Here is a 218863-nt window from a genome sequence, read left to right on the forward strand (position 1 = left end):
TCTGAATGCGCTGGCCGATGCGGCGGCGGATCTGGGGCTGTGGCTGCATGTGGACGGGGCTTTCGGCGCCTGGACGCGGATTGCGCACGCGCCTTGGCGGTCGTTGTCCGACGGGATCGGACGGGCCGACAGCATTGCGCTGGATTTCCATAAGTGGATGTATGTGGGTTATGATTGCGGCATGGCGCTGCTGCGCAACGAAGATGAGCACCGGGCGGCGTTTTCGGCGCGGCCATCCTATCTGGAGGGGGCCGAGCGCGGGCTGGCGGGCGGTGAGCCGTGGTTCTGCGACTACGGCATTGATCTGAGCCGCGGCAATAGGGCGTTAAAGGTCTGGACCGCGTTGGAGACCTATGGCGAGGCGGCGTTTTCGGAAGCCATTACAGGGAACTGCGAGCTGGCGGCACATATGGCGGCGCAAATTGAGGCGCAACCCGATATGGCACTGGGGGCGCCGGTGGTGTCGAATGTCTGCGTGTTCACCGCGCGCAGCGATCTGGAACCTGAGGCGCAATCCGAGGTCAACGCGCGGGTTGCCCAGACCCTGCAGGAAAGCGGCGAGGCGGTGTTTTCCACCACCCGTTCGCAAGGCCGGGTGATGCTGCGCGCGGCAATCACCAACCACCGCAGCCGCGAGGCGGATGTGCGGGCGGCAATCGCGGCAGTGGCGCGGGAGGCTGCCGGTTAACTCGGCGGATCGGGGGGGGCTATCGGCGGGCTCTTGCGGTTTTGGGTTGCAAGAAGGGGCGCTGCCCTCTTGGCCTTCCGGCCTCACCCCAGGGTTATGCGTAAGACATTGCCTCTATTTTCTCTTCTGAAAAGATGAAGCCGGTCGGTTTCCCGGATGGCAATTCGGGAAGCTGGTGGCGGGCAGGCCAACCCGAGGAAGACCTGCTCAACGGTCGCAAAGAACCTTGCCGCCCGTCACATCTGTCCGGCCATCCGAACGGCAGAAGGGCCTTCGCGGCCGAGCCTAATCAAGGATAACGACATCAGCAGTAACTTCAGCAAGGCAGACCGCACCAACATCATTGCATTCGAAGTCTCGAAGGCCAGTCTGACGGTGCATAGGTTGCCCGATGATCGGCAGGTGACAAGTCCCAACAGCGTCACGGCCATCAAACGGTTTCTCAAGACAAAGAGGAAAGGCGGCATCCCATTTGTCGTTTGCGAGGCATCTGGAGGCTATGAACGGCACGTTCTTCAGTCCTGTGTCGATCTGGAGCTGCCTGTCCATCGCGCACATGGCACACGGACACGGAACTTTGCGAAGTATCCCGGATTGTCAGCCAAGACAGACCAGGTGGACGCAAGAATGCTCGCACTCTTTGCCGCAAAATCAGAGGATCTGCGCCTTTGGCAGCCGCCTGGCACGGAAACAGCCGAGCTACGTGGGCTACGGCGGCGTCGCGATGGCCTTGCCCAGATGATCCGCAAGGAACAGAACCGGCTAATCAGGGCCGTTGAGCGCTCCTTGAAACGCCATATCCGCGCCCTGACCAAAGATATGAACGAGCTGGATGAACAAACCGGCAAGCTGATATCATCGACACCCGGGTTTCGGAGCAAGTCGGACTTGCTGAAATCCGTGGTCGGTGTTGGCCCCAAAACGGCTGCGGCGTGCTTAGCATATGTGCCTGAGCTTGGCTCACTGACCAAGGGTAAAGCAGCCGCCATCGTTGGACTTGCGCCGCACGCCCAAGATTCAGGGACGTTGAAAGGCCACCGCCGCATTTCCGGGGGCAGGCACGAAGTCAGATCCACGCGGCATTGTTGCAGAACTCGCTCTTGAGGCCTGGCTCCCCCTTTCCCCTCCGAACTTAGGCGACGCGGATAATCTCAGCGGTGCCGAGTGCGTTGAAGCGGTTGATGAGTGCGATGCGGATATGGATCTCGGCGGTTTGGCGGTCGGGGTCTCTTGCGGCAATGCGCTCGCCGAATGCCTTTAAGCAGCGCATCTTTGCCTCGATCCGGCTTCGGACGTGGTATCCTGTCCAGCGCTTCCAGAAGGCTCGACCGTAGTGTCGGGTGGCTCGCAGAGTTTCGTCTCTGACCTGCGCAGCCGGACAATCTTCTTTCCACAACCGGCCATTCTTGCGGATCGGGATGATCGGGGCCGCGTCGCGTTCGAGGATCGCGGCATGGCAGCGTCGCGTGTCATAGGCACCATCGGCGATCACGGTGCCGATGTCTTCGTCCTCGGGGAACTGACCCAACAAGTCCGGTAAGACCGGGCTGTCCACTGCCCGGCAGTGGTTTGCGCAGCATAACCACGAGAGGGGCCGTCGCGGCTGGGGGTGAATTCGACGGCACGGATGTCAGACGTGGCAGCGTCCATCGCAAGAGGAACCTTGCGCCCCTCTCATTGATTGCTCTGCAATCAACTGCCGGGCAGCCATTGGCGCCGCCCCTGAACGCCGTGCTTGCGGGCCTGCCACTCACCATCGCCAAGGAACTTGATCCCGGTGCTGTCCACAAGCAGGTTCAGCGGCCCATCGGCGCGGCGATATGGGATCTGGACGGCCAGCGTTCTATGGGCTTACGCGGCCCCACTGGGGCCACGGTCCCATCTCACTCTGTCGGCGGCACAGCGTAGAGAAATCCGGAACGGGCCAGTCCAGACCCGCCAGGTGCAAAAGGCTGGTGACCATCCCGACGGTCTGCCGGAGAGGCAGCTTGAACAGAACCTTGATCGACAGGCAGAACTGGATTGCCGCATCCGAGAAAACCGCAGGGCGACCGGGGCTGCCATCATGCGGCGCGAGCCAGGTCATCTCTTCGTCCAACCAGATCAGAAGCGACCCGTGCTTTCTGAGCGCATCGTTGTAGCTGGACCAATTCGTCGTACGGTAGCGGGCAGGTGCGGGCTTGCTCATCTGCCCCGTCTAACCGCATGGATTCGTGATGTGAATCCTTAGAACTCAGAGCTCTGCAACAACGCCCTCAGGATGTGCCAGCGCTATCGGCATCTGATTGCGGCCGGAAAAGCCAAAGTGGTGGTCATCACGGCGATCGCGCGCGAGATGGTCGGCTTCATCTGGGCGATCGCCCGCACCGTCTCACCCGCCAAAGCCTGAGGAGACCACGAGCAACAACGCCTCGACCCTTTCCGGTGCGCAGGGTTGGGGACGGAACGCGGTGGGGAACCCTTGTGCCCTGTTATGGGCCGACACTGTAGATGCCCGATCCTTAGAGCAAGGCAGCCCCAGGACGAAACCACGGTCATGCGGTAACCAACCCGCGCATGAGAGCTTACTCAACCGTCGTCTCAGTTCCGTCTCCTACCCTGCGCATCCACATCACGCTCTGACCGGCCCCGCCGGAAGAAGCTGCTATGAAACAAGGGGTTGACAACGATCATGAGAACAGGCTGCTGAAGAAGTCGGGGCTCGACGCGGCCTGAGGAACATGTTTCACCCTCAGCACAACTTGGCGGGGGTGATGATGCGCGGGACGGATGAAGCGAGCGGATCGCTTTTCAGTCATGTCGATCTGGAAGAGCACATCCCCGCGCGGCACCCGCTCCGCAAGATCAGGCAGGTCGTGAGTGACGCGCTGGCCAGCCTGGATGCCGAATTCGAGGCGCTTTACACTGGTTTCGGCCGCCCCTCGATCCCACCGGAACGGCTGATCTGTCACCGTCAGGGCATTGCGTAGCAATGTCCCGAGAGGCGGGCCAGCCTGCTGCAAATCCTGTTTTCGGTCCGCTCCGAGCGGCAACTGATGGAACAGATACAGTATAATCTGCTGTTCCGCTGGTTTGGCGGCCTCGGGATCGATGACCCTGTTTGGGTTCCCACGGTGTTTACCAAAAACCGTGACCGGCTGCTGACAGCCGATATGTCGCGCAAGGTGATGGCGGCGATCCTGGCTCATCACGAGGTCGCGCCACTCCTGTCGGGCGACCACTTCTCGGTCGATGGCACGCTCATAAAGGCCTAGGCGTCGATGAAGAGTTTCCAGCCGAAGGCGGCGGGCGCGCCGCCCGGTAATGATGGCCCGGATGACCCGCCTTCGACATGCATTACCCCCACCGAAGGGCGGTTTGCCATAAACAACCCAGTCGATCTTGCGCAGCGGGGCCGACCATTCAGCGAAGGCGGGTGCGTCTGCCAATCCCACAAGATCTCCGAAGAGTCTCAAGTGCCCGGCACCGTGCAGCGCCATCAGCCCGTCCAGAAACATGGACAGGGGCAACGGCGGTAGAGCCCGGCAACCTGTGAATTCGTGTGACAGATATTGCTGCAGCATGCCTGAACGGCTGGTTTTCACGGCGCGCAGCGGAGCCGAAAATGATGCAGCCGCAGCGATTTTGCTGCTGCGAGCGCGCGCAGCGAAAAAATCTAATGTACAGTTGGGGCTCTCAGCCAGCTTTCACCGTGTTTTACTCAACAGCTGCTTTGCTGAATCCGCAAGGGCATTGAGCGTTCCGATATTTGGTGTCTCCACGCTCAATGCCCTTGCCATCGTTGCGCCAGGATGTTGACCAAAGGTCCACGGTAGACATTTCCGGCCAGAAAGAAGCGGGCGGGCAGAAGCCTGCTGGTGAGGTGCGCGGCTGTTGCGGGGGGGCGGATTGGGGCGTAAAGCTGTGGCCATGAAACGTTTTGTTCCTTTGCTTTCGTTTGCGCTGCTGGTGCCGCAGGGCGCCGGATCGCATCCGCATATTTTTGTCGATACCGCGCTGAAGGTGATTGTTTCGGATACCGGGCAGTTGCAGGCAGTGGAGATCACCTGGGCCTATGACGAGTTCTATTCACTGCTTATTTTTGAGGACCGGGGGCTGGACGGCGATTATGACGGTGCGCTGACAGCCGCGGAACTGGCCGGGCTGCAGGGGTTCGACTTGGCGTGGACCGAGGGGTTTCAGGGCGACACCTATTTGACCCGGGATGGGGCTGCGCTGGCGCTCGGAGCGCCGGAGCATCTGTCCACCGAGGTCGCCGGGGGGCGCATCAGCACCCGCCACCGGCGCGTTCTGGCGCAGCCGCAGGCCGCGGACGGGGTGATGATCAAGGCCTATGATCCAACTTATTACACGGCCTATACCCTGACCGGCGGGCTGGAGGTTTCGGGGGGCTGCCAAGGTCATGTCACCCCGCCGGATCTGGACGCGGCCTATACCAAAGTTGAAGAGCTGCTCTATGCGATGCCCGCGGATCAGGCAGAGGCGGCGTATCCTAAGGTAGGGGCAGCTTTTGCCGATACCGTGCAGTTGAGCTGCGGGGCGTAAGGTGCGGGCTTTTCTGGCAGTTTCAGTGCTGGCTGTTGCGGTTTCCGCCGCCTGGCTGTGGGGCTTCGGCGGTGCAGGCGTTGTTGCCGCCTGGGCGGGCGAAGGCCAGCGCGAGGCGCAGAATGCGATGGCGCGGGGGCTGCGGGCCTTGCGGGCCGGTGAACCCGGAGCGCTGACGGCGTTGCTTGGTTTGTGTTTTGCCTACGGGTTCTTTCATGCCGCCGGGCCGGGGCATGGCAAGTTGGTGATCGGCGGCTATGGCATGGGCAAGCCGGTGCCGCTGGCGCGGCTGGCCGGGCTGGCGGTGGCGTCTTCGCTGGCGCAGGCGGCCACTGCGGTGCTGCTGGTGGCGGGCGGGCTGCTGCTGCTGGACTGGGGGCGGGAGCAGCTGACCCTTGCGGCCGAGGATGTGCTGGCGCCGCTGTCTTACGGGCTGATTGCGCTGGTGGGGCTGTGGCTGCTGCTGCGCGGGGCGCGGCGGCTGTTGGCCAGCCGGGGTGGCGGGCCGGAAGGGCATCACCCGCATCACCACCATCATGAACAGGGAGACGCTTGTGCCGCCTGCGGGCACCGGCACGGGCCCACGGCGGAGGAGGCGGCCGGTGTCGCCTCGCTGCGCGACGCGTTGGCAATCATCGGCGCGGTGGCGCTGCGGCCCTGCACGGGGGCAGTGTTCTTGCTGCTTCTGACCTGGCGCATGGGGGTGCTGTGGGCCGGGATTGCCGGGGCCTTTGCCTTGGGGCTTGGCACTGCAACAGTGACTGTGGCGGTGGCGGCGGCGGCGGTCACCCTGCGCAAGGGCGCGCTGGCGCAGCTGCAAGGGACGGGCGCGCTGCGGGCAGCGGCAGTGCTGGAAATCGCCGCAGGCGCAGTGGTGGCGGTGCTGGCGGTCCAGATCATGCTGCGTGCATTGTAAAGGATCACGCGGTCAGGGCGCTGTCTAGCAGGGCAAACATCGGCTCCTGGGTGAGATAAGCTGACATCAGCGCCTGCATCGGGGCGGCTTGTTCCTGCGCAGTCATCCCGTGCCAGAAGGTCAGGGATTTGCGCTGCAGCAGGTGCCCGTGCGGGTGGGCTTTGCCATAGGGCGCGGGCACGCGTTTCAGTTCCGGGTCTTTGACGGCGAAGCCCTTGAGCGCCAGGATGTCCGTCAGCGCTGCGATCTCGTCGCCATAGGCGCCGTCGATGGCCGCCCGCCAGCGCGGCAGCTGCGGCTTGCCGAAACCCATGATGCCGCCGCCTGCGGTGCAATAATCCGGGGCCAGCCCGAAAAACAGCGCACAGCCGCTGCTGTTCAGCGTCCACATCAGGTGCAGATGGGTGCTATAGGGCGTCTTGTCCTTGGAAAACCGCGCGTCGCGCTGCGGGCGGAATAACTTGCCCGTGACTTCGTCGCCGCTGCGCCGGGTGATGGCTTGGGAAACTTCGTCCAGCAGCCGCAGCGCAGGGGACTTCAGTTGGGCTTCATACCTATCCTTATGCGCGGTGAACCAGTCCCGGCTGTTGTTCTGCGCAAGCGCTGCCAGAAAGGCGCGGGCATCGGGGATCAGCTGGGTAAAGGCGTTGGTCATCGGGAATGGCTCCTGAGCGGCAGGCGGGAAATCCTTCTGTGCAGGATATCACCATAGGCCTGTGCAGGGGCAAGGAAACTCCGCTCTTGCCGGGAATGACCGTCCCGCCTAAGGCTGGCTGTATGAGCACATTCGCACCCAAACACACCGAGATGTCCCTGCGCGGCCATACCAGGGCGATAGCCATCCTGGGGTTGCCGCTGATCGGCGGCCATGTGGCGCAGTTTGCAATCGGCCTGACCGATACCGTGATGCTGGGCTGGTACGGGGTAGAGGCGCTGGCGGCGGTGACGCTTGGGGCGACCTATTTCTTCTCCATCTTCCTTTTGGGGTCCGGTTTTGCCTTTGCGGTGATGCCGATGGTGGCCGCCGCGGCCGGTGCCGGGGAAGAGCGGCAGATCCGGCGCAGCACCCGGATGGGGCTGTGGCTGTCGCTGCTCTATGGTGCGCTGGCGATGCCCTTGCTGTGGTGGTCGGAGCCTATACTGCTGATGCTGGGGCAGAAGGCGGATATTGCCCATGCGGCGGCTGAATACCTGCGGATTGCAGGCTGGGCGATCTTTCCGGCGCTTTTGTACATGGTGGCCAAGTCGTATCTGGCGGCGCTGGAGCGGACCCAGATCGTGCTGTGGCTGTCGGTGTTCGGGGCGGTGCTGAACGCGCTGGTGAACTATGCGCTGATCTTTGGCAACTGGGGCGCGCCGGAGCTGGGCATCACCGGGGCGGCGATTGCGTCGCTGGTGACCAACGGGGTGTCTTTTGTGCTGGTGCTGGCCTATGCGCTGAAGGTGCTGCCGGAGCATGAGCTGCTGAAGAATTTCCAGCGCCCCGACTGGGAGATGCTGGGGCAGGTGTTGCGGATGGGAACGCCGATCGGGCTGACCACCCTGGCCGAAACCAGCCTGTTTGCGGCCTCAGCCATGATGATGGGGTGGCTGGGCACGGTGCCGCTGGCTGCGCACGGGATTGCGATCTCGCTGGCGGGGCTGACGTTCATGGTGCATCTGGGATTGTCCAATGCGGCCACGATCCGCGCTGGCAATGCCTTTGGCCGGGGTGACCGGGACCACATGGCGCGCGGCGGCAAGGTTGTGACAGTGATGTCGCTGGTGGTGTCCGTGATTGGGATCACTCTGTTTCTGACCCTTCCGGATCCGCTGATGTCGCTGTTTCTTGATCCGGCGGATCCGCAGAAGACGGAGATCCTGCTGATCGGTGCCGGGCTTTTGGCGGCGGCGGCACTGTTTCAGCTTATGGATGGGATGCAGGCCATTGCGCTGGGGCTGCTGCGCGGAGTGCAGGACACCGGTGTGCCGATGGTGATTGCGGTGCTCAGCTATTGGGCCGTCGGGATTCCTGCGTCTTATGTCTTTGGTTTTATGCTGGAATGGGGCGGCGTTGGTGTCTGGGTGGGGCTGATTGCAGGGCTTACAGCCGCCGGCGTCTTCCTGATGGCCCGGTTCTGGCGGCAGTCGATCAAGCTGGTGGGCGCTGCGGCCGTCTGAGCGGCGCGGGGTTGACCCTTTGCGGGCATCTGGGCAGGCTTCGGGAACAGCTTTGGATCCATTCAGAAAGAGGCCGTTCCTGATGATGACCGACGACGACACACGCCTGCTGCGCATTGCCTTTGAGGAAGCCAAGGCGGGATTTGACGAGGGCGGCTGCCCGATTGGTTCGGTACTGGCGCGTGGCGGTCAGGTGGTGGCGCAGGGGCGCAATCAGCGGGTGCAGAAGGGCGATCCGATTGCCCACGGCGAGATGGACGCGCTGCGCAAGGCGGGGCGGCAAAGATCCTATCGCGATACGGTGCTTTATACCTCTTTGTCGCCCTGCATGATGTGCAGCGGTACCATTGTCCAGTTCGGCGTCCCGCGGGTGGTGATCGGTGATGCGCAGAATTTTGGCGGCAACGAGGAGTTCTTGCGCTCGCGCGGTGTGGAGGTGGTGATTGCCGAGGACCCGGACTGCATCGCGCTGATGGAGCGGTTCATCCGGGAAAGGCCGGAGCTGTGGGCGGAAGACATCGCCGAGTGACAGCGGCCTGAGGTCTGGCGAAACCATGGCATTTTGCGTCGGGTTTCGGAGGCTTGGCGCCAGGCTGTTGCGGTAGGGTCTGCGCAGATTTGCAATATTTGCGCGCGCCGTTTGGACGGTGCGCGGCACCAGGAGGATCCCCCATGTCCAAACCCGTTGTTCTGATCACCTCGGCCACCGGCCGCATTGGCCGCGAGCTGGTGGCGCGTCTTGCCTCCGCAGGCGGTTTCACCGTGCGTGCCTGCTATTTCAGCGAGGCCAAGGCCGAGCAGTTGACCGCGCTGGGCGCTGATGAGGTTGTGAAGTTCGACCTGTCGGAACCGGCCACCTGGGACGCCGCGCTGGATGGTGTTTCGGCGGTCTATTCCGCCTCGCTGGACCCGATGCTGGAGGGGCATCTGAACTTTGCTAAGGCGCTGGGCGGCCGCAAGGATCAGATCAAACACGTGGTGCGGGTCAGCTGCATGGGCGCCGATACCAACACCGCCGATTATGACGCGGATACCCATGCCTCGCGCGCAGGGGCCGGTATTCCGCTGATGCTGCAGCATTACTGGTGGGGCGAAAAAGCGCTGATTGATGCCGGTCTGAACGTGACCGCGCTGCGCAACAACTTTTTCATGAACCACCTGCTGAAGACCGATTGCGACACCATCGGCGCCGAGGGCTGGTTCTCCAACCCGCTGGGGGATATGCGCAATTCCTTTGTCGCCACCCGCGACATCGCCGAGGTAGCGGCGGTGGTGCTGGCGGAAGGCCCAGCGCGGCATGGCAACAAATTCTATGACATCACCGGCCCGGCGCCGCAGTCGATGGCGGAAATCGCCGCTGATCTGGGCCGCGCGATGGGCAAGGAAATCGCGTACCGCGCCCAGTCGATGGAGCAGTTCGAGGCCGATTTCGGCAGCACCCGCGCCGAGTTCTTTGAGTATCTGACCAACGGTTTCTACACCCGCTGCAGCCCGGATTTCTATAACATCACCGGGCACAAGCCGACCTCTTATTATGACTATCTGACCACCAAGGGCGCCTGCGGTGAAACGGGTCTTGAAGAGCTATGGCAGGGCAACTTGTGGAAGAAAGGCGTCGATGCAATGAAAGACGCCGCCGCCGCCACGGCGTCCTGAGCTGCAGAGGGCAGTTTGCCGGTCTGAAAGAAAAAAAGGGCTTCGCACGGGCAGCGCGAAGCCCTTGGCTTGTCCTGCGTGGGGGGATTCGGCGGACAAGCAATCAGCGCCTTAGCGCGACCGTTTCTAGTGGCTGATGTCCGACAGCAAATCCGGGTTCATCACCAGATTGCGAACACCGTGGGCGTGATCCTCCATAAAGACATTGTCTTCGAGCCATTTGCCGACGGAATGAATGTTCACCTTGGCGACCTTGGGGCGCACGCTCCAGGAGACCTGGAAGGGGGAGCCGTCCTCGTTATAGCCGGGGCCGGTGGTGGAGCCGGCATATTGCACCGGGGTGCCGGTATCGCTGGGAATATTGCTGGCCTGATGCAGCCCGTTTGCCTTGCCAACCCAGGCCAGCGCGTTGAAGTCGAGCGCATTTTCGTCGTTCACCAGCACAAAAACCTGTGCTTCGACCCGCAGCTGCGGGTTCTTGATCGCGTCGCTGAGACAGGACCCAAGGGTCGGGCCGGGCTGCACCTGGGCGGTGGAGTGGACGTAATGCACCTCGATGGTGTCGCCGGGCTGCAGATCGCCGTGTTCGGTTGCGCCGATGGGATGGTCGAGCGGTGCCAGTTCTGCGGCGGTCAGCGTGCCGTCGTATTTGTAGCCGGTGCCATAGCCGTGGCCGTCGCCATTGCCGGCGAAAGTCGTGAAGTCACCGCCGCGGTGTTCGGCGTTCTCGTGAAAGTGGATGTTGCACAGGTTCATCTCCGCATAGTCCGGCGCCGCCTGGAAACTGCGCGTGTTGCTGCCGGCAGCGGCGTCTATGTCGCGCGGCGCCTGGGGGCCGAAACCGGCGCCCTTGGTCTTGGCCGCAAGAGCTGCGCGCTGTTCGGCAATCACACTGTCCGCAACAGCGCCTGCGCCGACAGCATAAGCTGCGGTCCCGGCAAGCAGGGTGGAAACAGTGGCAGCGGCCAGAGACAGAATGGGTTTTTGCATAGGGATTCCTGTTGTAGCTGAGAACAAAAGCGGGACGTACCGGTGCACCGCGGGTTCTGCGGGTGCGGGGCTGCTCAGGCGGCAGCAGTCCAGACGTGATATCTGGATTGTGTTAATGGAAAATTAATCAGCCGATAGTTGCGCTACCCGCCCCTGTATCCGCTTGGGCAGTGTGGTATGCTGGGCGGGAACACTGCCACCGACGGCAAGGAGGCCCCTGTTATGGCAAGCTCCGTTACCTGTCCTGTTTCTCCGACGTCTTTTGGGGGCGCTTTGTTGGCCTGCCTGGTATTGATCGCCCTGGCTGCGGGCGGCGCGGCAGAGACTGAGCGGCCCCGGAGCGGGCTGATGTGGAACAAAACCGGACTGCCGGCTGTGTTTCCGCTGCAGGTAAAAAGCCCGCCGGGGGCGGATTATTATCTGGTGCTAAGCAGCGAAGACAGCGGCGAGGAAGCGCTGGCGGCCTATTTCAAAGGCGGTGCGTTCTTCAAGGTGCTGGTGCCGCCGGGCCGCTATGCACTGCATTTTGCCAGCGGATCAGGCTGGCAGGGCGAGGGGCGGCTTTTCGGCCCCGAAACGCGGGTCTTCAAGCTGCCGGAGGTGCTGGAATTTGCCATCCGCGGCGCAGGGATCAAGGGCGGGCACAAGATAACCCTGACGCGGAGCGGCGCCTATTTGGAGGCCGCGGTCAAGGAGCAGTATATCTGCCAGGTTGCCAGTCTGGACGGGCCGACGCCGGTGCCCCGCCCGCTGCAGGACAGCCGGCACCTGTTCCGCCTGGGTGGTGACCGCCATGAAAGATGGAGTCTGCATCTGCAGTGGCGGCTGGGGTTGCGCGCGCCTGAGGCCGGAACGGCAGAACAGTTGTGGCAGCGCAGAAGGTTTGTGCTGGGCAGCCCTCTGTTGCCCAGGCGCCAGGCAGGCCTGCAAGACCCGGCCCCCGGGCGGGCGGAGACCCGGTTCCGGTCTTTTTCGGTGCGGTCGCTGTTCTGCGGCTGAAGCATCCGGCGGGAGGGAGGTCAGTCCCCGCTTCGGTCCTTCATCAGCCGGTCGGCCTTTTTGCGCACCAGCACGCCGCGCAGGTCGTGCATGGCCAGCAGCAAAGCGTCGGTGACGTCCTCCAGCTGCGCATCCGTGGCCCGGCTGTTGGCCCAATGGGCGGTAAGGTTCAGGTGATCGATGGCGCGGTGGATATCGTCGGTGTCGCGGGCGGCGATGGTGGCGGCGCGGCTTTCCATCCAGGATTTGATCTCGGCGATGTCCTGTTCGGACAATGCGCGCTGGCCGTGCGGTTTGATCTCGCCGTTGCGGATATTCACAACGGCGATCTGATCCATTTCGATCCGCCGCTGGCGGTTCTCGGTATCCACGCGAAAGACAAAAGCGCCGTTTTCGCGGACGCGGAAGTAATAGTCCGGCAGATCGGCGCTCATGTCTTGTTCTCCCGTTACGTCAGCGCGGCGCAGAACGCCTGGATGCGGCTGCAGGCCGTCTCCAGCGCTGCGTCGGATGTAGCGTAGCTGACGCGGAAATTCGGCGACAGCCCGAAGGCGGCACCGAACACCACGGCAACATCGGCCTCCTCCAGCAGCGCGATGGCGAAATCCTCGTCTGTTTCGATCACCTTGCCTGCGGGCGTGGTCTTGCCCATCAGCCCGGCGATGGAGGGATAGACGTAAAAGGCGCCTTCGGGCACCGGGCAGGAGATGCCGTCGATTTCGTTCAGCATGCGGACCACCAGGTTGCGGCGCCGGATGAAAGTCGCGTTGTTGGGCGCGAGGAAGTCCTGTGTGCCATTGAGTGCCTCCACCGCGGCCCATTGGCTGACCGAGCAGGGGTTGGAGGTGGATTGCGATTGCACCTTGCGCATGGCGGCGATCAGTTGCTCTGGACCGGCCGCATAGCCGATGCGCCAGCCGGTCATCGCATAGGCCTTGGAGACGCCGTTGCAGGTGAGGGTGCGGCCGTACAGCGCGGGTTCGACCTGTGCGGGCGTGCAGAATTCGAACCCGTCATAGGCCAGGTGCTCATACATGTCGTCGGTCATTACCCAGACATGCGGGTGGCGCAGCAGCACATCTGTCAGCGCCTTCAACTCGTCCCGGCTGTAGCCCGCACCGGTGGGGTTCGACGGCGAATTGAAGATGAACCACTTGGTTTTCGGGGTGATCGCAACCTCCAGCTGATCGGCGGTCAGCTTGAAATTGGTCTGGATCGAAGTTTCGGCAATCACCGGCGTGCCGCCGGCCAGCAGCACCATGTCCGGGTAGCTGACCCAATAGGGGGCAGGGATCACCACCTCGTCGCCCGCATTCAGGGTCGCCATCAGCGCATTGTACAGCGTCTGTTTGCCCCCCGTTCCGACCGACACTTGCGCGGGCGTGTAGTCCAGCCCGTGGTCGCGCTTCATCTTGGCGCAGACCGCCTGCTTCAGCTCGGGGATACCGTCGGGGGCGGTGTACTTGGTCTTGCCCGCGGCAATGGCGGCGACCGCTGCGTCCTTGATATTCTGCGGCGTGTCAAAGTCCGGCTCGCCGGCGCTGAGGCCGATGACGTCGCGTCCCGCGGTCCGCAGCTCGGCGGCTTTTGCGGTCATCGCGATGGTCGGTGACGGTTTGACGCGGGATAAGGTCTCGGACAGGAAAGACATGGGCTATGGCCTTGGTTTGTATGTTTCGCATAACTGTCATAGGGTGCGGCTAGATGGCGATCAAGCCGCGTCGAAACTGGATTTAGGAGAACTGGCAATGACGGAGCAGAACACAGACTGGTACGGTCCGGATGCAGCAACTTTCGGCGACCGCGTGGCGGCCGCACGGGAAGCTGCCGGGATGACCCAGGGCCAGCTGGCGCGCCGGCTTGGCATCAAGAAATCCACTCTCAGCGCTTGGGAGCGGGATCTGGCAGAACCGCGTGCCAACAAGCTGACCATGCTGGCGGGTGTGTTGAACGTCTCCATGTCGTGGCTGCTGACCGGCGAAGGCGAAGGCATGTCGGAACCGGCGCCGCTGGAGCTGGACGCTGGTGACTTCGCAAGTGTTCTGAGCGAATTGCGCGATCTGCGCAGCGAGATGCGCCAGAATGCAGATCGTGCGGCGCGTTTGGAGAAAAAACTGCGGACCCTGCTGCAAGTCAATGACAGCCAGGCAACTGAAGCTGCCTGAGATCGGGATGCAGGAAGACCGTGCCACCCGTCTGAAGCGGCTGCAGATGCGTTCGATGCGCCGGGGTATCAAGGAAATGGATATCCTGCTGTCGGCCTTTGCAGCCGCGAATCTTGAGCAGATGGACGAGGCGCAGCTGGATCTTTATGATCAGCTGCTGCTTGAGAATGATCAGGATCTGTATCAATGGGTCACCGGTCAGGCGGCACCGCAAGAGCGGTTCCGCGCCCTGGTTGCCGATATATCGCAAACGTACCAAAAATAATAAAATACCGGCTTAACTGATTTTTGGGGAATTGTTGGCATCTTGTCTCAAGAGCAAATTCGAGTCGGAGATGCGAATGAGTATGGAAATGCCAATCGGCCAGACGGACCGCAAAGGGTTCATGACTGGCTACCTGGAGGCGCTGGGTCTGCTTGAGCGCCTTCATCGTCTGCTGCTGGACGTCATCAAAGATGAGTTCGAACGCGTCGGCGTGCTGGAGATCAACGCGGTGCAGGCGCTGCTGCTGTTCAACATCGGCGACAATGAAGTGACCGCCGGGGAATTGAAGACCCGCGGCTACTATCAGGGCAGCAATGTCAGCTATAATCTGAAGAAGCTGGTCGAGATGGGCTATATGCACCATCAGCGCTGCGAGATCGACCGCCGGTCGGTGCGCGTCCGCCTGACCCAGCGGGGCCGGGAAATCCGCGATATCGTCTCAGCGCTGTTCTCGCGCCATGCGGAAGGCCTGGAGAACAAGGATGTGATCTCCTCCCAAGGGATCGACGATATCTCCACCGCGCTGAAGCGGATGGAGCGGTATTGGTCTGACCAGATCCGTTATATTTACTAAGCCGCCGGTTGGGGTGTGAAATCCCAGCGGGCAACGGGCCGCAAAAGCCGGGATAACACCGGCGGGCCGCAGACAGGGCATGAGGGGAAACCGTGCTCTGGACGTATAGAGGGGCAAAGCGCCAGGATCCGCATGAAGGTCCATGGCAGATGGCTGCAGAAGCGGCCGCCCTTGTTACCGGGTTTGAGGGTTGCAGGAAATCAATAAGCGGCTGCAGAGGCCGCATGGAACGGGCAGCACCAAACCGGTGCTGCGCCGGGTTTTCTGCGTTGCGGAACGGGGTGTTACCCTACCACTTGCCGGTGTTTTCCATGTCGGCCCAGGGTTCTGCTGGTGCCAGCGGCTCACCGTTTTGCAGAAGTTCGATTGACACATTGTCGGGGGAGCGGACAAAGGCCATATGCCCGTCGCGGGGCGGGCGGTTGATGGTGACGCCATTGTCCATCAGATGCTGGCAGGCCGCATAGATATCATCGACACCATAGGCGAGATGGCCGAAATGGCGGCTGTCATCAGGCAGCGCATCATCGCCGTCCCAGTTCCAGGTCAGTTCCAGCGGTGTCTCTTCCTGGCCCGGCGGGGCCATGAAGACCAGGGTGAACCTGCCCTGCTCATTCTCCCAGCGGCGCGTTTCGCGCAGACCCAGAAGCGTGTAAAAGGCCATCGATTTTTCCAGATCCTTCACCCGGACCATGGTGTGCAGATATGTAAGGGGCATGGCGGATTTTCCTGTCTATGTTTGAAGGGATTTTACCGGGGCGGTGCACAAAGGCCAGCGAAAGCGCCAAGGCGCTCTCAGAATTTTGTTTCAATGCCCAGGGAGACAGAGAATTCCGAGCTTTCAAAGCGGCTATGGTTTGAGAATTTCTTTCCGGCACGCAATCGCAGCATCGGCGCAAAACCGGCATAGTCATAGTCTTCAAAGAATAGGTTCAAATCGGCGTAAGCGGAATGGTCCTGCCGTCCGCCAGGAATAGGAACCCAGTCTGTTCCATTGTTGAAGATGTAGATGGGGTAGTCGGCGGCCCCTAGGATCAGCCCGGTGCTGACCTTGACCGGTCCTACTTTTTGACCAAAGGTATAGCCGACCCTGAGTGTTGCGGATTTCGTGGTGGAGCTGTCGCTTTCCGCTTGGGTGTCGCGCAGGCCAAGTGTGACGTTCAGGTTATCACCATTGGCCAGTTTCCGGGAGAGCGAGGCGCCTAAGCCAAACACATCGGCGTCCAAAGAAGCATACCGAGGATTCAGGCGGTGTTCGGCGCTTCCATCAAGAGTGAAACGCATCTGAGGTGATAGCGCCCAACTGCGTGCAGCGGTCACCTTTGCCAGATCATAGTTCCGTTCCCCGCCATACCAGGAAGTTGCACTGGTCACGGAAATCCGGGCGCTGCCTCCCTTATTCTTGGGGCCAGCGGCAAAAGCATGGCTTAAGGTGATTTCGCCATAAGTGGAGCCGAATTCGGAGTTTCGCGGCACCGTTGTACCAGTTTGCCCGGCCAATTCAGCGGCCTTTGCCTTGGCATTGGACGACAGAGCCACACGCTGAATATAAAGACGGCCGCTTAAGGACGTCAGGCTTGTTTCGTTTTGCCTCAAGCGGCGGCTGATGCCTGCGTCCAGCGTGCCGGTAACACCTGATAACGCAACGGCTCTTGGCCCAAGCCTGTTGAGATGGGAGGAGAGCCCGTCAATCTCCTGCGTGGCTGCATCCGAACCGCCGTTGACATTATTTGATGGCTTTACCCCGCCGCTTAGCCGGAAGGACCACGGATTTATGCGCCGGAGGGTCTTGTAATCCGTGGCGATCAGGGTCTCGGCCTTGTCATCGGGGGCGTACACGGCAGTGCGGCGCAGCCAGTATTGCGACAGAGTCGGGCTGCCGCTCTGAAAAGCCAGGCGGGAAGCAAGCTGCGCCATCTGGTACTTTGCAGCGCCGTCCGGTGCAAAGCGGAAGGCGCGTGCGGCGGACTTCCGGCCTTCGCCGGGTTGGCCGTTTTTGGCATGGGCTGCTGCCTGCAGGTGCCAGGCGGCATGGTTTTTGCGGTCGGCCTGCAGCAGGGCGCTGGCGATCCGCAAGGCCAGCCGGGGGTTGCCGGAGTTCAGCGCATGCGCACCTAACGCGTGCCCTTGCTGGACCGACAGATGCATCTGCGGCGCTGGTGCTTCTTGCGCATGGGGCTGGGCCGTTGCCAGGGCCAGCCCAAAGAGAGCCGCGGTGGCCTTGCGCATGGTTTAAGGGTCAGGCTGGTTGCAGACCGGGTCGGGACTGGCACCATCGCAAGAGCCGAGTACAAAGACCCCGTACTCCTCGATTGGGGGAGTATTCCCCGAAAAGGCTTCAATATGGCTTGTCGCGTGGACCGAGCCTGCCACCGCTGCGGCATCCGCACCCGAAAAGACGCCGCCGTATTCGCCCACACTTGTGCCTCCAGCATTGACAGCGCCTGTAAACGAGCCGTCTGACGTTATCGCCGTGTTCATGAGGGTCAGATCCTCGACGGCTGTTGCAGGCAGGTCAGTGATCCGACGGTTGTAGATCCGGCCTTTGACTTCACTGTCTTGTGTGAAGTCGGCATTGATGAAGACATCACCGGTAACTTCTGCGGATTGGCCGGGGAGAATTGAAGGGTCGGTGCCGGGAGCCGGGGTGAGCAAGTCGCCGCCGTCGCCGTCGATGTTCAACAGGCCCACGTAGGTGCCGGCATAGCTGACGATACCGCCGGCCCCCGTGTCCGTGTCTGGAGCGGTAAAGCTGCCGGTGCGCCCGTAGGTCGTGCCGCCCTGGTAAGTGCCGAACTGCCCGCCTGTCACAACGACAGCAGCGTAACCGCCTTCGGTTTGACGCACATAGGCAGTCGAGTGCTCAGTCAGTGCGTTGTCCTGAACGGCATAGGCCTCGTAGCCATTGCGGTCCAAAGCAGGCTTACGGACATAAGTCGCGGTAAAGGGCGTTTCATCCAGGCCGACACCAGTAACAGTCAATGTTTGGTTGCCTGGATCATAATCGACGCTCTCGAGGTCATTTGCCAGAGCTTCGGGGATGGTGGTGGCCGGATCATCTGTGGGGTCACCCGTCGTCGTGATGAACGGATTGCCCCCGCCGCATGCGGACAGCACGGACGCTGCCGCGAGCCCTAGCCAATAGCGCCTCATCTGTCTCTACCTCAATTTGTTTTATCGTTTTGCGCCACCTTCGGTCCAGGCTGGCCTGTTGTCAATTGAGCCGTTGGCATTTGGACGCAACCGTGGCGGATACGCTACCTGCATGTAGCTCCAATTCAAGCCAGGCTGCGCATATGTTGTATGAAAGGAACGGCGCGGAGGTGTTTTTGATCTTGGCGCTTGATGGCGCAGCCGATATGCCGGGGTGTGAATTCCGGGTGCAACTCGAGGAAAGCAGCCATGCATCTGTATCTGGGCCGGCGCCGCGGCTTTCTGTTTCACAAAGCGTTGTGGAACGTTCTTGGGACAGAAGAATGAGCTATCGCCTGGCACGTGTTATTCATTATGATTGAAAAGGGCTGCCACGCAGGTTTCTGTTGATGGCAAAAAATGTGGAGACAGAGGCATGCGGCACCCGGAATACCAGTACCTGGACCTGATCGAACGAGTCCTTGAATACGGGGACGAGCGGGTTGACAGAACAGGGGTCGGCACCCGCTCGCTGTTCGGCGCCATGGTCCGCTTTGATCTGTCGGATGGCACTGCGCCTATTCTGACGACCAAGCGTGTCTATTGGAAAACCGCAATCAAGGAAATGCTTTGGTTTCTGACCGGGGGCACCAATATTCAGCCGCTGCTGCGAGAAAATGTCCGGATCTGGACAGACTGGCCGCTGGCGGCCTATCGGCGCGAAACAGGCGAAGACATCACGCAACAGGACTTTGAGCGCAGGATTACCGAGGACGACGGCTTTGCCGCCCGATGGGGTGAGCTTGGTCCTGTATACGGGAAACAGTGGCGGCGCTGGATGGGATCTGATGGCCGTGAACATGACCAGATCGGGACGCTGATCCGCTCGCTGCGCGAAACCCCTGCGAGCCGGCGTCTGCTGTTCCACGGCTGGAACGTTGCAGAACTGGGAGAGATGGCGCTGCCGCCCTGCCATATGGTCTATCAGTATCACGTGACCTCTGACGGGCGCCTGAATTGCCTTCTGTTCCAGAGATCGGTCGATTTGCTGCTGGGGGCGGCCTTCAACTATGTGGGGGCTTCCGCGCTGCAGCTGATGCTGGCGCAGCAAGCGGGGCTTCGCCCCGGTGAATTGGTTTGGGTCGGCGGGGATGTGCACCTTTATCGCAATCATTTCGATCAAGCGCGCGAGCAGCTGGCACGTGAGCCCCGTCCTTTGCCGAAAATTTCGCTGACGAAACGTGCTGAGAGTATCGACGACTACCGGATTGAGGACTTTGAAGTCGAAGGTTACGACCCTCATCCTCACATCAAGGCCGACGTCGCGGTGTAAGGTTGAACCTGCTGAAGGGGCTGGTTCCCCGTGGGGCAGCCACGGGCTGCCGCAGCCGGATCCAAGCCTGCCAGGAAGGGCAGGGGGATACGTCCCGGCTTTCCCGGTGGCTTTGTGTCTGCCGGCGGCCGGTCAAATCCTGACGGGCCACTGCGCCTTGGATGGTTGGCATCACATCCACCGGGACAACCGGCCAAACGCTTGTGCCATGTTGCTGGTTTCAGCACGCGCGGATTGCGGGCCTTTCGCAACCGCCCGGCCAGCCGCAGGCCGCGGGTTGAAATGGTGACGCCGGCGCCCATCCGCTGCCTGGCAGTACATTGAAAATGCACGTGAGGGGAAGAACAGCCGCGTCTCGGCCTGGGCAGCTATGGCAGGCCAAGAATGGTTGAAGAGCTGAAGGAGACCGGTTTGGATGCCGGCCACCGCCGTGTGGGTAGCCGCCTCTCGGCAGATTGGGCTTTGTCAGATCACCTGCCGGGCAATGGATGCGCCACAACGGCATATCCGTGGTGCAAAGGCGGCAAGCACAAGGTCACGACGGTCAGCGACTACAAGTTTAACATCGCGCCCAACCTGCCGGACCGGAACTTCATGGCAGACGCGCCGAACTATCAATGATGGAGTGGATGCCCCACCCGGCGGCATCGCGATGTGCCAGAATGACTGAGGTTTGAACTGTCAAACAAGGGGAGAGCACCCGTGGAGAATGTTAGCATAATCGGAATTGATTTGGGGAAACGAAGCTACCAGCTTCACGGAGCTGCACATGACGGCACTGTGATTCTCCGCACGAAGCTTTCACGTCCATAGCGCCTAGCATTTCTGGCTGGACAGTCTGGGTGTATCGTTGCGATGGAAGCCTGCGCAACTCCGCATCATTGGGGCCGCGGGATTGGCCGGCTGGGCCATGAGGTGCGGCTCATTCCTCCGATCTGCGTCAAACCGTTTGTGACGCGGTAAAAGAACGACGCAAATGATGCGGAAGCAATTGCTGAAGCAGCTTCATGTCCAAAGATGCCCCATGTGTGCGCCAACCATTCAGGCCTTTGCGCCTGCGATGGAAGAGTTTGCAAACGGCGGGGAATTTGCTGCTTGGTGCGGGCTGGTGTCACGACAAAAACCGGCCGGCGGCCGGTAAATCCTTGGGCGAAGCTCGAAAACAGGTCAGCGGGCCATCCGGAAAGGCCTGCCCGTTGGATCGTGGCTGGCCAGAATGCTCGCCCGAAAACTACGCATGCTGGCGGCTACAGCTCTGGCCAATTTATTGGCCCGGATCGTTTGGGCCCTAACAACCAAAAACGAAACCTATAGAATTCCGGCACTGGCAGCATAGTCATCAAGCCGAGTGCCGGAAGGGCCGGGGATGTGAGAAAGTCGAAGGAGAGTAAGGAACAACGGTCATATGACGGGGTCGGGAAAACCAGGTGGAAGCCAGGAGCCTGGTGCCTGCATCAACGATTTGGACCCAATCCACGGTCACCATACAGGCCAGCGGCGTGTCAAAAGCTGCAATCAAAGGCCGGACACACGACTGCATCTGATCATAGGTTCCATACCCCTCTGAAAAACTTCTTGCATCAAACCGGGCATCCACACACGGCTTCTATAATCCGCGACGCTGCCACTCAGCATTGAGCTGGAAAAGCCCAGTCGCTCTTGAACGGAAGGTGGCTAAAACGAGCACTTGGGGAGCACAAAACCGCGACAGGTCCAGTCCAGCGCGTCTATGGCGCACTGCCATTTCTCTCGCTTGGACCAAGGCTCGCGGTACAGAAGATCGATCATCTGCTGGCCGATGGTCAGCCCCGGTGCCAGCGATGTCATCGGATCCTGCGAGATATAGGAAATCCGGGTGCCGCGCAGCGCCCGCATCCGGTCCGGCGGCTGGCGCAGCAGATCCATACCATCGAACCAGACTTCGCCCGAATTCAGCGTGGCGGCATCCGGCAGCAGCCGGGTCAGCGCCCACAGCAGGGTGGATTTGCCGGAACCGCTTTCACCGACGATGCCCAGGGTGCGGCCCTTCTGCAGCGTGAAAGACACCCATTTCACCGCCTGAATGGGACCAAAGCGCACGGCGAGGCCGTCAACTTTCAGAAGCATATCCGCCATGGTTCAGCCCTTTCCGCCAAGTTTCGGGTCAAAGGCATCGCGCAGCGCTTCGCCCAGGAAGGTGAAACCGAGCGTCGCCAGCACCAAGGGGATGCCGCCCGCCACCACCAGCCAGGGCGTGTGGCCGACAAAATCAAACCCGTCCTGCAGCATCAGACCCCAGCTTGAGGCGGGCGGCTTAACACCCACGCCAAGGAAGCTGAGGCCCGCCTCGGCGGCGATGAAGGTGGGAATATCCATTGAGGCGACGATCAGAACCGGGCCAATCACATTGGGCAGGATGTGGCGAACCACGATACGGACGCGTCCGGCGCCCATAGCGCGCAGCGCTTCAACATATTCGGCATTGGCCTGCGCCATGACCGAAGCCCGCATGATCCGCCCGTAATAGGGCACCGAAGTTGCGACCAGCAGTCCGACCAGCACCACCATACCGCCGCCAAAGATCGGCCCGATGGCCAGCGCCAGGATGATCACCGGATAGGCGCGCACAGTGTCGAACCCCAGCGTCAGCACATAGTCCAGCCAGCGCGGCCCCATCGCCGCCATCATGCCCAGAATGCCACCCAGGATGACCGACAGCGCGGTGGAAATCAGCGCCACGCTCAGCGCGATCCGCCCGCCATAGATCGCCCGGGACAGCACATCGCGGCCCAGCTGATCCGTGCCCAGCCAATGCGCCGCACTTGGCCCCTGCAGCTTGGAGGGGATGTCCATGGCATTGGGGCCGTAAGGCGCGATCCAGGGGGCCAGCAGCGCCGACAGGATCAGCAGCAGCGCCAGCAGCAACCCCAGCATGCCCATCGGATCGCGGGCCAGATTGGTGAACCCGCCGGAGCGTGCCGGTTTGATGACGGGTTGAATATCAGCCGCAGTCATTGCTCTTGGCCCTCCTTGAAACGGGGATCGATGATGGCGTTGAGGATGTCCGCCGCGGTGGTGGCGGCGATCAGCAGCGCGCTGGAGGCCAGTACCGCACCAAGTGTCACCGGGTAGTTGCGCAGGATCACCGCGTCATACATCAGCTTGCCGATGCCGGGCCGGGCAAAGACAATCTCGGCAAAGACCGCGCTGCCCAGCATGTAGCCGACCCCGACCCCCAGCACGGTAATGGTCGGTGCCACCGCCACCCGCAGCGCATAGCGCGAGATAATGCGCGGTTCGGTCAGGCCAAAAGAGCGGGCGTTGCGGATGTAATTTGCCGACAGCACCTCGATCATCGAGGCGCGCACCAGCCGCGCCAGATAGCCGACCCAGCCGATGCCAACTGCGACGGCTGGCATGATCAGGTGGTGCAGCGTAGAACCAAAGCCGCCTTCGCCCGCGCCGATGGCAGGCAGCCAGCCCAGCCGGGCGGAAAACAACAGCATGCCGTAGATTGCGATGATCACCGATGGCACCGCGATGACGCTGACCGACAGCAATCCGATCAGCCGGTCAAACAGCCCGTTGCGGCGCACCGCCGCCAAGCAGCCCAGCGGGATGCCCAGGCCTGCCGCCAGCAGCATGGCTGCCGTGATCAGCTGCACAGTATGCGGAAGATGCGCCATCAGCACTTCGCTGACAGGGTGGCGGCTGCGCAGATCGGTGCCCAGATCGCCCTGGGCCACCGCCCCCAGATACTTCACGATCTGCACTGGCATTGGCTGATCCAGCCCCAGCCGCTCGGCAAACTCGGCCTTGATGGCTGGCGTTGCCCGTGGGCCCAGCATCGCGCTGGCAGGATCGCCCCATGACAGGTGCGGCGGAGAAAATAACCAAGCACGCCGGCGGCTCCTTGGAAGAAAAATCCGGGCGGGCAGGTCCGGGACAAATTACTGCATCGTGCAGATCCCGTTGGGATTGCCGGTTCAGAATTTCTGATGCAATTGCAGGTCGGCAGTGTGGATTTCATCGCTGTTCCGGAAGGTCCCCTTGTCCTGGCCGATCAGTTCGGCAATCAAGCTGGTTTCTCAAAGCACTGCGTGAATGTCCTGCGCGGTGATACCCGGTTGGCGGTGTTGGCAAAATCCAGCCGGACGACCGTGCCACCTCAAAATATCTGTCCGAAGCTTCCGCCGCGGCCTTGGGAATGATGGTGCTGGAGGTGCCGGCTAAAATTACAGACTAATACGACGGAGACGGTGCGCTCAGCTGGAGGGTCCTGGTGTTGGGCCCGGTAACCTTGGCATCTTCGAGCCGCGCAAATTCGGTGGCAATGCCCGGATCCAACTCCGGATTCAGGTGATGGTTTTTATGCGGGATGCAGGCTGCTTGCAAAAATGAGCGCGAAACTGTGTCAGCATCCGGCCTCCCCGCCAAATTGCATCTGTTGTGCAGCTGCGGCCGCCCGGCCCCGGATGTATGCTGCAGAACCGGCATCAACCGGCAGCAATCCCGCACAGGACGCACCAGCCAATCCGCCCTCTCTCTCCAGCCGCGCTTGCTCATGCACAAACCTGCGGCTATGAAACGCAAACACGCAAAAGTCCGGTTTGATCAGATCCAGGCGGCCGGGGCGCTGGAAGGGCTGACAGACAGGGTGCGGGCTGTGGCAGGCATTCTTCAGAGGAAGAGCGGACCAGCGCAGACGCGGGATGGGGCCATGGCGGCAATCGCCAATTCGAAGGAGACCGGAAAACCGTTCAGAATATCCGTCATTTGCCAATCAAGCGGCAGGCCGGCGCATTTTTCGGTTTTACCGCCGGTGATTTCTGGATTCTGAATTATGATCCCGGTCCGGACGTCAAGGCACCGGTTGCACTCTGAACAGCAAGGAAGACACTTATGATTACTCTGATCGCTGCGCGGGCGCGCAACGGGGCCATTGGCAAGGACAATGATATCCCGTGGTTTGCGCCTGAGGATTTGAAAGCGTTTCAGCGCGAGACCCTGGGCGGCGCCATCATTATGGGCCGCAATACCTGGGACAGCCTACCGGTGAAACCGCTGAAGAACCGGCTCAATCTGGTGGTGTCGTCCAACCCGCAGGCGGCAGAGATTGTGCTGCCGTCGATCGGGGCGGCGGTGCAGGAGGCCTATGCGCAGGGCTACCGCCGGGTCTATGGCATTGGCGGCGAAGGTATTTACCGCGGCATGCTGGAGATTGCCGACCGGCTGCTTGTCACCGAAGTGGATCTGACCATCGAGGATGCCGATGCCTTTTTTCCGGAGTTTCAGGCAGACGAGTGGGCCAAGGCCGGGGAAACGGTTTTGCGCGGCAGCGATCCGGCCTGTGTGATGGCTGAGTATCTGCGGCGGGCCTGACGGGCGGTCTTTGCCTGCGCCCAGTCTGATCCCGGGCGCAGTGCAGATTAATCGGTCAAAGCTCTTTCAGCTCTGCGGCCATTTGGCGGCCATCGCGGCCTTCGGACAGCTCGTAGCCGACCTTCATATTGTCCGCGAGGCCGGCCATGCCCGACCGTTCCACCGCGGAAATGTGCACAAACACATCCTTGCCGCCTTGATCAGGTTCAATAAACCCATACCCTTTGGTGGTGTTGAACCACTTCACGGTGCCACTTGGCATTTCCCGCGTCTCCTTCTACTTTGCACGTCGCCTTGAGGCTTCCCAAGACATCCGGCCCGTCCCGTTGTCTGAGGCGAGTGAGGCAAGGCCGGACAACTTTAAGTTTTACACGGGCTGCTCGAAAATCAAGAGAAACCGGCGCATTCTACCATAAATTGTGTGAGGTTCCCGGAGAGGATGGAGGATTTATGAAAATCTACGGGCTGAAAAACTGCGATACCTGCCGTAAGGCTTTGAAGAGTATTGAAAACTCAAATCTGATCGATATCCGCACAAGCGGCATGCCAGAAGGGCTGCAGGAGGCGGCTTATGCACAATTTGGTGCGAAACTGGTCAATACGCGGTCTGCCACGTGGCGTGGTTTGAGCGAGCAGGACCGGGCAAGCGAACCGCTGGCCCTGTTGCGGGAACATCCTGCATTGATGAAGCGGCCGCTGATCGACCGGGACGGGGAATTATTCCTGGGCTGGGATCAGAACGTGCAGGCGGCACTTGGCGGATCTTAAACCGCTGCCTATGTCGTTACCGTCAATTTAGGGAGAGGCATTATGCGCAACGCAGCCCTGGTATTGGGGATCATCGCCGGTGTTTTCGGCATGATCGTGGGCTTTTTCGGCTATGGCTACACTGCGGCGGTGGAGCATTTCGGCGAGATCGAAGGGCTGGCTGAACAAGTCGTTAACGTGGAGCAGCTGCGGCTGCTGGCGGTGCTGTCGCCGCTTCTGGCGATTGCCGGCGGTGCGATGGCGCGGGCGCGGGCGTTGTGGGGCGGGGTCCTGCTGCTGGGATCAGCTGCGGGGATGTATGCAGGGTTCGGCCTTAACGTCTTTACCATCTTCCCGCTTAGCTTTGCCGCGGCGGCCGGGCTGATGGCGCTGGCAGCCGGGAAGCCGGATGAACCCAAGGCGCATTTCTAACCAACCCTGGGGCCATTGAAAAAGGCGCCGCTGCGGAAGTAGGGCGCCTTTATTGCCGAAGTGATTAAGGTGTCAGGCGGTCACAGGTCCTGCGCGACGGCGAAGGATCGCATCAGCCGAAAGGGCGCCGCCGCCCTTGATGACCAGGATCGCCAGAACAAAGACCCAGAACACGCGTATATCTGCCAGGCCGACACTTTTGATGGCTGGATCGAATTCAGCGATGTTGTCAAACCAGTTGCCCCACTGGGAATGCTGCGCGACGTAGACATCGGTAAAGCTTTGTACCGCGACAAAGCCGATCATGCCAAGCGATGCCAAACGGGTGAACAGGCCGATCACGATCAGCAGTGGCAGAATAAGCTCGGCCCACATGCCGGCAAAGGCGAAGGCCCAGTGAAAAATGGTCAGCTGGTCAAAATCATAGCCAACGGATTCAATGAATTTGGGGAAGATCTGGATATAGGCGCCGTCCGAGGGAAACAGGAAGCCAAAGAAGCCGTCGCCGAATTTGGTCAGGGCGGATTTCCAGAAATACACCAGCAGGACAGCGGCAAAGACAAAGCGCGCGGCCAGTGGAAGCAGCCAGTCTCCGACCCTTTCGATCTGGCTGAAGATGGCGTTGTGAATGGAGACTAGTGCGTGCATGGTCTTACCCTTTGCTGTCCAGACCGGTTATCGCGCCGCCCTGCAACAGCAGGGCCAGCGTGGCACCCAGGTCGAATGTTTCGTCTTCGGCGGCGGCCTGTTCCAAGGCTTCGCCGATGCTGGCGCCCTTCGTCAGGGCGCGGATCCAGTGTGCGCCCGCGGGCGGCAGGAGCTGGGGAATGGGATCGAATTCAGGGCGGGTGATCAGCACATCCTGCGCCTGGGCTTGCGGCTTGGGCGCGTTGTCTTCGGTATTGTAAAGCCAGAGGCCATGAATGGGCCAGGGCGAGCGCAGGAGCTGCACAGCGGGGGCCAGGGCCACGCGCGTGTTCATCAGGTCCCCGGGCGTCAAGGCGCCAAGGTCCTCGGGGCGGACGGGCGCGGCATCTGCGGCGTGGTAGGCGCGGCGCAGGGCCAGTTCCAGCCGGGCCACATCACCCAGATAGCCAAGATGCTTGAGTTGCTCCATACCCTCCAGGAAGGCGGGGAAGTGGTCGCCATAGAACATCATCAGCGGCGACGACGGCGGATGCTGGCGCAAGTAGATACCGGCCAGCCCGTCCATGTTCTGTTTGCCCAAAAGCTTGGCAATCACCGGGAAGGCGCTGTGCATGGCTTCGGTCAGGGACACGGCCACATTGTTGCGGTAGACGCTGAAGCGGCGCCCGGCGGGCTGGTCCTGATGATCCACCAGCCCATCCGGCACCGGCTGGCCCGCATCCATCATGGCGCGGGTGAAATCTGCTTGGGATACACTCATGCCGGGATGCGCTCCAGCGCGGTTGCGGCGCGGGCGGCCTCGGCTGCCAGCACCGGCCAGTCCGGCACGTCGTTGTCCCATTCGATCAGCACTGGCTTGGGGCCGGATTTGGCGAGGGTGTAATCCAGCAGCGCCCAGACCGGATCCACCACCGCGGCGCCATGGCTGTCGATCAGCAGCGGATGGCCGTGCTCATCCTGATCCTCGTCATGGCCGCCGAGGTGGATTTCCCCCACCTGGCCCAGCGGAAAGGCGTCGATATAGCCCTGCGGAGAGAAGTCGAGGTTGGTGGCCGAGACAAAGACGTTGTTCACGTCCAGCAGCAGCCCGCAGCCGGTGCGGCGGGAGATTTCGGCCAGGAACTCAGGCTCGGACCAGGTGCTTTCAGTAAAAGCGAGATAGCTGGAGGGGTTTTCCAGCAGCATCCGCCGCCCGATGGTGTCCTGCACTTGGCCGATGTGATCGCAGATCCGCTGCAGGCTGGCGTCCGTATAGGGCAGCGGTAGCAGGTCGTTGTAGAAATGGCTGTCGTGTGTGGACCAGGCCAGATGCTCGGAGAAGCTGGCGGGGTTCAGCCAGGACACCAGATGCTTGAGCCGGGCCAGATGGTCTGCGTCCAGCGGTCCTTCGCCGCCGATGGAAAGGCCCACGCCATGTACCGACATGGCAAAATCTTCGGCAAGGTGGCGCAGCTGCGCAATCGGGCGGCCGCCGTCCCCCATGTAGTTTTCCGCGTGGATTTCCAGCCATTTGACAGCGCCCGGATCCGTTGTGATCTGGGCGAAATGCTGCGGCTTGTAGCCAACGCCGGGGGCGGCGGGCAGCCTGTTTTGTGCAGCGGCGTCAAGCATGGGAAGTCCTGTTTCCGGGTGCAAAAAGGGCGGGAATTCACACTCCCGCCCCCGAATTCAAGCGGCGCTTATGCCGGCAGGTCGCGTTCCAGCGGCTCCAGCGAGCCGCTGCGTGCGGTGCCGTCGGCCATGGCCGGCAGCTCAAGACCGGCGCAGGTGCCGGCGTCAACCAGCGTCCAGGCGTTGCCCTGATAGTCGGTGGTCGAGGTGCCGGCGCAGGTGGTGCCGGGACCGGCGGCGCAGTCATTCTGGCCGGCCAGCGAAACGCCGTAGCACTTTTCCTTGGTGGCGGCGGCAGCGGGCATGGTCGAAGCGGCGGTCAGAGCGGCAGCAACGGCGCCTGCAACGGCCAGGGATTTTGCGGTGTTCGACATCTCGTGAATTCCTTTCGGTTTAACATGCGGTGTCGTGATGACAGGCAAACACTAACCTGAGGTTTTCAGGATTTTAAGTCACGAGGCCGTGTCTCACGCCTGCGTCAGCGTATGTGAGAGCGGAACGCCGGGTAAAGAGCTGATTTCAAGCCTTTTTGCCTGCGTTTGAAACAAAACGGCCCCCGATTGGGGGCCGCTGATGCTGTTCTGCAAGGGAAATGTTACAAAAGGTCCGGCGGGGTGGCTTCCGCCGCCAGCGCGTTTGTAACATTTTCCAGGGAGTCGACCCTGGTCTGCTTTTCGCCAAGACGGCGGACGGAGACGGTGCGCTCCTCCACTTCGCGGTGGCCGATGGCGAGAATGACCGGCACCTTGCCCACCGAATGTTCGCGGACCTTGTAGTTGATCTTCTCGTTGCGGATGTCGGCCTCGGCGCGCACGCCGGCCTTTTGCAGGTTGGCAACAACCTCCTGCACATAGTCATCCGCGTCCGAAGTGATCGAGGCAACCACGACCTGGCGCGGGGCCAGCCAGAACGGCAGTTTGCCCGCGTGCTCTTCGATCAGGATGCCGATGAAGCGTTCGAACGAGCCCAGCGTGGCACGGTGCAGCATAACCGGGCGGTGCTTGGCGCCGTCGGCGCCGATATAGGTGGCATCCAGACGCTCGGGCAGAACAAAGTCCACCTGATGGGTGCCGCACTGCCAGTCACGGCCGATGGCGTCAGTCAGCACAAACTCCAGCTTGGGGCCATAAAAGGCGCCTTCGCCCGGGTTCAGTTCCGGTTCGATCCCGGCGGCGCGGGTGGCGGACAGAAGCGCGGCCTCGGCCTTGTCCCAGACCTCATCCGAGCCGGAGCGCTTTTCCGGGCGGTCGGAGAATTTGACCGAGAACTTCTCGAAGCCAAGATCGGTGTAGACTTTCGAAAGGAAGGTGATGAATTCGGCGGTCTCGGATTCGATCTGGTCTTCGGCGCAGAAGATATGGCCGTCATCCTGGGTAAAGCCGCGCACCCGCATGATGCCGTGCAGCGCGCCCGAGGGCTCATAGCGGTTGCAGGAGCCGAATTCAGCCATCCGCAGCGGCAGGTCGCGGTAGGATTTGAGGCCTTGGTTGAAGATCTGCACGTGGCAGGGGCAGTTCATCGGCTTCAGCGCATTCACCGCTTTTTCGCGGGCGTGCTCCTCGTCGACTTCGACGATGAACATGTTTTCCTGGTATTTTTCCCAGTGGCCCGAGGCCTCCCACAGCTTGCGGTCGACGACCTGCGGGGTGTTCACCTCGACATAGCCGCCCTTTTCCTGCTGGCGGCGCATGTAATCCTGCAACTGGGTGTAGATCTTCCAGCCGTTGGGGTGCCAGAAGATCTGGCCGGGGGCCTCTTCCTGCATGTGGAACAGGTCCATCTCGCGGCCCAGCTTGCGGTGGTCGCGCTTGGCGGCCTCTTCCAGCATGTGCAGGTGGGCCTTCAGCTTCTCCTTGCCGGTGAAGGCAACGCCGTAGATCCGCTGCAGCATCTGGCGCGACGAGTCACCGCGCCAGTAGGCGCCTGCAATCGACATCAGCTTGAAAGCATCGCCCGGCAGCTGGCCGGTGTGCTGCAGGTGCGGGCCGCGGCACAGATCCTGCCAGCCGCCGTGCCAGTACATCCGCAGCGGCTCGTCGCCGGGGATGCTCTCGATCAGCTCGACCTTATAGGGCTCACCCAAGTCGGTGTAATGCTGGATCGCGCGGGGGCGGTCCCAGACTTCGGTGCGGACCTCATCACGCTTGTTGATGATGTCCTTCATCTTCTTCTCGATGGTGCCGAGGTCTTCGGGGGTGAAGGGCTCGGCGCGGTCAAAGTCGTAATACCAGCCGTTTTCAATAACCGGGCCGATGGTGACCTTGGTGTCGGGCCAGATTTCCTGCACCGCGCGCGCCATGACATGCGCCAGATCGTGGCGGATCAGCTCGTTCGCCTGGACCTCGTCCTTCATGGTGTGGATGGCGATGGCCGCATCTGCATCAATGGGCCACTGCAGGTCCCAGTGCTGACCGTCGACGGTGGCGGAGATGGCCTTTTTGGCCAGTGAGGTGGAAATGCTGGAAGCCACCTGCGCAGGGGTTACGCCTGCGTCATAGGATCGTGCATTGCCATCGGGGAATGTGAGAGAGATTTGGGCCATTGTCTGGCTGCTCCTCGTCGGTTTGGCGCCCACTGAACGCCCGGTTGCGGGTATGTGTTGGTCTGTGCGTATTGCTGTCAATGCGGGCTCAAGTCAAGACGGGTTTGCATGTGTCTGTTTTTGCCCTGAAAAATTCCTTTGTGTGCCAATGCATGCGATTGCACATATATGTATACCGGTAAGCATTTGAAAAACAACAAGAAAAATGTTGTCACGGAACCGGATCCGGGGCAGTGTGGCTGAAATCTTAGGCCCAATGGACATACCAGGAGTGTTCCGATGACCCGCCCGAACCCGAACTTTGACCTTACAGTTGAAGATGTGGACCTGATTGAAACCGCGCTGTGCCAGTCACGGGAGATCCTGTCGCAGCGCCGTCTATCCTATGAGCATTGCGCGCATGTCGAAGGCGGGCCGAGCCGGGAAAAGGCACGGCTGACAGGAGAGGCATTGACCCGGATACAGGATTTGCTGGGGCGCTTGAGCATGCAGAAAACCGTTTCCAGCCCGGCTGCTGCTGTTTTGTGACTATGCCAATTGGCGCTTGCTGATTCACCTGCCGCAGAAAAGATGCGAGGGGCCGGCCCCTCGCGCTCCCCGGGGTATTTTTGACCAGAAAGAAGCTGGATCAGTTCGATGAAAAAGCAGGGATGCCTTCGCGGATCACCGCGGAAAAGTCCGGGGTCACGCCGTGGGCCTGGGCGATCGGGGTAATGCTGCCCAAGGCACGCAGTTCATTGACTGTGCGGGTCTGGTCCAGCACGCCCTGTTCCCACGCATAGTCCGGCAGGTAGCCATTGGCCAGCACCCGCCAGTCCAGCGGTACCTCATCTGCAAAGGCGCGGATCATTGTCATCACCACAGTGGTGCAATTGGTGGTGAGCGAGTTGTACCACTCTGGTCGGGCGGCAAGGCTGTTGGCGGCGCCGACATATTGCATCAGCAAGGCGCGGGCGGTCTCGGGGCTGACGTCAATGCGGAACAGCTGCACGTTTTCGCCGCGGGCGTTGGTGCGGGTGCCGACCACGTCGCGTTCATCAGCGGCAAGGATCACCAGGGTATTGGATTTGAACAGGTCGGCGATGGGCGAGAAGCCGCCGCCGAGCTGGCGCCGCACCTCGACCGACCAGGCGATATGATCGCCGTTTTCAAAGCCGAAGCTGACGATCATATGCGCCATTTGCGGACCGGCCCAATAGGACATGAACAGATCCACGGTGTTGAGCGTGGTCAGGTCATAGCTGCGGGTCTCCCAGCTTTCGTTGAATTCTTCAGGGGTTTGCCAGGCGAAATTGCGCACATCGGTGAGCGTGAGAGTATCGCCCGCAACCTGGCCGGTGACCTGGCGGGCCACGTCGGGGGACCAGTTGCGCGCGTCTGGCGGTGTGAGGGTGGACCACCACAAGATCACCGCGGCCAGCGCCAGAGTGAAGGTGGTCAGCGCGCGCAAGGCACGCCTGCGGAACAGACCGGCAATAACAGTGAGGCCCAGGATGGCAAACCCGCCTGCCAGCAGGCCGCGCGGCAGTGTGCCAAAAGGCAGCCGGTACCACAGCGCCAGGGCGGCCCAGGCGGTGGCCAGTGCCACGGCCAGAATGGCGATGGCGATCGCAATGCCCTTAATGAGTCTGAACATGCCCAAGGTCCCTTGAAAATTTTCGCGGACCATAAGGAGGCAGGCGGGGGGCTTGCAAGCAGGGAGTGCCGGCGCTTGCGGGGCAGGCGCTGCCATGCCACATCTTAGGGAAAAGGACAGGAGACCAAAGACATGCCCGCCACATCTTTCCTCGAGACCGCCCAGGGCCGCCGGATTGCCTATCACAAGAGCGAAGGGCAGGGGCCGTGCGTGGTGTTTCTTGGCGGGCTGAAATCCGACATGGAAGGCACCAAGGCGGTGCATCTGGAAGCCTGGGCCAAGGCGCGCGGGCTGGCGTTTCTGCGGTTCGACTATTCCGGCCACGGCGAAAGCTCGGGCAAGTTTGAGGAAGGCTGTATTGGCGACTGGCACGAGGACACGCTGGAGGCGGTGGCGCAGCTGACCGAAGGGGACATCGTGCCGGTGGGCTCGTCGATGGGCGGCTGGCAGGCACTGCTGCTGGCGCGCGAAATGCCGGAGCGGATCAAGGGTTTGGTGACCATCGCTGCGGCGCCGGATTTCACCGAGGACGGGTATTGGGCCAATTTCTCGGATGCGCAGAAGGCTGAGCTGGAGGCCCAAGGCTATGTGGAGCTGCCCAGTGATTACATGGAGCCCTATCACATCTCCAAGCGGATGATCGAAGATGGCCGCAAACGGCTGGTTCTGCGCACGCCGCTGTTCCTGCCCTTCAAAGTCCGCTGCCTGCAGGGGACCGCGGATACGGCTGTTTCGACGGAAACCGCGCTGCGGCTGATGGATCACGCGACCTGCCCGGATATGCGGCTCAGCCTGGTGAAAGATGCCGACCACCGGTTTTCGGACGAGGTTTGCCTGAAGATGATGGAAGACGCGGTGCTGGATGTTCTGGGCGTCACCTGATGCGGCGGTTTGGGCGCGCGCTGGAGCGGCCTGACGGCTGATGCAGCGGGCATAGCGGAGTGGTTGAAAGTGCAAAGGATTGGTTCATGGAACAGAGAGTAAGCCTGATTACGCTGGGTGTGCCGGACATGGAAAGGGCTGCTGCCTTTTACGAATCTTTGGGGTGGCAGCGTGCTGAAAGCCCGGACGGGGTGATTGCCTTTGATTTGATCTCGCAGACCTTGGGGCTGTATCCGCTGGCAGCGCTGGCAGCCGAAATAGGCCTGCCGGAAGCGGAGCTGGGCACCGGTGCGGTGACGCTGAGCCATAATACCCGCAGCAAGGAGGACGTGGCTGTGCTGCTGACGGCAGCGGAAGCGGCTGGCGCAGAGGTTCTGAAACCTGCGCAGGATGTTTTCTGGGGCGGGCATCACGGCTATTTCCGCAGCCCGGACGGGCATATTTGGGAAATCGCGTTCAACCCGTTTTCAGAACTGGCCGGGAATGGCGCTTTTTGCTGGAATGGCTACTAGACGTGGCACCGCGGCGGCAGCAGCTTTCTAAATCCCTGCCGCCGGGAGGTTTTTATTGATCCCGGGGGCGGTTCTCCGCAGAGTTGAAACATCGGGTGGAAGGCAAACCGCGAGGGCAGGATATGCCTTATGACCAGCAACCGTGCCGCGAACCATTGGTTCTGCTGCCGGGGATGATGTGCGACGGCCGGATTTTTGACGCTCAGGTCCGGAGTTTTTCCGGCAGCATGCCTGTTATGGTGCTGCCGCTGGCGGGCGGCGACACGGTGGAAAAGATCGCCGTCCGGATGCTGGCACACCTGCCGCCGCGGTTTTCCCTGGCGGGGGTGTCGATGGGCGGAATCCTGGCGATGGAGCTGCTGCGCCGCGCACCGGAACGGATCAGCCGGTTGTGCATCATGGGGGCCAGCCCGCTGGCGGAGACGCCGGAGCAGGCTGCCGACCGGGAGCCGCATATCATAGCAGCCCGGACCGGACGGCTGGAGGATGTGCTGCGCGAGACCCTGCCGATGGAGGCGCTGGCGCCGGGGCCGGGACGGCTGGAGGTCCACAATCTGTTCTGCCGCATGGGGATGGAGCTGGGGCCGGAAATGTATGTGGCGCAGGCCCGCGCGCTGCAGCGGCGGCCGGATCAGCAGGCAACGCTGCGGCGGGCGCATGTTCCCACTCTGGTTTTGGGGGGAGAGCATGACACGATCACCCCGGTTGCCAAGCACCAGTTGCTGGCGCAGCTGATCCCGGATGCGCAGCTGCAGGTGATCCCCGAAGCCGGGCACATGCCGGTGCTGGAACAGCCGGATGCTGTGAACCGGGCGCTACTGCACTGGCTGGCGGTGCCTGTTTCTTAAGGGGAGAGTTTTGCGCGCTGGTCTTTGCTGAGCAATTCGGGTTCAGCCACCGGTTTGCCTGTTTGTGCATTAAAGAACGGCGTTTCCCGCCACTTGCCGGACAGCCGAGAGGTGATCATCCGGCTAAGGATGCCCCAGGCCATAACTCCGCCGCCCTTGGTCCGGGACTGTTTGCCCGTGACTGGGAGGAAAGCCTTGGCGCGGATTTTGCCAAGTGCGGATTTATCTTCGAACAAGTCCGAGCGCATCCCGGCGAAGGGCAGCGTGGGTTTGGCCAGCGTGTTGGCAAAAGGGGTGCCGCAGCAGGCGGCGTACCAGCGCAGCGGGCCGCGGGGGCCAAGGCGCAGCGCTTTCAGATGCGTCGCGCCTTGGGTGATGGAAATGCTGTCCGGTGCCAGCTGAAACAGGTCCACCGGATCCGGTGCCGGATCCGGCTGGCCGTGGTACAGCTCATTGGCGCGGCAATCGGGGCAGTAGCAGACCACGCGGGTGCCGCTTTTTACACCCTGTGCGGAAACTTCGCCGCACAGGGCCCCGCACTTACAGGAAAACGCCAGCCCGCCGCCCATGCCGTCAGGCAGCCGTGTTCTTGTTGGCTGGTTTGCGGCCAGGTTTCTTGCGGCTGTTTGCGTTCATGAAATCAATCACCAGCGGACGGATGTTGTCGCGCCAGCTGCGGCCGGCAAAGATGCCATAGTGGCCGGCACCCGGCTCCAGGTGGCTGGCCTTCATGCTTTCAGGCAGGCCGGTGCAAAGATCCAGCGCCGCGACGCATTGGCCGGGGGCAGAGATATCGTCCTTGGCGCCTTCGACAGTTTTCACCGCAACATTGGTGATCTTGCCGATATCGACCTTGTGGCCGTTGACCACAAATTCGTTGCGGGCGATCTCGCGTCTTTTGAAGACACGCTCGACGGTGGACAGGTAGAACTCGGCTGTCATGTCCATGACGGCAAGATATTCGTCGTAGAAACGGTTGTGGGCGTCGTGATCCGAAGCCTCGCCGCGGGAAACGCGATGAATCTGGTCCATGAAGGCCTTGGAGTGGCGCTCACCGTTCATCGACATGAAGGAGGACAGCTGCAGCAGGCCCGGATAGACCTTGCGCCCGACACCTTTGTTTTTGTAGCCGACACGCTGGATCATGGTTTCCTCCAGCTGGCCCATAGTGACGCGCCGGCCAAAGTCTGTGACCTCGGTCGGGGTGGCGTCCGGGTCCACCGGGCCGCCGATCAGGGTCAGCGACGACGGCTGCGCCTTGGGGTCCTGTTCGGCCAGATAAGCGGTCGCGGCCAGGGTCAGCGGCACTGGCTGGCAAACCGCGACAACATGGGTGTCGGGGCCCATTTCGCGCATGAAGTCGACGAGGTAGAGCGTGTAATCCTCGACGTCGAATTTTCCTGCGGAAACAGGTATATCACGGGCATTGTGCCAGTCCGTCACATAGACTTCACAATTGACGATCAAGCTTTGGACGGTGGACCGCAGGAGAGTGGCGTAATGACCGGACATCGGCGCAACCAGCAGCACCTTGCGCGGCTGTTCCTCGCGTCCGTTGACCTTGAAATGGATCAGATCGCCGAACGGGCGTTCGACAACAGTGGTGATGTCCACCAGATGGTCCTTGCCGTCTTCGCAGGTGAAAGTGCGGATGCCCCAGTCCGGTTTCACCACCATCCGCTGGTAAGTACGTTCCGTCACTTCACCCCAGGCGGCCATCCAGCTGAGCGCAGGGTTTGGCAAGGCGGAAAAGACCGGGTAAGATGCCATGGAAAGGGCGGTTGCGCCCAACCATTGGTTGGTGTTCCGGACGGTCTCCATCAGATCGTAGGTCATCATGTATCGCATGCGTGTCTCCTTCGGGTTCTGCCCCTGCGTCATCGGATCGTCAAATCCGGAACATTGGACCAATCGCCGCTTTGCCCTGAAAAATGCAGAAGAGTATTCTGCATAGCAGAAAGCCTATGAGGGATTCTTTTATATGACAACTAGTGACGAATTATCCGCAGCGCCCAATTCTGAGAGCATTGAAAAGCTTAAGGAAAACATGAGCCGTGTTGAGGAGCTGACTAAGCGTCTGGCCGATGTCATGTCCCGGAAGACCCCGCATAACGCCGCTTTGGACGGTCCGAATCAAGAACTTTATGCGCGTGCAGCAACTGCGTATTGGACCGAAGCGATGCAGAACCCTGCCAAGATCCTGGAACAGCAGGTGGCATACTGGAGCAAATCGGTGCTGAATTTCGCCGAAGCGCAGAAGGCCCTGGCCGGACAGATGGACAGTCCGGACGATGGCAGCCCCAAGGACCGCCGGTTTTCGAATCCGCTGTGGGAAAGCAGCCCGTATTTCCACTTTGTGAAACAGCAATACATGACCAACGCCGATGCGATCCGCAATGCGGTGCAGGATGCGGACGAATTGGACAGCAAGGACAAGCAGCGGCTGACGTATTTTGCCGACCAGATCATCGAGATGATGTCGCCGACCAATTTTCTGCCCACCAACCCGGATGCGCTGGAGCGGGCCGTTGCGACCGAAGGCCAGTCGCTGATCGACGGGCTGGAAAACCTGGTCACCGATCTGGAAGCCAACAATGGCGAGTTGGTGGTGCGGCTGGCGGATGAGAGCGCCTTTGAGCTGGGCGGCAATATCGCCACCACGCCCGGCGATGTGGTCTATCGCAACCGGATGATGGAGCTGATCCAATACAAGCCCGCGACGGAAACCGTGCATGAGACCCCGATTGTCCTGTTCCCGCCCTGGATCAACAAGTTCTACATCCTGGATTTGAAGGCACAGAACAGCATGATCAAATGGGTGACCGAGCAGGGCTATACCCTGTTTGTCGTCTCCTGGGTCAATGCGGATGCCAGCCATGCCGAGGTGGGGATGGAGGATTACATCCAAGAAGGCATCCTGACCGCGATTGAGACCGCCAAGGAGATCTGCAAGGTCAAGCAGGTGAACGCTGTGGGTTACTGCATCGCCGGCAGCACGCTGAGCCTGACCTTGTCGCTGTTGAAGCAGCGCGGCGACACTTCGGTGAAATCGGCGACTTTCTTTACCACGCTGACCGACTTTGGCGAACAGGGCGAATTCACCCCGTTCCTGCAGAATGACTTTGTTGACGGGATCGAGGCGCAAGTGGAAGAGGAAGGGCTGCTGCGCTCCTGGGTGATTGCACGCACCATGTCATTCCTGCGGTCCAAGGATCTGATCTATGGTCCCGCCGTCAAAAGCTACATGATGGGCGAGACGCCGCCGGCCTTTGATCTGCTGTATTGGAACGGTGACGGCGCCAATCTGCCGGGCCGTATGGCGGTGCAGTATCTGCGGGGCCTGTGCCAGAACAATGAATTTGTTCGCGACGGGTTTGAGCTGATGGGCCACAAGCTGCACATCAAGGACGTGGATGTGCCGCTGATGTCGATCACCTGCGAGACCGACCATATCGCCCGCTGGAAAGACTGTTACCGCGGCGTGCAGCAGATGGGATCGCGCAGCAAAAGCTTCATCGTGTCGGAGTCCGGCCATATCGCGGGTATCGTCAACCCGCCCAGCAAAAAGAAGTACGGCCATTACACCAACGCTGATCTGAAAGGCGATAGCGAGGCCTGGATGGCAGGGGCGGAATACCACGAAGGCTCCTGGTGGCCGCGCTGGAATGAGTGGCTGAAAAAGCGGTCCGGCAAGCAGGTTCCTGCCCGCGAAGCAGGGGATTCGGGTTATCCTTCTTTGATGCCTGCTCCTGGATCCTATGTAAGGGTCAAGGCAAACCGTTGATTTGACGGGATTTGCGATTTTTTTCTGCACTGCAGCATTAAAAACCTTGAAATGCTGCAGTGCGGCACGCATATTCCTCTCATGCTAAGAGCGCAGGATGGTCCTGCTGCAGCTTTCTGAGGAATTAGAACTATGGCAAAGACCCAAGACTTCACCGCGATGATGAAAGACTTCATGGGCGCATTCCCGGTCGACACCAAAGCGATGGAAGACGTTTTCAAAAACACCGCAGCCCTGAACGAGAAGCTGTCCGCCGTTGCGCTGGACGCTGCCGGCAAATCCGCTGAGCTGTCGAACAAGTGGACCAAAGAAACCATCTCCAAGCTGGGCGATGTGTCCAAAGTCAAAGCCGACCCGGCCGACTATGCCAAAGCCGCAACCGATTTCGCCTCTGCTTCCGCTGAAGTGGCTGCTGAAAACATGGCTGCCTTTGCTGAGATCGCCAAGAAGGTCCAGATGGAAACCGTTGAACTGGTGATGGCTGCTGGCAAAGACATGGGCGAAGAAGCCACCGCAGCTGTGAAAAAGGCCACCGACGAAGTGACCTCCGCTGCGAAAAAAGCTTCGGCTACTGCAAAGTAAGATCGACCACAGACCGGCCCTGGCTCTCCTCCCTGACGGAGCCGGACTGTGAGAAAGGGCGGGCCGCATGGCCTGCCCTTTTGCCGTTCAGGGGTCAGTCCGGCAACCCGGCCCGCCGCAGACCGTCGCAGTAATGCTCCAGATCTGCTGCTCTGACAAAGGGCAGGGTCTTGCTGATACGGGCGAGCGAAAACTCTGGCTCCAGGCCAAGGATACGCCCGCATTCCCGTGCTGCCGCAGCCCTGTCTCCCAGTTGTGCGTAGCAGGCTGCCAGATGGCGGTGCGGGGCCGGAAAGCCGGGAAACAGCCCGACAGCCTTGTTTACTTCAGATATGCCAGGGCGGTACTCCCGGCACATATACAGCGCCAGCCCCCTGAACCAGTGGAAGTAGGTTGGATGGAACGGGTTGCGGCCAGAGGCTTGATCCAATTCGGCAAGGGCCTTTTCGGGCTGGCCCCGGTACACATAAGACAGGCCGCGGAAAGCCATTGCGTCAGTGTCGTTCGGGTTCAGGGCAAGGGCGCGCTGGAAATGGTCTTCTGCCAGAGAAAATTCTCCCTTGAACAGATGCATGACGGCCAGACGGCGCTGCACGACGCTGTCCAGCGGGTCGATACGGGCGGCGCGGCGCAGATACGGGAAGGCCTGATCCAGGGTGTCTTCAGGGGACAGGCCCCAGCCGCTCATCCATTCGACCAGAAATGTGAGCGCCAATCCGGAATAGGCCGACGGATTCCCAGGATCGCTGTCACAGGCATTCTGGTACAATTCCCGGCACTGATACAAAGTGTCCCGGGTGTCTAGGATCAGAGCTTTGGCTTGCAGGACCAGTTCCTTGGATGTCCAAGGGCCGCCGCTGGCCAGAACGTCGGCTGATATGCGTTTTGCGGTGGCCTGCAACTGTCCGGCCAGGGTTTGGGTGATTTGCCGTGCCAAAGCATCCTGAAGGCTGAACCCGGCCTGATTTTCCAGATCGTATTGTTCACTAAGCAGCGTTGTACCGCTGTAGCCATCAGCCAGCGAAACAGCGACACGCAATTGTCCGGACCGTTGCCTTACCGTGCCCTCAACCAGGTAACGGACGCCCAATTCCACTGCAGCCAGGGATGTTTCAGATGCGCTGCCGGCAAAGCGGAGTGCAGTGGTGCGGGAAATGACACGCAGCTCACGGAACCGGGAAAGACCGATGGTTATGTCTTCGGTCAGGGTTTCAGAGAGACTGTCTGCGCCGGGTGCACCAGGAGATTTGTTCAGGAAAGGCAGAACGGCTACGGATACTTCGTAGGCGGGGCCTTCGGCCTCAAAGCGCGGCATCGGGTTTTCGGCTATGCGGAAGATCCGCACCGGGTCTGAGATGTTGCGGATCACCTGCAGGCCGAGGTCGTCAAAGGCTGCATTGATCCTGCCGCGGACCTGTTCTTGAACCGTGCCGGAAACACAGATTTCACCGGGTCCTGCAAGGCTTTCGAGGCGGGCGGCGATATTGACGCAATTGCCGAACAGATCGTCCCCGGCAGCAATGACGGTTCCTGTGTGAATTCCCATTCTCAGGTGCAGATGCGGCGGAGGATGGCTGGCAGCCGCGGCAGCGGTCTGCTTGGCAATCAGCAAGGCGGCTTTCACCGCTTGCACAGAGGTTTGGAACTCCAGCAGAAAGCCGTCGCCCTGTGATTTGACAAGCCGGCCTGAATACTGCTGTGCGGCTGGCACGACGATATCGTCCGCAAGAGTGCGAACGGCAGCGACCGCTTCCGCCTCCCCGGTCTCAACCAGTGCGGAGAACCCAGCCACATCAGCGATTAAAACAGCAGCTTGTCTTTGTCTGTCCCCTTGGTCAGCCATCATTCCCGCTACCACAGACTCGAAAAGACTCTGTCTGAATTGTATCACATCAAGCCCTGTTTGCTGCACCTCAATTGCAAAATGTTCGATTTTTGTTCATGCAAAGCTGTCTTGAGGTCAAAACTGCGCATTGCGGAAACTGGTGTATTGCGGTTCCCAGCCGGTCATTTGGCGCAGTTTTGCAGACCCCATCTGCTGGTCCAATGCCGGCCCCTCGGCCCAATCGCCGTATTTGATCAACACGTGCTTGAGACTGCGCACAACATAGCTGGCGTCATGGCCATGGCGCCGGGCAATCTCGCGGGTGATCTCTGCCACTGGCACGCCGGTTTCCGCACTGGCATTGAAGTGGCCTGTTAGCTTGGGGCGCTCCATCAGCAGACGGTAGGCGCGGGCAAGATCCGCACGTTCGACCAAGGGCCAGCGGGTTGCGATACTGCCCCAGATCTCAAACGGTAACCTATGACGGGCAGCCTCCAAGTAGCGGGAAAACACGCCGCCATCCGGGTGATAGACCATCGCCGGGTGGATCACCGCGGTTGAAACCGCAGGGGCTGCAAGGGCGGCGCAGGCATTCTTTTGCATCCAGGCGAAGGCTTTGATCGGCCTTAAGGGGCTGGCCTCATCGGCGATCCGGTTGCCGGTCGCGCCGTACAGCCAGCAGCCGCCAGTATAGATCAGCCGCAGAGGTTCAGGGCGCAGGGCCGCTTGGCGCAGGATGGCGGCCATGGCGGCGGTGTCCGTCTCTGCCATGTCCGGGCCAAAGGTGGCCGCCAGCTGGATCAGCCCGTCCACGCGGGACACTTCGCGGACCCAGCTGCCGGGGTGGCGCAGATCGCCGCGCAAGGGGCGTGCACCCAGTGCGGTCAGTTTGCGGTCCGAGGCGTCCGAGCGGCTGAGGCCGGTAACGTCATGGCCGTGCCGGACCAGGTCTTGGGTGACAGCGGTGCCGATGGATCCGGTGCCGCCGAGGATCAGGATTTTCATGTCCCGCGCTTTCCTGCTGCAGATTCTATTGCGGGATCCTCTGTAAAATCTCAAGCCGGGTTGAGGTCAAGCGTCTTGAAGACCGCCGCAGCAGGGCTGTCCGGAACAAATGTTGCGGAAAACATGCGAAGGCTTCCCTTTTGTTCTGCGCTGGCATAGGCTTTGCTGCGATGCGTCATGACCGGGGAGGGAATACATGGCAGAGCAGGACAAACCCTTGCTGATCAAGCGGTACGCGAGCCGCAGGCTTTATAACACCGAGACCAGCGATTACGTCACGCTGGAGGATATCGCGGGGTTCATCCGGGAAGGGCGCGAAGTGCAGATCGTCGATCTGAAAACGGGCGATGACCTGACACGGCAGTACCTGTTGCAGATCATTGCAGAGCATGAAAGCCGCGGCGAGAATGTGCTGCCGGTGAATGTTCTGAATGATCTGGTGCGCAGCTACATGGTGCCCGGCGGCGGGGTAATGCCGCAGTTTCTGCAGTCTTCCTTTGATATGCTGCGCGAAAGCCAGTCCAAGATGATGGAAAACATGAGCGCGATGAATCCGATGGCCAAGATGCCGGGATTTGAGGCGATGAAGGCGCAGCAGGAAGCGTTTCTGAAGGCGATGACCGGCGGCCTTGGCGGGGCCGGCTGGACCGGCGGCGCACCCGGGGAAGAGAAATCCGAAGGCGGCGAGGACCTGGACGACATCAAGAAGCAGCTGGCTGAGCTGCAGGAAAAACTGTCCAGGATGAAGTGAGGCGATTGGCGGCAGCGGGGGCCTGATCAACAGGGGCTCCCGCCTGTTCGCAAACAGTCTGCGACTGTTCCTTACAGTTGGGCGTGGCACCGCGGTGCGGTGCCATTCTTTTTTCTGAGGTTTCTGCGTAAGAATAGCCGTGTCCGCGCGCTGCGCCGGGGAGCGGCCGCCGGGTCCGGTTGTCAGGCGCCCGGTTTGATTTTCAGGATATTGTGCAGCCGGTGGTACGGCGCGTTCCTGACGATTTTGTCCAGGTCACCGGTTTCCGGTTGCGGTTTGGAGCGATAGAACAAATAGACGCTTGCAGCAAAAGACAGGGTGCAGGCCCCGGCAATTGCGCTGACGATGACAGTTTCCATTCCCATAGCTTCAAACATGCTGTTCTCCGGTTTCAGGACCAATATAGGCATGGAGAGTTGAAATTTCCATATCACTTTGTACTGCCCGTGTTCTTTGCTGCTTCCAGAACATGGCGGGCCAGCGATTCCGCGGCTTCGCGTTCTTGCGTTTTGATCCGCCGCCGCGCGCGTCCGCCAAGGCGGGACGCGGTGGCGAAGATGAATCCTGAAAAAGACAAAAGGGTCAGGCCAAAGGCCAGCCCGCCCGTCACTGTGCCTGCAATGGCAGCGCCGAAGCTGGCCAGAAGCGCGCCGGCTGCCAGGCGTTGCGACCATTGTCCGATGACCTGATCGGCATCCTGCGCCTGGGCTTCCGCATCTCCGGCCCGGGTGGCGAAGGCAGTCAGCAGATCCGCCACGGTGAGGCCGGTTTCCGGGTCGTTCGCGGCCCCGATGGCGGCCAAAAGCGCAGCCCGTTCACTGCTGCTGGTGGAAACCGCGCGGATGATTTGCGTCAGCGCGTCTTCGCTGACCGGATCGCCCATGCTGAGCGCATTGGCCATCGCAACCAGAGCCGTGGCCGGGCGCCGTTCGAATTCGGGAAGCGGAGTCATGGCGGCAAACTGTACGGCGCAAGCCAGGATTGCAATCAGGAAAACCCCGGCATAATGCCGGGGCAGTACCTTCTTTAAATCACCTGTGGCGTTCAGGCGGCAGCCTTGGCCATGGTCTCCTCAACCGCGGACAGCAGAATGTCTGCAATCACATCCAGCTCGGCATGGGTCAGGCGCACCGGCAGGCGCACGTCGCAGGCCTTCATCAGCATGGCGCGGGTTTGCGGCAGATCGGGCTGATCGCGCAGGAACTGCCAGTTCCAGAAGGCGCGGGCGTTGTCGGTAGAGAGGCCGAAGACCTGCACCTTGACGCCCTTGGCTTCTGCCGCGCTGGCAAAGGCGCGGGTCTGCGCCTCGTTGAGGCCTGCCAGATTGAACTGGATCGAATCCGGTGCGCGGCGTTCAGGGGCTAGCGGTGCGGGCACGTCAAAGAAAGGGGAGGCATTCAGCCGTTCGGCCACATAGTCATGGTTGGCCAGCCCGTCGCGCACCCGGCGCGCCAGTTCCGGCAGCTGCGGGCGGATCACCGCGGCGGACAGGTTGCTCATCCGCAGGTTATAAAGCGGCAGCTGGTTCTGCCACTTGGCAAAGGCCTGCTCCAGATCGGGGGTGTTTTCCCCATGCGGACCCTTATGCTTTTTCCAATTGTGCTCATAGGCGCCGGACATGATCACGGCGCGGGCAATCAGGTCAGCGTCGTCGGTGATCAGGATACCGCCTTCGCCGGCGTTGACCATCTTGTAGGACTGGAACGAGAAGCAGCCGGCCTTGCCGATGGTGCCGATATTCCGGCCGTTCCAGGTGGTGCCCAGCGAATGGGCCGCGTCTTCAACCACCGGGATGCCGCGGGCATCACACAGCGCCATGATCGCATCCATATCAGAGGTATGGCCGCGCATGTGGCTGATGATGACCGCCTGCACGCTGTCCAGCCTGGCCTCAAAGTCACCCATGTCGATACGGTAGTTGTCGCCGACTTCACACAGTACTGGCACGCAGTCGGCATGAACCACCGATGACGGCACGGCGGCAAAGGTGAAAGCGGGGATCAGCACGCGCGCGTCGCGCGGCAGGCCAAGCGCTTTCAATGACAGGAACAAGGCGGCGGAGCAGGAGGAGACAGCCAGCGCATATTTGCTGCCCAAAAGGTCCGCATATTCCTGTTCCAGCAGCGTGACCGGAGCGTTTTCCGGCGCGGTGTAGCGGAACAGGTCGCCCGACTGCATCAGGGCCTCGATTGCCTCAAGGGCGGCTGCGGGAATGGGTTCAGCGTCATGAACGTTGGGCGGCAGAGCCATATTTCAAAATCCTGAATTGTTGCTTCAGGAAATGTAAATCTAGATGCCGGAAATGCCAAGAGGCGACGCGGCGGAAAATGCCGGCGCAGGCGGGATTTCACAGAAATGTTGCGGAGTTGCGCGGAAACCGGCCTGGGGTCAGACCCCCAGCCGGTCGCGCAAGGCAAACCAAGTCATTGCCAGCACCAAGAGCGGCGAGCGCATCCGCGGCCCGCCCGGGAAACGCGGGGCGGGGACGCGGGCCAGGGTGTCGAACCCTTCTGCCTGACCCTGTATCGCCTGCGCCATTAGCTGGCCTGCATGGGTGGCGGTGCCGACACCATGGCCGGAATAGCCGGAGGCCGTCAGCACATTGGGCGCCAGCCGGGCCAGATAGGGCATCCGCTTCATGGTGATGCCCAATGTGCCGCCCCAGGCATAGTCGACCCGGACGTCCTTGGTGTGCGGGAAAATCTGCTGCATCGGTTTGCGCACTGTGGCCTCGATATCGGCGGGAAAGCGGTAGCCATAGCTTTCGCCGCCGCCGAACAGCAGCCGCTTGTCATGGCTGAGGCGGAAGTAGTTGACCACAAACTTGCTGTCTGCCACGGCGACGTCACGGGCAAGTACCCGGGCGGCGTCTTCGCCCAGCGGTTCAGTTGCCACGATGAAGTTGTTGATCGGCATCACCCGCGACGCGACCTGATGGTTCAGCCCGCCCAGATAGCCGTTGCAGGCCAGGATCAAATGACTGGCTGACACGGTTCCGCCTGCAGTCTGCACACGGACTTGCGCGCCTTCCTGGATGTCCAGCACCTCGCTTCGCTCAAATATCTGCGCCCCGGCGTTCGCAGCTGCCCGAGCCAGGCCCAGGGCATAGTTCAGCGGGTGCAGATGGGCGGCACCCATGTCCAAAGATCCGCCCTGATAGGCGGGCGAGGGGCAAATGGCGTGCAGTCCGGCGTCATCCAACGGCTGGATCTGATCGTAGCCGTAACGGCTTTGCAGATGTTCGGCATAGGCGTGTTCATGGGCTGCTTCGCCTTTGGAAAAACAGGCATGGGCAATGCCGGGGGTCAGATGGCAGTCGATGCTGTGACGGGCAATCAGAGATTTCACCAGATCCTTGGCGTCTTCGCCCAGCTGCCAGAGCTTCTGTGCGTCTGCTTTGCCCATCAGCGCTTCCAGCCCGTCCTGTTCCATCCGCTGGCCGCTGCCAAGCTGGCCGCCATTACGGCCCGAGGCGCCAAAGCCTGCGCGGTGCGCTTCCAGAAGGACAACACGCTGTCCGGCTTCGGCCAGATGCAGCGCGGCGGACAGGCCGGTATAGCCGCCGCCGACGATGCAAACATCGGCCGTCACGTCGCCATCAAGAGCCGCGAAGCGATCCATCTGCGTGGCGGTCGCCGCGTACCAGCTGTTTGGATATTCGCCCTTCCGGTCATTGGAATAGAGCAGGTTCATGCCCATAGCACACCTCTTTCCGGCGCAGTCGTCCGCCGGGACAGCCTGCACTTCATCTTTCTGTAAATACTCAACTGCATTGGCGCTGCACCGGGGCGCAGCGCCGGAGGTTTACACGTTCATCAGCAGATGTTCGCGCTCCCAGGGGGAGATCACCTGAAGGAACTCGTCATATTCCGCGCGTTTCACGATAGAATAGACGCGGGCGAATTCCGGGCCAAGAACCTCATGCAGTTCGGTGGCCTCGTCAAAAAGATCCAGCGCCTGACCCATCACTTGCGGGATATCGCCTTCGCCTTCATAGGCGTCGCCCTTGAACTGCTTGCGCGGGCGCTCCTCGTTGATCAGGCCAAGATAGCCGCAGGCCAGCGACAGCGCGATGCCCAGGTACGGGTTGCAGTCCATGCCGGCGATGCGGTTTTCCACCCGCCGTGCCGCGGGACCCGACAGCGGGATCCGGATGCCCGTGGTACGGTTGTCGCGTGCCCATTCCAGATTGATCGGGGCTGCGTGGTCCTTCACATACCGGCGGTAGGAGTTCACATATGGCGCCATCACTGCCAGCCCCGCCGGCAGATGGTTCTGGAACCCTGCAATGTAGTTGTAAAACGCGTCCGTCTCGCCGCCCTGCGGGCCGGAGAAGATGTTCTCGCCGGTTTCCATATCCAGAACCGAATGGTGGATGTGCATGGCTGAACCCGGCTCATCCTCGATCGGCTTGGCCATGAAGGTGGCAAAACAGTCGTGACGCAGCGCCGCCTCGCGGATCAGCCGTTTGAAGTAGAAAACTTCATCCGCCAGCTTGACCGGGTCGCCGTGCAGCAGGTTGATTTCCAGCTGGCCGGCGCCGCCTTCCTGGGTAATGCCGTCGATTTCAAAACCCTGGGCCTCGGCGAAATCATAGATATCGTCGATCACCGGGCCGAATTCATCCACGGCAGTCATCGAATAGGCCTGGCGCGCTGCCGCCGGACGGCCGGAGCGGCCCATCATCGGTTTGATCTCATGCGCGGGATCAATGTTGCGGGCAACCAGGAAGAACTCCATCTCCGGTGCCACAACCGGCTTCCAGCCCCTGTCATGATAAAGCTGCACCACCCGCTTCAGCACGTTGCGCGGGCTGTAGGGGATCGGTTTGTCGTGCCTGTCATAGGCGTCGTGGATCACCTGCAGCGTCCAGTCGCCGGTCCAGGGCGCTGCTGTGGCCGTGGACATGTCCGGCTTCAGCGTCATGTCCTTTTCGATCCAGCCGTCCTCGTCCGCGGCATCGGCCCAGTCGCCGGTGATGGTCTGGTAGAAGATGCTGTCGGGCAGGTGGAAATAGTCGGTTTTTGCGAATTTGGATGCCGGTACCGCCTTGCCACGGGCGATACCGGGAAGGTCCGAGATAACGCATTCAACTTCGTCGAGACGACGGCCCTCCAGATAGGTTTTTGCTGCTTCGGGAAGGGCGTCGAGCCAGGCTGACATTACGTCCTCTCTTTCCTGTAAAATTCTGCGAGGAGGGTTGCGATTTCTTGGTTGTCCACGGGGGCGTCCAGCTCAGCGGCTGCACGGTCCAGCAGGTCGTCCGGCACCACGCCGCGGCCGCGTTTTTCAATCAGGCCGCCGACAAAGGCGCTGGGGAATTCGGGGTGGGGCTGCCAGGAGATGATGTGATCGCCATAGGCCAGAATGCCGTTTTCGCAGAAATCGTTGCCGCCCAGCACGCGGGCACCTTGGGGCCGTTCCACCACCTGATCCTGATGCCAGGCATTAAGGGTCAAGTCCTGGCCGTCCACCTGATAGGTGACACGGCCCACGGCCCAGCCGCCCTCAAACTTCCTGACCTTGCCGCCAAGCGCCTGGGCGATGATTTGATGGCCGAAACAGATGCCGGCCAGCGGCTGTTTCCTGGCGTTGATCTCGCGGATCAGATCCTCCAGCGGCGGGATCCAGGCGTGATCTTCATAGGCGCCATGCTTGGAGCCGGTGATCAGCCAGGCGTCTGCCGCATCGGCGCTGTCCGGCAGCACCCCGTCCACCACGGCCCAGGTTTGAAATTCAAAGCCGTTACCGTCCAGCATGTCGCGGAACATGCCGTCGTAATCTCCGAAAGGGCCGAACAGATCTTCGGGGGAGTGGCCGGTTTGCAGGATGCCGATTTTCATAAGTCACCAGATTTGATCAAATTGAGCCTAGCTGAGGGGGCTGGAGCAGGCAAGCGCCTTGCCAATCCCCTTAAGGCAAGGCGGCTCTATACCGCTTCCAGCCAGGACAGCCAATGGCTCTCCCGGGGGCGTTCGGCAAAGCCTATCAGCTCTTGCCGTTTGGTCATCACCAGGTTCCGGATGGCAAGGTCCGGCAGCACACGGGCGATCAGCGGGTCGGTCTCAAACCAGTTGATCGCGGTCTCCCAGTCGGCGGCCAGCTGCGGCAGGCCCTGGATCTCGTAGATGTTGCCCTCGGACGGAGCGGGCGGCTGCATCTGATCTTCGATCCCGGCCAGGGCAGAGCCAAGCACGGTTGCGAGCATCAGGTAGGGGTTGATGTCGCCGCCGGCGACGCGGTGTTCAATGCGGCGCGCTTTGTGGCTGCCGCCGGGGATACGGATGGCGGCGGTGCGGTTCTCGTAGGCCCAGGCGGCGCTGACGGGCGCATGGGCGCCAGGCACCAGCCGGTCATATGAATTACCGTGCGGGGCAAAAATCAGCGAGCTGGCGGGCATCGCCGCCAGACAGCCCGCCACCGCGTGCATCAGCAGGTCCGACCCCTTTTCGCCGCCGTCGTCAAAGACGTTGCTGCCGCCCTGATCCTCGACCGAGAAATGCACATGCATACCGTTGCCGGCTTCTTCAGCATAAGGCTTCGCCATGAAGGTCGCGGCAAAGCCGTGTTTGCGTGCAAGCCCTTTTACCAAGGCCTTGAACAGCCAGGCATCATCTGCTGCGCGCATCGCCTCCTGATGGTTCAGGTTGATCTCAAACTGACCCAGGCCCGCCTCGGAAATTGCCGATTGGGCAGGAATGCCCATCATCTCGGCACCGTCGTAAAGATCCGTGAAGAAGTCATCGAATGCGTCCAGCTCTGCCACCGACAGCACCGACTGCTGATCCAGCTCACGGCCGGTCTGCGGGTCGATCGGCGGGGCAGGGCGGGGACCGCTGTCATCCAGCAGGCTGAACTCCATCTCAGTGGCGGCCACAACGCTCCAGCCGCGTGCCGCATACCGCGACAGTACATCGGCCAGCACATGCCGGGGGTCGCCAAGGAAGGCAGAGCCATCTTCCCAGTACATCGCCATCGGCACCAGGGCCGAGGCGCTTTTGAGCCAGGGCATCGGAACCGCACCGCGTTCGGTCGGCAGCATCACCCCGTCGGCGTCGCCGGTTTCAAACACCAGCGGATTGTCTTCAACGTCGCGGCCCCAGAGATCGACATTAAGGGTGGAGATCGGCATCCGCGCCGCGCCGCTGTCCAGCTTGGCTGCCATGCCCGCAGGCAGGCGCTTGCCGCGCATCTGGCCGTTCATGTCACAGGCGGCAATGCGGATGGTCTTCAGTCCGGACAGGTCCATAGGGGGCTCCATGAATGCGTTGCGCCAACCCTAGCGCAGAGAATTGCATTCGCCAAGATAATTTGATCAAAAGTTTGAGCCGACGCCCCGGCGGCCCCGTCTTGCGGGAGAATCCCCTGCGGTGTGAGGCACCGAGTGCGTCCGGTATGATCCAGCGATCGCCAAAAAAATGGCTCCCGAAGGAGCCATTCTGCATTCAGCGGATCAGGTTGATCTTCAGCCTGGTGCGGCTGCGCCGCTCTTGCGGCAGGTGCCGGTTCAGCTGCTTGTTCACAAAACCGAACACCGAGATAACAACCAGTGTCAGCAGAATGAAGTAGAAGGCCAGGATCGGGTAGGGGACAAAGGGGTTAAAGGTCTTGTCCGCGAAATAGCTGGCATAGTACAACGCATCGCCCTTTTGCTGCCAGGCCGGAAAGCCCGAAAAGAACACCAGCGTGGTGGCGTGGAACAGGAAGATCGCCTCGTTGGTGTAGGCAGGCCAGGCCAGCCGCATCATGGTCGGGAAGGTGATGCGGCGGAACCGGGTCCAGCCGGTCATGCCATAGGCGTCCGCAGCCTCGATATCGCCCTTGGGAATCGACAAAAGTGCGCCATAGAAGATCTCGCCTGAATAAGCCGCGGTGTTGAAGAACAGCACAACCAGCGCGCCCAGCCAGGCCGAGGTGAACGGATCAAAGAAGCTGGAGACGCCTTTGAGGCTGAGGAAGCAGGCGTAGGCAAAGAAAAACTGGATGAACAGCGGGCTACCGCGGAACACAAAGATGAACCACTCCGCCGGCTTGCGCCACGCCGGGTTGGGGCTGGATTTGCCAACCGCCAGGGCGACGGCCAGGAAAAAGCCGGTCGTCAGGGCGATGATACCAAAGTAGATATTCCAGATCAGACCGGATCCGATCAGGGTGAAGTGCTCGCACAGGGTGTATTCGCCCTTGGGCAGAAGCCGTTCGCCAAAGCCCAAAGAACGGAAGGCATAGGCCTGGATGGTTTCAACGCAACTCATGCCGCGGCCTTTCTTTGTGCTTCGCCTGCTGCGGTGGCCTGGCCTCGGGTCAGACGCTTCATGATCCGGTCCAGGGCGACTTCGGACAGTTTGGTAAAGCACAGGTAGAACACCAGCAGCGCGGCGAAATACCAGACATGCCAATTCGGATGCGGGTAGTCGGTGAATCTGGCGGTCTTGGTGCCGCCCAGCTCCCGCGCCCAATAAACGATGTCCTCGACCCCCAGCAGGAACAAAAGCGGCGTGGCCTTGATCAGCACCATCCACAGGTTCGACAGGCCCGGCAGCGCATAGACCCACATCTGCGGCACCAGAATGCGCCAGAAGGCCTGGCGGCTGGTCATGCCATAGGCCTCGGCGGTTTCGATCTGGGCGCGCGGCACGGCGCGCATGGCGCCAAACAGGACGTTGGCGGCAAAGGCGCCGAAAACGATCGAGAAGGTCAGAACCGCCAGGAAGAAGCCGTAGGTTTCATGCACCCATTGCGGTGCGGTGGACAGCGGCAGTTTCGCCGCATCGCAGACCACAAAATCAATGCCGCGGCGGACCGGTTCGTCCCAGTCCGGGCATTTCACCTTGTGGCGCATCCACTCGAACGCCTGGTCAAGCGCGATGACGAAAAACAGGAAGAAGGCAATATCGGGCACGCCGCGTACAATGCTGGTATAGCCCATGCCGAACCAGCGCAGCGGCAGGAATTTGGAGCGGGCGGCACTGGCAGCGCCAAATCCGAACATCAGCGCAACCGGAGCGGTGATGGCCAGCAGGGTCAGGACCACAAAGACCGAGATATAAAGGTTCAAATGCTTGCCGGTGGTCAGGTAGCAGCTGAGCCAGCTCAGCCCCTCAAGCGTCGATGGGTCCGTGCAATAGGAAAACATAAGTGAGCCTGTCTTTCTCTGTTCACGCCCGGCGCGCGGCACCGGATGAGAATGAATGAGGCCCGCGCACCGCAGCGGCGGGCCTGCAGATCCTGTAACAGGATCAGATTACCACTGGGAGGAAACTTCCCATTTGGCGATCAGTTCGTTCAGCGTGCCATCGTCTTTCATGGTCTGGATCGCCGCGTCGAACGTGCCGCGCAGGTCTCCGTCAGATTCCCGGAAGCCCATGCCAACGCCGCCGCCAAGTGCTTCGGATTTCTCCAGCATCACCAGGCCGTCGCCCACAACCGTGTCGAGGAAGCTTTTGTCGGCCAGAACCGCGTCAGCTTCGCCGTTGCGTACTGCTGCGACAGTTTCTTCGGGGGTGGCGAATTCGACCAGGGTCCAGCCCTGTTCGGCCACAAAGGCGGCCTGAATGGTGGTCGCCTGGGCCGCAATCACGCCGCTTGCCAGGTCAACGTCTGCCGACTGCGCAACATAGGCGGACGGATCCGGCGGGGTGTAGGGCTGGGTGAAATCAATGACTTCGTCGCGCTCGTCGGTGATCGACATACCGGCGATGATGGTGTCGTAGTTGCCGGAAACCAGGTTCGGAATGATCGAATCCCAGTCGTTTTTGACCCACTCGCAGGTCAGTTCGGCACGCTTGCACAGCTCATCGCCCAATTCGCGCTCAAAGCCGTCGATCTCGCCTGCGTCATTGACGAAGTTCCACGGCGCATAGGCGCCTTCGGTGCCCAGGCGCACGGTGTCCGCCAGGCCCATGCCTGCGGTCAGCGCCAGGGCGGCGGTGCCAAGGATCAGTGATTTCATGTATTTACTCCCGTTCTGTTTGGTTTTTGGGTCTATTTGTTATTGCTTATTGGCCGTGCCGGGTCGAGGACAGGAATGCCCTCAGCCGCGGTGAGCGGGTGTTGCCGAACAATTCGTCCGGCGAACCTTCTTCTTCGATCAGCCCCTGGTGCAGGAACACGATGTGGCTGGAAACATCCGCCGCCATGTTCATGTCATGGGTCACGATCAGCATGGTGCGGCCCTCGGCGGCGAGGTCCTTGATCACCTTGACAACTTCCTGTTCCAGCTCGGGATCAAGCGCAGACGTGGGCTCGTCGAACAGCAGTGCTTCGGGTTCCATGCACAGCCCGCGGGCAATTGCGGCGCGCTGCTGCTGGCCGCCCGAAAGCTGCGCCGGGTAGACATCGCATTTGTCGCCGATGCCGACCTTTGCCAGATAGTGGCGGGCTTTTTCTTCGACCTCTGCCCTGTCGCGGCCCAGCACGGTGACCGGCGCCTCCATCACATTCTGCAGGATGGTCATATGGGCCCACAGGTTGAACTGCTGGAACACCATCGACAGATTGGTGCGGATGCGCAGGACCTGTTTGGCGTCAGCCGGGCGGCGGTTCAATCCCTGGCCGGACCAGGTGATCGGCTCATCCTTGAACCGGATTTCGCCTTGCTGGCTGTCTTCCAGCAGGTTGCAGCAGCGCAGCAGGGTAGACTTGCCTGATCCCGAAGACCCGATTAGCGAGACCACGTCGCCCTTGTGGGCGGTGATATCAACGCCTTTGATCACTTCCAGCTCGCCATAGGATTTATGCAGGCCGCGGATTTGCAGAACGGGCGAAGTATCGGTCAAGGTGTCTTTGTCCCTGTAAGTGGAAATTCGTTCTTATTGGACCGAAAAAAATACCGAATGCAACGTTCAAACCGCACAAGCCGGCACTGCAGGCGCCGAAATGACTGGATGAGCCGCCATTTCGGAAGGGGGCGCTGCGTCAGTTACGCAGCACGGATGCGCTGTTCGGTCAGCACTGGGCCGGGCGGTGTCGGCACCGCCAGGTAGTCGCTGGGGGCAAACTGCACCAGCCCTTTCAGATGCAAAAGGGTTTTGCTGTCTTCGTCCAGCGCGCGGATTGCAGCTTCGATGGCAGCAAACAGCGCCTGCGGGTCCTGGTCCAGGGCGGTGATGTAGGGCAGGGTCGGGGTTGGCTCAGTGCGTTCAATTTCGGTCAGCCCTTCGGCGAACCCGTCGTGCGTCTTGACCAATTCCCAGGTCAGCGCATCCAGGGCCGCAAAATCGGCCCGGCCCTCGGCAACGGCTTGCGCCGACAGGCTGTGGCCGCCGGTTTCCAGCAGCGCACCTGGCAGGATGCTGCGGTCGTGCAGATGCACCATCGGTGCGGCCCAGCCGGATTGCGACAACCCTTCATTATAAGCAAAGCGGCGCCCGGCAAAGGCAGACAGCGGCCGGCCAGCGTCAGCGCTGCGGGCAATAAAGACGCTGTTGTAATAACCCGCCGGGCAGCCCGGCAGGCCGTAGTCCGGGGTGCCCACCAGCTCCACCTCGCCGTACAACCGGGTGCGGTACGGGCAGCCGCAGGTCTGTGACAGCAGCAGCTCCGGCGATTTCCAGACCTCCCAGAAATCGGCGCCACGGGTCAGCTGTTCGGGCCCGCGGCCCAGTTGTGCGCGGATCAATGCCCAGAACCGGTCGTTGGCCGCTGCCGTTTCCGGACGGTCGTACATTCCAAGATGAGCAATCATAAAGCAGCCTCTGCCCGTTTGCGCGCCATTGCGCTGTCCACATCCGAAACTCCCAGCAGACTGGCGGACAGCCGCAGCAGAGCATCTTCATTTGCATCGCGGTGGCCATCGGCCAGGGCCACCTGCCACAGCGCCTCAATCACACCCGTGCGGTCCTCATAAGCCACGGCGTCCTTGATCGCGCGGGTGAAGCGCACGGTGTCAGGCGCCTCGGCCTCCATCGCTTCAGCCTGTTCGCGCAGGATCAGCGCCCCGCCGGTGTCCAGCCGGTAGCGGGTGGACAGAATCCGGTCGATCCGGTCTTTCTCGACTTCAGAGTAATTGTGGTCCGAGCGGGCAATCCGCACCAGCAGCGCGGTCAGGGCAAGCCGCGCGCCCTCATCATCCAGCGGCGCAGGCGCAGGTTCCAGCAATCGCTGCAGAAGCTCCTTGAACATCAGGTTTCCTCCGCTGTGCCGCTGAATTTCCCGACCGCGCGGGCGCGGGCTTTCTGGCTGTCGGCATAAGACAGGCCCATCGCTTTGCGGGCCTCTTCGACGATGGTGACTTCGCCCGCGTGCTCGTTGCCGTCGGCCAGCACCACCTCCCACAGCGCGTCCATCGCGGCCAGCCGTTCCTCCAGCCCGGTGGTCTCGCGGATCAGCCGCCCGAAGGTGTCGGTTTCCGGCGCCGCAGCATGCAGCTTTTCGCAGGTGGCGCGCACCTTGGCGGCCTCGATCGCGTTGTGCTGGTAGAGCCGGGCCAGGATCCGGTCGATCAGGCTGATTTCCTCCAGCTGGTAATCGCGGTCGGACTGCGCCACCCGCACCAGCAGGGCACCCAGTGCCAATTCGGCATCCGGGTCCGGTAATCCGGGGCGCTCAGTCGGGCGGAACGCTTGGAAGAATTTCTTAAGCAGCGGCATCAGCAGACCTCGGTCAAAGCGGCTGGGCGGGCGGGTTAATCGCCGTACCCTTCGATGATTTGCATATCACCCGACGAGACCAGATCGCGAAAGGCCTTGGCGTCCTGATAAGCCATGGAATCATAGCAGGCTTTTGCAGTTTCGAAATCCTTGAATTCAAGGACAACAGTGCGCGATCGGAACGCGCCTTCGCGCACCTCGCGCTCACCGCCGCGTATCAGGAACTTTGCACCGAACTCGGCCAAAACCGGCCTGGCTGCATTCTTGTAGTCCTCATAGCGCTCCATGTCCTGCACATCCACATGGGCCACCCAGTATCCTTTGGGCATGGGCTGCAGCCTCCCTTCTTTTTATGGTTGAGTGCAGGCTGATACAAAAGCGCAGCAAAGACAATGGGGCGGTTGTTAAGAATTTCCCCGTTCCGCGGGAATTTGCGCCCGGTTCAATGGTTTGCCGCGAAATGTAAAACGCCCGCCCGAGAGGGCGGGCGTTTGAAAACATGCTTAACAGACGGCTCAGCCGATCTCGGCCAGGCGCGCCAGGGCTTCCTTGACCTTGGCTTCCTCTTCCTCGCGCAGGCGGAGGTTCTCGCGGGCTTCGGCAACCACATCTTCCGGGGCCGAGGCCGCGAATTTCGGGTTGTTCAGCCGCCCGCGCAGCCCCCCCAGCTCTTTGGCGAGCTTCCCCAGCGTTTTCTCCAGCCGCGCCTTTTCAGCATCGACGTCGATCACATCCGCCAGCGGCAGGCCAAAGGCGGCACCGGGTGCAGCAACAGACGCGCAGCCCTTGGGGAAACTCTCGACCTGCTCCAGCGAAGTGATGCGGGCCAGTTTCTGGATCATCGCCTCGTTCTTCTGCCAGGCATTGCGCGCCTGATCAGAGAATTCGGTCACCACCATCGGGATCTTGGCGCCCGCCGGCACATGCATCTGCGCGCGGGTGGAGCGGATGTTCTCAATCGCGGTGATCACCCAGTTCATCTCGGCGTCGGCATCCGCATTGACCAGCTCGGTGCCGTAGGCCGGCCAGTCTTCATGCACCAGCATGTTGCCGCGTTTGGCGGTGTTGCCCCATAGCTCCTCGGTGATGAAGGGCATGATCGGGTGCAGCAGGATCATGCATTGATCCAGCACCCAGCCGAGCGTCTGGCGGGTCTCGGCGATCACCGCCTCATCTTCCGAGCCGAACAGCGGTTTCGACAGCTCGATATACCAGTCGCAGACCTTGCCCCAGGTAAAGGCATAAAGCGCATTGGCCGCGTCGTTAAAGCGGTAGGCCTCCAGTGCTGCGTCGACTTCGACACGCACCTTGGCGGTCTCACCAATGATCCACTGGTTTACGGCTGCCGATGCATCCGGGCAGTCAAAGGCCGGGGTGTTCTCGTCATAGACGTTGTTGAAATGGGCAAAGTTCACCGCATTCCACAGTTTGGTGCCAAAGTTCCGGTAGCCCTTGAGGCGCTCCATATCCAGTTTCAGCACGCCGCCAAGCGCCGCCATTGCAGCGGAGGAGAAACGCAGCGCGTCGGCGCCGAATTCGTCGATGATCTCCAGCGGGTCCACCACGTTGCCGGTGGATTTTGACATCTTCTTGCCCTTGGCGTCGCGCACCAGCCCGTGCAGGTAGACGGTGTCGAACGGGATCTGATCGACCACGGCCAGCTGCATCATCATCATCCGGGCAACCCAGAAGAACAGAATGTCCTGGCCGGTGACAAGGGTCGAGGTCGGGAAGTACTTCTGCATCTCCGCCGTGTCTTCCGGCCAGCCCAGCGTGCCAATCGGCCAGAGACCGGAGGAGAACCAGGTGTCGAGGACGTCGGGGTCGCGTCGAAGAATGATGTGTGGAGCAGAGGAAAGGTCAGCCTGCGCGGAAAGGCCTCCACCAATTGCGCCTAAATCAACAGGCTTACCCGAGTCCTTCATTGCTTCTGTGACGATGAGTTTCTTGAAACCCAGCTTCTGATAAGCAGCTTGTAGGGCTTCTTCTTCTGTCGCCGCACAAAACATCTCTTCGAGGTCTTCCTCGGCGCCGTCGTCAACGGCGACCGCGAACCAAACCGGGATCTGATGGCCCCACCACAGCTGGCGCGAGATGCACCAGGGTTCGATGTTTTCCAGCCAGTGGTAATAGGTCTTCTCGCCCGATTCCGGCAGGATCTTCACATCGCCATTGCGCACGGCGTCCAGCGCCGGGCCGACAACCTTTTCCGCGTCCACAAACCACTGGTCGGTCAGCATCGGCTCGATCACAACCTTGGAGCGGTCGCCGAAGGGCTGCATGATCGGCTTGTTCTCGACGTAGGGCTCTAGCACCTGAAGCTCTTCGCCGGTTTCAGGATCGGTCTTGATGACGGTGTGCATCACCGCCAGACCTTCGCTGGTGATCTGCTCTACCACCAGTTTGCGCGCCTCGAACCGGTCCAGCCCGCGCAGGTCGTCAGGAACGAGGTTGACGGCGTCGGCTTCCGCTTCGGTCAGTGTTTTTTCGCCCTTGGCGACTGCCATGGCGAGGGTGGCGGCAGCGTCATAGCTTTCGCCGTCAGCCCGCATCTGGCCGCGCATGTCCATCAGGCGGTACATCGGAATCCGTGCGCGCTTGGCAACCTGATAGTCGTTAAAGTCATGCGCGCCGGTGATCTTCACCGCACCCGAGCCAAAGTCCTTTTCCGGGTATTCGTCCGTAATGATCGGGATCAGGCGGCGCTGTCCCTTGGGGCCCACCGGGATTTCACACAGCATGCCAACGATGGGCGCATAACGCTCGTCTGAGGGATGCACGGCGACCGCGCCGTCGCCCAGCATGGTCTCGGGCCGGGTGGTGGCGATGGAGATATAATTGCGTTCCTCGCGGAAGGTTACATTGCCGTCTTCATCTTTCTCCAAGTACTCATATGTCGCACCATTTGCGAGCAGGTACTTGAAGTGCCACATATGGCCCGCGACTTCCAGGTTCTCGACTTCCAAGTCAGAGATCGCAGTCTCGAAATGCGGGTCCCAGTTGACCAGCCGCTTGCCGCGGTAGATCAGCCCCTTGTTGTACATCTCCACAAAGACCTTGATCACGGCGTCGTGGAAGTTGGGGGAGTTTTCGTGCCCCGTCCGCGTGTCGCCATGGGCGCCCGCCATGGTGAAGGCTGTGCGGGAGAAATCGCAGGACGCGCCGAGGCGTTTCAGCTGCTCAACAATGGTGCCGCCGGATTTCTCTTTCCATTCCCAGACCTTCTCCAGGAATTTCTCGCGACCCAGTTCGCGGCGCGAGGGCTGCTGGGTCTTGGCCAGTTCCCGCTCAACAACCATTTGGGTGGCGATCCCCGCATGGTCGGTACCCGGCTGCCAAAGGGTGTCGAACCCCTGCATACGCTTCCAGCGGATCAGGATATCCTGCAGGGTGTTGTTGAAGGCATGGCCCATGTGCAGAACACCGGTCACATTCGGCGGCGGGATCATGATGCAATAGGCGGAGGCCTCCGGCTTGGCATTGGCGCCGGCCTTGAAACAGCCCGCTTCTTCCCAGGCCTTGTAAAGGCGGCTTTCGGCTTCCGCCGCGTTGAACGTCTTTTCCATCGCCATCGCTTTGATCCCTCATGCAAGTGGCCGATCAATTACCCAATGGCGGCAGGAAGGGGAAGGCGGATTTTGCCGCAAGTGTCCCGTCTGCGGCTGCCAGAGCGCCATTGGGTATTTAAGACCAGAAAGAAGCGGTAAGATTCCGTTAACTGGAATCACGGCACTCTCCTTATGCGGTACAGGCTGGGGAGCCGATGACCGCACCAGGAAGAAGCTGCCCTCGCTCCTGGCAGGATTATCCCTTGGCGGACGGACGGCCAGCGGGCTAGGGCGCTTCGCTTGCTGCTTCTTTCTGGTCCCAAATACCCAAATTCCGCGCCGGAGGCGCTAAAGCCAGCGCGCGCCCATTGGGCGCGCTCCGCTTTGCTCCGGTTACAGCTTGTCCAGTGCTTCGTGCAGTTTCTCCAGTTCGCCTTCGTGCATGAAGATCGCCTGCGCCTTAAAAGGGAACTTTCTGGCGCGGACTTCCGACTGGAATTCCTGCTGCGCTTCCACCCTCTCCCGGTACATCTGGTTATGCGGCCGGCCCAGGCCGCTGCACCATTGGCTGAGCGACGGCATCAGACCCATATGCACCTGCACCGGGATGCTTCCCTTGGCGGGCATTTCGGCTACGCCTTGGGAGCAGTTGGTGAAATACATGCTGGCGCCGTTTTCCATAGAGGTGATGGCGTGGCGCATAATCTCGTTCTTGGTGGTGAATTGCCTCCAATTCATCGGGGTGCCGGCAAAGCGGCCCGGTGCGGTTTCGCGCGCCATGTCCAGATGCACGTCCCACAGAGGCTGAAGATTGATGCCCGCATTAACGCAGGCCTGGATTCCGGTCTCGTTGGCCGGGTTGCGCATGGTCGAAGGTTCACCGGTTTTCTTCAGGCCGATCAGATCCTTGACGATGCAATTGCGCTGTGCCGGGCGGTGGCTGAAGATGTAGATGTCCTTTATCGTTTTTCCCTGTCTTCAAATAGGGAAGCCGGGCCGCCCGTTTTGAATTCTGGATGCCCGGCGGTGTTTGCCGTGGTGCGCAGTTACTCTGACGCCCAGATCTTGCGCCGGCGTTCCTTGACCATTTCGTTGCCTTCATCGGTGCCGTCGTGGAAAGTGTTGAACCACTCGTCCCATGGTGTCTCCCAGGTGCCGTAGTTGCAGTCGAAGAACCGGTGGTGCAGCTGGTGGAAGAAATCGCCAACCAGGAACTTGGCCTTGTTGCCGAATTTCACATGCTCAAACCCGGCGTGTGAGGTCGGGGCGCCGATGCCGTGGTGGAACAGCAGGAAGATCGCCAGAACCGGGTGCGAGGGCAGCAGGAAGAAAATCATCGTGTCGAACATCAGAAAGAAGCTTTCGACCGGGTGCATCGCCAGGCCGGACCACGGTCCGGTGTTGATGTTGCGGTGATGCCAGGCGTGCACCTTGGTATAAAGCATGCCCACGTGCAGCAGCCGGTGCAGCCAGTAAAAATGAAAGCCTGCCCAGACCGGGATGAAGATGGTCATTAGGATCATTGTGACGGGGTTGCTCTCCAGTGTGATCATCGTGATCCAGCCGCTTGCATAGGCATAAAGGATGAAGCTCTCCCAGAAGGTCCAGAAGGCAAGCGCCGGGCCAAGGGTCCAAAACATATTGTCCCAGACCTGGTTCTTGAAGGTGAACACCTTGGCGCCTTTCATCATCGGGCGCATGTCATAGCGGTAATCGTCGTTTTGCGTGCGGAACCTCCACAGCGCCAAGTGCAGCCCGCCGGCCACCACCATGAGGATGCAGAAATTGCGCAGCCAGATCTCAAACACCCAATCCCAGCTGAGCGCGGCAATCCGGTCCAGTGACGGGGTGAAGAAATTCCAGGTGACAATGGCAAAGACAAGAAGAAATGCCCGCAGTGCCAGCGGGTTCCAGCTTTGCAGCAGGTATTTGACCGAGGCCAGCGGCCTCAATGGCCAGTCCCAATAGGGGGAGGTCTGGATCGGCAGCTGGGGGGTGAAGTTCCAAATCTTGCGTTTGGGGCGCGGTGTGCTGGCGGGACGTGTCATGTCTCGTCTCTCATGTGGCTTGTGGAGGAGCGGCCGGAGCCGCGGCTGTTCGCTGCTAAAACCCTAGTCCGGGCCAAGGCAATTCCAGCACGGTATGTCTTGCCGGTCAGGCTAAGTTCTGCTTAGCCTGTGCGCATGGCGGCCCGGATACCCTCTCTCAACTGGCTGCGCGTGTTTGAAGCGGCGGCGCGCACCGAAAGCTTTGCCCGTGCGGCAGCGCAGCTGAACATGTCGGCGGCTGCAGTCAGCCAGCAGGTGAAATCGCTGGAGGCGCAGCTGGGCACGCCGCTGTTTCACCGCCATGCCCATGCGGTGACATTGACCGAGGCCGGGCGGGCCTATCTGCCGTCGGTGCAGCAGTCGCTGCTGATGCTGGAAACAGCCACGACCGGTCTGTTTGGCGAAAGCCGCGAGCAGCGGCTGTTTGTGCAGTCGGTGCTGCTGTTTGCTCATGGGGTTCTGGCGCGGGGGCTGCCGCAGTTCCAGGCGGTGCACAGCCAAATCAACCTGGCGCTCAGCACCGGCAATATGGCGGCGGATTTTGCCAACCGGTTCACCGATTTGCAGATCGTATTCGGCAACCCGTCACTGTTCGGCACCGAAGGGGACGAGCTATTGCGCGAGGTGCTGTATCCGGTGGCTCCGCCAGAGATTGCGGCCCAGGTCCGGACACCGCAGGATCTGTTCCGCTTTCCGCTGATTGAAGTCTCGACCCATCGGGCCAGCTGGGTGCAGCTGTTCGGGGCCTTGCGGCTCTCGCACGGGCAAGCGCGCTATTTCTTTGCCGACAACTCCCTGATGGCGGCAGAGCTGTCAGCGCAGGGTATGGGGATTGCGCTGGCGCGCGCACCTGCGTCGGACACGGCGGTCAGCGCAGGCGGACTGGTGCGCTGCCTGCCGGACGTCGCGGTGCCGGGGCAGGAGGCCTACCACCTGATCTATCCCGACCGCGGCGCCCTGCGCCCGGCAGCACGGCTGTTCCGGGACTGGCTGCTGGAGTATGTGAGGACCGTCTGACCCTTACTGCCCGGTCCGGTCCAGTTTTGTCGCCAGATGGATCAGGCTCTCAGAGGAACGCACGCCACGGGCCTCGGCGATGTGGTCGATGGTGTTGTCCAACTCGGCTGTGCTTTGCGCCACCACCTGAGCCAGAAGATCAAACCGTCCTGAGGTTGTATGCACGACCTCAACTCCAGGCAGGCTGCGCAGGCGGGCGAGCACCTCAGGCCCCGAGCGCGGCTCAATCGACATCAGCACCGTGGCTTGCAGCGGCGGGCGGGAGGCGGCGGAGGATTTAAGCGTATAGCCTGTAATCACCCCGGTTGTTTCCAGCCGTTCGATCCGCGCCTGTACCGTGGTGCGGGCCAGCCCCAGATGCCGGGCAAGCTCCGCCACCGGACGGCGGGCGTTTTCCCGCAACAGGGTGACAAGACGCTGATCAGTATCGTCGGTTTGCATGTTGTTCCTGCGATTTGACGCCAATTCTCGTCACTATAGGAAAAGTGACGAGCGGAATCGACGGAAATTTGTCGGAAAATATGCAAAACAAACGAGGCTTTTCCTGATGCAGCAAATTCCACCGCTTTGGCTTTCCCCTGAATCCCACCTGGCCCGCAGCGCGCCGGATCACCCGATCCTGTATTTCTCGCCGCGGGTATTGCACGAGGTTGCGGGGCGTTTTCAGCGGGGGTTTCCAGGGCTGGTGACCTATGCGGTGAAGGCCAACCCGCACCCTGCCGTGCTGTCCAATCTGGTGGCGGCGGGGATCACTGCATTTGATGTCGCTTCGCCTGCGGAAATGGCAGCTGTGCGTGCCGCCAGCCCTGATGCGGTGATGCATTACAACAACCCGATGCGCTCCACTGCCGAAGTCGCGGCGGGGATCGAACATGGTGTCGCCAGCTGGTCGGTGGATGAGCTGAGCGAGTTGGAAAAACTGGCCGCAGTGCCGCGCTCTTGCGAGATTGCTGTGCGCTTTGCCTTGCCGGTGGCCGGTGCGGCCTATGATTTTGGCAGCAAATTCGGCGCTGCTCCGGAAGAAGCGATAGAGCTGTTGAAACAGGTGGCGGCGGATGGCTGGACGCCGGCGCTGTGTTTTCATCCGGGCACCCAGTGCGAGGATGAAAGCGCATGGGTGGAATATGTTCACGCTGCCAAGCGGATTGTGGACGCGGCAGGTGTGAAGATCGCTCGTCTCAATGCGGGCGGCGGCTTTGCGGCCAACCGGGATGGTGTGGCGCCGGATCTGGAGAAGGTCTTTGCCGCTATCAGTCAGGCCGCGGACACGGCATTTGGCACAAACAAGCCCACGCTGATCTGCGAGCCGGGCCGGGCGATGGTCTCCGAAAGCTTCACCTTGGCGGCCCGTATCAAGGGGATGCGCAAAGGCGGTGAGGTGGTGTTCCTGAATGACGGCATCTATGGCGGGTTGGTGGATATCCGCGACATGGGGCTGCCGGGCCGGGTGGAAGTTGTCGGGGAGGATGGCGCCCATCGCACAGGCGCGCGTAAGCCGCGTGTGGTGTTCGGGCCCACTTGTGACAGCCTGGACCGTTTGCCGGACGGGCTGCCGCTGCCCGGTGATGCCGCAACCGGCGACTATGTGCTGTTCCCGGGGCTGGGCGCCTATTCTTCCGCCATGAGCACGCAATTCAACGGCTATGGCCTGTCTGACGTGGCGACGGTGATCGAGCTGTCTGGACAAGCCGCCCGCTGAGGTTAGTCTCGCCCCCGGAACGCCAGCCAGCGCGAACAAGGGGGCAAGCATGGACAAATTCGGTAAAAGCCAGCCGGTGAAACGGGTTGAAGACCTGCGGTTTCTGACCGGTCAGGGGCAGTACATCGAGGATGCGGCCCCGGCGGATGCCCTGCGCGCCTGGGTATTGCGCAGCCCGGTGGCGCATGGCGTCATCACCGCGCTGAACGTTGAGGATGCGCGCGCAGCTGAGGGCGTCCATGCGGTGATCACCCTGGCAGATCTTGAGGCGGCCGGCCTTGATGTGTCGATGGATGGCACCACAGTGAAGAACCGGGATGGCTCCAGCGGCGCCGCGCCCGAACGGCCGATGCTGGCGCGGGACCGCGTGCGCTATGTAGGGGAACCGGTGGCGGTGGTCATTGCCGAAACGCTGGACCAGGCCCGCGATGCCGGTGAGCTGATCGAGCTGGATATCGACGATCTGCCTGCGAAGATGGACGTCTTGCCGGGCGGCGAGGCGCTGCATTCGGAGGCACCGGACAATCGCGCCTTTGACTGGGGTCTGGGGGATGAGGCGGCAACGGCTGAGGCTTTCCGCACTGCGGCGCATACCGTTGCACTGCAGGTCGATGACAACCGGATCATCGTCAACTCGATGGAGCCGCGCGGCTGCTTTGCCGAATGGCGCGGCGGGCGGCTGCATTTCACCTTTGGCGGGCAGGGGGTCTGGGCGATCAAATCCCAACTGGCGGCCAAGATGCGGCTGGACGAGGCCGACGTCAAAGTCACGATCCCGGATGTGGGCGGCGGCTTTGGCATGAAGGCCTTTCCCTACCCGGAATACTTTGTTGTCGCCCAGGCCGCCCGCGCGCTGGGCCGCCCGGTGTTCTGGATCGCCGACCGGACCGAGTCGATGCTGAGCGACAACGGCGGGCGCGATCTGACCTCTCTGGCGGAACTGGCCTTTGATGCGGATTTGAAAATCACCGCCTACAGGGTCAGCACCCGTTGCAACCTCGGCGCCTATAACTCCCACTTCGGTCAGCCAATCCAGACCCAGCTGTTCAGCCGGGTGCTGGCGGGCGTCTATGACATCCAGACTGCTTGGCTGCAGGTAGAGGGGATATACACCAACACCACCCAGGTGGATGCATATCGCGGCGCCGGGCGGCCCGAGGCGATCTATGTGCTGGAACGGGCGATGGACCGCGCCGCGCGGGAACTGGGTGTGGACCCGCTGGAGCTGCGGCGGCGCAATTTCATCAAACCGGCGGCCTTCCCCTATGGCACCGTGACTGGAGAGACCTATGACGTCGGCGACTTCGATAAAGTTCTGAGCCGGGCTGCGGATGAGGCGGATCTGAAGGGATTCGCCGCCCGCCGCGCCGCAGATGGTAAACGCGGCAAGTACCGGGGCGTTGGGGTCTGTTACTATATCGAAAGCATTTTGGGCGATCCTTCAGAAGGCGCGGAAGTGGAGTTTCTGGAGGGTGGCCGGGTGAATATCTATGTCGGCACGCAAAGCAACGGGCAGGGGCATGAAACCGTCTATGCCCGGTTTCTGGCCGACCAGAGCGGTATCCCGGCGGAAAACATCCATGTCATTCAAGGCGACAGCGACCGCATCGCCCAGGGCGGCGGCACCGGCGGGTCGCGGTCTGTGACGACACAGGCAAACGCCACGCTGGCCGCAGTGGATACGATGATTGCCGCCTTCATCCCCTTCCTAGCGGAGGAAATGGGGGTGAAGGAAGACAAAGTGGAGTTTGACGGCGAAACCTTCCGGGCTCCGGGATCGAACCTGACCCCGACGATGCTGGAAGCGGCAGAGATGGCCCGCGCGCAAGGCCGGCTTGATCTGCAGCGTCACGCCGCGCGGGCCCGGCTGCCGGGGCGCTCGTTTCCGAACGGCGCACATATTGCCGAAATTGTTATTGATCCGGAGACTGGGCAATCCGACGTCGTGCGCTACACTGTAGTTGACGATTTTGGTAATTTGATCAACCCGATGCTGGCCGAAGGGCAGGTGCATGGCGGGGTGGCGCAGGGGCTGGGACAGGCCATGCTGGAACGTGTTGTCTATGATTCTGACGGACAACTGCTCACAGCTTCGTTCATGGACTATGCCTTGCCGCGGGCCAACGGCGTCCCCATGATTGGTTTTACCTCCGAGCCTGTGCCGTCGACACAGAACCCGATGGGGATGAAGGGCTGCGGCGAGGCAGGCACCGTTGGCGCGCTGGCCGCTGTTGCAAATGCGGTGCAGGACGCGGTCTGGGACTGTGGCGTGCGGCAAGTGGACATGCCGTTCACCCCGCTGAGAGTTTGGGAAGTGCTTAGGGATGTTTCTGAGGCAGCTGAGTAAGAAGGTTCTAGGGTGGCTTGGACGGCCGCTGCGCTCGGAACACTCCGGCGAAACCAAGCTGCGCGGGCCGCATGCCCATGTCATCATCCTGGACGGCACCATGTCGACGCTGGAAGAAGGGCATGAAACCCATGCCGGCCAGCTGTTCCGTCTGTGCCGTGAAATGGGCGGACAGGTCTCGGTTTTTTATGAATCCGGTGTTCAGTGGAAAGGCTGGGGCAGCGCCCCCGATGTGATGATGGGGCGCGGCATCAATCGCCAGATCCGCCGGGCCTATGGCTATCTTGCCTCGCGTTACCGGCCCGGCGACCGGATTTATCTGTTCGGCTATTCCCGCGGCGCCTATGCGGTGCGCTCGCTTGCCGGGGTGATTGACCGGATCGGCCTGCTGAAGGCGGAACATGCGACCGTGCGCAATATCCGCACCGCTTACCGGCATTACCGGCTGAACGGGCGGTCGAAGACGTCGAGTGCATTTACGGCAGCGCATTGCCACGAAGACATCGAGATTGAAATGGTCGGCGCCTGGGATACGGTCAAGGCTTTGGGGCTGCGCCTGCCGCTGCTGTGGCGCTGGGCGGAGAACCGGCACAACTTCCACAACCACCACCTGGGCCACCATGTCAAAAGCGGTTACCACGCGCTGGCGCTGGACGAGACACGCGATGTTTTCAAACCAGTGTTGTGGGATTGCCCCAAGGACTGGGGCGGGCATGTGGAGCAGGTCTGGTTCCGCGGCGCCCATGGTGACGTCGGCGGCCAGCTTGGCGGCTATGAGGAAGCCCGGCCCAAGGCCAACGTCTCTTTGGTGTGGATGCTGGAAAAGGCCGAAGACCGCGGTTTGCCGCTGCCGCTGGATTGGCGGATGCGGTTTCCGGTCGATCCCAAGGCGCCGTCTGTCGGCACCTGGCGCGGCTGGGGCAAGATTTTCCTGCTGCGCAGCCGCCGCCGGGTTGGATTGGACGGCAGCGAGCGTTTGCACAGCAGTGTCGATGGCGGCAAACAGGAAGCTGCCGCAGCTGGCGGCTGGCTGGCTATGTTTTCGAAGACCTGACACCTCGGCGCAGCGGGGGAACACCTGAGCCAGTCATCCATGCCCCTGTGCAAAGCCGGTCCGGGATGAATACCGGGCACGGCAGCAATAATTGTCAGCCGGCAGCTGCCCGCCGGTCAAACCCCCGGCGCAGCCGTTTCAGTGACAGCCACACAATCAGTTTGTGGGCCGGCCGGACCGGGATCATGTAAACCCGGCCAAACAGATTATGTGTTTTGACGGAGGACGTCACTGACAGAACTCCGCTGCTGGAGGAAACACAGGTCATGACATCCAAATGCCGGTCCCGGACCGTGAGGGTCATCACTTCATCCGACAGGGCCTCTACCAGAAAGAAATCCAGCTTGTCGCCCGTTTGCACTGCCGCTTTTGGCACCCGGGAAATGCCGCCGATGCGTTTAACCCCAAAGCATGCGGAAATGGCGTCGCGCAGCCGGAAGGCCAGCTTGATGCCCGGCAAGGGCTTTGCGTGCATGATGTTCCAGGCCTCCAGCGGCGTGACAGGCGCCGGCAGAACAACGGATTGGGTATCCAGAAAATCCAGCTCCTTGGCGGGGGCAAGGATTTGAATGCGGGCTGTGGCGGCCCGGCCGAGACTGTTTGGCGGCATGATCAGCCCTCTATTGGGTTTTCCGGGTGGCCTGCTGGAGCATAGACGGATGAAGGTGGCGGGCAAGCCCGGAAGGCGTTTGCGCCAAAAGGTCAGCCCGCGGCGATCTTCATCACAATGCAGGTGGTGGAGCCGGTGGCATAGAGGCGCCCGTCTTCAATTCCTCGGATTTCGCCATGCGCCACTCCGGTGGACCGTCCCACGTGGTCGATGCTGCCGCTGCAGTCGATGGCGGTGCCCAGCGGGATCGCCCGCAGGATGTTGATCTTGTATTCCAGCGTTGTGTAGACTGACCCGGCAGGCACCTTGGTCATCACCGCACAGGCCATGGCGCTGTCCAGAAGCGTGCCGTACCAGCCGCCGTGCACAGTGCCCATCGGGTTGCAGACGGGGAATTCCGGCGTGCCGCGGAACACAATCCGGCCGTCTTCGACGCTGTGCAGATGATATCCCAGCGTTTCGGCAATCGGGGGGCCGGGCAGGCGGCCGTCCAGGATACCCTGCATGAAGTCCAGACCGGAAATCCGGGTGATCTGCTCCACTGTAAGCAGGTCGGCGGGTTTTTCAGCATAATACATAGCGCGCGGGTCCTTGGCGGGGGATATACCCTCCATTTGAAACCGCGCGCCGGAGCCCGCAAGGCTTACGCCACGTTCTGAAGCGAGACCTTGGGGGTGACGCCCAGGGCAAAGCAGACATCCCGGGTCAGTTCAGGGCGGTTCAGCGTGTAGAAATGCAGCTTGTCGACGCCGCCCTCCAGCAGGTCCGAACACAGTTCGGTGCAAATCGCCGTGGCCAGCAATTCCTCGCGGTCATCGCGCAGCGCCTTTTCAAAAGCGTTCTCAACCCAATCGGGGATGATGGTGCCGCAGCGCTTGGCAAAGTTGCGCGCCCCTTTCCAGTTCTCGATCGGCAGGATGCCGGGGGTCAGCTTGCTGCCATCGATCCCGGCCTTTTCGCAGGCATCGCGGAAGCGGAAAAAGGTCTCGGCCTCGAAGAAAAACTGGGTCAGCGCCTCATTCGCGCCGGCGTCCAGCTTGCGCTTCAGCCACTCCACGTCCGCAGCCTGATCCGCAGCTTCCGGGTGGCGGTCCGGGTAGGCGCCGACCTTGATGTTGAAATTGCCGCGCAACGCCAGCCCTTTGATCAGCTCCACCGAATTGGCAAAACCGTCGGGATGCGGGATGAACTTGCCTTCGCCCTTGGGCGCATCGCCGCGCAGGGCGACGATCTCGGTCACGCCGGCTTCGGCAAACTGGTCGGCGATCTCCAGCGTTTCGGCCTTGGAAGCATTCACGCAGGTCAGATGCGCCGCCACGTTCAGGCCGGAGGATTTGTGCAAAGTCGCAACTGCGTCGCGGGTCAGGGTGCGGGTGGTGCCGCCTGCGCCATAGGTCACGGACACAAACCGCGGGTCCATCGGGGCGAGGACTTGCACGGTGTCCCAAAGCCGGAAGGAGGCTTCGAGATTTTGCGGCGGAAAGAATTCAAAGGAAATCTTGGGCGTCGTCATCTCAGGTCTCTCGCTAGGTTGATTTCAGCTCTTGTTGCATGTGCAGCATTGTGAGACAATTTCATAATCCTCAAGAACAACATGAGCACAATTGAAGAATGCATATTGAGTTCCGTCACCTCCGCACCATCAAGGCCATTCACGAGGCTGGCGGGCTGGCCCGCGCCGCGGATCAGCTGAACATCACCCAAAGCGCGCTGAGCCATCAGGTGAAGGGTCTGGAGGAACAGGCGGGGGTCGAGCTGTTTATCCGCCGGTCCAAGCCGATGAAACTGTCACCGGCGGGTCTGCGTCTGTTGCGGCTGGCCGAGCAGGTTTTGCCGCAACTTGCGGCAGCACAAGCGGAATTTTCCTCTTTGCGGGATGGCAATACCGGACGGATGCACATCGCCATCGAATGCCACGCTTGTTTTGAATGGCTGTTTCCGGTGCTGGAGGGGTTCCGCAAGAACTGGGGCGATGTGGATGTGGATATCCGCCCCGGCCTGGCCTTTGATGCCTTGCCCGCGCTGCAAAAGGAGGAGGTGGATCTGGTGGTCTCCTCCGATCCCGAGGACATCGCCGGCGTCGAATTTATTGAGTTGTTTGATTACAATGCTGTGTTTGTTGCCTCGGCCCAGCACCCTCTCGCGGAGAAACCGTTTGTCGAGGCTGCGGATTTCATCGGTCAGAACCTGATCACCTACCCGGTGGAGAAGACCCGGCTGGATGTGTTCAGCCAGCTGCTGATCCCGGCGGGAGTGGAACCTGCGTCGATCCGCCAGGTTGAGCTGACAGCGGTGATCCTGCTGCTGGTGGCGTCAAACCGCGGTGTGTCGGTGCTGCCGGACTGGGTGGTGCGGGAGGTGAAGTACTCGTCGGATTATGTGACCCGGCCGCTGACCAAATCGGGGATCACCCGTAGGCTGTATGCGGCGATCCGGGCGGAGGACCGCGGGAAACCTTACATGCAGGAGCTGATCCGCCTGGCCAAGGTCGAGGCGCGTAAGCTGCAGCATGTTTGACAAGGCGCGGAGCGGCCGGGCGCCGTTCCGGCTTCCGTGCCCGCTCCGCGCGGTTGCGTGATACTGTCAGCGCTGCGCCTGGCCTTAGACCAGTTTAACGATCTGCTTGCCGGTATTGCCGCCCTGCATCATCGACAGGAAGGTTTTGGGCGCGTTCTCCAACCCCTCGGCGATGTCTTCCAGATACTTGATCCCGCCGCTGGCGATCTTGGGCGCGACCTCTTGCAGGAATTCCGGATAGCGGTCGTAGTGGTTGAAGATGATGAAACCATTCACCGACAGGAACCTGGTCAGCACCGAGCGCCAGATAGCGGGGGCGGTCAGATCGGTTTCGGCGCTGTTGTACCAGGCGATCATGCCGCAGACCGGGATCCGGCCATGGGGGTTCATCAAGGGCAGCACGGCCTCCAGCACCTTGCCGCCAACGTTCTCATAGTAGATGTCGATGCCGTCCGGGCATTCAGCGGCCAGTGCCGCGTTCAGCGCTCCGGCATCCGCATAGGCACGGTGGTCCAGGCAGGCATCAAAGCCGAAGGTTTCAACCGCCAGCTTGCACTTGTCTGCACCACCCGCAACGCCAACCACGCGCAGGCCTACCTGTTTCGCCAGCTGACCAACCATTGACCCCACCGGGCCGGTGGCAGCCGCGACCACCAAGGTTTCACCCGCCTGCGGGCGGCCATAGGCGTCCAAGCCATGCCAAGCGGTAAACCCCGGCATGCCGAGAGCGCCGAGCGCGGTGGTGAGCGGCGCCATCTGCGGGTCCAGCTTGCGGAGCTCTGAGGCGCGGGCGCAGGCATGGCTGGCCCAGCCGAACATGCCCAGGGCAAAGTCGCCGGGAGCAAACTCCGGACTGTTTGAGGTAATCACTTCGCCAACACCGCCCGCGGTCATGGTTTCCCCGATTTCGACCGGCGGGGCATAGGATTTGCCCGCGTTCATGCGGCCGCGCATATAGGGGTCCAGCGACATATAATGAACTTTTACAACCACTTCACCTTCGCCGGGTTGGGGCATGTCTGCAGCCTCAAGGCGGAAATTGTCTTCACCGGCCTGGCCTTCGGGGCGGCTGGCCAGCACGATACGCTGCATCTGGTCGGGCATGGGATTGTTCCTTGATCTGATTGCGTTGGAGTTTGGGCGCCGCAACACAGGAATTCAACCGCTCAGGCAGCTGTAACCGGGCGTCAGGCCCGTAACCCTCAATGCGGCAAAGCCCCTTGGCAACTGCGGGCAGGGGGCGTATAGGCACGGTTTGACCGGCATCTCCCCGACGTGACAGGATACTGCAGACATGATTGGCAGCGCAAACCTCAATGTGATGATCAAGGCCGCCCGCAAGGCTGGCCGTTCCCTGGTGAAAGACTTCCGCGAGGTGGAGAACCTGCAGGTGTCGATGAAAGGTGCCGGCGATTTTGTCTCCAAGGCCGACATCGCCGCTGAAAAGATCATCAAGGACGATCTGCGCAATGCGCGCCCGACCTATGGCTGGCTGGCCGAAGAGGGTGGCGAGGAAGACGGCGAGGATCCGACCCGCCGCTGGATCGTCGACCCGCTGGACGGCACCACCAACTTCCTGCACGGGCTGCCGCATTGGGCGATCTCGATCGCGCTGGAGCATAAGGGCAAGATCGTTGCGGGCGTTGTCTATGACGCTGCCAAGGACGAGATGTTCTTTGCTGAAAAGGGTGCTGGCGCCTGGATGAATGACACCCGTATCCGCGTGTCGGGCCGTCACCGGATGATTGAGTCCATTTTCGCAACCGGTGTGCCGTTCGGCGGCCGTGCCGACCTGCCGCTGACTCTGCAGGACCTGGCCCGCCTGATGCCTGCCTGCGCTGGTGTGCGCCGCTGGGGTTCTGCCGCGCTGGACATGGCATATGTGGCTGCAGGCCGTTACGAGGGATTCTGGGAACGCCGCCTGAACGCCTGGGATCTGGCCGCAGGCATCATCATCGTGAAAGAAGCCGGCGGCTTTGCCGAGGCAATCGACCCCGAGGCAGGTATTATCGACAGCGGTTCTGTGGTGTGCTCGAACGAGCCGATCTTTGATAGCTTCGCCAAGGTGATCCGCGGCTGAACCACCACCGCGGAGCTTTGAGTATCGGAAACGCGGCCTTTGGGTCGCGTTTTCTGTCTCGCCTGGCCGATCGGGCGCTGCCCGGCCCGAGGATCGGGCGCTGCCCTCAGCGTGTTAAACTACTGATCCGACGGATGGTTCACCCCGTCGTTCCAGGGAATCTCTCCATAGGTTTCCGGGTGGGTCCGTGGGTTTGCTCCCTCGATACAGCCCAGATTGACGCCGCATTCCTTTGGATCTGAACGGCGCTGGTGATGGGTGTAGATGCCGCAGGTCTTGCAGAAATAGTGTTTCGCCGTATGGCTGCCCCAGGTGTAAAGGCTGAGGTTCCCGGCCCCTTTCAGCACCTTCAGGCTGGCGGCAATGGCGGTCACGGCAGCCGCCCCGCGGCGGCGGCAAAATGAACAGTCGCAGCGCGCAGCCGAGGCGAGGCCTTCAGGAAACTCTGCCTCGATCTCAACAGCGCCGCAGTGGCAGGTGGCTTTCAGGTGTTCCATATCACTTCCTGTACTGGACACAGCTTTTCGCGGCCCTACATCCCTGACATCCCGGTCTTCTTCAGGGGGGAGGAGAATCGGGTTAGAGCGGCCTGTATTACTTTTAGATTATTATCACAGCAGGCCGCTCGACGACCAAATGCCCTGCTTTTTTTACTGGATACAGCAAGCCAGCCATTTTCGCAGGTCTGCGATGCGGTTCAATTTCGGGCTGGTCAAGCCGGTCACTGAAAGTGCCAGCGATTCATTGCAGATCGCTGGCGGCTTATCTGGCCGCGCCGATGCAGCAGGTCAGCTGTTGCTTCATAAGGACTGGCTAAACTGCCGCCCTCCTTCTATTTCCCCCAAGGCCCCGGATTGCGCTTCTTGCGCGGCAGCTTGGGGATGCGGCTGGCGGCATATTCGTACTCGTTCTCCGGATGCGGCGGCTGGCCATGGGTCTTGTTCCAGAACACCGGGCCACCGCGCCGCAGCCACAGGGGCAGGCACAGGACCAGACCCACCGCAAAACCGCCGGCATGGGCCCAATAAGCCACGCCGCCCTGGTTGGGATCAGCGCCGAGGCCGCCGAAGAACTGCATCGCCAGCCAGACGCCCAGCATCACAAAAGCGGGGATCGTGAAGATGCGGAAATAGATGATCAGCACCAGCAGGATATCGACGCGCGCCTTGGGGAACATCAACAGGTAGCCGCCCATGACGCCCGCAATGGCGCCGGAAGCCCCCACCGTGGGCACCATGGACCCGGGCGCCGAATAGACGTGTATCAGCCCGGCGCCGATACCGCTGGCAAGGTAGAAGACAAGGAAGGGCAGGTGGCCCATCTCATCCTCCAGATTATCACCGAAGATCCACAGGAACAGCATGTTGCCGCCCAGATGCATCAGCCCTGCGTGGATGAACATTGAGGTGAACAGGGTCTCGAACCCGTAGCCGTGGCTGATCTCGGCCGGCACCACCGCGTAGGAGTCATAGAAAAAGGCCAGCGCGCGGGGGCTGGCATAGCTCGCCGTGTAGTAGACATAGGCCAGGATATTCGCCGCCATCAGCGCATAGACGACATAGGGCCTGCGCCCGGACGGGTTGTGGTCGCGGATCGGAAACATGGGGGAACGCTGGGCCGGAAACGGCCCAGCGTCAAGCACTTATCGGGCGCAGCTCAGGCGTTGCCGCCGAGCAGATCCGCGTTGCCGCCGGAGGCGGTGGTATCGACGCAGACGTGGCGTTCAGCCAGGACGCGGGCGCGGTCGGGCTTGCCGGGGATCAGCGGGATGATCGGACCGTCGCGCTTGGCCAGCCACTGTTCGATCTCGCGGCCGGTTGCCTCGTCGCCCCACCACAGCACGCCCGCAATGCCCTGGATCGCCTCCAGCCGGTGCAGGTCGAACATGCCATGCGCCTCAATTGCGGTGCCGCCGAGGCTGATCACTTCCTTGGCCTGTTCCGCCGCAGCCTCGGGGCCCGGTCCCATGCACAACAGCGGCGGGCGGGCCGAGACGGTCAGGCGGTTCGATTCCCCGGTCGGGCCGGGCAGGGAGGTGGTCACGGCGCGCGCAGGCACGCCGCTTTCCCCGGGCAGTTCGGCAAAGGTGGTCTCCCACACTGCGTTGCTTTGCTGACGGTCCGGCGCGCAGAAACGGCTGAGGTAATAGGGGCCGCCGGCCTTGGGGCCGGTGCCCGACAGACCCTCGCCACCGAATGGCTGGCTGCCGACAATGGCGCCGATCTGGTTGCGGTTCACATAGATGTTGCCCGCATGGACCCGGTCGCAGACATGCTGCACCCTGTCGTCGATCCGGGTGTGCAGCCCGAAGGTCAGCCCGTAACCGGTTGCATTGATGTCGGAAATCACCTGATCCAACTGCTGGGATTTAAACCGCACAACATGCAGAACCGGGCCAAAGATTTCTTCTTCCAGCGCGCTGATGCCGGGGATTTCGATCATTGTGGGGGCCACAAAGGTGCCGCCTTGCGGCGCGCGCATTTCCTTCAGGACGCGGCCCTCAGCGCGGGCCTTGGCGACATGGGCCAGGATGCCTGCGCGGGCGCCTTCGTCAATCACCGGTCCGCTGTCAGTCGACAGATGCCAGGGATCATCCAGATGCAGGCAATCCATCGCGCCCTTCAGCATTTTCAGCACGGTGTCGGCGATGTCCTCCTGCAAGTATAGGCAGCGCAGGGCGGAACAGCGCTGGCCGGCCGACTGGAAGGCGCTTTCGATCACAGCCTGCACGGTCTGTTCCGGCAGCGCGGTGGAGTCGACGATCATCGCGTTCAGACCGCCGGTTTCCGCAATCAGCGGCGCGCCGGGCTGCAGGTTGTCGGCCATCGCCTTGCGGATGCGCATCGCTGTTGCGGTGGAGCCGGTGAAGGCGACGCCATTGACCCGCGGGTCCGATGTGATGGCGGCACCAACCACGCTGCCGCGGCCCGGCACCAGCTGCATGGCTGCGCGCGGCACGCCTGCCTCATGCATCAGCTGCACGGCGCGGTGGGCGATCAGCGGGGTCTGGTCGGCGGGTTTGGCCAATACGGCGTTGCCTGCGGCAAGTGCTGCCGCAACCTGTCCGGTGAAGATCGCCAGCGGGAAGTTCCAGGGCGAGATGCAGGTGAAAATGCCCGCAGGCGGCGCATCAGAAATGCGGGACGCATAATAGCGCAGAAAATCCACGGCCTCGCGCAGTTCGGCCACCGCATCGGGGATGGTCTTGCCGGCTTCACGGGCGAGGATGGCAAACAGCTCGCCGAAGTTTTCCTCATAGAGGTCGGCAGCCTTGTTCAGGATCGCGGTGCGTTCCGCAGCCGGAGCATCCCAAGGGTCAGCCAACGCCAGCGCCAGCTCGACATCCTCGGGGCTGCACTGGCTGACGGTGCCGGTCACACTCAGGTCGGCGGGGTTGGTCACATCCTTGGCGGTCTCGGGGCGGGCATCGCCTGCCAGCAGCGGCCCGGCCTGCCACTGGTGCGTGCGCCAGGGCGCGCGGGCTTCTTCAATAGCGGCCAGCGTCGGCGCGTGGCCCAGGTCGAAGCCTTTGGAATTCGGGCGCTCGGGCGCGTACAGCTCAGGCCCGGTCGGGATCTTGCGGCTGATATCGGCAACTGCCGCGAAGGGGTCGGCAGCGACGATATCCGGCGAGACATTCTCGTCCACGATCTGGTTCACAAATGAGCTGTTGGCGCCGTTTTCCAGCAGGCGGCGCACCAGATAGGCCAGCAAATCGCGGTGGGCGCCAACCGGCGCATAAATCCGGCAGTTGGTCTTGTTCTGCTCCAGCACCATCTGGTGCAGGGTTTCACCCATGCCGTGCAGGCGCTGGAATTCGTATGTTGCGTTGTCCTTGTCCGCAGCCATATGCAGGATCGCCGAGACAGTATGCGCATTATGGGTGGCGAACTGCGGGTAAATCCGGTCCGTCATCCCCAGCAGTTTGCGCGCGTTGGAGATATAAGAGACATCGGTCAGCGCCTTGTTGGTGAACACCGGGAACCCATCGACGCCTTCGACTTGCGCCAGTTTGATCTCGGTATCCCAATAAGCGCCTTTGACCAGCCGCACCATAAAGCGGCGATCGTAAGTCTCAGCCATTTCATGCAGCGCGTCGATGGCCAGCCCGGTGCGCGGGCCATAGGCCTGCACCACCACGCCAAAGCCGTCCCAGCCCGCCAGAGAGGGGTCCGAGACCACGGCGCCGATCACCTCCAGCGACAGCGACAGGCGGTCAGCCTCTTCGGCGTCGATGTTGAGGCCCATTTTCGCGGCTTTGGCCAGCAGTGCCAGTGCCTTGAGACGCGGCACCAGATGCTCCATCACGCTGTCTTCCTGCGCCAGCTCGTAACGCGGATGCAGGGCGGAGAGTTTTACCGAAATGCCGGGATTCTTGCGGATGTCATCGCTGTTGCAGGCGGCTGCAATGGCCGAGATCGCCTTGGAATAAGACAGGTGATAGCGGGCCGCGTCGGCCTCGGTCCGGGCGGCTTCCCCCAGCATGTCGTAGGAGTAAGTGTAGCCTTTGGCCTCCATCCCGGCGGCGCGGTCCATGGCGCTTTCGATGGTTTCACCCAGCACGAACTGGCGGCCCATCTCCTTCATCGCGCGGCTGACGGCGGTGCGGATCACCGGCTCGCCCAGACGCTTGATGGCGCCGCGCAGGGCACCGATGGGGCTGCGTTCCTCGTCCAGCACCTTGCCGGTCAGCATCAAGGCCCAGGTCGAGGCATTGACCAGCGAAGAGGTGGACTTGCCCAGATGCTTGCCCCAGTCGGAGGGCGCAATCTTGTCCTCGATCAGCGCATCAATGGTGTCGGCATCCGGCACCCGCAGCAGCGCCTCAGCGAGGCACATCAGCGCGACCCCTTCATCGGTCGACAGCCCGTATTCGGCAAGGAACACCTCCATAAGGCCCGGCGCCGAATGGCCGCGGATATCGCGCACGAGGGCAGCAGCACTGGAACAGATCCGGGCGCGGTCGGTGTCAGACAGGGCGGCCTGGACAATCAGCTGGTCACGCACCGCGGTTTGGTCGGCATAGGTGCCGGCATCGATCCGGTGGCGCAGTTTTGGTTGGGTGGTCATGCGGGGAACTCCACAAAAGGGTGTGCAGGGCTTTTGCTTAGGATACACCCTTTCCTGCGGGACAATCGCCTGAAATTGGGGGATACTTAGTCGAAAGTGGAGGAAATACGAAAGGTAGAAGTGCAAATGAACTTTCCTGACCTGGATCGGTTCGACCGGGCGATTCTGAATGTGCTGAGTGAGGACGGCCGGATCTCCATTGCCGACCTGGCCCGTAAAATCGGTCTGTCGAAAACACCCACCCAGACCCGGCTCAGGCGGCTGGAGGCGGAGGGGATCATTACCGGTTACCGCGCCCTGGTGGATCCGATCCGGCTGGGACTGGATCACGTCGCCTTTGTCGAGGTGAAGCTGGACGACACCCGCGAGGCGGCGCTGGTCAAGTTCAATGCGGCGGTGGCGAAACTGCCGGAGATCGAACAAGCCTATATGATGGCGTCGCATTTCGACTACCTGCTGAAGGTGCGGACCCGCTCGATGACCGATTACCGGGCGGTGCTGGGGGAAAAGATTTCCTCGCTGCCGCATGTAGCCTCAACCTCGACCTATGTGGCGATGGAAGCGGTAAAGGAAGACGGCGCGCTGGCGCCTTTGTGAGGCAGAAGGAATACGCGCACGCGCAGTTGACTTGATTGAATGCCGAAATATGCCAGCATAGGCTCATGCTCTATGTATTGTTTCGCACACCGCCACGCTTTATTGGATTTGCTGCAGTCTTCGCCTCTCTAACTATGGCCGCGCCTGTGCAGGCGTCCGATTGCCCGGCAGCGCCAGACCACAGCGCCCGGCTGGACGGCTTGCTGTTCGAGGTGCAGAAGGCCGCCACCGAAGATCAGGCGCGCGCAATTGCCAACCGGATGTGGGAGTTCTGGGCCGATGCGCCGGATGCGCAGGCCCAGGCGATGCTTGACCGCGGGATGACAAGGCGCACGTCCTTTGATTTTCTGGGGGCTTTGGAGGATTTCGATCAGCTGATCGCCTACTGCCCGGATTATGCCGAGGGCTACAACCAGCGCGCCTTTGTGCATTACCTGCGCCAGGATTTTGCCGCCGCCCTTCGTGATCTGGACCGGGCGCTGCATCTGTCGCCCCGCCATATTGCCGCGATGAGCGGACGGGCGCTGTCGCTTTACGGCCTGTCGCGCCTGGAGGAGGCGCAGGCAGCTTTGGCCGAGGCGCTGGCGTTGAACCCCTGGCTGCCAGAGCGTTATCTGTCTGACCCGGGCGGGCCGTTGGCACCTGCAGGAGCGGGGGATACGGAATTGTAACGGCGCCCGCACCGCGGGAAAAATTCCAGCAAAACGCTGAAAACCGATTGTCCGCATGAATTCAGAAGGCTAGACCTGCTGCAAAGGCGCCGCTTGGCAGCGCCTTGTGCGGACGTGGTGGAATGGTAGACACCGGAGACTTAAAATCTCCTGGCCTTATGGCCGTGCGGGTTCGAGTCCCGCCGTCCGCACCATTTTATACTCAGATGAAAAAATCCCAAAAACTCAAATATTACAGATGCTTGCGGAGTTCGAAAGCCGTTTTGACGGTCGTAGGCCATGGGTGCATCGAATGCGGTTTTGAGGATGGTTTTCTTCACTGCTAGTGGCCCGTTATCGTACATATTCCAAGGGATTGACAGGAAGTTACGCAATAGTTCGAAATCTCGCACCCGGACGCCTGCTGCTCATTGCTCTGCGAAACATCGCAATCATTCTGGCAGACAGCGCCAAGCTCAGGATCAGCAGAGGATCGCATTCGGCAGAGGATCGCACGGTCATGCTCCCGATACACAAGCCGGGCAGGTGACGGCACTGCAAAATACGCAATGTCCCAAGCAGGGCCGGGGTGCTTACAGCACAGCCCGGCATCCCCTGTTAACAAGAAACTCTTTACAACGAAACGGCCCCGGGAACCGGAGCATGACCGTGCATTAACGATATCTTTACTTGGCCTGTTTATCCATTCAGGTTTTCCTGACCTTAGGTAAACCTGTGCCGGGCAGCGGCAATTCGGCCATTGACGCGCCGCTGCGGCGGGAACAGTCTCGGGCATGACCACAGCCCTGAATATCTCCCGCATTCCCCGCCCCTTTGATCCCGGCCTTGGCGCCGAGGCGCGCAGCCTGGTGCCGGAACTGTCCGGCGCCTTTGCTGAACTGGTGGCAGGCGCCTGCGGCTCCAGCCCGTATCTTAAGGAGCTGACCGCGCGCGAGGCGGCCTGGCTGCCGCAGGCGCTGCAGGATCTTGACGCCGCGCTGACAGCGGTCTTTGCAGACTGCCGGGCGCTAGAGGCGGCACAGCTGAAACCGGGCCTGCGCCAGGCCAAACGGCGGCTGGCACTGCTGACGGCGCTTTGCGACCTCAGCGGCGGCTGGAGCCTGGAACAGGTGACCGGGGCGCTGACGGACTTCGGGGCGCTGTGTGCCGACGTCGCCATAAAATCTGAAATCGCCACGCTGATCCGCCGCAAGAAACTGCCGGGCCTGACAGAGGATGATGTGGAAACCGCAGGCGGGCTTACCATTCTGGCGATGGGAAAAATGGGCGCGCATGAGTTGAACTACAGCTCTGATATCGACCTGATCTGCCTGTTCGATGAAACCCGGTTCGACCCGGATGACTTCTTTGAGGCGCGCCAGGGCATGGTGCGCGCAACCAAGAACATGTGCGCCGCCCTCAGCGACCGCACCGGCGACGGCTATGTGTTCCGCACCGACCTGCGGCTGCGCCCGGATCCGGCGGTCACCCCTGTCTGTCTGGCGATGGAAGCGGCCGAGCGGTACTATGAAAGCCTGGGCCGCACCTGGGAGCGCGCCGCCTACATCAAGGCACGCCCCTGCGCTGGCGACCTTGCGGCAGGGGAGCGGTTCCTGAACACCCTGCGCCCCTTTATCTGGCGCCGTCACCTGGATTTCGCCGCCATCCAGGACGCCCATGACATCCGCCTGCGCATCCGCGAGAACAAGGGCACCGGCGGCGCCCTGCATGTGCCGGGCCACGATATGAAGCTGGGCCGCGGCGGTATCCGCGAGATCGAGTTTTTCACCCAGACCCGCCAGCTGATCGCTGGCGGGCGCGACGAGAGCCTGCGCCTGCGCGGCACCGTCGAGGGGCTGGCCGCCCTTGCAGACAAGGGCTGGGTGCCGCCGGGCACCGCGGAAACCCTGTCGGCCCATTACCGCGCCCACCGCGAGGTTGAGCACCGCATTCAGATGGTGCATGACGCGCAGACCCACCAGATGCCCAAATCCGAGGACGGCATTGCCCGTATCGCCTGCCTGATGGACCGCGATCCGGCGGAGCTGACGGCACAAATCAGGGACCGGCTGACCGAAGTGCATGAGCTGACCGAGGGATTCTTCTCGCCCGGCGGCACGCCAGCCGCAGCTGGCACCGCAGAGGACACCGCCAAGCTGGACGGCGCCATCATCGCCCGCTGGCCGACCTATCCGGCGCTGCGCTCCTCCCGCGGGGCGCGGATATTTGAGCGGCTGAAACCAGAGCTGCTATCGCGCGTCGCCAAAACTGCCAAACCGGCCGAGACCCTGGTGGCGCTGGACGGTTTCCTGTCCGGGCTGCCGGCCGGGGTGCAGCTGTTCTCGCTGTTCGGCGCCAACCCGCAGCTGATCGATCTGCTGGTGGATATCGCCGGCACCTCGCGCGAGCTGGCCAGTTTCCTGTCCCGCAATTCCGGGGTGTTTGATGCTGTGATCGGCGGCTCCTTCTTTGATCCCTGGCCGGGGGCAGAGCAGCTGCGGGCGGAACTGAAAAAACGGCTGGCGCAAGAAGGCGACTATGAGGCCCGGCTGGATGCCACCCGCCGCTGGTGCAAGGAATGGCACTTCCGCATCGGCGTGCACCACTTGCGCGGGCTGACAGACGGCCATCAGGCGGGTGTCCAATACGCCGAACTGGCCGAGGTGGTGATTGCCGGCCTCGCTCCGGAAGTGGTGGCGCAGTTTTCCCGCAAACACGGCCGCGCGCCGGGGCGCGGCGCGGCGGTTCTGGCGATGGGGTCGCTGGGGGCAGGGCAGATCAATTCGCAATCCGACCTCGACATGATCGTGATCTATGACCCGGGCGACGCGGAGATGTCCGAAGGCAAGCGCCCGCTGGCCACGCGGCCCTATTTCGCCCGGCTGACCCAGGCCTTTGTCACTGCGCTCTCGGCCCCGATGGCGCAGGGTAAGCTTTACGAGGTCGACATGCGCCTGCGGCCTTCGGGCAACCAGGGGCCGGTGGCGGTCAGCCTGGCTGGTTTTACCAATTACCAGCAGAACGAGGCCTGGGTGTGGGAGCATCTGGCGCTGACCCGGGCGCGGGTGGTTGCGGGCGAGGCCGTCCTTGCCGCCGAAATCGAAACCTTCCGCGCGGCTTTCCTGGCCCAGCCGCGGAATCTGGTCAAGGTGCTGCAGGAGGTGTCTGAAATGCGCGTGCGGCTGGCCGCCGCCAAGGCGCCGTCAGGCCTGTGGGACGCTAAAAACGGCGCCGGGCGGATGATGGATATCGAGCTTTTGTCGCAAGCCGGCGCGCTTACTTCCGACTCGGTGGCGCGCGATGTGGCTTCCGGCCTGCTGGGGGCTGTCGCTGCCGGATGGCTGAATGACGCGGATGCAGAATACCTGACCGCCAGTTACCGGCTATTCTGGTCGGTGCAAAGTGCCGCGCGGCTGCTTTCCGGCAAAGCCATCGAGGCGGAGACGATCGGGGAGGGCGGTGCGCAGTTCCTCTGCCGCACCACCGGATATGCCCGGCTGGATGCGCTGGAGCAGGAGCTGCAGACCCGTTACAAACGCTGTGCGGCGCTGATTGCAGAGGCCTTGGAAAGGGATGGGGCGGATGAAGGGCAGCACTGAACAGGACCCGCGCGGTCTGATCTATGAATCCTACCGGATCGACGGCATTACCAGCGCGCAATGCCGCAGCATTTTCTTTGACTGGGCGTTGGGCATGGACGCGGCCCGCGACAGCCGGGAAGACATCGGCGCATTGCTGGAGATGTACGGCAGCGCAGATCCGGACCATCCGATGACCGCAGTGCTGCGCGACGGGCTGGAAGGCAGCGCCACACCGCGCCGCCGCGGCGGCTGGCGATCGCGGGAACGCTGACGGCAGCATCCGGACGGGCCGAGGCAAAAGTTACCGGCCCGTCAGTGTTATTGGTCCGTCAACATTCGTTAATTTTTCGCTAAATTGGACCTAAATTGTCCCAATTCTGCCCCGATTGACCCGCATCTTGCTGTTGAACCCGCCAACCGGACCCTGACCTGGCGGCTGAAAAACGGTAAGGAGCAGAGCCATGAACATCTTCCGCAGCCTCGCATTCGTCTCCCTCGGGCTGATGGTGTCCGCCTGTGCCTCGGTGGACGTGCCGTCGCGCAACCTGCCGTTCGAGCCGGTGCCCGACGCGGCGGTGAACGTGCCCGACGGCTATGAATCCTTGCCGCAGGTGGATCCGGTGCCAGCCTTGCGGGTCAGCCGCGTTACCGTCGATGTGCCGCGCAGTCTCTCCGTTTCCGAGGCCAACAGCTATTTGCCCAAAGGCGATATTGTCTGGCGCGAGGATCCTTACGGTGACCGCCACGCCCAGGTGCAAAAAATCGTGCAGCGCGCCATGGAGGCCGGCAGCACCGGCATGGGCGGTGCAATCGAGGCCGATCTGCATATTGAATTGCAGCGCTTTCACGCCCTGACCCAAAAGGCCCGCTACACCACCGGCGGCATTCACGCCATCACCTTCAAGATGCGGCTCACCGATCCGGCCACCGGCGCCCTGTTGCGCCCGGAAAAAACCATCGAGGCCGATCTCAAGGCCTTTGGCGGCGCCCGCGCCCTGGAAGCCATGTCGCGCGGCCAGACCCAGAAAGTGCGCATCACCGGCCACCTGGCCAATGTGGTCCGCCAGGAGCTGACCAAACCCGGCAGCTACCGGAACCCGCGTCTGGGGCTGCTGCAGGCGCTGCAATAAAGCCAAGGCGCAGCGGCAAAGTTCTGCGGGAAGGGGCCATGCGGCCCCTTTTCCTGTTCCGGGCTTACGGCTATGAGGGACCCATGACAGCCTCTTCAGATGCGCATCAGCGCCCCCGCGTGAAAATGAAACCCAAATCCAACGCCCGCGCCATCCGGCACGGGTTTCCTTGGGTTTATGCCAACGAACTGGTGACCGACCGCCGCACCCGCAAACTGGCGCCCGGCACCTTGGCGGTGCTGGAGGATGAGGCGCAAAACCCGCTGGGGCTGGTTTCGGTGAACCCGGACAGCAAGATCATTGCCCGGATGCTCGACCGCGAGCCGGAAGCGCAGATTGATCAGGCCTGGTTCGCTGCCCGCCTGTCCCGCGCACTGGAGATGCGCGAACGCCTGTACAGCGCGCCCTTCTACCGGCTGGTCCATGCCGAATCCGACGGGCTGCCCGGCGTGGTCATCGACCGGTTCGGCGCCGTTTGCGTGGTCCAGCCCAACGCCGCCTGGGCCGAGATGCATCTGGACATGCTCACCGCAGCGCTGGCGGATGTGACCGGCGCAGAAGTGATCCTGAAAAACGCCGCTGGCCGCACCCGTACCCTGGAAGGGCTGGACGATCAGAACCAGACCCTGCTGGGCGAAACGCCCGCCGCACCTGTGCCGGTGCAGATGAACGGCGCCACCTATATGGCCGACCTCACCGGCGGCCAGAAAACCGGGCTGTTCTTCGATCAGCGTGAGAACCACGCTTTTGCCGCCCGCCTCACCGGGCAAGGCGCCAAGGTACTGGATGTGTTCTCCCACGTCGGCGGCTTTGGCCTGGCGATGCTGGCAGCGGGTGCCGCGCACGCCACCTGCGTCGACGGCTCTGCCGCCGCACTTGAGCTGGCGGCCCGGGGTGCCGAAGCCAGCGGCCACAAGGACAGGTTCACCGCCCGCCAGGGCGATGCGTTCGACGTGCTGGACGCGCTGCAGAAGGAAGGCGAAAGCTTCGACGCCGTTATCTGCGACCCGCCTGCCTTTGCGCCATCGAAACAGGCACTGGAGGCGGGCTTGCGGGCCTACGAACGCATTGCCAAACTGGCCGCCCCGCTGGTCAAACCCGGTGGTTATCTCGGCCTGTGCTCCTGCTCGCACGCGGCGGATCTCGCCAAATTCCGCAACGCCTCTGCCCGCGGCATCGGCAGATCCGGCCGCCGCAGCACGCTGATCCACACCGGCTATGCCGGCCCCGACCACCCGCAGCTGCCGCAGCTGGCCGAAAGCGGCTACCTTAAGGCCGTCTTTTTCCGGCTGGACTGACGGGGATGAAGCTGCTCCTGGACACTTGCGTGCTTTACCCGACGGTGATGCGGGAGATGCTGCTGGGCGCGGCCAGGCTGGGGCATTTCACCCCGCTCTGGTCTGCGCGCATTCTGGGAGAGTGGGAGCGCGCCGCGCTGAAACTCGGCCCCGAAGGCGCCGCACAGGCCAAGGCCGAGACCGCTCTGGCCCGCGCCAACTGGCCCAAGGCCGAAGTGCCCGCATCTCCGGGCGTTGAATCCCGCCTCTGGCTGCCCGACAGCGCCGACATCCATGTGCTGGCCGCTGCCATCACCGGCCACGCCGACGCAATTGTTACCCTCAACAACAAGGACTTCCCCCGTCACACCCTGGCCGAGGAAGGTCTGGAGCGCATCGGCGCGGACGAACTCCTCTACCGCTTCTGGCTGCAGGACAGTGCGGGCATGGAGGCCTTGGGCAGCCAAGTCCTGGCCGAGGCCAACCGCCTCTCTGGCGGCAGCTGGGAGATCCGCCCGCTTTTGAAAAAGGCGCGGCTGCCGCGTCTCGCCAAGGCCTTGTCTTCTTCTTTGTGAAAATACTCCGGGGAGTTTGAGGGGCCGGCCCCTCAAGGCCGCAACGCTCTCAGCCCTTGGCCCATTTCGCTTCAAGCCGCTCCAGCGCGGCGATGCGTTCTTCAGTTTTCGGGTGGCTCATCAGCCAGGCCGGCGCCATGCCCGCGCGCGCCTGGGTCAGCTCTTCCAGTTTGGTGAACAGGCTTTTCTGCGGCGCCAGGCCAATGCCAGCCTTGGTCAGCAATGCGGCGGCATATTCATCTGCCTCATACTCATCGCCGCGCGACAGCCGCGCTGCGATCAAACCTGTCAGCACCCCGGCTATCCACGGACCGATAAAGGGAATGTAGCGGCCCAGGATCATCATCAGCGCCGTGCGCAGGGCGTTCTGGCCGGAGAAATCGATCATCCGTTTCTTCGCATGCCCCAGCGCCACATGGCCCAGCTCATGGGCGATCACCGAGGCCAGCTCCTCGGCGCTCACCTCGCCGCTTTGATACTTGCGGTAGAACCCGCGGGTGATGAAGATCCGCCCGTCCGGCGCCGCCAGCCCGTTGACCGGATCGACCTCATAGATATGCACCGGAATGCGGGCAACCTCCAGCGCTGCCGCCAGCCGGTCGGTCAGCCCTTTCAGCCGCGCATCCGCCAGCTCGGTTGAGCGCTGGTCCAGCTCACGGTGGGTGCGCCAGATCGAAATCCGGTACATCACCAGGCCGTAAGCGACGGCCAGCAAAATGGGCAAAAGGCGCAGCATGCTTCAGATATGGGGGCTGACCCTGCCAGGCTCAAGCGGTTTCTGCATGTTCCGCTGCCGCCCATCCGCTTTCCTGCGGCAGGCTGTCCTGGCCCGACGGCCAGCCGCTGGCCGTGATCGCGTCCTGCAGCGCGGCATAGCAGTCCGGATCAATTCCAGGCCCCGACAGCTTGTCCATGATCGCATAGGCCTCCTCCAGCGGCAGCGCTGCACGATAGGGGCGGTCCGCGGTGAGCGCGTCAAAGATATCGGCCACCGCCAAAATCCGCATCTCCTGGCTCAGCTGCCCGGCGTTCAGACCGTAAGGGTAGCCTTTGCCATCCAGCCGCTCGTGATGCGCCGCGCTCACATCGGCCAGCCCGCGAAAGGCGAAAATCCGGCTCAGCACCTGATGACCCAGAACCGGATGCTGTTTCATTCGGGCAGTTTCCGTCTCGGTCATCTTGCCCGGCTTGTCCAGAATAGTGTTCGGGATCCCCAGCTTGCCAATGTCGTGCAGCAGGGCGCCCCGCACCATCCAACGCCGCCGTTCCGGGGTATAGCCCAGCTGATCGCAAATCATGTCGGTGTAGCGCGCAACCCGCCGCGAATGGCCGTGGGTAAAGGGGCTTTTGGCGTCGATCACCAATGAGAACGCCTCGCTGATTTCATCCAGGTAATCCTCATCCACCGGATGAATGTGCCGGGCCTGCGGGGTGGCAAGCACTTCTGCTTCCAGCCCGGGGTCCCACAGGTCCGGCAAAAAGCGCGGCCGGCGGATCACCGAGGTGAAGACCGGCACCAGATCCGGATCGAACCATGTGCCCGCACGCCGCTCCAGCTCTGCTGCGGCGCCCTCGATCCCCCGCTCGGCGGCAAAGACATCCACCACCTGCGCCATCAGCGCAATGCGCGAGAACAGCGGGATTGCATCGCCCGCCAGGCCCTGCGGCAGGCCACCGCCGTCCCAATGCTCATCCAGGCCGGCGATGCCTTCGGCCACAGCTTCGGAAAACCGCATCTGCCGGGCAATTGCCGCACCCCGGTTGCAGCGGGTGTCGATCATCTCTGCGGCAATGCTGCTGTTCCTAGCCAGCACCTGTTTCAGGGTCTTCAGCCGGATCCAGGCCGCGGCGCCGCTGGCCGTGTTGCGCCACAGGAACCCCAGCCCCTGGCGCAGGCCGTTCACTGTTTTGAAATCGCGTTTAAAGGACAGATCGTCGGTCTTGTACAGCTGGCAGATGCGGGCGGCATTGGAACTGCAGCCCAGATCCTTCATCAGCAAGGTGAAATAAAGGTCGGAGCGCGCCTGAGGCGCCATCCTCAGCTCTGCGGCCACCTGCATGCCGATCCAGCAGCAGCGCAGGCAATGCCCCTTGGGCTGGCCTTCGGTCATGTCCAGCGCATGGCTGAGCGCGCCAAGAAGCTCCCCCAGCCGCAAGGTTTCCTGAGAGGCGGCACCGGAAAGGTGCGAATTCGGATTTAAGATAGTCATGGGCCTTCTGCGCGATAGATGCGGAAGGCCCATGACACCACGGGCAGGCTTAACCTGCCCTTACCCCGGCGCGGGCGGGTTGGGGAATTCGCGCCGGAATTTATTAAAACTGCCGGGACATGCACTGCCCCGCCGGGCTAGTTCAGTTCATGCCCAGCTTGCCGGGAAACTCGATGTTGATCTCCAGGCTCGACAGCTCATCGCCGCGTTCCATGCGGATGTCGATCGCCTCGTCGCCGATCTGCATATGGCGGCGGATCACTTCCAGGATGTCGCGCTGCAATTGCGGCAGGCAGTCGGGGCGGACACCGCCGCTGCTGCTGCGTTCATGGGCCAGCAGGATCTGCAGCCGTTCCTTGGCAGTGCTGGCCGAGGCTTTGCGGGGGCGGAGGGAAAAACCAAACATGCCCTACACCGCCCGTCCGAACAGCCGCTGCAGCAGGCCGGGGCGCCGGTCGGCGGCAATCCGCATCTCAATCTGCTCGCCGATCAGCCGGCCCACCGCGTCCTCATAGGCGGTGGCCGCCGCAGAAGGGTCATCCAGCACCACGGGCACGCCGAGATTGGAGGCCCGCAGCACTGCCTTGCTTTCAGGGATGATCCCCAAAAGCGGCTCTGCCAGAACCTCCAGCACATCCTCCACCGTCATCATTTCACCGTTGCTGATGCGGGACTTGTCGTGACGGGTAATCAGCACATGCGCTTTGATTGGCTCCGCACCGGCCTTGCCCGCCCGGTCGGTGATGCTGTTCAACAGGCCCAGCACCCGGTCGCTGTCGCGCACCGAGGACACTTCGGGGTTGGTCACCACAATCGCCTCATCGGCAAAATGCATCGCCATCTGGGCGCCGCGTTCAATGCCCGCAGGGCTGTCGCAGATGATATAGTCGAACTCCTGACGCAGCTCGTCCAGCACCTTCTGGACGCCATCCTTGGTCAGCGCGTCCTTGTCGCGGGTCTGCGAGGTCGGCAGCACCGACAGCGTCTCCAGACGCCGGTCGCGGATCAGCGCCTGCTTCAGTTTGGCGTCGCCCTGAATGACGTTGATAAAGTCGAACACCACCCGGCGTTCACAGCCCATGATCATGTCCAGGTTGCGCAACCCGACGTCGAAATCGATCACCACCGTCTTGTGGCCGCGCCGCGCCAGCTCGGCGCCGACGGCGGCGGATGTGGTGGTCTTGCCAACGCCGCCCTTGCCCGAGGTGACCACGATCACCTTGCCCAGCGGCTCTTCCAGTTTCAGGTCCTTGCTCATCGTTCTGCCTTCCTTATCCCTGCGCTCATCCCAGGGTCTCCACACAAAGCCGTCCGTCCTGCAGGAATACCTGCACAGGGCGGTTCAACAGCTCCGGTTCCAAATTTTCGCTTGTCCGGTACAGCCCGGCGACTGCCAGCAGCTCGGCGTCCAGGCTGTTGCAGAAGATCCGCGCCTCCTCGTCACCCTCGGCGCCAGCCATGGCGCGGCCCCGCAGGCGGCCATAGACATGAATGCTGCCGCGCGCAATCAGCTCGGCACCGGAACTGACCGGCCCGACCACCACCAGATCGCCGCCCTCGGCCACAACCGTCTGGCCGGACCGCACCGGCTGGGTGATCAGCCGGTTCTGCGGCGGGCGCAATTTCTTGGGCAATTCCCGCCGGGTACCGGGCCGGGCCGGGCCTTCGGTGTTCAGCGGTGCATCCTTGCCGCTGGCAATGGTGATCAGCCCGGCATCTTCGGCGGCAGCGGTTTGCGAGGGCGAGGCGTTCTGCACCCCGAACACTGCCAGGCCGCGGCTGCGCAGGCTGTCGGCCAGTGCGCGCAGCTCAGCCGGGCGGGTCAGCCCCGGCGCCTGGGCCAGATCCAGGATCAGCGGCGCACCGTCAAAGAAATGCGGACTCCAGCGCAGCTGCGCGTCAAGGGCCGCATAAAACGCCTTGTCCAGCGGCCCGTCTTCGGGGCGCAGCGCAACGGCGGTGAAATACCGCCCGCGGATCTGAAACGGCTTTATGGCAGCGGCGGGGGCACCGCCACGGGGAGGGATGTCTTGATGCGGCACGCTCACGCGAGGCTCCTGCTCGGGGATTGCGGCCTTTGTATTGCCGCTTGTTCTTTTGCTTATGGATAGCGGTTGCGGGGCGGCCCGTTCAACTGGTGCAAGCCCGCCTCGGCGGACATGCGCCGGATGCCGTTTTCAGCGGCGGAATTCCGCGGTAAAACTGCTTCAGGTTGTGCAAAAAAGGATTGCTGTCCACACGGCCGGGGCAGGAGGCATGCCCAGCCCCCATCCAGCACCAGCGGCGGCGGCACAGCGCCGCGGGGCGCGATGAACAGTGCCGGGGTAACGTCGCACCAGCCGCAGCCTCTGCGGCGTATTTGCCAGTGGTGCCCTCCGGCTTGGCATGGTTTGAATGGGCTGCCAGGTTGCACATTTGACCGGCGGTATTGATTTTATTAAGAAATTGGAGAATTGCGATGCAGTGGACTTTACTTGCGGCGTCAGCGCTGGCGGCCCTGTGGATGGGTGTTCACGCTTGTATCGGGGGCCGGGAATGTGCGGTGCCGCTGGCACAGGACCGGCAGCTGCCGGATGTCGTGCGCGAAACCACCTTGTTCTGCTGGCATCTGGTGACCGGCTATCTGGGCCTGATGGCTCTGTTCCTGTTTCTCGGCGCCCGCGGCTCGGCTGACATGGCACTGGCGGGAACAGCTCTGGCAGCGGTGACTGCGGCGATCGGAATTGTGGTGCCGCCGCTGCGCCGCACGGGCTATGGGCTGCTGCCGCAAGGCTGGCTGTTCGTGCCGGTCGCGGCTTTGGGCGGCTGGGGGCTTTGGGGCGTCTAGCAGCGGAAATGCGCAGATCGGCGACGCAAAGCGAGGCTCCCGCCCGTCCGGCCTGCATCTGAAATGCCGGCCTCCCGGTTGGGCCCGGCGCCGGACCTTAAGGTCCGGCGCGCATCCTGCCTTGGCAGGATGCCATGCCCAAGGCTGGCAAGGGGTGCTGGCGCCAGCCGGCGCATCTGCAGGCGCGGGAGGGCCGCTGAGTATTGCGGTGCCCGGCCGGTCTGGCCGGCCGGATGCCAGGGCGAAATGCCTAGCGCGACAGTTCGCGCATGCCGCGTTCCAGCCCGTCCAGCGTCATCGGCACCATGGCGCCTTCGAAAATCTCCCGGATCATGCCGATCGAATGGGTGTAGTCCCAGTATTTCTCCGGCACCGGGTTGATCCACAGGTTCGCGCCCCAGGCGTCGCGCGCGCGTTGCAGCCAGACCTGGCCCGCTTCCTCGTTCCAATGCTCATTGGCACCGCCGGCATAGGCGATCTCATAAGGCGACATCGAGGCGTCGCCCACAAAGATGCATTTATAGTCCGGCCCGTATGTGCGCAGCACTTCATGGGTCAGGGTCTTCTCCCCCCAGCGCCGCCGGTTGTCGCGCCACACGCCCTCATACAGGCAATTGTGGAAGTAATAGTATTCCAGATGCTTGAACTCGGTCCGCGCGGCTGAGAACAGCTCCTCCACCACCTTGATATGCGGATCCATCGAGCCGCCCACGTCCAGAAACAGCAGGACCTTCACCGCATTGTGCCGCTCGGGCCGGGTCTTTACATCCAGATAGCCATGTTCGGCAGTGGAGCGGATTGTGCGGTCCAGGTCCAGTTCTTCATGCGCGCCCTGGCGGACCCAGCGGCGCAGCCGTTTCAGGGCGACCTTGATATTGCGGGTGCCAAGCTCCACATCGCCATCCAGGTTCTTGAACTCGCGCCTGTCCCAGACCTTGACCGCGCGCTGGTGGCGGCTTTCCTTCTGGCCGATGCGCACGCCCTCAGGATTATAGCCATAGGCGCCAAAGGGCGAAGTGCCCGCGGTGCCGATCCACTTGTTGCCGCCCTGATGGCGGCCCTGCTGGTCCTTCAGCCGCTCCTGCAGCGACTCCATCAATTTCTCAAAGCCGCCCAAAGCCTCAATCTCGGCTTTCTCCTCTGCGCTCAGATGTTTTTCCGCCATCTTGCGCAGCCAGTCTTCGGGGATATCGACGGCTTCCATCACGGCCTCGGCCGGAATGGCCTCCAGCCCTTTGAATGTGGCGGCAAAGGCGCGGTCGAACTTGTCGATGTTGCGCTCGTCTTTCACCATCGCCGCACGGGCGAGGAAGTAGAACGCCTCTATGTCATAGGTCGCCAGCCCCGCCTTCATGCCTTCAAGGAAGGTCAGATATTCCCGCAGGCTGACAGGAATCGCCGCCTTGCGCAGGTTTTCAAAGAAGGGCTGGAACATCGCGGCGCCTTTGCTGAGCAGTTACGCCAGCATCCGGTGGGTCAGGATGGTTGCCAGCAGCCCGATCATACCAAATACGATGGCATAGACAGCCCCGTATTGCAGCATGTCCAGGGTATTGCCGCCACGTTTGCGGGCCTTCATTGCGCCAATAAGGGCGCCCAGCACCAAGCCGGCAATTACGATCATGGTCTTATCCGTCTGTTGTCTCGTGTTGCAGGATCAAGGGGCCGAGGGGCGCAGCGCGGCAATTTCTTCGAGCCGGGCCTCGACCACCCAATCCGGGCCAAACCCGTAGCGCGCCCATCCCAGGCTGTCCAGCCTGACCCGGCGCGCCTCCACCGCGCGGCCCTGCAACTCCAGCGCTTCGGCCTGCAGCATCAGCAGGGTCGACAGCAGGGCGGCGTTCTCATGTTCGGCCGCGGCTGCCACAGCAGGAGTCAGCCGCGCCAGCGCGGCGCCCCCGTTGCCGGTGGCAATCTCATAGGCCGCAAGCTGCACCGCCAGCTTGGCCTGGTGCATCCGGGTGCCGGGCAGGCCTTGCAGATATGTCTGCGCAGTCAGGAAATGCTGCAATGCCAGCTCGGGTTGGCGGACATGCAGCATCCGGCCCAATGTGTAATGGCTCAAGGCCCGACGGTGGTCCTGCCAGCCCAGATCGCGGGCAATTGCCGCGGCCGTGTTGGCGGCGCGCAGCCGGTCCCGCAGCGAGGCTTGCGGCCCCAGCGCCTGCTCATAGGCTGCGACCCAGGCCCGCGGGGTTTCCGGCAGCCATTGTGCCGCGGTGCGCGCGCCGCGCGGGTTCAGCCGTGCCAGCACCGCAGGCAGCCGCGCGGCGACCTCGGCCCGGCTCATGCCGGTATGCAGCTCGGGCGCATAGGTGGCGCGCAGGATCAGCATGTCAAAGCCGGTCAGCACCGCGTGGATATTGTCGTCATTGAAGATCGAATCCGGCAGCCGGTACAGATCATTCAGCGGACCAAGCGCCTGCGCCAGCTCCTCGTGCAGGCAATCGCGGACTTCCTGCTGGCTGACGTCATTGGGGATGAAAACCGCCAGCTTCTCGCGGCTGCGCAGCAGCGACCAATTGGTGCGCGGGCTGCGCCGGTTGCGCCGGAACTCACGCAGCGACGAGACATTGGGCACCACGAAACAGGCGGCCTTGGGCAAGGCCCGGCGGATCTCGGCGCGGGAAACCGACTGGATGGTGATACTGGCCTCGCCGCCGGACACCCGGCGGACCGGGACCCCGGCCTTGGTCTGCAGCCGGGCCAGCAGCGCGCTTAGATCGCGGTTGAAACCCGGGGCAGGCGTGCCGGTTACCCGCAGGGTGATCGGGGTCTCGAACCGGGTGAACTGGGGCAGGGTGCTGCCACCTTCCAGCCGGAAGTGCAGATCCAGAAAATCCCGCGCGATATCGGCGTTGGAGCGCTGCGGCGGCTGCGCGCGGCCGGCGGTGAATACCTTGACCGGTGGCAGCGCAACCGGTGCGGCTGCGGCGCGGGTCGGCGCCGTGGCCCGCCCGTCGGGGGCAGCGCAGGCGGCCAGCACAGCCACAGCAAGCCCGGCCACTGCGCCCCGCAAAACGCGCAGGCCGGCAGGCCTGGCGGCGGGCTGCCAAACCAGGCGGCGGACAGAGATGTGTGAAACCGGGGCAGCGTCAGCGGGCACTCGGGGCGTCTCCTATCAGCCCGGGCTGTGCTGCCCGGTTCTGTTTCCTCTGATAGGGGAATGCGGCAGCAATTTGAAGCGAAACAGGCAGCCGCCAGGCAATACGCCTGCCTGTTCCGGCCTCAAGGCCGATCAGCGTCGCCCGCGCGCCATAAAGGCCAGCCGTTCGAACAGATGCACGTCCTGCTCGTTCTTCAGCAGCGCCCCGTGCAGTTTGGGCAGCGCGTCCGAGCCGTCACGGGCGATGTCCTCAGGGCTCAGATCCTCGGCCAGCAGCAGTTTCAGCCAGTCGATCACCTCGGAGGTCGAGGGTTTCTTCTTCAAGCCTTGCGTGTCGCGGATCTCGTAGAACTGGGTCAGCGCGGCGGTCAGCAGGCTGTCCTTGATGCCGGGATGATGCACCTCGACGATCTTCTTCATCGTTTCAGCATCCGGAAAGCGGATGTAGTGAAAGAAGCAGCGCCGCAAAAAGGCGTCCGGCAGCTCTTTTTCATTGTTCGAGGTGATGATCATGACGGGCCGGTGCTTGGCCTTGACCATCTCGCCGGTCTCGTAGACGTGGAACTCCATCTTGTCGAGCTCCTGCAACAGGTCGTTCGGAAACTCGATGTCGGCCTTGTCGATCTCGTCGATCAGCAGCACGACTTTTTCGCCCGCTTCAAAGGCTTCCCACAGCTTGCCCTTCTTGATGTAGTTTTTCACATCATTCACGCGCGCATCGCCCAGCTGGCTGTCGCGCAACCGGCTGACGGCGTCATATTCATACAGGCCTTGCTGGGCGCGGGTGGTGGACTTCACGTTCCACTCGATCATCCGCAGCCCCAGGGCGCTGGCCACCTGTTTTGCCAGCTCGGTCTTGCCGGTGCCCGGCTCGCCCTTGACCAGCAGCGGACGCTCCAGCGTTACCGCTGCATTCACCGCAACTTTCAAATCATCTGTTGCGACATATTCTTTAGTGCCCTGAAATTGCATATCTTTCCTGTTCCAGTCATGATCGGTGCCGCGGCGCCAAGTTGTTATCACGGTTTTAACCAAACGGCGCCACTATTGTGTAGTGACATTCCCTTCCGATGGGGATAAACGCTGCGGCAGAGGGGGAGCCAAAATGTTCAGGTGCAAATTATGACCAGCATTATGGGCCAGACCGAAGGAGCCGAAATGAAGCAAGAAGTGTTTCTGCCGGACGACTACCGACCGGCTGAAGATGAGCCGTTCATGAACGACCGGCAGCTTGAGTATTTCCGACGCAAACTATTGGAATGGAAACAGGATCTGCTGTCCGACAGCCGCGATACCATCGAAGGGCTGCAGGACAACACCCGCAACATCCCGGATGTTGCCGACCGTGCCAGCGAAGAGACCGACCGCGCGCTGGAGCTGCGCACCCGTGACCGCCAGCGCAAGCTGGTCGCCAAGATCGACTCGGCCCTGCGCCGCATCGACGAGGGTGAATTCGGCTACTGCGAAGTGACAGGCGACGCGATCTCGCTGAAACGCCTGGATGCACGTCCGATCGCAACCATGAGCCTTGAGGCCCAGGAACGCCACGAGCGCCGCGAAAAAGTCCACCGCGACGATTAACCGCCGCCATTGGCAGCGAAAACGCGCGAATTCATGACGCCGGGGCCTTTTGCTCCGGCGTTTTTTGTTTCATTGGGTGCAGGCGGAGAATCTGCGGGAGCCCATGGAACTCAAAGGCCTGAAAATAACCGTCATCGGCGCCGGGATCGGCGGCTTGACCGCAGCTCTGGCGCTGCGCCGCTTTGGCGCATCCGTCACTGTGCTGGAGCAGGCCGAGGCGATCTCCGAAGTGGGGGCAGGCCTGCAGATCACTCCCAACGGCGTGGCTGTGCTGAAGGCGCTGGGGCTGGCCGATGATCTGGCCTGGTGCTCGCAGCGCGCCCGTGCCGTGGTGCTGCGCGGCCACCGGCGCGGCAATCAGGTGCTGCGGCTGGATCTTGATGAATATTCAGCCGGGCATCCGTACTACTTTGTCCACCGCTCCGACCTGGTCGGCATTCTGGCCGGTGCCGCCCGCCGCGACGGTGTGCAGGTGCGGCTGCTGCAACGGGCGGAGCGGGTCGAACCGGGCCTGCAGCCTGTCGTCCACCTCAGCAATGGCGCCCAATGCGGCGGCGATCTGGTGGTGGGCGCTGATGGGCTGCACTCGAAAGCCCGGGTGGCGCTGAACGGCGAACGAACGCCCTTTTTCACTGGCCAGGTGGCCTGGCGCGCCACTGTGCCCAACCATCTGAACCTGCCCGCCGAGGCGCAGGTGTTCATGGGGCCGGGGCGGCATCTGGTGGCTTACCCCTTGCGCGATGGCAGTCTGATGAACCTGGTTGCGGTGCAGGAACGCCGCGCCTGGGCCGACGAGGGCTGGCATTTCAAGGATGATCCCGCCAACCTGCGCGCCGCCTTTTCCGGTTTCGGCGGCCCTGCCGCTGCGCTGCTGGAAGCGGTGGAGGATGTATTGCTGTGGGGTCTGTTCCGTCACCCGGTGGCGGCCAGCTGGCACGGCGAAAACACCGCCATCTTGGGCGATGCGGCACATCCGACGCTGCCCTTCATGGCGCAGGGCGCCAATCTGGCGCTGGAGGATGCCTGGGTGCTGGCCCGCTCCCTGCAGGAAGCGCCGGATATCGCGCGCGGCTTGGCCGTGTACCAGTCCCGCCGCCGCGAGCGGGCCGAGAAGGTAGTGCAGGCGGCCGGCAAAAACGCCTGGAAATACCACTTGCGCGCGCCGCTCAGCTGGCCTGCGCATCAGGTGCTGAAGCTGGGCGGCCGCTTTGCACCCGCCAAGATGGTTAGCCAGTTCGATTGGATCTACCACCACGACGTCACCGCCTGAGACAGGGCCGGCGGGCGGCTCCCGCCCCATTTCGGGTTCATCTGAAATGACCCCGAAAGCGTTGGGCCGGGCGCCGCGCTGATGCGCGGCGCGGGCGGCACTCTGTGTCAGATGTCCAGATCGACCCAGACCGGCACGTGGTCCGATGGTTTTTCCCGCCCGCGCACATCCTTGTCGATCTGGCAGTCGCGCAAGAGGTCGGCGGCCTGCGGCGTCAGCAGGAAATGGTCGATGCGGATGCCGTCGTCGCGGTTCCACGCACCAGCCTGGTAATCCCAGAAGGAATAATGCCCCGGCCCCTGGTGCCGGGCGCGGAAGGCTTCGGTGAAACCAAGGTTGACGATCCGCTGAAACGCCGCCCGGCTTTCGGGCCGGTGCAGCGCGTCCTCCAGCCAGGCCTCGGGGCGCTTGGCATCCTCGGCCTGCGGGATGATGTTGTAGTCACCGGCCATCAGTGCCGGCATTTCCTCCGCCAGCAATGCTTCGGCACGCGCCTTCAACCGTTCCATCCAGGCAAGTTTATAGGCATATTTGCCGCCCGCCACCGGGCTGCCGTCCGCCTCCAGCTCAACCGGGTTGCCATTGGGAAGGTACAGGCCGCAGATGCGGATCGCCTGCTTGCCGACCACCGTGGCCTCGATCCAGCGGGCCTGTTCGTCGCTGTCATCGCCGGGCAGGCCGCGGCGCACATCCTCCAGCGGCAGCTTTGACAGGATTGCCACCCCGTTAAAGCTTTTCTGGCCGTGGGTCTCGACGTTATAGCCGCGCTCTTCCAGCATTTCGCGCGGAAACGCCTCATCGACCGATTTGATCTCTTGCAGCACCGCCACGTCGGGCTGGGCTTCATCCAGCCAGTCCGGCAGCGCCTGCGCCCGGGCCTTGATGCCATTGATATTGAATGTGGCGATTTTCATGGCTTGCCTCCGGCACAGATTGCTTTATCCGAGGCCGATCTATCGCTGAATCAGCGTCGCGGGGCAAGCCCGAAGCACGATTCGGGAATCACTAGCGCAGCCGCGAATCATGGCTGTTTTGCACAGGTGAAAAGTACCCCTCAGGTTGAGTTTCTTTATTTTGCAATAATATACGTGTGAATAACGCGGTGAATAAGCTGTGGATGAATTGAAATAATTGAAATTGCGCAAAAAATAGCGAGTTGAAGTTAATGTAATCCGAACTAGAAAATACAATGTGAAATTGCATTTTCTATTTGCGCTGCGCGGTGTCCGTGCCAGCGTTGTGGAGCCTTTTGTCCTTAATGAATGGGGTTCCAAATGACTGCTCAGCATAAAATCCAGACCATCCACGCAGCCCGTCAAACTGCAGGCGCCAGCCTGTTTGAGGGTGATGGGGCAGAGATGTTCTCCTCTGGTTCGGCACCTGAATGTTCCGCGGACCTGACTGCGGGTGAGGGTGTTTCGTTGTTTTCTTCCGGGTCCATGCCGCAGGCCGCGCAAAGCTGGGCTGGCGGGGAAACCGGGTTGTTCTCCAGCGGTTCAGCGCCTGCGGCCCGCAGCGAAACAGCAGCTGGCGACCTGGTGGAGATGTTCTCTTCCGGCTCCGCTCCTGTTGCTCAAAGCGATGCCGCCGCAGGTGATCTGGTGCAAATGTTTTCCTCAGGGTCAGCGCCAGCGGATCAATCAGAGATTGCGTCCGGGGATTTGACAGAAATGTATTCTTCCGGTTCTGCTCCTGCGGCAGCACATGAAACCGCGGCAGGGGATCTGACGGAAATGTTCTCCTCCGGCTCGGCGCCAGCTGCGCAGGCCGAAACAGGTACCGGCGATCTGACGGAGATGTTCTCTTCCGGTTCAGCCCCGGCCGCCGCGGCCAAGACGGGCGCGGGCGAGGGGACGCATCTGTTCTCTTCCGGTTCTGCCCCTGCAACGGCGGCACGGACCAGCGCGGGCGATGCCACCCGGCTGTTCTCCTCGGGCAGCTGAACCGGGCAGGGCCGGTTTTCCTGCCCGGCTCCTGCCCCTGGGCGGCCCCGCAGCCGGGGCCGCCGATACCGCGCCGCATCTATCCGAACGAGGTTCCCATGGCCCAGATCATCCCGTTTTTCTCTCCTGCCGCCCGCCAGTCCCGGGCCTGTGCGCAAGAGACGCTGATTGCCGGTTTCGCAACGCACCGGCGCAGCCAGGAGGACGTTTTCTGGCTCAAGGAGAACGCCGAGCTGCTGAATATTCTGGAATGCACCGAGGCGGATGTTGCCGCTGATGCCCTGCAGCCCTTGCAGCAATTTTACGATGGTGCGGCGCGTCATATCAGTTTTTTCCGGCAGTATTACCGCTTTATCCTGTCAATCTGTCTGGACCTGGAGGACCTGGGCCTGCCGGGTCAGACCGGGGCGCAACTGGCAGGTTGGGTGTCCAAGCAGGGGCTGGCGCAGGCCGAGCTGTCCGATTTGCAGCGCGCCGAGGCCCGGCGGCTGCTGGCGCGGCGCGGGATAGACCTGATCGACGACGGGCTGGACGACCGGCTGCGCGGTTTCATTTCGAACCCGCAGACCTTTGCCATTCCCAACAAGAAAGCAGCTTACGAGCTGACCCATATTGTTTTCTATCTCTCTGAATACGGCCGCCGTGATCCGGACCTGCCGGAGGCGGCGCTCACCAGTCTGGAATTTGCCGGTCTGGTGGCCTTTTTGGATCAGAATGCCGACCTGCTGGCAGAGATCTGCATCGCGCTGCGGTTTGCCGGCCAGCAGCCGCCTGCGGCCTGGGAGGCGTGGCTTGACCGGCAGGTTTCGGCCTATATGCTCGCTAAAGGAGAATTTTATGGACATCAGGATGCGTATCACGAGTATTTTGTGGTCAACTGGCTCATGCTGACGTCCGGGCGTCCGGCCTTTCGGCAGGCAGTCCCGATGGGCGGGGTGCATGTGTCGGCGCAGCAGGGAGGGAGCATTTTGAGGAGCCTGTCAGAAGCGGTTTTCGACGCCGGGATGGCGCGCAACAGCTGGAGCGCAGTGAAAGCGCGCGCCGAGGCTGTACTGAGCGAGGAGGAGCACGGGCTGCTCACCGCGGCAGAGCGCAGCTGTGCAAGGTTCGCGGGATTTTTCGAAGGTTTCGCCCGGGCGGGCAGCGCGGGTGCCGCGTGATGGGCGGCACCCGCAATCAGGCCTTGGGCGGTGCGCTGCTGGTGGTGGCCTATACCGGGTTGATCGCCTCGGCCGACGGGATCACCAAATTGCTGGCGGGCCAGTATGCGGCGGCGCAGCTTTATGCGCTGTCCGGCGCGATGGTGGTGGGGTTCTGCCTGCTGGCGGACCGGCTGCCGGCGCAGCGCGGCGGCTTCCGCACCCGCTGCCCGCGGGCGATGACGCTCAGGTCAGTGGCGACGCTGGTCGCTGCGGTCTGTTTCTTCTATGCCTTCCGGTTGCTGCCCTTTGCCGAAGTGTTTGTCTTTATCGGCCTGATGCCGCTGCTGGCCGGCGCCATGTCGGGTCTGGTTTTGAAAGAGCCAGTGCGCCCGGCGGCCTGGATTGCGCTGGCTGCGGGATTTTGCGGCGTGTTGTTCCTGCTGCCGCATGGCAACGCGGACGCGCATGCATCCTGGGGCCATTTCGTGGCCTTTGGGGCCGTGCTTTCCGGCACTTTTTCCATGACCATGGCACGGTTTATCGGCCGTTATGAAAGCAACGCGCTGGCGCAGGTGTTCTATCCCAACCTGACGCTGTGCGGCGCAATGCTGTTGGCGCTGCCGTTTGTATGGGTGCCGATGCCGCTTGCTGATGTGGGGTGGGCTGCGGCCTATGCCTTCTTGTTGTTCGGCGCGCGCTGGCTGCTGGTGGTGGCGTTGCGGCTCATGGCTTCTTATGCGGTGACGCCGCTGATGAACCTGCAATTCATCTGGATGGCGGTTATCGGTTCAGTCTTCTTTGGCGAGTTTCCGCCGGCCACCACCTATATCGGCGGCGCCATTGTGATTGCGTCCGGTCTGTATCTGGTCTGGGATCAGTTTGCCCCGGCCTTGCCGAGGCTGCGTGGCCAGGGACGGCTGCAGACCGATCCTTAGCGCCGGGTCAGCGTTGCGTCTGCGAAGTTGCGCCCCGCAAGCGGGCGAAGCGCCCGCCCTTTGAGATGAGGGCGGGCGCTGCCTTGCCTGGCGGCAAGGCGGGATCATGATGCGCGGTGCCGGCTGAACGCCGGGTCACATCGAAAACGAGGTGCCGCAGCCGCAACTGGAGGTGGCGTTGGGGTTCTCGATGGTGAAGCGGGCGCCGATCAGCTCCTCGGTGAAATCGATCACTGCGTTTTCCAGGAAGGGCAGGGAGACCGTGTCGACGACGACCTTTTCGCCCTGGCCCTCAAGCACCAGATCTTCGGGTTTCGCCTCGTCCAGCGCGATCTCGTACTGAAAGCCCGAGCAGCCGCCGCCTTCGACCGCGACGCGCAGCGCCTGGCCCTGGTCCGCGGCGCCGATCTCGGCCAGCCGGGCAAAGGCGCGGTCAGTGACTTTCGGGGGCAGGTTCATCAGGTTTCTCCACAGCGTTAGTTGCAGCGCAAGGCTTTATATATGAAGGTGCAATTCAAGCGGCAAGATTTGCTGGAGAAAAGATTTAAGATGCATGCGCCTTATGCCACGTCACCGGACCGCAGCCGCGGCCGGCAGGTGACCGAGGAGGAAAGCTCCTTCCGATCGCCTTTTCAGCGCGACCGTGACCGGATCATCCACGCCAGTGCGTTCCGCAGGTTGAAACATAAGACCCAGGTGTTTGTCGAACATGAGGGCGACAATTACCGCACGCGGCTGACCCATTCGATCGAGGTAGGGCAGGTCGGCCGGACAATTGCCGGCGCCTTGGGGCTGAACCAGGAGCTGACCGAGGCGGTGGCGCTGGCGCATGATCTGGGCCACACGCCGTTCGGCCACACCGGTGAGGATGCGCTGCACGGGCTGATGGAACCCTTTGGCGGGTTTGACCATAACGCCCAGGCGATTCGTATTGTGACCTGTCTGGAGCGCCATTACGCCGAGTTCGACGGGTTGAACCTCACCTGGGAAACCCTTGAAGCGATTGCAAAACACAATGGTCCGGTGGTGGGGGAGCTGCCCTGGGCGCTGGCAGAATGCAACGCGGCGGTGGATCTGGAGCTGCACACCCACGCAAGCGCCGAGGCGCAGGTGGCGGCGCTGGCGGATGACATCGCCTACAACAATCACGACCTGCACGATGCGCTGCGGGCCGGGCTGTTCGGCGATGATGATCTGGCCCGGCTGCCGTTGCTGGATAAGGCGTATGGCGCGGTGGACCGGCTGTATCCGGGACTGGATCCGAACCGCCGCCGGCACGAGGCGCTGCGGCGTTTTTTCGGGGTCATGGTCGGCGATGTGATCGGCACAGCCCGGATGCTGCTGGCGGAGTCTGCTGTGCAGAGTGTCGAAGATGTGCGGGCGCTGGATTATCCAGTGGTGCAGTTCTCGCCGGACCTCTGGGCGGGGCTGAAAGACATCCGCGCCTTCCTGTTCACCCGCATGTACCGCGCACCCTCGGTGATGGAGAAGCGTGCCAAGGTCGCCAAGGTTGTGGAGGCGCTGTTTCCCTACTTTCTGGACAATCCGCAGGACATGCCGGAGCGCTGGCACGCCGATATCGCGGCTGCACCGGACCGCACCGCGCTGGCGCGGATTGTATCGGATTACATCGCCGGCATGACCGACCGCTTCGCCCTGCAGCAGCATGAGCGGCTGATCGGGGTGAAGGTCGAGGTCTGAGGGCTTCACCTTGTGTTCCTTGGGGGCTGTCTTGTCTGTTGCGGCCCTTTCCTTGTGTCGTTCCTGTGGGCCGTGAAATGGGCAGGGCAGGGCAGGGATGGCGGCGCCGCCACGACAGGCGGAGGGGAAGGCCGGAACGCAAGCGCGCCCCGGGTCCGGTCAAAAGCTTCATCAGTCAGACGCCCCTGCACCTTTTGCGGAGGTGGTTTTGGGGGGGGGGCTGGTCTCCAGTGCGCGCGGGGTGCCAGACCCGCGCCATGTGCTGCAGCGGGAGTGGCTTTGGGAGTGACTTTCGCATAGTCAGGTTAAGGCGGCGCAAGCGGGGCATGCGGTGCCGCCGGCCGCTGCGCAACGGGTGAGTGCGGCTTGTTTTCCAGCTTGTGTTCACGTAATGTTCCTGTCAGGTGGTTGATAGGAAGGATTGCAGGAATGATTGAGGGAAGCTGTTGCTGCGGCGCGGTGAAGTTTGAGCTACTGGCGCAGCCGTCGCTGATGGGCACCTGCCATTGCTCGCGCTGCCGCAAGGCGGGGGCCAGCGCCATTGTGTTTGTGAAGAAGGAAGACCTGCGCTGGATTGCCGGCAAGGAGGAGGTGGCGCTGTATCAGCCTGCGCCACCCTATAGATACAGCCGTTGCTTCTGCGGGATCTGCGGCAGCTCGCTGGGCGAGATCCTGTCGCAGGACGCCAGTTTTCCGATCGCCGCAAACGCGCTGGATGGGGCGCTGGAAGCGAAGAACAGTTTCCACGAGTTTGTGGGCGAGAAACCGGGCTGGTATGCGATTTGCGACGGTGCGAAGCAGTCGGAGGGGCATCCGGCATAGGTGCGGCAGGTCTTCAGGCCGGGCCGCTTGCGGTCCGGTTTGTGCCCGGCCTCCCCCGCGGGACGGCGCATTTGCACCCGCCCGAGGCCGGGCGCGGACTGCTGTTGTGTGTTCGGGGTGCGGAATGCTCTCAGTCAGGTTTCCGAATTGGCCGTAAGCCGTGCTATGATCTGGCCCTATGATGCTGCGGGGCGTTGGCGTTATCCGCGAAAGGAGCAGCAAGGGGAAAAGCCATGGCACGCTGGACCGTCACATTCACGGACAAGCCCGAAATGGACCGGGTGCGCGGCGACAAGAAACGGCGCGAGGCGCATATCGCCTTTGTGCGGTCCAGGTCCGGGCTGCAGATCGGCGGCGCGCTGGCGATGCGGCCGATGCAGGATTTCCCAGGCGCGATCTGGAATGTGGAGGCGGAGACCCGCCAGGATGTGGAACGGCTGATCCTGCAGGATCCTTATTACGTGGCCTCTTTGCGCACCTACAAGATCACTGAATGGGGCACCGCCTCGGCCATTCAGGGAATGCTGTCATGACCGCGCCCCGGAAAACCCGCAAGACCGCGCCGGCGCTGACCCGCTGGGCGGTGATGTTCCGTGATGCGCCGGCGATGATGGATGTACGCGCCAGCCAAGCCCGGCGCGATGCCCATGTGGCCTATGTCAAGGATCACCCGGAGCTGCGGATCGGCGGGGGGCTGAAGCCGGACGCCGATGGCGATTTCTGCGGTGCACTGTGGATTGTCGAGGCCGAGGACCGGATTGAGGTGGAGCACCTGATCCATGGTGATCCGTTTTATGTGCCTGCTTTCCGGTCCTATGAGATATTCACCTGGGGCAAGATCTTGGAAGACCAGACCGCCACCCTGTGAGGCCGGCGCGGCGGATGGCGGCGCAATTTTCTTGAGTAAGAAAATTGGCCGGAAAATTTGAATTTTCCGCTGCGCTGCGCCTGGTGGCCCTGGCAGCCCCTGCAATCCTGTTGACCCTGCCTTTGGCCCCCGGTATCCGCAGAGCTGAACATATGGGACGCCAGATATGAACCTCTTTACCGATATCCGCTCGCTTGTGATTGACAGTCTGACCGCGATGACCGCGGACGGCGCGCTGCCCGAGGGGCTTGATTTTGCCAATGTGGCGGTGGAGCCGCCGCGCGATGCCGCCCATGGCGACATGGCGACCAATGCGGCGATGGTGCTGGCTAAGCCCGCCAGGATGAAGCCGCGCGACATTGCCGAAGCACTGGCCGCCAGGCTGGCCGCGGATGCGCGGGTGACCTCGGCTGAGGTCGCAGGCCCCGGCTTTTTGAACCTGCGCCTTGCGCCCGGCATCTGGCAGAACCTTCTGAAATCGGTCCTGGACGCAGGCATGGATTTCGGCCGCTCGAGCCTGGGTGCGGGCAAGCGGGTGAACGTGGAATATGTCTCGGCCAACCCGACCGGTCCGCTGCACGTGGGCCATACCCGCGGCGCGGTGTTCGGCGATGCGCTGGCCTCGCTTTTGGCTTATGCCGGCTATGACGTCACCCGCGAATACTACATCAACGACGGCGGCGGCCAGGTCGACGTGCTGGCGCGGTCTGTCTACCTGCGCTACCTGGAAGCGCACGGGCAGGACGTGGCCTTTGCCGATGGCACCTATCCCGGCGATTATTTGAAACCAGTGGGACAGGCGCTGAAGGACAAGGCGGGCGATGCTTATGTCGGCAAGGGCGAGGACGTCTGGCTGGCGGATGTGCGGGAGTTCTCCACCGAGGCAATGATGGTGCTGATCCGCGAGGATCTGGCCCAGCTCGGCATCGAAATGGATGTGTTCTATTCCGAAAAATCCCTCTATGGCACCGGCAAGATCGAGGTGGCGCTGGAGGCGCTGCAATCCAAGGGGCTGATCTATCAAGGCGTGCTGGAGCCGCCCAAGGGCAAGAAGCCCGACGATTGGGAACCGCGCGAGCAGACCCTGTTCAAATCCACCGATCACGGCGACGACGTCGACCGGGCGGTGAAGAAATCCGATGGCGCCTGGACCTATTTCGCACCGGACATTGCCTATCACTATGACAAGGTTGAGCGCGGCTTTGACGAGCTGATCGACATTTTCGGCGCCGACCACGGCGGTTATGTCAAGCGCATGAAGGCCGCCGTGTCGGCGCTGTCCGATGGCCGTGTGCCGCTGGACATCAAGCTGTGCCAGCTGGTCAAGCTGTTCAAGGACGGTCAGGAATTCAAGATGTCCAAGCGGGCAGGGACCTTTGTCACCCTGCGTGATGTGGTGGATGCAGTGGGCGCTGATGTGACCCGTTTCATGCTGCTGACCCGCAAGAACGATCAGGGCTTTGACTTTGACCTTGATAAGGCGCTGGAGCAGTCCAAGGACAATCCGGTGTTCTATGTGCAATACGCCAACGCGCGGATCTGTTCGACCCTGCGCAAGGCGGCGGAGCAGAATATTGCTGCCGATGATGCCACGCTGAACGCTGCAGATCTGAGCCTGATTGCCGACCCGGCGCAGCTGGCAGTGGTCAAGAAGCTGGCCGAATGGCCGCGCCAGGTGGAAATCGCCGCCCGCAGCAATGAACCGCACCGGGTGGCCTTCTATCTCTATGATCTCGCGTCTGAGTTGCACGGGCTGTACCATCTGGGCAAATCGAACGAAGGTTTACGATTTGTTAAGGAGAGCAGCCAATCGGCAACACATGCGAATTTGGCGCTGGCCCGGGCCGTTTCCGTTGTCATTTCCGCAGGTCTTGGTATTCTTGGCGTGAAACCGGCAGAAGAGATGCGATAACCAATGGGGCGCCAGCCTCTGCGGGTATAAATCGCGCAGTCCGCCGGACCGAGGCAGTTCAAGAGACCCAGCGGCAGCGCAGCCCATGCGCCGCCAAACCGGGCAGTGAGGCGGAATATGGCGTATTTTGCGCAGGCGGGCCAAGGCCGCGCCTATGCACAAGGCAGCGGTCACGAACAGGACACTGCCCCGGAAAGCACATACACACAGCAGTATTCCGGTCAGCAATATGCCGGCCAGACCTCCGGGGGCCAGAACTCCGGAGGTCAGCACTATTCCGGGCCAGGGGCCGAGCCGAATTACGGTTATGAAGACCCTGCCTATGGCTATCAGCCCGAAGGGCAGGGCCATGGCCCCCAGGATTATGCCGTTTTTGCTGCTCCTGCCGGGCTGCGGGCGCGATTCTCGAAATCGCTGAGCATTCTGGGGGCAGTTGCGTCGATTGCGCTGGTCGCCGGGGTGGGCTTTTGGGGCTACAAGCTGGTGATGCGGGATGTCAGCGGGGTACCAGTGGTGCGCGCAGCCGAAGGACCGATGCGCGAACAGCCTGTGCTGCCGGGCGGCTCGCAGGCGGATCACCAGGGGCTGGCTGTCAACGCGGTTGCCGCCAGCGGCAGCGCTGAAGCCCCTGCCGACCGGCTGACCCTGGCGCCGGCCGCCATTGAGCTGACCGAAGATGACAAACCGCTGCCCGAGCTGGCCGCCGAGGCCGCGCCGGCGGCTGCCGTGCCTGCGGCCCCGGTTGAACCCGGCGTTCCTGCAGTGCCCGGCGTCAGCGAAGAGGCCGTGGCCTCGTTCCAGAACGGCGATATCGACGCGCTGGTTGCCGAATTGGCGCGTGAGGCCGAGCCGCTTTCCGCCGCGGTACCCGCGTCGGCGCAGGCCCCTGCCATCGTGCAGCCGGAACCGCTGCAGCCGGCGCTTGCCGCGGCAGTCCCGTCGCCTGCAATTCTGAATGCGCCGGGGGTCAAGGTCTCGCTGCGGCCATCGGCCCGGCCCGCACGGTTCAGCCCGGCTCCGGCCGCAGCCGCACCGGCAGCACGTGCCGGAACCGTGGATGTGGATCCGGCAACCCTTGCGGCAGGCACAAGGCTGGCGCAGCTTGGCGCCTATGAAAGCCCGGAGGTGGCGCGCGCCGAATGGGACCGCATCCATGCCCGTTTCGCGGATTATCTTGAGGGCAAGCAGCGGGTGATTCAGCGCGCCGAAAGCGGCGGGCGGACTTTCTACCGGCTGCGGGCGATGGGCTTTGCCGGCCTGTCGGACGCCCGCCGGTTCTGCTCGGCGCTGGTGGCTGGCAATGCCGACTGCATTCCGGTAACCACACGGTAACGAACCGCCCGGCCGTCAGGCCGGGCAGCGCCCGAACCGCCCTGTCAAACCGGAGGTTTGCCTGGGGCAAAACGGCGGGCGCTTTGCACTCACCCCGGGCCGGGCGCTGCCCTCCCGCATTTCAGGGGGCGATAGGACCGCATGACTTACGGAGCCACCATCCTTGACGCCGAGGGCCTGCGTCTGAGCGCGGACGAAAAGGCGTTTTTCCGCGATGCCGATCCGTTCGGCTTTATCCTGTTTGCCCGCAACCTGGAAGATGTCGAACAGATCCAGGCGCTGTGCGGCGATTTCCGCGAGGCGGTGGGCCGCAATGCCCCGATCACCATCGACCAGGAGGGCGGCCGGGTGCAGCGGCTGCGCAAACCGCTGGCGCGCAATTGGCTGCCGCCGCTGGAGCATGTGCAGCTGGCGGGCGAGGACGCCGTGCGGGCAATGTACCTGCGCTATAGGCTGATCGCCCATGAGCTGTATACGCTGGGCATTGATAGCAACTGTGCGCCGATTGCCGATGTCGCCTGCATGGAAACCCATGAATTTTTGAAGAACCGCTGCTATGGCACCAGCGCCGCAACGGTTGTCCGGATTGCCCGTGCCGTGGCCAATGCGCATCTTGATGGCGGCGTGCTGCCGGTGCTGAAGCATATCCCCGGCCATGGCCGCGCCGCTGCGGACAGCCATCTGGACCTGCCGCATGTGGCGAGCCACCCCGACGTGCTGGAGCAAAGCGACTTTGCCGCGTTCCAGGCACTGAACGGCCTGCCGCTGGGGATGACCGCGCATCTGGTCTATGACGCCTATGACGACCGCCCCGCCACCATCTCGCCGGTGATGATGCGGCTGATCCGCGAACGCATCGGGTTTGACGGGCTGGTGATGACCGACGACATCTCGATGAAGGCTCTGCAGGGCTCGCTGGCCGACAATGCCCGCGCCTCGATCAATGCGGGCTGCGATGTTGTGCTTTTGTGCAATGCCTCGCTGGAGGAACGGATCGCGGTGGCTGAGGCCGCAGGGGCCATGACAGCGGCGGCGCAGACCCGCGCAGAACGCGCTTTGGCGGCCCGCCGCCCGCCTGCTGCCCTTGACATTCTGAGCGCTGAAAGAGAACTTGCCGCCCTCATGGGCGGGCAGGTTTATGGCTGAGCAGACACTTTTTTCAGACGCGGACACGACGGTAGAGGAGCGGCTGGCAGCCGAGGCCCTGATCGTGGATGTGGACGGGTTCGAAGGCCCGCTTGACTTGCTTTTGACCCTGTCGCGCACCCAGAAAGTGGACCTGCGCAAGATCTCGGTTCTGGAGCTGGCCAAGCAGTATCTGACCTTTGTCAACAAGGCCAAGGAACTGCGGATTGAGCTGGCCGCGGATTACCTGGTGATGGCGGCCTGGCTGGCGTTTCTGAAATCCCGCCTGCTGCTGCCCCCCGACCCGGCGGAAGACGGGCCGTCGGGCGAGGAGCTGGCGGCACACCTGGCGTTCCAGCTCGAGCGCTTGCAGGCGATGCGCGATGCCTCTGCCCGGCTGCTGGCACGCGACCGGCTGGACCGCGACTTCTTTGCCCGCGGCGAAGAAGAAAGCGTCGCCCGGATCAAGACCGTCACCTATACTGCCAACCTCCTGGATCTGATGCAGGCCTATGCCCGGATCCGCACCAAGGAGGATTTTCGCCCCTTTGTGATGGACCGGGAGTCGGTCTTTACGATGGAAGAAGCCCTGGAGCGGATGCGCCAGCTGTTGGGTTTTACCGGCGGTTGGACTGATCTGATCAGCTATCTGCCGGACGGCTGGCACAGCGATCCGGTCAAGCGCCGCTCGGCCACTGCCTCCACCTTTGCTGCGTCTTTGCAGCTGGTGAAGGAAGGCAGGCTTGAGCTGCGCCAGAGTGAGATTTTTGCGCCGATCCAGCTGCGCAGTCTGAACGAGGATACCTGATGGAAGACCAGCTTATGGACAGCCACGGCGCTCCCGTCCGCGAAGAGAGCGACACGCTGTTTGATGCGCCGCCGATGGCGGAGCAGGAGCGAATGGTCGAGGCGGTGCTGTTTGCCAGCGCTGAGCCTGTTACCCTGCGCGATCTGGAAGGCCGGATGCCGCATGGCTGCAACCCGCGCGAGGCGGTGGAGCATCTGCGCAAGCGCTACGAGGGGCGCGGCGTGCGGGTGGTGCGTCTGGGCGATGCCTGGGCGATCCGCACAGCACCCGATCTGGGCTTTCTGATGCAGAAGGAAACCACCGAGCTGCGCAAGCTGAGCCGCGCCGCGATTGAGACTTTGGCGATTGTTGCCTATCACCAGCCGGTCACCCGCACCGAAATCGAAGAGATCCGCGGCGTGTCGGTGTCGCGCGGCACCATTGACCAGCTGATGGAGATGGACTGGATCCGCCTGGGCCGCCGCCGGATGACGCCGGGCCGCCCGGTGACTTTTGTGGTGACGCCGGTCTTTTTGGATCATTTCGGGTTGGAAAGTGCCCGCGACCTGCCGGGCCTGAAAGAACTGCGCGCCGCGGGCCTGCTGGAGAACCGGCCGCCGCCGGGGGCCTTTGCGATGGGCCAGGGGGGCGACGACGACGACGAGGAACCGGAAGAACAGGCGGAACTTTTCGAAGAGTGACGCCTCAGGGCGCGGTTTACGCAATCGTGTCTGCCGGTGTTTTGTCCCGGCGGTGTTTAGCGGTGTTCTGCGCCCCGGAATTGTCTTAATTTACCCTTAAGATCGCGGGCAGTCAGAAAGCGGGGCCAAGGCCATGACATTGAATTCGATCATCAACATGGTGCTGCGGCGGCTGGTCAGCCGCGCAGTCAATGCGGGCGTTAATGCCGGCATCAGCGCGGTTGCCAAACGCGGCAAGGGTCAGCCGCGCAGCGCACCGCCCGCGCAGCAGGCGGGCAGTTCGCGCATTCCGCCGGTCAAGCCGGGGCGCCGTCAGGGCTGACCCGCTTGCGCCTCAGGCCCAAGGCCTCAAGCGCAGCGCAGGCTGACAGCACGGCGGAGACGGCCAAGCAGCCCGCCAGTCCCCAGCCGGCATAGGCCGCAGCGCCGCAAAAAGGGGCTGCGAAGACGCACAGGTAGGTCACGGTGCTGAACAGCCCCATGATGGCGCCGCGCTGCTGCGGATCCAGCTGAGTCACCCGCGCCACCACCAGGTTCAGCGCCAGATGCTGGCAGATCCCCCACAGTACCGCGAGGCCCAGCAGCAGCATGTATTGGTCCGCCCAGACCATCATCAGCAAATAGCTGGCAGTGACGCCCAGAAACACCGGCGGCGTTGCCCGCGCCAGGCCCAACCGATCCAGCAGCGGATCCAGCAGCACCGCCAGGCCAAAGCCGATGCCGTAGAACAGCGGCAGCAGGCCCGCCTGGGTGGTGCTGTGCCCCAGTGCTTGGGTGATATGGGCACCAGTGAAGAAATAGCTGCTGTAAAAGCCCAGCATCAGCAGCGCAGTGGCCAGCAACCCGCCTGTGATGCCCGGCACCCGCAGCGCGGTCAGCGGCGAGGTTGCCTGGCCGCTGGGGCTGCCTGCCCCGCGCAAGGCGCGCGCCGCGCCCCACAACACAAGCGCCACGCCTGACAGGGCGCCATAGACCGCCCGCCAGCCTGCCAGATCGGTGGCCCAGGCGCTGACGCTGACGCCCAGCACCATCGACACCGTCCAACCCGCCAGCACATAGCCCAGCACCTGCGCCTCGCGCCCCTTGGGGGCAATCACCATCGCCAGCGTGTAGATCGAGGGCAGGGCGGCGCCCGCTGCCAGCCCGCACACCGCCTGCGCCGCCATCAGCCACCAGACATCCGCTGCTGCGGCACTGGCCGCCAGCCCAGCGGCCAGCAGCATGAGGGCTGCGCGCAGCAGCCGCCCGGCGCCGATGCGGTCTGCCATTGGCGCCAGCAGCAGCGCCGCCGCGGCCACTCCCAGCCCATAGGCGCTGGCGGCCCGCATCACCTCTGTTGTGGTGGCCTCCAGGGTTTCACTGACAGCCGTCACCACCGGCGACAGCAGCAGGGAGTTTGCACCAATCACGCCAATTGCGCTCATCAGGATCAGAATCGGGGTTCGCATGGGTTTACCTTGAAAAATGTTCAGGTAACTTTGCTATGTGCTGAATGACGTTCTGTGAAGGGCAGCTGGATATGGCAACGGAAATAACAGATGGGGTTCGGAAGAATACGGGGCCGGCCCGGGTTCTGGATGCTTTGGACCGAAGAATATTAGGCGCGCTGAGTACCGATGCGACGCTGTCTTATGCTGCCATCGGCCAGGAGGTCGGTCTGTCGGCGCCCGCGGTGCATGAGCGGGTCAAGCGGCTGCGCGCCTCTGGTGCCATCGAGGCAACCGTTGCACGGCTGGACGGCGCTGCAGTGGGCAAGCCGCTGTTGGCCTTTATCCATGTGGACACCGAGGGCTGGGGCGTGACCACGGATCTTTTGGCGCTGCAAGAGATGCCGGAGCTGGAGGAGGTGCACAGCTCAGCCGGGGATACCAATCTGATCCTTAAGGTCCGCGTCGCCTCGCCCAAAGCGCTGGAGGGACTGCTGGCGCGGATTTACGACGTCGGCTGTGTGCGTGCCACCCGCACCTATACGGTGCTGTCGACGCATCTGGACCGGCCGGTGCAGGCGGGCACGACGATGGAACTGGCGGACGGCGGGCCGGTGAAGTAACCGCCCGGCTTTTGGGCCGGGTGCTGCCCTAATTGCTATCAGGCAGGCGTCTTGAAGTGCTTTGACAGCTTCAGCCCCTGGCCCTGGTAGTTCGAAGCAATCCCGGCGCCATAAAGCTGCTCGGGCACTTCTGCCATCTTCTCATAGACCAGACGCCCGACCACCTGGCCGTGCTCCAGCACAAAGGGCGCCTCGTGGCAGCGCACCTCCAGCACCCCGCGCGAGCCGGTGCCGCCGGCCGCGTCATGGCCGAATCCAGGATCGAAAAAGCCCGCGTAATGCACCCGGAATTCACCCACCATCGCCAGATAGGGCGCCATCTCGGCGGCAAAGGCGGGCGGGATATGCACCGCTTCGCGACTGACCAGAATGTAAAAGGCACCAGGGTCCAGAATGATGCGGCCCTCCTTGGTGCGCACTTCTTCCCAGTATTCCTGCGGGTCGTATTCGCCGATCCGGTCCAGGTCGATCACGCCGGTATGCGGCTTGGCGCGGTAGCCGACCAGATCACTGCCGGGCAATTTCAGATCAACCGAAAAGCCCAGGCCATCCTCGATCACCGCGTCGCCGTCAACCAGCGGCGAGCCTGCGTGCAGCATTTTCAGCTCGGCATCGCTGAGGACTGCCTGGCCGGTGCGGAACCGGATCTGGTTGAGCCGCATGCCGGGCCGTACCAGCACCGAAAAGGACCGGGGACAGATCTCGGCATAAAGCGGGCCGGTGTAGCCGGGTTTGATGCGGTCGAATTCCTCGCCGCCGTCGGTGATGGTGCGGGTCAGAAGATCCAGCCGCCCGGTGGAGCTTTTGGCATTGGCCACCGCAGAGACATCCTTTGGCAGCGCCAGGCTTTCCATCAAGGGCACCACATAGACGCAGCCTTTTTCCAGCACCGCGCCGCCCTCCAGGCTGATCCGGTGCATCTCAAACTCGGTCAGACGGTCGGAAACGCTGCGGCCCTGGCCGGTCAGAAACGAGGCACGCACCCGGTAAGCCACGTTGCCCAGGCGCAGGTCCAGGCTGGCGGGCTGCACCTGGCCTTCGACCAGCGGGGTGCTGACGGCGATTTCGCCGTGATCCAGCATCTTTTCAATGGTTTGGCTGGGCAATACGCCTGTCATGTCCTGTCCCCCTCGGTGCCGGCTTTGCGGCGATGCTGGCCGAATTGGCCGCGCTGCGCAATCGGCAAAGCCCTGCGCTGGATACGAAAACGCCCGGGTGCGTGAACACCCGGGCGTTTTTCATATGGTCGGGCTAGCAGGACTCGAACCTGCGACCTTCCGTCCCCCAGACGGACGCGCTACCAGGCTGCGCCATAGCCCGTTGAGGAGCCTTCTAACCGTTTTGGCGGCAGGGGCAAGAGGGGGCGGCAATATTTTTCGCGCCGCCGCAAAGAAAGTCAGCAGAGGAAAGCAGTTGCGGCGCAGGCCAGCTGCGGCAGCCGTTTCCCGGGGCGGGCAACGGGCTGGACTGCGGTTCAGTGGCTGCTTGCAGTAAGGACCCGCAGTTCTTCCGCGCAGGCGGCAATTTCACCCAATGCATGCGGCGGCAAGCTGCGAATGGCGGCGAGATGCGCCAGAACACCCGGCTGCGGCACCGGAGGCCGGGCTGGTGGCTGAACTGGCGGCTGGGCTGGCGCGCCGGGCGCCGTGGTTTCCGTTGCAGCCTCTTGAGGTGCCGGCGTTTCCGTTTCTGCCGTGCTGTCCTGGGGCGCTTCGGCCGCAGGGTCGAAGCCGGAGGAGAATTCCAGCGCATCCACTTGCCGGGCGGCCTCGTCCAGATCATGCGGCGGGAAAGACATCGCGGGATCCGCTTCTGAAGCAGGCGCGGCGGCGGCCTCGGGCGGGGCCAAGCCGAAGTCCAGCGGCTCTTCCGGCTGCAGGCCTGCGGCGGCCACCAGCGTGTCTTCGGCCGGCTCGGGATCCGCTGGCGGGGCGTCCGCTGCAAAAGCTGCCGGTTCTTCTGCGGGCGCCGGTGCCTGGCTGGAAACGGAGTCTTCCGCCGGGACCGGCTGTTCTGCCGGCGCGGCGCCGGCCGCCGATTCGGCCCCGGCTTCGGGCGCTTGTTCTGCAATCGGCTCTGCGGCTTGTTCCGGTTCCGCCGCTGCGGCTGGTTCGTCCAGCGGTGCGGCGGAGGGATCAGAGGCAGGCTCTGCCATTGGCGCTGGCGCGGTGTTCGATTCTTCCGGGACTGCGGGCTGTTCCGGAACGGGTTCCGGATTCGCAGCCGCATCGGCTTCCCAAACAAATTCTTGCGGCTCTTCGATTGCCGCTTCGGGGGGCAGACCCGGCACTGCGGCTGGGATATCCGTGGCGGCGGGCTGCGCCTCCTCGGCTTCTGGCGCTGCGGTGCCCGGATCAAGTGCCGCGGCTTCGCGTGCAGGCGGTGCCGCCTCTGGCTCTGCTGGCGGCTGCTCCAGAGGCAGGTCCGGGGCCTTGGTTGCCGGTGGTTGGTCCCCGGCCGGGCGGGAGGCAGCTGGGGGGACTGCGGAATCCGCACCGGTCTGCGGCGGCTCCGCTGCGGCAGGATCTTCTGCAAGGCTGTCCATCACTGGCGCGGCCGGCTCTGCCATGGCGTCAGTGGCGGAAATCTCAACCGCAGCAGCAGGCGCGGGGTCTTCAATCACCGGCGTGGCAGCGGGGCGGTCCTGTACGGGAGCTTCCGGTGCCGTGGCGGCGGGCTGATCGACTGAGGACTCTGCGCTGTACGCATCGGCTGAGACATCCTTAGCAGTCTCAGCGGCGGGCAGATCCAGCGGTACAGCAGAGTCAGGCGCATCAGCATCGGGCAAAGCGGCAGAGGCTTCGGGCTCCGGGGCGCTGGTAAGGGGCAGGTCTGCGGGGACTTCTGCCACGGGGGATTCGCCGGGGCCGGTTGTTGGCTGTTCTGTGCCGGCCTCTGCACCGTTGTCAGCGGCGGGCGGCTCCGGGTCCGTCTGATTTTGCGGTTTGGGGGCGGAACCGGGGCCGGAAACGGCGCCGGATTCGGGGGCAGCTGCCGGGCCGCTGTCCGGCAGCGCGCTGGTTTCAGCTGTGGCTGCATCAGCTGCCGCCGTGGGCGGGAAGCCGACTACATTGCTGCCCGGATCAGGATCCTGCGCGGCTGCGTCAAGGCTCAGCTCCAGCGAGCTTTGCCAATCATCGCCAAGCCTATCGGCCGGCGGTATGGCTTCGGGGCGCTCTGCGGCTGAGCCGTCAAGCGAATGGGAAAAGCCGGACACATGCGCCGCGCCATGTTCGCGCAGCAGCGCCTGCACCTCCTTGATCGGCAGTCCGTCGTCATGCAGCAGCTTCTTGATGCCGCCCAGAAGCAGCATATCCGCAGGCCGGTAATAGCGCCGCCCGCCGGCGCGCTTTACAGGTTTGAGCTGGGTGAACTTGCTCTCCCAGAAGCGCAGGACATGGGCCTGCACGCCCAGCCATTCCGCAACTTCGCTAATGGTGCGGAACGCGTCCGGTGATTTCGACATGGCCTATTGGTCCCGTTATTTACGGTTGCCGTCTGCCACGCGGTCTTTCATCAGGTGGGAGGGCCGGAAGGTCAGCACGCGCCGCGGCTGAATCGGCACTTCTTCGCCGGTTTTCGGGTTGCGCCCGACCCTGGCTGATTTGTCCCGCACGCTGAATGTGCCGAACGAGGAAATCTTCACCTGTTCACCGCGCACCAGGGCATCCGACATGTATTGCAGCATGCTTTCCACCAGCTGCGCGCTTTCGTTGCGCGACAGGCCGACTTCCCGGAAAACTGCTTCACTCAAATCCATTCGTGTAAGTGTTTTTTCGCCCATACCATTCCCCGTTGTTTGCCAAAGCATAGGGCGCGGGGAATTTCCCTGTCAATATCAATGAATTGCGCGGGGTGTTTCGGGCGAAAATTAAGACTGCAGGGTTACCAGCGCACCACAACGGCACCCCAGGCGAGGCCGCCGCCGATGGCTTCGGTCACAATCAGATCGCCTTCCTTGATCTGGCCGCGCTCTTTGCCGACGGACAGGGCCAGCGGAATGGAGGCGGCAGAGGTGTTGCCGTGATCCTGCACGGTTACCACCACGTTGTCCATGCTGAGGCCCATTTTCTTGGCCGTGCCCTGGATGATGCGGATATTGGCCTGATGCGGCACGATCCAATCCACATCCGCGGCCGCCAGCCCGGCCTTGTCCAGTGCGGTGTTCGCGGTAGAGGCGAGTTTTTCCACCGCGTGGCGGAACACCTGGTTGCCCTGCATCCGCAGATGGCCGGTCGACTGGGTGGAGACGCCGCCGTCCACATACAAGAGATCCTTGTAGCGCCCGTCCGAGTTGAGGTCGGTCGACAGGATGCCGCGGTCCCTGTTGGTGCCGGGCTGCTCCTGACCTTCCAGCAGCAGCGCGCCGGCGCCGTCGCCGAACAGCACACAGGTGCCGCGGTCGGTCCAGTCCATGATCCGGCTGAAAGTCTCGGCACCGATCACCAGCACCCGCTCTGCCTGGCCCGAGGCGATCAGCGCGTTGGCATTGCTCAGCGCATAGACAAAGCCGGCGCAGACCGCCTGCACGTCAAAGGCAAAGCCTTTTGTCATGCCCAGCTTGGACTGCACCATGGTGGCGGCGGAGGGAAAGGTGAGGTCGGCGGTGGAGGTTGCCACGATGATGGCGTCCACATCTTCAGCCGTCAGCCCTGCGTCTGCCAAAGCGCGTTCCGCTGCCTTGGCGGCCATATCCGATGTGGTCTCACCCTCGGCGGCGAAATGGCGGCGTTCGATGCCAGACCGGCTGCGGATCCATTCGTCCGTGGTATCCAGCGTGGCTTCGAATTCCGCGTTTTCAACCACCCGTTCGGGGAGATAGTGTCCTGTGCCAACAACTACCGCGCGTCGCGTCATTCGATTGCCTGCCTATTTTAATCTTTTTCGGTGGCCGCCCGCGTCTCGCGGGGGGCAGTATCATCTTGGGTATGCGCACCGGCAGATGCAACCCGTGCCGCCAGCTTTTCGGCGAATCCATGCTCTGCCAGCCGGAACGCCAGCTTGACCGCAGCGGAAACCCCCATGGCATCGGCGCCGCCGTGGGATTTGACCACAGTGCCATTGAGCCCCAGGAACACGCCGCCGTTGACCCGGCGCGGATCCATCCGTTTGGACAGTCTTTTCAAAGAGGTCATCGCCAGAAGGGCGGCAATCTTGGACAAAAACGAGTATTCAAAGGCTTCCCGCAAGGCGGTGCGTATCACCCGCGCGGTGCCTTCGCCGGTCTTGATCGCCACATTTCCGGTAAAGCCGTCGGTGACGATCACATCTGCGGTATCACCGGGAATATCGCTGCCTTCGACAAAGCCGGTGAATTCATAATTCGCCTGTGCGGCGTTCTCCGCGATCAGCGCGTGGGCCTCTTTCAGCACGGCGCTGCCCTTGTGCTCTTCGGTGCCCACGTTCAGCAGACCGACGCGCGGGCAGGCAATGTCCATGGAATTGCGCACATATGAGGTGCCCATCAGCGCATATTGCAGCAGATCCTCGGCGTCCGCCTTCACGTCGGCGCCGACATCCAGCATAACGTTGAAGCCCTGCGGGTTCAGCGACGGCCACAGGATGGCAATGGCGGGGCGGTTGACGCCCGGCAGCTTGCGCAGACGCAGCATCGACAGCGCCATCAGCGCGCCGGTGTTGCCGCAGGATACAGCGCCGCCCGCTTCGCCGTTCTTGACCGCATCCAGCGCCGACCACATCGAGGTGCCCTTGCCGTTGCGCATCACCTGGGAGGGTTTGTCCTCCATGGTGACAACGTCGTGGACGTCGCGAATCTCAACCCGGCCCTCAAGGATGCGTTTTTTGGCGACCAGCGGTTTCAGCTGTTCAGCGGGGCCGTGCAGGATGAAGCCGATATCGGGATTCTTATCCGCCGACATGGCAATGCCGGCCACCACAACAGCGGGGCCGGCGTCTCCGCCCATGGCGTCAACAGAAATGGTGATGCGGCCGGCTTTTGCCTGATTTTGATCGGGTTTACCCGTCATGCGAAAGCCTGCCTGGCATCAAATCCTGTCCGTGGCTTATGCCGCGTCTTCGTCGATCTCGATCTCGTCAGCCGCTGCGACGATTTCTTTGTCGTCGTAATGGCCGCAGGAGGGGCATACGTGGTGCGGGCGCTTCAGCTCGCCGCAGTTGCCGCATTCGTTCGGGTTTGCAGCAACCAGTGCATCGTGCGCGCGGCGGTTGTTGCGGCGCGATTTGGATACTTTATTCTGTTGGACGGCCATGTCTCAACCTTTGTCTTTTGGGCCTTGGGGCCATCCCCGCGGCGCGATTGCGTTCTGTTCGATCAGTCTGACGTGCGTTTAGGCGCCTGCCCAAGCATTGTCCAACCAAAAATTCCGATGAGCGCGCGAAAATACTGCGAATCTCCGGCGGCGCAAGGTGTTTTTTAGGGCAGCTTTGCCGCCGGTTCCAGATGCAATTTCCGCAAGCGCGGAAATTCCGGCTTAGTCCTCATCTTTCAGCAGCCCGCGCAGTGCGCCAAGACCGGCAAAGGGGCGGGCATCCTCGTCGCGCATCGGTGCTGTGCCGGGCTTGGTATAGACCGCTTCGCCCAGCTCAGCGCCGTCTTTGCGCGGATAGACGGGGATATGCAGCGCCAACGCCTCGGCCATCACGGCGCCCGGATCAATATGGCTGCCAAGCGGTTCGGTGCTGTCATCCTCGGGCATTTCCGCCTCGTCTTCGTCCGGAATCTCCATGCGGGACAGGTAGGTGAGGCGGACGTTCTCCTCAATCCGCGTGGTCACCGGCTCAAGCGTGACCACACAATCCTGCACTACGGTTGCCCCCAAAGATCCGGTCAGCTGCCAGTCGCGTTTGCCAAGCGCCTTGATCTCGCCGGTGAAGCGCAGCTTGCGCAGGGCGTTCACCCCCAGCTCAGCCGCCAATGCGGCCAGATTTGCTTTATCCGGGATAATTTCAAAGGCGGTCGGGGCGTTTTGCGGCAGATCCGCCACCCGCAGTGCGGTGCTGTCAGACATAATCGGGGACTTTCGTTTCTTGAACCGGAAGCGGTCATTAGGTAATCGGGTTCAAAGACGTATTCAAGCCGCGCATTGCGGCATAAGGCCGGGGGGCAGTCATGGTTGCTAAGGCATTTCACTTTAAGTCCGTTATTCGCGGGGCGGTTTTTGCCGCGGCGGGGCTGGCACTGGCGGCCTGTTCGTCGGTTTACCGCAAGCACGGGTATGTGCCCACGCCGGACCAGCTGGCCGAAGTGGTGCCGGGGATCGACACCCGGGATTCGGTGGCCGAAAGCGTCGGCATCCCGTCCTCGACCGGGGTGCTGAACGACAGCGGTTATTATTACGTCGCGACCCGGTTCCGCCACTATGGCGCCGCAGCCCCGAAACCGGTGGCACGCGATCTGGTTGCAATCAGCTTTGACACCGCCGGGGTGGTGCAGGGAATTGAGCGGTTCAGCCTGGAAGACGGCAAAGTGGTGCCGCTGGAACGCCGGGTGACCAGTTCCAGCGTGCAGGACAACACGTTCCTGCGCCAGCTGTTGGGCAGCCTGGGCAACTTCGGTCCCGATCAGTTCCTGCAGGACCAGTAAGGCTGGGGCTGCCGGTCCAGCGGGCTTCACCGGGCTGTCACAGCGCTTATGTTAAGGGCTGAGCCGGAGAAGGGGGAGGCCGTGATGGCAGCGGAGCAGGGCGTGCTTTTGCACAAGGGATGTTACCGCGCCCGCCTGGCGGCGGGGCCGGCCGATGTGGCGGCGGCGCAGGCGCTGCGCGCACTGTGCTTTCGCACTGGCGGCACCGATTGCGACGCTTATGATGCGGCCTGCGCGCATGTGCTGGTGGAGGAGGTGCGGACCGGTGCTCTGGTCTGCTGCTTCCGGCTGCTGGTGCTGGAAAACGGAGCGGACTTGCCGCGCAGCTATTCGGCGCAGTTCTATGATTTGCAGGGATTGCAGGCGTTCCAGGGCCGAATGGCGGAGCTGGGCCGGTTTTGCGTCCATCCGGATCAGCAGGATGCAGATATTCTGCGCGTTGCCTGGGGCGCGGTGACCGTCTTTGTCGATGCCCGGGGCGTGCAAATGCTGTTTGGCTGCTCGTCCTTTGCCGGTAACTCCACGGCAGAATATCTGGACGCTTTTGCGCTGCTGAAGCACCGGCATCTGGCACCGCTTTGCTGGCGGCCGCAGGTGAAGGCGCCGGATGTGTTCCGATTTGCTGCGAGGCTGCGGCGGAAGCCGGATGCGAAAAAGGCGCTGCTGCATATGCCGCCGTTGCTGCGGACCTATCTGCTGATGGGCGGCTGGGTCAGCGATCATGCGGTGGTCGATGCCTGTATGAACACGCTGCATGTGTTCACCGGGCTGGAGATCAGGGCCATTCCGGCTGCCCGCAAGCGGCTGCTCAGGGCGGTGGCCGGGTGAATTTGAGTATTTTTGAAAAGATGAAGAAGCGGCGTTGACGCGATTCTGCCGCCGGGGTAGCTGGCTGGCATGGCACGTATTCCTCTTTTGCAGATGTCCGGTATTTCTCTCACCTTTGGGGGCGATCCGGTTTTTTCCGATCTCGATCTGGTGGTTCAGCCCGGCGACCGCGTTGCCCTGGTGGGCCGCAACGGGTCGGGGAAATCCACGCTGATGAAGGTGATGGCGGGGATTGTTGAGGCGGATAAGGGTGCGATTGTGGTGCCGCCGGGTAAATCGGTGGGCTACATGGAGCAGGATCCGCAGATGACGGGTTTTGCGACCTTGGGCGATTTTGCCGCCAGCGCGCTGGATCCCGGTGAGATGTACAAAGTGGAGCGCGCGGGCGAAGGGTTGAAGTTCGATCCGGCGCGTCCCGTTGAAACCGCATCCGGCGGTGAACGGCGCCGGGCCGCGCTGGCCAAGCTGATGGCCGAGGCGCCGGATCTGATGCTGCTGGACGAGCCGACCAACCACCTGGATATCGAAGCGATCACCTGGCTGGAGAATGAGCTGAAGGCGACCCGCGCGGGTTTTGTGCTGATCAGCCACGACCGGGCGTTTTTGCGGGCGCTGACGAAGGCCACGCTGTGGGTGGACCGCGGCGAGGTGCGCCGGCAGGAGAAGGGGTTTGAGGCCTTTGAAGCCTGGCGTGACAAGCTGTGGGAGGAAGAAGACCAGCAGCGGCACAAGTTGAACCGGCTGATCAAATCCGAAAGCCGCTGGGCGGTGGAGGGGATTTCCGCCCGCCGCAAGCGCAACATGGGCCGGGTGCGGGCGCTGCAGGATCTGAAATCCGAACGCAGCAGCCAGATCAAGCGCCAGGGCGCGGCTGAGATGGCGTTGGATTCGGGGCCGAAATCGGGCCGCAAGGTGATTGAGGCCGAGGGGCTGGGCAAGGCCTTTGGCGGCAAGCAGATCGTGCAGGAATTCTCGCTGAAGGTGCAGCGCGGCGACCGGGTGGCTTTTGTCGGACCCAATGGCGCAGGCAAGACCACGCTGTTGAAGATGCTGCTGGGGCTGGAACAGCCGGATACGGGGGCGGTGAAGCTGGGCACCAATCTGGAGCTGGCGCTGTTTGATCAGACGCGGGATCAATTGGATGGCAATGCGACGCTGTGGGAGAATCTGACCGCGGATCCACTGCTGGGGGTTTCCGGCAAGGCGGATCAGGTGATGGTGCGCGGGCAGCCGAAACATGTGGTGGGCTATCTGAAAGAGTTTCTGTTTGATGAAGCCCAGGCACGTGCCCCGGTGCGGTCTTTGTCGGGCGGTGAGAAGGCGCGGCTGCTTTTGGCGCGGCTGATGGCGCGGTCCTCGAATCTGCTGGTTTTGGACGAACCAACCAACGACCTGGATGTGGAGACGCTGGACCTCTTGCAGGAGCTGCTCGATAACTACGACGGCACCGTGCTGCTGGTGAGCCACGACCGGGATTTTCTGGACCGGGTGGCGACCACCACCATTGCGATGGAAGGCGACGGCAAGGCCACGGCATATGCCGGCGGATGGAGCGACTACCTGGCGCAGCGCGGGCCGCTGGAGGTTGCGGACAAGTCTGAGAAGGTGAAGATTGCAAAGCCGAAGCCCAAGCAGGAAAGCCAGCCCAAGGACGGGCTGAGCTTTAAGGAAAAGCACCGGCTTGAGGCGCTGCCGGGAGAGATTGAGCGGCTGGAAGCGGAGATTGGCAAACTGCAGGAATTGATGGCGGATCCAGCGCTGTTCACCCGCGAGCCGGTCAAGTTCAAGAAAGCGACCGAGGCGCTGGTGGAGCGGCAGGAAAAGCTGGCGGCAGCTGAGGAAGAATGGCTGCTGCTGGAAGAAAAAGCCGAGGGCTGAGACCATTGTTCCAGTTAGGACAGTAAGGCTGACCAAATGTTTCGCGCGCGAAACATTTGGTCAAAGATCCTGCCATAATGCTTTGGAATTCATCAGGAAATATGAAGCGCGGGTTAAGGCGGCGGGCGCTGCCTTAACCGTCTGACGACCGGCTTGATTACAGGCGCCGGGGGCGGGCGGGGTTGCCTGTCACCGTTTCGCCTGCAGCCACATCCCTGGCCACTACTGCCCCGGCACCGACGATGGCGCCATCGCCAATGGTGACGCCCGGCAGGAGGATTGCGCCGCCGCCGATCCAGACGTCCGTGCCCAGGGTAACGGGGCGGGCGATCTCCAGCCCTTGCGCCCGCAATGCCCTGTCCTTGTGGTGCTGGGCGCAGTAGATCTGCACATTCGGCCCCAGCATGGCGCCGTCGCCGATGGTGACCGGCGCGGTGTCCAGAATGGTGCAGCCGGCGTTCAGATAGACGTTGCAGCCCAGGGTGATGTTGATGCCATAGGCGCAATGAAACGGCGCCTCAACCAGGCAGTTTTCGCCGTGGGCCGCAAAGAGCGCGGCCAGCGAAGGGCTGAGGTTTTCTGACGGATCCGGAAGTTCGGCGTTGTGCTGGTGCACCGCAATCCGGGCCTGATGGCGCAACGCCGAGAGTTCGCCGTCCAGGCAACAGTACCATTCGCCTGCCTGCATTTTCTGCCGTTCGGTTTTGCTCATCGAAGCCTCCTGACCAGCTAGTGAAGATCGGGAGGCTGGGATTGTCAATTGCCGGGGTGGCTCCCGCGCCCGCAGGTGTTTGGCTGCGCCAAGCACCTTTGTGCGGCCTTGGGCCAGGCATTGCTGCGCAATGCAGAAGTTTTTGCTGAGATGCGCTTCAGGGGCAAGTTTGCCCTGAAGGCGCGATTTCGAGTGTTTGACCTGCTGAGGCCGCGTCAAGGGTGAACGGCGCAAGCGCCGCCGCTTGCGCGGCCCTTGACCCGGCCTCAGCAGCTGGGCGTCAGCGCATGCGCAGGGCGCCGTCGATGCGGATGACTTCTCCGTTGAGGTAACCCATTTCGACGATGAAGCCTGCAAGGCGGCCGTATTCGCGGGGATCGCCCAGGCGCGCGGGGTTGGGCACGTCTGCCGCCAGTTGCTGCTGCACTTCCTCTGGCAGGCCTGCCAGCATCGGGGTCATGAAGATGCCGGGTGCAATGGTCATCACCCGGATGCCGGAGGATGCGAGATCACGTGCCATCGGCAGGCACATGCCCGCGACCCCGCCCTTGGAGGCGGCATAGGCGGCCTGGCCCTTTTGGCCGTCAAAGGCTGCGATGGATGCTGTGTTGATGATCACGCCGCGGGCGTTATCCGCGTCCGGAGTGTTCTTGGCGATTTCCACAGCAGCGAGGCGCGCCACGTTGAAGGTGCCGACTAGATTGATGTCGATGGTGCGCTTGTAGGCGTCCAGCGGATGCGCGCCGTCCTTGCCGACGGTCTTGGCACCGATGGCGATACCGGCGCAGTTCACACAAGCGGTGATCTTGCCCATCTTCCCGGCCGCGTGGGCGATGGCGGCGGAGACTGATTCTTCGCTGGTGACGTCGGTTTGGGCGAAATGCCCGCCGATCTCTTGCGCCACCATGGCGCCGCGGTCGGCGTCGCGGTCCAGGATAGTGACCTGGGCGCCTTGGTCGGCAAAGTAGCGGGCGGTGGCCTCGCCCAGGCCCGAGGCGGCGCCGGTGACAATGGCAGCGGTGTCTGCAAGTTTCATGAACGGGGCTCCTCCCGGTTATCTGAACGTGTGTTCATATAATGGAGGCGGCCTGCATCTGTCCAGCGGGACGGGACGTCGCGGAGCGGTCAGGCGCCCATTTGCTGCCGGTCCAGCAGCGCCAGGGGACGTAAGAGGCGGCCCAACGGCGGCCAAAGGCCCCAGGTTCCGCCCAGGCGGTGCGCCTTGGCGCCGGTGCCGAGTTTGAACCGGGCAAGCCCAGCGGCGCGGCTTGTGTCGATCAGGCCAAGGTCGAGGCGGCAGATGCCCTTGGTGGCAAGCCAGCATGCGGCCTCCCACATCAGCAGGGGATGGGCGCTGAGCTGTTTGCCGCGCGCGGTGGTATGGGCGATGTGGTAGGTGGCGCTGCTGCCATGGGTGAGGATCAGGATGGCGGCGACCGGGTCTTTGCCCTCGAATGCCTGGAACAGTTTGGCCTGGCCCTTGTTTTCACGCGCATAGGCAAGGGTGAGGGCGATGGGCCAGCTGCGGTAGCCGCGGGCGGATTGCTGTTTGGCATCGGCTGCAAACAGCCAGTGGCGCGGGTCGTGCGGCAGGTTCTGGCGGGTGAGTCGCAGGCCCTGGGATTCGCCGTGGTTCAACCGGTTGCGCCATTTCTGGTGCAGGGCTTCGCGGCGCTGCTCCGGATCTTCGGTCAGATCCCAAAGCGCAGCATGCGCAGGGGTGACAAGCGGTACTGCACCAAGGCGGGCGAGCTGCGGGGCCGGTGTTTCCGGCGACAGGATCAGCGGGGTGCGGCCCAGGCCGCGCCTGCGTAAGGCTGGCATCAGGGGGGCGGGGTTGCTCAGATCCGCCCGGTTCACCATCGCCAGGCGCAGCCCGCCGGGCAGGCGGCGGTGCAGGACCAGCAGGTTCTGTGCGTCTTCCAGTATCAGCGGGTCCTGTCCGCAGGCCATCAGCGCACGGGCAAACTCCGGCGATTGCTGGAGCGCGCGGAGCTGCGGGCGGGTGGTTGCCGCTGCGGGCATATCGGGATCGGGGGCGCTGTCGAACATGGGGCCATTAACGCGCTGGAAACCTAAATCATGGTTAACTTTCCGCATGAAGCAAACAAAACTGATCATGGGGCAGGCGGCTGCGGCCCCGCGGATGACCAAGGCAGCGGCACTGCTGATTGCCATCGGGCTGTCGGTGCCGGTGTTTCTGGTGCTGACGCTGCTGGAAGCGCTGGCATTCTAGGCAGGAATTACTGCTGAGAGGCGCTTAAGGGCAGGTTTGCCCTCAAGGCGCCTGTTTGAGTTTACCCTGGCCATCCCCGCCTCAAGGATAAACCGTGCTGCGCACGGCGGCTGTGCCGTCCTTGACCCGGCGCTGGCCTGTATTGGTGTGTGTCTCAAAGGAAGCGCGACCGCGCCGCGTGGCTGCGCGGCGCTATGCCCAACCATGACGGCCCATCTAGGATGGGGCCGGAATGGGCGGGAGGGCTTGCTGCAAAAGAAAGCTGCAAAAGAGAAAGGGGAGCGCGGCGGCTCCCCTTTACTGTGTTACTTCCGGCCTGTTCAACCGTCCAGCCGCACCAGCGCGTGGCGCTTTTTGCCGGCGCTCAGTTTGATTGGCGAAGAGAGCGCGCCTGCGTCGATCATCAGGCCGGCATCGGTCAACGGCTGGTCGTCGATTTTGGCACCATTCTCGGAAATCAGCCGTTTGGCGTCCTTGCCGGATTTGGCGAGGCCGGATTTCACGATCAGCTGCACAATGGAAATCCCGTCACCCAGATCCGCCGGAGTGAGCGACAGGGTCGGGAGGTCGTCGCCCACTCCGCCCTTCTCAAACACTTCGCGGGCGGTGGCTTCGGCCGCGGTGGCGGCCCCGGCACCGTGCAGCAGCGTGGTCACCTCATTCGCCAGGATCACCTTGGCGGCGTTGACCTCGGACCCTGCCAGCGCGCCCAGGCGCTCGCACTCATCAACCGGCAGCTCGGTATAAAGCTTCAGGAAGCGGCCCACGTCGGCGTCGGTGGTGTTGCGCCAGAATTGCCAGAACTCGTATGGGCTGCGCATTTCGGCATTCAGCCAGACCGCGCCGTCCTGCGATTTGCCCATCTTCTTGCCGTCCGATGTGGTCAGCAGCGGCGAGGTGAGGCCATAGACCTCATGCTCGATGGTGCGGCGGGTGAGGTCGATACCATTGACGATATTGCCCCATTGATCCGAGCCGCCCATCTGCAGGATGCAGCCGTAGCGGTTGTTCAGCTCCATGAAGTCATAGGCCTGCAAGATCATGTAGTTGAATTCGAGGAACGACAGAGATTGCTCGCGGTCGAGGCGCGATTTCACGCTTTCAAACGCCAGCATCCGGTTTACCGAGAAATGGCGGCCGATGTCGCGCAGGAATTCCAGATAGTTCAGACCGTCCAGCCATTCGGCGTTGTTCAGCATCAGCGCCTTGTTTGGCGCATCGCTGTCATAGTCTATGTAGGCCGAGAACACCTTCTTGATGCCGGCGATGTTGTCGTCAATCTGCGCCTCAGTCAGCAGCGGGCGTTCATCGGCGCGAAAGGAGGGGTCGCCCACCTTGGTGGTGCCGCCGCCCATCAGGGTGATCGGCTGGTGGCCGGTTTTCTGGAACCAGCGCAGCATCATGATCTGGATCAGCGAGCCGACATGCAATGACTTCGCTGTCGCATCAAAGCCGATATAGGCCGGGCGCACACCGCTGATCAGGGCGTCATCCAGCCCCTGATAATCGGTGCAGTCCGCGAGGAACCCGCGTTCCATCATGACTGCGACGAAATCCGATTTCGGTGTGTAGGTCATAACATGCCTCGGTCTATGAATTTGCACCATGCCCTATAAATCGCATTGATGCCGGTTGGAACCTGTTTTCCCGGCAATTTAAGCGTTGTAGAGTCAGGCGCAAGCGGGCGGAACGGCCCGGAGCCATAAGGACGGGGGCAGGCCATGAGCAGGGCCATAGCAAAAACAGGCCCGGTGCGGGCGCTGGGAGCGATGAGCGGCACATCGCTGGACGGGGTGGATGCCGCCGTGGTGGTGACCGATGGCGCGCGCATTCACGGATTTGGCGAGAGCAGTTACCGCGAGTACACCGAAGCCGAGCGTAGCGTGCTGCGGGCAGGGCTGGGCAAATGGACCGGGCCGGAGGTTGAGGCGGCTGCCGGGGTTTGCGATGCGGCCCATGCGGCGGCGCTGGCAGAGTTCGAGGACGTGGAGGTCATCGGCTTTCATGGCCAGACCCTGGCCCATGCGCCGCGGCTGCAGGGTACGCTGCAGGTGGGCGATGGGGCGGCTCTGGCCGAACGTCTTGGCAAGCCGGTGGTCTGGGATTTCCGCTCAGACGATGTGTCGATGGGCGGAGAGGGCGCGCCGCTGGCGCCGTTCTTTCACTTTGCCTGCGCCAAATACATCGGCGCCGAACGGCCGCTGTGTTTCCTGAACCTGGGCGGGGTTGGCAACTTGACCTATGTGGATCCGCGGTTTGAGCGGGCCGAGGAACCCGGCGCGCTGCTGGCGTTTGACACCGGCCCGGCCAATGCGCCGGTCAATGATCTGGTGCAGGAGCGGCTTGGCATTCCCTGGGACGCAGATGGCAAGGTGGCGCGCTCCGGCACCGTGGAGACCGGTGCTTTGGAGCTGTTTCTGGCCGAGCCTTACTTTGCAAGAATGCCGCCTAAGTCACTGGATAGGAACGATTTTGACGAGATGGTCGGGTTGGTGAAGGAGTTGAATGACTCGGACGCCGCGGCGACCTTGATCGCCATGTGCGCAGCCTCGGTGGCGCAGGGGATGGAGCATTGCCCGGAGCCGCCGGAGGTGGTGCTGGTCACTGGCGGCGGGCGGCGCAACCCGGTGCTGATGCAGATGCTGCGGGTGTCGCTGGACTGTACAGTGAAACCCGTCGAGGACGCAGGCCTGGACGGCGACATGCTGGAGGCGCAGGCCTTTGCCCATCTGGCGGTGCGGGTGGCGCGGGGGATGGCGACGTCCTGCCCCGGCACCACTGGTGTACGCGCCTGCGTCGGCGGCGGGGTGGTGAGCGTGCCGGGGGCGTAAGATAGAGACGCGGGGACAAGAAACTTCGAAGTTTCTTGTCAAATTTCTTTGAAGAAATTTGTGCGGCCTTTGACGGCCGGTCAGTGGGAAATCTGCCGGAGGTAGTCTGATGTAAACTCCGCATACCCGCCCGAAGCCGACTTCAGGTGCGCCTGTGTGATGGCATGGAAAGCGGGCAGCTGGTAAAAAGGCACATTCGGAAAAGCATGATGCTCGGCATGATAAGGCATGTTCCAGGCCAGAAAGCGCACCAACCGGTTGGTGAAAGTGGTGCGGGAGTTCTCCAGCATGTTGGCAACTGGCGGGCAGAGCCCGTGTTCTGCCAACAGATAGGCGCGCAGGAACGGCTGGCCGATCAGCAGCGGCACAAGCCACAACCGCAAAACCAATGGTGACACCAGCAGGGTCAGCAGGGCGGCTGTGTAGACGATTAACAGCACCCGCGCCTCCAGCCGCATGTGGGCGTGGCGGCGTTCCGGCAGGTACGGCGCATCAATGGTGCCAAAGGCGTTGCGCCAAAGGGTCCCCGCCATACCGCGCCAATAACCCCAGCCGCTGAGGTATTTCAGCCATTGGGGAATGGTCTCCGGGCGCGGTCCTTGTTCCAGCTCGGGGTCGCGTTCGGGGTCGTTGGTGAACTTGTGATGCGCCAGGTGAAAGTAGCGGAACCAGACAAAAGGCAGCGCCATGGCCAAGGCGCAGACATGGCCTGCGGCCTCGTTCAGCCACTTGCTGCGGAACGGGGTCTGGTGGGTGCATTCGTGGCTGAGGGTGAACAGGAAGACCAGCAGCACCCCCTGCGGCAGCAGCAGAAGCGGCCAGAAAGGCACTTGCAGCGCAAGGCCCGTGGTGCAGACAGCCAATGCGGCAAGGTACAGCGCAAGATGCTGCAGCCCCGCAGCATCGGAACGGGTGGTCAAGAACGCTTTGGTCTCCGGCGGCAGCGACTTGATTAGGGTGGTGTGGTCCATAAGTGCAGGCATATGGACAGTTTTGTCCAGTCTTCTGATTCGCGGCAAGAGGTGGGGTCAGCCACGCGGGATGTCAAAGCCAGGCGCAGCAAGTTCGAATCCTTCGAACTGGAACCCGGGCGAGACGGTGCAGCTTACCAATGTGCAATCCCCGGTTGTGCGGGCCGCCTGCCAGTGACCTTTTGGCACGATCTGCTGCGGCGCGCCTTTGGTCAGATCAGGGGTCAGTATGTGGTCCTGTGCCGGGCCTTCCCTTGTCTCCGCCACCGACAGCACCAGCGGTGCACCGGCGTGGAAAAGCCAGATCTCCGTTGCATCGACCCGGTGCCAATGGCTGTTTTCGCCGTCCTTTAAAAGAAAGTAAATACAGGTGCCTGCGGGGCGGCCTTCATTCCCGGCCCGCCAGGTTTCCCGGTACCATCCGCCCTCGGGGTGCTGCTGCAAGCCCAAATGTTCGATGATCTGATCTGCCGTCACTGCAGGCTCTCCCTTTTGGCGCTGGTAAATCTGTATACCAAGCATATGTTTGGGCTATGGCATTCACGTTCCCCTTTGATAACACATATGCTGCCCTGCCGGGGCAGTTCTACTCCAAACTGGCGCCGCAGGCGGTGAAGGCGCCGAGGCTGATTGCCTTCAACGAGGATCTGGCCCGGGTGATGGGCATAAGCCCGGGGGAGGCGGCAGAGATGGCGGCGGTCTTTGGCGGCAATGAGGTGCCGGAGGGGGCGGACCCGCTGGCGCAACTTTACTCCGGGCACCAGTTCGGCACTTATAATCCGCAGCTTGGCGACGGGCGGGCAATCCTGCTGGGCGAGACGGTGGGAACCGACGGCAAGCGCCGGGATATCCAGCTGAAAGGCTCCGGGCGCACACCCTATTCCCGCAGCGGCGATGGCCGTGCCTGGCTGGGCCCGGTGCTGCGCGAATACGTGGTGAGCGAAGCAATGCATGCGCTTGGCATCCAGACCACTCGCGCGCTGGCGGCGGTTGAGACGGGCGAGATTGTCTGGCGCGAGGGCGGTTTGCCCGGTGCGGTGCTGACCCGGGTGGCCTCCAGCCATCTGCGGGTGGGGACGTTTCAGATCTTCGCGGCGCGCGGCGACAAACACAGCCTTCGGCAGCTGACGGACTATGCGATTGCCCGCCATTACCCGAATGCGGATGGTCCTATGGGCCTGCTGCGTACGGTGCGTGATGCGCAGGCCAAGCTGATTGCGGCCTGGATGGGCGTGGGCTTTATCCACGGGGTGATGAACACTGACAATTCCGCGATCTCGGGCGAGACAATCGACTATGGCCCTTGCGCCTTCATGGATGTTTACCATCCGAATACGGTGTTTTCCTCGATCGACCGCGGGCGGCGTTATGCCTATGCCAACCAGCCCAATGTTGCAGTGTGGAACCTGGCGCAGCTGGCCACCGCGCTGATCCAGCAGCTGGACGACCCGCAGGCAAGCGTCGAAGAGGCGACCGAAATCGTTCATGCGATGCCGCAGCTGACCGAGGACGCCTGGCTGACCCGGTTCCGGGCAAAACTGGGGATCACCTCGGCGCAGGAAAATGATCTTGAGCTGGTCACGGGCCTGCTGGAGCGGATGGCGGAAAACCAAAGCGATTTCACCAACAGTTTCAGGGCGCTGGCGGCGGGCACGGCGCGCGATCAATTCACCGATCCGGCGGCATATGACAGCTGGGCCGAAGGCTGGCAGGCGCGGCTGGCGGATGAGCCGGACCCGCAAGCGGTGATGCGGGCCGCCAACCCGGCCTTCATCCCGCGCAACCACCGCATCGAAGAGATGATCGCGGGCGCCGTGGCGGGAGACTATGCGCTGTTTCACCGGCTGAACGCAGTTCTGGCCAGCCCGTATGAGAACCAGCCGGAACACGCAGACCTGCAGCGCCCGCCAGCGCCGGAGGAAGTGGTGCAGGCGACTTTCTGCGGAACCTGATCTGCTTCTTTCTGGTTTCAAATACTCCCGGGGGTGAATTGAGCCGCAGGCTCAAGAGGGGGCGGGCAGCCCCCCGGCCACGCCTGCGGCGGGATGACGGTTGTGTTTCAGATGTGTCCTGCGCCAAACTCCGGACAAGCCTGGAGGCACCGGATGCCCAATCAACCGCCGCAGGATACGCTGCGGGTTGCCACTTACAATATTCAGAAATGTATCGGCCTGGACCTGCGCCGCCGGCCGGAGCGCATCTTGCAGGTGATCGCCGGACTGGCTGCGGACGTGGTGGTGCTGCAGGAGGCCGACAAGCGCCTGCCGCCGCGGCCCGCGGCGCTGCCGCATTTTCTGGTCGCGGAAACCGGCTGGCAGGCGGCGGACCTGGGCGGCGCGGGGTCCCTGGGCTGGCACGGCAATGCGGTGCTGTTCCGGAATGGCGCGCAGTTGCAGGCCAAAGGCCATATTGTTTTGCCGGGGCTGGAGCCGCGCGGCGCGGTCTGGGTTCAGCTGAAGACGGTTTTGGGGCCGGTGCGGGTGATTGGCGCGCATCTGGGACTGACGGGACGGGCGCGGCGTGAACAGATGCGTGCCTTGGCCCATGCGGCAAAGCGCGAGGACAGCGCGGTGGTGCTGGCGGGGGATTTCAATGAGTGGTCGCGGGGGGCGGTACTGGAGCATATCACTCCGGCGCTGACTTTCCTGCCGCCCAAGGCGAGCTTTCCGGCGCTGCGGCCCCTGGGGGCACTGGATCGGATTGCGTATTGCAAGCGGTTGAAAGCCGTTGCGCATGGGGTGCATGGGGCACGGCCTGCGCATATTGCCTCGGACCATTTGCCGGTCTGGGCGGATTTGCAGGCGGTGTGAAGCGGGAGCGCTCCCGCGCCCGCAGGTGCGTCAGGCTGTGCCTGAAGCACCTTGGCGGCCTTGGGCCGGGCGTTGCTGCGCAACGCAAGGAAGGGGCGGATGTTTGCAGCCGGAACTGTCCCCCGGACAGTTTCCTGCAGGTTTCTGCTGCAGGGAACTGCTTCAGGGGCAGTTTGCCCCTGAAGATGGCTGTTTGAGTGTGGCTGATGCTTTGCTGTTCCGGGGCAAGGATGAACAGCGCTGACGCGCTGTGGCAGTACCGTCCTTGACCCGGAGTTGCGCGGGCAGGTTTAGCGCGCGCGCTGTTTTTGGCCGCCGCGCTGGCCGTTGCTTGCGCCCTGGGGCTTGCCTTGGCCACCCGAGCCACCGCCGCCGCGGCGGCGCTGGCCGCCGGGTTTGCCGCCGCCGAAACCGCCGCCGCCGCGGCGTGCGCCAGGACGGCCGCCGGGTTTACCAGCCGCCGCCGGATCCGGCAAAGCCTCCCAGGCGCGGCCCGAGGCGACAGGGATGGTGGTTTTCATCACCTTCTGGATCGCCTTCAGTTCTTCCATTTCATCCGGCGAGCAAAATGCAATCGCAGCGCCATCCTTGCCTGCGCGCGCGGTGCGGCCAATGCGGTGCACATAGGCGTCCGGCACATTGGGCAGCTCATAGTTGTAGACGTGTTTCACGTCCGGGATGTCCAACCCGCGGGCAGCCACATCGGTGGCGACCAGAACCTTGATGTCGCCGGACTTAAAGGCGGCAAGGGCGCGCTCGCGCTGGCCCTGGGATTTGTTGCCGTGAATGGCAGCGGCGGCAAAGCCTGCTTTGTCCAGCACCTTCATCAGCTTTTCCATGCCGTGTTTGGTGCGGCCGAAGACCAGTGCGCGCTCGTCCTTGTGGTCGGCCAGCAGCTCTTTCAGCAGGCTTAGCTTTTCCGCCTTGGCGATGAAATGCACCGACTGGGTGACCTTGTCGGCGGCTTTGCCCGGAGGCGAGACTTCGATGCGGACCGGGCTTTGCAGGTAGGAGTTGGCGATCTCGTTCATCTGCTTGGGCATGGTGGCCGAGAACAGCATGGTCTGGCGCTCGGCCGGCAGCAGGGCCGCGATCTTGCGCAGAGTGTGGATGAAGCCGAGGTCCAGCATCTGGTCGGCCTCGTCCAGCACCAGGAAGTCGCAGGAACCCAGATCCAGCGCGCCGCGGTCGAGGATGTCGATCAGGCGGCCAGGAGTGGCGACCAGGATGTCGGTGCCCTTGGCAATGCGGGAGATCTGCGGGTTGATGGACACGCCGCCGACCACCAGGCCGACCTTCATCGGAGTGTTTTCGGTGAGGCCTTTCAGGGTCGCGGCGATCTGGTTGGCCAATTCGCGGGTCGGCGCCAGCACCAGGCCGCGCACGGTGTTGGCGGCGGGCTTGCGGCCGTATTGCATCATCTGCGCAATCAGCGGCACGCCAAATGCGGCGGTCTTGCCGGTGCCGGTCTGCGCCAGGCCCAGCACGTCCTGACCGTTCAAGGCATGCGGAATAGCGCGGGCCTGGATCGGGGTGGGATCATTGAGGCCCAGGTCCTGGAGCCGGGTGAGGAGCTTTTCAGGAAGCCCCATGGTCGAAAATTCAGTCACGTATCGTCCTTTCACAGCCCTGCGTCAGCACGGGCCGGATCCGCTGCGAAACAGCGGTTTCTTGCGGGGCAGGGACCTCGGGCGCGCGCTGGCCGGATGCCAGGCCGCTGGCCTCTGCAATCCCCACGCGTGATTTTGGGAATGTCGGCATATCACTTGACCCCGGGTGTCTTGTCACGCACATGCGGTGCGGCCGGTCTTGGTCTCTGCTCACGCGGCAGGGAGGGATGCCTGGGCGTCAAATGGCTGTGGATAAGCGCATTGTCAACCGTTGATGCCGGCGAAAAGCCTGTTTTCGGCGCAGATTGCATCCGCTAAAGAGGAAAGCCAGAAAACCGCGAGGACCTTCGATGCCAAAGCCGATTATCGCCCGTTGCGAAGCCAAGGGGCTGCGCATGACCGGCCAGCGCCGGGTGATTGCCCAGGTGCTGCAGGACAGCGGCGATCACCCGGATGTAGAGGAGCTGTATGCCCGCGCCAGTGCAATGGATGCAGCGATTTCCATCGCCACCGTCTATCGCACGGTGAAGCTGTTCGAGGAGGCGGGCATTCTGGAGCGGCTGGAGTTCGGCGACGGGCGCGCGCGTTATGAAGATGCCGAGCGGGATCACCACGACCATCTGATCGATATGAACACCGGCGAGGTGATCGAGTTCTGCGACCCCGAGATCGAGGAGCTGCAGGAGCGGATCGCCCGCAAGCTGGGCTATGAGCTGCGCGGGCATAAGCTGGAGCTGTACGGGGTGCCGCGCAAGGCGGAGTAGCATCTGACCCGGCCCCCATTATTTTCTGCAGAATTCCGGTTGCGCTGGCGGCCTTGGCCGCACGGCGCATCACGAAAATTGATATGTGTGCTCACGTCTTGTCATGATACCGGGTCGGAAACGGAGTTGCCTGCGCCGGGGCGCTGATGTTCTTTGCCCGGATGGCCCGGCGCACTGCCGGACCGGGATACAGGACGCGCGCTTATGAACAACCTGCACGGCATTCTGCTGGTCATTGCTTCGATGGCTTTTTTCACGCTTGAAGACATGTTCATCAAGCGTCTGTCGGGCACCCTGCCGGTGGGCCAGATCCTGATATTCCTGGGGCTGGGCAGCGGGCTTGTCTTTGCCGTCATGGCCAAGATGCAAGGGCACCGGCTGATGGCGGCGCGGGCCTGGCGCAAAAAACCGGTGATGCGGGCTGCCATGGAAGCGGTGTCGGCTATGGGGTTTGCCTCGGCTTTGGCGTTGGTGGATATTTCAACGGTGGCCGCTGTGTTTCAGGCAACGCCTTTGGTGATCACCATGGGCGCGGCACTGTTTCTGAAAGAGGACGTGGGCTGGCGGCGCTGGCTGGCGATCTGCGTGGGCTTTGTTGGCGTTCTGCTGATTATCCGGCCCGGATTGGACGGGTTTGAACCGGCTGCACTGCTGGTTGTGGTGGCAGTGCTGGGGGTCGCGGCACGCGATCTGATGACCCGCACAATGGACGCCGGGGTGCCTTCCACCGTGCTGAGTTTTCAGGCTTTCATGGCGGTCATACCGGCCGGCGCTCTGCTGCTGATCTTCACGCCGGGCGATGCGCAGGCGCTGGCGGGTAGCGAGTGGATGATGATGGCCGGCGGGGTGCTGTTCGGGGTGCTGGGCTATTACGGCATTGTGACGGCGATGCGGGTTGGCGATGCCTCGGCGGTGACGCCGTTCCGCTATACAAGGCTGCTGTTTTCGATCCTTGCAGGCGTTATTGTCTTTGGTGAGCGCCCCGATACGCTGACCCTGGCAGGGTCGGCGCTGATTATCGCATCCGGCCTTTATACCTTTGTCCGGGAGCAGCGGCTGGCCCGGCGGGCGCGGCGCGCGGCTGCTGCTGCTGCGGCCTGAGGTCTCAGGTCGGCAGCACGGCGTGCAATTGTTCAACCCTGTTGGCGCAAACAGCGCAATGTTAGCCCTAAACCGCCGCTTTCATGTGTGTTAGCGATAACGCGACCGGTTTACATTTCCGTCGCGGCTGGTATGACGCTGGCAACAGAACGCGCCGCTTTCAGGCCAAACCAAGGATGGACAGATGAGCACCATTATCGACATTCACGCCCGTGAGATCCTCGACAGCCGGGGCAACCCGACGGTTGAGGTCGACGTGATCCTGGAAGACGGCACCATGGGCCGCGCTGCCGTGCCCTCGGGTGCCTCGACCGGTGCCTATGAGGCGGTGGAGAAGCGCGACGGCGACAAATCCCGTTACATGGGCAAGGGTGTTCTGGAAGCAGTTGCCGCGGTGAACGGCGAGATCGCCGAGGAGCTGGTCGGCTTTGACGCCTGTGAGCAGGTCGCCGTGGATATGGCGATGATTGAGCTGGACGGCACCGAGAACAAAGCCCGCCTGGGCGCCAACGCGATCCTGGGCGTGTCGATGGCGGTGGCCAAGGCGGCAGCCGATTTCACCACCCAGCCGCTGTACCGCTATATCGGCGGCACCTCGGCGCGGGTGCTGCCGGTGCCGATGATGAACATCATCAACGGCGGCGAGCATGCCGACAACCCGATCGACATTCAGGAATTCATGATTATGCCGGTGGCTGCGGAAAACATCCGCGACGCGGTGCGCATGGGGTCCGAAGTGTTTCACACCCTGAAAAAAGAGCTGTCGGCGGCGGGCCTTTCGACCGGGATCGGCGACGAGGGCGGCTTTGCCCCTAACATCGCCTCCACCCGCGAAGCGCTGGATTTTGTTCTGAAATCCATCGAAAAGGCGGGTTACAAGCCGGGCGAGGAAATCCACCTGGCGCTCGATTGTGCGGCGACCGAATATTACAAGGATGGCAAATACGTGCTGTCCGGCGAGGGCAAAACCCTGTCGTCGGAAGAAAACGTGGCCTATCTGGCGGCGCTGGTGAACGACTATCCGATCATCTCGATCGAGGACGGAATGGGCGAAGATGACTGGGACGGCTGGAAGGCGCTGACCCAGGAGATCGGCAATAAGGTGCAGCTGGTGGGCGACGATCTGTTCGTGACCAACCCGGCGCGTCTGGCCGAGGGCATCGAGCGCGGCTGCGCCAACTCGATGCTGGTGAAGGTGAACCAGATCGGCACCCTGACCGAGACCCTGAAAGCGGTCGATATGGCCCACCGCGCGCGCTACACCAACGTGATGTCGCACCGCTCGGGCGAGACCGAGGACGCGACCATCGCCGACCTGGCGGTTGCCACCAACTGCGGCCAGATCAAGACCGGCTCGCTGGCGCGCTCTGACCGGCTCGCCAAGTACAACCAGCTGATCCGCATCGAGGAAATGCTGGGTGAAGTGGCCGAATACGCAGGCCGTTCGATCCTGAAGCGCTGATTTCTGCTGCTTGATCACTGTTTGCGCTCCGGCAAGGTCAGAGCGCAGCTGCCCCCGGTTCCCAATGGCCGGGGGTTTTCTTTGAAGACTACAGGATCTGCAGATGAAATTTTCTGTCCTAGCAGCGCTGTTTACGCTGACCTTTGCCGCGGCAGCCGCTGCCGCCCCCGGTGCTGAGGAAACCTGCAAGGCCCTTGCCGCGCGCTCGCAAGGGGAAGGTCCAAGCATGAACCTGTGCACCTGCACCTACAAGCTGGCCGATGAAGTCATGGACGACGATATCAAGGCGCTGCTGTTTCAGTCCTGGAACGACGGGATCGACCGTCAGGAAGAGGCAGATGCCCTTAGACCGCGCGGGCGTGCCAGCAAGCAGTTCAGGAAACTGGAACGGGCAGTCAGAAAGAAATGCGCTCCGTTTTGAGGAACATGCGGTGACGGATCAAATGAAGGAACCCTGCCTGGAAAACCTTTTCCAGGACCGCCACGCGGACCTGCTGCTGAGGTCTTTTGCGCAAGCGACAGGCCGCGTTTTACTGGACGGCGCAAATGCCGAAACGCTCTATAATGCGCCGTTTGCGGTGCTGTCGCACAACACTGCCGCCGATCCGGTGCTGACCTATGGCAATCTGGCGGCGCAGAGCTTGTGGGAAATGGGCTGGGAGCAGCTGACAGCCATGCCGTCGCGGCTGACGGCGGAGCCGGCCCATCGGGGCCAGCGGGACGCGATGTTCGCTGAGATGCGCGCAAAGGGCTTTATCAGCAATTACACAGGCGTGCGGATCAGTGCGCTGGGGCGGCGGTTCGAGATCCGCAACGCAGTGATCTGGCCCTTGCTGGGGGCGGATGGGGGTAAACTGGGTGAGGCGGCGACATTCCGCGATTTTGCTTTTCTCTAGCTCCGCTTGCAGGCAGGGCAGGATGCAGAAGGTGAACGTAAAACAGGGCCCGCGGTTGTGTGGCCCGGTTCACAGACGGGCTTTCACGGACATGTTACCTTAGTCTTACGCGGTCCGGGTGTTACCGCGGGAGAGGAGAGACCAGCATGCCAAATCAAGGTTTTCGCAAATTGGCAATTCCAGCGGGTCTTTCAGTACTGCCAGGGTGCAGCAGCCCGGAATACTCCCCGCTTGGCGGGGACGCCGCTGCACCGCCGGATCCGGTCAGAAGTATGAGTGCAACGGCCGGTTTCATGAACCATCCGGGAATTTAGGACCGGATGGCTGGCGCTCTGGCCGGGGGGCAGAGCGTCAGAACCAAGGAGTGAGCGGCGGCACATCTTAGTCCGCCGCGGTGCATGAGGTTCCATCACCGCGCGAACTGGCACATTGATTTGTCTGGCTGTTTTGAATTGCCACCGTGCCTGCCGCAGCTCCAACTGCCATTTCGGCAGCGATAGAACAGGCTCTTTGGGGGGAGAGCTGGCCAAAAGGCGCAGCATGACAGCTGTGCCTTTTGGCTTACATCTCCTTGGTCATCAGCATGTAGCTGTCGCGCGGCTTAAACCGGGTGCGCAGATAGAGCCGCTGGGCGGTCTCGTTTTCGCGGTCCACCTCCAGATGCAGGGCACGCAATCCAGCCGTGGCCAGGGTTTTCGGCAGTTCGGTCAGCACCTCGGTGGCAATGCCGCGGCCGCGCACGGCGGGGCGGATGTACAGCTCATCCACAAAGCCGTCCATGCCGCCGAATTCCACCGACCAGCCAAAGGTGATGACGATATAACCGATCGGCGCGCGAGTCGGGCCGATCAGGTAGACCGCGCCGTAAGGGTGTCCGTTCAGCAGCGGCTCAACCCCGGCGCGGCGGTGGTCCGCTGTTGTCTCCAGGCCGGATTCGGCATGGAAGGCGGCAACCAGAGACAGCACCCGGTCCAGGTGCTCCGGCTTGGCAAGATGCAGGGCGGCGCTCATAGTCGGGCGAGCCTTTCGGTCAGGAGTTTGAAGAAACCGTCCGCATCAGCGTCGCCGATGAACAGGGCGTTGGGTTTTCGGCCGGTGACGCCCCACCAGTCGGCGACGGTCATGCCAAGGGTGAGGTCAGAGCGTGTTTCGATCTCGACATTCACATGGCGGCCTGCGAACAGGCCGGGCTGCAACAGCCAGGCTATGACGCAGGGGTCATGCAGCGGGCCGCCGTCTGAGCCGTATTTTTCCACATCGAAGCGTTCGAAGAAATCGAGCATGTCTGCAGTGAAATGGCCGACGCGGGTGTTCAGCGCGCGGATCGCTGCGGTGCGGGGTTTGGTGGCCAGCACCTTATGCGTCACATCCAGCGGCATCACGGTGATCGGCGCGCCGGATCTGAACAGGATTTCAGCGGCTTCCGGGTCGACGTAGATGTTGAATTCAGCCGCCGGGGTTATGTTGCCGACCTCGAAGTAAGCGCCGCCCATCATCACGACTTCCTGCACCCGTTCGATGATGTCGGGCGCCCGGTTGAAGGCGGCGGCAATGTTAGTGAGCGGCCCCAGCGTGCAGAGGGTGACAGTGCCCGCAGGTTCCCGGCGCAGGGTGTCGATGATGAAATCGACGCCGTGCCCTGTGGCCAGCGGCATGTCCGGCTCCCAAAGCTTTGGCCCGTCGAGGCCGGTTTGGCCGTGCACATGTTCGGCGGTGATCAGCGGCCGGCAAAGCGGCGCTTTGCTGCCGGCATAGACCGGCACATGCGTCTTGCCTGCAGCTTCGCAGACAATTCGGGCGTTCTTGCTGGTCAGCGCAAGCGGCACATTGCCTGCGACGCAGGTGATGCCAATCAGATCCAGATCTTCGGGGCTGGCCAGCGCCAGCAGGATGGCCACTGCATCATCCTGTCCCGGATCGGTGTCGATGATGATTTTTCTCGGTGCCATGGCACTCTCCGCTGGTGGTGAGCCATGAGACTACGCGCAGTTTTGCCGGGATTGAACCGCTGCCGCACCGGCCATGCAATTTTCCGGGCATTTTCTGCGACGGCAGTTTGCTGCTGCGGCGTTTGCTTTCTATGGTGGCTTGACGCAGCGTCAGTCGGGGCGGGATGGTCCCGGTTGCGCAGTGGTTTTTTGAAGCCCGGAGACGGGCAGTATTGGTTCTGCGGTGTTTTGCCGGAAGACATATTTTTGATTTTCATGAGGAATAAGAAACATGAGCAATGATCCCAAAGTTGTCGGCGACATCCTGAAGGACAAGAAGATGACCGCTTCTTACATGGATTACTGCAAGCGGCGTTACTGTCTGAATGAATTCATGTTCACGCAGAACAAAGGCAACCCGGAATCGCTGTGGGCCCGCTATATGGATCAGAAAAAGGGCAAGGAGCCGGTCAATATCACATCGAAGACCTACAATGCGGCCAAGGTGCTGGCGGAAAAGGGCGACTTTAAGAGCGGCGATTGGAAGAAGATCATCGAGACCGGCAAGAAAGAAGTCGTCCTGATGCTGAACAAGGATGTGATGGGCTTCACCGGTAGCGATGAATACAAGAAATATGTCGCCGAAAACCGGATGGGCGACCCCAAAAAGGCGGCCAAGCTGCTGGGCATCACCGATGTGAAAAAGCTGAAGGATGTGATGGTCAATATCGCAGTTGGCGACAAGAAGACCGGCGAGAAGCTGTGGAAGGATCTGATGAAGAAGGAAAAGATCATCCAGGACTTCAAAACCATCATGGGAAACCTGAAAAAGGCCGGCCTGGCCTGAAGCCTTTGGCTGCCCGGCGGTTGCGCCGCCGGGATTTGAGTATTTGGAGAAAGATGAATGACAGGTGCGCGCTCAGGCGCGTTCATCTGCCTTGACCGCGTCCCAGAGGGCGTCCATTTCGGCCAGATCGCTGTCTTCGGGGCGTTTGCCGCGGGCGGCGAGTTTGGCCTCGACGCCTTCGAACCGGCGGGTGAATTTGGCGTTGGCGGCCCGCAAGGCGGCTTCGGGTTCAACCCCCAGATGGCGGCCCAGATTGGCCATCACAAACATCAGATCGCCGAATTCTTCTTCGACTTCGATCTGGGTGAGGGTGTCGCGGGCCTCGACCAGTTCGGCGCATTCCTCGGTGATCTTGGCGATGACATTGTCGGCAGAGGGCCAGTCAAAGCCGACGCGCGCGGCGCGTTTTTGCAGCTTGTAGGCGCGCAAGAGGGCGGGCAGGCCAACGGCGACACCGTCCAATGTGCCGGTTTCGGCCTTGTCTGCGCGTTCTGCTGCCTTAATCGCCTCCCAGTCGCGGGTTTGCTGGTCAGCTGATTTCTCGCGGCTCTCATCCCCGAAGACATGCGGGTGGCGCGAGACCATCTTGTCCGACATGGTCCGGACCACGTCATGAAAGGTAAAATGGCCCGCCTCCTGCGCCATCTGGGCGTGGAAGACGGATTGGAACAGCAGGTCACCCAGTTCTCCCTTCAGTTCATCCCAGGCTCCGCGGTCGATGGCGTCGGCAACTTCATACGCTTCTTCAATGGTATAGGGGGCGATGCTGGCGAAATCCTGCTCGATGTCCCAGGGGCAGCCGGTTTTGGGGTCGCGCAGGCGCGCCATGATTTCAAGCAGGCGTTCGATGCCAGCGGTCTCATCGTGAATCAGGTCTGTTTGGGGCATTGCGGCGGCTCTTGTTCCAGTGTCTGATGCATCAATCCCGAGTCTGCTGCAGGAGTCCACCCCAATGCCCGTTGTGAACCGTATTGCCGATTACGCCGAGGAGATGAAGGCCTGGCGGCGGCATCTGCATCAGATTCCCGAGCTGGCGCTGGACCTGCCCAAGACCGCCGCCTTTGTGGCGGAGCGGCTGCGGGAAATCGGGGTTGATGAGCTGCATGAGGGCATCGCGCAGACCGGCATGGTGGCGATCATCAGCGGGCGTGGGGATGGTCCGACCATCGGCTTGCGGGCTGATATGGACGCATTGCCGATCCCGGAGGAGACCGGGGTTGATTACGCCTCGGGCCATGCGGGCAATATGCATGCCTGCGGCCATGACGGGCATACCACGATGCTGTTGGGCGCGGCCAAGTATCTGGCCGAGACGAGGAACTTCACGGGCCGGGCGGCGCTGATCTTTCAACCCGCCGAGGAGGCAATTGGCGGCGCGCGCATCATGGTCGAAGATGGCATCATGGAGCGGTTTGATATTGGCGAGGTCTATGCGCTGCACAATGCGCCGGGGCTGCCGGCTGGGCATTTTCTGACCACGCCCGGGGCGCTGATGGCGGCGGTGGATACGTTTCACATTCACATTCAGGGGCAGGGCGGCCATGGCGCAATGCCGCATGAAACCCGTGATCCGGTGATGGCGGCCTGCGGTATGGCGCAGGCGATCCAGACTATCGTGTCGCGGAACCATCACACGCTGGAGGATCTGGTGGTTTCGGTTACTCAGATCCATACCGGCACTGTCGATAATGTGATTCCGGATACCGCCTATATCAACGGCACCGTACGCACCTTTAACCCGGAGGTGCAGAAGATGGTGATGCGGCGGATGAAGGAAATCGTGGCAGGGCAGGCAGCCAGTTACGGCGTTGAGGCGGAACTGGACTATGAGATCGGGTATCCGGCCACATTCAACGATGCGGAGAAAACCGCATTTGCCGTGGACGTTGCCAAGGAGATCGCGGGCGAGGGCAATGTGGTGCCTGATGGCGGCCGCGAGATGGGGGCAGAGGATTTTGCCTATATGCTGCAGGCGCGGCCTGGCTCCTATCTGTTCCTGGGCCAGGGTGAAAGCGCCGGGCTGCATCACCCGAAGTATGATTTTAACGACCAGATTGCGCCGGTTGGAGCGTCGTTCTTTGCCCGCCTGGTGGAGCGGGCGCAGCCAGTTGGCGGGTAAGGGCCTGCGCAGATGACAGGGGCCTGCAAAGCGGGTATTTGATCAAAAGCTGAAGCCGCAGAACAGGGACGCAATGCCATGGCACTGGAAGACGCAAAACATATGATCGATCACGCCTTCACCCGCGAGGACATGAAGGGGTTGAGTTTCGAGATCACCTTTGGCGGGGCGATGTCTTTCCTGCGCCGTAAATACACCAAGGACCTGACCGGTGTGGATATTGCTGTCACCGGCGTGCCGTTTGACCAGGCGGTGACCAACCGCCCGGGCACGCGGCTGGGGCCGCGGGCGATCCGCGAGGCGTCCTGCTTGCAAAGCCCGGACGAACCTTATGGCTGGCCGCATAAACCGCTGAGCACGCTGGCGATTGCGGATTACGGCGACCTGGCATTTGATCATGCCAATGTACCGGGATTTCCGGCGGCGCTGACGGAGCATATCCGGGGTATCCTGGCGCAGGATACGGCCTCGGTCGTGCTGGGCGGGGATCACTATATCAGTTTTCCGATCCTGAAAGCCTATGCCGAGAAATACGGACCGATCTCGCTGCTGCAGTTTGATGCCCATACCGACACCTGGCCGGATGACAACATGGACCGGGTGGATCACGGCACCATGTTCTATAAGGCGGTGAAGATGGGGATCGTGGACCCGGCGACCTCGGTACAGGTGGGGATCCGCACCACCAATGATGACACCCTTGGCGTCAATATTATCGATGCGTCCACCGTGCATGAGATCGGCCCGGTGGAAACCGCCAAGCGGATCAAGACGATCCTGAGTGACCGCCCGACCTATCTGACATTTGACATCGACTGCCTGGATCCGGCTTATGCGCCCGGAACCGGCACGCCGGTCTGGGGCGGGCTGACCTCGGCGCAAGCGGCGCGCATTCTGCGTGAGATTGCCGGCATCAATATCAAGGGCGGCGATGTGGTCGAGGTCTCTCCCCCCTTTGACACAACCGGTGCAACTGCTATTGCCGGGGCACATGTGGCGACGGAAATCATCTGCCTACTGGGCTGGAACATGAGAGACAATGACTGACTTCAATCAACCGATCAGCGGCAATGACCTGGCCCGGTTCTCCGGGCCGAACACGTTTATGCGGCTGCCGCAGGCAACCTCTCTGGAGGGCCTGGATGTGGCCGTGCTGGGGGTGCCGATGGACATTGGCACCTCCTGGCGGTCGGGCACAAGGTTCGGCCCCAAGCAGATCCGGGCCGAAAGCGCGATGCTGCGGCCATACAACATGGCTACGGGTGCTGCACCCTTTGACAGTCTGAACATTGGCGATATCGGCGATCTGGCGATCAACACGTTTTCGCTGCCGGAATCGCTGCGCATCATTCAGGAAAGCTATGAGGCGATCCTGTCCGGCGCGGTGATCCCGGTGGCAATGGGCGGCGATCATTCGATCACCCTGCCGATCCTGCGCGCGATTGCCAAGAAATACGGCCCCGTGGCGCTGGTGCATGTGGATGCCCATGCGGATGTGAACGACGAGATGTTCGGTGAGCGCGAGACCCATGGCACCGTGTTCCGCCGCGCCTTTGAAGAAGGGCTGATTGTCCCTGACAAGACTTATCAGATCGGTATCCGCGGCACGGGCTACGCCGCCAGCGATTTTACCGAGGCGCAGAGCTGGGGTTTTCAGCATTTTCCCGCGCAGGAATTGTGGGGGCGGCAGCTGCATCAGATGGGTGCGGAAATTCGCCGCGATATCGGCAATAGGCCGGTCTATGTGTCTTATGATATCGATAGTCTGGACCCGGCTTATGCACCGGGCACCGGCACGCCGGAAATCGGCGGGCTGACCACGCCGCAGGCGCTGGAGCTGATCCGGTCGCTGAAGGGCGTGAACATCGTCGGCTGCGACCTGGTGGAGGTGTCGCCGCCGTATGATCCCTCGGGCAACACGGCTTTGGTGGGTGCCAATCTGCTCTATGAGCTGCTGTGCGTGCTGCCGGGGGTGGCGACAAAATAAGCGGTCCGGCCTGTACGTCAGGCCGGGGGAGGGCCGCAAAGGGAGGAGGCAAGGGTTGACCTTGAAACCGCAATGAGGCGGCTGATGCTGTTTGCCTGGCTGGTATTGGCGGCAGGCATTGCTGTCTTGGGCTTTGTCCGGCTGGCGCCAAGCGATCCGTTGGACTGGAACACCCAGCCGGAGTTCACCGAAGACAAGGAGTTCCGCGGCGGCGTGTTCAGGGTGGTGCGCTCGGGGCCGGACGGGCTGGAGCGGTTCCACCGCATTGCCAGCCACGCCCCGCGCACCAGCGTGCTGGCGGGCGGGCCGGATGACGGCATGGTGACCTATATCACCCGCACCCAGGTGCTGGGGTTTCCGGATTATACCACTGCCGCGCAGGACGGGGATCTGCTGAAGGTCTATGCCCGGCTGCGGTTCGGGCGGTCGGATCTGGGCGCCAACAAAGAGCGGATCAACACCTGGCTGGCGGAGATGGCGGAGGATCCGCAGGCCGCTGCCGCCGGAGAGTAACACCCAGGGTGTTCTCCCGCCTGTTCGCGGGCTTTTGGGAAAAGCCCCTCACAGTTGGGCCGGGCGCCGCGCTTTGCGCGGCGCGGGCTCTGCCGCCTTGGGCGGCAGAGCCATTGTATTGCTGAGAAGCGCTTCAGAGGCAGGACTGCCCCTGAAGACGCCCTTTCGATTGTGTTTGTTGCTGTCGCGTCAAGGGCAAGCTGCGCTGGCGCGCGGTGGCTGCGCCACCCTTGACCCGGCTCGGATGGGCGGCTTTGGTTTGCAAAGAATGATGTGCTTGAAAGCTCTAATAAGAAGCGCCTATGCAATAGGGACTGCTGATTGAGGACGTGACATATGACAAGTGATTGCAAAGAATTGCTTTGCTACCGGCCAATAATGGCGCATGGAGACAAACGGTCAGTTACCTTCGAGTTTTCACCAAGAGCAGGAGAGGCTCCTAGTCCGTGGCCTGAAGGCAAATGGACGTCACGTATCCGTCATATCGAAGCAGGAAGTTTTGATGAGGAGGCAAGGCGTAACTTTGCCAGTCACTGGACGCTTATCAATCCGGACGTACTGGAATTGCCGGATGTATTGGGCCAATTCGGTTGGGCGGAAGATGATTTTCCTGCATTCCGTCAGGAGTTGATGGACGCCGTTATGGCGGCGGATCCCGGGCTGTGCAGTTTTGCGCCTGTATCTCAGTTGTATGACTTGCGTCATGAGCGGGTGATCAACGCGCCAGAGTATTTCTTTGCTGCGGTGAAGCAGACAAAGGATTCTCTGGATGTTGAAAACAGCGAAACTACGACCATTTCCTTTCACGATGAATCGACCATTCCTGGGCTTTTGCCCAAAAGCCGGGTGCATCGATCCGCGCTGAAGGGCGCAATGCTGTGGCGTGACCAGAAGTCGAGAGAAGTCCTGTGCACCAGTGAGTTCAAGGCGCTGGCCGAGGCTGCCGGCTGCGTGGGAATGGCGTTTTATCAGGTTGGGATTTCTGAGGCCTGATACATGCCTGGTGAACCGGGCCTATTGGTTTGCCAGACCAGTGCGTCAGAGATGCGGCAACACCAATGGCTCGCTTGATAACCCCGGCACATCCCCCAGCGACGCCGACAGGCAGCTGCTTTGCACCTCGCGCCACATCGGCACGTTCAGCGACATTTGGCATTGCGCCATGAACATACGTCCGTCGACCTGCAGGCAGCGCAGCTCGCCCAGCTCAACCCGGCTGCCGGACTTGTCGGTGCAGTAGCAGTCGATGGTCTTGCCGCCCGGTCCGGTCACATCAGCCCAGGCACTGCCGGAGGCAGCCATTAGAATGGAAACGACAAGGGCACTGGCATGTTTCATGGCTCTAGCATATCACAGAGGCAAGATTTGGCCAAAACATGAACAAGAATAGGCGCGCCCATGGTCCCCGAAGAGCGGCTGGAACAGATCCTGCAGCGGTTTCAGTATCTTGAAGCCGCAATGGCGGATGGTGCCGGGGGCGGGGATATTGCGGCGCTGGCCAAGGAATATTCCGGCCTGCGCCCGGTGGCGGAACAGATCAGCGCCTATCGTAAGTTGCTGAGCGACCTGGAGGAGGCCGAGCTGATGCTGGCCGATCCGGACATGAAGGATCTGGCGGAGGAAGAGATCCCTGCGCTGAAGGATGCGATCCCCGAAGCCGAGCAGGCGCTGCAGCTGGCCTTGCTGCCCAAGGACGCCGCCGATGGCCGCCCTGCGATGCTGGAAATCCGGCCCGGCACTGGCGGTGACGAGGCGGCGCTGTTTGCCGGCGATCTGCTGCGGATGTACCAGCGTTATGCCGAGGCACAGGGCTGGAAAGTCGAGATCATCGAGGAACAGGCAACTGAGCTGGGCGGCATCAAGGAAGTGGTGGCGCATATCAAGGGTGAGAATGTCTTTGCCCGGCTGAAGTATGAATCCGGTGTGCACCGGGTGCAGCGGGTGCCAACCACAGAAAGCGGCGGCCGCATTCATACCTCGGCGGCCACCGTGGCGGTGCTGCCGGAGGCCGAGGATGTGGACATTCATATTGACCCGAATGACATACGGATCGACACCATGCGGGCCTCGGGTGCGGGCGGGCAGCATGTGAACACCACCGACTCGGCTGTCCGTATCACCCACCTGCCGACCGGGCTGATCGTGACGTCGTCAGAGAAATCCCAGCACCGAAACCGCGAAATTGCCATGCAGGTGCTGAAAACCCGGCTCTATGATCTGGAACGGCAGCGGATCGACAATGAGCGGTCTGCGGACCGGGCAAGCCAGGTGGGCTCGGGCGACCGGTCGGAACGCATCCGCACCTATAATTTTCCGCAAGGGCGGATGACCGATCACCGCATCAACCTGACGCTTTACAAGCTGGATCAGGTGATGGGCGGCGATCTGGACGAGATTGTCGATGCGCTGACTGCAGACAATCAGGCGCGGCTTCTGGCCGAGATGGGGCAGTGAGCATGGCAGAGACCGCGGCACAGGCGATGGCAGCAGCGGCGTCCCGGCTGCGCGCAGCTGGGGTTCAGGACCCGGCGCGGGATGCGCGGGTGCTGCTGGCCCATGCGGCGCGTATCGAAGCCAGCCGGGTAACGCTGATCGCGCCCGAGGAGCTGGCGCAGGACGTCGCAGAACGGTATGAGCAGCTGATTTCGCTTAGGGCGGTGCGGGTGCCGGTCTCGCATCTGATCGGCGAGCGGGAATTCTATGGCCGCCGTTTCAAAGTGTCGCGTGATGTTCTGGATCCGCGCCCCGAAACAGAGATCCTGATCGAGGCCGCGCTGGCAGAACCATACGCGCGGGTGCTGGACTTAGGCGTCGGCTCGGGCTGTATTCTGGTGACGCTGCTGGCCGAGCGGCAGGAGGCCACCGGCCTGGGGGTGGACATCAGCGAGGCGGCCTGCCTGCAGGCCAGCGCCAATGCCGTTTTGCACCGGGTTGAAGCGCGGGCGGATATTCAGCAATCGGACTGGTTTGAGAGTGTCGAGGGGACGTTTGATCTGATCGTATCCAACCCGCCCTATATTGCGCTGGACGAGATGGACGGGCTGTCTGCGGAGGTTCGGGGGCATGAACCTGGCATCGCACTGACAGATGGCGGCGACGGGCTGGGCGCCTACCGGAGGATAGCTGCGCAGGCTGCGGCGCATCTGCCGCCGGGCGGGCGGGTGCTGTTGGAAATCGGCCCGACGCAAGGGCAGGCGGTCGGCGCGCTGCTGGAAATGGCAGGCTTAAGTGGCATTTCTGTGCTGCCGGATTTGGACGGCCGGGACCGGGTGGTGCGGGCGCATTCCGGCGCAAAACACCGTTTTTAACGCGAAGATTCACAATTTCGGAAGAAAAATCAAAGAAAACACTGTTGTGCCCCTTGTCTGGGGCTTCGTAACATGGTTACTCAAGAGGAGCCGCTTCAGGAGAACGCTTTCCAAGCCTTCCCGCGGCATCAAGCCCAAAAAAGCTAATGATCCGGCGCTAAGACGCGTAGAACAGGGTCTACGGCGCATTAACTCAAGGCTTACGCTAGGCATATGAGATCGTCAAAATCACGTTCACGTTCCAAGTCGAACAACCGGAATCGCCCGAATGGCGTCAATGTTGTCAACCGGGTGTTCGACAGCTCCGGTCCCGAAGGCAAGGTGCGCGGAACCCCGCAGCAGATCATTGACAAATACAATCAGCTGGCGCGGGACGCGCAGCTGAGCAATGACCGGGTTGCGGCAGAGAATTTCCAGCAGCATGCAGAGCATTATCTGCGGCTGCTTAACGAAGCACAGCGCGAAATCGATGCGCGCCGCGATGAGCAGGAGCGGCAGAACCGCGAACGCCAGGCCGAGCGCGACCGCGAACGCACCGAGCGGCTGGAACGCCAGGAGCGGGAAGCTGCGGCTGCCGCTGCGGCAGCCCCCGCAGCTGCAGCGCCCGCGGCCGATCCGGCAGCGGCCCCGCAGCCCGAGGTGATCGACCCGCGCGGCGACAATGGCAATGGCGGCGACAGCGGCCTGGTGGAAACACCGGAAAGCCAGTCGGCAGCATCTGCTGAAGCGCCGGCTGAAGCACCCGCCAAAAAGGCTCCGGCCCGCAAGCCCCGCCCGCGCAAACCCGCGGCCAAGGCTGACGATGCGCCTGCAGCAAGTGAAGGCGGCGAGGCACCGGCGCCGAAGAAACCCGCCCGTCCGCGCGCCAAGCCCAAGCCCAAGCCGAAGGCCGAAGAAGGCCCGGCAGAGGCGGCTGAGTAATCAGCGCCGGACCCGGCAATCAAGAAGACCCCCGGCGCTGACCGCCCGGGGGTCTTTTTACGTTTTCTGTTCAGGCCGCTGGCCTCCGGTCGCGTAGCTGCGGGTCAGGCGCTGTGTCCCGGCACCCGCAGATAGCGCCGGACAGCTTCGGGGAAGCCCAGCATCAGCGCATCGGCGGTCAGGGCGTGGCGGCTACACGGGTAGGCGGCTGCATTGACGTTCACGGACAGAAGTGTTGGGCAGGGCGAAATGGAATGGGGTGTGGGAAGGACCGGCTGCAGTCGCTGAGAAGGAATGAGGTTTCAGGCCTTGGCCAGCTCTCGGGCAAGCGCGCAGAAGGCCTCAAGGCTCACCTGTTCAGCGCGTTCGGTGGGCGGGATGCCGGCAGCGTTGAGGTGATCCTCGATCACCGGTGAGACGCCCTTGAGCGAGGAGCGCAGCATTTTGCGGCGCTGGTTGAAGGCCGTGGCCACGACACGCGACAGGATGGCTGCATCTGCCGGGAAGCGCGGTTCGGGCAGGGCATCCAGATGCACCACGGCACTGGAGACTTTGGGCGGCGGGGTGAAGGCGCCGGGCGGCAGCGACAGCACAATGCGTGCATCGGCCCGCCATTGCGCCAGGATTGCCAGCCGGCCATAGGCCTTGGAGCCGGGCAGGGCCACGATACGCTCGGCCACCTCGCGCTGGAACATCAGGGTGAGGCTTTGCCAGAACGGCGGCCATTCCTTGGGGGTGAGCCAGCGCACCAGCAGTTCGGTGCCGACGTTATAAGGCAGGTTGGCGGCGATGCGGATCGGCGGGGTCAGATGCGCCAGCGGGTCGATCTCCAGCGCGTCGCCGTTGATAACGTCAAACCGGCCCGGATAGGCATCTGCGATTTCCTGCAATGCGGGCAGGCAGCGGCTGTCTTTCTCTACTGCCAGCACCCGCCGGGCACCTTCGGCCAGCAGCCCGCGTGTCAACCCGCCGGGGCCGGGGCCGATTTCCAGCACATCACAGCCCGTCAGATCACCGGCTTGGCGGGCGATCTTGGCGGTGAGGTTCAGGTCCAGCAGGAAATTCTGGCCCAGTGATTTGCGCGCCGACAATTGATGCGTTGCGATCACTTCACGCAGGGGAGGAAGGCTATCGATAGCGCTCATATCATCTGTACCTTGGGACATGGCGCGGGCGGCGCGCTAGAAATTTCATACCTGCGGCGGGGATATTTGCCGTCCGGGGAAGAATCAAGGGCTGGCAGCCATCCGCTGTGCCAGCTTCAGGGCTTCGATCAGGCTGCTTGGGTTGGCTTGGCCGGTGCCTGCGATGTCAAAGGCGGTGCCGTGATCGGGAGAGGTGCGGATAAAGGGCAGGCCCAAGGTTACATTGACGCCGCGGTCGAAATCCAGCGTCTTGATCGGGATCAGCGCCTGGTCGTGATACATGCAGACCGCCGCATCGTACCGTGCCCGGGCAGCGGTGTGGAACAGCGTGTCCGCAGGATGCGGGCCGGTGACATTCAGGCCTTCCGACTGCATCTGCCGGATCAGGGCGTTGATCCAATCCAGTTCCTCATGGCCCATGGCGCCGCCTTCGCCCGCATGCGGGTTTAGCCCGGCGACAGCAATGCAGGGCGCTGCGATGCCGAACTGACCGCTAAGGCCGGCTGCGGTGATCTCGATGGTTTCGCGCAGCAGTTCCGGGGTCAGGGCCTTGGGGACGTCGGACAGGGCGATATGGATGGTGGCGGGCACAACCCGCAGCTGCTCGCTGGCCAGCATCATTACCACCCGCTCCCGGCCGGCGAGGGACGCCAGGAATTCAGTATGGCCGGGGTAGGCAAAGCCGGCGCCATCAATCAGCGCCTTTTTGTGGATCGGGGCGGTGCAGACAGCGGCGGCTTTGCCAGTCTGGACCAATTGGACTGCGGTCTCAATGGACCGGATGACGCCAGCGGCGTTGGCCGGGTCGGCAGTGCCCTTGACTGCGCTGCCGCCGAAGGCGAGAGGCAGTACCGGGAAGCTGTCTGCGCAGGAAGCCGCGGCTTCGGCGGGGGCGGAGATTTCCTTGATGGGGGTGCCAGCAGGCAGGTGGCGCGGGTCGCCGATCCAGAAAAACGGGCAGGAGCTGCGCAGTGCGTCCCAAGCCTTGACGGCAATTTCCGGGCCGATTCCTGCGGGTTCGCCGCAGCTGAGGGCAATCGGCCCGGGCTGGCTCATTTGATGTCAATCCGGGCGTCGGCGCGCAGCTGTTCAAGGTAGCTGCCGGCCAGCGAGGCCATCCGCTGTGCCGTCAGCGCATTGGCCACGGTCTCGCGCGAGCTGTCCTCGCCCAGGTCGGCAGTGCGGCCGCAGAGCATCAGCACCATCAGTGTCTGGCCGTTATTGCGGGTCAGCGCGGTGGAGGTTTCATTCGGGTCCAGCTTGGCCAGTTCCAGCGCGATGTCGCGGGGGATCTCTGACGGCTGCAGGCTTTGCACATCCAGCACCGAGGGGTCCTGACCCTGGGCCAGCCCATAGAAATCATCGCAGGTGTCGACGCTGTCCACCACCTTTTGCGCCGCGGCAAGCCCTTCTGGCGTGCGGCCGCCGGGCACATGATAGGCGGCATATTCGATTGCGGTGTAGCGCGGTGCAGCGCCCTCAACCTCGCGCACGCCGCGCATCTGGAACAGGGCCACAGCGCTTTGCAGCGGCAGCGGTTCGGAAATCTCGCCGGGTTTCAGCGCCAGCGCAACTTCTTGCAGCTGCGGCGGCAGCTGGGTCAGCGGCATCCAGGGCAGGCGTCCGCCCTCGTTGCGGCTGGCGGCAGCAGAATACTGGGCAGCGGCAGCTGAGAAACTCTCGTAGCCTTTCAGCCGGGCGACCTGTTCGATCAGCTCTTCGACCTGTGCTGCGTTCTGTTCGTTGATCGGAACGATGAATTCGCTGAGCAGAACCTGGACGCTGCCGGTTCCGGCCGAGCCCATGGCGCGGTCAATCTCCTCCGGAGTGGGGCGGGCGCGCGACAGGAAGCGGGCGCGGGTGTATTCCCGCCAGCCCAGCCCGACCTTGGTGAAATCGCGCAGGGTTTGCGGCTCCACGCCATTTTGCTGCAGTGCGGTCAGGAAGTCGTTCAGCGACAGGTTGGCGCGTGCGGCCAGTTCTTCCATGCCGGCGGTGATGTCTTCTTCGGCCAGTTCGATCCCGGCCTGCTCCAGCTCAGCCAGTTTGAGCCGGTCGTTGATCAGCTCTTCGCGGGCGGTAGCCAGAGGATCGCCGGGCACCCGCAGCGCCGACTGGAAGCGGGCGCGCTGTTCCAGCTCATAGCGGGTGATGACCTCGTCATTCACGGTGATGGCCGGGGCGAACAGGTTTTGTGCCCCCGCCGGCAGGCCGGTCCAGGAAAGCCCCGCAGCCAGCGCCAGCGCTGTTGCTGATTTTAGAACACGGGAAAAGAAAGGAGCCGGGAACCGGAAATTCACGTCTTGCTGCATGACCGCCTGTACTGTTTGCTGCCGCTCTTTACGGAAAATCCGCTGAGCGAGATGGTAAAGCCGAAATCGGTTGTCGGCTCAACACTTGTTGTTGAGGTATAGCGGCGGTTGACTGAAAGGTCGACCGTCACGCATTCGTTGCTGTAGGCCACGCCAAGGCCTGCGCGGGTGGCACGGGCGCCGGAAATATCATAGCGCAGCCGGGCGCTGGCGGACCAGCTGGGGTTGATGTCATAGCTGCCGTCGACCCACAGCTCCGAGCTTTCCTCGGCCCGGTCTTCATCGGGGTCGGTGCCGAGCCACAGATAGGTGCCGGACAGGCTGGAGCGGTCCGTGCGCCAGTCGCCGCGCAGTTCTGCCTTGGAGAAGTTCAGTGAACCGTTCAGCAAGCCGCGGGTCGAGAGGGCCAGCCCGTCGCCGAATTTGATCTGGCCCGCCAGCAGGAAATCCGAAGAGGTGCCGCTGAGGCCGGAGCTTTTGGTGAACCGGTCATCGCCGTCGCTGCGCAGCACCTGGCCGACGGTGGCATAGGCCTGCCAGCCGGTGGGTGCATAACGCGCCCAGTTGGCGCCGTAGACAAGGGTCAGGCCGTCCTCGCGGGCGTCGGTGGAGGGAAACCGCGACAACGACAACAGATTGCCCTGGTCAAATTCGACAAAGCGGCTTTCTTCGGTGACCACGCTGCCGCCGCCCTCGTCGCGCCAGCCCAGCTGCAGGATCGGTTCCAGGTACTGGGTGGCGCCGCCTGCCTCGCGGCGGCTCATCGGCAGGCGCAGGGTCAGCGCGGTGCGCGGGGTCAGGCGGGTGACCTCCTCATTGAAAAAACTGTCGTCATAAGCACGGAAGGCATCTGCTGCGGCGCCGAGTTCCCATTCCGCCAGGATACCATAGCCCAGGCGCCAGCTGCGGCGCCAGTCGATGTCGGCAGTGAGCCGCGCAAGATCACGACCGTTGCTGTCAGTGGCGGTGCCGTCGATGCTGGAGCTGCGGCGGTGGCCATGGCCCTGCAGGGTCAGCCGCAGCTCGCCGCCGGTGAGGGCGGGATGGTGGCGGGTCTGATAGAAGGCTTCGGCGATTCCGGACGGAATGTTTGCCTGTTCTTCGCTGGTCCGCAGGGTTTTGTAATGGGTCAGGGACGCGCGGAACAGGCTGTCGCGTTTGGCCCGGGACAGCACCGCCTCGGAACGCAGACGGTCCAGTTCCGGCAGGCCGTAGTCCTCGAGATAGGCGTCGTCCGAGACCGCCTTGACGTCAAAGGTAAAGCGGAAGTCCCGCGGCAGATCGAACTGGCCTTCGCCAAAGATGTAGCCGCGGTCTTCGCCGGAAAACAGATCGTCGCGGGTGTAGGCGCCGTTGAATTCGATCCTGCCGCGGCGGAAGGCCTGGCGGTAGCGGACGTCCAGCGTCTGGGTGCTGGACGAGATATAGGGCGCCAGTGTCAGGTCGCGGTGCGGGCCGAGCGTGAAGAAGTAGGGCGCCTTGACCCCGGTGCCCAGGTTCGACGTGGAGCGTATCGAGGGCACCAGAAATCCGCTGGCCCGCTCCAGTGAAGGATCAGGCAGGCGGATCGCCGGAAAATAGAACACCGGCACGTCGAGCACCCGCAGCTGGGCGCTTTCGAAATAGAGCTGGCGTGCCTGCTGGTCGTGGGTCACCCGCTCCGCCCGGATCTGCCAGAGCGGCGGACGCCCATCCTCGCAGACGTGGCAGGAGGTGACGGCGGTCTTGTAAAGCTGTGTATAGCGGCCGCTGACCCGGGTCATTTGCAGCGAGGCCAGCTGCAGCTGCTGCTGGAACACCATGCGGGCGCCGGTCAGCAACCCGTTGCGCAGGTCTCTGTCCAGCTCGGCAGCAGTGGCCAGTATGGTGATGTCGCCTTGCTGGTCGATGCGGAACGGGCCTTCGATCTGCAGGGTGCCGGTGGTCTGATCAAACGTGATCTTTTGCGCGCGCAGCCGGATATCGCCCTGAAACGCCTCGACATTGCCTTCGGCCACCAGGGTGCGGTCAGGGGTGATGAAGACCTGATCTGCAACCAGCATCGCGGGCTGCGCCGGATCAGGCAGCGCCGCGGTCTGCGCCTGCGGCGCCGGGGCTGTCAGGGCGAGCCAGGGCAGCACAGCCGAAAGAAGCAGTGCGCGGCGCAATTTACCCGTCTTCGGCATGGAGAAGCAGTCCCAAGGTCAAAAGTATCGCGGCGGCGGGCGGCGCCCAGGCGGCCAGGGCCACCGGGATTTGCCCGTTCTCGCCAAGGATTTGCGCGAAATTGCGGATGAAATAAAGCCCGAATCCCAAAAGGACCGCCATCAGCACCGCCAGCCCGGTGCCGCCAAAGCGCGCGTGGCGCATGGTGAAGGAGGCGCCGACCAGAACCATGGCGATCAGAAACAGGGGGCGGGCCAATTCTGCCTGATAGCGGACCTCGTAGCGTTTGGTGGTAAACCCTGCGGCAGACAATTCGCGGATGGTCGAGGGCAGATCGTAGATCGAGATGCCGCTGGCGGTGCCCAGGGTATCGCGGATCCGGTCGGTGGTCAGGGTTGTGGGCAGCTGCAGCTCGTCATGCCGGGCGGCGTTGGAATCGGGGTTGATGCCGGCGGCCAGCGGCCAGGATTTGGCGTTGGACAGGATCCAGTTGCTGCCCTCCAGCCGGGCGCTGTCGGCGATGATGCGGCGCACCAGGCCGCCGGCACTGGTGTAGGCGTGGATCGAGACGTCAAGCAACGTGATATCCGCAGCGTCGCCGCTGTAGCCCTTGGCGTGGATGACCGACTGGCCCCTGGCACCGCCCTGGCGCAGCCACAGGCCTTCGCCGGACAGCGACAGCGCCGACGGCCCGCCATTATGATAGGTCTCGGACAGATCCTGATAGCGGTTGGCTGTGGCCGAAGCGATCGGGTTCAGCATGGTGACCGCCAAGGCGCCGATTGCCGCCGCTACCAGCACCGGTGCCGCCAGCGCGCGGATGCCGGAGCGGCCGATGGCGCGGGTCACCACCAGTTCGCTGCTGCGGGCAAGGCCGACAAACAGCACGATGGTCGACAGGATCATGATCAGAGGCAGAAACTCGCTGAGGGCGGCCGGAACGTTCAGCAGGGTCAGGCCAACCAGTTGCGCCAGGCTGAGGTCGATCGCCTCGAAACGGCGGACCTGTTCGTTCAGATCGATCAGCACCACCAGCGTCATCAGTACCGCAACAATCACCAGGAACCACTGCAGAAAGCGCCGGGCATAGTAAAGATCAAGCTTCATGCGGGCGCCTCCGCCCGGGTCCGTTTGGGCCGGACTGACAGAACCATAAAGATCAGCGCCACCAAAAGCCCCAGCAAGGTCGGCAGGTAAATCAGCGGCCACAGGCTGGGGTTTTGCAGAACCGGTTCCGAGACAACCCCGCGCAAGCCCTCGACAAAGATCAGCACAACAAAGGCCAGGAAAGCCTGCCGCCACACGCCGAACCGCGAGAATGTTCCCAGCATCAGCGCGGAAAACCCGATCAGGGCGACGGCCACACAGACCAGGGCACGGGCAAAGCGCAGGTGCAGCTCTTCGGCCTGGGCGCCTGCGGAGTAGCCATCGCTGCGGGTGACGGCCTGGGTGCTGGTCATCAGCTCCAAGCTTGGGATCGCACGGATGTTGCGCGCCGGGTTTTCCGTTTTCCGGGCCAGTGCGCTGATATCATATGAGAAATCCGAGAAGAACGTGGTCGAAAGCCGTTGCGTCTGATTGTCCAGCCGCTGCGCCATGCCTTCCACCATGATCAGATGCGCGCTGCCTCCGTCACGCACAAGAAAGGCGCGGGCACCGGTATAAGTCACCGTCGTCGCCGGGTCGCGGCGGTCAGACAGGAAAACGTCGTTCAAGGTGCCGTCCGGGTCGATCTGGCGGATATAGAATGTAACACCGTCTGCCGGGTGCAGGAAATCGCCCTCGCTCAGCAGTTTAGCGGTGATGTTGCGGGAGACTTCGCTTTCACGCACCTCCAGCTGGCTGATCGAGGCGGGAAGCAGGTAGTGGGTCAGTGCCGACATCATCAGAGCCGTGATGACACCGAATGCGAGGGCCGGCCGCGCCATCTGCCAGGGGCTGGTGCCGGTGGCGCGCAGCACTGTCAGCTCGCTTTCGCTGTTCAGCCGGTTGGTCACCCAGACCGAGGCGCCAAAGGCGGCAATCGGCAGCACCATGCGGATGAGGTTCGGCAGGGTGAGCGCGGTGAATTCAAGAAACACCAAGGCCGACTGCCCGTTGCCGATCAGCCGGTCAAACAGCACAACTGCCCGGTTGACCCAGAACACGGCCACCAGAATCAGCGCAAAGAAGCCGAAGAAGAGCAGATATTGTGACAGCACGTATCTGTCGTAGCGTGACACCCGATCCCCCCAGACCATTGTGATTTTGCGCGACATTAGTGGATTTGCCGGGCGGGGAAAACTGCATTCTCGCAAGGCGCCTCATTCGGCGGCAGATCGCGGCCGCCGCGGGCGCAAAGGCGGGTCTGGCCAAGCGCCCCTGCGCAGGATACCTCTTATGCCAAGAACCATATGAAACCAGCAGGAGCGCGCGAGAATGAGCAGCCTAACCCCGATCCGTTTTGCCGAATACGACCCCAAGGCACTGTCGGAAATGACCGGCCGCGTGGCGGTGATGGTCACGCCCGAGGGCAGCTTGGATCAGGCCGCGCGCACCGCCAACCGGCTGAGCAAGGGCGCAATTGCCCGGCTGGTCGAATCGGACGGCTTCAAGAAGGCCAAGGCGGGTGATGTAGTGTCGCTCGGCTGGCCCGCAGGCATGCAGGCCGAGGCACTGGATGTGCTGGTTCTGCCGCGCAAGCTGACTCCGGCAGAGGCGCGCAAGGCGGGCGCAAAACTGGCCAAGGCGGCAGCGGGCAAGCGGCTGACGGTGATGGCCGGCAGCATGAACAAGGCTGCTGACCTCACCATGGGGCTGGCGCTGCGCGACTATGGCTTTGATGACCATAAGACCCCCGCCGAAGACAAGCCCGAGGGCGAGGTGGTGATCGCTTCCAAGATGCCGTCCGATCTGGAGGCCGCCTGCGCGCCGTTGCTGGCAGTGGCCGAGGGCGTTCACATGACCCGGGATTTGGTCAATGAGCCTGCCAATGTGCTGACCACCACGGAATTCGCCCGCCGTATCGAAGAGATGAAGGAGATCGGGCTTGAGGTTGAGGTCCTGGAAGAGGCGGACCTGGAAAAGCTGGGCATGCGCACGCTGCTGTGTGTTGGACAGGGCTCTGACAGCCCGTCCAAAGTGGCGGTGATGCAGTGGAAAGGCGGCGCCAAGGGCGCAGCCCCGCTGGCGCTGGTCGGCAAGGGCGTGGTGTTCGATACCGGCGGAATCTCCCTGAAGCCTGCGGGCGGCATGGAAGACATGACCATGGACATGGGCGGCGCCGGTGTTGTGGCCGGCACGATGAAGGCCCTGGCGCTGCGCAAAGCCAAGGCCAATGTGGTCGGGCTGGTCGGCCTTGTGGAGAACATGCCTTCGGGCAATGCCACCCGTCCGGGCGATGTGGTGAAATCGATGAAGGGCGACACGGTTGAGATCATCAACACCGACGCCGAGGGCCGTCTGGTTCTGTGTGATGTGCTTTGGTACGCGCAGGAGCGGTTCAAACCTGCGGGTGTTATCGATCTGGCGACCTTGACCGGCGCAATCATTATCGGCCTCGGGCATGAGAACGCTGGCGTGTTCTCCAATGATGACGATCTGTGCAATGCCTTCCTCAAGGCCGCGCGCTCCGAGGATGAAGGCGCCTGGCGGATGCCGTTGGGCAAGGCCTATGACGATCAGTTGAAATCGCGCATTGCCGATATGAAAAACGTTGGCGGGCGCCCGGCGGGTTCCATCACCGCGGCGCAGTTCCTGGCTAGGTTCATCAAGGACGATATGCCCTGGATCCATCTGGACATTGCCGGCGTTGCCTCGGTCAAGGCGGAAACGGACTATGCGCCCAAAGGCGCCACCGGCTGGGGCGTGATGGCACTGAACCGTCTGGTCGCGGATAAGTTCGAGGCGGAATAAACACTTATGGGCGCTGCCTATTTCTATCATCTGACGCGCAGGCCGCTGGAGGAAACCTTGCCGGTTCTTCTGGATAAGGCGCGCGGGGCGGGCTGGCGCATTGCGGTGCGCGGGCGCGACCCCGAGCGCATGGCCTGGCTGGATGACCGTCTGTGGCTGGGACCGGAGGAAAGCTTCCTGCCCCATGGCCTGGCGGGCGGCCCCCATGACGCGCTGCAGCCGGTTCTGCTGACCGCAGGGCCGGAGGCGGCCAATACCCCGGACTGTGTGATGGCGGTGGATGGCGCCGCGGTCAGCGCCGATGAGGTTCAGACGCTGAGCCGTGTCTGTATTCTGTTCGATGGCACCGATCCGCAAGCCGTGCAGCACGCCCGCAGCCAGTGGAAATCCCTGACAGATGCCGGCTGTTCCGCCCAATACTGGTCCGAAGAGGGCGGGCGTTGGGAGAAGAAGGCCGAGAAATAGGCCGGGAAACCGGCCTGTTAGCCCGCAGTATCGGCGGGATTTTGCCAATATCCTTCAGATTTGTTTCAGCTTGGCAGGAAATGCTCGCGCAAAAGGCGCTGCCGCAGTAATCCTCCCGGTCAAAAGATCAGAACAAAAGACCAGGACACTGGGGGACAGATGAAAAAATCACATGTGTTCCGTCGGGCGCGGCTGCTGCCGTTTGTTGGGGCGGGGCTGCTGTTTCTTGCCAATTGCGGTGATATTCAAGGCGGATCGGTGGCCCGGGCCGAGGCCGAGGCCGCGCGTCTGGAATACGCGGTTCAGGAAGTCCAGTCTTTGCAATCAAGAGGGAGCCGTGTCTGGTGCGTGCCCTTTGCCCGCAATGCCAGCGGGATTGAGATTTTCGGCAATGCCAAAACCTGGTGGGCACAGGCCAAGGGACAGTTCAGCCGCGGCCAGCAGCCGCAAACAGGCGCGGTGATGGCGTTCCGGGCGACCCGCTCCAATCCGCTGGGGCATGTGGCAGTGGTCTCCAAGGTAGAGGATTCGCGCCGGATCCGGATCAATCACGCCAACTGGCGCCGCAACAAGGTGTCGCTGGGCATGGCGGTGATTGACGTGTCTGCGGCAAACGACTGGTCCGCCGTTCGCTTGGAAAGCAATCCGGGGGCCTACGGGCGGGTCTATCCGATCAACGGCTTCATTCTGCCGGTTCCGGACAAAGGGTGATCGCAGGGCAGCGGCGCTGCCCCTCTTGCCCAAAGGAAGAAAAGTGCCTTGGCTTCTTTCTGGTCCTAAATACCCCTGCCGGAGGCCTGCGCCGCCAGGCGCATGATCAGCGGGTCAGCACCAATGCACCATTGCGGATTTCGATGCTGGACCAGCGCTGCAGGTAACCCATTCCCAAGAGGGATTGCTCCAGCTCGCCCTGGTTCACCCACACGCGCACATCCGTGTCGGTGATGCCGCCCAGCGACATTTCTTCGATCCAGACCGAGGCCGTGCGCACCTCGCCATTGGCGGTGCGGGCGCGGCCGAGATACGCAAGGCTGCCGGTATCGATGCCTGCACGCTCTGCATCGCGCGCGTTCAGCACAACTTCACTGGCGCCGGTGTCGACCAGGAACGGGACAGCTGCGCCGTTCACCTCAAGGGTCAGATAATAATGCCCGTCCGGCGCGCGCGGGACTTCGACCCGTCCGGCCTCCACCGCGACGCTTTGCTGCGGGCGCACGGTTTGGCGGATATCCTCCCACAGCCCGTAAGAGGCGATCACACCAAGGAAGATAAAGCCCCAGACCGCAAACATCTGCAGTGTCTTGCCGATGGATTGGCGGTTTTGCACAAACACCCAGGAACCCACTGCAACCAGCAGAACAACCAGATAGATAACCCGCCCGATCTCAAACTCGCCCATCTGCGCACCTCCTGAATATAATGTAGGCGGGCCGGGGCGTTATGCTAGCCTGCAAATCCAAAAGCGCGCAGCCCGTCGAGCACGAACTGCACGGAAAGCGCCGCCAGCAGCATGCCCAGAAGGCGGGTCACAACGGTGATGCCGGTCTTGCCCAGCAAGCGTTCGAACAGGCCGGAGAACAGACACATCACCAACAGGATCGCCAGCACCGCAACCACCACGCCCATCACCATGGCAAAGCCGGCGATGCCGGGCTGCTGCCCCGCCAGCAGGATGACAGTGGCGATGGACCCGGGGCCTGCAATCAGCGGGATCGCCAGCGGGAAGATGGACGGATCATCAAAATCATCCTCTTCGCTGCGGTCTTCGCGCCGCTTGTTGCGGCGTTCAAACAGCATATCAAGCGCAGTGAGGAACAACAGCACGCCCCCGGCAATGCGGAAGGCAGCCATGGAAATGCCCGCAAAGCCAAGCACCGCCTCGCCAAGTGCCGCAAACAGCGCAAGCAGAATTGCTGCGGTTATGGTCGAACGCAGGGCAATCGCACGCCGCTGTGCGGGTGTCATGCCCTGTGTCAGCGCCAGAAAGATCGGTGTCAGGCCGATCGGGTCAACAATGACAAACAGCGTGACAAATGAAGTGATCAGAAAGGCCGTGTCGATCACTGCGCCTCTGCTTTTTCCAGTTTCTCCACCGCTTTCAGCCACAGCTCCTCGGCGCGGTCCTGGGCTTCCATCACTTCGGCATATTTGCGCTGCCAGACAATGGCTTCGTCTTTGCGTCCGTCATCATATAGGGCAGGGTCCGCCAGTTTTTTAGCCAGCTTGTCGCGCATTTCGCTGACCTTCTCCAGGCGCGCCTCACCTTTGCGGACCTCGGCGCGCAGGGCCTGAATGGCGTCGCGGCTGGGGCGCTTGGGTTTTTCGGCCTTGGCCTTGGATTTGCCTGCGGGTTTGTCGCGCGTCAGCAGCAGATCGCGGTAGGCCGGCAGGTCGCCCTCAAACGGTTTCACCGTGCCGCCGGACACCAGCCACAGCCGGTCCGCGACCAGGCTAAGGAGGTGCATGTCGTGGCTGACCAGAATGACCGCACCGGAATAGGCGGTCAGCGCTTCGACCAGCGCCTCGCGGCTTTCGATATCCAGGTGGTTGGTCGGCTCATCGAGGATCAGTAGATGCGGAGCGGGCAGGGTGGCCAGCAGCAGCGACAGCCGCGCCTTTTGCCCGCCAGAGAGACGGCCAACTTCGGTATCAGCCTGATCCGACCCCAGGCCGAACCCGGCCAGCCGGGCCCGCAGCCGGGCCTGGCCTTCGTTCGGGCGTTCGCGCTGCAAATGCTGCAGCGGGGTTTCGTCAATGTGCAGCTCATCCACCTGATGCTGGGCAAAGAACCCGATCCGCAGCTTGCCGGACTGGGTCATCTTGCCGGCCATCACATCCAGACGGCCCGACAGCATTTTGGACAGGGTGGATTTACCCTCGCCGTTCTTGCCAAGCAGCGCGATGCGGTCGTCCTGATCAATACGCAGATCCAGACGGCTGAGGATCGCAGTGCCGTCATAGCCGACCGAGGCGCCCTCGGTTGCGATGATCGGCGGCGACAGCTCCTCAGGTTCGGGGAAGGTGAAAACGGTGCGTGCGGCGTCTTCGGGCGCGCGGATGGTCTCCATCTTCTCCAGCATTTTGACCCGGCTTTGCGCCTGTTTGGCCTTGCTGGCCTTGGCTTTGAACCGGTCCACAAAGGCCTGCAAATGCGCCCGGCGGGCGTCCTGCTTCTTGGCCTGTGCTGCCTGATTGGCGCGGTTTGCGGCGCGCTGACGGGCAAACTGGTCATAGTTGCCGGAGTAATAGGTCAGGCCCAGCTCTTCGAGATGCAGAATGCCGTTCACCGAGCGGTTCAGCAGTTCGCGGTCGTGGCTGATGATGATCACCGTATGCGGATATTTCACAAGATAGGCTTCGAGCCACAGCGCGCCTTCAAGATCCAGATAGTTGGTTGGTTCGTCCAGCAGCAAGAGGTCAGGCTGTGAAAACAGCACCGCAGCCAGGGCCACCCGCATCCGCCAGCCACCCGAATAGTCGGAGCAAGGGCGTTGCTGGGCGGCAAAATCAAACCCGAGACCTTTGAGGATGGCAGCGGCGCGTGCCTCGGCCGACCATGCGTCGATATCTGAAAGCCGGGTCTGAATTTCGGCAATCCGTCCGGGATCCTGCGCGGTCTCGGACTCGGCCATCAATTCGGCGCGTTCAGTGTCCGCAGCAAGCACCGTATCGATCAGCGACACGTTTGAAGATGGCGCTTCCTGGGCAATGCCGCCGATCCGCGCTTTGCTGGGCAGGGAAATGGCGCCGGATTCCAGCGACAGCTCATTGCGGATCAGCCGGAACAGCGTGGTTTTGCCGGTGCCGTTGCGGCCGACCAATCCAACCTTGTGGCCAGTGGGGATCGTGGCGCTGGCGCCATCGAACAAAAGACGGCCTTCGACCGCATAGGATATATCGCTGATACGTAACATGGGCCTTGCACTGGGGTACTGTCTGGCCCTTGTCAATGGGGCAGGCCATGTGCGGGCGCCGGACGTCGCTGGCTGTGGCCGGCTTATTGCAGATGCGCGGCAAGATCAGCATAGGTTCAGGAGGCACAGTCAACGGGCTGCGCGTCGCCTTTGCTGCTGCGTCAAAGCTGCGCAATCCCCTCTTTATCCTGTCACAGAGCCATGCTATCGGGGCGGCAATTCGTAACGGGCCGGGCATGATGTCCGGCTTTTCAGCACAGGAGTCTGCCCCATGGCACTGGAACGCACTTTCTCGATCATCAAGCCCGACGCAACCCGCCGCAACCTGACCGGCGCAATCAACGCCAAATTCGAAGAAGCCGGTCTGCGCGTTGTGGCGCAAAAGCGCATTCACCTGACCCAGGCGCAGGCAGGCGAGTTCTACAAAGTGCACGCTGAGCGTCCCTTCTACGGTGAGCTGTGCGAATTCATGGCGTCCGCTCCGATCGTTGCGCAGGTTCTGGAAGGCGAAAACGCCATTGCCAAAAACCGCGAAGTGATGGGCGCCACCAACCCGGCAGACGCTGCGGCCGGCACCATCCGCGCCGAATTTGCTGAGTCGGTTGGCGAAAACTCCGTGCACGGTTCCGACGCACCGGAAACCGCAGCTGTTGAGATCGCTTACTTCTTCTCCGGCCTCGAGCTGGTCGGCTAAGCCGCAGGCTAAGCGATGACTGAAGGCCGCGCCGGGCAACTGGCGCGGTTTTTTTATGAGTTGGAGAAAGCGGTTTTAAGCCCGCTGTGCTGCCGGTTGCGCGGTCTGGGGGGCCGATTCCGCGTGGCGAAGCGGCTGAAGGCTGCCAAGTCCTTCGGCGCGATCAGGTTGGAAAAGCCGCGCCGCGCAAGACGTTTTGCCAAAGGTTCCTCCGGCGCGGCTGATTGTTCCAGGTGGCGGCGCAGCAGGGCGACGTTGCGAGTGTTGGCCTTCCAGCCAATGTCAAAAAGATCGCCGGCCAGCGGGATCGAACCAACAAGCGCATCAATGCCTATATTGACAGCCATGCGCACCAGCGTTCCTTTTGAAGCACCCATGCGATGGCCCGAGAGCAGGATATAGCCCGCAGGCAGCAGCGCCACCGCGTCGCCTACGCCCGGGATGAGACCCAGAATGCTGTCCCAGCCGATCCGCGTTCCGATCAAGGGAATGCGGAATGCGCGGTCCATGCGGTGTGCCAGGCGCTGCAATGAATGCAGGCGGTGTTCGTGATGCGCGGTGTCAGGCATGTTCAGGCGTCTTTGCGATAATCCAGACAGCGTGCACGATGCCCGGAATATAGCCGAGGATCGTCAGCAGGATATTCAGCCAGAAATGCTTGCCCAGGCCGACCTGCAGAAATACGCCAAGCGGCGGCAGGATGACTGCAAAAATAATCCGGATCAGGTCCATCAAGGATCTCCTTTGGTTAGTGTCCCGTTGACGACCCAACCCCCGGATACCCCATTTGGTTCCATCCAGCTATTTGCGCGCGACAACGCCGATCATGTCCAAGGTTGCCTCGAAAGCTGCTTGATAGGTATCAAAGCTGTTGGCCTTGATCTCGTCAAAGCGCTGGCGAAGCTCTTCTTTTTCCTTGCCTTTGCAATCATTCCAAGGCCGCCCCTGCAGTGCCATCACCAGCACGTAATAGCCGATGAAATGCGGCCGGGTACCGGTTTGCAGAAGTTTGGCATAGGCCGCATCAGCGCCAATGGCGCGCAGGTCCTCGGCCGAAGAAATACCGGCCCGTTGGCAGGCGTCCTCATACGCGGGGCCAAGGTTTCGGATGGAAGAAATCGGTGTGTTCATGTTTTGTTTCTAGCGGCTCTTTGCGCCGATGTCACGCTGCAATCTTGCCTTTTCGCGAATTGTGCAGGGGCGTCCTGACGCTGGGTTTCTTGCCGCAATGGCGGATTGACAGTCGCATTTCCTGCGGGAACGCTGACCGGAAAGGCCAGCGGGAGGGTGCCAGATGGGCAGCGGACAGCAAGTATCTGTGAATATTAAGGAGTTTAACCTGGCGAACCCGCCGAAGGGGTTCCTGGGGGATCCCTTTCCCTTTTACGATGCCTTGTTGCGCGAGGCGCCGGTGCTGCCGCAGCCGGATGGGTCGCTGCTGGTCTGCCGCCATGCCGATCTGGACAGGGTCTATCGGGACACCACGCTGTTTTCCTCGGACAAGAAGAAAGCTTTTGCGCCAAAATTCGGCGCGGGGTCGCCGTTGTTTGAGCATCACACCACTTCGCTGGTGTTTTCCGATCCGCCGTTGCATACGCGGGTGCGCAGGATCATGACCTCGGCGCTGACGCCGCGGGCAATTGCCCGGATGGAGCCGGGGCTGGTTGAGACGGTTGACCGCTTGCTGGACAGAATGGCGGGAGCAGCCAATGTGGATCTGATCGAGGATTTTGCCGCCTCCATTCCGATCCAGATCATCGGCAACCTGCTGGACGTGCCGATGGCGGAGCGGGCGCCGCTGCGTGACTGGTCGCTGGCTATCCTGGGGGCGCTGGAGCCTGCGCTGAAAGCTGATCAGCTGGCCGCAGGGCACCAGGCGGTGGAAGAGTTCAAGGCCTACCTGCAGGATTTGATCGCCCGGCGGCGGGCCAAACCAGGGGACATTGAGACCGACGTGCTGACACGGCTGATCAACGGTGAGGGGGCGGATGGCGCCCTCAGCGAGGTTGAGCTGATCCAGAATTGTATCTTTATCCTGAATGCAGGCCACGAGACGACCACCAACCTGATCGGCAACGGGCTGGCGCTGCTGAATGACCATCCGGACCAAAAGCAGCGGCTGCTGCAGCAGCCGGAGCTGATCAAACCTGCCATCGAGGAGGTTCTGCGTGTCCGGTCGCCCAATCAGCTGGGCAACCGGGAAACCACGGCGGGTGTGGACATCGGCGGTATGCAGGTTCCTGCGGGGACCAACTTGCATCTGCTGATCGGGGCGGCGAACCGCGATCCGGAGGTGTTTGAAAAGCCCGGTGTCTTTGATATTAACCGGACGCCGAACCGGCATCTGGCCTTTGCCGGCGGGCCGCATGTCTGCGTCGGGCTGACGCTGGCGCGGCTGGAGGGGAGGATCGCCATTGAACGCCTGCTGCACCGTTTCCCGGGCTATCGCCTGCTGACTGGCCGGGTGCCGGGCGGGCGAATCCGCTTTCGCGGCTATGCGGCGCTGCCGGCGGAAATGGAGTGAAAAAGGCTCAACAGGGGCGCTGTCAGGCTGGCCGGCTCAGAACAGCCCGGCCGCCTTGGCGGTCAGCGCGGCCTGGGTCCGGTTCTTGGCCTCCAGCTTGCGGCAAAGCGTGCGCACATGCAGTTTGATCGTCACTTCCTGCAACTCCAGTTCGCGGGCGATTTCCTTGTTCGACAAGCCGCGGCACAATCCGTTCAGCACTTCCAATTCGCGCGGGCTGAGTTTTTCAGCCAGCGGATGGGTGCTGGCCGAGGCGTCTTCACGCATCAAATTGACGGGCACGTAGATCTCTCCCGCGCTCATGAAGCGCACGGCATTCAGCAGTGACTGCGCGCCCATGGTCTTGGGGATGAACCCGATGGCGCCGGCATCCAGGGCCTCCTGCGCGGTGCGGGCGGGTGCGCTGCCGGACAGAATGGCCACGCCCTTGCCGCCATTGGCCTCAAGCGCCTTGGCCAGGCCGTCGAGCCCCATCATTCCGGGCATGTTGAAGTCAAGCAGCACCAGGTCGTAGGGGCCCTGTTCGCAAATCTGCGAGATCGCACCAGGCAGATCCGTCGCCAAAGCGACCTCAGCACCGCCCTCGGATTTGAGGTAGGCGGAGATTGTTTCGCGGACCATATCATGATCGTCTGCCAGCAAAATGCGCATGTAGCCACTAGACCTGTTCTTTATTTCCCGGTCCCAGTCTACAGCGACAAGGGTTTCAAAACTGTCAACCTTGGATTGCGGCCTGGACTGGGGTGTGAACATCTGCTGCTGCTCCTGTGCGTGTACTGGAAATTTTATTGATATTACGACGTTCTGACGGTCTCCGGTAAGCCAACATTAGGGTGATGGCGCTACTCTGGCGGTTGTGCACCCTATACGAAAGGTCATGAACCTATCCTCAGGTGCCGGTTTTCGGGGCGAGCGGATATGCCATGCTTTGCCCGGTTGTTGTGGAAACTGCCTTAAAAGAGGAGTGCTGGAATGAGAGGGTTGATTTCGCAGGTCGCGGCCTTGGCTTCGCTAGCAGTCATGGCTTGTGCAGCCGCAGGTTTTGCGGATGAAGCGCAACCGGTGCTGCTGTCGGTCGGCGTGGAGGGCGCGGCGGAACCTGCGGCGCAATACACGATCGAGGATCTGCGTGCGCTGGCTCCGGTCACCTTTGAGACGGAGACCATCTGGACCACCGGGCCGCAGCAATTCACCGGCGTGCCGCTGGCTGTTCTGGTGGGGCGGATGGATGTCAGCAGCGGGCGGCTTGTAGCTTATGCGGTGAATGACTATGCGGTGGAAATCCCTGTTGCGGATGCGGTTGACGGAGGCCCAATTGTTGCCTTTGAGCGCAACGGTGCAGAAATGTCCCTGCGCAACAAGGGGCCGCTATGGGTGGTGTACCCTTATGACAGCAACCCGGCTTACCGCACCGAAGAAGTCTTTTCGCGCAGTATTTGGCAACTGGACCGGATCGTAATTCAGCCGTGAATGGCAGGCAGGGAGCAGTCAGGTGATGCTGCGCGGATTTCCAACGATGCCGCGCTGGGTATTGGCGCTGGTGCTGGCGATTGCGGCGGCGCTGGCAGCGCAGTCTGTGCGGCTGGGGCATCAGGTGCTGCAGCAACTGGGCGGGCTGTCGACCGCCGCAACCGACAATATGCAATGGAACCTGTCCCAGGCCGAAGTTGAGCATCTCAAGCTGGAGGCGGCGGTCCTGACGGCCAGCGCGCCCGGGGATCTGCGCCGGCTGCGGCGTCAGTTCGATATCTACTACAGCCGGATTGCCACCTTCCGCGAAAGCCCGCTGTTTGAAGATTTGCGCCAAAGCCCGGCAGGTGCAGCCCTGCTGCAGCAGATGCAGGACCGGCTGGACCGCATGGCTGTGGTTGTTGACAGTGGCAACCAGCCGTTGCTGGACAGCTTGCCGGAGCTTGCCGCCGAACTGGTGCAAAATAGCGGTGATGTGCGTGAACTTGCGTTGTTTGGTGTCGTGCTGCAGGTGGAGGATTCCAAGGATAAGCGGCTGAAACTGTTCACCATCCTGACGCGTCTTGGCTGGGTGGTGCTGGCCCTGGTGCTGGCGCTGGCGCTGGCGGCGCTGCTGCTTGGGCGGCTCTACCGTAAAGGCCGCAGGCTGGCAGTGGAGCGCAGCCGCTCTGCCGCGCGGATGGAGGCGATGATTGCCTCCTCGCTGGATGCGATTCTGGTGGTCGGTGCGGACGGCAGTATTCTTGCCTTCAACGGGGCGGCGGAGTCGGTGTTCGGCTACAGCAAGGCTGAGGCCATGGGCCAGCAGATGGTCAACCTGATTGTGCCGGACCACCTGCAAGAGGCGCATCAGGCCGGCATGAAACGGTTTCTGCAAACCGGTGAGGCGCAGGTGGCCGGCAAAGGCCGGCTGCAGCTGGAAGCGCGGCGCAAGTCCGGCGAACTATTCCCGGTCGAGCTGTCGGTTTCGGTCAGCCAATCGGGAAACGAACTGGTCTTTGTCGGCTTCCTGCGCGACATCTCCGAGCGGATCGCTGCGGAAGAGGAATTGCGACGGGCGCGGGACGACGCGCTGGCCGGCGAGCGCGCCAAGCAAAACCTGCTGACGGTGATGAGCCACGAGATGCGCACCCCGCTGACCGGGGTTCTTGGGGCCATCGACCTGATCGAGGGAACCGAACCGACACCGGAGCAGCGCCGCTACTTGCAGGCGATGCGGGTTTCGGGCGGCTTGCTGCTGCAGCATGTGAATGACGTGCTGGAGCTGTCGCGGCTGGAGGCCGGCGCCGATACAGAGAAACGGCGGATCTTTGATCTGGAGGAGCTTATCAGCGGTCTGGTGGAAAGCCAGCAGGCCAGCGCCAAGGGCAGGGGGATCGATCTGTCGCTGCACTGCAGCCTTGGCGGCAAGCCGGTGGTGGCCGGGCGGCCGCGCGCCGTGCAGCAGGTGCTTTTGAACCTGATTGGCAACGCTTTGAAGTTCACCAGCGATGGCGCGGTGAGCGTGGATGTGATGCGGCTGCCGGACGGGGAGACGGTGGAATTCCATGTCGCGGACACCGGCCAAGGCATCGCGCCCGGCGACCTTGACCGGATTTTCGAAGATTTCATCACTCTGGATTCCAGCTATGGCCGCGGCAGCGAGGGCACGGGGCTGGGACTGGCAATCACCAAGCGTCTGGTGCAGGCCATGGGCGGTACGATTACATGCGAAAGCGAGCTGGGTGAAGGCAGCCTGTTCACCATCTCACTGGTGTTACCGGCGGCCAAGGCGCCGCCGCGCCAGGCAGCACGGGACAGACCCTGCCGGAATGGCGCCTGCCGTCTGCTGATCGCCGAGGACAACGACATCAACCGCGAGCTTCTGGCCACGATGCTGCGCCAGGAGGGGCATCAGGTGACGGCTGTGCCAGGCGGTGCCGAGGCTGTGCAGGCGGCGGAAGGGGGGCGGTTCGATCTGATTCTGATGGACATCAGCATGCCGCAGGTGGACGGGATCGAAGCACTGCGCCGGATCCGCGCCCAGCAGCTGGCCGAGGGCACCGACATTGTGGCGCTCACCGCGCATGCCGCCGCGGAGGACCACGCCCGCATTCTGGATGCCGGATTTGCCGAAGTTCTGACCAAACCGGCCAACAAGGCTGAACTGGCTGAAGTGATAGACCGCCGGGCAGGCAGCGGGGTCAAGGTGCTGCCCGGAATGCAGTCGGACATCCACCAGTTTTTTGAAGCCCTTGGGCAAGACCGGGCACGCAGCTTTCTGGCTTCATTTTGCGAGGAGGTAAATCAGCTCCAGGACGGGCTGCAGGGTTGCGCGGTTCTCGACGATGGCCAGCGCAAGGAGGCGCACCGGCTGGCAGGGTCGGCGGCAGTTCTGGGCCTGTCCGGCCTGCGCGCGGCGATGCTTGCGATCGAGACGGCGGAAGAAGGGGGGAAGCCTCCGGTTGCGCTATTCCAGCAGGCCTGGGCCAGCGCAGCACTGGTTCTGGCCCCGCATTTGCACGTGTAAACCGGTTTCCGTGTCAGCGGCAGATGGGGCAGAATCCGCCGGATGTGCCGCACCCGGTCCGATTTGATCCGGAAAACAGATTGGGATCCGCTTTTGCGGTGTTCTTTTTTCGGCCCTTGGCAGCGATTGGAAGGCCGGTTTGTTACGGCGGATAGAGGTTGTTTTTAAAGCATGTTTGACAAGGCTCCGGCCGCATTTGGAGTGACGCTCTATTGTTCTGCGCAACCGGCCGGATACTTTTCCCATTGACAAAAAAAATTGCGCTTTAGTTTAGAAGGTGGCTGCCAGGAGCGGGGTGTTGTTTCCGGTGGCCAAGAATGGGGAAAATACGCTGCCTGGGGACAGACTGAGCCGCAAATGGCCGAGAAAAACAACTTTCATTGCGCAGTAAGAGCCGCAGCCGGTTTCGTTTGAAGCCGGTTCGCGCGGATCGTCTGTATTGTGAATTGAGGTTTCCGAGGCCAGGAGGCCGGGCTGAACCCTGGGGCGTTTTTTGTAACGAGTTGCGCCTGATCGGGGGAAGTGAAAGTGACCTATAGCTACCGGAATTACGAATGGACTGCATTTACCGAAGCAGATCTTTTGGATCAAGGAGGAAATGGATCCAGCTTTGGGTACGGTGACACCTTCAGCATGCCGGCAAGTGCCACGGTGTGCCTGTCCACAAAAGACAACGACTATTTTTTGTCGGGTGACTATTACAGAAACGAGCGCGCGGATGACAGGTACGGCCAAAACGCTTATGTCGATGGTGAACCGGCAGGCGGGAAGATGTATGCCGAAAGCTATCACGTCCTGAAAGGCTCGGACGGCAATACCTACTATCTGATCGAAATCGAGATCGAAGGCCATGACGCCCCGGGACAGGGCGAAGACTATTTCACCTTTTACAATGATGTTCCCCCGGCCGGGGTTGAATTGACAGTGGTCAAGACCTGCGGCGTCAAAGGCAACTGGGTTGACTACAAATGCCTTGGCGCGGGTGACAAGATTGAAACGGGATCCATTTCGGGAACCGTTTTTTGCGATTTGGATTGCGACGGCATTAACGGGGAGGTGGCCACCATCCCAGGTTGCGATTACACGATCGAAGCCGAGAATATGCACAAGAGCGGCTTTAAGACGGTGGACGGTAACCAGGCGTCCGGCGGTGAGCTTGTCAAGCTGGCTTATGCAGGCTGCTACGGCACGCTGTGCACCACCTTTGACGGCAAAACCGGTGTCTATGACGTAAAGATACGCGTGCAGGATGAAAACGACGGCCAAAGCACGATCAAGCTGAAAGTGGATGGTCAGTTGGTCGAAGCAATCCGGCTGGATGCCGATTCAGACGGCGGCGGGTCGAATGATGGCGGCTTTTCAACCTATGTCATCAAGGATGTTGCCATCAGCAATGGGGAAGACATCACGATCAAGACCAAGGGCGATGGCTACGAATATGTGCGCATCGATAACATCGTTCTCGAAGGCCAGGACCAGCAGGAAATGGTCTCGGAGCCGGGCAAGGCTGATGTCACGATCAAGCTGCTTGATGCCGGCGGCATGGTTGTTGCCACAACGACCACCGATGCCGAAGGGAACTACCGGTTCGACGGCATCGAACCCGGTGATTACAAGATCATGGGGGTGGCGCCTGACGGCACCGAATTCACCATTCAGGACGCCGGTTCGGACGACGCGGTCGATTCAGATGTTGATGAAAACGGCATGTCGGGCGTGATCACTGTCGGGGCAAACACGGAATCTGATATCGACCTTGGTGTTGTCGACCCCCAGCCGGGTTCGCTCTCGGGCCGGTATTTCGAGGACACCGATGGCAGTGACACCGACAATGGCGAACCAGGCGTGGCCGGCGCAGAAGTCACTTTGACCAACCTTGATACGGGTGAGGTTTTCACCACAAGCACAGACGGTGACGGTCTTTATTCGTTCACCGACCTGGAGCCAGGTTCTTATGAAGTCTTCTTTGCCGAGATCGACGGCTTTGGATTCGTTGCTCAGGACCAGGGGGGCGACGATACAGTCGACTCCGATGTAAACATGTCCGGCAAGGCTGAAATTATTGAAATCCGAAAAGGCGAAACTGTTGAAGACATCGACGCTGGCATCCGGCCTTGCGGACGGATCGACGGTGAGGTGCGCGTAGACGACGTGCTGGTTGGCTGTGATACCGACGACAGTATCCGAGCGTTCTCAGGTAATGACTTCGTCGATGCGCGTGGCGGCAATGACACTATAGATCTTGCCGGTGGCAATGACACGGTCATCGGGGGGGCGGGCGATGATACAATCGACGGCGGCCTTGATTTCGACATTGCAGTCTTCGCCGGCGCGCTTGCAGATTACACGATCACCCTGAATACTCCAGGCGGCGGCTCGCTCACAGTGACAGGACCGGATGGTGAAGACCTGTTGATTGATATGGAATTGCTGCGGTTTGACGATCAGGACGTTCTGGTCTCATCCCTGATCCTTTCCGCTAGTGATGATACTGCTGATTTGCCAGCGCTGAACGGCAGCGTGAGTGTTGATGTGCTGGCCAACGACAATCCAGGTCAGGCCCCCGGCACGCCAGTTGTCATGTCCGTAACTGACGGACAGTTTGGCACGGCATCAGTCGAGCCGGACGGTCAGATCACCTACACCGCCACTGCGGAAGCAACCGGTGGATTTGACGTTGTGAGCTATACCGTTGTTGACAGCCAGGGCCGGATGGCGACGGCTGAACTTCTGCTGGGTGATATTGCGGCTCCGGATGCATCGGCGCCGGGTGCTGTGGTGCTGGGCGACGGGGGCGAAACCTTTGAGGGCTCAGGCCTGGATGACGTCATAATCGGCGGCAGCGGCAATGATTCCATCACGGGCCGGGGTGGCAATGATGGCATCGACGGTGCAGGCGGCAACGACACTGTTCAGGGATCGGCCGGCGATGACACAATCATTGGCGGTGAAGGCGATGACGATCTGTCGGGCAATCTTGGTAATGATCTCATTTCCGGCGGCAGCGGCAATGACGAGATTTCCGGCAGCGGAGATAACGACCAGATACTGGGCGGGGACGGAGATGACGACATCAGTGCCAACCCAGGCGACGATTTTATCTTTGCTGGCGCCGGCAATGACGAGATCAGCGGCAATGTTGGAAGCGAAATGATTTTTGCAGGCCAGGGTGATGATGAAATAAATCGTATCGGTGAGGGCGCGGATATGGCCTTTGGCGGTGATGGCGATGACGTTTTTGTTTGGCGCGACTTCCAGGCGGATGGCGTGCGCGATCTGATCGACGGGCAGTCAGGTATCGATACGCTTGAGGTGCAGGTGGCTGCTGCGGACTTTGCTGCGATGCAAGTCGAAGTTGACGCTTATCTGATGTCGCTGGCTGCAAATGCAGATGACACCAATGGTGTCGCCTCAAGCTACAGCTTCTCAACAATCGCACTGGATATCGCAAATATTGAAAATATCGACCTTACTTTCGCGTAGGGGCTTGATCAAGAATGAGGCGCGGCAATAAATCCTTGCCGCGCCTTGGGTTTTCAAAAAACATCTATACCGTTTGGTATACGCAGCCGCGGCGAGGGTAATTGCAAAAGCGGCCCCCGCAGATTTCAGCCATGTCCGAAGTCACCACTCCAAAAGCGGGCGTCACCTGGGCGGGGCTGATTGCTGGCCGGATCGTGCTTTTGCAATCAGGCCGCCGCATCTGAAGTGTTCATCCGCTTGCGTCAGGGGGGCAGAAAGCGATGCGTTTTTCTTTCAGGGTGGCTGACAGGTGCTCGATATCTTTGGCAAGCGGCCGGTCCTCGCGCAGCGCGGGCGAGATCTTTCGGACCTGATTGTTCATACCAGCGAGAAACCCGCCGCAATTGCCGCTGCCTTTGCGAAGCTCTATCGCTTGGCAGGCAATCAGCAATTCAATCGACGTCAGGTGAAAGACATTGTCAGCGATCCTGTCCAGCGCGCTGACGGCGGCTGGGGAACCTGTCAGGCAATCCTCCACTCCATTTGCATTCACGCTGGGCCAAACCGGCACCGATTGGGCGGCATGCGCGATGTCGGCCACCAGGGATTCGGCTACCTTCATGACCGAGGCGAACCCGTTGGATGCGCTGTCCGACATTGCCAGAAAACTGGGCAAACCGCTGAATTCGGGGTTCAGAAGTTTGGCGGCGCGGGCAAGCTGTGCCATTGCCAACGGGACAAATGACCGGCTTAGGGTTTCGGTGGCACTGGTAATCTCGGATGTGAAATAGGCGCCGCAAGACACCATTTTCTCGTGTTCGGCCAGGGCAACCGGATTGTCGCTGGCGCTGCTGATCTCGATTTGCACGCAGCCCATGGCCCGGTCCAGAGCAGTTTTGGCCGTGCCATGGATCTGCGCAACATTGCGGAACGACAGCGGATCCTGCAGGCGCCGGGCCTGGCCGGATTCCAACAGCGCACTGCCAGCCAGCCGGTTGCGCAGGCCCGCTGCTGCCTTTAGATGGCCGGGGTGGGGCTTGATGGACAAAATGGTTTCGTCCAAAGGGCCGGTATTCGCCCGGAACCCTTCCATCGACATCGCGGCAGAAGTCTGCACCGCTTCAAAGGCGGTTGCGGCTTTGGACACGGTCAGCGCGGCCCTGGCGGCAGTTGCACAGGAGTGGTTGGCCAGCGCCAGCCCGTCGCGCGGCGCTAGCTTTAAGGGCGTAATCCCATGTGCCTGCATCAATTCGGCGCTGGGGCAGATGCTGCCGTCGCTGCCATACATCTCGCCTTCGCCGATCAGTGCAAGCCCGGTTGCGGCATTCAGCACCAGATCCGCCGCACCGATTGACCCCACAGAACCAGTCACCGGGACAAGACCCGCATTCAAGCAGGTGGCGATATGCCGGGCGACCTCGGGCCGGGCTGCACTGTACCCGCCAAGCATCGTGTTCAGCCGGACGATCAACCCTGCCCGCACCACTTCGGGCGCAGCTAATGTCCCGATGGCATGGGCACGCCCCCGCAGCGTCTGCAGTGAAAAATCGGCGAGTGCGTCTGCGCCTAGTACCTCGGTCGCCCGCGCGCCCAATCCGGTTGTCACACCGTAAACCGGGATTTTTCCTGCGATGGCCCGCGCGACCAGCGCATGTGTCCGGCTCATTCTGGCAAGCCCTTCCGGAGCGAGGTCCAGCTGCCAGTTCCCATGCGCGGCCCTGTCAAGATCCTCAACCGTCAGCGACGCGCCATCCAGTCTTAGCGTTTTCATGTCAGGCATCCCGGTACAGCAGGTTTTGAACGATCCCCAGCTCTCTGGCGCGCTCCAATATCTTTGCCCCAAGGGCGATATCGCTTGTGGACATGCCGCGGTGCCAGAACAGAATGGTTTCGCTGTCCGCTTCGCGTCCCGGCTTCACTCCTGCGGCGATTTCGCCGATCTCGGCATAAAACGTCTCTTCGCTGACCAGCCCTGCATCGATATGCGGTCTCAGCGCCCCCAGATGCCCGGCGCGCATCTGCCCCAGATCATCCATGACAAGCTTGTCAAAACCCTCGATAAAATCCAGCGGCAGGGTGCTCATGGTTCCGTAAGGCACCACAAAGGCACCCGGCTTGACCCAGGCCCGGTTAAACATCGGGGCAGGGGTGCTGAGCCGCGTTGCCTCGACCAGAATATCAGCGCCCTCCAGGCAGCTTTGCCAGCTTGTGGTCACGGTCACGTCTTTCCCCAGATCCTGGCGCAGCCGTTCGGCAAAGGCCTCCCTGCTTTCGGGGCGCCGCGAATGGATGCGGATTTCCTCGAAATCGAACAGATGATCCAGCAGCCGCACATTCCAGTAGGAAGTGCCGCGCGCCCCGACATGGCCCAGGATCTTCGGGGTCTTCGGCCCCAGCCATTTGGCGCCCAGGGCCGTCAGCGCACCGGTGCGCATATCGGTAATGCCCGCGGCGTCGATCACGGCGCGCGGTGCCCCGGTTCTGGGGCAAAACAGGTTCAAAAGCGCCAGCTCGGACGGCAGGCCCTGTTTGTAATTGTCGACGTAATCCCCCACGATCTTGACGCCTGCATAGTCCAGCGGCGCCACATATCCGCGCAGCACATTGAAGTGCCCGTTGAACGCCGGATCCGGCGTCAGATGCATCCGCGGCTCAATGACGGTTTTGTTCCGGCCGGCTGCAACCAAAGTCTGCTCAACCGCATCCAGTATGTCGTCATTGCTAAGCGCCACCCGGTCCACTTCCGGCTGTCCCAGGTATTCGATCTCCATGCGCGCCATGTCCGTCACTCCCGTTTTTGGGGCATGATGGCGTTTGTGCGATGTCTTTACAGACCGAAAAATGTGAGGCTGGCCTAAGTTTTTCTGATTCAGAAAGGGCCGCTTCCATGCTCCTTCCTCCATTGAATGCACTCAAAGCATTCGAGGCTGCGGTGCGTTTGGGCGGGTTCACGCCAGCGGCGTCCGAACTCGGCGTGTCGCCTGCCGCAGTCAGCATGCAGGTCAAGAATGCCGAGGCGTTTCTTGGGAAAACGCTGTTTCACCGGTTGAATAACCGTCTGCTGCTGACCGATGCCGGGCGGACCTATTACCCGGCAATTTCCGAAGCATTGACGGCCATATCGACGGCCACGGAGAATCTCATTGAAACTGAGGCCCGCTCTGGCCTTGCGGTCAGCACAATCCAGTCTTTGGCAGAAAACTGGGTCGCCCCCGCCATTTCACGCTTTCGGGAGGCGTTCCCCGGCACCGGGATCGAGCTGCGGATCGAAGCTGACCCGGTCGACCTGCTGAATACGCGTACCGATCTTAGGGTAACCTATGAGAGCAATCTTTATCCGCAGCACACCCAGCTGCCATTGTTCAAAGATGTGGCCCATCCGTTTTGCACGCAAGCGTTTTACGACAGTCATGTAGCAGGATCCGGGATTGCCGCAGTGCCGGACGCTTTGCTGATACATACTGATTGGGGAGAGCAGTATGCGTCGCATCCGACCTGGGCAAACTGGTTCCGGGCCGCTGGCCTGGCCAGAAATCCGAACATGCGCAAAGGCCTGCGTGTCGGCGGCGCTGCGGTAGCCCTGGAACTGGCCAGGCAGGGGGCAGGCATTGCATTGGTGCCAAAGATGCTGGCGGAGGCCAAGCATCCAGCCAGTCTTGGCGTCGTGGTTGGTGAACCTGGCCTGCCGCTTCCGTACGCCTATTTTGCCATCGTGCCGCAGTCTGCTGCTCAGCAAACCGGTGCGGCTGAGAAGAACCCGCCGCTGCAGGCGTTTCTGGAGGAATTGATTCCGAAGGACGCACCTGAAGAAACGCACTAGCCGTACCGCAGGCATCAGTCTTGCGCGTGCAAATCGGGGGCCTGTCCGGCGGCTGGTTGGAGGTTGGCAGGCCTTGGAGGACTTGCGGTTCTTCCCGGCAAAAACGGCCCCTCAAGCGGGGGCGAAAAAAGTTGTTCAAAACCGCAAATTACCTCTGGACGTCTATTGGAGTTATTTCTATACCGCATCTCGTATTCCGGCGTAGCTCAGCGGTAGAGCAGTTGACTGTTAATCAATTGGTCGTAGGTTCGATCCCTACCGCCGGAGCCATAAAAAGCCCTTAAGTCTTTGACTTGAGGGCTTTTTTGGTTCTGGCTCGCAAAGCCATACTACCGTGATCTTCTCTTTATTGCCGCATTGAACGTAAGCGTTGCATCTAGCCCCCTCTTTGACCTCTAAACCTACCAAGGCTCCAAATGGTATCAGACCCCCGGTACATGGCAGGAGGTCAGAATGGCGGAGTACGAGGTCTGGGGTTTCACAATTCGCAAGTCAGCTTCTGGAAAGAACATCTGGCCCAACGAATTGAAATGGGAAGCCACGCGCCGCATCCGGGAAGAAGGTCAGTCAGCCGGTGATGTAGCTGCAGAGATCGGCGCGCATGAATGCCTCGTCCGCAAGTGGTCGGTTGCAGATCGGCGTAGTCGAGGTGAAAAATTCCAAGTAGAAGGCCCGGCATTTGCTGCTTTGAACATTGAGGACGAGACACCGGCAGTCGAACCGGCTGCACCGACCCGCAGCACCCAAACAGGATTTGGACGCATTCTCTGTGGGAGTGTCGCTATCGAGTTTCCTCTTGGGATTTCCCAAAGTGATCTTGCGAAACTCGTTCAGGTCGCGGGGCAACTCCAATGATTGCGCCGTCGAACACCTACAAGATTTACCTCGCCACAACCCCGGTCGATTTCCGAAAGGGGATGGACGGGCTAGCCAACTACGTCCTCAGCAATTTCGACCTCGACCCACTTTCAGGGGCATTCTTTGTTTTCAGGTCGAAAGGTCGGGACAAAATCAAGATACTAATGTGGGATGGGACGGGTCTCGTTTTGGTCTACAAGCGCATCGAAGGGGCGGGCTTCGTTTGGCCTAAGCTGAGTGAGGGCACCATCTCCATGACAAAGGCCCAGTTCGAAGCGCGCTTTGAAGGTCTGGACTGGCGGCGTGTTGAGTCCGCGAACTACCATCACCCAAGGCTGGCAAAAGCGGGTGCTTGAGACGTTTCCGTCGGCACCTTCGTGCATTTATCTTTTGCAAAATCGCCCGAATCACTTGAGGCGCGAGGGTCGCTAAGGTTGTGCGATTTCGTTGGTTCCTAAAATCTCCATCAACAACCAATTATTCTTAAAGAAAAAATCCGGTAATCCTGCGTCACAAATTTCTCGGCTCTGTAATTTTCTGGAAGTAAGATTCAATCTTGAGTTGTGAAATTAGTGAATTCACTTGCTAATCGAAATTCGAGTCTCCATCCAACCTCCCGCCCGAGTTCCCACGAGCTTGAGTGAGCGATTTCGCTCTTTTGATTTTGCTGGAGGGCGCAGCCTTTTGCTGCGCTTCACGACATGGATGAAACAATTGAACGCCTGTTGGCAGACATAGCTGCGTTGGTGGGGCCTGAAGGCTCCCATCTCGCTGAACGTGTCGAAGTTCTATTGAAGGAAATGCAGTCAGAGACTGCCGCCCTCCGCGCCGAGTTGAATAAGGCAAAAGCAGCCAAACGTATCAAGGATGCGAAGATAAGGGAACTGGAAGGGCAAGTCGCCGATCTCAAGAAAATGGTGTTCGGCGCGAATTCAGACCGCAATCCAGACAAAGGACAACCCAAAATGGATCAAAACAATAATGGCCCTTCAACTCCGGAAGGCACACCAGAAGACCCCTCGCAGAACCACAGGAACAATAGTCACGGCGAAAGTACGCTCCCAAAGCCAGCGGCTCCTCGCAATCGCAACGGGCGCGGCAAACGCGAATTTTCGACACACCTCGAAAGGCGCGAAATCTACATGGGAACTCCGAACAGAAAGTGTCCCTGCGGATGCGGCGGAGGGATACGCGGATATGACATCAACGAGACTCTGGAGGTGATCCCGGCGCGCCACTTCGTGGCGGTGCGCCAGTATCCGAGATACCGGTGTCGTGTAAAAAATAAAGTGATTAGCACTCCGTTCATTCCACGTGTTTTTCCTCAGACGACAATGAGCAACGGCGTTCTAGCCAGCGCTGTGACTATGCGCTTTGGCTGGCAGTTGCCGTGGTATCGACAGGAGAACATTCACAAGGCAAATGGTGTTGATCTGAAACGCAGTACCTTGATGAAATGGTCAAATCGAGTAGCCACGCAAGCCCTTCTGCCCGTCTACGAATTGCTGAAGTCGGAACTGCAACAGAACAGTGCGCGTCTATTAATGGATGAAACGACTGTACCAATGCTCGCACCGGGCAAGGGCAAAACCAGCACGAGCTATCTATTTGCAATTCACCGCGATGACCGGTCCTTTGGCGGCAATCAGCCACCCATTGTCTTGTATTGCCCAAGCAGAACGAGGGCGATGTACAAAATCCACGAACTTCTCAACGGCGTCACTGCAATCGTTCAAACAGATGCCTACGCTGGTTACGGGCAATTGGGACGGGAAGGAACGGGTGTTGAAGGCATCATCTCTCCAAAGTGCTGGGCACACACGAGGCGGCACTTCACGGACGAGTACGAGTTCAACAAGACCGAAGACGCCAGAATTGTGATCCGGATGATCGCAGAACTTTATGCCGAGGAAGACAAGATAAGGGGCAAGCCTCCGACGGTTCGGGAAGCACACCGCCGGAAGTTCAGCGCCCCCATACTTGCTCGCCTAAAGGCATTCCTAGATGAATGTTCGGGCCGCCATCTGTCGAAAAACAGGATGGCGAAGGCAATCAACTATGCACAAAAGCACTGGCCAGAACTGGTGCTCTTCGTCGATGATGGGCGTATTGATCTCGATACCAACGCTGTCGAGCGCATGTTCAAGCCGTCGATCTTGCTTCGCAAGAACGCTCTGTTCATGGGCAGCGACGAAGGCGCGGAAGCGTGGGGGATTCTGTCCTCCATCGTCGAAACCTGCAAGCTCAACGGAGTCAATGTCGAACCATATCTGAATTGGGTGCTGGACCAGATCGCGGCGAAGTTGCCTCGCAGCGACTACGACAAACTACTGCCCTGGAATGTTCCCGCGCGTTTCAAAGTAGAGCGGAAATCAGTTTTGCTCAAAAGTACCGGGTCGATGGTGACCTAGTACGGTCGACATGACGAACGTTGAGTTTCATGCGAAAATCCTGCGAGAGAGGATTGAGGCGACCGTTGTGGCGGTCGCCTCGTTGGATCAAAAGGTTGATTTCAAATTCACTTTTTGGCTTTTTTCATGCCTCCCCATCTACTTATTGGGGTGGACCTAGCGCTCGAAATGCACAAGACTCCCGACGCATTCTATGACTTGGGAGATTAAGGTGAGTGCCGACAAAATTGTATTCAACGACAGCATCAACATCGGGCAAAACGGCGCTGAACATGACGACGAGTTTCTCTTCAAGTGTTTCGTAGATCACCCTGCATACAGCGAAGTCACAGACGTAAATTCACCGACAACATTTCTTCTGGGCAGCACTGGTGCGGGAAAGACTGCAATTCTGCGAATGATCAACAAGCAAGAAGAAAACGTGTCTGACCTTGCTGTTCATGACATGGCGATGAATCACATTGCGAACAGCGACACCATTCTGTTTCTCACCTCTCTGGGAGTTGACTTAAGCCTATTCTTCCAAGCGCTATGGAAACACGTTTTCTGTATTGAGTATATAAAACTTGCAACTCATGCCCGCGACAAAGACCAGTTTCAATACAAAGTGGCTAGGTTGATTGACACACTGACTCGCGGGCGAGCCAGAGATAAACTGGAGAGCTTTGTAGAAAATCATGCAGAGCAGTTTTGGAATACTATAGACGAAAATGTTATCGAGCTTACCGACTCATTGCAAAAGGAGTTTGATGCGAACTTCGGCGGTGAACTGAAGAAGTTTGTCGCAAAAGCCGGATACGTTCACAGCCTTGGGTCTCAACAGAAAATCCAACTTCAGCAACGTGCAAGAAAGTTTCTAAACCAAGCTACCTTAACAGAAATCCCATCCGTTATTTCTGCGCTTTCAGACTATACTCGCGGTAGGCAAGATAAGTACTTCATCACCGTGGACGGCTTGGACGAGCATTGGGTAGATGAGGACATCAAATTTCAACTTCTTCAAGCTTTGTTCGAAAGCTTGAAAAACCTGAAAAAGTTAAGAAATTTTCAAGTCGTAGTGTCTCTACGCAACGACCTATATGTTAGGATGGTACAAGAGACGCCATCCGGAAGGCGCCAAATTGAAAAGTATGATGATCTCATCATTCGATTGAGATGGTCCGAACCTCAACTGAAGGAACTCGCGGAAAAGCGCATAGGCGAGATGTGTCGCCGCCAGTATTCATCCGAAAACGTTGGCTTTTCCGACGTGTTCAAGCAGAATCCAACCACGAAATCGAACCCTTGGGACTATATCTACGAAAGAACCCTGCGGAGACCTCGGGATATAATTAACTTCATCAACTTGGCAATGCAGGCTGCTGATAACAAATCTGCAATAAGCAAAAACAATTTTCTCAAGGGCGAAGCTAACTACTCCAACCTGCGCCACGAAACACTCATTCACGAGTGGTCTGGTACATTTCCGGGAATCGCGATCCTGTTGGAGCAACTTAGGGGCTTACCAGCATACCGAAGTGCGAGTGAACTGGCACACTCCAAGTTCATAGACAATTTGTATGACGCGTTTGGTCAAGATTCAGATTTACACTCAGATGAAATTTGGCTCAGGTTGGTTAGCTATGTAAACGAGAGCATTCATCTCGAGCCAATCGAACTATGCCAAATGGTTTTGTATCGTTTGCATCTTATCGGGGCTGTCGGGCTGAAGCTTCGTGAAGACCGGCCTTGGGATTGGATTTTTGAAACCAACCGACCGGTTGCAGAGCGGCAAATAGATGGAACTACAAAATTTCGAGTTCATCCCATGTTGTACGCTGCTTTGAGCATCAGAAAATAAAATAAAGGAACGGATGCGACCTGATTGGAATTCATCTCTATATTGGCGCTACGCGCCAATATAGTGGTGGAGTATCGGTGCCGAAAGACAATAAATCGGGGGTCAGATGCAACGCTTACCATTGAACCTTGCGCATTGATTGCTTCCTGAGCGTATACCCGGCCCGCAGCATCAGGACGCCTGCCGTCTTCGTGAGATCCGGTCGGACAACGGCCGTGAGGTCCAGGCGGAATTCCACTGGCATGCCAAGGATCCCGGCAGCGGACATGCTTGCATCAGGCGTGGAACTGCGCATCTGGGCGGGAGCGATTTTAGAGCTTCCACAGACCGCATGGCGCGCACAAAGGAAAGTCGCCCTACGAAGTCCTCAGGGACCGGCTACGATAGTTCCACTGGTGTCCCGCCAGGGCGTCTAAATTGCACTGAGTGCCCGACTCTCGCAGGCGGTGCAAATAACGGGTGTTTCAAGGGGTGGTGCAACAGTCTAAGACCCTCAAGGTGAAGTGTCTTATCGTCCATTTCCAACACATTGCATATGTGTGTTGGCTCCGGCGGTAGGGATCGAACCTACGACCAATTGATTAACAGTCAACTGCTCTACCGCTGAGCTACGCCGGAACGGTCCGTGCCGTATAGCGCCCTCGGGATCAGGCGTCCAGAGGGCGTGAGAGACTTTTTTGAAAAAAATCAACCGCCGCGCTGTTCGAATACGGCGGTGGCGGAAAGGACGCCTTGCGGCGCGGCCAACTTGCGGCCGGTGAGGTCAACAAGGTGAGCGAAAACGTTGCGCTCAGCAGCCTTTAGTAAAGCCGGCGGGGTCTCGGTATAGATCAGCCGGGCTAAGGAGGCCGCGCTGGCCGGCGCAATTAGAAGCGCGTCCAGAATTGCGGCCTCGCGGGATTCGCGGTGGGCGGTCAGCCAATCGAGCCGTCCGGCAGGATCAAAGATCGGGGCGCCGTGGCCTGGGTGAAATACTCGCCAGTTGCGCTGGCGCAGGCGGCGGCAGGAGGCCATGAAATCCGTCAGGTCGCCATCCGGCGGCGACACCAGCGAACTGGCCCAGCCCATCACATGATCGGCGGTGAAACAGGCATCATTCCAAGCCAGTGCAATGTGATTGCCGAGGTGGCCGGGCGTGTGGATGACCTCCAGTTCCCAGCCGTCACCGCGGATCATTTCGCCGTCGCCGTCGCCGACTGTCATGTCAGGAGAGAACCCGGTGTCGATGCCTTCACCGCCGCCGGCCAGCCCGTCGGCGGCCAGCTGCCGCATGACCGCGCTGCGCCCGGCTGCGGGCCCGCCAAAGGCATAGACCGGCGCACCGGTTGCCTGGGCCAGCGCCCGGGACAGCGGCGAATGGTCCAGGTGGCTGTGGGTCACGATGATATGGGTAATCTTTTGGCCCGGCTGCACAGCGGCCAGGATCGCGGCAAGATGCGGTTCGGACTCCGGCCCCGGATCAATGACGGCCAGGCCGCCGGTGCCGATCACATAGGTATTGGTGCCGCGATATGTCATCGGCGAAGGATTCGGCGCCAGAATGCGGCGCAGGCCTGGCTCCAACTCCTCGGCCAGGCCTGCCTGCGGGTTGAATTCATCCGGTGCCTGCATGGTTTTGCTCCGCTGCTGTTTTCCTGGCCGGTGCGCGCCTGGATCGTCTTTCCTCTTTTCCAACCGCCCTATAGGCTTAGCCCATGTTCTTCAAATGGCTCAAACGATATATGCCGCGCAGTCTTTATGCCCGTGCGGCTTTGATCCTGGTGGTGCCCATTGTGGCGCTGCAGATTGTGGTGTCGGTCGTGTTCATCAAACGCGATCTGGAGGATGTGACCGTGCAGATGACGGCCACCATTCAGCGCGAGTTCGAGTTGCTGCGCCAGGTGGCGGACAGCGCCCCGGATCAGGAGGCCGCATTGGCGCAGATGGGGCCGCTGCTGCAGCCGCTGAAAATGCAGGCACGGTTTCTGCCGCCCGGTGCGCCGCTGCCGGAGGATCAGTTCAGCCTGATTGAGTTTTCCGGCCGGGTGGTGCGCGAAGAGCTGGAAAAGACGTTTCCGGGGTTTCTCGCGGCGCGGTTCCCGGCGGACCGCACGGTGCAGGTCTATTTCGGCTCGGCGCATGGGCTGATGGAACTCAGCTTTGACCGCCGCCGGGTAACTGCCGCAGCACCGCATCAGCTGATTGTCACCATGCTGCTGTTCGGCTTTCTGATGATGCTGATTTCATTCCTTTACATGCGCAATCAGCTGCGCCCGATCAAGCGGCTGGCCAATGCGGCAGAGGCTTTCGGGCGCGGCCGGGCGGTGCCGTATTCGCCGGCCGGCGCGCTGGAGGTGCGGGCGGCCGGCAGCGCCTTTCTGGATATGCGGGCCCGGCTTGAGCGGCAGATCGAGCAGCGCACGCTGATGCTGTCAGGCGTAAGCCATGATCTGCGCACGCCGCTGACGCGGATGAAGCTGGAACTGGCGATGCTGGACGAGGAGGACGCCGCACCGATGCTGCGCGACGTGGATGAAATGCAGGCGCTGCTGGATGCATTCCTGGATTTTTCCCGCGGGGCGGCTGTCAGCGAACCTGAACCGGTGGACCCGCAAGAGCTGGTCCGTACCATCATCAGCGATTGGCAGCGCCAGGAAAAACAGGTGACGCTGGGCGGAATGTCCGGCGCGGGCGAGGTGATGCTGCGCCGCCAGCCGATGCGGCGGGCGGTGGAGAACCTGATATCCAATGCTGTGCGCTATGGCTCGCAAGCGCGGGTTTCTGTGGCGATGACCGAGCGCTCCATGCGGATCCGGGTCGAAGATGACGGCCCCGGCATTCCAGCCAGCCAGCGCGGCGATGCCATCCGCCCGTTTACCCGGCTGGATCCGGCCCGTAATCAGGACCGCGGGTCTGGTGTTGGCCTCGGGCTGGCGATTGTGGCGGACATTGCACGTGCTCATGGCGGCACTTTGCGGCTGGGCGAAAGCACGGATCTGGGCGGGCTGAAGGCTGACATCGTAATCGCGCGCTGACCGCTAATCCGCACTGGCAGCTGCACTGGCCGCCGAACGGGGCGGGCGCCTGAATGCGATCAGGTGTTGCGTAGCGGCGGCCTGCAGCGCACGCCCGCTTTTCCCAATCTTCTTTCTTTGCAGCTATCAATCGGGCCCCGGGCAGCTTGTCCGGGAAAGAAACACTGTTGGGAGAGCTCTCATGCCTCAGATTGATCCGTTTTCCAACCACCGCCGCGGGCTGGAAAGCCCTGCCACTCATCACATGTTGATCACGCCGCAGGACGGCACCGACCTGCCGGTCCGGCCGCGGGTGCTGCGGGTGCTGGCCTCGGGGGATCTGGTGCTGCGCGATGAGGCGGGCACAATCATCACCTATGCGGTTATCGCCGGTGAAACCATCGGGTTTTCCGCAGCGGGTATTGAAGCGACGGGTACGACCGCATCCGTGGCTGGGTGGTACTGATGCTGGGGCTGGGGCATTCCGCCACCAGGCTGACCGGTCCGGCGGCTGCACCGCACCCGTTCACGCCCGCTGCCCTGTTTGATGCACCCGGCGCGCTTGGCGGCCATTGGGATCCGTCCAGCACCGGCGGGATGTTTCAGGACATCAAAGGCCGGGTACCGGTGGCCGGTCCCGGCGATCCGGTGGCGCTGATACTGGATGGCGCACAGGGTGTAATGGCCGCTGCGGGCGCCGGGCCGCTGGCGCAGCGCCTCAGCGGACAGGGGACGGAGCTGTTCGCGGCTCCGTTCTCAACCACCAGGAATTTCACGGACAACGGCGATGGCAGCTTTACCTGCACCGGTGATGGTTCCGGCACGTCCTATGCCTACAAGGATGGGGCCGGGATCACGGTGGGGGACTGGTATCTCGTGTCTTACGAAGTCTTTGGCTTTCTGTCGGGGGGCTTCCGCGCCCGGGTGGGGACCAGCGCGGATGATACAGGGATTGGCCCCTGGCAGGTCGCCAATGGCACGGTTGAGGTTCTGCTGCGTGGCGACGGTTCCGGTGGCAACTTCTGGATCGAGGGCACACCCGCGACCCAAGGATCGGTGCGCAATGTTTCAGTGCGCAATGTCCCCGGCCTCCATGCGCTGCAGGAGGGAGGGGACAGCTTCAGGCCGCTGCTGATGCAGGAGCCGGTCAGCGGTGCCTGGTATCTGTCAAACGACCTGGTTGACGATCGTTTGACGGTGCCGCTTCCGGATCTGGGAGCGCAGGCCACAGAATGGCGCGCAGATGAAACCGGTGTGGTGATCAGCGGCGGTCTGACCATCGCCGCGGGGCTGCGGGATTTGCCGGTCAGCCAGAAGCTTTACGCCTATGGTGTGGTCAACAGGGCGCTGACAGCAGTGGAAACCGCAGGCCTGACTGCCTGGCTTAATAGCAAACGCGGGGTGTGACCGTGGGCGAGGCTGGAGGGGCAATACCTTGCCAGGGCTGGTCCGGACAGGCTGCTTGCGGTCCGCTGTCTTCAGCGGCCCGCAAGCGTGCTGCCAGGTTCAGGCAAGTTCCTTGGACAGTGCGGTGAAACCCTGTTCTATTGCCGAGGCGGCCTTGATCAGGTTTTCCCCGCCCGATGCGATGCTGGTCACTGCGGTTGTAAGGCCCAGGCTGCCGATCCAGATTGCCCATTTGGTCCAGACCGGATCCTTGTGGCGCAGGGCATCAACGGCCTTTTGTGCATTGTCGCGGAATTTTTCGGCCGGTTTGATGCTGACGTGATACGCCTCGATATCCTTGATCAGCTTGGCCGTGGCCTTGCGGGCCGCTTCCATGGCGGCAAACAGCCCGTCGAGCTTTTTGCTTTTATAGTTGCGGTCCTTGGCCATTTTACCCAGCTTCTTCTCGATCTCCTTGTCGAGCTTGCCCTGCTTATCCAGCAGCTTGTTCAGCTCCTTGCCGAGGCCCGCAATCTCCAGATCGATGTTCTTGAGTTTGGCCTTGTAGGTCTCCAGATGCTTATCCACCCGGTTGAAGCCCGCGGTTTCGATCATCAGGAAGTCGGCCAGGAATTCCTTGCCGATCTCCTTGGCCTTCACCTTGGCCTTGGACTGTTTCTCATAAGCGCTCACCAGCTGTTTCAGTGCCTTTTCCAGCTCGCCATGGATTTTGACGATGTCGGACGTCACCTTTTGCACAGCGCGCGCCACCGAGACGATGCTTTGCGCAATGCCGTAAATGCTGGCGGCAATCGACACGCCGCCGGTCACCGCACCCGCTGCCAATGACGCCGTGCTGCCGATGGCGCAGGCGCTGCCAAGCACAATCGCGCTGACCACCTTGATCCGGTATTTCTTGCGGTCTTTGTTGGCCTGCTTCCACTTGTCGAAATGTTTTGTCGCGACCTGCTCAATCGACTTTTCGTATTTGGCAAAGATCTTTTTGATGTCTGCGTCCAGCTCTTTGCATTCCTTATCTGTCAGCGGCAGCACCGAACCCAGATCATTGGCCTGGCTGACGCGCAGGCTGCATTCGGCCAGAAGCTTTTTATACTCCTTGGTGGCGTCATCATAAAGCTTGGCGACAAAACGGGCGTCGGTATCCAGTTCGGCGGCCACTTTCTTGTCGACTTCCACGGTGGCGGCAAAATTCATATTGCCGAGCTGAACAAACTTCGGCTTCACCGCCTTGGTCACCTCGTTCTTGACGTCTGCCTTGATGATTGTGAGTTTTTCGGTTGCCATTGTGCTCTTTCGTGCCTCTACAGGTCTAGTGGCCGGATGGATGCCCTAAAACAGCTTGGAAACACAACGAAACGAATAAAACCGGCCTGCTCATTGGCCACTTTAGCCATCTGGCGGTTAGAAAAAAGCAAAAGCTTCCTGCCAGACCGGGGATTGGAATGGCATCGGCCGTTTCCGGACGTAAATCGGTGGATCGGGAAGGGTCGAAACAGCGCAGCCGAACCGGAGGCAGGGCGGGGAGGGTGGTAGGCCCGGCAGGAATATCAAAAGGTGCGTTCGAGCCATATTTTGCTAGGTCGGGTGTACCGCAAATTCGGGGTGCGGTACACCTCACCAGTCCAGAGTGGCCAGAGCTTGCATCCCTCCGGTGGCCAAAATCCGGCGTTCGGCACCCTTCGTATAGACCTCAGATGTCTTTGCCTGGGTGTGGGACATGATGGCCATGATCTGGTGCTGGGAACATCCTTCCTCAGCCAAAAGCTCGCCCATTGCCTTCCTGATGCCGTGAGATGATCTTTCGGTGATCCCGGCTTCCTTCAGCCATCTCTGCACCCGCACCCGCAGGCCTTCGGTGGATTTATAGGGCCTGCCGCTGCTATTCAGGATGTATGACGGCCCAACCACTTTGCCTGCCCTGGTGGCTTCATAAAGTGGCGGGAGCATAGGAATGGAGACCGGCGCCGAACCCTTTTTGCGCGGCTGATACTCAAGGTAGATCTGCCCATTGTAGATCTTCTCCTGATCCCGCCCGAGCCAGACAGCATCCCCGATCCGGCAGGTGGTGAAGGCTTGGAGGGTCAGCCAAAGATGAGCAGTGCCCCCTTTGGGATGGCATTCCTTGAACTTTTTCAAGTCGTCTGCCGTCCAGGGGGTGGCGCCTTTGGAATTCAGATTGATCTTGCCGATGCCGGCGCAAGGGTTCGTGGAGGTGGTGCCGTGCTCAATGGCCCACTGATACATCGCGCGTATCGACTTGATCATGTTGTCGGCCGCGCCGGGCCGGTCTGCCCAGTCATCCCTGATTGCTACAAAGGCGCTTGGAGGAGCATCCAGATCGCATTCACCGTATCGAGTACCTTCCGGGTCGGAAAAATCGCAAACCCGTTTCAACATCGAACGGCGCTGCTTCAGGGTGTCGCCAGAGAGGTTGCCGGCCTTCACCATCTTTTCCAGATAGGTCAGATACCGGTCTTTCAGCCAGTCTAGAGAGCGTTCCACGGAACGGGTCTCGGTTGGCGCCCACAGTTCTCCCGATCTGGCAGCATAGTAATGGTTCGGAAAGTCCGGGTGATCGTGCCCAACCGGAACAGTGATTTTGCGCCCCTTCTGACCTTCGACGCGGACACGATACCGCGGAGATCCGTTGCGATTGCGCTCAATCACATACCCCGGAAAGTGGACCTTCAAATCACTCACCCCTTATTCCACTTCTTGGGGGCTAAGGGTGGCACGACTTTAGGATGTTCGTCCAATGATTCCGGCACCTGGACCTCTATGCGTACTGTCCCGTCGAGGTTGTTCACGATCACCGCACCAATAGGGATGCCGGTGTCCTGGGCGGCCTTGATGGCGCGCTGAATGGCAGCCTCTGTAACGCGTGGCGCGGCCATGGCTTAGGCGTCCTTCTTGAACTTCGGCATTGTCGGCAAGGTGACCGGCTTCTTGCGGTAGCGGCCACTGTATGTCTGCGCCTGGCGGATCTTCTGCTTGATCGTGGGCGCACTCTGGCGGGGGCGGTTCAGGTGGGTCGGCGGCGCGGGCTTGTCCGGGCAGCCCATCTATTTCGCCTCCTGTAGTGCGGCGCGGGCAAGGATGCTTCGAGCATTGTCAATACGGCGCCCCCTGTTGCGCGCCTCAGCGCAAACTTCGAGATGCCTGTCGGTGATTTCAAAGCCGTTTTGGCCGCTAAAAATGGGCGTGTCTCTTGGGGCGGGGCCAAGGCCTAAATTGTCATTGAAACAACGACCGGACTCTTTCCACCAACATCCGTGACAAGGGAAATTTGCACTCATGCGTCACCTCCTGCGATGGCGCGGATGGCGTCAATCATGCAAGACACTGCACAGCGCATATCGTTGCCATACGTGGCCTCAAGATAGTTCAGTGCCGTATCGTCATCTGGGCAAACGTAATCTACCCGCGCCGCCTGTTCCGGCGTCACCTGCGGGGAGGGCTGGGGAGAGAGGGCGGCGGCAATCGAGCGAGCTTCATTTTGCGCCAAACTATTGCCGCCAGGGAACCACTTTGGAACATCAAGGCGAAGATAACGCATTCCACGCTCGTAGATTATTTGCGCAGCTTCCTCTAAATCCAGCGGCTTCACCGTCACGGCGGGGACGGGGCGGGAAAAGATGCAGTCCCGAAGCGCGAATTCCCGTTCCGCCCCTTTGTCGTGATCGAAGGCGCGCATCAGCCAGCCGGCTTTCGGGTGCCACTCAGCCGTGCCCCAGCGGAATGAAAGCGGGGTTGCCCAACGCTCGGAGGTTTCACCCTTCCAGTTGGTGTAGATGAACTTCACGGAACGGGCCGTCATGTCAGTCATCAGCCTTCCTCCTGCTGGGGCTGGAGGGCGCGACGGTGGCGAAGGTGGGCAGCGGCACTGTCAGCGGTGAGAATGTCTCCCCGCTCGCATACTGCGATAGCCTCCTCCAGCGCTGCCTTGCGCCCGTCACGTTCCCCGGCATTGCGCGCCGCTGCCCCAAGTGTTTCTGAGGCGATCAGTGTTGCTTCAAGCTTTGCCTCCAGCGCATCCCGCTCCGCCGCCAGCGCCCGCATCAACGCGGCATCCTGTGAATTCCGGTCATGGGCGACGTAATCAAGGTGCTGACAGCGGGCCTCTACGGCCGCAGTGCTGGTGTCGGGGTGGGTCACTTGCTGCGCTCCTTCAGCATAGCATCGGCAAAGAGGTAGGCGTCGTTCGCGAGTTCGCTTGCGGGGAAATCTGTGGCCAGAGTCGATAGGCCCGCCATAGCCTGTCCAGCGAACCAGTCGCGCAGCGTCATGCCAGGATCCGCAATTGAGGTTTCACCGCCTGGGCCTTGCTCAGTGAACGGGAATGCGCCGCCGCCTGCGCGCTCATATCGGCTGTCGTCGCTCATACTGCCTCCATGGTGTCGGTGTTGGTGTGTGCCGGGGTGGGGGCGGAAAGTGCCCGTTCCATCCTGGCCATTCCAGATCTGGCCAGCTTCCCGGACATGGGTTCAAACCCCTCACGCTTCTGGATGGTGGCGAAATACGTGCGTGCAACACTGATTGCGTTCTCCAACTGCGCGCGCGTTGGCGTGGTAGGAGCCGGCGGCGCGGTGCGCTTGCGGCGGGGCGCAAAGGCGAGGGCGATCACGCTGCCCGCGCCAATGGCAATGCCTGCGAGGAATTCGATCATGTTTCCTTCCCCTCAACTTCGGCCGGGAAGTATCTGAATGCTCGCCCCTTTGGGCCGATCTCCCGGCGCACCAGAGCTAGCTTGAAGAGCGTTTCAAGAGAGGTTTCTACCTGCCCCTTGGTCAGCCCCGTTGCCTTGACAACTTCGCTCCTGGTAACGCCGGGCTGATCCGCAACGATCTTGCCAACCAGTTCGGTCCGCTCCTTCAGGCGCTCATCCCGGCATCGGCTTTCGGTCTTCTTGGGGTTCTTCTTGTAGAGGCGCTTGCCACGGGGGCCCTTGGCGATCATGACGCCTTGACGAACCAGCTCAGAAATCTTGCTGCCTACCACGGATCTTTCAGCGCCCACACGCCGGGCAATCGTAAAAGAGGACAGCCACTTGCCATCGGCGACTTCAATGGTCTTGTCCCGGATCTGCCGGTGCTCTTCAGGGCTGTATCCTTGAGGTGAAGAATTCGGTTCCTGCCGTGGTGCCGGCATCTTCTGCGCCATTAGCATCCGAGCGCGGAACCGGTCTTCCATGCTCAGCTTCGTTTCACCATAGTTTGCGACGGGGCGAGGTTTCACGCACGGGGCAAGGCGTGTTGCGGGGATTGTGGCAAGCTGGTTCATGCGTGCTTCCGATCAGATGAAGGTGGCGCCTGGGATTTCGATGACTCCCTTGCTGATCAGCAAGGAATGCGTCTCGGTCAGCCCGTGCAGCATCCGTGTGGTCATCGCGGCCCCGAACTTCTCTTCGAGGTAGCGGAGGGCTTCCCGATCCACGCCGTCGATGATGGCGTGGCAGTTGGAGCACCCGAATGCGACGGCCATATCCGTGACCTTTGTTGAGACGCCCTTGCCCCAAATGGGGAGGTGACAGCCCACCGATGTCTCCCGGCTGGTGCAGCTGCGGCCCGGGATGAAGGATGCGATGCGAAGCGTGCAGGGGGAGCCTTTGGCGGCCTCCATGATCGCGCCAGAGCGGACTTTTGGAAGCATGTGCGGGGAATGGATGCGGGCAAACTCGTTCATGCCTTCGGCTCCCCGCCCAGGCCGCAGTACCCGCGCTCGGGGCCTTCCGGCAATCCGTGGTCCTTGGGGGCCTTATGGATATTGGCCACGGCCTCCTGGTGAAAGCCGTTCACTTTGCGAGCAGACAGTGGGTTGTCGAATTTGTGCGCGGCATGCAGCCGGTTCATTTCCGTGTTTGCGGCCTGCACAAAGCGCGGGTCTTTGGCCGGGATCGGCGTCCAGCGCCATACCGCGCAGCCGGCGCCGCGGCAGCTGGCCATCAGAGCGTCGTCTCCAAAGGTGCGTGACAGAGGGCAAGCCAATGTGGCTTGGGCTTCTTTAGGGGTGATAAAACCAGTCATGGGGGAACCTCAGTGCTTTTTCGGCGAAGCCGGGTTTTGTGCGTCCTTGGAGGCATGAACGGCGAAAAGGGCGCGGTCGATATGATGGTGAAGAAGGTCACGCATGGCATTGGCCAGCGGCTCACCGGCGAGGGCGTGGCTGTCCAGGATCAGCTCCGAGCACAGCACGCCGATGGTGTTTGCCGTGTTTTCAAAGCAGGTTTCCACGCCCTGCTTCTTGTGGCGCTTGATGATCAGCTCTTTGGCTTCTGCGGCAACCTTTTGGTTGCGGCGCATCCGCGCCTGAACCTCTGGGTCGGACGGGTCCTGCTCTGTCACTTGGTCGTTCATGATGGGCCTCACGAATATGCGTCGAGAATGTCGGACGCGCTCTCGGACAAGAGGCGGGTGACAGTGGGAAGGGTCCTCTGCACATCGCGCAGCAGCTCGAAGTGGGCATTCTTCGCCCGGTCCAGACGGTCCCGGAGGTCCTGCACCTCCTCCTCCAGCTCCCGGTTGCTGGACAGCAGCTGCTCGTTGGAGCGGGCCAGGTCGCCGTGCGCTTTTTCCAGAACGTCCCGGTTGGCCTTCAGGTGTTCGATTTCGTGCTGCAGATCGGATGTCGGGGCTGGCATTGTGTCGAGGCTCATGCTTCCGCACCTTCTTCGCGCTGAGCGCACTTCCAGCCCGCAATCCATGGCGCCCGGTGCTCAAGGTCGTCCTCGGCATAGGGGCAGTCAGCAGCCGCTTTGCCTTGCTGGAAGGCGGTGAAGCCCACATCAAACTCAAAGGGGCCGGATTGCTCCTGCTCCTGACCTTCGGGCGCCTGCGTCTCTTCGCTGGCCTCCGGATCGCTCTCATCGTCATCCGGCAGGATCTCGCCCTCGATCGGCGCGGCCTGCTCGTCGGCTTCGGCCTCCAGATCCATCGCGTCCTCGGGTTCTTCCTTCTGCTGGCGCGCGCGTTGAGCCATTGCCGCAAAGCCGCCCGGCTTGGCCTCGGCAGGCGTCACGTCACGAGGCACGCGGGGCACCTCCTCGATCTCTTCACGGGTGTAGACGCCCAGAAGAAGTTCCGGGAAGTGACGCCGCGCCCAAGACCGGGCCGCAAAATAGCCAAGCTGCTGATCCGGGTCCCCTTTCCAGAGAGGGGAATTCTTGGTCGGAATGCTCTTCAGCTCGGGAGTGGTGTAGGTGATTTCCTCGCCGATCTCCCGGTCGATGCCCACAACGGTGCAGCGCCGGGTTGGGCCTTCGCCATCGTAGCTGTATTTCAGGCGACCCTTGATAGGTGCTGACTGGTTCACCATTGCGTTGACCAACTGGCCCTCGAAGGAAATAGGCGCATCGGCATTCTTGCTGGCTTTGTAGGTCTTCCAGCTGACCATGAACGGATTGAAGCCATAGGGCTGGCAGATCATGATCAGGGCCGCGCAGTCACCTGGGCTCTCCCGATAGAAATCGCGGATCATGCTGCCGGAGGTGGCCATCATGTTGGCCATGTCCATCAGTTCCTTGCCATTCCGGGGCTGCATAAGCGCGCCGCCCTGGGCGTTGGTGGCAAACTGGGTCTCCCCCAGCTCTTGCCGGCGCCTCTCGCGAAGGACCAGCTGTTGCTCACGCTGCGCGCGCAACTGATCTTCGGTAAGTGGTTGTTCGGTTGTGCTCATGGCGCGGTGGCCTCCTTGTTCATTTCCTCAAGAATTCTCTCCCGTTCTTCATCGGACCAACGGAAGATGCCGGGGTGTTCGCCGGGCTCCTGCCAGTGGCCGTTGTCCAGGCATTCCCGGAACCGGCGCAGCTGCTGGTGATTGTGGAAGCGGGCCATAGCGGTTTCCTCCTCCCCGACCTCGACGGGGATGACGAAGTGCGGCCGCCGGTCAGACTGGAAGACAAGGCCGACTGCCTGCGGCTGGTAGCCGGTCAGATGTTCGAAGGCCTCATGGGCAAAGGCCATCTGCATGTCGTAGCGGTGTTTCTTGATGAGCCGGTTGCAGATGCCCTTGTCGAAGGGCTGCCCCTGCGTGCTGACTTTCTTGTAATCGCCAACAAAGCCGTCGAAGGCGACCTGATCAGGACGGGACAGGCACCAGATCTGCGTTGCTTCATCAAACCATGCCATCGTTACTTCAGGGATGCCGCCCAGCAGAGCCTGCGCCGCCGGATCCAGTTTAAGAGCCCGGCCCATGTCCCGGATCAGGTCCATCTGGCTTTCGGTGATCTTGTCGCGCGGGTCGGCGTCCGCTTCCTTCCAGAAGGACAGGGACTGCATGGCCGACTTGCTGCCGCGACCTTCCTTGATGGCAACCATCTGCTGGCGGGTCAGGCGCTGCGGGCGGTTGTCAGGCAGCACATAGAAATGCTGCTCCACCTCCGCCTCGCCGCCTTCGACATAGGCCGCCATCGCCCGACCCATGCGCAGCGCGTCAGTCTCCTCGCGCTCCCAGCGGTTCGGGTTCAGGTCGTGGAAGGCCCAGACATCGCCAGGATACTCCAGCTTCATGCGGCGCAGCACGCCGCTGGTGACGCTGACGCCTTCGCAGCACTGGCTGTGGTGGACATCCAGCGGGATGTTGTAGAACCCCGGGGAAGAGATTTTCTCGCCGGGGGCGAGGGTGCGGATCTCTGGTGTCATCAGATCAGGCCCCGCTCTTGCGCCATCCAGTCGGGCAGGCTGACGGTGCCGACAGCGCCGGGTTCCCCGTCCAGTTCGATCTGGGACAGCGGCAGCCAAATGGCGTCGGCGTCCTCCGCGCCCTTCACCAGAGCGGCCTTGTCGGTCAGGCGCACGATGATCAGGTCGAGATCAATGATGTTACTGTGGGTCATTGGGCGCTCCCGTTGACGAAACGCAGGAGATCGTCACGCTCCCGCTTGATGGATCGGAGGTTGCGAAGGATGTGCTGCTTGGCGCGATCAAATCGGCGCTCTGCATTGAAGGCTTTGATGCGAAGCCCCGGTGCTTGAATCACGGCTTCGTAAGCGTAATAGGGGTAGACATCGCCCGTGTAGGCATCACGCAGGGCTTTCAGCGCCTCGGGGTCACCCATACATCCGAAATAGACGTAGCATTTCAGCAGTTTCTCTTTCGTGTTGTATGTGATGCTCGACATTCCAGGCAGGTGCGCGGACCAGTACTGGCCTTTGGCTAGCGTCGAGGAACCGTCCTTCATTGGCAGGGGGAGCTCGCGTCCGGCGAAAGCCTTAAACCGACCTCTTGGTGCTTCGTATTGCAGGAAATCTACAAACGGTCCGTCGCGGGCAATCAGGTCCTTGCCCTGAAATTCGTATATGAACTTGGGTTCGCGGTTCAGAACAAAGGCTTCGCCTCTATTGAACTTGACCACGGCCTCGATCTTGAAAGGGGGCAGGGGCTCCGGTTTCGGCTCAATGCCAGCGATCCAGTCTTCAATCCATTCTCCTGTAAGCGGTGTCATCACACATACCCCACGGCGCCGGCCGCAATGAACGGGAACTCCGCCAGCAGCGTCTCCTCATTCCAGATGCAGACGCGGCGCATATTGCAGTGCAGGCCGGGTTCATCCGTCTGGACGGTGATGCGGGTGATCTCGATGTAATCGCGTTCAGCGGTGCAGTATTTGCCGACGACATTGAAATACCGGGCCGGTTCGTTGTCTGGCAGGTCGGGAATGGTTTCCGCCCATTTCGCTTCCAGAATATCGTTTGCCATTCATCTATCCTTTCGTGGGTGGGCAGTTTCTCGTCGCCATGCCCAGGGCGGCGCGGTCTGTGCTTTAGGGCCGAACTTGCACCGCGCTCTCCCGGCCATCCGCGGTCGGTTCGCGGATTACAGGCTGACCTTCACGTGTGGGATTTTCCCGTCGATCATGGCGTCCACGGTCGTTTCCCAACCGTCCGGTTCCATGTTGGTGAAGGACTGCACGATCTCGGTGCGTATCTTCAGGCGGTGCGCCGTGTCTGCCTTGCGCTTGGCTTCCGCCTCTGCTGCCGCCTGCTGCTCCCGAGCAAAGCGGAGACGTTCTGCCTTGGCAGCTGCCTCGGCGCGCTCCTCAGCTTCACGTTCGGCACGTTCTTGGGCTTCCTTGGCGGCCTGAACCTCTCGTGCAGCGGCTTCCTTGGCCTCCTGTACGGCACGCTCAGAGGCTTCGCGCTGCTGGCGCTCCGTCTCCTCGGCGGCAGCCTTCTCCTGCGCCTCGCGCTCCTTGGCGGCCTTTTCCTCGGCTTCCCGGGCCTCGCGCTCCGCCTTCTCCCGGCGAAGCTCTTCCAGCTCCCGGTCGGCTGCCTCGCGCTGTTCTGCAATACCCAGATCGGAACGGTACTTGGTCAGCGCGGCGGCCTTGGCCTCGCGGGCTTCACCTTCGAACTCCTCCCAGGAGGTGCCGATTTCCACCGCTTCAATGGCTTCGATCTTGGCCTTCAGCTCGGCCACACCGCTGTGCGCGCTCAGCTCTTCCAGGCCGAATTGATCCATAGCCCGCATGTGCGCGGCCTGGCGATCGGCTTCCTTCTTCTCGAAGGCGTCCGCTGGGGCCCTGATCCGGTCGCGCAGCGCGTCCAGTCGCTCCACAGCAATCTTGCCCGCCGCGTTCACCTTCGCGGTCTTCTCCCGCCAGTCTGCAGTGATCTCCTTGCGAACGGTTTCCAGCAAGGTCTTGGAACTGGAAACCTTGGAGGCATAAGACCGGGAGGACTTACGGCCTTTGGCAGTGCTGTAGTCGTGTTCTACCCTGTCGACTTCGGCTTCGATCTTTGTGACGAGTTCTTCGATACCGCCTTCCCTGAGGAAGTAGGCGGGCAGGTCTGCTTTCTCGGGCAGAGTGATAATATCGGTGCCGTTTGTCGGGTCTACATAGTCCTTCATTGTTCTCTCCTTTCGAGGCAATAAGAGGCCGGCGGATGGCTGGTTAAGCGATCCGTGAGCGGTGGCTTGTGTCATCCGCCGGCAAGTTGGGCTCCCGGGATGCATGGCAGCTATCGACCGGGTGCCGGAGTGTTAGAAAGGGCAGGTCTCGTGCAGCATCCACTGGAGCCATGCCTGGCCCAGGAGGACGGCGAGAAACCCGCCGGCGCCCGCAATGGTCAAGGCCGCACCCCAGCCAGCCAGCCAGGGCTTCCGGCGCTTCTGGCGGGTGTTGTAGGCCTCAAACACATGGGCCATGCTGCCGCGCTTGTCTGGGCCGGTCATTGCTTCACCTCTGACATCAGATCATCCGCAGCAGTCTGAGCGGCACGTTCCCGAGCCAAGAGCCCGCCTTGATTTGCGTCCAGGAGCTTGCCTGCCTTGCATCGGCAGGAGACCGCAGCGTGCTTTTCTGCGTAGGGGTATCCGGACATCCGATGGCCTGTTCCTTCGAAGGTCAGACCGGTGTCCCTGCACCTGCTACACGCGAAACTCGTGCGTGCAGGTGTGAACTTCTTCGCTGCAATCGTCATCTTCACACTCCGTTCTCTTGACTTGTGCAGGTCTCTGCCTGTCTTCCACATTCGTCATGGGTAGAACTTAGCAATCAGCTAATTTTTGGCAAGAGCAAAAATTAGCTATTAGCGAATTTTTTTGTGAAGCTGACATTGCTAGGTTTAGTGAATGGCAAAATCTGCCCCTAGGCGGTTGAGTTGCTCACTGCTAAGACGGGGCGCGAAATTTCTTAGGGTGATTGCTGTGTGGACCCACAAAATTACGTCTCAGATGGCTCGGCATCTGCAAGATATTCAAAACTTGGGCTTTGATGTCGAAGCCGTGGATGACTTCACCGCTGTGAAGCAGCGTGTGCGTTCTACCGGCCGCAATCGTGTAAATCCAATGATGGATGTGGATCGGTTGGACTTCACCCGAAAGTCGGCCTTCTGGATCTTCCTCCAGAAGGATGGGGTGGACATCGGTTCCGCCGGGGTGAAGTGCGAAGACCTGGATGATGAGAGCTTCGAGAGTTACATCCGGCGTACCAGCCGTTCTCAGTATGCGGGGAGCGCCGATCTAATTGAGGCCGTTGCACCACCACTTTCTTCGGCACTTGCTGGAAAGCTCATCTACATAGGGGAGCTGGAATTCTCCTCAGGCGCGAAAGGGAGGCGCGGTCTCCTTCCAGCCTTTGTTGGGTATTTGAAAGCCCTCAGTGCTTTAAAATGGTCGGACTTTGACTGGATGTACGCCTTTATCCCGGAGGAGCACGTTTCCCTGGCGCGCCACTATGAGTTCTCGTTTCATGTGCCGCGCGCTGTTACCTGGAAGTCGCCGCCGCCTCCCGGCCGGCTCGACAGTCATTACGTGATTGGCCTGGACAGGGCGAGTTACCGGCACGCTATTCGATCGAAGGAAGAAGCTGAGCGAAGACAAGGTTGAAGTTGCGGCCAGTTTCATCTTTGACTGGAGCAATCACCCGCCGGTAGCTTTCTTCAATCACCTTTCCGTCAATCTCGCCGTAAACCGTTACATCTTCAACGTTGTAGCGGTTTGCCTCTTGGACGCGCAGATGGGCCATCAAAGAGGCGTCAATGATGTCCCGGCTGAATTGACCTACTTTTCTATTGTATTCAGAAGCCGATTCTATGCCGATCCAGAGGCTTGCAAGGCTCGCGCGTCCGATTAAGTGGGGCTTCATGAGGTTGTCAGATGGGTCTACGGATTGGAATACATCTACGTAGCCGCTGATTTGATCGTGTGGGGTGAAGCGACCACCAGATGACCGCAGCCAGTTCAGGATGTCATCGCAATCCGGCGGTGTCCCATGCCTGATAAGTTCGGCGTGGAGTTTTCGAAGTTTCTGATTGTAGGCTAAAGCTCTCTGTTCGTCGGCCGCATCCTGTGCGGAGAGCCCGATTACTGACGCGTCATCAGACAGAAGCTGCTCAACGGTAACGCCTAGGCACCGACAAAGGGGGTATATGACATCAAGGGTCAGTCTGCTGCCCCTGTTTAGTTGCGCGTTGAAGGTCTTGTAATTGACGCCAGCGGCTTCACATCCTGCTCTAAGGGAGCCGAATTTCTCCCTGGCCAAGCGGGCAACCTTTTCTCCTGCAATCTTCAATTTGAAACCCTGACAAACCAGAAATCTGCAAATGTAGATAGCGTGTTCGATTTGTTGACACAACCCGAGGGAGATACTTAGGTACGGCACCAAGTCGATTTGCCCCAGGCACTAAGAGCACCCGGAGGAAAGATGAAGAAGGAAGAGATTGTCGCTGCGCTGCAAGGGATGGGCGATCTTACGCTTAGTCTTGCGTGGTGCCGCCTCCAGCAAGGGAAGCTTCAAGGGCCTTCATCGCTTCTAGAAGTCCCTGCTGTTCTTTCTCAGATTTTCCCGAAAGATACTTTTCAAGATCTCCAATGATCTTGTTGCGAGGCGGCGCACCCAGGAGTTCTGTTGGCGAAACGCCTAGAGCGTCCGCGATCCTCTCAATCAAATGATTGTTCAAGTTCTTCTTGCCGCGCTCCACTTCAGACAGGTGGGGTGCGGACACGCCAATTTTTCCTGCCAGCTCAGCGAGCGTGAGGCCATTGGTCTTACGTAGTTCCCGGATTCGAAGCGTTAGCTGCATGCTAATTTTTTATCACCCCAGTCGCTCGACAACGATTAGCAAATAGTGAAATTGGTTCTTGCGTGAAAATTAGCTAATGGCTAAGTTTCACGCATGGCTACTCTCTCGAAATATCTCAAACGCAAGAAGATCCGGCAAAAAGCCTTCGCTGAGAAGGTTGGAATTTCAGCGCCATACTTGAACCAGATCCTGGCCGGTAAGCGTCGGCCTGGCATCGACTTGATGGAAAAGATCCAAAACGCCACTGGCGGGGAAGTCCCCGTCAGCGAGTGGCTTGGAAAGCGAAAGTCCAAAGGGAGCCATTCAGGGTCTCCTGCTCACATTTAAGGGTTGCTTGTTGCCTGTCCGAAAGTGTCGGGGCGGTGAAAATCTGCCTTCTACTGAACACTTAGGGTTGCATTCGCCTTCACCAAGAAAACGAGGTTTCCAATGCCTGCAACGCGTGCTCTCCTCAACGCGCAGATGGCTGCACTCATAGATGGGACGTTTGGTTCGCTGGATGCCGCGGCCGAGACTATCTATGCACGAACAGGTCGCCCGGTCAGCAAGGGGACGCTTTCTAAGCGCCTTGCTGGTCACTGCGGATGGCCTGCAGATGAGATCTGGGCACTTGAAGATGCCGCGGGACGTCACCCTGTTTCCCGAATGCGAACACGTCAGCTGAAGCCAAATGAGGTAACGGCTGGTGGCTGCATCATGGCCCAGGCCGGGAAAATCTTCAAAGAGACCGGTGAAGCCGTTGATGCCATCTTTGCGGCCCAACAGAGCGCAAGCGCAGAAGATTGGGCCAAAGCTTCCAAAGAGATCCAAGAGGCTGAAGAAGTACTAGCCCGATCCCGAGCCTACGCGGAGTCGATGATGGCCGCCGCGGTTTCCTCCGGACATTCATCAAGTTGATTTCCAATTCCCCGGGGCGGCTTTCCGCTGCCCCGGTCCCTAAGGGCAGGTTTTCTGCCCGCCACTACCACCACCAAAGAAGGAGACCCGATATGGGCACAGAAGGAGCACAAGTGCGCCAGGCGTTTGACGGCCCTACCGTCGAGCACGACGCGTTGATTGGCCAATTCGCTGAGAGGATCCGCGAGGAACGCGCGCGTTCTTCCGACTCCAGCGAGAGCGCCGCCAAGGCCAACAAGTTCTTGGAGGATACCGGGCTGAACAGCCAGGCCTACAGCTGGGGCAAGACCATCGTGAAGAAGCTGGACATGAAAGATGGCCAGCACAAGGCCATGGATGTGATCCGGTCCATGGAAGCCATTTTGCCGATGCTGAAGGACCATGTGGGCGGGCAGGGCACCGGCGAGATGAATCTTGAAGGCCCGAAGCCGAAGGAAGAGGCTAAGGCGACAGCGAAGCCCGCGGCAAAGCCGAAGCGCACCGCCAAGCCGAAGGCTGATTCAAAGGCGAACCCGGCACCCAAACCCAAGGCTGACGCCAAGCCGGATGACCAGGAGACCGAGGAGTTCAATTCTGAGGTCGATCAGGTGATGGGCGACAGCAAGGTGACACCGCTCAACTTCAACCGCGGGGCATCGGCGTGAAGATCCTCGCGCTTGATGTGGCCACCACAACAGGCATCTGCGTCGGAGTTTCCGGCGCAGATCCCCGTGCCTGGTCGATCAGTCTTGGTGAGGCGCCCGGCCGCGGGCGCTTGTCCAAGGATGAGAAGGCAGAGTTGGAAGCCCGGCGGTTCAACAATGCGCTGATCATGACGCAAGGCCTGATTGAGGCCCACAGCCCCGATCTGATTGTGATCGAGGCGGCCATCGGTGGACCCAAGGCCTCGCACTACCTGATTGGCCTCGTGGCCTGTGTGAGGGCCTGCGCGAAGAACCGGGGCGTCAAGTGCAAGCCCGCCAACCTGGGAGCCATCAGGAAGCATTTTCTGGGACGGTCCTTCAGCGTCAGCGATTTCCCCCATCTGAAGCCGGTCGCCGCCAAGCTGGCGATCAAGGTCGAGGTAGTGAAGCGTTGCCATCTTCTGGGCTGGGACATCGGCACTGATCACGATGCTGCAGACGCCTGTGCGCTCTGGGATTGGGCCTGCGCGACCCATGTGAGCGGCCACCAGGCTGCCCCAGCAGGGGAGCTGTTCCGGCATGGATAACGCTGCCCGCAATTCACAATGGATTTGCCGCGTCCGTAAGGCGCTGGCGGAAGGCTTCGGCGTCGAGGACATCGCCCTGCGTTTGTCCTGCGCCGTTGAAGACGTGCGTAACGAGGTCCGCATCCTCCGGGAAAGCGGCCTGATCGCACGTATTTACGAAAGGGACGTGAAATGAAGATGAGGGATCTCTTTGAGCCCGAAAAAGGGGCCTATGAGCTGTCTTTTATCCAGCGCGACGGAACCGTGCTGGAAAAGACCGTTCAGGCTCGTAGCGAGCAGGAGGCGCGCTCCCAGGCCGCTTTCCTAGCCTATGTGCAGTGCTCGGCTTCCTGGACCTGCCAGCTGGCTGGGGAGGTGTTGTTATGAGCCGACACAGCTTCGACCCGGGAATTGCCAGGGCTGTAGGCCTGAATGCTGCCGTGATCTATCAGAACATCAGGTTCTGGTGCGAGCGCAACGCTGTCAAAAACCGCAATGTCCACGACGGGAATGTTTGGACCTACAACACCGTCAAGGAATTCGGGGTTCTGTTCCCCTACCTGACGCCCAAGCAGATCCGCCTGGCGTTGGAAAGACTGGAAGAAAGTGCCCTCCTGGTCAGCGGAAATTTCAATGAAGATCTCCGAGACCGGACCAAGTGGTATGCGCTGGCGGAAGGGACTGTTGCATTTGCCGAATTGGTCAACATGCATTTGCCCAAAAGGGCAGAGACAATTGCCCCTGAGGGCAAACCATTACCAGATAGTAAACCAGATAATAAACATACCCCCAAACCCCCAGAGGGGGCTGATGATCTATTCTCAGCAAATGGGGAAGCGGATCAGCAGAACGAGACCGCGGAACCGATCGAGGAAGGGTTTCAGACCTTCTGGGAAAGCATCTGGCCCAAGCATCAGCGAAAGACTGGCAAAGCCGACTGCCTCAAGGTCTACCGTGCGGCCTGCACCGGCCTGCACCCGAAAGCGGAAAAGATCAGCCCGGACGAATTGAACCGCTGTGCTGCGGCGTACATCGCCTCAGTGCGTGACCCCCAGTACCTCAAGGGTACGCTGCCCTGGCTGCGTCAGCCGGGTTGGGAGCCGTTCATGGAGGCGCCCTCGGGGGCTGAGTACCGTGAGGAGGATTTGACCCCCTCCCGCCGCTCCATGCTGCAGGACGGCATCTGCCCGCCTTCAATGAAGGACTCGGACGGCCGGCCCAACGCCGAGGCCAGCTACTGGCTGAAGCGCTACGGCTACGGGGGGAAAGCATGATGAGCATGATCTGGAGGGGGATTGACCTAGACGAGCTGGTACGCGCAGGTAAGACGACAGCAGATATTGCCGACCTTGCAGGGGCAAACACGAGCGCCACGCGCAGCGCTTTAGGACGGCGCGGCCTGAAGCCCAATCTTCCGGTCCCCGAAACGATCCGCAACTTGGCAGAAGAGATGCCGCCGCGCGATGCTGTGGAGTATCTGCTGGGCGTGCTGGAGGAGGCTTTGCCCGTCGTTTCCGCGCAGCAGCACGAGATCGACACATGGGGCGTCCATTTCACCCCCACACAGCGCCTTTTGCTGGGGTCCCTCTACGAAGCCGCACCAAACCCTGTCTCTGCAGGCCAGCTCTACAATCTGCTCTATGCAGCGCGCCCCGGGGACAGCGGGCCGGATCAGAACATCATCTCGACTGTGATTTGCCACATCCGCAGACGCCTTCCCGCCAGCCATGGCCGGATCGTGAACTATTTCGCCCGTGGCTACGCTTTCGAGGGGGTGAAGCAATGATCGGCGCAACCTTCTGTTCCGGCATTGGGGCCCCCGAAATGGCTGCCCCTTGGGTGGATTGGCGCCTGGCCTCTGAGATTGAGCCGTTCCCGCGCGCCGTTCTGCAGGAGCGCTTCGGCTACCGGCTGCCCGAGGATCACAACCAAGGTGACCCGCTCCTCTGGGGCGACATGACCGAAATCAATCCGGATCTGCTGCGCCAGCGCGGCGTGCCGCTGCCGGACCTGCTTGTCGCCGGCACTCCCTGCCAAGCCTTTTCCGTGGCCGGCCTGCGCAAGGGCACTGATGACGCCCGCGGCAACCTCACCCTTAAATTTGTGGAGATCCTGCATGAACTTGTCGCTGCTCGACCTGATGGAAAACTCGCCGTCCTCTGGGAAAACGTCCCCGGCGTCCTCTCCGATAAGGGTAACGCCTTTGGGTGCTTCCTGGCAGGAATTGTCGGAGCACTGGATGCCCTCACTCCAGGTGAACGCCCCATGCCTGGAAAATCCAGCAAGTTCTGGAAGTGGCACAAGGGCGGCGATATCGACATTCTCGGCGACGACGGAGAGCCAACAGGCGAAACCGAGTTCGCAGAACCCCACCACCGGCCAAAGTGGCCAGGTGAAGGTATGGTTGAGGGGCCAAGGGCACGGGCGGCATGGGCTGTTCTTGACGCCCAATGGTTCGGAGTGGCGCAGCGGCGCCGCCGCTTGTTCGTTGTCATCGATTTTGGAAACTGCGTCGATCCGGCAGCGGTATTACTTGAGCCCGACCGCTTGCGCGGGGATTCGCCGCCGCGCCGAGAAACGGGGGAAAGAGCTGCCCCCACTCTTGCGGCGCGCACTAAAGGCGGTGGCGGACTCGGAACCGACTTCGACTGCGACGGGGGACTGATCACCAGCACAGGCAGTGTGGCACACTGCCTGAACGCCGGGGTCATGGGGCGGCAGGATTTCGAAACTGAAACCATGATCGCGCATACTCTGCGCGGTGAGGGCTTCGACGCCAGCGAGGACGGGACGGGGCGTGCCACGCCCCTGGTTCCCGTCGCTCACGCCCTCCGCGCCCAGCCGCATCTTGCCCATCAGGCCGACCGGGACAACCTTGTTCCCGTCGCCTTCGACTGCAAGGGCACTGAGGTGCAGCACGACCAGAGCGGCGTCTCGCCGCCGCTCCGGAGCATGGGGCATCTGAGCAGCAATCAGAACGCTGGCGGACACGCTGCCATCGCTATTCAAGAACGCGCAGTTTGCGAGAACCCCGGCGCCTGTCCTGATGGAGCGGGTTTCCGCACCGATGATGCCGCCTACACGCTAGAAGCGCGGACGGTTCCGCAGGCTGTAGCCTTCGACACCACCCAGATCACCAGCGCGGCCAACTACAGCAATCCCCGTCCTGGCGGCCCTTGCCACCCGCTGGCGGCCGGTGCGCATCCGCCGGCGTTAGCTGAAGGCTGGGCAGTTCGCCGCCTCACGCCCACCGAATGCCACCGGCTGCAGGGCTTCCCTGATGACCACTGCGCAATCACCTACCGCGGCAAGCCGGCAGCAGATGGCCCCCAATACAAGGCGCTCGGTAACAGCATGGCTGTGCCTTGCGTCCAATGGATCCTGAACCGGATCAAAATTTCCCACGAGCAGATGAGGAACGCAGCATGAGGCACGAGCAGAATTTCACCGCCGATCTTTTCTCAACCGAGGCCGAACAGCAGGTTCTGGGCGCCATTCTGGCGAACAACGATCGTTACCACGACGTTTCGTCTTTCCTGCGGTCGGATCAATTCTGGGATCCGGTGCATGGCGACATCTGGAAGAATCTCGCAGTCCGCATCGAGCGGGACCATGTTGCATGCCCGATCACCGTGGCAACCGATCTGGCGGCCCACGATGGCCTGACTGCCCTGGGCGGCAAGAAGTATTTGCAGAAGCTTCTGGGGGCGTCCGTTGCGGGTTCACAGGTCTCAGGATACGCGCGGATGGTCCAGGATCTGTACCAGCGCCGTGTGATATGCACCCGGCTGGAGGCGGCCACCTCTGCGGTCAAGGGCGGCCACAGTGTCGATGAGGCCGCGGCTGATCTAGAGCTGATGCTGCATGAGCGCGAGGAGGCGTCCGCCGAGCCGCGTACCATGTCGTTTCTGAAGGCACAGACGCGCGCCCTTGAGCAAATGCACCAGATCAAGGCCGGGCATCAGGTTAGCGTGCCCACAGGCATCAAGGCGCTTGACGACGCAGTGAGTCTAGCACCGAAGCGCTACACGATCCTTGGCGGCGGTACATCCATGGGCAAGACAGCGCTGTCCCTGTCCATTGCAACTGCGGCGGCGCGCGCTGGCTTTGGTGTTGGTTTCGTGACGCTGGAAATGCCGGAGGAGGATCTGGCGAACCGGATCAACAGCACCATCTCGCAGGTGCCCTACAAAGCCTATGACCGGCCGATGAGCGAGAATTCATGGTCCAAGGTGGTCGGTGCGGCAAAGGAGCTTCAATCCCTGCCTATGGAGATCTTCTCTGACCGTGTGCGCGACGTGTCAGCGGTGCTGTCCGAAGGCAAGAAGCTGAAGCGCAAGATGCAGCCGAACGGGAACTTTAAGGGCTTTAAGCTGCTGGTTCTTGATTACATCCAGCTGATGCGGGGGAGGGGCGAGAGCGCGCATGTGCGCCTGGCGCAAGTTGCCAATGATCTGAAGCAGGTGGCTAAGGTTCTGGACGTTCATGTGCTGGCGCTGGCGCAGATCGACCGGGCAATTGGCAGGGTGTCGGACTACAACGAGGCCCGGCCGCGGCTGGCCGACCTGCGCGGCTCCGGCGATCTGGAGAACGCCCCGGACAACGTGATGTTTGTGTTCCGGCCCGAATACTACCTGACCCGGCAAACGCCACCGAAGAAGGACGACGACCGCGCGGACTGGGAAGCCGACATCGAGCGTTGGAAGGGCAAGGCTGAGATCATTGTCGGCAAGGCCCGGATGGGTGAAATCGGCACTGTCACCGTTGGCTGTGACATGGGCTACAACCGCTTCTTTGATCTGGAAGACCAGCCAGAGGAGATGCCGTTTTGAGATCTCCTGCAAAATTCAAGACAGAATCGGAACTCTGTGCAGCCTTCCAGGAAACTCTTCCCAAGGATTGGACCGCATACAACGAAACCGCCGGGTTTGACATGATCCTGGTTCATGACACTGGGTTCCAGATCGGGGTTGAGGCCAAGCAAACGCTGAATGCCAAAGTCCTTACCCAGGCCGCTGAAACGAGCGCCCGGTACGCGACCACCGGCCCGGACTGCCGGGCCGTTCTGGTCGGGCGGGTCAGCCCGGAGTTCAAAAAACTTGCTGACCTTCTCGGGATCACAGTTCTCACTGTCACCCGCAAGGACGGGCAAGTCAGTTCTTACGGCACCAACAGCCGCACCGGTTGCAAGTGGTTCTCCGCGCCGAAACTGCCGAGAGCTTCACAGATGAAGACCACAGGGTGTTATGACCGATGGCAGGACGACCACTGGCACGACCATTTCCCCGAAGCACGCCTGGAGCTGCCGGAATACGTACCTGACGTTCCTGCCGGTGTGAAATCCCCGGTGGTTCTCAGTGGCTGGAAGGTTCAGGCGATCAAGATTTGCGTCCTTTTGGAGCGCCGCGGCTATGTCGATCGCTCAGATTTCAGGAAACTCAAGATCGATCCCGGCCGCTGGATGAACGGTGTCTGGCTGGAAATGGGGGCATCCCGCGGCCAGTGGATCAAGGGGGCGAGCTATCCCGGTAACCGATTCCGTGATGAGCATCCCGGAGTGTTCCCGAAGATCGAAGCCGATTTCTTGAAATGGGCTCAAGAGGCCGGGCTGGAGCTGGCGGAGCAGGGGGATTTGATCTGATGGCTGACCGCACCCCGTGCTGCATCCCGTTCTGCGGCCGCACCACCGAAAAGCCCTTTGCCGAGTGGATATGTCAAAAGCACTGGTCGACCACCTCAAAACGATGGCGCGGGTTCTACGCGCGCCGCAAGCGCCGGTGGCGGAAGGGGGATCTGACGCAGGGCCCGAAGCTGGCCCGGCTCTGGGAGAAGCTGAAAAGCCAGGCGATGGAAGGAGCGATGTTCCAATGAGCGAGGTCTTTGCTGAAGCGAACCGGATCAAGGACCGCCTGCGCGCCTGCACCAGCGAGGCGGAGGTGGTGCAGGTAGCGGCCGAGGAGCGCGCCGTAGTGATGACATGGACCGACACCACCGACGAGAAGGAGCTGGTGAAGCGTTTGAAGGCCAAGCCGGACGACCGCGGTTTGATGTTCCTGCACATTGTCTGGCTCAAGAGGCAGCTGATTACCGGTTTCCGGGAGCAAGAACAGGGGAGGGCGGCCTGATGACGGTTTACACCGATTTCGATGCAATCCCCCGGCTGAAGTATGGGCTGATCATGGCAGACCCGCCCTGGCTCTTCCGCAACTGGAGCAAGGCGGGCGAGCGCAAGAACCCGAACGCGCATTACAGCTGCATGTCTCTGGACGACATCAAGAGGCTGCCGGTTTCGCATTTGGCAGCGCCCGACTGCGCCCTGTGGCTCTGGGCCACCAACCCGATGCTTCCACAGGCGTTCGAGGTCATGTCCTGCTGGGGCTTCACCTTCAAGACCGCTGGCCACTGGGTGAAGCGCACCAAGAACGGGCATCTGGCTTTTGGAACCGGCTACTGCCTTCGCTCTGCCGGGGAGCCGTTCCTGATCGGCACCATCGGCAAGCCGGCGTTTGCCCGCAACGTGCGCTCGATCGTGGACGCCAAGGCGCGCGAGCACAGCCGCAAGCCGGATGAAGCCTATGATGCGGCGCGGCAGCTGGTGGGTGATGTGCCGCGCCTGGAGCTGTTCAGTCGGGAAGAGCGGCCGGGCTTTGATGTCTTCGGGGATGAGGTGGGCAAGTTCGAGAGGGCAAAATGAAGGATGGGGCACCGGAAGATGAGGCGGTCGAGTACGACCTGCGGGAGATGGTCTGCGCCACCAAAGACAGGCTGACGCGGCGCCAAGCGAGCAGGATTGCAGGCCGGATGCGGCAGACCAGAGGTAAGCCGTTGCAGGCCTACAAATGCGGGTTCTGCCGTGGCTGGCATGTGGGCAACAGGCCGCACGGGCTGAGAAGAAAGGGCAGGAAGTGACCGTCACAAAAAAACAGGCGCGCGAGCAGCTGCGCAAGGGCGGCCAGCGCGTGTTTCAGCACGCCACCGCCGAAATATTCGACCGGACCGGCCAGCGGCTGGAGCGGCAAACCGGCGCCGGCATGAAGACCAATGTTCACCAGCTGCTGGATCCGCGCCTTGATGTCACCCAGGCGCAGCGCGCAGTCGGCAACTATTTCGGCACGCTTTACGAAAAGGCGATGGGCGGCGACGGCAAGGAGTTCCTGCGCGAATATGTGGACAGCAGCAGCAAGGGCGGTGGCGGATATTCCGAACACAAGGCCCACCAGATGAAGATGCTGGCCTGCGGGGCTTCGGCATTGGCCAAGGCCCCGCCGTTCATCTATCCGGTCGGCACCGCCCGGGGCTGTAAGCTGGGAAGACACTTTCCCATCAAGCCGATGGACCTGGCGCAAAGGGTTTGCGTGCATCAGCGCAGCCTAAGCGAAGTGGCGATCCGGCAGGAATGGACACGCACGCCGCTGGACGGCCCGAAAAAGGGGCTGCCGCAGGTGCCCGACCGCCAGCGCAAGGCAATCGCCGCGGCCCTTCGCGACACTTTGGACATCATTGCGGAGGCCTGGGACAGCGCCCGCTTCGCGGTGCCCTATGACATGATGACGATCGAGGTGAGGTGAGACATGAAGCCATCAGATTTCAGGAAAGCACATCCTCATCTTGGCGATGCTGCCTTGGCAATGGCGTATGCGACAGCCGAGCAGATTGATCCTGATGGTGCGCGCGCGCGGGACGCCCTTGAGCGCTGGGATAAGGTGCTGATGGGTGATTGCTCTCCATCGTTCGTAGGCGTTGACCTTGCGAACCCTGCAGTCAAGTAGGGGCCGAGGTGATGCTGCATTCCCTTCACGTAGCCATGCACAGCGGCCACCCCATCCTGGGCCTGCTGCACGATACCGTTGAGGATGGGTATTTGCCGCAGGCGCTACTGCGGATTTGGCCGGGGCTGGATGCAATCACGCGCCGGCCCGGTGAAGTCTATGCCGACTATATCGAGAGGTGCAGCCAACACCCAGCGGCGCGGCGGGTGAAAATCGCAGATCTTCGCCACAATCTGTCGCGCTGTGGCGGACCAGGTGCAAGCTTACAGAAACGATATCAACGCGCACTTGCACGGCTGTCCGAATAATGGCTTATCCGGTCGGCAAGTCTCCAGCCTCTCCGCCCGGCATCAGGTCCAATACATCGCTGATCTGCCCCCGTATTGCCTGCAGCGCTTTGGCGGCCAGCGCATCCCGCAGCGCCACACAGGCCCACACCGGCGCGCCCTCATGCGCCCACTTGCCAACCGCCTGGCGGGATAGACCGTAGCGGTTGGCAAATTCCGTTTCCCAGCGCTCGGATTCGAACAGCTGACAGGCCATTCTATCGACCAGGGCAAACCTTCCCTTCGGGGTGAATTCCGTGTAATCCATTCTGGCCTCGTTCCTTTCGTGGCACGCCCCGCACCCGTTTCCGCCTCGCAAGAGGGTGGTGCGGGGCATCTCTCTCCAGAATAGATCTAGCATATCCAAGCTGCGGGTGCGCCGGCGCGCTGCGCATGGCTGCAAGGTGCTCTATGATTTCATTTCAGTGGTTGTGAGGTGAGAGGTGTTACTGGGAAATAGAATCAGCAGGAGAATTTTCTTCGCCTTCTCTTGAAGTTGCATGAATGCACGCCTTACTGATGTAGATATCAACTGAGGGGTGAAAAATGAAACTATCGGACGGTGAAAAGATCATCATTGCAATGTTGGCAGACATGCACAAAGCAATGGGTATTGAAGGTGAAACGGACGTTGAGCGCCTGATGGCCTCGATTTATGGCGGCCACCTATGGTCGTTGAAGTGGGATTTGACCGGTCTCTTGCACGACCACGAAGACAGCCCTCAAGAAGTAGAAGAGACCACCAATATTCTGAATATGTGGAGCTTTATTGAGCGCTCCTTTGGGGGGCTGGATGATGCGGCCAAGGAGAAAGTTCGAGCTGTCAATTATGGGCATGACCCGGAATTTGCTGGTTTCGACGGTAATAATGAAGGTCATTTTAGTATCGCCAAGCACCTGGTTGAGGTAACCGGCCGGTTTGAAGATTTCAAAGGTCGTAGCCTTAATTCGCACTCATCCGTCGTGCCTCACTACCTTCGCATGTACGCCGTGTTCCAACCGTTGTATCCGCAATTAGGGATGCGACCGAATGTTGCTCTTACTGCAAATGAATTGATTGAGATCCTTGGTGCCAAATAGGTTTCACTGATTTCAAGCAACGACGCCCCGGGAGACCGGGGCGCTTCCATTTTATGTCGGCTGCTAAGTCAGCCAGAGACTTGAGAGTATTGCTCAGACAGCCAAGGCTAGCAAAGCAAGCAGCAACAAAAGCCGTTCTCGACCTCTCGCAGTCAGCCGCAGTGTCCCTAACTCGATTATGAGTTCATTGCTTTGTCCGGCCTCAGCCTCTATTGGTTTCTTATTGTCGTTCAATTGTCTATCCTTTGAGTGGCGAATGGGCAGGGCCAGATTTGTTGGCGCTCTGACGGTCCTGCCTGGATTTTATTTCACAACCTATTGGCTGCGCTCCTTCAAATAGGCGTATGGAGGAGCGAATAGGCAAGGCAATTGAGCGGAAATTCACGCTGTTGAAACATCAGTAGTAGCTTGCAGAGACACTGTGGTGTGTATGTTGGATTCAGTTGTGGGGAAGGTTGTTCATAAGCTGTGGAAAACAATGCTGAATTTTGACAGAGATGACATCACGCCTGAAATCTTGCGCGAGCTTCTGGACTATGATTCGAACACGGGCCTACTGACGTGGAAGCCTCGGAAGCTGAAATGGTTTGCAAATGAGCAGGTATGGAAAGCCTGGAATACGAAGTACGCCGGGGAGCGGGCATTCAAATCCAAAGCCGTTGCCAGTGACAGGCTTACGGGCGGCGTTTTGAGCTACCGCTTCTATGCTTCTCGGGTGGCTTGGGCGATCTTTTATGGGTCTTGGCCGACGCACGCCATTGATCATATCAACGGTGATGAGACCGACGACCGGATTGGCAATCTCCGCGATGTGCCGCAGGGGGACAATTGCCGCAACGCCTCACGCCGTAAGGACAACACAAGCGGTGTTTGCGGCGTCAGTTGGAGCAAGGCCAGCGGGAAATGGCAGGTCTCAATCTCGGTAAACAAGCAGAACCGCCACGTCGGCACGTTTGAGCGCAAAGCTGATGCCATCGCTGCCAGGCGAGACGCTGAACGCGAGCACGGGTTCCATAAGAACCACGGCCGCGGAACCTGACATCTGACGGGCCATTGAGTCTGTAAAAGAAACTTATTGCCGAGAGTCAGTTTTCAGTGCATATGTGAATAATCGGGGTGATTCGCTAAATGAAGCGGTCGCCCCTTTTTGTTGAGGAAACCACCTCAACCAATCCCAACATATAGCTGCTTTCTGTAGGTGTCCTGGCTTTATCCCCCCGAACTGAGGCCTCATCATCCCAGGTGTCGGGACACTTACAGAGCGCGGCGGCGTGGAAAGCAGACACGCAGTTGACGGTCACCAATCCCGGCCATCATGGACCGTGTAAAGTGTAGCAGGGATTGCGCCGGAGTAGCGCCCGGCCCGCGCTCATACTTCCGTTTCGCCCCCTACTTGTAGGTTGAAAATCGGAGGCGAAAGGCTGGACGCGCCTTAAGCGTCAAACGGGTACAGCGCTGCAGCCAAGGCCCTCCACCGAAGAGAGTAGGTGCGGATTCCTGCAGACGGACTGGCAGACGAAATGGGGCTGTTGGGGTGGAATGATCAACCACCCCCGAAACCCCGGCCATTCACACTTCACGCAAAGGGGCAGGCGATGGCAGACATCGGCAAGTATCTGGAAGAGATCCGCACAGCGGGCGGGAAAGAGCCCCGCGGCTGGCGGGACGACCCGTTCCCAATGCAGATCGCAAAGCTCGATAACGCGGCCCGCAAGGCTGCCCGCAGCTAACCCGCACGAAAGGAACAGACGATGACCCAGGATTATTACGGCACCAAGCGCATCACTGCTTACAAGCAGGAGAAGGACGGCAAGGCAGGCTATGGCGTGATCTATGCCGACGGCTATCAGAGCTGGTCGCCCGCCGATGTCTTCGAGGCCGCCCATCAGCCCATCACCGCCATGAGCTTCGGCCATGCCCTGCAGGCGTTGAAAGAAGGCCACCGCGTGGCGCGTGCTGGCTGGAACGGCAAGGGCATGTGGATCGCCTTGACCACTGGCTCCTCCTTCCCTGCAGATATGGCGAAGCCGGGCCATGCCGCCAAGCACCGCGCCGATGAAATGGAACCGCAGGTCGGGCATGACATCACGCTGCTGCCGCACATCGACATGCGTGCTGCAGATGGCTCGATGGTTGTGGGCTGGCTCGCCTCGCAGACCGACATGCTGGCCGATGACTGGATGATGGTTGCCACGACCGAGGGCACTGTCTGATGCTGACCACCCTGCTGCTGCTGATCTTCGCGCACATGCTGGCCGATTACCCGCTGCAGGGTGATTTCCTGTCCAAGGCCAAGAACCACACCGCGCCCATTCCGGGTGTGCCCTGGTATCAGGCCCTCGTCGCACATAGCGCGATCCACGCCGGTGCTGTGTTCCTGATCACCGGATCCGTGCTACTGGCCCTGGCTGAATTCATTGTCCACGCGGCAACCGATCACGCCAAATGTGCCGGCCGCATCTCCTACAACACGGATCAGGCCGTCCACATCGGCTGTAAGGTTCTCTGGGTCGCCTTCCTCCTCTGACCCCCACACCCAACAGGCAAAGCGCCCCCATATAGAGTGGGCGCTGACCCACGCGAAAGGAACCAAGATGCAGCAGGATGCCACCCAGCGCCTTTACGAACAGGTGCAGATGTTCAACGCCTTTGCCATCGAGGCGGCGCATATGTTGATCCGGATGCTGTTCCTGGCAAATGGTATCGCAGCACTTGCGGTCCTGACCATGATCGACGTCGGCGCCGCTGGTGCCTATCAGGCGTTCTCAAGTGGTGTGATCTTCGCTCTTGCTGCCGCGGCCGCCACCTATCTCACCCACTATCTCTGCGCTTCAACGGTGAACGCTGCGCTGGAGGGGAAAGACTACCGGATGCGCCTCCGGGGGAAAGCAGTAGGACACTTGCTTGCGGTGATCTTCTCGCTTTTGTCCGCCGGTATGTTGTTCCATGGCATCCAATCCTTCGGCACCGAGTAAGCACCTACACCACAGAGGGGGCGCAGCCCTCTCCCCCTGTAGAGGAACACCCCAAGTATGGCAGCAGCACCGGGTAAGAGAAAAAAAACGGCAGCAGCGCCAAAGCGCAAACCCGGGCGGCCGAGCACATTCACCCAGAAGGTGGCCGACGAGATATGCCGCCGCATGTCGCTGGGAGAAACCCTCAAGAGCATCTGCGAAGACCCAAAGATGCCAACGCAGACAGGGGTCGCTAAGTGGAGGCAGGCGCGCCCGGAGTTCGATGTGTCCTACGCACGCGCGCGCGAGGACCAAATGCACGCCTGGGCGGACGAGATTGTGAGCCTGATCGACGGGGCTGAGATGGGCTATAACGTGCGGGTTCCATTGGCTTCTAAGGAGATGGAGCGCATCAAAGAGGATGGCTTTGTCACCTTCAGGTTTCGCAAGCACCACCTGGACCACGCAAAGGCCATGGTGGATGTGCGCAAATGGCTGATGGCCAAGGTTCTGCCGGCTGTGTTCGGTGACCGCCTCAACATCGACGCCAACCATACGATTGAAAGCAAAGACGACGCTGAAATCCTGCAGGAGCTGCGGGCTGAAATGGAGCGCGCGGGCATGACGGCCGAGGATTTCGCTCAATTGGTCACTTCTTCGGCCATGACTTTACAATAATGAACCATTGCCCCCGGCTCAGTATCGGCTGGAGCGGGCATTGGAATGACCAAATCGAACAATTCGGCCCGATCTGGGGCGCAAACGGGAGGGAAACCCCATGACTGCACTGGCTTATCGCTGGTTCGGCCTGCTGGAATGCAGCCGCGAAATGCTCCGGTTCACCTGGCTGGAGGTCACTTGGCGGATTGGCCTGGCGCTGGCGCTGATCAACTTCGATGACGACGACGGCGGCCATTACTCGCTGCACATCCACCTGATCTGGCCGAACATCTATCTGCGGCTTCCATTCCTTCCGCGGCGGGCGCCCAAGGATGACATGCTCGATCGCTGGGGGTTCTCGCTGGACATCGACAGCGGGTCATCGCTGCATCTGAACTGGGGTGCGTGCACCAAGATCGTGCATATGCCGTGGGCGCTGGAGTTCTACCGAAGGAGCGTTCTGGCGAAGGACGGCGCCTGGCTGCACGACATGGCATCTGCCCGCTTGGGAGGGCTCAAGGATTGGCAGACATTTCGTGATCAGGTTGAGGCCAACGGCCACAAGGAAACGCATCCCTACACCTACACGCTGCGCAACGGCACTGTTCAAGAGCGCACCGCAACCATCACAGTTGAGGAATGGGAGCATCGCCGTCGCTGGCTGATGTGGTGCCCGTGGTTTGCGAAAATTCGCAAATCGATAGATGTCCGGTTCTCCGGCGAGGTCGGCGAGCGTTCGGGTAGCTGGAAGGGCGGTACCATCGGCTGCGGCTACGATATGCAACCGGGCGAAAGCCCGCTGGACACTTTGCGCCGCATGGAGCGGGAACGGGCCTTTCGCTGATGCCGCCGCTGCCTGACCTGCGCCGGGTTATCACCGTGACGTTCTGCCCGTGGTGCAGCGCCCGCCTGCCGCTGCTGCGCGGTAACGCACCCCTGGGCCTGCGCGCCGCGTGAACGTCCAGCTTACGCCAGCGCAGCGGGAATTCCTGCTGCTGGCCACACAGGTTGTTCAGGAGAAGGGGCGGCGCGCGCGGCAGGACCGATGGGCCAAGCTGTTCCCGAAACACGACACGGTGCAGCCGGATGGCACGATCATCTACGCCCGGGCCAAGTACGCCAAGCATCTCGAATTCTTCCGGGCCGGGTCTGAATACCGGGAGCGCTGTGCGATGGCCGCCAACCGGGTCGGCAAGACCTTCGGCATGGGCGGCTATGAGACTGTGGCGCATCTCACCGGCATCTATCCGGACTGGTGGGAAGGACGCCGCTTCACTCGGGGCATCAAGGGCTGGGTGGCTGGCAAGACCAACGAGACCACCCGGGACATCATTCAGGCCGAGTTGATGGGCGAGCTGATCAAGCGCCCGGATGGCCGCCGGATCTTTGATGGCACTGGGCTGATCCCCGGCAAGCACATCGGGGGGCTGACGTTCAAGAAGGGCGGCAGCGACCTGCTGGACGTGGTGAAGATCCGCCACGTCTCGGGCGGCTGGTCCCGGCTGGGCTTCAAGTCCTACGAGCAGGGCAGGGGCGCCTTCGAGGGCACCGCCCAGCACGTCATCTGGCTCGATGAGGAGCCGCCAATCGACATCTACGGCGAATGCGTGATCCGCACGGCCACTACCGACGGGATAGTTATGCTCACCTTCACGCCGCTCGACGGCATCAGCGAGACCGTCATGCAGTTCATGGAAGGCATGGACCACGAGGCCGAGGACTGATGCCAGCTCTTTCACCATCCCGCTACGTCGTGAACGCTGGCTGGGATGATGTCCCGCACTTGGACGCTAAGACCAAGCGTGAGCTTCTGTCAGCAACTCAGCCGTATCTTCGGGATGCGCGCTCCAAGGGAACGCCCAGCGTGGGCGAGGGCGCAATCTACCCGATCCCGTGGGACGAGGTTTCATGCGACCCGTTCCCAATCCCGAACTTCTGGCGCCGCGCATACGGGCTGGATGTGGGCTGGAACAAGACGGCAGCTATCTGGCTGGCCGAAGACCCCAACACCGGCGGCATCTACGCCTATTCGGAGTATTACCGGGGCCAGCAGGTGCCCACGATGCACGCCACGGCCATCAAGGCCCGTGGGGACTGGATCCCCGGTGCCATCGACCCGGCGTCCAGAGGGCGCAGCCAGGACGAGGGCAAGAAGCTGCTGAGCCAGTACCGCGGCGCTGGCCTGCTGGTGAAGCCGGCGAACAACGCGGTTGAGTTCGGCATCCAGACCGTCTGGGAAATGCTGGAGACCGGGCGGCTGAAGTTTTTCAGTACGCTGCACAACACCGCCAACGAGTACCGGCTGTACCGCCGCGAGAAGCGGACAACTGACCTCACCGAGAAGGTCGAGGTGGTGAAGAAGAAAGATCACGCGATGGATGCACTGCGCTACGGCATCGTGGAGTTCAGCAAGATCGCGACCGTCCGCCCGGCAGGCGAGGAATTCACAGGTTCTGGCTTTACGCCGGTAGATAAACGAGCGGGGTACTGACGTGCGCGCACATGCAGTCAAAGGGCAGCAGCACGAGCCGCAGCCCTATCAGGCAGACGAGCAGGACGAGGCCGAGAAGCGGGCCGAGCAGCTGGAGGCATTCGTTGCCGGGCTGGAGGCCGAGGCCAAGCGCCGGGTGGATCTCCGCAATCTGGTGGAAAAGCGCTGGCTGGAGGATCTGCGCCAGTATCACGGCCGCTATACCGAAGATCAGCAGGCCGAGTTCAAGAAGAACAAAGGCAGCCAGGTCTTCCTGAACCTCACCCGCCCGAAGACGAACGCTCTGATGGCGCGGCTCTGGGATCTGCTGTTCCCGACCGATGACCGCAACTGGGGCGTTGGTCCGACGCCGGTTCCGGAGCTGACCGAGGACGCCGAGGAGGTGCTTCAGATCTCCGATGACGCCAAGGAGACGCTGGAAGCCAAGCGGCGGGAGTTGGGCGAGGTCGAGAGTTCTCTGGCGGCGGCTGAAGACGAGCAGACACGCGCGCAGCTGGAGCAACAGGCAAAGGCGCTTTCCGGCGATATGGAACAAGCCGAGGAGGTCGCCAACGCCGCGCAGGAGGCAGCTGACAATCTGCACGAAGCCTTGACCGAGGCTAAGCGACGTTCCGACCTGATGCAGGAGGAAATTGATGACCAGCTGAAGGCCTGCAGCTATCAGGCCGAATGTCGGGACATGATCACCGACGCCTGCAAGATCGGTATCGGCGTGCTGAAGGGCCCGGTACTGGGCGACAAGACCAAGCAGAAGTGGGAAAAGAAGACTGTCACCGGAGCGGACGGCAAGGAACAGACGCTGCACGTTCTCACCAACGTGAAGGACGAAAGCACCCCAGCTGCCTACCGTGTGGACCCGTGGGCCTTCTTCCCTGACCCGGATGCAGCACGCATCGAGGACTGCGAAGGCATCTTCGAGCGGCACCTGATGAACAAGGTGCAGTTCCGAAAGTTCGCCAAGCACCCCGATGTGGACAAGGATGCGGCCCGTAGCATCCTGAAAGACGGCGCCAGCACCGGCGCGGCACCCTCCTATCTGGTGGACCTGTCCAATATCACCGGCCAGAAGTCCGACGCCCAGAGGAACCTGTTCGTTGTCTGGGAATACACCGGGCCTGTGGAGCCTGAAGACCTGGAGGAGCTGGCCCGGGCCGCTGACGACCAAGAGACGCTGGAGGTACTGGAGGGGGGCGAGATTGACCCGCTGCAGGAGATGCACGCGAAGATCTGGTTCTGCCAGGGCAAGGTGCTGAAGTTCGCTCTGCACCCGCTCGACAGCGGCGAGCCGATCTATTCAGTCTTCAACCCGGAAGAGGACGAGCACAGCATGTTCGGCTTCGGGATGCCTTACCTGATGCGGGACAATCAGAGCATCCTGAACGCCGGCCAGCGGATGATGCTGGACAATGCGGGCCTTTCGGTCGGCCCGCAAATTGTCGTCAACAAGAAGATTGTGAAGCCCGAAGACGGTAACTGGGTTCTTGCGCCACGGAAGATCTGGCTCCGGGACGACAGCGAAGGCACCGACCCGCGTGAGCGGC

At 61.6% G+C, this 218863-nt stretch carries 236 protein-coding genes, 4 tRNA genes and 5 pseudogenes (2 of these 245 cut by a window edge); 126 read left to right on the forward strand and 119 right to left on the reverse strand.

Translation table 11 applies throughout. The features are described from left to right. Both K3557_RS05675 and K3557_RS05680 read left to right on the forward strand, forming a co-directional pair. Positions 1-688, forward strand: the final stretch of a protein-coding gene (locus tag K3557_RS05675) for a pyridoxal-dependent decarboxylase (RefSeq protein ID WP_259998292.1). Its footprint begins 728 nt before the window's first position; 688 of the gene's 1416 nt are visible here — the last part of the coding sequence; its start codon lies beyond the left edge, outside the window; it ends in the stop codon at positions 686-688. A 156-nt stretch (positions 689-844) separates the two neighbouring features. Beyond that, positions 845-1792, forward strand: coding sequence for a transposase (locus tag K3557_RS05680; RefSeq protein ID WP_259998293.1), 948 nt, complete (start codon positions 845-847; stop codon positions 1790-1792). A 28-nt stretch (positions 1793-1820) separates the two neighbouring features. On the opposite strand, the pseudogene K3557_RS05685 reads toward K3557_RS05680, so the two are convergent. After that, a pseudogene (locus K3557_RS05685) lies at positions 1821-2876 on the reverse strand (IS5 family transposase). A gap of 69 nt (positions 2877-2945) precedes the next feature. Between K3557_RS05685 and K3557_RS05690 the strand changes: the two are divergent. The 5 genes and pseudogenes from K3557_RS05690 to K3557_RS05715 all read left to right on the forward strand — a co-directional run. Further along, positions 2946-3077: pseudogene (locus K3557_RS05690) on the forward strand (IS110 family transposase); the annotation flags it as partial. 367 nt (positions 3078-3444) lie between these two features. Continuing rightward, positions 3445-4017, forward strand: a pseudogene (locus K3557_RS05695) (transposase); the annotation flags it as partial. A 232-nt stretch (positions 4018-4249) separates the two neighbouring features. Next, positions 4250-4486 carry a hypothetical protein gene (locus tag K3557_RS05705; protein WP_259998294.1) on the forward strand — a complete coding sequence of 79 codons (237 nt, stop codon included), beginning with the start codon at positions 4250-4252 and terminating at the stop codon, positions 4484-4486. 111 nt (positions 4487-4597) lie between these two features. Continuing rightward, positions 4598-5233 carry a DUF1007 family protein gene (locus K3557_RS05710; protein ID WP_259998295.1) on the forward strand — a complete coding sequence of 212 codons (636 nt, stop codon included), beginning with the start codon at positions 4598-4600 and terminating at the stop codon, positions 5231-5233. A 1-nt stretch (position 5234) separates the two neighbouring features. Beyond that, positions 5235-6149, forward strand: a complete 915-nt coding sequence (locus K3557_RS05715) for a nickel/cobalt transporter (RefSeq protein ID WP_259998296.1) — start codon at positions 5235-5237, stop codon at positions 6147-6149. A 4-nt stretch (positions 6150-6153) separates the two neighbouring features. On the opposite strand, the gene K3557_RS05720 is transcribed toward K3557_RS05715, so the two are convergent. Continuing rightward, positions 6154-6804 carry a TIGR02453 family protein gene (locus tag K3557_RS05720; RefSeq protein ID WP_259998297.1) on the reverse strand — a complete coding sequence of 217 codons (651 nt, stop codon included), beginning with the start codon at positions 6802-6804 and terminating at the stop codon, positions 6154-6156. A gap of 122 nt (positions 6805-6926) precedes the next feature. Between K3557_RS05720 and K3557_RS05725 the strand changes: the two genes are divergently transcribed. The 3 genes from K3557_RS05725 (at position 6927) to K3557_RS05735 (ending at position 9965) form a co-directional block, all read left to right on the forward strand. After that, the gene (locus tag K3557_RS05725; RefSeq protein ID WP_259991359.1) at positions 6927-8309 is read left to right on the forward strand and encodes an MATE family efflux transporter; all 1383 of its coding nucleotides are present in this window, start codon (positions 6927-6929) and stop codon (positions 8307-8309) included. Between the two features lie 82 nt (positions 8310-8391). After that, on the forward strand, positions 8392-8838 hold the full coding sequence (locus K3557_RS05730) for a nucleoside deaminase (RefSeq protein WP_259998298.1): 447 nt from the start codon (positions 8392-8394) through the stop codon (positions 8836-8838). 143 nt (positions 8839-8981) lie between these two features. Further along, positions 8982-9965, forward strand: a complete 984-nt coding sequence (locus K3557_RS05735; RefSeq protein ID WP_259998299.1) for an NAD(P)H-binding protein — start codon at positions 8982-8984, stop codon at positions 9963-9965. Between the two features lie 126 nt (positions 9966-10091). On the opposite strand, the gene K3557_RS05740 is transcribed toward K3557_RS05735, so the two are convergent. Continuing rightward, a complete protein-coding gene (locus K3557_RS05740) occupies positions 10092-10955 on the reverse strand; it encodes a delta-class carbonic anhydrase (protein ID WP_259998300.1) in 864 nt (287 codons plus the stop codon). 348 nt (positions 10956-11303) lie between these two features. On the opposite strand from K3557_RS05740, the gene K3557_RS05745 reads away from it, so the two are divergent. Then, positions 11304-11954 carry a hypothetical protein gene (locus K3557_RS05745; RefSeq protein ID WP_259998301.1) on the forward strand — a complete coding sequence of 217 codons (651 nt, stop codon included), beginning with the start codon at positions 11304-11306 and terminating at the stop codon, positions 11952-11954. A 20-nt stretch (positions 11955-11974) separates the two neighbouring features. On the opposite strand, the gene K3557_RS05750 is transcribed toward K3557_RS05745, so the two are convergent. Beyond that, the gene (locus K3557_RS05750) at positions 11975-12388 is read right to left on the reverse strand and encodes a hypothetical protein (RefSeq protein WP_259991369.1); all 414 of its coding nucleotides are present in this window, start codon (positions 12386-12388) and stop codon (positions 11975-11977) included. Positions 12389-12402: 14 nt separating this feature from the next. Further along, complete coding sequence (locus K3557_RS05755) at positions 12403-13605, reverse strand: pyridoxal phosphate-dependent aminotransferase (RefSeq protein WP_259998302.1); 1203 nt, start codon at positions 13603-13605, stop codon at positions 12403-12405. A 97-nt stretch (positions 13606-13702) separates the two neighbouring features. Between K3557_RS05755 and K3557_RS05760 the strand changes: the two genes are divergently transcribed. From K3557_RS05760 to K3557_RS05770, 3 genes are all read left to right on the forward strand, one after another. Next, entirely contained in the window at positions 13703-14119 is a 417-nt protein-coding gene (locus K3557_RS05760; RefSeq protein ID WP_259991374.1) for a helix-turn-helix domain-containing protein, read from the forward strand. Positions 14120-14126: 7 nt separating this feature from the next. After that, positions 14127-14384 carry a succinate dehydrogenase assembly factor 2 gene (locus K3557_RS05765; protein WP_259992587.1) on the forward strand — a complete coding sequence of 86 codons (258 nt, stop codon included), beginning with the start codon at positions 14127-14129 and terminating at the stop codon, positions 14382-14384. A 76-nt stretch (positions 14385-14460) separates the two neighbouring features. After that, positions 14461-14958 carry a MarR family winged helix-turn-helix transcriptional regulator gene (locus K3557_RS05770; protein WP_259991375.1) on the forward strand — a complete coding sequence of 166 codons (498 nt, stop codon included), beginning with the start codon at positions 14461-14463 and terminating at the stop codon, positions 14956-14958. Positions 14959-15247: 289 nt separating this feature from the next. On the opposite strand, the gene K3557_RS05775 is transcribed toward K3557_RS05770, so the two are convergent. The 3 genes from K3557_RS05775 to K3557_RS05785 form a co-directional block, all read right to left on the reverse strand. Further along, entirely contained in the window at positions 15248-15676 is a 429-nt protein-coding gene (locus tag K3557_RS05775) for a VOC family protein (protein WP_259998303.1), read from the reverse strand. Positions 15677-15753: 77 nt separating this feature from the next. After that, positions 15754-16875, reverse strand: a complete 1122-nt coding sequence (locus tag K3557_RS05780) for a surface lipoprotein assembly modifier (protein ID WP_259998304.1) — start codon at positions 16873-16875, stop codon at positions 15754-15756. 315 nt (positions 16876-17190) lie between these two features. Beyond that, the gene (locus tag K3557_RS05785) at positions 17191-18111 is read right to left on the reverse strand and encodes a thymidylate synthase (protein WP_259998305.1); all 921 of its coding nucleotides are present in this window, start codon (positions 18109-18111) and stop codon (positions 17191-17193) included. A gap of 415 nt (positions 18112-18526) precedes the next feature. On the opposite strand from K3557_RS05785, the gene K3557_RS05790 reads away from it, so the two are divergent. The 3 genes and pseudogenes from K3557_RS05790 to K3557_RS05800 all read left to right on the forward strand — a co-directional run bounded on the left by K3557_RS05790 (position 18527) and on the right by K3557_RS05800 (position 20759). After that, positions 18527-19423, forward strand: a complete 897-nt coding sequence (locus K3557_RS05790) for a thymidylate synthase (protein WP_259991383.1) — start codon at positions 18527-18529, stop codon at positions 19421-19423. Positions 19424-19621: 198 nt separating this feature from the next. Continuing rightward, positions 19622-20035: pseudogene (locus tag K3557_RS05795) on the forward strand (hypothetical protein); the annotation flags it as partial. Between the two features lie 90 nt (positions 20036-20125). Beyond that, positions 20126-20759 (forward strand): annotated as a pseudogene (locus K3557_RS05800) (transposase). Between the two features lie 338 nt (positions 20760-21097). On the opposite strand, the gene K3557_RS05805 reads toward K3557_RS05800, so the two are convergent. From K3557_RS05805 to K3557_RS05815, 3 genes are read right to left on the reverse strand one after another with little or no spacing between them, the layout of a single operon-like run. Next, a complete protein-coding gene (locus K3557_RS05805) occupies positions 21098-21538 on the reverse strand; it encodes an ATP-binding cassette domain-containing protein (protein ID WP_259998306.1) in 441 nt (146 codons plus the stop codon). 3 nt (positions 21539-21541) lie between these two features. Further along, a complete protein-coding gene (locus K3557_RS05810) occupies positions 21542-22417 on the reverse strand; it encodes an ABC transporter permease (RefSeq protein ID WP_259998307.1) in 876 nt (291 codons plus the stop codon). Next, positions 22414-23250, reverse strand: a complete 837-nt coding sequence (locus K3557_RS05815) for an ABC transporter permease (protein WP_259998347.1) — start codon at positions 23248-23250, stop codon at positions 22414-22416. Before K3557_RS05815 ends, K3557_RS05810 begins: the two co-directional genes overlap by 4 nt. A 150-nt stretch (positions 23251-23400) precedes the next feature. Between K3557_RS05815 and K3557_RS05820 the strand changes: the two genes are divergently transcribed. Together K3557_RS05820 and K3557_RS05825 are read left to right on the forward strand one after the other, a co-directional pair. Beyond that, positions 23401-23613 carry a hypothetical protein gene (locus K3557_RS05820; protein WP_259998349.1) on the forward strand — a complete coding sequence of 71 codons (213 nt, stop codon included), beginning with the start codon at positions 23401-23403 and terminating at the stop codon, positions 23611-23613. Between the two features lie 691 nt (positions 23614-24304). Beyond that, positions 24305-24784, forward strand: a complete 480-nt coding sequence (locus K3557_RS05825) for a dihydrofolate reductase (protein WP_259998351.1) — start codon at positions 24305-24307, stop codon at positions 24782-24784. 55 nt (positions 24785-24839) lie between these two features. Here the strand turns inward: K3557_RS05825 and K3557_RS05830 are convergent, their stop codons facing one another. After that, entirely contained in the window at positions 24840-25046 is a 207-nt protein-coding gene (locus tag K3557_RS05830; protein WP_027259410.1) for a cold-shock protein, read from the reverse strand. Between the two features lie 188 nt (positions 25047-25234). Between K3557_RS05830 and K3557_RS05835 the strand changes: the two genes are divergently transcribed. Together K3557_RS05835 and K3557_RS05840 are read left to right on the forward strand one after the other, a co-directional pair. After that, entirely contained in the window at positions 25235-25552 is a 318-nt protein-coding gene (locus K3557_RS05835) for an ArsC/Spx/MgsR family protein (protein ID WP_259998353.1), read from the forward strand. Between the two features lie 42 nt (positions 25553-25594). Beyond that, positions 25595-25963, forward strand: coding sequence for a hypothetical protein (locus K3557_RS05840; protein WP_129371288.1), 369 nt, complete (start codon positions 25595-25597; stop codon positions 25961-25963). A gap of 72 nt (positions 25964-26035) precedes the next feature. On the opposite strand, the gene K3557_RS05845 is transcribed toward K3557_RS05840, so the two are convergent. The 5 genes from K3557_RS05845 to thrS form a co-directional block, all read right to left on the reverse strand. Then, entirely contained in the window at positions 26036-26611 is a 576-nt protein-coding gene (locus K3557_RS05845) for a DoxX family protein (protein WP_259991397.1), read from the reverse strand. Positions 26612-26615: 4 nt separating this feature from the next. Beyond that, positions 26616-27371 carry a DUF2063 domain-containing protein gene (locus tag K3557_RS05850; RefSeq protein WP_259998356.1) on the reverse strand — a complete coding sequence of 252 codons (756 nt, stop codon included), beginning with the start codon at positions 27369-27371 and terminating at the stop codon, positions 26616-26618. Next, a complete protein-coding gene (locus tag K3557_RS05855; protein WP_259998358.1) occupies positions 27368-28222 on the reverse strand; it encodes a DUF692 family multinuclear iron-containing protein in 855 nt (284 codons plus the stop codon). Before K3557_RS05855 ends, K3557_RS05850 begins: the two co-directional genes overlap by 4 nt. A gap of 68 nt (positions 28223-28290) precedes the next feature. Then, on the reverse strand, positions 28291-28596 hold the full coding sequence (locus K3557_RS05860) for a DUF2282 domain-containing protein (protein ID WP_259991403.1): 306 nt from the start codon (positions 28594-28596) through the stop codon (positions 28291-28293). A 221-nt stretch (positions 28597-28817) separates the two neighbouring features. Beyond that, positions 28818-30764: a threonine--tRNA ligase gene (gene thrS / locus K3557_RS05865; RefSeq protein ID WP_259998359.1), complete on the reverse strand. Its 1947-nt coding sequence runs from the start codon at positions 30762-30764 to the stop codon at positions 28818-28820. Positions 30765-31043: 279 nt separating this feature from the next. On the opposite strand from thrS, the gene K3557_RS05870 reads away from it, so the two are divergent. Further along, positions 31044-31292, forward strand: coding sequence for a hypothetical protein (locus K3557_RS05870; RefSeq protein WP_259998361.1), 249 nt, complete (start codon positions 31044-31046; stop codon positions 31290-31292). Positions 31293-31392: 100 nt separating this feature from the next. On the opposite strand, the gene K3557_RS05875 is transcribed toward K3557_RS05870, so the two are convergent. Further along, positions 31393-32400, reverse strand: a complete 1008-nt coding sequence (locus K3557_RS05875) for a DUF4105 domain-containing protein (RefSeq protein ID WP_259998364.1) — start codon at positions 32398-32400, stop codon at positions 31393-31395. Positions 32401-32532: 132 nt separating this feature from the next. Here K3557_RS05875 and K3557_RS05880 point away from each other — a divergent pair, with 132 nt between their 5' ends. The 3 genes from K3557_RS05880 to K3557_RS05890 all read left to right on the forward strand — a co-directional run bounded on the left by K3557_RS05880 (position 32533) and on the right by K3557_RS05890 (position 34642). After that, the gene (locus K3557_RS05880) at positions 32533-33282 is read left to right on the forward strand and encodes a carboxylesterase (RefSeq protein ID WP_259998366.1); all 750 of its coding nucleotides are present in this window, start codon (positions 32533-32535) and stop codon (positions 33280-33282) included. An 86-nt stretch (positions 33283-33368) separates the two neighbouring features. Then, complete coding sequence (locus K3557_RS05885) at positions 33369-33794, forward strand: VOC family protein (RefSeq protein ID WP_259998368.1); 426 nt, start codon at positions 33369-33371, stop codon at positions 33792-33794. 122 nt (positions 33795-33916) lie between these two features. Next, positions 33917-34642, forward strand: coding sequence for an alpha/beta fold hydrolase (locus K3557_RS05890; protein WP_259998369.1), 726 nt, complete (start codon positions 33917-33919; stop codon positions 34640-34642). On the opposite strand, the gene K3557_RS05895 is transcribed toward K3557_RS05890, so the two are convergent. Continuing rightward, positions 34639-35211, reverse strand: coding sequence for a DUF6151 family protein (locus tag K3557_RS05895; RefSeq protein ID WP_259998370.1), 573 nt, complete (start codon positions 35209-35211; stop codon positions 34639-34641). The two genes, K3557_RS05890 and K3557_RS05895, sit on opposite strands and share 4 nt — an antisense overlap. A gap of 4 nt (positions 35212-35215) precedes the next feature. Then, complete coding sequence (phaZ, locus tag K3557_RS05900) at positions 35216-36490, reverse strand: polyhydroxyalkanoate depolymerase (protein WP_259991419.1); 1275 nt, start codon at positions 36488-36490, stop codon at positions 35216-35218. 133 nt (positions 36491-36623) lie between these two features. Between phaZ and K3557_RS05905 the strand changes: the two genes are divergently transcribed. Beyond that, positions 36624-38426: an alpha/beta hydrolase gene (locus tag K3557_RS05905; RefSeq protein ID WP_259991420.1), complete on the forward strand. Its 1803-nt coding sequence runs from the start codon at positions 36624-36626 to the stop codon at positions 38424-38426. A 132-nt stretch (positions 38427-38558) separates the two neighbouring features. Next, complete coding sequence (locus K3557_RS05910; protein WP_129371274.1) at positions 38559-39008, forward strand: phasin family protein; 450 nt, start codon at positions 38559-38561, stop codon at positions 39006-39008. A gap of 94 nt (positions 39009-39102) precedes the next feature. On the opposite strand, the gene K3557_RS05915 is transcribed toward K3557_RS05910, so the two are convergent. Together K3557_RS05915 and K3557_RS05920 are read right to left on the reverse strand one after the other, a co-directional pair. Continuing rightward, a complete protein-coding gene (locus K3557_RS05915; RefSeq protein WP_259998371.1) occupies positions 39103-40800 on the reverse strand; it encodes an adenylate/guanylate cyclase domain-containing protein in 1698 nt (565 codons plus the stop codon). Positions 40801-40968: 168 nt separating this feature from the next. Further along, positions 40969-41838: an NAD-dependent epimerase/dehydratase family protein gene (locus tag K3557_RS05920; RefSeq protein ID WP_259998372.1), complete on the reverse strand. Its 870-nt coding sequence runs from the start codon at positions 41836-41838 to the stop codon at positions 40969-40971. A gap of 196 nt (positions 41839-42034) precedes the next feature. Here K3557_RS05920 and phaR point away from each other — a divergent pair, with 196 nt between their 5' ends. Beyond that, the gene (gene phaR, locus K3557_RS05925; protein ID WP_129371271.1) at positions 42035-42589 is read left to right on the forward strand and encodes a polyhydroxyalkanoate synthesis repressor PhaR; all 555 of its coding nucleotides are present in this window, start codon (positions 42035-42037) and stop codon (positions 42587-42589) included. A 182-nt stretch (positions 42590-42771) separates the two neighbouring features. Here the strand turns inward: phaR and K3557_RS05930 are convergent, their stop codons facing one another. From K3557_RS05930 to K3557_RS06015, 18 genes are all read right to left on the reverse strand, one after another. Further along, positions 42772-42966: a hypothetical protein gene (locus tag K3557_RS05930; RefSeq protein WP_027259391.1), complete on the reverse strand. Its 195-nt coding sequence runs from the start codon at positions 42964-42966 to the stop codon at positions 42772-42774. A 53-nt stretch (positions 42967-43019) separates the two neighbouring features. Then, positions 43020-43541, reverse strand: coding sequence for a hypothetical protein (locus tag K3557_RS05935; RefSeq protein WP_259998373.1), 522 nt, complete (start codon positions 43539-43541; stop codon positions 43020-43022). Between the two features lie 92 nt (positions 43542-43633). Continuing rightward, a complete protein-coding gene (locus tag K3557_RS05940; RefSeq protein WP_259998374.1) occupies positions 43634-44839 on the reverse strand; it encodes a DegT/DnrJ/EryC1/StrS aminotransferase family protein in 1206 nt (401 codons plus the stop codon). 138 nt (positions 44840-44977) lie between these two features. Beyond that, positions 44978-46288, reverse strand: coding sequence for an FAD-binding oxidoreductase (locus K3557_RS05945; RefSeq protein ID WP_259998375.1), 1311 nt, complete (start codon positions 46286-46288; stop codon positions 44978-44980). 105 nt (positions 46289-46393) lie between these two features. Continuing rightward, positions 46394-47752, reverse strand: coding sequence for a glutamine synthetase family protein (locus K3557_RS05950; protein ID WP_259998376.1), 1359 nt, complete (start codon positions 47750-47752; stop codon positions 46394-46396). After that, a complete protein-coding gene (locus tag K3557_RS05955; protein WP_259991439.1) occupies positions 47752-48432 on the reverse strand; it encodes a type 1 glutamine amidotransferase in 681 nt (226 codons plus the stop codon). Before K3557_RS05955 ends, K3557_RS05950 begins: the two co-directional genes overlap by 1 nt. A gap of 86 nt (positions 48433-48518) precedes the next feature. Then, positions 48519-49838 carry a glutamine synthetase family protein gene (locus K3557_RS05960; protein WP_259998377.1) on the reverse strand — a complete coding sequence of 440 codons (1320 nt, stop codon included), beginning with the start codon at positions 49836-49838 and terminating at the stop codon, positions 48519-48521. A 196-nt stretch (positions 49839-50034) separates the two neighbouring features. Beyond that, positions 50035-50841, reverse strand: a complete 807-nt coding sequence (locus tag K3557_RS05965; protein WP_259991443.1) for an ABC transporter permease — start codon at positions 50839-50841, stop codon at positions 50035-50037. After that, positions 50838-51722, reverse strand: coding sequence for an ABC transporter permease (locus K3557_RS05970; protein ID WP_259998378.1), 885 nt, complete (start codon positions 51720-51722; stop codon positions 50838-50840). The genes K3557_RS05965 and K3557_RS05970 overlap by 4 nt, the downstream gene beginning before the upstream one ends. Before the next feature lie 108 nt (positions 51723-51830). Further along, positions 51831-52538, reverse strand: coding sequence for a transporter substrate-binding domain-containing protein (locus tag K3557_RS05975; RefSeq protein WP_259998379.1), 708 nt, complete (start codon positions 52536-52538; stop codon positions 51831-51833). Positions 52539-52584: 46 nt separating this feature from the next. After that, complete coding sequence (locus K3557_RS05980; RefSeq protein ID WP_259998380.1) at positions 52585-53364, reverse strand: ABC transporter ATP-binding protein; 780 nt, start codon at positions 53362-53364, stop codon at positions 52585-52587. A gap of 143 nt (positions 53365-53507) precedes the next feature. After that, positions 53508-54272 (reverse strand): phosphate/phosphite/phosphonate ABC transporter substrate-binding protein, encoded by a 765-nt coding sequence (locus K3557_RS05985; protein WP_259998381.1) that lies wholly within the window; start codon positions 54270-54272, stop codon positions 53508-53510. Further along, a complete protein-coding gene (locus tag K3557_RS05990) occupies positions 54269-54709 on the reverse strand; it encodes a TerB family tellurite resistance protein (RefSeq protein ID WP_259991453.1) in 441 nt (146 codons plus the stop codon). The genes K3557_RS05985 and K3557_RS05990 overlap by 4 nt, the downstream gene beginning before the upstream one ends. Continuing rightward, positions 54709-55170 (reverse strand): TerB family tellurite resistance protein, encoded by a 462-nt coding sequence (locus K3557_RS05995; protein ID WP_134831307.1) that lies wholly within the window; start codon positions 55168-55170, stop codon positions 54709-54711. Before K3557_RS05995 ends, K3557_RS05990 begins: the two co-directional genes overlap by 1 nt. A gap of 41 nt (positions 55171-55211) precedes the next feature. Further along, positions 55212-55505, reverse strand: coding sequence for a DUF1330 domain-containing protein (locus K3557_RS06000; protein WP_259998382.1), 294 nt, complete (start codon positions 55503-55505; stop codon positions 55212-55214). A gap of 186 nt (positions 55506-55691) precedes the next feature. Next, positions 55692-58748 (reverse strand): valine--tRNA ligase, encoded by a 3057-nt coding sequence (locus tag K3557_RS06005; protein WP_259998383.1) that lies wholly within the window; start codon positions 58746-58748, stop codon positions 55692-55694. Between the two features lie 369 nt (positions 58749-59117). Then, positions 59118-59591 carry a hypothetical protein gene (locus tag K3557_RS06010; protein ID WP_259998385.1) on the reverse strand — a complete coding sequence of 158 codons (474 nt, stop codon included), beginning with the start codon at positions 59589-59591 and terminating at the stop codon, positions 59118-59120. A 179-nt stretch (positions 59592-59770) separates the two neighbouring features. Then, positions 59771-60772 (reverse strand): sterol desaturase family protein, encoded by a 1002-nt coding sequence (locus tag K3557_RS06015; RefSeq protein WP_259998387.1) that lies wholly within the window; start codon positions 60770-60772, stop codon positions 59771-59773. Between the two features lie 135 nt (positions 60773-60907). On the opposite strand from K3557_RS06015, the gene K3557_RS06020 reads away from it, so the two are divergent. Beyond that, positions 60908-61789 (forward strand): LysR family transcriptional regulator, encoded by an 882-nt coding sequence (locus K3557_RS06020; RefSeq protein WP_259998389.1) that lies wholly within the window; start codon positions 60908-60910, stop codon positions 61787-61789. A 3-nt stretch (positions 61790-61792) separates the two neighbouring features. Here the strand turns inward: K3557_RS06020 and K3557_RS06025 are convergent, their stop codons facing one another. Next, entirely contained in the window at positions 61793-62230 is a 438-nt protein-coding gene (locus K3557_RS06025; protein WP_259998391.1) for an Lrp/AsnC family transcriptional regulator, read from the reverse strand. A gap of 106 nt (positions 62231-62336) precedes the next feature. On the opposite strand from K3557_RS06025, the gene K3557_RS06030 reads away from it, so the two are divergent. Genes K3557_RS06030 through K3557_RS06040 form a run of 3 tightly spaced genes read left to right on the forward strand, consistent with a single transcriptional unit; the run spans position 62337 to position 66889 of the window. Continuing rightward, positions 62337-63488, forward strand: coding sequence for a type III PLP-dependent enzyme (locus K3557_RS06030; protein ID WP_259998392.1), 1152 nt, complete (start codon positions 62337-62339; stop codon positions 63486-63488). 49 nt (positions 63489-63537) lie between these two features. Continuing rightward, positions 63538-65835 carry a xanthine dehydrogenase family protein molybdopterin-binding subunit gene (locus K3557_RS06035; protein WP_259998394.1) on the forward strand — a complete coding sequence of 766 codons (2298 nt, stop codon included), beginning with the start codon at positions 63538-63540 and terminating at the stop codon, positions 65833-65835. Beyond that, the gene (locus K3557_RS06040) at positions 65813-66889 is read left to right on the forward strand and encodes a DUF2235 domain-containing protein (protein WP_259991469.1); all 1077 of its coding nucleotides are present in this window, start codon (positions 65813-65815) and stop codon (positions 66887-66889) included. The genes K3557_RS06035 and K3557_RS06040 overlap by 23 nt, the downstream gene beginning before the upstream one ends. A 94-nt stretch (positions 66890-66983) precedes the next feature. Here K3557_RS06040 and K3557_RS06045 read toward each other — a convergent pair whose 3' ends face one another. The 3 genes from K3557_RS06045 to metF form a co-directional block, all read right to left on the reverse strand. Beyond that, entirely contained in the window at positions 66984-67499 is a 516-nt protein-coding gene (locus K3557_RS06045; protein WP_259998396.1) for a DUF2867 domain-containing protein, read from the reverse strand. A 92-nt stretch (positions 67500-67591) separates the two neighbouring features. Beyond that, entirely contained in the window at positions 67592-68077 is a 486-nt protein-coding gene (locus tag K3557_RS06050; RefSeq protein WP_259998398.1) for a PaaI family thioesterase, read from the reverse strand. Between the two features lie 65 nt (positions 68078-68142). Continuing rightward, on the reverse strand, positions 68143-69012 hold the full coding sequence (metF, locus tag K3557_RS06055) for a methylenetetrahydrofolate reductase [NAD(P)H] (RefSeq protein ID WP_259998400.1): 870 nt from the start codon (positions 69010-69012) through the stop codon (positions 68143-68145). A gap of 98 nt (positions 69013-69110) precedes the next feature. Here metF and K3557_RS06060 point away from each other — a divergent pair, with 98 nt between their 5' ends. Next, positions 69111-70016, forward strand: a complete 906-nt coding sequence (locus tag K3557_RS06060; RefSeq protein ID WP_259991475.1) for a LysR family transcriptional regulator — start codon at positions 69111-69113, stop codon at positions 70014-70016. 84 nt (positions 70017-70100) lie between these two features. On the opposite strand, the gene K3557_RS06065 is transcribed toward K3557_RS06060, so the two are convergent. Then, on the reverse strand, positions 70101-71120 hold the full coding sequence (locus K3557_RS06065) for an NADP-dependent oxidoreductase (protein ID WP_259998401.1): 1020 nt from the start codon (positions 71118-71120) through the stop codon (positions 70101-70103). A gap of 190 nt (positions 71121-71310) precedes the next feature. Between K3557_RS06065 and K3557_RS06070 the strand changes: the two genes are divergently transcribed. After that, positions 71311-72096, forward strand: coding sequence for an inositol monophosphatase family protein (locus tag K3557_RS06070; protein ID WP_129371244.1), 786 nt, complete (start codon positions 71311-71313; stop codon positions 72094-72096). Between the two features lie 119 nt (positions 72097-72215). Here the strand turns inward: K3557_RS06070 and K3557_RS06075 are convergent, their stop codons facing one another. From K3557_RS06075 to putA, 3 genes are all read right to left on the reverse strand, one after another. Then, positions 72216-72593, reverse strand: coding sequence for a GFA family protein (locus K3557_RS06075; RefSeq protein WP_259998403.1), 378 nt, complete (start codon positions 72591-72593; stop codon positions 72216-72218). A 335-nt stretch (positions 72594-72928) separates the two neighbouring features. Then, the gene (locus K3557_RS06080) at positions 72929-73699 is read right to left on the reverse strand and encodes a rhomboid family intramembrane serine protease (RefSeq protein WP_259998405.1); all 771 of its coding nucleotides are present in this window, start codon (positions 73697-73699) and stop codon (positions 72929-72931) included. Positions 73700-73752: 53 nt separating this feature from the next. Continuing rightward, positions 73753-77166, reverse strand: a complete 3414-nt coding sequence (gene putA / locus K3557_RS06085) for a bifunctional proline dehydrogenase/L-glutamate gamma-semialdehyde dehydrogenase PutA (protein WP_259998407.1) — start codon at positions 77164-77166, stop codon at positions 73753-73755. 126 nt (positions 77167-77292) lie between these two features. Here putA and K3557_RS06090 point away from each other — a divergent pair, with 126 nt between their 5' ends. The 8 genes from K3557_RS06090 (at position 77293) to K3557_RS06125 (ending at position 84976) form a co-directional block, all read left to right on the forward strand. Continuing rightward, a complete protein-coding gene (locus K3557_RS06090) occupies positions 77293-77763 on the forward strand; it encodes an Lrp/AsnC family transcriptional regulator (RefSeq protein WP_259998409.1) in 471 nt (156 codons plus the stop codon). A 134-nt stretch (positions 77764-77897) separates the two neighbouring features. Next, complete coding sequence (locus K3557_RS06095) at positions 77898-78434, forward strand: tetratricopeptide repeat protein (RefSeq protein ID WP_259998411.1); 537 nt, start codon at positions 77898-77900, stop codon at positions 78432-78434. Positions 78435-78542: 108 nt separating this feature from the next. Beyond that, positions 78543-78628, forward strand: a tRNA-Leu gene (locus tag K3557_RS06100). Positions 78629-79207: 579 nt separating this feature from the next. Further along, the gene (locus tag K3557_RS06105; protein WP_259998413.1) at positions 79208-82012 is read left to right on the forward strand and encodes a bifunctional [glutamine synthetase] adenylyltransferase/[glutamine synthetase]-adenylyl-L-tyrosine phosphorylase; all 2805 of its coding nucleotides are present in this window, start codon (positions 79208-79210) and stop codon (positions 82010-82012) included. After that, complete coding sequence (locus tag K3557_RS06110) at positions 81996-82265, forward strand: hypothetical protein (RefSeq protein ID WP_259998415.1); 270 nt, start codon at positions 81996-81998, stop codon at positions 82263-82265. The genes K3557_RS06105 and K3557_RS06110 overlap by 17 nt, the downstream gene beginning before the upstream one ends. Before the next feature lie 190 nt (positions 82266-82455). Beyond that, positions 82456-83124: a DUF6778 family protein gene (locus K3557_RS06115; protein ID WP_259998417.1), complete on the forward strand. Its 669-nt coding sequence runs from the start codon at positions 82456-82458 to the stop codon at positions 83122-83124. Between the two features lie 83 nt (positions 83125-83207). After that, positions 83208-84422, forward strand: coding sequence for an RSP_2647 family RNA methyltransferase (locus K3557_RS06120; protein WP_259998419.1), 1215 nt, complete (start codon positions 83208-83210; stop codon positions 84420-84422). Positions 84423-84427: 5 nt separating this feature from the next. Further along, the gene (locus K3557_RS06125) at positions 84428-84976 is read left to right on the forward strand and encodes an RSP_2648 family PIN domain-containing protein (protein ID WP_259998421.1); all 549 of its coding nucleotides are present in this window, start codon (positions 84428-84430) and stop codon (positions 84974-84976) included. A gap of 49 nt (positions 84977-85025) precedes the next feature. Here the strand turns inward: K3557_RS06125 and K3557_RS06130 are convergent, their stop codons facing one another. The 5 genes from K3557_RS06130 to minC form a co-directional block, all read right to left on the reverse strand. Further along, positions 85026-85712, reverse strand: coding sequence for a M48 family metallopeptidase (locus tag K3557_RS06130; protein ID WP_259991502.1), 687 nt, complete (start codon positions 85710-85712; stop codon positions 85026-85028). 31 nt (positions 85713-85743) lie between these two features. Then, the gene (locus K3557_RS06135) at positions 85744-87186 is read right to left on the reverse strand and encodes an HD-GYP domain-containing protein (protein ID WP_259998423.1); all 1443 of its coding nucleotides are present in this window, start codon (positions 87184-87186) and stop codon (positions 85744-85746) included. Between the two features lie 142 nt (positions 87187-87328). Beyond that, positions 87329-87592, reverse strand: coding sequence for a cell division topological specificity factor MinE (minE, locus tag K3557_RS06140; RefSeq protein ID WP_259991506.1), 264 nt, complete (start codon positions 87590-87592; stop codon positions 87329-87331). A gap of 3 nt (positions 87593-87595) precedes the next feature. Beyond that, a complete protein-coding gene (minD, locus tag K3557_RS06145; RefSeq protein WP_409201215.1) occupies positions 87596-88414 on the reverse strand; it encodes a septum site-determining protein MinD in 819 nt (272 codons plus the stop codon). A gap of 55 nt (positions 88415-88469) precedes the next feature. After that, positions 88470-89234 (reverse strand): septum site-determining protein MinC, encoded by a 765-nt coding sequence (gene minC, locus K3557_RS06150; RefSeq protein ID WP_259998428.1) that lies wholly within the window; start codon positions 89232-89234, stop codon positions 88470-88472. 410 nt (positions 89235-89644) lie between these two features. On the opposite strand from minC, the gene K3557_RS06155 reads away from it, so the two are divergent. Further along, positions 89645-90013 carry a hypothetical protein gene (locus K3557_RS06155; RefSeq protein WP_259991512.1) on the forward strand — a complete coding sequence of 123 codons (369 nt, stop codon included), beginning with the start codon at positions 89645-89647 and terminating at the stop codon, positions 90011-90013. A 250-nt stretch (positions 90014-90263) separates the two neighbouring features. On the opposite strand, the gene K3557_RS06160 is transcribed toward K3557_RS06155, so the two are convergent. The 4 genes from K3557_RS06160 to K3557_RS06175 all read right to left on the reverse strand — a co-directional run bounded on the left by K3557_RS06160 (position 90264) and on the right by K3557_RS06175 (position 94091). Continuing rightward, entirely contained in the window at positions 90264-91448 is a 1185-nt protein-coding gene (locus tag K3557_RS06160) for a VWA domain-containing protein (RefSeq protein ID WP_259998430.1), read from the reverse strand. A gap of 21 nt (positions 91449-91469) precedes the next feature. Further along, positions 91470-91637, reverse strand: coding sequence for a hypothetical protein (locus K3557_RS06165; RefSeq protein ID WP_259998433.1), 168 nt, complete (start codon positions 91635-91637; stop codon positions 91470-91472). A gap of 33 nt (positions 91638-91670) precedes the next feature. Next, positions 91671-93119: a DUF2927 domain-containing protein gene (locus K3557_RS06170; protein ID WP_259998436.1), complete on the reverse strand. Its 1449-nt coding sequence runs from the start codon at positions 93117-93119 to the stop codon at positions 91671-91673. Positions 93120-93251: 132 nt separating this feature from the next. Continuing rightward, positions 93252-94091 (reverse strand): MoxR family ATPase, encoded by an 840-nt coding sequence (locus K3557_RS06175; RefSeq protein ID WP_259998439.1) that lies wholly within the window; start codon positions 94089-94091, stop codon positions 93252-93254. Between the two features lie 186 nt (positions 94092-94277). On the opposite strand from K3557_RS06175, the gene dksA reads away from it, so the two are divergent. Then, the gene (gene dksA / locus K3557_RS06180; RefSeq protein WP_259992589.1) at positions 94278-94700 is read left to right on the forward strand and encodes an RNA polymerase-binding protein DksA; all 423 of its coding nucleotides are present in this window, start codon (positions 94278-94280) and stop codon (positions 94698-94700) included. Between the two features lie 103 nt (positions 94701-94803). Next, positions 94804-95970 carry an FAD-dependent monooxygenase gene (locus tag K3557_RS06185; protein WP_259998442.1) on the forward strand — a complete coding sequence of 389 codons (1167 nt, stop codon included), beginning with the start codon at positions 94804-94806 and terminating at the stop codon, positions 95968-95970. Positions 95971-96077: 107 nt separating this feature from the next. Here the strand turns inward: K3557_RS06185 and xth are convergent, their stop codons facing one another. Further along, complete coding sequence (gene xth, locus K3557_RS06190; protein ID WP_259998445.1) at positions 96078-96884, reverse strand: exodeoxyribonuclease III; 807 nt, start codon at positions 96882-96884, stop codon at positions 96078-96080. Between the two features lie 360 nt (positions 96885-97244). Here xth and K3557_RS06195 point away from each other — a divergent pair, with 360 nt between their 5' ends. The 3 genes from K3557_RS06195 (at position 97245) to K3557_RS06205 (ending at position 99990) form a co-directional block, all read left to right on the forward strand. Continuing rightward, positions 97245-97913: a DUF6749 family protein gene (locus tag K3557_RS06195; RefSeq protein ID WP_259998447.1), complete on the forward strand. Its 669-nt coding sequence runs from the start codon at positions 97245-97247 to the stop codon at positions 97911-97913. A gap of 98 nt (positions 97914-98011) precedes the next feature. Further along, complete coding sequence (locus tag K3557_RS06200; protein WP_259998449.1) at positions 98012-99073, forward strand: DUF6902 family protein; 1062 nt, start codon at positions 98012-98014, stop codon at positions 99071-99073. After that, on the forward strand, positions 99073-99990 hold the full coding sequence (locus K3557_RS06205) for a DMT family transporter (RefSeq protein WP_259998452.1): 918 nt from the start codon (positions 99073-99075) through the stop codon (positions 99988-99990). The genes K3557_RS06200 and K3557_RS06205 overlap by 1 nt, the downstream gene beginning before the upstream one ends. Before the next feature lie 135 nt (positions 99991-100125). Here K3557_RS06205 and K3557_RS06210 read toward each other — a convergent pair whose 3' ends face one another. Beyond that, entirely contained in the window at positions 100126-100449 is a 324-nt protein-coding gene (locus K3557_RS06210; protein WP_134830090.1) for an iron-sulfur cluster assembly accessory protein, read from the reverse strand. A 90-nt stretch (positions 100450-100539) separates the two neighbouring features. Between K3557_RS06210 and K3557_RS06215 the strand changes: the two genes are divergently transcribed. From K3557_RS06215 to K3557_RS06260, 10 genes are all read left to right on the forward strand, one after another. Continuing rightward, positions 100540-101691 carry a deoxyguanosinetriphosphate triphosphohydrolase gene (locus tag K3557_RS06215; RefSeq protein WP_259998454.1) on the forward strand — a complete coding sequence of 384 codons (1152 nt, stop codon included), beginning with the start codon at positions 100540-100542 and terminating at the stop codon, positions 101689-101691. Between the two features lie 429 nt (positions 101692-102120). Continuing rightward, entirely contained in the window at positions 102121-102513 is a 393-nt protein-coding gene (locus tag K3557_RS06220; RefSeq protein WP_259998456.1) for a GFA family protein, read from the forward strand. A 233-nt stretch (positions 102514-102746) separates the two neighbouring features. Further along, a complete protein-coding gene (locus K3557_RS06225; protein WP_129371218.1) occupies positions 102747-103046 on the forward strand; it encodes a YciI family protein in 300 nt (99 codons plus the stop codon). Then, positions 103043-103381: a YciI family protein gene (locus tag K3557_RS06230; protein WP_259998458.1), complete on the forward strand. Its 339-nt coding sequence runs from the start codon at positions 103043-103045 to the stop codon at positions 103379-103381. Before K3557_RS06225 ends, K3557_RS06230 begins: the two co-directional genes overlap by 4 nt. A 166-nt stretch (positions 103382-103547) precedes the next feature. Next, positions 103548-105293 carry an arginine--tRNA ligase gene (argS, locus tag K3557_RS06235; RefSeq protein ID WP_259998460.1) on the forward strand — a complete coding sequence of 582 codons (1746 nt, stop codon included), beginning with the start codon at positions 103548-103550 and terminating at the stop codon, positions 105291-105293. A 117-nt stretch (positions 105294-105410) separates the two neighbouring features. After that, positions 105411-106625 carry an SPOR domain-containing protein gene (locus tag K3557_RS06240; protein ID WP_259998462.1) on the forward strand — a complete coding sequence of 405 codons (1215 nt, stop codon included), beginning with the start codon at positions 105411-105413 and terminating at the stop codon, positions 106623-106625. Positions 106626-106766: 141 nt separating this feature from the next. Further along, positions 106767-107771: a beta-N-acetylhexosaminidase gene (nagZ, locus tag K3557_RS06245; protein ID WP_259998464.1), complete on the forward strand. Its 1005-nt coding sequence runs from the start codon at positions 106767-106769 to the stop codon at positions 107769-107771. Further along, a complete protein-coding gene (locus K3557_RS06250; RefSeq protein WP_259998466.1) occupies positions 107764-108558 on the forward strand; it encodes a ScpA family protein in 795 nt (264 codons plus the stop codon). Before nagZ ends, K3557_RS06250 begins: the two co-directional genes overlap by 8 nt. Beyond that, on the forward strand, positions 108558-109238 hold the full coding sequence (gene scpB, locus K3557_RS06255) for an SMC-Scp complex subunit ScpB (RefSeq protein ID WP_259991545.1): 681 nt from the start codon (positions 108558-108560) through the stop codon (positions 109236-109238). The genes K3557_RS06250 and scpB overlap by 1 nt, the downstream gene beginning before the upstream one ends. 133 nt (positions 109239-109371) lie before the next feature. Further along, on the forward strand, positions 109372-109560 hold the full coding sequence (locus K3557_RS06260; RefSeq protein ID WP_129371212.1) for a hypothetical protein: 189 nt from the start codon (positions 109372-109374) through the stop codon (positions 109558-109560). Here the strand turns inward: K3557_RS06260 and K3557_RS06265 are convergent. Continuing rightward, positions 109535-110686, reverse strand: a complete 1152-nt coding sequence (locus K3557_RS06265) for an MFS transporter (protein ID WP_259998468.1) — start codon at positions 110684-110686, stop codon at positions 109535-109537. The two genes, K3557_RS06260 and K3557_RS06265, sit on opposite strands and share 26 nt — an antisense overlap. Positions 110687-110730: 44 nt before the next feature. Here K3557_RS06265 and K3557_RS06270 point away from each other — a divergent pair, with 44 nt between their 5' ends. Continuing rightward, positions 110731-111288 carry an Lrp/AsnC family transcriptional regulator gene (locus K3557_RS06270; protein ID WP_259998470.1) on the forward strand — a complete coding sequence of 186 codons (558 nt, stop codon included), beginning with the start codon at positions 110731-110733 and terminating at the stop codon, positions 111286-111288. 38 nt (positions 111289-111326) lie between these two features. Here K3557_RS06270 and K3557_RS06275 read toward each other — a convergent pair whose 3' ends face one another. The 8 genes from K3557_RS06275 to K3557_RS06310 form a co-directional block, all read right to left on the reverse strand. Then, a complete protein-coding gene (locus K3557_RS06275) occupies positions 111327-112406 on the reverse strand; it encodes a 2'-deoxycytidine 5'-triphosphate deaminase (protein WP_259991552.1) in 1080 nt (359 codons plus the stop codon). Positions 112407-112531: 125 nt separating this feature from the next. Then, positions 112532-112608, reverse strand: a tRNA-Pro gene (locus K3557_RS06280). 154 nt (positions 112609-112762) lie between these two features. Continuing rightward, complete coding sequence (locus tag K3557_RS06285; protein ID WP_259998472.1) at positions 112763-114754, reverse strand: MerR family transcriptional regulator; 1992 nt, start codon at positions 114752-114754, stop codon at positions 112763-112765. A 15-nt stretch (positions 114755-114769) separates the two neighbouring features. After that, the gene (gene ihfA / locus K3557_RS06290) at positions 114770-115072 is read right to left on the reverse strand and encodes an integration host factor subunit alpha (protein ID WP_024090431.1); all 303 of its coding nucleotides are present in this window, start codon (positions 115070-115072) and stop codon (positions 114770-114772) included. A 101-nt stretch (positions 115073-115173) separates the two neighbouring features. Then, complete coding sequence (locus tag K3557_RS06295) at positions 115174-116145, reverse strand: beta-ketoacyl-ACP synthase III (RefSeq protein ID WP_129371209.1); 972 nt, start codon at positions 116143-116145, stop codon at positions 115174-115176. Positions 116146-116162: 17 nt separating this feature from the next. Beyond that, positions 116163-117275: a phosphate acyltransferase PlsX gene (gene plsX, locus K3557_RS06300; RefSeq protein ID WP_259998474.1), complete on the reverse strand. Its 1113-nt coding sequence runs from the start codon at positions 117273-117275 to the stop codon at positions 116163-116165. A gap of 36 nt (positions 117276-117311) precedes the next feature. Beyond that, the gene (gene rpmF, locus K3557_RS06305) at positions 117312-117518 is read right to left on the reverse strand and encodes a 50S ribosomal protein L32 (protein WP_008558107.1); all 207 of its coding nucleotides are present in this window, start codon (positions 117516-117518) and stop codon (positions 117312-117314) included. 222 nt (positions 117519-117740) lie between these two features. After that, positions 117741-118277, reverse strand: coding sequence for a DUF177 domain-containing protein (locus K3557_RS06310; RefSeq protein WP_259998476.1), 537 nt, complete (start codon positions 118275-118277; stop codon positions 117741-117743). Positions 118278-118378: 101 nt separating this feature from the next. Here K3557_RS06310 and K3557_RS06315 point away from each other — a divergent pair, with 101 nt between their 5' ends. The 3 genes from K3557_RS06315 to K3557_RS06325 all read left to right on the forward strand — a co-directional run bounded on the left by K3557_RS06315 (position 118379) and on the right by K3557_RS06325 (position 121558). Beyond that, positions 118379-118852 (forward strand): outer membrane protein assembly factor BamE, encoded by a 474-nt coding sequence (locus tag K3557_RS06315; RefSeq protein WP_259998478.1) that lies wholly within the window; start codon positions 118379-118381, stop codon positions 118850-118852. 84 nt (positions 118853-118936) lie between these two features. Further along, the gene (locus tag K3557_RS06320) at positions 118937-119680 is read left to right on the forward strand and encodes a GNAT family N-acetyltransferase (protein WP_259998479.1); all 744 of its coding nucleotides are present in this window, start codon (positions 118937-118939) and stop codon (positions 119678-119680) included. 93 nt (positions 119681-119773) lie between these two features. Then, positions 119774-121558, forward strand: a complete 1785-nt coding sequence (locus K3557_RS06325; protein ID WP_259999571.1) for an ABC-F family ATP-binding cassette domain-containing protein — start codon at positions 119774-119776, stop codon at positions 121556-121558. 157 nt (positions 121559-121715) lie between these two features. Here the strand turns inward: K3557_RS06325 and K3557_RS06330 are convergent, their stop codons facing one another. The 3 genes from K3557_RS06330 to K3557_RS06340 all read right to left on the reverse strand — a co-directional run bounded on the left by K3557_RS06330 (position 121716) and on the right by K3557_RS06340 (position 124322). Next, on the reverse strand, positions 121716-122270 hold the full coding sequence (locus tag K3557_RS06330; RefSeq protein ID WP_259998481.1) for a sugar O-acetyltransferase: 555 nt from the start codon (positions 122268-122270) through the stop codon (positions 121716-121718). A gap of 280 nt (positions 122271-122550) precedes the next feature. Continuing rightward, complete coding sequence (locus tag K3557_RS06335; RefSeq protein WP_259998483.1) at positions 122551-123306, reverse strand: SDR family NAD(P)-dependent oxidoreductase; 756 nt, start codon at positions 123304-123306, stop codon at positions 122551-122553. Positions 123307-123395: 89 nt separating this feature from the next. After that, positions 123396-124322, reverse strand: a complete 927-nt coding sequence (locus K3557_RS06340; RefSeq protein WP_259998485.1) for a GNAT family N-acetyltransferase — start codon at positions 124320-124322, stop codon at positions 123396-123398. A gap of 46 nt (positions 124323-124368) precedes the next feature. On the opposite strand from K3557_RS06340, the gene K3557_RS06345 reads away from it, so the two are divergent. Next, positions 124369-124506, forward strand: coding sequence for a hypothetical protein (locus tag K3557_RS06345; protein WP_259998487.1), 138 nt, complete (start codon positions 124369-124371; stop codon positions 124504-124506). Between the two features lie 320 nt (positions 124507-124826). Here the strand turns inward: K3557_RS06345 and tyrS are convergent, their stop codons facing one another. Further along, positions 124827-126083 carry a tyrosine--tRNA ligase gene (gene tyrS, locus K3557_RS06350; protein ID WP_259998489.1) on the reverse strand — a complete coding sequence of 419 codons (1257 nt, stop codon included), beginning with the start codon at positions 126081-126083 and terminating at the stop codon, positions 124827-124829. A gap of 144 nt (positions 126084-126227) precedes the next feature. Here tyrS and K3557_RS06355 point away from each other — a divergent pair, with 144 nt between their 5' ends. Further along, entirely contained in the window at positions 126228-127337 is a 1110-nt protein-coding gene (locus K3557_RS06355; RefSeq protein WP_259998491.1) for an anhydro-N-acetylmuramic acid kinase, read from the forward strand. A gap of 80 nt (positions 127338-127417) precedes the next feature. Here the strand turns inward: K3557_RS06355 and K3557_RS06360 are convergent, their stop codons facing one another. Beyond that, on the reverse strand, positions 127418-128320 hold the full coding sequence (locus K3557_RS06360; RefSeq protein WP_259998493.1) for a fatty acid desaturase: 903 nt from the start codon (positions 128318-128320) through the stop codon (positions 127418-127420). Positions 128321-128365: 45 nt separating this feature from the next. Next, a complete protein-coding gene (locus K3557_RS06365; protein ID WP_259991581.1) occupies positions 128366-128785 on the reverse strand; it encodes a cupin domain-containing protein in 420 nt (139 codons plus the stop codon). Between the two features lie 56 nt (positions 128786-128841). On the opposite strand from K3557_RS06365, the gene K3557_RS06370 reads away from it, so the two are divergent. After that, the gene (locus tag K3557_RS06370; protein WP_259998494.1) at positions 128842-130260 is read left to right on the forward strand and encodes a YdiU family protein; all 1419 of its coding nucleotides are present in this window, start codon (positions 128842-128844) and stop codon (positions 130258-130260) included. A gap of 153 nt (positions 130261-130413) precedes the next feature. Next, on the forward strand, positions 130414-131118 hold the full coding sequence (locus K3557_RS06375; protein ID WP_259991585.1) for an endonuclease/exonuclease/phosphatase family protein: 705 nt from the start codon (positions 130414-130416) through the stop codon (positions 131116-131118). Between the two features lie 290 nt (positions 131119-131408). Here the strand turns inward: K3557_RS06375 and K3557_RS06380 are convergent, their stop codons facing one another. Beyond that, positions 131409-132728 (reverse strand): DEAD/DEAH box helicase, encoded by a 1320-nt coding sequence (locus K3557_RS06380; RefSeq protein WP_237454670.1) that lies wholly within the window; start codon positions 132726-132728, stop codon positions 131409-131411. Positions 132729-133078: 350 nt separating this feature from the next. Here K3557_RS06380 and K3557_RS06385 point away from each other — a divergent pair, with 350 nt between their 5' ends. From K3557_RS06385 to K3557_RS06405, 5 genes are all read left to right on the forward strand, one after another. Continuing rightward, a complete protein-coding gene (locus K3557_RS06385; RefSeq protein ID WP_129371195.1) occupies positions 133079-133492 on the forward strand; it encodes a Fur family transcriptional regulator in 414 nt (137 codons plus the stop codon). A 204-nt stretch (positions 133493-133696) separates the two neighbouring features. After that, entirely contained in the window at positions 133697-134593 is an 897-nt protein-coding gene (locus K3557_RS06390) for a DMT family transporter (RefSeq protein ID WP_259998499.1), read from the forward strand. A gap of 184 nt (positions 134594-134777) precedes the next feature. Beyond that, the gene (gene eno, locus K3557_RS06395; protein WP_259998501.1) at positions 134778-136055 is read left to right on the forward strand and encodes a phosphopyruvate hydratase; all 1278 of its coding nucleotides are present in this window, start codon (positions 134778-134780) and stop codon (positions 136053-136055) included. A 103-nt stretch (positions 136056-136158) separates the two neighbouring features. After that, complete coding sequence (locus K3557_RS06400; RefSeq protein WP_259998503.1) at positions 136159-136476, forward strand: hypothetical protein; 318 nt, start codon at positions 136159-136161, stop codon at positions 136474-136476. A gap of 22 nt (positions 136477-136498) precedes the next feature. Further along, positions 136499-136951, forward strand: coding sequence for an MEKHLA domain-containing protein (locus tag K3557_RS06405; protein WP_259998505.1), 453 nt, complete (start codon positions 136499-136501; stop codon positions 136949-136951). 561 nt (positions 136952-137512) lie between these two features. Here the strand turns inward: K3557_RS06405 and K3557_RS06410 are convergent. Both K3557_RS06410 and K3557_RS06415 read right to left on the reverse strand, forming a co-directional pair. Beyond that, the gene (locus K3557_RS06410; RefSeq protein WP_259998507.1) at positions 137513-137962 is read right to left on the reverse strand and encodes an N-acetyltransferase; all 450 of its coding nucleotides are present in this window, start codon (positions 137960-137962) and stop codon (positions 137513-137515) included. Next, a complete protein-coding gene (locus tag K3557_RS06415) occupies positions 137959-138900 on the reverse strand; it encodes a nucleoside hydrolase (protein ID WP_259998509.1) in 942 nt (313 codons plus the stop codon). The genes K3557_RS06410 and K3557_RS06415 overlap by 4 nt, the downstream gene beginning before the upstream one ends. A gap of 271 nt (positions 138901-139171) precedes the next feature. Here K3557_RS06415 and K3557_RS06420 point away from each other — a divergent pair, with 271 nt between their 5' ends. Next, the gene (locus K3557_RS06420) at positions 139172-139726 is read left to right on the forward strand and encodes a hypothetical protein (protein ID WP_259998511.1); all 555 of its coding nucleotides are present in this window, start codon (positions 139172-139174) and stop codon (positions 139724-139726) included. 72 nt (positions 139727-139798) lie between these two features. On the opposite strand, the gene mazG is transcribed toward K3557_RS06420, so the two are convergent. Continuing rightward, on the reverse strand, positions 139799-140614 hold the full coding sequence (gene mazG, locus K3557_RS06425) for a nucleoside triphosphate pyrophosphohydrolase (RefSeq protein ID WP_259998513.1): 816 nt from the start codon (positions 140612-140614) through the stop codon (positions 139799-139801). A 64-nt stretch (positions 140615-140678) separates the two neighbouring features. On the opposite strand from mazG, the gene K3557_RS06430 reads away from it, so the two are divergent. From K3557_RS06430 to K3557_RS06450, 5 genes are all read left to right on the forward strand, one after another. Next, positions 140679-141845, forward strand: coding sequence for a M20 aminoacylase family protein (locus K3557_RS06430; protein ID WP_259998515.1), 1167 nt, complete (start codon positions 140679-140681; stop codon positions 141843-141845). A gap of 78 nt (positions 141846-141923) precedes the next feature. Continuing rightward, entirely contained in the window at positions 141924-142892 is a 969-nt protein-coding gene (gene speB / locus K3557_RS06435; protein ID WP_259998517.1) for an agmatinase, read from the forward strand. After that, positions 142885-143832 carry an agmatinase gene (gene speB, locus K3557_RS06440; protein WP_259991609.1) on the forward strand — a complete coding sequence of 316 codons (948 nt, stop codon included), beginning with the start codon at positions 142885-142887 and terminating at the stop codon, positions 143830-143832. The genes speB (K3557_RS06435) and speB (K3557_RS06440) overlap by 8 nt, the downstream gene beginning before the upstream one ends. Before the next feature lie 72 nt (positions 143833-143904). Then, a complete protein-coding gene (locus K3557_RS06445; RefSeq protein WP_259991611.1) occupies positions 143905-144345 on the forward strand; it encodes a DUF1499 domain-containing protein in 441 nt (146 codons plus the stop codon). A gap of 378 nt (positions 144346-144723) precedes the next feature. Continuing rightward, positions 144724-145338, forward strand: coding sequence for an imm11 family protein (locus tag K3557_RS06450; protein ID WP_259998519.1), 615 nt, complete (start codon positions 144724-144726; stop codon positions 145336-145338). A 45-nt stretch (positions 145339-145383) separates the two neighbouring features. Here K3557_RS06450 and K3557_RS06455 read toward each other — a convergent pair whose 3' ends face one another. Further along, on the reverse strand, positions 145384-145683 hold the full coding sequence (locus K3557_RS06455) for a hypothetical protein (protein WP_259998521.1): 300 nt from the start codon (positions 145681-145683) through the stop codon (positions 145384-145386). A gap of 60 nt (positions 145684-145743) precedes the next feature. On the opposite strand from K3557_RS06455, the gene prfA reads away from it, so the two are divergent. The 3 genes from prfA to K3557_RS06470 all read left to right on the forward strand — a co-directional run bounded on the left by prfA (position 145744) and on the right by K3557_RS06470 (position 148574). Beyond that, a complete protein-coding gene (gene prfA / locus K3557_RS06460; RefSeq protein ID WP_259991616.1) occupies positions 145744-146799 on the forward strand; it encodes a peptide chain release factor 1 in 1056 nt (351 codons plus the stop codon). A 2-nt stretch (positions 146800-146801) separates the two neighbouring features. Beyond that, complete coding sequence (gene prmC, locus K3557_RS06465) at positions 146802-147653, forward strand: peptide chain release factor N(5)-glutamine methyltransferase (protein ID WP_259998523.1); 852 nt, start codon at positions 146802-146804, stop codon at positions 147651-147653. Positions 147654-147866: 213 nt separating this feature from the next. Further along, positions 147867-148574 carry a DUF4167 domain-containing protein gene (locus K3557_RS06470; protein WP_259998526.1) on the forward strand — a complete coding sequence of 236 codons (708 nt, stop codon included), beginning with the start codon at positions 147867-147869 and terminating at the stop codon, positions 148572-148574. Positions 148575-148876: 302 nt separating this feature from the next. On the opposite strand, the gene rsmA is transcribed toward K3557_RS06470, so the two are convergent. The 6 genes from rsmA to lptF form a co-directional block, all read right to left on the reverse strand. After that, positions 148877-149719, reverse strand: coding sequence for a 16S rRNA (adenine(1518)-N(6)/adenine(1519)-N(6))-dimethyltransferase RsmA (gene rsmA / locus K3557_RS06475; protein WP_259998528.1), 843 nt, complete (start codon positions 149717-149719; stop codon positions 148877-148879). Positions 149720-149803: 84 nt separating this feature from the next. Next, on the reverse strand, positions 149804-150775 hold the full coding sequence (gene pdxA / locus K3557_RS06480; protein ID WP_259998531.1) for a 4-hydroxythreonine-4-phosphate dehydrogenase PdxA: 972 nt from the start codon (positions 150773-150775) through the stop codon (positions 149804-149806). Further along, positions 150772-152031 carry a peptidylprolyl isomerase gene (locus tag K3557_RS06485; RefSeq protein WP_259998533.1) on the reverse strand — a complete coding sequence of 420 codons (1260 nt, stop codon included), beginning with the start codon at positions 152029-152031 and terminating at the stop codon, positions 150772-150774. The genes pdxA and K3557_RS06485 overlap by 4 nt, the downstream gene beginning before the upstream one ends. Further along, a complete protein-coding gene (locus tag K3557_RS06490; protein WP_259998535.1) occupies positions 152016-154196 on the reverse strand; it encodes an LPS-assembly protein LptD in 2181 nt (726 codons plus the stop codon). Before K3557_RS06490 ends, K3557_RS06485 begins: the two co-directional genes overlap by 16 nt. Then, positions 154180-155283, reverse strand: coding sequence for an LPS export ABC transporter permease LptG (gene lptG / locus K3557_RS06495; RefSeq protein WP_259998537.1), 1104 nt, complete (start codon positions 155281-155283; stop codon positions 154180-154182). Before lptG ends, K3557_RS06490 begins: the two co-directional genes overlap by 17 nt. Continuing rightward, positions 155280-156398, reverse strand: a complete 1119-nt coding sequence (gene lptF, locus K3557_RS06500; RefSeq protein WP_259999573.1) for an LPS export ABC transporter permease LptF — start codon at positions 156396-156398, stop codon at positions 155280-155282. Before lptF ends, lptG begins: the two co-directional genes overlap by 4 nt. A gap of 196 nt (positions 156399-156594) precedes the next feature. On the opposite strand from lptF, the gene K3557_RS06505 reads away from it, so the two are divergent. The 3 genes from K3557_RS06505 to K3557_RS06515 all read left to right on the forward strand — a co-directional run bounded on the left by K3557_RS06505 (position 156595) and on the right by K3557_RS06515 (position 159246). Beyond that, the gene (locus K3557_RS06505) at positions 156595-158070 is read left to right on the forward strand and encodes a leucyl aminopeptidase (RefSeq protein ID WP_259998539.1); all 1476 of its coding nucleotides are present in this window, start codon (positions 156595-156597) and stop codon (positions 158068-158070) included. 6 nt (positions 158071-158076) lie between these two features. Next, a complete protein-coding gene (locus K3557_RS06510) occupies positions 158077-158535 on the forward strand; it encodes a DNA polymerase III subunit chi (protein WP_259998541.1) in 459 nt (152 codons plus the stop codon). Positions 158536-158694: 159 nt separating this feature from the next. Further along, complete coding sequence (locus tag K3557_RS06515; protein WP_259998543.1) at positions 158695-159246, forward strand: CHAP domain-containing protein; 552 nt, start codon at positions 158695-158697, stop codon at positions 159244-159246. A gap of 106 nt (positions 159247-159352) precedes the next feature. On the opposite strand, the gene K3557_RS06520 is transcribed toward K3557_RS06515, so the two are convergent. The 3 genes from K3557_RS06520 to K3557_RS06530 are packed head-to-tail and all read right to left on the reverse strand — an operon-like array spanning position 159353 to position 162449. Beyond that, complete coding sequence (locus tag K3557_RS06520; protein ID WP_129371171.1) at positions 159353-159934, reverse strand: TIGR02281 family clan AA aspartic protease; 582 nt, start codon at positions 159932-159934, stop codon at positions 159353-159355. 44 nt (positions 159935-159978) lie between these two features. Then, the gene (locus K3557_RS06525) at positions 159979-160599 is read right to left on the reverse strand and encodes a MarC family protein (protein ID WP_259991639.1); all 621 of its coding nucleotides are present in this window, start codon (positions 160597-160599) and stop codon (positions 159979-159981) included. Beyond that, entirely contained in the window at positions 160596-162449 is a 1854-nt protein-coding gene (locus tag K3557_RS06530) for an ABC-F family ATP-binding cassette domain-containing protein (RefSeq protein WP_259998545.1), read from the reverse strand. The genes K3557_RS06525 and K3557_RS06530 overlap by 4 nt, the downstream gene beginning before the upstream one ends. A gap of 271 nt (positions 162450-162720) precedes the next feature. Here K3557_RS06530 and ndk point away from each other — a divergent pair, with 271 nt between their 5' ends. Next, entirely contained in the window at positions 162721-163143 is a 423-nt protein-coding gene (ndk, locus tag K3557_RS06535; RefSeq protein WP_027258644.1) for a nucleoside-diphosphate kinase, read from the forward strand. 53 nt (positions 163144-163196) lie between these two features. On the opposite strand, the gene K3557_RS06540 is transcribed toward ndk, so the two are convergent. The 3 genes from K3557_RS06540 to K3557_RS06550 form a co-directional block, all read right to left on the reverse strand. Then, the gene (locus K3557_RS06540; protein WP_259998547.1) at positions 163197-163712 is read right to left on the reverse strand and encodes a DUF4112 domain-containing protein; all 516 of its coding nucleotides are present in this window, start codon (positions 163710-163712) and stop codon (positions 163197-163199) included. Beyond that, positions 163705-163875 carry a YqaE/Pmp3 family membrane protein gene (locus K3557_RS06545; protein ID WP_129371167.1) on the reverse strand — a complete coding sequence of 57 codons (171 nt, stop codon included), beginning with the start codon at positions 163873-163875 and terminating at the stop codon, positions 163705-163707. The genes K3557_RS06540 and K3557_RS06545 overlap by 8 nt, the downstream gene beginning before the upstream one ends. Before the next feature lie 69 nt (positions 163876-163944). Next, positions 163945-164274, reverse strand: a complete 330-nt coding sequence (locus K3557_RS06550; protein WP_259998549.1) for a TfoX/Sxy family protein — start codon at positions 164272-164274, stop codon at positions 163945-163947. A gap of 163 nt (positions 164275-164437) precedes the next feature. Between K3557_RS06550 and K3557_RS06555 the strand changes: the two genes are divergently transcribed. Next, entirely contained in the window at positions 164438-165667 is a 1230-nt protein-coding gene (locus K3557_RS06555) for a cytochrome P450 (RefSeq protein ID WP_259998551.1), read from the forward strand. 36 nt (positions 165668-165703) lie between these two features. Here K3557_RS06555 and K3557_RS06560 read toward each other — a convergent pair whose 3' ends face one another. Beyond that, complete coding sequence (locus tag K3557_RS06560) at positions 165704-166318, reverse strand: response regulator transcription factor (RefSeq protein ID WP_259998553.1); 615 nt, start codon at positions 166316-166318, stop codon at positions 165704-165706. 321 nt (positions 166319-166639) lie between these two features. On the opposite strand from K3557_RS06560, the gene K3557_RS06565 reads away from it, so the two are divergent. From K3557_RS06565 to K3557_RS06575, 3 genes are all read left to right on the forward strand, one after another. Beyond that, entirely contained in the window at positions 166640-167137 is a 498-nt protein-coding gene (locus tag K3557_RS06565; RefSeq protein ID WP_259998555.1) for a molybdopterin-dependent oxidoreductase, read from the forward strand. 25 nt (positions 167138-167162) lie between these two features. Then, on the forward strand, positions 167163-169646 hold the full coding sequence (locus tag K3557_RS06570; RefSeq protein ID WP_259998557.1) for a PAS domain-containing hybrid sensor histidine kinase/response regulator: 2484 nt from the start codon (positions 167163-167165) through the stop codon (positions 169644-169646). A gap of 528 nt (positions 169647-170174) precedes the next feature. Beyond that, entirely contained in the window at positions 170175-173129 is a 2955-nt protein-coding gene (locus K3557_RS06575) for an SdrD B-like domain-containing protein (RefSeq protein WP_259998559.1), read from the forward strand. Between the two features lie 229 nt (positions 173130-173358). Here the strand turns inward: K3557_RS06575 and K3557_RS06580 are convergent, their stop codons facing one another. Together K3557_RS06580 and K3557_RS06585 are read right to left on the reverse strand one after the other, a co-directional pair. Continuing rightward, the gene (locus K3557_RS06580) at positions 173359-174879 is read right to left on the reverse strand and encodes an aromatic amino acid ammonia-lyase (RefSeq protein WP_259998561.1); all 1521 of its coding nucleotides are present in this window, start codon (positions 174877-174879) and stop codon (positions 173359-173361) included. A 1-nt stretch (position 174880) separates the two neighbouring features. Further along, positions 174881-175888, reverse strand: a complete 1008-nt coding sequence (locus K3557_RS06585; protein WP_259998563.1) for an ornithine cyclodeaminase family protein — start codon at positions 175886-175888, stop codon at positions 174881-174883. A 41-nt stretch (positions 175889-175929) separates the two neighbouring features. Here K3557_RS06585 and K3557_RS06590 point away from each other — a divergent pair, with 41 nt between their 5' ends. The 6 genes from K3557_RS06590 to K3557_RS06615 all read left to right on the forward strand — a co-directional run bounded on the left by K3557_RS06590 (position 175930) and on the right by K3557_RS06615 (position 182037). Further along, the gene (locus K3557_RS06590) at positions 175930-176928 is read left to right on the forward strand and encodes a LysR substrate-binding domain-containing protein (protein ID WP_259998565.1); all 999 of its coding nucleotides are present in this window, start codon (positions 175930-175932) and stop codon (positions 176926-176928) included. A gap of 195 nt (positions 176929-177123) precedes the next feature. Further along, positions 177124-177198, forward strand: a tRNA-Asn gene (locus K3557_RS06595). 183 nt (positions 177199-177381) lie between these two features. Beyond that, positions 177382-177783, forward strand: a complete 402-nt coding sequence (locus K3557_RS06600; RefSeq protein WP_259998567.1) for a hypothetical protein — start codon at positions 177382-177384, stop codon at positions 177781-177783. Further along, on the forward strand, positions 177780-178142 hold the full coding sequence (tnpB, locus tag K3557_RS06605; protein WP_259998569.1) for an IS66 family insertion sequence element accessory protein TnpB: 363 nt from the start codon (positions 177780-177782) through the stop codon (positions 178140-178142). The genes K3557_RS06600 and tnpB overlap by 4 nt, the downstream gene beginning before the upstream one ends. 345 nt (positions 178143-178487) lie before the next feature. Beyond that, the gene (tnpC, locus tag K3557_RS06610; RefSeq protein WP_259998571.1) at positions 178488-180197 is read left to right on the forward strand and encodes an IS66 family transposase; all 1710 of its coding nucleotides are present in this window, start codon (positions 178488-178490) and stop codon (positions 180195-180197) included. Between the two features lie 211 nt (positions 180198-180408). Then, on the forward strand, positions 180409-182037 hold the full coding sequence (locus K3557_RS06615) for a P-loop ATPase, Sll1717 family (protein ID WP_259998573.1): 1629 nt from the start codon (positions 180409-180411) through the stop codon (positions 182035-182037). A gap of 543 nt (positions 182038-182580) precedes the next feature. On the opposite strand, the gene K3557_RS06625 is transcribed toward K3557_RS06615, so the two are convergent. After that, positions 182581-182655: transfer RNA gene (locus K3557_RS06625), tRNA-Asn, on the reverse strand. Positions 182656-182724: 69 nt separating this feature from the next. Next, positions 182725-183648, reverse strand: a complete 924-nt coding sequence (locus K3557_RS06630) for an MBL fold metallo-hydrolase (protein WP_259998575.1) — start codon at positions 183646-183648, stop codon at positions 182725-182727. 83 nt (positions 183649-183731) lie between these two features. On the opposite strand from K3557_RS06630, the gene K3557_RS06635 reads away from it, so the two are divergent. The 3 genes from K3557_RS06635 (at position 183732) to K3557_RS06645 (ending at position 186437) form a co-directional block, all read left to right on the forward strand. Beyond that, entirely contained in the window at positions 183732-185051 is a 1320-nt protein-coding gene (locus K3557_RS06635) for an ATP-binding protein (RefSeq protein WP_259991666.1), read from the forward strand. A 181-nt stretch (positions 185052-185232) separates the two neighbouring features. Then, positions 185233-185496, forward strand: a complete 264-nt coding sequence (locus K3557_RS06640; protein ID WP_259998577.1) for a hypothetical protein — start codon at positions 185233-185235, stop codon at positions 185494-185496. Then, on the forward strand, positions 185487-186437 hold the full coding sequence (locus K3557_RS06645; protein ID WP_259998579.1) for a hypothetical protein: 951 nt from the start codon (positions 185487-185489) through the stop codon (positions 186435-186437). Before K3557_RS06640 ends, K3557_RS06645 begins: the two co-directional genes overlap by 10 nt. 99 nt (positions 186438-186536) lie before the next feature. On the opposite strand, the gene K3557_RS06650 is transcribed toward K3557_RS06645, so the two are convergent. The 20 genes from K3557_RS06650 to K3557_RS06745 form a co-directional block, all read right to left on the reverse strand. Then, a complete protein-coding gene (locus tag K3557_RS06650; RefSeq protein ID WP_259998581.1) occupies positions 186537-187721 on the reverse strand; it encodes a hypothetical protein in 1185 nt (394 codons plus the stop codon). Positions 187722-188051: 330 nt separating this feature from the next. Then, complete coding sequence (locus K3557_RS06655) at positions 188052-188939, reverse strand: tyrosine-type recombinase/integrase (protein WP_259998583.1); 888 nt, start codon at positions 188937-188939, stop codon at positions 188052-188054. A 194-nt stretch (positions 188940-189133) separates the two neighbouring features. After that, entirely contained in the window at positions 189134-189331 is a 198-nt protein-coding gene (locus K3557_RS06660) for a hypothetical protein (RefSeq protein WP_259998585.1), read from the reverse strand. 3 nt (positions 189332-189334) lie between these two features. Then, positions 189335-189499 carry a hypothetical protein gene (locus tag K3557_RS06665; protein WP_259998587.1) on the reverse strand — a complete coding sequence of 55 codons (165 nt, stop codon included), beginning with the start codon at positions 189497-189499 and terminating at the stop codon, positions 189335-189337. Positions 189500-189729: 230 nt separating this feature from the next. Then, a complete protein-coding gene (locus K3557_RS06670; protein WP_259998589.1) occupies positions 189730-190263 on the reverse strand; it encodes a hypothetical protein in 534 nt (177 codons plus the stop codon). Further along, positions 190263-190592 (reverse strand): hypothetical protein, encoded by a 330-nt coding sequence (locus K3557_RS06675; RefSeq protein ID WP_259998591.1) that lies wholly within the window; start codon positions 190590-190592, stop codon positions 190263-190265. Before K3557_RS06675 ends, K3557_RS06670 begins: the two co-directional genes overlap by 1 nt. Beyond that, a complete protein-coding gene (locus tag K3557_RS06680) occupies positions 190589-190819 on the reverse strand; it encodes a hypothetical protein (RefSeq protein WP_259998593.1) in 231 nt (76 codons plus the stop codon). Before K3557_RS06680 ends, K3557_RS06675 begins: the two co-directional genes overlap by 4 nt. Next, positions 190816-191103 (reverse strand): hypothetical protein, encoded by a 288-nt coding sequence (locus K3557_RS06685; RefSeq protein ID WP_259998595.1) that lies wholly within the window; start codon positions 191101-191103, stop codon positions 190816-190818. Before K3557_RS06685 ends, K3557_RS06680 begins: the two co-directional genes overlap by 4 nt. Continuing rightward, entirely contained in the window at positions 191100-191672 is a 573-nt protein-coding gene (locus K3557_RS06690; RefSeq protein WP_259998596.1) for a hypothetical protein, read from the reverse strand. Before K3557_RS06690 ends, K3557_RS06685 begins: the two co-directional genes overlap by 4 nt. Positions 191673-191729: 57 nt before the next feature. Further along, a complete protein-coding gene (locus K3557_RS06695) occupies positions 191730-192119 on the reverse strand; it encodes a nuclease domain-containing protein (protein WP_259998598.1) in 390 nt (129 codons plus the stop codon). Continuing rightward, a complete protein-coding gene (locus tag K3557_RS06700; protein WP_259998600.1) occupies positions 192116-192460 on the reverse strand; it encodes a hypothetical protein in 345 nt (114 codons plus the stop codon). Before K3557_RS06700 ends, K3557_RS06695 begins: the two co-directional genes overlap by 4 nt. 9 nt (positions 192461-192469) lie before the next feature. Then, positions 192470-192790, reverse strand: coding sequence for a hypothetical protein (locus K3557_RS06705; protein ID WP_259998602.1), 321 nt, complete (start codon positions 192788-192790; stop codon positions 192470-192472). A gap of 8 nt (positions 192791-192798) precedes the next feature. After that, on the reverse strand, positions 192799-193089 hold the full coding sequence (locus K3557_RS06710) for a hypothetical protein (protein WP_259998604.1): 291 nt from the start codon (positions 193087-193089) through the stop codon (positions 192799-192801). After that, on the reverse strand, positions 193086-194108 hold the full coding sequence (locus K3557_RS06715) for a recombinase RecT (RefSeq protein WP_259998606.1): 1023 nt from the start codon (positions 194106-194108) through the stop codon (positions 193086-193088). The genes K3557_RS06710 and K3557_RS06715 overlap by 4 nt, the downstream gene beginning before the upstream one ends. Beyond that, positions 194105-195073 carry a PD-(D/E)XK nuclease-like domain-containing protein gene (locus K3557_RS06720; protein ID WP_259998608.1) on the reverse strand — a complete coding sequence of 323 codons (969 nt, stop codon included), beginning with the start codon at positions 195071-195073 and terminating at the stop codon, positions 194105-194107. The genes K3557_RS06715 and K3557_RS06720 overlap by 4 nt, the downstream gene beginning before the upstream one ends. Further along, positions 195073-195267: a hypothetical protein gene (locus K3557_RS06725; protein WP_259998610.1), complete on the reverse strand. Its 195-nt coding sequence runs from the start codon at positions 195265-195267 to the stop codon at positions 195073-195075. Before K3557_RS06725 ends, K3557_RS06720 begins: the two co-directional genes overlap by 1 nt. Next, positions 195264-195875 (reverse strand): hypothetical protein, encoded by a 612-nt coding sequence (locus K3557_RS06730; protein ID WP_259998612.1) that lies wholly within the window; start codon positions 195873-195875, stop codon positions 195264-195266. Before K3557_RS06730 ends, K3557_RS06725 begins: the two co-directional genes overlap by 4 nt. Continuing rightward, positions 195875-196129 carry a hypothetical protein gene (locus tag K3557_RS06735; RefSeq protein WP_259998614.1) on the reverse strand — a complete coding sequence of 85 codons (255 nt, stop codon included), beginning with the start codon at positions 196127-196129 and terminating at the stop codon, positions 195875-195877. The genes K3557_RS06730 and K3557_RS06735 overlap by 1 nt, the downstream gene beginning before the upstream one ends. A 117-nt stretch (positions 196130-196246) precedes the next feature. Continuing rightward, on the reverse strand, positions 196247-197281 hold the full coding sequence (locus K3557_RS06740) for a hypothetical protein (RefSeq protein WP_259998617.1): 1035 nt from the start codon (positions 197279-197281) through the stop codon (positions 196247-196249). A 132-nt stretch (positions 197282-197413) separates the two neighbouring features. Further along, positions 197414-197605, reverse strand: a complete 192-nt coding sequence (locus K3557_RS06745; RefSeq protein WP_259998620.1) for a hypothetical protein — start codon at positions 197603-197605, stop codon at positions 197414-197416. A gap of 501 nt (positions 197606-198106) precedes the next feature. Between K3557_RS06745 and K3557_RS06750 the strand changes: the two genes are divergently transcribed. Then, the gene (locus tag K3557_RS06750) at positions 198107-198760 is read left to right on the forward strand and encodes a hypothetical protein (protein WP_259998622.1); all 654 of its coding nucleotides are present in this window, start codon (positions 198107-198109) and stop codon (positions 198758-198760) included. Here K3557_RS06750 and K3557_RS06755 read toward each other — a convergent pair. Together K3557_RS06755 and K3557_RS06760 are read right to left on the reverse strand one after the other, a co-directional pair. Next, complete coding sequence (locus K3557_RS06755; protein ID WP_259998624.1) at positions 198720-199445, reverse strand: hypothetical protein; 726 nt, start codon at positions 199443-199445, stop codon at positions 198720-198722. The two genes, K3557_RS06750 and K3557_RS06755, sit on opposite strands and share 41 nt — an antisense overlap. A 184-nt stretch (positions 199446-199629) precedes the next feature. After that, positions 199630-199956 (reverse strand): helix-turn-helix domain-containing protein, encoded by a 327-nt coding sequence (locus K3557_RS06760; protein ID WP_259998626.1) that lies wholly within the window; start codon positions 199954-199956, stop codon positions 199630-199632. Between the two features lie 93 nt (positions 199957-200049). Here K3557_RS06760 and K3557_RS06765 point away from each other — a divergent pair, with 93 nt between their 5' ends. The 17 genes from K3557_RS06765 (at position 200050) to K3557_RS06845 (ending at position 210119) form a co-directional block, all read left to right on the forward strand. Continuing rightward, complete coding sequence (locus K3557_RS06765; RefSeq protein ID WP_259998627.1) at positions 200050-200283, forward strand: helix-turn-helix transcriptional regulator; 234 nt, start codon at positions 200050-200052, stop codon at positions 200281-200283. A gap of 135 nt (positions 200284-200418) precedes the next feature. After that, complete coding sequence (locus tag K3557_RS06770; protein ID WP_259998629.1) at positions 200419-200853, forward strand: hypothetical protein; 435 nt, start codon at positions 200419-200421, stop codon at positions 200851-200853. A gap of 92 nt (positions 200854-200945) precedes the next feature. Beyond that, the gene (locus tag K3557_RS06775; protein WP_259998631.1) at positions 200946-201497 is read left to right on the forward strand and encodes a hypothetical protein; all 552 of its coding nucleotides are present in this window, start codon (positions 200946-200948) and stop codon (positions 201495-201497) included. Then, entirely contained in the window at positions 201494-202063 is a 570-nt protein-coding gene (locus tag K3557_RS06780; protein ID WP_259998633.1) for a hypothetical protein, read from the forward strand. The genes K3557_RS06775 and K3557_RS06780 overlap by 4 nt, the downstream gene beginning before the upstream one ends. Continuing rightward, positions 202056-202238: a hypothetical protein gene (locus tag K3557_RS06785; RefSeq protein WP_259998635.1), complete on the forward strand. Its 183-nt coding sequence runs from the start codon at positions 202056-202058 to the stop codon at positions 202236-202238. The genes K3557_RS06780 and K3557_RS06785 overlap by 8 nt, the downstream gene beginning before the upstream one ends. Then, the gene (locus K3557_RS06790) at positions 202235-202429 is read left to right on the forward strand and encodes a hypothetical protein (RefSeq protein WP_259998637.1); all 195 of its coding nucleotides are present in this window, start codon (positions 202235-202237) and stop codon (positions 202427-202429) included. The genes K3557_RS06785 and K3557_RS06790 overlap by 4 nt, the downstream gene beginning before the upstream one ends. Further along, positions 202426-203316, forward strand: coding sequence for a hypothetical protein (locus tag K3557_RS06795; protein ID WP_259998639.1), 891 nt, complete (start codon positions 202426-202428; stop codon positions 203314-203316). The genes K3557_RS06790 and K3557_RS06795 overlap by 4 nt, the downstream gene beginning before the upstream one ends. Next, positions 203316-203828 (forward strand): helix-turn-helix domain-containing protein, encoded by a 513-nt coding sequence (locus tag K3557_RS06800; protein ID WP_259998641.1) that lies wholly within the window; start codon positions 203316-203318, stop codon positions 203826-203828. The genes K3557_RS06795 and K3557_RS06800 overlap by 1 nt, the downstream gene beginning before the upstream one ends. Continuing rightward, positions 203825-205471: a DNA cytosine methyltransferase gene (locus K3557_RS06805; protein ID WP_259998643.1), complete on the forward strand. Its 1647-nt coding sequence runs from the start codon at positions 203825-203827 to the stop codon at positions 205469-205471. The genes K3557_RS06800 and K3557_RS06805 overlap by 4 nt, the downstream gene beginning before the upstream one ends. Continuing rightward, the gene (locus K3557_RS06810; RefSeq protein WP_259998645.1) at positions 205468-206874 is read left to right on the forward strand and encodes a DnaB-like helicase C-terminal domain-containing protein; all 1407 of its coding nucleotides are present in this window, start codon (positions 205468-205470) and stop codon (positions 206872-206874) included. Before K3557_RS06805 ends, K3557_RS06810 begins: the two co-directional genes overlap by 4 nt. After that, positions 206871-207683 carry a hypothetical protein gene (locus K3557_RS06815; protein ID WP_259998647.1) on the forward strand — a complete coding sequence of 271 codons (813 nt, stop codon included), beginning with the start codon at positions 206871-206873 and terminating at the stop codon, positions 207681-207683. The genes K3557_RS06810 and K3557_RS06815 overlap by 4 nt, the downstream gene beginning before the upstream one ends. After that, complete coding sequence (locus K3557_RS06820; protein ID WP_259998649.1) at positions 207683-207913, forward strand: hypothetical protein; 231 nt, start codon at positions 207683-207685, stop codon at positions 207911-207913. Before K3557_RS06815 ends, K3557_RS06820 begins: the two co-directional genes overlap by 1 nt. Then, the gene (locus K3557_RS06825; RefSeq protein WP_259998651.1) at positions 207910-208167 is read left to right on the forward strand and encodes a hypothetical protein; all 258 of its coding nucleotides are present in this window, start codon (positions 207910-207912) and stop codon (positions 208165-208167) included. The genes K3557_RS06820 and K3557_RS06825 overlap by 4 nt, the downstream gene beginning before the upstream one ends. Continuing rightward, a complete protein-coding gene (locus K3557_RS06830) occupies positions 208167-208736 on the forward strand; it encodes an MT-A70 family methyltransferase (RefSeq protein WP_259998653.1) in 570 nt (189 codons plus the stop codon). The genes K3557_RS06825 and K3557_RS06830 overlap by 1 nt, the downstream gene beginning before the upstream one ends. Positions 208737-208947: 211 nt before the next feature. Next, positions 208948-209610 (forward strand): hypothetical protein, encoded by a 663-nt coding sequence (locus K3557_RS06835; RefSeq protein ID WP_259998655.1) that lies wholly within the window; start codon positions 208948-208950, stop codon positions 209608-209610. A gap of 3 nt (positions 209611-209613) precedes the next feature. Then, positions 209614-209811 (forward strand): hypothetical protein, encoded by a 198-nt coding sequence (locus K3557_RS06840; protein WP_259998656.1) that lies wholly within the window; start codon positions 209614-209616, stop codon positions 209809-209811. A gap of 11 nt (positions 209812-209822) precedes the next feature. After that, positions 209823-210119 (forward strand): hypothetical protein, encoded by a 297-nt coding sequence (locus K3557_RS06845; protein ID WP_259998658.1) that lies wholly within the window; start codon positions 209823-209825, stop codon positions 210117-210119. A 4-nt stretch (positions 210120-210123) separates the two neighbouring features. Here the strand turns inward: K3557_RS06845 and K3557_RS06850 are convergent, their stop codons facing one another. Next, complete coding sequence (locus K3557_RS06850) at positions 210124-210405, reverse strand: hypothetical protein (protein ID WP_259998660.1); 282 nt, start codon at positions 210403-210405, stop codon at positions 210124-210126. A gap of 278 nt (positions 210406-210683) precedes the next feature. Here K3557_RS06850 and K3557_RS06855 point away from each other — a divergent pair, with 278 nt between their 5' ends. From K3557_RS06855 to K3557_RS06905, 11 genes are all read left to right on the forward strand, one after another. After that, the gene (locus K3557_RS06855) at positions 210684-211217 is read left to right on the forward strand and encodes a YfbU family protein (protein ID WP_259998662.1); all 534 of its coding nucleotides are present in this window, start codon (positions 210684-210686) and stop codon (positions 211215-211217) included. A gap of 430 nt (positions 211218-211647) precedes the next feature. Next, positions 211648-212256, forward strand: a complete 609-nt coding sequence (locus tag K3557_RS06860; protein ID WP_259998664.1) for an HNH endonuclease — start codon at positions 211648-211650, stop codon at positions 212254-212256. A gap of 556 nt (positions 212257-212812) precedes the next feature. After that, positions 212813-212947: a hypothetical protein gene (locus tag K3557_RS06865; protein WP_259998666.1), complete on the forward strand. Its 135-nt coding sequence runs from the start codon at positions 212813-212815 to the stop codon at positions 212945-212947. A gap of 21 nt (positions 212948-212968) precedes the next feature. Then, positions 212969-213430 (forward strand): DUF2829 domain-containing protein, encoded by a 462-nt coding sequence (locus tag K3557_RS06870; RefSeq protein ID WP_259998668.1) that lies wholly within the window; start codon positions 212969-212971, stop codon positions 213428-213430. After that, positions 213430-213744 (forward strand): DUF3307 domain-containing protein, encoded by a 315-nt coding sequence (locus tag K3557_RS06875; protein WP_259998670.1) that lies wholly within the window; start codon positions 213430-213432, stop codon positions 213742-213744. Before K3557_RS06870 ends, K3557_RS06875 begins: the two co-directional genes overlap by 1 nt. A 67-nt stretch (positions 213745-213811) precedes the next feature. After that, a complete protein-coding gene (locus tag K3557_RS06880) occupies positions 213812-214192 on the forward strand; it encodes a hypothetical protein (RefSeq protein WP_259998672.1) in 381 nt (126 codons plus the stop codon). Between the two features lie 57 nt (positions 214193-214249). Next, positions 214250-214849, forward strand: a complete 600-nt coding sequence (locus K3557_RS06885; RefSeq protein WP_259998674.1) for a hypothetical protein — start codon at positions 214250-214252, stop codon at positions 214847-214849. 100 nt (positions 214850-214949) lie between these two features. Next, on the forward strand, positions 214950-215675 hold the full coding sequence (locus K3557_RS06890) for a hypothetical protein (RefSeq protein WP_259998676.1): 726 nt from the start codon (positions 214950-214952) through the stop codon (positions 215673-215675). A 109-nt stretch (positions 215676-215784) separates the two neighbouring features. Continuing rightward, positions 215785-216555: a terminase large subunit domain-containing protein gene (locus K3557_RS06895; RefSeq protein ID WP_259998678.1), complete on the forward strand. Its 771-nt coding sequence runs from the start codon at positions 215785-215787 to the stop codon at positions 216553-216555. Positions 216556-216614: 59 nt separating this feature from the next. After that, a complete protein-coding gene (locus tag K3557_RS06900; RefSeq protein ID WP_259998679.1) occupies positions 216615-217322 on the forward strand; it encodes a hypothetical protein in 708 nt (235 codons plus the stop codon). A gap of 1 nt (position 217323) precedes the next feature. Next, positions 217324-218863, forward strand: the 5' portion of a protein-coding gene (locus tag K3557_RS06905) for a hypothetical protein (protein WP_259998681.1). 821 nt of this gene lie beyond the right edge of the window; 1540 of the gene's 2361 nt are visible here — the first part of the coding sequence; the start codon lies at positions 217324-217326; its stop codon lies beyond the right edge, outside the window.

Origin of the sequence: Leisingera sp. M523, assembly GCF_025141335.1 — a bacterium.
Classification (GTDB): domain Bacteria; phylum Pseudomonadota; class Alphaproteobacteria; order Rhodobacterales; family Rhodobacteraceae; genus Leisingera.

What these genes read in the sequence shown, in the direction of transcription:
- K3557_RS05680 (WP_259998293.1), top strand. Translation starts at nt 845, where the DNA reads ATGGCAATTCGGGAAGCTGGTGGCGGGCAGGCCAACCCGAGGAAGACC.
- K3557_RS05705 (WP_259998294.1), top strand. Translation starts at nt 4,250, where the DNA reads ATGCCTGAACGGCTGGTTTTCACGGCGCGCAGCGGAGCCGAAAATGAT.
- K3557_RS05710 (WP_259998295.1), top strand. Translation starts at nt 4,598, where the DNA reads ATGAAACGTTTTGTTCCTTTGCTTTCGTTTGCGCTGCTGGTGCCGCAG.
- K3557_RS05720 (WP_259998297.1), bottom strand. Translation starts at nt 6,804, where the DNA reads ATGACCAACGCCTTTACCCAGCTGATCCCCGATGCCCGCGCCTTTCTG.
- K3557_RS05725 (WP_259991359.1), top strand. Translation starts at nt 6,927, where the DNA reads ATGAGCACATTCGCACCCAAACACACCGAGATGTCCCTGCGCGGCCAT.
- K3557_RS05730 (WP_259998298.1), top strand. Translation starts at nt 8,392, where the DNA reads ATGATGACCGACGACGACACACGCCTGCTGCGCATTGCCTTTGAGGAA.
- K3557_RS05735 (WP_259998299.1), top strand. Translation starts at nt 8,982, where the DNA reads ATGTCCAAACCCGTTGTTCTGATCACCTCGGCCACCGGCCGCATTGGC.
- K3557_RS05740 (WP_259998300.1), bottom strand. Translation starts at nt 10,955, where the DNA reads ATGCAAAAACCCATTCTGTCTCTGGCCGCTGCCACTGTTTCCACCCTG.
- K3557_RS05745 (WP_259998301.1), top strand. Translation starts at nt 11,304, where the DNA reads ATGTGGAACAAAACCGGACTGCCGGCTGTGTTTCCGCTGCAGGTAAAA.
- K3557_RS05750 (WP_259991369.1), bottom strand. Translation starts at nt 12,388, where the DNA reads ATGAGCGCCGATCTGCCGGACTATTACTTCCGCGTCCGCGAAAACGGC.
- K3557_RS05755 (WP_259998302.1), bottom strand. Translation starts at nt 13,605, where the DNA reads ATGTCTTTCCTGTCCGAGACCTTATCCCGCGTCAAACCGTCACCGACC.
- K3557_RS05760 (WP_259991374.1), top strand. Translation starts at nt 13,703, where the DNA reads ATGACGGAGCAGAACACAGACTGGTACGGTCCGGATGCAGCAACTTTC.
- K3557_RS05765 (WP_259992587.1), top strand. Translation starts at nt 14,127, where the DNA reads ATGCAGGAAGACCGTGCCACCCGTCTGAAGCGGCTGCAGATGCGTTCG.
- K3557_RS05770 (WP_259991375.1), top strand. Translation starts at nt 14,461, where the DNA reads ATGAGTATGGAAATGCCAATCGGCCAGACGGACCGCAAAGGGTTCATG.
- K3557_RS05775 (WP_259998303.1), bottom strand. Translation starts at nt 15,676, where the DNA reads ATGCCCCTTACATATCTGCACACCATGGTCCGGGTGAAGGATCTGGAA.
- K3557_RS05780 (WP_259998304.1), bottom strand. Translation starts at nt 16,875, where the DNA reads ATGGCGCAGCTTGCTTCCCGCCTGGCTTTTCAGAGCGGCAGCCCGACT.
- K3557_RS05785 (WP_259998305.1), bottom strand. Translation starts at nt 18,111, where the DNA reads ATGAGGCGCTATTGGCTAGGGCTCGCGGCAGCGTCCGTGCTGTCCGCA.
- K3557_RS05790 (WP_259991383.1), top strand. Translation starts at nt 18,527, where the DNA reads ATGCGGCACCCGGAATACCAGTACCTGGACCTGATCGAACGAGTCCTT.
- K3557_RS05805 (WP_259998306.1), bottom strand. Translation starts at nt 21,538, where the DNA reads ATGGCGGATATGCTTCTGAAAGTTGACGGCCTCGCCGTGCGCTTTGGT.
- K3557_RS05810 (WP_259998307.1), bottom strand. Translation starts at nt 22,417, where the DNA reads ATGACTGCGGCTGATATTCAACCCGTCATCAAACCGGCACGCTCCGGC.
- K3557_RS05815 (WP_259998347.1), bottom strand. Translation starts at nt 23,250, where the DNA reads ATGCTGGGCCCACGGGCAACGCCAGCCATCAAGGCCGAGTTTGCCGAG.
- K3557_RS05820 (WP_259998349.1), top strand. Translation starts at nt 23,401, where the DNA reads ATGCAATTGCAGGTCGGCAGTGTGGATTTCATCGCTGTTCCGGAAGGT.
- K3557_RS05825 (WP_259998351.1), top strand. Translation starts at nt 24,305, where the DNA reads ATGATTACTCTGATCGCTGCGCGGGCGCGCAACGGGGCCATTGGCAAG.
- K3557_RS05830 (WP_027259410.1), bottom strand. Translation starts at nt 25,046, where the DNA reads ATGCCAAGTGGCACCGTGAAGTGGTTCAACACCACCAAAGGGTATGGG.
- K3557_RS05835 (WP_259998353.1), top strand. Translation starts at nt 25,235, where the DNA reads ATGAAAATCTACGGGCTGAAAAACTGCGATACCTGCCGTAAGGCTTTG.
- K3557_RS05840 (WP_129371288.1), top strand. Translation starts at nt 25,595, where the DNA reads ATGCGCAACGCAGCCCTGGTATTGGGGATCATCGCCGGTGTTTTCGGC.
- K3557_RS05845 (WP_259991397.1), bottom strand. Translation starts at nt 26,611, where the DNA reads ATGCACGCACTAGTCTCCATTCACAACGCCATCTTCAGCCAGATCGAA.
- K3557_RS05850 (WP_259998356.1), bottom strand. Translation starts at nt 27,371, where the DNA reads ATGAGTGTATCCCAAGCAGATTTCACCCGCGCCATGATGGATGCGGGC.
- K3557_RS05855 (WP_259998358.1), bottom strand. Translation starts at nt 28,222, where the DNA reads ATGCTTGACGCCGCTGCACAAAACAGGCTGCCCGCCGCCCCCGGCGTT.
- K3557_RS05860 (WP_259991403.1), bottom strand. Translation starts at nt 28,596, where the DNA reads ATGTCGAACACCGCAAAATCCCTGGCCGTTGCAGGCGCCGTTGCTGCC.
- thrS (WP_259998359.1), bottom strand. Translation starts at nt 30,764, where the DNA reads ATGGCCCAAATCTCTCTCACATTCCCCGATGGCAATGCACGATCCTAT.
- K3557_RS05870 (WP_259998361.1), top strand. Translation starts at nt 31,044, where the DNA reads ATGACCCGCCCGAACCCGAACTTTGACCTTACAGTTGAAGATGTGGAC.
- K3557_RS05875 (WP_259998364.1), bottom strand. Translation starts at nt 32,400, where the DNA reads ATGTTCAGACTCATTAAGGGCATTGCGATCGCCATCGCCATTCTGGCC.
- K3557_RS05880 (WP_259998366.1), top strand. Translation starts at nt 32,533, where the DNA reads ATGCCCGCCACATCTTTCCTCGAGACCGCCCAGGGCCGCCGGATTGCC.
- K3557_RS05885 (WP_259998368.1), top strand. Translation starts at nt 33,369, where the DNA reads ATGGAACAGAGAGTAAGCCTGATTACGCTGGGTGTGCCGGACATGGAA.
- K3557_RS05890 (WP_259998369.1), top strand. Translation starts at nt 33,917, where the DNA reads ATGCCTTATGACCAGCAACCGTGCCGCGAACCATTGGTTCTGCTGCCG.
- K3557_RS05895 (WP_259998370.1), bottom strand. Translation starts at nt 35,211, where the DNA reads ATGGGCGGCGGGCTGGCGTTTTCCTGTAAGTGCGGGGCCCTGTGCGGC.
- phaZ (WP_259991419.1), bottom strand. Translation starts at nt 36,490, where the DNA reads ATGCGATACATGATGACCTACGATCTGATGGAGACCGTCCGGAACACC.
- K3557_RS05905 (WP_259991420.1), top strand. Translation starts at nt 36,624, where the DNA reads ATGACAACTAGTGACGAATTATCCGCAGCGCCCAATTCTGAGAGCATT.
- K3557_RS05910 (WP_129371274.1), top strand. Translation starts at nt 38,559, where the DNA reads ATGGCAAAGACCCAAGACTTCACCGCGATGATGAAAGACTTCATGGGC.
- K3557_RS05920 (WP_259998372.1), bottom strand. Translation starts at nt 41,838, where the DNA reads ATGAAAATCCTGATCCTCGGCGGCACCGGATCCATCGGCACCGCTGTC.
- phaR (WP_129371271.1), top strand. Translation starts at nt 42,035, where the DNA reads ATGGCAGAGCAGGACAAACCCTTGCTGATCAAGCGGTACGCGAGCCGC.
- K3557_RS05930 (WP_027259391.1), bottom strand. Translation starts at nt 42,966, where the DNA reads ATGTTTGAAGCTATGGGAATGGAAACTGTCATCGTCAGCGCAATTGCC.
- K3557_RS05935 (WP_259998373.1), bottom strand. Translation starts at nt 43,541, where the DNA reads ATGACTCCGCTTCCCGAATTCGAACGGCGCCCGGCCACGGCTCTGGTT.
- K3557_RS05940 (WP_259998374.1), bottom strand. Translation starts at nt 44,839, where the DNA reads ATGGCTCTGCCGCCCAACGTTCATGACGCTGAACCCATTCCCGCAGCC.
- K3557_RS05945 (WP_259998375.1), bottom strand. Translation starts at nt 46,288, where the DNA reads ATGGGCATGAACCTGCTCTATTCCAATGACCGGAAGGGCGAATATCCA.
- K3557_RS05950 (WP_259998376.1), bottom strand. Translation starts at nt 47,752, where the DNA reads ATGTCAGCCTGGCTCGACGCCCTTCCCGAAGCAGCAAAAACCTATCTG.
- K3557_RS05955 (WP_259991439.1), bottom strand. Translation starts at nt 48,432, where the DNA reads ATGAAAATCGGCATCCTGCAAACCGGCCACTCCCCCGAAGATCTGTTC.
- K3557_RS05960 (WP_259998377.1), bottom strand. Translation starts at nt 49,838, where the DNA reads ATGGACCTGTCCGGACTGAAGACCATCCGCATTGCCGCCTGTGACATG.
- K3557_RS05965 (WP_259991443.1), bottom strand. Translation starts at nt 50,841, where the DNA reads ATGAGTTGCGTTGAAACCATCCAGGCCTATGCCTTCCGTTCTTTGGGC.
- K3557_RS05970 (WP_259998378.1), bottom strand. Translation starts at nt 51,722, where the DNA reads ATGTTTTCCTATTGCACGGACCCATCGACGCTTGAGGGGCTGAGCTGG.
- K3557_RS05975 (WP_259998379.1), bottom strand. Translation starts at nt 52,538, where the DNA reads ATGAAATCACTGATCCTTGGCACCGCCGCCCTGGCGCTGACCGCAGGC.
- K3557_RS05985 (WP_259998381.1), bottom strand. Translation starts at nt 54,272, where the DNA reads ATGATTGCTCATCTTGGAATGTACGACCGTCCGGAAACGGCAGCGGCC.
- K3557_RS05990 (WP_259991453.1), bottom strand. Translation starts at nt 54,709, where the DNA reads ATGTTCAAGGAGCTTCTGCAGCGATTGCTGGAACCTGCGCCTGCGCCG.
- K3557_RS06000 (WP_259998382.1), bottom strand. Translation starts at nt 55,505, where the DNA reads ATGCCCAAAGGATACTGGGTGGCCCATGTGGATGTGCAGGACATGGAG.
- K3557_RS06005 (WP_259998383.1), bottom strand. Translation starts at nt 58,748, where the DNA reads ATGGCGATGGAAAAGACGTTCAACGCGGCGGAAGCCGAAAGCCGCCTT.
- K3557_RS06010 (WP_259998385.1), bottom strand. Translation starts at nt 59,591, where the DNA reads ATGCGCAACCCGGCCAACGAGACCGGAATCCAGGCCTGCGTTAATGCG.
- K3557_RS06015 (WP_259998387.1), bottom strand. Translation starts at nt 60,772, where the DNA reads ATGACACGTCCCGCCAGCACACCGCGCCCCAAACGCAAGATTTGGAAC.
- K3557_RS06020 (WP_259998389.1), top strand. Translation starts at nt 60,908, where the DNA reads ATGGCGGCCCGGATACCCTCTCTCAACTGGCTGCGCGTGTTTGAAGCG.
- K3557_RS06025 (WP_259998391.1), bottom strand. Translation starts at nt 62,230, where the DNA reads ATGCAAACCGACGATACTGATCAGCGTCTTGTCACCCTGTTGCGGGAA.
- K3557_RS06030 (WP_259998392.1), top strand. Translation starts at nt 62,337, where the DNA reads ATGCAGCAAATTCCACCGCTTTGGCTTTCCCCTGAATCCCACCTGGCC.
- K3557_RS06035 (WP_259998394.1), top strand. Translation starts at nt 63,538, where the DNA reads ATGGACAAATTCGGTAAAAGCCAGCCGGTGAAACGGGTTGAAGACCTG.
- K3557_RS06040 (WP_259991469.1), top strand. Translation starts at nt 65,813, where the DNA reads ATGTTTCTGAGGCAGCTGAGTAAGAAGGTTCTAGGGTGGCTTGGACGG.
- K3557_RS06045 (WP_259998396.1), bottom strand. Translation starts at nt 67,499, where the DNA reads ATGCCGCCAAACAGTCTCGGCCGGGCCGCCACAGCCCGCATTCAAATC.
- K3557_RS06050 (WP_259998398.1), bottom strand. Translation starts at nt 68,077, where the DNA reads ATGTATTATGCTGAAAAACCCGCCGACCTGCTTACAGTGGAGCAGATC.
- metF (WP_259998400.1), bottom strand. Translation starts at nt 69,012, where the DNA reads ATGACGACGCCCAAGATTTCCTTTGAATTCTTTCCGCCGCAAAATCTC.
- K3557_RS06060 (WP_259991475.1), top strand. Translation starts at nt 69,111, where the DNA reads ATGCATATTGAGTTCCGTCACCTCCGCACCATCAAGGCCATTCACGAG.
- K3557_RS06065 (WP_259998401.1), bottom strand. Translation starts at nt 71,120, where the DNA reads ATGCCCGACCAGATGCAGCGTATCGTGCTGGCCAGCCGCCCCGAAGGC.
- K3557_RS06070 (WP_129371244.1), top strand. Translation starts at nt 71,311, where the DNA reads ATGATTGGCAGCGCAAACCTCAATGTGATGATCAAGGCCGCCCGCAAG.
- K3557_RS06075 (WP_259998403.1), bottom strand. Translation starts at nt 72,593, where the DNA reads ATGGAACACCTGAAAGCCACCTGCCACTGCGGCGCTGTTGAGATCGAG.
- K3557_RS06080 (WP_259998405.1), bottom strand. Translation starts at nt 73,699, where the DNA reads ATGTTTCCGATCCGCGACCACAACCCGTCCGGGCGCAGGCCCTATGTC.
- putA (WP_259998407.1), bottom strand. Translation starts at nt 77,166, where the DNA reads ATGACCACCCAACCAAAACTGCGCCACCGGATCGATGCCGGCACCTAT.
- K3557_RS06090 (WP_259998409.1), top strand. Translation starts at nt 77,293, where the DNA reads ATGAACTTTCCTGACCTGGATCGGTTCGACCGGGCGATTCTGAATGTG.
- K3557_RS06095 (WP_259998411.1), top strand. Translation starts at nt 77,898, where the DNA reads ATGGCCGCGCCTGTGCAGGCGTCCGATTGCCCGGCAGCGCCAGACCAC.
- K3557_RS06105 (WP_259998413.1), top strand. Translation starts at nt 79,208, where the DNA reads ATGACCACAGCCCTGAATATCTCCCGCATTCCCCGCCCCTTTGATCCC.
- K3557_RS06110 (WP_259998415.1), top strand. Translation starts at nt 81,996, where the DNA reads ATGAAGGGCAGCACTGAACAGGACCCGCGCGGTCTGATCTATGAATCC.
- K3557_RS06115 (WP_259998417.1), top strand. Translation starts at nt 82,456, where the DNA reads ATGAACATCTTCCGCAGCCTCGCATTCGTCTCCCTCGGGCTGATGGTG.
- K3557_RS06120 (WP_259998419.1), top strand. Translation starts at nt 83,208, where the DNA reads ATGACAGCCTCTTCAGATGCGCATCAGCGCCCCCGCGTGAAAATGAAA.
- K3557_RS06125 (WP_259998421.1), top strand. Translation starts at nt 84,428, where the DNA reads ATGAAGCTGCTCCTGGACACTTGCGTGCTTTACCCGACGGTGATGCGG.
- K3557_RS06130 (WP_259991502.1), bottom strand. Translation starts at nt 85,712, where the DNA reads ATGCTGCGCCTTTTGCCCATTTTGCTGGCCGTCGCTTACGGCCTGGTG.
- K3557_RS06135 (WP_259998423.1), bottom strand. Translation starts at nt 87,186, where the DNA reads ATGACTATCTTAAATCCGAATTCGCACCTTTCCGGTGCCGCCTCTCAG.
- minE (WP_259991506.1), bottom strand. Translation starts at nt 87,592, where the DNA reads ATGTTTGGTTTTTCCCTCCGCCCCCGCAAAGCCTCGGCCAGCACTGCC.
- K3557_RS06155 (WP_259991512.1), top strand. Translation starts at nt 89,645, where the DNA reads ATGCAGTGGACTTTACTTGCGGCGTCAGCGCTGGCGGCCCTGTGGATG.
- K3557_RS06160 (WP_259998430.1), bottom strand. Translation starts at nt 91,448, where the DNA reads ATGTTCCAGCCCTTCTTTGAAAACCTGCGCAAGGCGGCGATTCCTGTC.
- K3557_RS06165 (WP_259998433.1), bottom strand. Translation starts at nt 91,637, where the DNA reads ATGATCGTAATTGCCGGCTTGGTGCTGGGCGCCCTTATTGGCGCAATG.
- K3557_RS06175 (WP_259998439.1), bottom strand. Translation starts at nt 94,091, where the DNA reads ATGCAATTTCAGGGCACTAAAGAATATGTCGCAACAGATGATTTGAAA.
- dksA (WP_259992589.1), top strand. Translation starts at nt 94,278, where the DNA reads ATGAAGCAAGAAGTGTTTCTGCCGGACGACTACCGACCGGCTGAAGAT.
- K3557_RS06185 (WP_259998442.1), top strand. Translation starts at nt 94,804, where the DNA reads ATGGAACTCAAAGGCCTGAAAATAACCGTCATCGGCGCCGGGATCGGC.
- xth (WP_259998445.1), bottom strand. Translation starts at nt 96,884, where the DNA reads ATGAAAATCGCCACATTCAATATCAATGGCATCAAGGCCCGGGCGCAG.
- K3557_RS06195 (WP_259998447.1), top strand. Translation starts at nt 97,245, where the DNA reads ATGACTGCTCAGCATAAAATCCAGACCATCCACGCAGCCCGTCAAACT.
- K3557_RS06200 (WP_259998449.1), top strand. Translation starts at nt 98,012, where the DNA reads ATGGCCCAGATCATCCCGTTTTTCTCTCCTGCCGCCCGCCAGTCCCGG.
- K3557_RS06205 (WP_259998452.1), top strand. Translation starts at nt 99,073, where the DNA reads ATGGGCGGCACCCGCAATCAGGCCTTGGGCGGTGCGCTGCTGGTGGTG.
- K3557_RS06210 (WP_134830090.1), bottom strand. Translation starts at nt 100,449, where the DNA reads ATGAACCTGCCCCCGAAAGTCACTGACCGCGCCTTTGCCCGGCTGGCC.
- K3557_RS06215 (WP_259998454.1), top strand. Translation starts at nt 100,540, where the DNA reads ATGCATGCGCCTTATGCCACGTCACCGGACCGCAGCCGCGGCCGGCAG.
- K3557_RS06220 (WP_259998456.1), top strand. Translation starts at nt 102,121, where the DNA reads ATGATTGAGGGAAGCTGTTGCTGCGGCGCGGTGAAGTTTGAGCTACTG.
- K3557_RS06225 (WP_129371218.1), top strand. Translation starts at nt 102,747, where the DNA reads ATGGCACGCTGGACCGTCACATTCACGGACAAGCCCGAAATGGACCGG.
- K3557_RS06230 (WP_259998458.1), top strand. Translation starts at nt 103,043, where the DNA reads ATGACCGCGCCCCGGAAAACCCGCAAGACCGCGCCGGCGCTGACCCGC.
- argS (WP_259998460.1), top strand. Translation starts at nt 103,548, where the DNA reads ATGAACCTCTTTACCGATATCCGCTCGCTTGTGATTGACAGTCTGACC.
- K3557_RS06240 (WP_259998462.1), top strand. Translation starts at nt 105,411, where the DNA reads ATGGCGTATTTTGCGCAGGCGGGCCAAGGCCGCGCCTATGCACAAGGC.
- nagZ (WP_259998464.1), top strand. Translation starts at nt 106,767, where the DNA reads ATGACTTACGGAGCCACCATCCTTGACGCCGAGGGCCTGCGTCTGAGC.
- K3557_RS06250 (WP_259998466.1), top strand. Translation starts at nt 107,764, where the DNA reads ATGGCTGAGCAGACACTTTTTTCAGACGCGGACACGACGGTAGAGGAG.
- scpB (WP_259991545.1), top strand. Translation starts at nt 108,558, where the DNA reads ATGGAAGACCAGCTTATGGACAGCCACGGCGCTCCCGTCCGCGAAGAG.
- K3557_RS06260 (WP_129371212.1), top strand. Translation starts at nt 109,372, where the DNA reads ATGACATTGAATTCGATCATCAACATGGTGCTGCGGCGGCTGGTCAGC.
- K3557_RS06265 (WP_259998468.1), bottom strand. Translation starts at nt 110,686, where the DNA reads ATGCGAACCCCGATTCTGATCCTGATGAGCGCAATTGGCGTGATTGGT.
- K3557_RS06270 (WP_259998470.1), top strand. Translation starts at nt 110,731, where the DNA reads ATGACGTTCTGTGAAGGGCAGCTGGATATGGCAACGGAAATAACAGAT.
- K3557_RS06275 (WP_259991552.1), bottom strand. Translation starts at nt 112,406, where the DNA reads ATGACAGGCGTATTGCCCAGCCAAACCATTGAAAAGATGCTGGATCAC.
- K3557_RS06285 (WP_259998472.1), bottom strand. Translation starts at nt 114,754, where the DNA reads ATGTCGAAATCACCGGACGCGTTCCGCACCATTAGCGAAGTTGCGGAA.
- ihfA (WP_024090431.1), bottom strand. Translation starts at nt 115,072, where the DNA reads ATGGGCGAAAAAACACTTACACGAATGGATTTGAGTGAAGCAGTTTTC.
- K3557_RS06295 (WP_129371209.1), bottom strand. Translation starts at nt 116,145, where the DNA reads ATGACGCGACGCGCGGTAGTTGTTGGCACAGGACACTATCTCCCCGAA.
- plsX (WP_259998474.1), bottom strand. Translation starts at nt 117,275, where the DNA reads ATGACGGGTAAACCCGATCAAAATCAGGCAAAAGCCGGCCGCATCACC.
- rpmF (WP_008558107.1), bottom strand. Translation starts at nt 117,518, where the DNA reads ATGGCCGTCCAACAGAATAAAGTATCCAAATCGCGCCGCAACAACCGC.
- K3557_RS06310 (WP_259998476.1), bottom strand. Translation starts at nt 118,277, where the DNA reads ATGTCTGACAGCACCGCACTGCGGGTGGCGGATCTGCCGCAAAACGCC.
- K3557_RS06315 (WP_259998478.1), top strand. Translation starts at nt 118,379, where the DNA reads ATGGTTGCTAAGGCATTTCACTTTAAGTCCGTTATTCGCGGGGCGGTT.
- K3557_RS06320 (WP_259998479.1), top strand. Translation starts at nt 118,937, where the DNA reads ATGGCAGCGGAGCAGGGCGTGCTTTTGCACAAGGGATGTTACCGCGCC.
- K3557_RS06325 (WP_259999571.1), top strand. Translation starts at nt 119,774, where the DNA reads ATGTCCGGTATTTCTCTCACCTTTGGGGGCGATCCGGTTTTTTCCGAT.
- K3557_RS06330 (WP_259998481.1), bottom strand. Translation starts at nt 122,270, where the DNA reads ATGAGCAAAACCGAACGGCAGAAAATGCAGGCAGGCGAATGGTACTGT.
- K3557_RS06335 (WP_259998483.1), bottom strand. Translation starts at nt 123,306, where the DNA reads ATGAAACTTGCAGACACCGCTGCCATTGTCACCGGCGCCGCCTCGGGC.
- K3557_RS06340 (WP_259998485.1), bottom strand. Translation starts at nt 124,322, where the DNA reads ATGTTCGACAGCGCCCCCGATCCCGATATGCCCGCAGCGGCAACCACC.
- K3557_RS06345 (WP_259998487.1), top strand. Translation starts at nt 124,369, where the DNA reads ATGAAGCAAACAAAACTGATCATGGGGCAGGCGGCTGCGGCCCCGCGG.
- tyrS (WP_259998489.1), bottom strand. Translation starts at nt 126,083, where the DNA reads ATGACCTACACACCGAAATCGGATTTCGTCGCAGTCATGATGGAACGC.
- K3557_RS06355 (WP_259998491.1), top strand. Translation starts at nt 126,228, where the DNA reads ATGAGCAGGGCCATAGCAAAAACAGGCCCGGTGCGGGCGCTGGGAGCG.
- K3557_RS06360 (WP_259998493.1), bottom strand. Translation starts at nt 128,320, where the DNA reads ATGCCTGCACTTATGGACCACACCACCCTAATCAAGTCGCTGCCGCCG.
- K3557_RS06370 (WP_259998494.1), top strand. Translation starts at nt 128,842, where the DNA reads ATGGCATTCACGTTCCCCTTTGATAACACATATGCTGCCCTGCCGGGG.
- K3557_RS06375 (WP_259991585.1), top strand. Translation starts at nt 130,414, where the DNA reads ATGCCCAATCAACCGCCGCAGGATACGCTGCGGGTTGCCACTTACAAT.
- K3557_RS06385 (WP_129371195.1), top strand. Translation starts at nt 133,079, where the DNA reads ATGCCAAAGCCGATTATCGCCCGTTGCGAAGCCAAGGGGCTGCGCATG.
- K3557_RS06390 (WP_259998499.1), top strand. Translation starts at nt 133,697, where the DNA reads ATGAACAACCTGCACGGCATTCTGCTGGTCATTGCTTCGATGGCTTTT.
- eno (WP_259998501.1), top strand. Translation starts at nt 134,778, where the DNA reads ATGAGCACCATTATCGACATTCACGCCCGTGAGATCCTCGACAGCCGG.
- K3557_RS06400 (WP_259998503.1), top strand. Translation starts at nt 136,159, where the DNA reads ATGAAATTTTCTGTCCTAGCAGCGCTGTTTACGCTGACCTTTGCCGCG.
- K3557_RS06405 (WP_259998505.1), top strand. Translation starts at nt 136,499, where the DNA reads ATGAAGGAACCCTGCCTGGAAAACCTTTTCCAGGACCGCCACGCGGAC.
- K3557_RS06410 (WP_259998507.1), bottom strand. Translation starts at nt 137,962, where the DNA reads ATGAGCGCCGCCCTGCATCTTGCCAAGCCGGAGCACCTGGACCGGGTG.
- K3557_RS06415 (WP_259998509.1), bottom strand. Translation starts at nt 138,900, where the DNA reads ATGGCACCGAGAAAAATCATCATCGACACCGATCCGGGACAGGATGAT.
- K3557_RS06420 (WP_259998511.1), top strand. Translation starts at nt 139,172, where the DNA reads ATGAGCAATGATCCCAAAGTTGTCGGCGACATCCTGAAGGACAAGAAG.
- mazG (WP_259998513.1), bottom strand. Translation starts at nt 140,614, where the DNA reads ATGCCCCAAACAGACCTGATTCACGATGAGACCGCTGGCATCGAACGC.
- K3557_RS06430 (WP_259998515.1), top strand. Translation starts at nt 140,679, where the DNA reads ATGCCCGTTGTGAACCGTATTGCCGATTACGCCGAGGAGATGAAGGCC.
- speB (WP_259998517.1), top strand. Translation starts at nt 141,924, where the DNA reads ATGGCACTGGAAGACGCAAAACATATGATCGATCACGCCTTCACCCGC.
- speB (WP_259991609.1), top strand. Translation starts at nt 142,885, where the DNA reads ATGACTGACTTCAATCAACCGATCAGCGGCAATGACCTGGCCCGGTTC.
- K3557_RS06445 (WP_259991611.1), top strand. Translation starts at nt 143,905, where the DNA reads ATGAGGCGGCTGATGCTGTTTGCCTGGCTGGTATTGGCGGCAGGCATT.
- K3557_RS06450 (WP_259998519.1), top strand. Translation starts at nt 144,724, where the DNA reads ATGGCGCATGGAGACAAACGGTCAGTTACCTTCGAGTTTTCACCAAGA.
- K3557_RS06455 (WP_259998521.1), bottom strand. Translation starts at nt 145,683, where the DNA reads ATGAAACATGCCAGTGCCCTTGTCGTTTCCATTCTAATGGCTGCCTCC.
- prfA (WP_259991616.1), top strand. Translation starts at nt 145,744, where the DNA reads ATGGTCCCCGAAGAGCGGCTGGAACAGATCCTGCAGCGGTTTCAGTAT.
- prmC (WP_259998523.1), top strand. Translation starts at nt 146,802, where the DNA reads ATGGCAGAGACCGCGGCACAGGCGATGGCAGCAGCGGCGTCCCGGCTG.
- K3557_RS06470 (WP_259998526.1), top strand. Translation starts at nt 147,867, where the DNA reads ATGAGATCGTCAAAATCACGTTCACGTTCCAAGTCGAACAACCGGAAT.
- rsmA (WP_259998528.1), bottom strand. Translation starts at nt 149,719, where the DNA reads ATGAGCGCTATCGATAGCCTTCCTCCCCTGCGTGAAGTGATCGCAACG.
- pdxA (WP_259998531.1), bottom strand. Translation starts at nt 150,775, where the DNA reads ATGAGCCAGCCCGGGCCGATTGCCCTCAGCTGCGGCGAACCCGCAGGA.
- K3557_RS06485 (WP_259998533.1), bottom strand. Translation starts at nt 152,031, where the DNA reads ATGCAGCAAGACGTGAATTTCCGGTTCCCGGCTCCTTTCTTTTCCCGT.
- K3557_RS06490 (WP_259998535.1), bottom strand. Translation starts at nt 154,196, where the DNA reads ATGCCGAAGACGGGTAAATTGCGCCGCGCACTGCTTCTTTCGGCTGTG.
- lptG (WP_259998537.1), bottom strand. Translation starts at nt 155,283, where the DNA reads ATGAAGCTTGATCTTTACTATGCCCGGCGCTTTCTGCAGTGGTTCCTG.
- K3557_RS06505 (WP_259998539.1), top strand. Translation starts at nt 156,595, where the DNA reads ATGAGCAGCCTAACCCCGATCCGTTTTGCCGAATACGACCCCAAGGCA.
- K3557_RS06510 (WP_259998541.1), top strand. Translation starts at nt 158,077, where the DNA reads ATGGGCGCTGCCTATTTCTATCATCTGACGCGCAGGCCGCTGGAGGAA.
- K3557_RS06515 (WP_259998543.1), top strand. Translation starts at nt 158,695, where the DNA reads ATGAAAAAATCACATGTGTTCCGTCGGGCGCGGCTGCTGCCGTTTGTT.
- K3557_RS06520 (WP_129371171.1), bottom strand. Translation starts at nt 159,934, where the DNA reads ATGGGCGAGTTTGAGATCGGGCGGGTTATCTATCTGGTTGTTCTGCTG.
- K3557_RS06530 (WP_259998545.1), bottom strand. Translation starts at nt 162,449, where the DNA reads ATGTTACGTATCAGCGATATATCCTATGCGGTCGAAGGCCGTCTTTTG.
- ndk (WP_027258644.1), top strand. Translation starts at nt 162,721, where the DNA reads ATGGCACTGGAACGCACTTTCTCGATCATCAAGCCCGACGCAACCCGC.
- K3557_RS06540 (WP_259998547.1), bottom strand. Translation starts at nt 163,712, where the DNA reads ATGCCTGACACCGCGCATCACGAACACCGCCTGCATTCATTGCAGCGC.
- K3557_RS06545 (WP_129371167.1), bottom strand. Translation starts at nt 163,875, where the DNA reads ATGGACCTGATCCGGATTATTTTTGCAGTCATCCTGCCGCCGCTTGGC.
- K3557_RS06550 (WP_259998549.1), bottom strand. Translation starts at nt 164,274, where the DNA reads ATGAACACACCGATTTCTTCCATCCGAAACCTTGGCCCCGCGTATGAG.
- K3557_RS06555 (WP_259998551.1), top strand. Translation starts at nt 164,438, where the DNA reads ATGGGCAGCGGACAGCAAGTATCTGTGAATATTAAGGAGTTTAACCTG.
- K3557_RS06560 (WP_259998553.1), bottom strand. Translation starts at nt 166,318, where the DNA reads ATGCGCATTTTGCTGGCAGACGATCATGATATGGTCCGCGAAACAATC.
- K3557_RS06565 (WP_259998555.1), top strand. Translation starts at nt 166,640, where the DNA reads ATGAGAGGGTTGATTTCGCAGGTCGCGGCCTTGGCTTCGCTAGCAGTC.
- K3557_RS06570 (WP_259998557.1), top strand. Translation starts at nt 167,163, where the DNA reads ATGCTGCGCGGATTTCCAACGATGCCGCGCTGGGTATTGGCGCTGGTG.
- K3557_RS06580 (WP_259998561.1), bottom strand. Translation starts at nt 174,879, where the DNA reads ATGAAAACGCTAAGACTGGATGGCGCGTCGCTGACGGTTGAGGATCTT.
- K3557_RS06585 (WP_259998563.1), bottom strand. Translation starts at nt 175,888, where the DNA reads ATGGCGCGCATGGAGATCGAATACCTGGGACAGCCGGAAGTGGACCGG.
- K3557_RS06590 (WP_259998565.1), top strand. Translation starts at nt 175,930, where the DNA reads ATGTCTTTACAGACCGAAAAATGTGAGGCTGGCCTAAGTTTTTCTGAT.
- K3557_RS06600 (WP_259998567.1), top strand. Translation starts at nt 177,382, where the DNA reads ATGGCGGAGTACGAGGTCTGGGGTTTCACAATTCGCAAGTCAGCTTCT.
- tnpB (WP_259998569.1), top strand. Translation starts at nt 177,780, where the DNA reads ATGATTGCGCCGTCGAACACCTACAAGATTTACCTCGCCACAACCCCG.
- tnpC (WP_259998571.1), top strand. Translation starts at nt 178,488, where the DNA reads ATGGATGAAACAATTGAACGCCTGTTGGCAGACATAGCTGCGTTGGTG.
- K3557_RS06630 (WP_259998575.1), bottom strand. Translation starts at nt 183,648, where the DNA reads ATGCAGGCACCGGATGAATTCAACCCGCAGGCAGGCCTGGCCGAGGAG.
- K3557_RS06635 (WP_259991666.1), top strand. Translation starts at nt 183,732, where the DNA reads ATGTTCTTCAAATGGCTCAAACGATATATGCCGCGCAGTCTTTATGCC.
- K3557_RS06640 (WP_259998577.1), top strand. Translation starts at nt 185,233, where the DNA reads ATGCCTCAGATTGATCCGTTTTCCAACCACCGCCGCGGGCTGGAAAGC.
- K3557_RS06650 (WP_259998581.1), bottom strand. Translation starts at nt 187,721, where the DNA reads ATGGCAACCGAAAAACTCACAATCATCAAGGCAGACGTCAAGAACGAG.
- K3557_RS06660 (WP_259998585.1), bottom strand. Translation starts at nt 189,331, where the DNA reads ATGGCCGCGCCACGCGTTACAGAGGCTGCCATTCAGCGCGCCATCAAG.
- K3557_RS06665 (WP_259998587.1), bottom strand. Translation starts at nt 189,499, where the DNA reads ATGGGCTGCCCGGACAAGCCCGCGCCGCCGACCCACCTGAACCGCCCC.
- K3557_RS06670 (WP_259998589.1), bottom strand. Translation starts at nt 190,263, where the DNA reads ATGACTGACATGACGGCCCGTTCCGTGAAGTTCATCTACACCAACTGG.
- K3557_RS06680 (WP_259998593.1), bottom strand. Translation starts at nt 190,819, where the DNA reads ATGAGCGACGACAGCCGATATGAGCGCGCAGGCGGCGGCGCATTCCCG.
- K3557_RS06685 (WP_259998595.1), bottom strand. Translation starts at nt 191,103, where the DNA reads ATGATCGAATTCCTCGCAGGCATTGCCATTGGCGCGGGCAGCGTGATC.
- K3557_RS06695 (WP_259998598.1), bottom strand. Translation starts at nt 192,119, where the DNA reads ATGAACGAGTTTGCCCGCATCCATTCCCCGCACATGCTTCCAAAAGTC.
- K3557_RS06700 (WP_259998600.1), bottom strand. Translation starts at nt 192,460, where the DNA reads ATGACTGGTTTTATCACCCCTAAAGAAGCCCAAGCCACATTGGCTTGC.
- K3557_RS06705 (WP_259998602.1), bottom strand. Translation starts at nt 192,790, where the DNA reads ATGAACGACCAAGTGACAGAGCAGGACCCGTCCGACCCAGAGGTTCAG.
- K3557_RS06710 (WP_259998604.1), bottom strand. Translation starts at nt 193,089, where the DNA reads ATGAGCCTCGACACAATGCCAGCCCCGACATCCGATCTGCAGCACGAA.
- K3557_RS06715 (WP_259998606.1), bottom strand. Translation starts at nt 194,108, where the DNA reads ATGAGCACAACCGAACAACCACTTACCGAAGATCAGTTGCGCGCGCAG.
- K3557_RS06720 (WP_259998608.1), bottom strand. Translation starts at nt 195,073, where the DNA reads ATGACACCAGAGATCCGCACCCTCGCCCCCGGCGAGAAAATCTCTTCC.
- K3557_RS06725 (WP_259998610.1), bottom strand. Translation starts at nt 195,267, where the DNA reads ATGACCCACAGTAACATCATTGATCTCGACCTGATCATCGTGCGCCTG.
- K3557_RS06730 (WP_259998612.1), bottom strand. Translation starts at nt 195,875, where the DNA reads ATGACACCGCTTACAGGAGAATGGATTGAAGACTGGATCGCTGGCATT.
- K3557_RS06735 (WP_259998614.1), bottom strand. Translation starts at nt 196,129, where the DNA reads ATGGCAAACGATATTCTGGAAGCGAAATGGGCGGAAACCATTCCCGAC.
- K3557_RS06740 (WP_259998617.1), bottom strand. Translation starts at nt 197,281, where the DNA reads ATGAAGGACTATGTAGACCCGACAAACGGCACCGATATTATCACTCTG.
- K3557_RS06745 (WP_259998620.1), bottom strand. Translation starts at nt 197,605, where the DNA reads ATGACCGGCCCAGACAAGCGCGGCAGCATGGCCCATGTGTTTGAGGCC.
- K3557_RS06750 (WP_259998622.1), top strand. Translation starts at nt 198,107, where the DNA reads ATGGCTCGGCATCTGCAAGATATTCAAAACTTGGGCTTTGATGTCGAA.
- K3557_RS06760 (WP_259998626.1), bottom strand. Translation starts at nt 199,956, where the DNA reads ATGCAGCTAACGCTTCGAATCCGGGAACTACGTAAGACCAATGGCCTC.
- K3557_RS06765 (WP_259998627.1), top strand. Translation starts at nt 200,050, where the DNA reads ATGGCTACTCTCTCGAAATATCTCAAACGCAAGAAGATCCGGCAAAAA.
- K3557_RS06770 (WP_259998629.1), top strand. Translation starts at nt 200,419, where the DNA reads ATGGCTGCACTCATAGATGGGACGTTTGGTTCGCTGGATGCCGCGGCC.
- K3557_RS06775 (WP_259998631.1), top strand. Translation starts at nt 200,946, where the DNA reads ATGGGCACAGAAGGAGCACAAGTGCGCCAGGCGTTTGACGGCCCTACC.
- K3557_RS06785 (WP_259998635.1), top strand. Translation starts at nt 202,056, where the DNA reads ATGGATAACGCTGCCCGCAATTCACAATGGATTTGCCGCGTCCGTAAG.
- K3557_RS06790 (WP_259998637.1), top strand. Translation starts at nt 202,235, where the DNA reads ATGAAGATGAGGGATCTCTTTGAGCCCGAAAAAGGGGCCTATGAGCTG.
- K3557_RS06795 (WP_259998639.1), top strand. Translation starts at nt 202,426, where the DNA reads ATGAGCCGACACAGCTTCGACCCGGGAATTGCCAGGGCTGTAGGCCTG.
- K3557_RS06800 (WP_259998641.1), top strand. Translation starts at nt 203,316, where the DNA reads ATGAGCATGATCTGGAGGGGGATTGACCTAGACGAGCTGGTACGCGCA.
- K3557_RS06805 (WP_259998643.1), top strand. Translation starts at nt 203,825, where the DNA reads ATGATCGGCGCAACCTTCTGTTCCGGCATTGGGGCCCCCGAAATGGCT.
- K3557_RS06810 (WP_259998645.1), top strand. Translation starts at nt 205,468, where the DNA reads ATGAGGCACGAGCAGAATTTCACCGCCGATCTTTTCTCAACCGAGGCC.
- K3557_RS06820 (WP_259998649.1), top strand. Translation starts at nt 207,683, where the DNA reads ATGGCTGACCGCACCCCGTGCTGCATCCCGTTCTGCGGCCGCACCACC.
- K3557_RS06825 (WP_259998651.1), top strand. Translation starts at nt 207,910, where the DNA reads ATGAGCGAGGTCTTTGCTGAAGCGAACCGGATCAAGGACCGCCTGCGC.
- K3557_RS06830 (WP_259998653.1), top strand. Translation starts at nt 208,167, where the DNA reads ATGACGGTTTACACCGATTTCGATGCAATCCCCCGGCTGAAGTATGGG.
- K3557_RS06840 (WP_259998656.1), top strand. Translation starts at nt 209,614, where the DNA reads ATGAAGCCATCAGATTTCAGGAAAGCACATCCTCATCTTGGCGATGCT.
- K3557_RS06845 (WP_259998658.1), top strand. Translation starts at nt 209,823, where the DNA reads ATGCTGCATTCCCTTCACGTAGCCATGCACAGCGGCCACCCCATCCTG.
- K3557_RS06850 (WP_259998660.1), bottom strand. Translation starts at nt 210,405, where the DNA reads ATGGATTACACGGAATTCACCCCGAAGGGAAGGTTTGCCCTGGTCGAT.
- K3557_RS06855 (WP_259998662.1), top strand. Translation starts at nt 210,684, where the DNA reads ATGAAACTATCGGACGGTGAAAAGATCATCATTGCAATGTTGGCAGAC.
- K3557_RS06860 (WP_259998664.1), top strand. Translation starts at nt 211,648, where the DNA reads ATGTTGGATTCAGTTGTGGGGAAGGTTGTTCATAAGCTGTGGAAAACA.
- K3557_RS06865 (WP_259998666.1), top strand. Translation starts at nt 212,813, where the DNA reads ATGGCAGACATCGGCAAGTATCTGGAAGAGATCCGCACAGCGGGCGGG.
- K3557_RS06870 (WP_259998668.1), top strand. Translation starts at nt 212,969, where the DNA reads ATGACCCAGGATTATTACGGCACCAAGCGCATCACTGCTTACAAGCAG.
- K3557_RS06875 (WP_259998670.1), top strand. Translation starts at nt 213,430, where the DNA reads ATGCTGACCACCCTGCTGCTGCTGATCTTCGCGCACATGCTGGCCGAT.
- K3557_RS06880 (WP_259998672.1), top strand. Translation starts at nt 213,812, where the DNA reads ATGCAGCAGGATGCCACCCAGCGCCTTTACGAACAGGTGCAGATGTTC.
- K3557_RS06885 (WP_259998674.1), top strand. Translation starts at nt 214,250, where the DNA reads ATGGCAGCAGCACCGGGTAAGAGAAAAAAAACGGCAGCAGCGCCAAAG.
- K3557_RS06890 (WP_259998676.1), top strand. Translation starts at nt 214,950, where the DNA reads ATGACTGCACTGGCTTATCGCTGGTTCGGCCTGCTGGAATGCAGCCGC.